General features: G+C 66.6%; 196 protein-coding genes, 1 tRNA gene and 2 pseudogenes (2 of these 199 running past the window's edge). 78 read left to right on the top strand and 121 right to left on the bottom strand.

The window, feature by feature from the left end; genetic code table 11:
* From acnD to ACREYQ_RS07760, 4 genes are all read left to right on the top strand, one after another.
* On the top strand, positions 1-1752 hold the 3' portion of the coding sequence (gene acnD, locus ACREYQ_RS07775) for a Fe/S-dependent 2-methylisocitrate dehydratase AcnD (RefSeq protein ID WP_432260161.1). It extends 861 nt beyond the left edge of the window; the window shows 1752 of its 2613 coding nt (coding positions 862-2613); its start codon lies off the left edge, out of view; its stop codon occupies positions 1750-1752.
* Positions 1753-1812: 60 nt separating this feature from the next.
* Positions 1813-3003, top strand: a complete 1191-nt coding sequence (gene prpF, locus ACREYQ_RS07770; RefSeq protein WP_432260160.1) for a 2-methylaconitate cis-trans isomerase PrpF — start codon at positions 1813-1815, stop codon at positions 3001-3003.
* A gap of 26 nt (positions 3004-3029) precedes the next feature.
* A complete protein-coding gene (locus tag ACREYQ_RS07765) occupies positions 3030-4484 on the top strand; it encodes a bifunctional 2-methylcitrate dehydratase/aconitate hydratase (protein WP_432260159.1) in 1455 nt (484 codons plus the stop codon).
* Positions 4485-4711: 227 nt separating this feature from the next.
* Positions 4712-5836 (top strand): asparaginase, encoded by a 1125-nt coding sequence (locus ACREYQ_RS07760; RefSeq protein WP_432260158.1) that lies wholly within the window; start codon positions 4712-4714, stop codon positions 5834-5836.
* 300 nt (positions 5837-6136) lie between these two features.
* On the opposite strand, the gene ACREYQ_RS07755 is transcribed toward ACREYQ_RS07760, so the two are convergent.
* Positions 6137-6607, bottom strand: coding sequence for a PaaI family thioesterase (locus tag ACREYQ_RS07755; protein WP_432260157.1), 471 nt, complete (start codon positions 6605-6607; stop codon positions 6137-6139).
* A gap of 208 nt (positions 6608-6815) precedes the next feature.
* Here ACREYQ_RS07755 and ACREYQ_RS07750 point away from each other — a divergent pair, with 208 nt between their 5' ends.
* The 3 genes from ACREYQ_RS07750 to ACREYQ_RS07740 all read left to right on the top strand — a co-directional run bounded on the left by ACREYQ_RS07750 (position 6816) and on the right by ACREYQ_RS07740 (position 7786).
* Entirely contained in the window at positions 6816-6998 is a 183-nt protein-coding gene (locus tag ACREYQ_RS07750; protein WP_432260156.1) for a type II toxin-antitoxin system HicA family toxin, read from the top strand.
* Between the two features lie 42 nt (positions 6999-7040).
* Positions 7041-7445: a type II toxin-antitoxin system HicB family antitoxin gene (locus tag ACREYQ_RS07745; protein WP_432260155.1), complete on the top strand. Its 405-nt coding sequence runs from the start codon at positions 7041-7043 to the stop codon at positions 7443-7445.
* 89 nt (positions 7446-7534) lie between these two features.
* Positions 7535-7786: a DUF1289 domain-containing protein gene (locus tag ACREYQ_RS07740; RefSeq protein WP_432260154.1), complete on the top strand. Its 252-nt coding sequence runs from the start codon at positions 7535-7537 to the stop codon at positions 7784-7786.
* Between the two features lie 11 nt (positions 7787-7797).
* Here ACREYQ_RS07740 and ACREYQ_RS07735 read toward each other — a convergent pair whose 3' ends face one another.
* The 4 genes from ACREYQ_RS07735 to ACREYQ_RS07720 all read right to left on the bottom strand — a co-directional run bounded on the left by ACREYQ_RS07735 (position 7798) and on the right by ACREYQ_RS07720 (position 13366).
* On the bottom strand, positions 7798-8517 hold the full coding sequence (locus tag ACREYQ_RS07735; RefSeq protein WP_432260153.1) for an MOSC domain-containing protein: 720 nt from the start codon (positions 8515-8517) through the stop codon (positions 7798-7800).
* Complete coding sequence (locus ACREYQ_RS07730; protein ID WP_432260152.1) at positions 8514-9221, bottom strand: glutamine amidotransferase; 708 nt, start codon at positions 9219-9221, stop codon at positions 8514-8516. The genes ACREYQ_RS07735 and ACREYQ_RS07730 overlap by 4 nt, the downstream gene beginning before the upstream one ends.
* A 137-nt stretch (positions 9222-9358) precedes the next feature.
* A complete protein-coding gene (locus ACREYQ_RS07725) occupies positions 9359-11821 on the bottom strand; it encodes a penicillin acylase family protein (protein WP_432260151.1) in 2463 nt (820 codons plus the stop codon).
* A 111-nt stretch (positions 11822-11932) separates the two neighbouring features.
* A complete protein-coding gene (locus tag ACREYQ_RS07720) occupies positions 11933-13366 on the bottom strand; it encodes an aldehyde dehydrogenase family protein (protein WP_432260150.1) in 1434 nt (477 codons plus the stop codon).
* Positions 13367-13555: 189 nt separating this feature from the next.
* Here ACREYQ_RS07720 and ACREYQ_RS07715 point away from each other — a divergent pair, with 189 nt between their 5' ends.
* Positions 13556-14170 (top strand): hypothetical protein, encoded by a 615-nt coding sequence (locus ACREYQ_RS07715; protein WP_432260149.1) that lies wholly within the window; start codon positions 13556-13558, stop codon positions 14168-14170.
* A 44-nt stretch (positions 14171-14214) separates the two neighbouring features.
* Here ACREYQ_RS07715 and ACREYQ_RS07710 read toward each other — a convergent pair whose 3' ends face one another.
* From ACREYQ_RS07710 to ACREYQ_RS07680, 7 genes are all read right to left on the bottom strand, one after another.
* A complete protein-coding gene (locus ACREYQ_RS07710) occupies positions 14215-15594 on the bottom strand; it encodes an FAD-containing oxidoreductase (RefSeq protein WP_432260148.1) in 1380 nt (459 codons plus the stop codon).
* A gap of 205 nt (positions 15595-15799) precedes the next feature.
* A complete protein-coding gene (locus tag ACREYQ_RS07705) occupies positions 15800-17422 on the bottom strand; it encodes an ABC-F family ATPase (RefSeq protein WP_432260147.1) in 1623 nt (540 codons plus the stop codon).
* A 284-nt stretch (positions 17423-17706) separates the two neighbouring features.
* A complete protein-coding gene (gene ldcA / locus ACREYQ_RS07700) occupies positions 17707-18666 on the bottom strand; it encodes a muramoyltetrapeptide carboxypeptidase (RefSeq protein WP_432260146.1) in 960 nt (319 codons plus the stop codon).
* Positions 18663-19271 carry a tRNA adenosine(34) deaminase TadA gene (gene tadA, locus ACREYQ_RS07695; RefSeq protein WP_432260145.1) on the bottom strand — a complete coding sequence of 203 codons (609 nt, stop codon included), beginning with the start codon at positions 19269-19271 and terminating at the stop codon, positions 18663-18665. The genes ldcA and tadA overlap by 4 nt, the downstream gene beginning before the upstream one ends.
* A gap of 9 nt (positions 19272-19280) precedes the next feature.
* Positions 19281-19757: a 6-pyruvoyl trahydropterin synthase family protein gene (locus tag ACREYQ_RS07690; RefSeq protein WP_010809539.1), complete on the bottom strand. Its 477-nt coding sequence runs from the start codon at positions 19755-19757 to the stop codon at positions 19281-19283.
* 112 nt (positions 19758-19869) lie between these two features.
* The gene (queE, locus tag ACREYQ_RS07685) at positions 19870-20505 is read right to left on the bottom strand and encodes a 7-carboxy-7-deazaguanine synthase (RefSeq protein WP_078196511.1); all 636 of its coding nucleotides are present in this window, start codon (positions 20503-20505) and stop codon (positions 19870-19872) included.
* A 277-nt stretch (positions 20506-20782) separates the two neighbouring features.
* Positions 20783-21709, bottom strand: coding sequence for a LysR substrate-binding domain-containing protein (locus tag ACREYQ_RS07680; protein WP_432260144.1), 927 nt, complete (start codon positions 21707-21709; stop codon positions 20783-20785).
* Positions 21710-21830: 121 nt separating this feature from the next.
* Between ACREYQ_RS07680 and ACREYQ_RS07675 the strand changes: the two genes are divergently transcribed.
* The 3 genes from ACREYQ_RS07675 to ACREYQ_RS07665 all read left to right on the top strand — a co-directional run bounded on the left by ACREYQ_RS07675 (position 21831) and on the right by ACREYQ_RS07665 (position 26016).
* Positions 21831-23039, top strand: coding sequence for an MFS transporter (locus tag ACREYQ_RS07675; RefSeq protein ID WP_432260143.1), 1209 nt, complete (start codon positions 21831-21833; stop codon positions 23037-23039).
* 53 nt (positions 23040-23092) lie between these two features.
* Positions 23093-23893, top strand: coding sequence for a 2,5-didehydrogluconate reductase DkgB (dkgB, locus tag ACREYQ_RS07670; RefSeq protein WP_432260142.1), 801 nt, complete (start codon positions 23093-23095; stop codon positions 23891-23893).
* Positions 23894-24210: 317 nt separating this feature from the next.
* Complete coding sequence (locus ACREYQ_RS07665; protein WP_432260141.1) at positions 24211-26016, top strand: tetratricopeptide repeat protein; 1806 nt, start codon at positions 24211-24213, stop codon at positions 26014-26016.
* Positions 26017-26035: 19 nt separating this feature from the next.
* Here ACREYQ_RS07665 and ACREYQ_RS07660 read toward each other — a convergent pair whose 3' ends face one another.
* From ACREYQ_RS07660 to ACREYQ_RS07650, 3 genes are all read right to left on the bottom strand, one after another.
* On the bottom strand, positions 26036-26707 hold the full coding sequence (locus ACREYQ_RS07660) for a hypothetical protein (protein ID WP_432260378.1): 672 nt from the start codon (positions 26705-26707) through the stop codon (positions 26036-26038).
* A 427-nt stretch (positions 26708-27134) separates the two neighbouring features.
* Positions 27135-27971, bottom strand: a complete 837-nt coding sequence (locus ACREYQ_RS07655; RefSeq protein WP_432260140.1) for an undecaprenyl-diphosphate phosphatase — start codon at positions 27969-27971, stop codon at positions 27135-27137.
* Positions 27972-28307: 336 nt separating this feature from the next.
* The gene (locus tag ACREYQ_RS07650; protein ID WP_432260139.1) at positions 28308-29288 is read right to left on the bottom strand and encodes a LysR substrate-binding domain-containing protein; all 981 of its coding nucleotides are present in this window, start codon (positions 29286-29288) and stop codon (positions 28308-28310) included.
* Positions 29289-29479: 191 nt separating this feature from the next.
* Here ACREYQ_RS07650 and ACREYQ_RS07645 point away from each other — a divergent pair, with 191 nt between their 5' ends.
* From ACREYQ_RS07645 to ACREYQ_RS07635, 3 genes are read left to right on the top strand one after another with little or no spacing between them, the layout of a single operon-like run.
* Positions 29480-29677: a hypothetical protein gene (locus ACREYQ_RS07645; RefSeq protein WP_432260138.1), complete on the top strand. Its 198-nt coding sequence runs from the start codon at positions 29480-29482 to the stop codon at positions 29675-29677.
* 8 nt (positions 29678-29685) lie between these two features.
* Positions 29686-30504 carry a Bug family tripartite tricarboxylate transporter substrate binding protein gene (locus tag ACREYQ_RS07640; RefSeq protein ID WP_432260137.1) on the top strand — a complete coding sequence of 273 codons (819 nt, stop codon included), beginning with the start codon at positions 29686-29688 and terminating at the stop codon, positions 30502-30504.
* A gap of 15 nt (positions 30505-30519) precedes the next feature.
* Positions 30520-30666, top strand: a complete 147-nt coding sequence (locus tag ACREYQ_RS07635; RefSeq protein ID WP_432260136.1) for a hypothetical protein — start codon at positions 30520-30522, stop codon at positions 30664-30666.
* Between the two features lie 287 nt (positions 30667-30953).
* Here ACREYQ_RS07635 and ACREYQ_RS07630 read toward each other — a convergent pair whose 3' ends face one another.
* The gene (locus ACREYQ_RS07630; protein ID WP_432260135.1) at positions 30954-31460 is read right to left on the bottom strand and encodes a DUF1993 domain-containing protein; all 507 of its coding nucleotides are present in this window, start codon (positions 31458-31460) and stop codon (positions 30954-30956) included.
* Between the two features lie 335 nt (positions 31461-31795).
* Between ACREYQ_RS07630 and ACREYQ_RS07625 the strand changes: the two genes are divergently transcribed.
* Positions 31796-32197, top strand: a complete 402-nt coding sequence (locus ACREYQ_RS07625; protein ID WP_115212924.1) for a hypothetical protein — start codon at positions 31796-31798, stop codon at positions 32195-32197.
* 18 nt (positions 32198-32215) lie between these two features.
* Here the strand turns inward: ACREYQ_RS07625 and ACREYQ_RS07620 are convergent, their stop codons facing one another.
* The 6 genes from ACREYQ_RS07620 to ACREYQ_RS07595 all read right to left on the bottom strand — a co-directional run bounded on the left by ACREYQ_RS07620 (position 32216) and on the right by ACREYQ_RS07595 (position 37910).
* The gene (locus tag ACREYQ_RS07620; RefSeq protein WP_432260134.1) at positions 32216-32836 is read right to left on the bottom strand and encodes a DUF2239 family protein; all 621 of its coding nucleotides are present in this window, start codon (positions 32834-32836) and stop codon (positions 32216-32218) included.
* Positions 32837-32931: 95 nt separating this feature from the next.
* Positions 32932-33873 (bottom strand): nucleotidyl transferase AbiEii/AbiGii toxin family protein, encoded by a 942-nt coding sequence (locus ACREYQ_RS07615; protein ID WP_432260133.1) that lies wholly within the window; start codon positions 33871-33873, stop codon positions 32932-32934.
* On the bottom strand, positions 33857-34678 hold the full coding sequence (locus ACREYQ_RS07610) for a type IV toxin-antitoxin system AbiEi family antitoxin domain-containing protein (protein WP_432260377.1): 822 nt from the start codon (positions 34676-34678) through the stop codon (positions 33857-33859). The genes ACREYQ_RS07615 and ACREYQ_RS07610 overlap by 17 nt, the downstream gene beginning before the upstream one ends.
* Positions 34679-34870: 192 nt before the next feature.
* Positions 34871-35905, bottom strand: a complete 1035-nt coding sequence (locus tag ACREYQ_RS07605) for a Zn-dependent oxidoreductase (RefSeq protein WP_432260132.1) — start codon at positions 35903-35905, stop codon at positions 34871-34873.
* Between the two features lie 12 nt (positions 35906-35917).
* Complete coding sequence (gene manD / locus ACREYQ_RS07600; protein WP_432260131.1) at positions 35918-37126, bottom strand: D-mannonate dehydratase ManD; 1209 nt, start codon at positions 37124-37126, stop codon at positions 35918-35920.
* Between the two features lie 19 nt (positions 37127-37145).
* Positions 37146-37910, bottom strand: coding sequence for a GntR family transcriptional regulator (locus tag ACREYQ_RS07595; protein WP_432260130.1), 765 nt, complete (start codon positions 37908-37910; stop codon positions 37146-37148).
* A gap of 179 nt (positions 37911-38089) precedes the next feature.
* Between ACREYQ_RS07595 and ACREYQ_RS07590 the strand changes: the two genes are divergently transcribed.
* The 4 genes from ACREYQ_RS07590 (at position 38090) to ACREYQ_RS07575 (ending at position 46164) form a co-directional block, all read left to right on the top strand.
* Positions 38090-39568 (top strand): mannitol dehydrogenase family protein, encoded by a 1479-nt coding sequence (locus ACREYQ_RS07590; RefSeq protein ID WP_432260129.1) that lies wholly within the window; start codon positions 38090-38092, stop codon positions 39566-39568.
* A 36-nt stretch (positions 39569-39604) separates the two neighbouring features.
* Positions 39605-40621, top strand: a complete 1017-nt coding sequence (locus ACREYQ_RS07585) for a TRAP transporter substrate-binding protein (protein ID WP_432260128.1) — start codon at positions 39605-39607, stop codon at positions 40619-40621.
* A gap of 62 nt (positions 40622-40683) precedes the next feature.
* Positions 40684-42552, top strand: a complete 1869-nt coding sequence (locus ACREYQ_RS07580; RefSeq protein WP_432260127.1) for a TRAP transporter large permease subunit — start codon at positions 40684-40686, stop codon at positions 42550-42552.
* 192 nt (positions 42553-42744) lie between these two features.
* Positions 42745-46164 (top strand): adenylate/guanylate cyclase domain-containing protein, encoded by a 3420-nt coding sequence (locus ACREYQ_RS07575; protein WP_432260126.1) that lies wholly within the window; start codon positions 42745-42747, stop codon positions 46162-46164.
* 83 nt (positions 46165-46247) lie between these two features.
* On the opposite strand, the gene ACREYQ_RS07570 is transcribed toward ACREYQ_RS07575, so the two are convergent.
* Positions 46248-47147: a LysR family transcriptional regulator gene (locus ACREYQ_RS07570; RefSeq protein WP_432260125.1), complete on the bottom strand. Its 900-nt coding sequence runs from the start codon at positions 47145-47147 to the stop codon at positions 46248-46250.
* A 148-nt stretch (positions 47148-47295) separates the two neighbouring features.
* On the opposite strand from ACREYQ_RS07570, the gene ACREYQ_RS07565 reads away from it, so the two are divergent.
* A complete protein-coding gene (locus ACREYQ_RS07565) occupies positions 47296-47736 on the top strand; it encodes a VOC family protein (protein ID WP_432260124.1) in 441 nt (146 codons plus the stop codon).
* A 33-nt stretch (positions 47737-47769) separates the two neighbouring features.
* On the opposite strand, the gene ACREYQ_RS07560 is transcribed toward ACREYQ_RS07565, so the two are convergent.
* Positions 47770-48594, bottom strand: a complete 825-nt coding sequence (locus ACREYQ_RS07560; protein ID WP_432260123.1) for an IclR family transcriptional regulator — start codon at positions 48592-48594, stop codon at positions 47770-47772.
* Positions 48595-48915: 321 nt separating this feature from the next.
* Here ACREYQ_RS07560 and ACREYQ_RS07555 point away from each other — a divergent pair, with 321 nt between their 5' ends.
* Both ACREYQ_RS07555 and ACREYQ_RS07550 read left to right on the top strand, forming a co-directional pair.
* Positions 48916-50115, top strand: coding sequence for a CaiB/BaiF CoA transferase family protein (locus ACREYQ_RS07555; protein WP_432260122.1), 1200 nt, complete (start codon positions 48916-48918; stop codon positions 50113-50115).
* The gene (locus ACREYQ_RS07550) at positions 50112-50996 is read left to right on the top strand and encodes a citryl-CoA lyase (protein ID WP_432260121.1); all 885 of its coding nucleotides are present in this window, start codon (positions 50112-50114) and stop codon (positions 50994-50996) included. The genes ACREYQ_RS07555 and ACREYQ_RS07550 overlap by 4 nt, the downstream gene beginning before the upstream one ends.
* A gap of 90 nt (positions 50997-51086) precedes the next feature.
* Here the strand turns inward: ACREYQ_RS07550 and guaA are convergent, their stop codons facing one another.
* The 3 genes from guaA to guaB form a co-directional block, all read right to left on the bottom strand.
* Positions 51087-52706 carry a glutamine-hydrolyzing GMP synthase gene (gene guaA, locus ACREYQ_RS07545; RefSeq protein ID WP_432260120.1) on the bottom strand — a complete coding sequence of 540 codons (1620 nt, stop codon included), beginning with the start codon at positions 52704-52706 and terminating at the stop codon, positions 51087-51089.
* Positions 52681-53304 carry a hypothetical protein gene (locus tag ACREYQ_RS07540; protein ID WP_432260119.1) on the bottom strand — a complete coding sequence of 208 codons (624 nt, stop codon included), beginning with the start codon at positions 53302-53304 and terminating at the stop codon, positions 52681-52683. Before ACREYQ_RS07540 ends, guaA begins: the two co-directional genes overlap by 26 nt.
* Before the next feature lie 224 nt (positions 53305-53528).
* Positions 53529-54992 (bottom strand): IMP dehydrogenase, encoded by a 1464-nt coding sequence (guaB, locus tag ACREYQ_RS07535; RefSeq protein WP_432260118.1) that lies wholly within the window; start codon positions 54990-54992, stop codon positions 53529-53531.
* Positions 54993-55115: 123 nt separating this feature from the next.
* Between guaB and ACREYQ_RS07530 the strand changes: the two genes are divergently transcribed.
* Entirely contained in the window at positions 55116-56075 is a 960-nt protein-coding gene (locus ACREYQ_RS07530; protein WP_432260117.1) for a DMT family transporter, read from the top strand.
* Positions 56076-56297: 222 nt separating this feature from the next.
* Positions 56298-56819 (top strand): DUF4124 domain-containing protein, encoded by a 522-nt coding sequence (locus ACREYQ_RS07525; RefSeq protein WP_432260116.1) that lies wholly within the window; start codon positions 56298-56300, stop codon positions 56817-56819.
* A gap of 208 nt (positions 56820-57027) precedes the next feature.
* Here ACREYQ_RS07525 and ACREYQ_RS07520 read toward each other — a convergent pair whose 3' ends face one another.
* Both ACREYQ_RS07520 and ACREYQ_RS07515 read right to left on the bottom strand, forming a co-directional pair.
* Positions 57028-57375 (bottom strand): RnfH family protein, encoded by a 348-nt coding sequence (locus tag ACREYQ_RS07520; protein WP_432260115.1) that lies wholly within the window; start codon positions 57373-57375, stop codon positions 57028-57030.
* Positions 57362-57799, bottom strand: coding sequence for a type II toxin-antitoxin system RatA family toxin (locus ACREYQ_RS07515; protein WP_115213002.1), 438 nt, complete (start codon positions 57797-57799; stop codon positions 57362-57364). The genes ACREYQ_RS07520 and ACREYQ_RS07515 overlap by 14 nt, the downstream gene beginning before the upstream one ends.
* 178 nt (positions 57800-57977) lie before the next feature.
* Between ACREYQ_RS07515 and smpB the strand changes: the two genes are divergently transcribed.
* Positions 57978-58430, top strand: a complete 453-nt coding sequence (gene smpB / locus ACREYQ_RS07510; RefSeq protein WP_010809581.1) for an SsrA-binding protein SmpB — start codon at positions 57978-57980, stop codon at positions 58428-58430.
* A 120-nt stretch (positions 58431-58550) separates the two neighbouring features.
* Here the strand turns inward: smpB and ACREYQ_RS07505 are convergent, their stop codons facing one another.
* The 3 genes from ACREYQ_RS07505 to ppsA all read right to left on the bottom strand — a co-directional run bounded on the left by ACREYQ_RS07505 (position 58551) and on the right by ppsA (position 62540).
* A complete protein-coding gene (locus ACREYQ_RS07505; protein WP_432260114.1) occupies positions 58551-59480 on the bottom strand; it encodes an SPFH domain-containing protein in 930 nt (309 codons plus the stop codon).
* Positions 59481-59580: 100 nt separating this feature from the next.
* Entirely contained in the window at positions 59581-60003 is a 423-nt protein-coding gene (locus ACREYQ_RS07500; protein WP_432260113.1) for an NfeD family protein, read from the bottom strand.
* Positions 60004-60155: 152 nt separating this feature from the next.
* A complete protein-coding gene (gene ppsA, locus ACREYQ_RS07495) occupies positions 60156-62540 on the bottom strand; it encodes a phosphoenolpyruvate synthase (RefSeq protein ID WP_432260112.1) in 2385 nt (794 codons plus the stop codon).
* A 386-nt stretch (positions 62541-62926) separates the two neighbouring features.
* On the opposite strand from ppsA, the gene ppsR reads away from it, so the two are divergent.
* Positions 62927-63733 carry a posphoenolpyruvate synthetase regulatory kinase/phosphorylase PpsR gene (ppsR, locus tag ACREYQ_RS07490; RefSeq protein WP_432260376.1) on the top strand — a complete coding sequence of 269 codons (807 nt, stop codon included), beginning with the start codon at positions 62927-62929 and terminating at the stop codon, positions 63731-63733.
* A 312-nt stretch (positions 63734-64045) separates the two neighbouring features.
* On the opposite strand, the gene ACREYQ_RS07485 is transcribed toward ppsR, so the two are convergent.
* The 16 genes from ACREYQ_RS07485 to rpsB form a co-directional block, all read right to left on the bottom strand.
* Positions 64046-64828, bottom strand: a complete 783-nt coding sequence (locus tag ACREYQ_RS07485) for a TrmH family RNA methyltransferase (RefSeq protein WP_432260111.1) — start codon at positions 64826-64828, stop codon at positions 64046-64048.
* Between the two features lie 25 nt (positions 64829-64853).
* Positions 64854-65540, bottom strand: coding sequence for a ribonuclease HII (gene rnhB, locus ACREYQ_RS07480; protein WP_432260110.1), 687 nt, complete (start codon positions 65538-65540; stop codon positions 64854-64856).
* Positions 65540-66748: a lipid-A-disaccharide synthase gene (lpxB, locus tag ACREYQ_RS07475; RefSeq protein ID WP_432260109.1), complete on the bottom strand. Its 1209-nt coding sequence runs from the start codon at positions 66746-66748 to the stop codon at positions 65540-65542. Before lpxB ends, rnhB begins: the two co-directional genes overlap by 1 nt.
* Positions 66749-66760: 12 nt before the next feature.
* On the bottom strand, positions 66761-67564 hold the full coding sequence (gene lpxA, locus ACREYQ_RS07470) for an acyl-ACP--UDP-N-acetylglucosamine O-acyltransferase (protein WP_432260108.1): 804 nt from the start codon (positions 67562-67564) through the stop codon (positions 66761-66763).
* Positions 67565-67699: 135 nt separating this feature from the next.
* Positions 67700-68149 (bottom strand): 3-hydroxyacyl-ACP dehydratase FabZ, encoded by a 450-nt coding sequence (gene fabZ, locus ACREYQ_RS07465; RefSeq protein ID WP_010809590.1) that lies wholly within the window; start codon positions 68147-68149, stop codon positions 67700-67702.
* Positions 68150-68161: 12 nt separating this feature from the next.
* Positions 68162-69253 (bottom strand): UDP-3-O-(3-hydroxymyristoyl)glucosamine N-acyltransferase, encoded by a 1092-nt coding sequence (lpxD, locus tag ACREYQ_RS07460; protein WP_432260107.1) that lies wholly within the window; start codon positions 69251-69253, stop codon positions 68162-68164.
* Between the two features lie 47 nt (positions 69254-69300).
* Positions 69301-69828 (bottom strand): OmpH family outer membrane protein, encoded by a 528-nt coding sequence (locus ACREYQ_RS07455; RefSeq protein ID WP_432260106.1) that lies wholly within the window; start codon positions 69826-69828, stop codon positions 69301-69303.
* 22 nt (positions 69829-69850) lie between these two features.
* Positions 69851-72184 (bottom strand): outer membrane protein assembly factor BamA, encoded by a 2334-nt coding sequence (gene bamA, locus ACREYQ_RS07450; RefSeq protein WP_432260105.1) that lies wholly within the window; start codon positions 72182-72184, stop codon positions 69851-69853.
* A gap of 101 nt (positions 72185-72285) precedes the next feature.
* Complete coding sequence (gene rseP, locus ACREYQ_RS07445; protein WP_432260104.1) at positions 72286-73689, bottom strand: RIP metalloprotease RseP; 1404 nt, start codon at positions 73687-73689, stop codon at positions 72286-72288.
* A gap of 108 nt (positions 73690-73797) precedes the next feature.
* Entirely contained in the window at positions 73798-74979 is a 1182-nt protein-coding gene (ispC, locus tag ACREYQ_RS07440; protein WP_432260103.1) for a 1-deoxy-D-xylulose-5-phosphate reductoisomerase, read from the bottom strand.
* A gap of 11 nt (positions 74980-74990) precedes the next feature.
* The gene (locus tag ACREYQ_RS07435; RefSeq protein WP_432260102.1) at positions 74991-75812 is read right to left on the bottom strand and encodes a phosphatidate cytidylyltransferase; all 822 of its coding nucleotides are present in this window, start codon (positions 75810-75812) and stop codon (positions 74991-74993) included.
* A gap of 37 nt (positions 75813-75849) precedes the next feature.
* Complete coding sequence (locus ACREYQ_RS07430) at positions 75850-76620, bottom strand: isoprenyl transferase (protein ID WP_432260375.1); 771 nt, start codon at positions 76618-76620, stop codon at positions 75850-75852.
* A 44-nt stretch (positions 76621-76664) separates the two neighbouring features.
* On the bottom strand, positions 76665-77225 hold the full coding sequence (gene frr / locus ACREYQ_RS07425) for a ribosome recycling factor (RefSeq protein ID WP_432260101.1): 561 nt from the start codon (positions 77223-77225) through the stop codon (positions 76665-76667).
* Positions 77226-77336: 111 nt separating this feature from the next.
* Positions 77337-78047, bottom strand: a complete 711-nt coding sequence (gene pyrH, locus ACREYQ_RS07420) for a UMP kinase (protein ID WP_432260100.1) — start codon at positions 78045-78047, stop codon at positions 77337-77339.
* A gap of 274 nt (positions 78048-78321) precedes the next feature.
* The gene (gene tsf, locus ACREYQ_RS07415; protein ID WP_432260099.1) at positions 78322-79200 is read right to left on the bottom strand and encodes a translation elongation factor Ts; all 879 of its coding nucleotides are present in this window, start codon (positions 79198-79200) and stop codon (positions 78322-78324) included.
* A gap of 293 nt (positions 79201-79493) precedes the next feature.
* Complete coding sequence (gene rpsB, locus ACREYQ_RS07410; RefSeq protein WP_432260098.1) at positions 79494-80240, bottom strand: 30S ribosomal protein S2; 747 nt, start codon at positions 80238-80240, stop codon at positions 79494-79496.
* 350 nt (positions 80241-80590) lie between these two features.
* Between rpsB and map the strand changes: the two genes are divergently transcribed.
* From map to ACREYQ_RS07395, 3 genes are all read left to right on the top strand, one after another.
* Positions 80591-81409: a type I methionyl aminopeptidase gene (map, locus tag ACREYQ_RS07405; RefSeq protein ID WP_432260097.1), complete on the top strand. Its 819-nt coding sequence runs from the start codon at positions 80591-80593 to the stop codon at positions 81407-81409.
* 78 nt (positions 81410-81487) lie between these two features.
* Positions 81488-84070 (top strand): [protein-PII] uridylyltransferase, encoded by a 2583-nt coding sequence (locus ACREYQ_RS07400; RefSeq protein ID WP_432260096.1) that lies wholly within the window; start codon positions 81488-81490, stop codon positions 84068-84070.
* 22 nt (positions 84071-84092) lie between these two features.
* Positions 84093-85823 (top strand): pseudouridine synthase, encoded by a 1731-nt coding sequence (locus tag ACREYQ_RS07395; protein WP_432260095.1) that lies wholly within the window; start codon positions 84093-84095, stop codon positions 85821-85823.
* A gap of 240 nt (positions 85824-86063) precedes the next feature.
* On the opposite strand, the gene def is transcribed toward ACREYQ_RS07395, so the two are convergent.
* The 4 genes from def to smc are packed head-to-tail and all read right to left on the bottom strand — an operon-like array spanning position 86064 to position 93591.
* Positions 86064-86597, bottom strand: a complete 534-nt coding sequence (gene def, locus ACREYQ_RS07390) for a peptide deformylase (protein ID WP_432260094.1) — start codon at positions 86595-86597, stop codon at positions 86064-86066.
* A gap of 14 nt (positions 86598-86611) precedes the next feature.
* Positions 86612-88741 carry an NAD-dependent DNA ligase LigA gene (gene ligA, locus ACREYQ_RS07385; protein WP_432260093.1) on the bottom strand — a complete coding sequence of 710 codons (2130 nt, stop codon included), beginning with the start codon at positions 88739-88741 and terminating at the stop codon, positions 86612-86614.
* 12 nt (positions 88742-88753) lie between these two features.
* A complete protein-coding gene (locus tag ACREYQ_RS07380; RefSeq protein WP_432260092.1) occupies positions 88754-90079 on the bottom strand; it encodes a cell division protein ZipA C-terminal FtsZ-binding domain-containing protein in 1326 nt (441 codons plus the stop codon).
* Positions 90076-93591, bottom strand: a complete 3516-nt coding sequence (smc, locus tag ACREYQ_RS07375; RefSeq protein WP_432260091.1) for a chromosome segregation protein SMC — start codon at positions 93589-93591, stop codon at positions 90076-90078. Before smc ends, ACREYQ_RS07380 begins: the two co-directional genes overlap by 4 nt.
* A gap of 434 nt (positions 93592-94025) precedes the next feature.
* On the opposite strand from smc, the gene ACREYQ_RS07370 reads away from it, so the two are divergent.
* On the top strand, positions 94026-94853 hold the full coding sequence (locus ACREYQ_RS07370; protein ID WP_432260090.1) for a ferritin-like domain-containing protein: 828 nt from the start codon (positions 94026-94028) through the stop codon (positions 94851-94853).
* A gap of 11 nt (positions 94854-94864) precedes the next feature.
* Here ACREYQ_RS07370 and ACREYQ_RS07365 read toward each other — a convergent pair whose 3' ends face one another.
* Entirely contained in the window at positions 94865-95833 is a 969-nt protein-coding gene (locus ACREYQ_RS07365; protein WP_432260089.1) for a DMT family transporter, read from the bottom strand.
* Between the two features lie 190 nt (positions 95834-96023).
* Between ACREYQ_RS07365 and dapC the strand changes: the two genes are divergently transcribed.
* The 7 genes from dapC to ACREYQ_RS07330 all read left to right on the top strand — a co-directional run bounded on the left by dapC (position 96024) and on the right by ACREYQ_RS07330 (position 102857).
* Positions 96024-97223, top strand: coding sequence for a succinyldiaminopimelate transaminase (dapC, locus tag ACREYQ_RS07360; protein ID WP_432260088.1), 1200 nt, complete (start codon positions 96024-96026; stop codon positions 97221-97223).
* A 215-nt stretch (positions 97224-97438) separates the two neighbouring features.
* On the top strand, positions 97439-98266 hold the full coding sequence (dapD, locus tag ACREYQ_RS07355) for a 2,3,4,5-tetrahydropyridine-2,6-dicarboxylate N-succinyltransferase (protein ID WP_432260087.1): 828 nt from the start codon (positions 97439-97441) through the stop codon (positions 98264-98266).
* Positions 98267-98344: 78 nt separating this feature from the next.
* Positions 98345-98728: a hypothetical protein gene (locus ACREYQ_RS07350; RefSeq protein WP_432260086.1), complete on the top strand. Its 384-nt coding sequence runs from the start codon at positions 98345-98347 to the stop codon at positions 98726-98728.
* Positions 98729-98783: 55 nt separating this feature from the next.
* Entirely contained in the window at positions 98784-99131 is a 348-nt protein-coding gene (locus ACREYQ_RS07345) for an ArsC family reductase (protein WP_432260085.1), read from the top strand.
* 19 nt (positions 99132-99150) lie between these two features.
* The gene (gene dapE / locus ACREYQ_RS07340; protein ID WP_432260084.1) at positions 99151-100302 is read left to right on the top strand and encodes a succinyl-diaminopimelate desuccinylase; all 1152 of its coding nucleotides are present in this window, start codon (positions 99151-99153) and stop codon (positions 100300-100302) included.
* A 27-nt stretch (positions 100303-100329) separates the two neighbouring features.
* Positions 100330-101223 carry a 50S ribosomal protein L3 N(5)-glutamine methyltransferase gene (gene prmB, locus ACREYQ_RS07335; RefSeq protein WP_432260083.1) on the top strand — a complete coding sequence of 298 codons (894 nt, stop codon included), beginning with the start codon at positions 100330-100332 and terminating at the stop codon, positions 101221-101223.
* A gap of 371 nt (positions 101224-101594) precedes the next feature.
* Positions 101595-102857 carry an MFS transporter gene (locus tag ACREYQ_RS07330; protein WP_432260374.1) on the top strand — a complete coding sequence of 421 codons (1263 nt, stop codon included), beginning with the start codon at positions 101595-101597 and terminating at the stop codon, positions 102855-102857.
* Between the two features lie 16 nt (positions 102858-102873).
* Here the strand turns inward: ACREYQ_RS07330 and ACREYQ_RS07325 are convergent, their stop codons facing one another.
* Together ACREYQ_RS07325 and ACREYQ_RS07320 are read right to left on the bottom strand one after the other, a co-directional pair.
* Complete coding sequence (locus tag ACREYQ_RS07325; protein ID WP_432260082.1) at positions 102874-104196, bottom strand: HipA domain-containing protein; 1323 nt, start codon at positions 104194-104196, stop codon at positions 102874-102876.
* Complete coding sequence (locus ACREYQ_RS07320) at positions 104189-104506, bottom strand: helix-turn-helix domain-containing protein (RefSeq protein WP_432260081.1); 318 nt, start codon at positions 104504-104506, stop codon at positions 104189-104191. The genes ACREYQ_RS07325 and ACREYQ_RS07320 overlap by 8 nt, the downstream gene beginning before the upstream one ends.
* 310 nt (positions 104507-104816) lie before the next feature.
* On the opposite strand from ACREYQ_RS07320, the gene ACREYQ_RS07315 reads away from it, so the two are divergent.
* The gene (locus tag ACREYQ_RS07315; RefSeq protein ID WP_432260080.1) at positions 104817-106367 is read left to right on the top strand and encodes a class I adenylate-forming enzyme family protein; all 1551 of its coding nucleotides are present in this window, start codon (positions 104817-104819) and stop codon (positions 106365-106367) included.
* 96 nt (positions 106368-106463) lie between these two features.
* Positions 106464-106540, top strand: a tRNA-Val gene (locus tag ACREYQ_RS07310).
* A 78-nt stretch (positions 106541-106618) separates the two neighbouring features.
* Here ACREYQ_RS07310 and ACREYQ_RS07305 read toward each other — a convergent pair.
* The 4 genes and pseudogenes from ACREYQ_RS07305 to ACREYQ_RS07290 all read right to left on the bottom strand — a co-directional run bounded on the left by ACREYQ_RS07305 (position 106619) and on the right by ACREYQ_RS07290 (position 110456).
* Positions 106619-107086 (bottom strand): cupin domain-containing protein, encoded by a 468-nt coding sequence (locus tag ACREYQ_RS07305; RefSeq protein ID WP_432260079.1) that lies wholly within the window; start codon positions 107084-107086, stop codon positions 106619-106621.
* Positions 107087-107255: 169 nt separating this feature from the next.
* Positions 107256-108416 carry a CaiB/BaiF CoA transferase family protein gene (locus ACREYQ_RS07300; protein ID WP_432260078.1) on the bottom strand — a complete coding sequence of 387 codons (1161 nt, stop codon included), beginning with the start codon at positions 108414-108416 and terminating at the stop codon, positions 107256-107258.
* A gap of 14 nt (positions 108417-108430) precedes the next feature.
* A pseudogene (locus ACREYQ_RS07295) lies at positions 108431-109449 on the bottom strand (NADPH:quinone oxidoreductase family protein).
* An 11-nt stretch (positions 109450-109460) separates the two neighbouring features.
* Positions 109461-110456, bottom strand: a complete 996-nt coding sequence (locus ACREYQ_RS07290) for a tripartite tricarboxylate transporter substrate binding protein (protein ID WP_432260077.1) — start codon at positions 110454-110456, stop codon at positions 109461-109463.
* A 241-nt stretch (positions 110457-110697) separates the two neighbouring features.
* On the opposite strand from ACREYQ_RS07290, the gene ACREYQ_RS07285 reads away from it, so the two are divergent.
* Complete coding sequence (locus ACREYQ_RS07285) at positions 110698-111597, top strand: LysR family transcriptional regulator (protein WP_432260076.1); 900 nt, start codon at positions 110698-110700, stop codon at positions 111595-111597.
* A 130-nt stretch (positions 111598-111727) separates the two neighbouring features.
* Here ACREYQ_RS07285 and ACREYQ_RS07280 read toward each other — a convergent pair whose 3' ends face one another.
* The 10 genes from ACREYQ_RS07280 to ACREYQ_RS07235 form a co-directional block, all read right to left on the bottom strand.
* A complete protein-coding gene (locus ACREYQ_RS07280; RefSeq protein ID WP_432260075.1) occupies positions 111728-112801 on the bottom strand; it encodes a M14 family metallopeptidase in 1074 nt (357 codons plus the stop codon).
* 63 nt (positions 112802-112864) lie between these two features.
* Positions 112865-113629 (bottom strand): hypothetical protein, encoded by a 765-nt coding sequence (locus ACREYQ_RS07275; protein ID WP_432260074.1) that lies wholly within the window; start codon positions 113627-113629, stop codon positions 112865-112867.
* 85 nt (positions 113630-113714) lie between these two features.
* On the bottom strand, positions 113715-114533 hold the full coding sequence (locus ACREYQ_RS07270) for a M55 family metallopeptidase (protein WP_432260073.1): 819 nt from the start codon (positions 114531-114533) through the stop codon (positions 113715-113717).
* A complete protein-coding gene (locus tag ACREYQ_RS07265) occupies positions 114533-115579 on the bottom strand; it encodes a P1 family peptidase (RefSeq protein WP_432260072.1) in 1047 nt (348 codons plus the stop codon). The genes ACREYQ_RS07270 and ACREYQ_RS07265 overlap by 1 nt, the downstream gene beginning before the upstream one ends.
* A gap of 16 nt (positions 115580-115595) precedes the next feature.
* On the bottom strand, positions 115596-116510 hold the full coding sequence (gene gsiD, locus ACREYQ_RS07260) for a glutathione ABC transporter permease GsiD (protein ID WP_432260071.1): 915 nt from the start codon (positions 116508-116510) through the stop codon (positions 115596-115598).
* A 7-nt stretch (positions 116511-116517) separates the two neighbouring features.
* Positions 116518-117438: a glutathione ABC transporter permease GsiC gene (gsiC, locus tag ACREYQ_RS07255; RefSeq protein WP_432260070.1), complete on the bottom strand. Its 921-nt coding sequence runs from the start codon at positions 117436-117438 to the stop codon at positions 116518-116520.
* Positions 117439-117670: 232 nt separating this feature from the next.
* Positions 117671-119227 (bottom strand): glutathione ABC transporter substrate-binding protein GsiB, encoded by a 1557-nt coding sequence (gene gsiB, locus ACREYQ_RS07250; protein ID WP_432260069.1) that lies wholly within the window; start codon positions 119225-119227, stop codon positions 117671-117673.
* Positions 119228-119265: 38 nt separating this feature from the next.
* Positions 119266-121149: a dipeptide ABC transporter ATP-binding protein gene (locus ACREYQ_RS07245; protein ID WP_432260068.1), complete on the bottom strand. Its 1884-nt coding sequence runs from the start codon at positions 121147-121149 to the stop codon at positions 119266-119268.
* A gap of 56 nt (positions 121150-121205) precedes the next feature.
* Positions 121206-122180 (bottom strand): isoaspartyl peptidase/L-asparaginase family protein, encoded by a 975-nt coding sequence (locus tag ACREYQ_RS07240; protein WP_432260067.1) that lies wholly within the window; start codon positions 122178-122180, stop codon positions 121206-121208.
* 13 nt (positions 122181-122193) lie between these two features.
* A complete protein-coding gene (locus ACREYQ_RS07235; protein ID WP_432260066.1) occupies positions 122194-123156 on the bottom strand; it encodes a MurR/RpiR family transcriptional regulator in 963 nt (320 codons plus the stop codon).
* A gap of 295 nt (positions 123157-123451) precedes the next feature.
* On the opposite strand from ACREYQ_RS07235, the gene ACREYQ_RS07230 reads away from it, so the two are divergent.
* Positions 123452-125386 (top strand): ATP-binding cassette domain-containing protein, encoded by a 1935-nt coding sequence (locus ACREYQ_RS07230; RefSeq protein ID WP_432260065.1) that lies wholly within the window; start codon positions 123452-123454, stop codon positions 125384-125386.
* Between the two features lie 87 nt (positions 125387-125473).
* Here ACREYQ_RS07230 and ACREYQ_RS07225 read toward each other — a convergent pair whose 3' ends face one another.
* The 3 genes from ACREYQ_RS07225 to alr all read right to left on the bottom strand — a co-directional run bounded on the left by ACREYQ_RS07225 (position 125474) and on the right by alr (position 128698).
* Positions 125474-125959 (bottom strand): disulfide bond formation protein B, encoded by a 486-nt coding sequence (locus ACREYQ_RS07225; protein WP_432260064.1) that lies wholly within the window; start codon positions 125957-125959, stop codon positions 125474-125476.
* 159 nt (positions 125960-126118) lie between these two features.
* A complete protein-coding gene (gene radA, locus ACREYQ_RS07220) occupies positions 126119-127480 on the bottom strand; it encodes a DNA repair protein RadA (RefSeq protein ID WP_432260063.1) in 1362 nt (453 codons plus the stop codon).
* Between the two features lie 96 nt (positions 127481-127576).
* Positions 127577-128698, bottom strand: coding sequence for an alanine racemase (gene alr, locus ACREYQ_RS07215; RefSeq protein ID WP_432260062.1), 1122 nt, complete (start codon positions 128696-128698; stop codon positions 127577-127579).
* 570 nt (positions 128699-129268) lie between these two features.
* Here alr and lplT point away from each other — a divergent pair.
* Positions 129269-130588, top strand: coding sequence for a lysophospholipid transporter LplT (gene lplT, locus ACREYQ_RS07210; RefSeq protein ID WP_432260061.1), 1320 nt, complete (start codon positions 129269-129271; stop codon positions 130586-130588).
* A 136-nt stretch (positions 130589-130724) separates the two neighbouring features.
* Here lplT and ACREYQ_RS07205 read toward each other — a convergent pair whose 3' ends face one another.
* Genes ACREYQ_RS07205 through tsaB form a run of 4 tightly spaced genes read right to left on the bottom strand, consistent with a single transcriptional unit; the run spans position 130725 to position 134017 of the window.
* Positions 130725-131864, bottom strand: a complete 1140-nt coding sequence (locus ACREYQ_RS07205; RefSeq protein ID WP_432260060.1) for a DUF1853 family protein — start codon at positions 131862-131864, stop codon at positions 130725-130727.
* The gene (locus tag ACREYQ_RS07200; RefSeq protein ID WP_432260059.1) at positions 131839-132708 is read right to left on the bottom strand and encodes a uracil-DNA glycosylase; all 870 of its coding nucleotides are present in this window, start codon (positions 132706-132708) and stop codon (positions 131839-131841) included. The genes ACREYQ_RS07205 and ACREYQ_RS07200 overlap by 26 nt, the downstream gene beginning before the upstream one ends.
* Positions 132705-133265: a ribosomal protein S18-alanine N-acetyltransferase gene (gene rimI, locus ACREYQ_RS07195; RefSeq protein WP_432260058.1), complete on the bottom strand. Its 561-nt coding sequence runs from the start codon at positions 133263-133265 to the stop codon at positions 132705-132707. The genes ACREYQ_RS07200 and rimI overlap by 4 nt, the downstream gene beginning before the upstream one ends.
* The gene (tsaB, locus tag ACREYQ_RS07190; RefSeq protein WP_432260057.1) at positions 133262-134017 is read right to left on the bottom strand and encodes a tRNA (adenosine(37)-N6)-threonylcarbamoyltransferase complex dimerization subunit type 1 TsaB; all 756 of its coding nucleotides are present in this window, start codon (positions 134015-134017) and stop codon (positions 133262-133264) included. Before tsaB ends, rimI begins: the two co-directional genes overlap by 4 nt.
* 130 nt (positions 134018-134147) lie before the next feature.
* Between tsaB and ACREYQ_RS07185 the strand changes: the two genes are divergently transcribed.
* Positions 134148-134417, top strand: a complete 270-nt coding sequence (locus ACREYQ_RS07185) for an acyl-CoA-binding protein (protein WP_432260056.1) — start codon at positions 134148-134150, stop codon at positions 134415-134417.
* Between the two features lie 25 nt (positions 134418-134442).
* On the opposite strand, the gene ACREYQ_RS07180 is transcribed toward ACREYQ_RS07185, so the two are convergent.
* Both ACREYQ_RS07180 and ACREYQ_RS07175 read right to left on the bottom strand, forming a co-directional pair.
* Entirely contained in the window at positions 134443-135924 is a 1482-nt protein-coding gene (locus ACREYQ_RS07180; RefSeq protein ID WP_432260055.1) for a DHA2 family efflux MFS transporter permease subunit, read from the bottom strand.
* Positions 135921-136397 (bottom strand): SRPBCC family protein, encoded by a 477-nt coding sequence (locus tag ACREYQ_RS07175; RefSeq protein ID WP_432260054.1) that lies wholly within the window; start codon positions 136395-136397, stop codon positions 135921-135923. The genes ACREYQ_RS07180 and ACREYQ_RS07175 overlap by 4 nt, the downstream gene beginning before the upstream one ends.
* A 135-nt stretch (positions 136398-136532) precedes the next feature.
* On the opposite strand from ACREYQ_RS07175, the pseudogene ACREYQ_RS07170 reads away from it, so the two are divergent.
* The 4 genes and pseudogenes from ACREYQ_RS07170 to ACREYQ_RS07155 all read left to right on the top strand — a co-directional run bounded on the left by ACREYQ_RS07170 (position 136533) and on the right by ACREYQ_RS07155 (position 140497).
* Positions 136533-137206 (top strand): annotated as a pseudogene (locus tag ACREYQ_RS07170) (SGNH/GDSL hydrolase family protein).
* 117 nt (positions 137207-137323) lie between these two features.
* Positions 137324-137731, top strand: coding sequence for a VOC family protein (locus ACREYQ_RS07165; protein WP_432260053.1), 408 nt, complete (start codon positions 137324-137326; stop codon positions 137729-137731).
* Between the two features lie 519 nt (positions 137732-138250).
* The gene (locus ACREYQ_RS07160; RefSeq protein ID WP_078196620.1) at positions 138251-139063 is read left to right on the top strand and encodes a MetQ/NlpA family ABC transporter substrate-binding protein; all 813 of its coding nucleotides are present in this window, start codon (positions 138251-138253) and stop codon (positions 139061-139063) included.
* A gap of 285 nt (positions 139064-139348) precedes the next feature.
* Entirely contained in the window at positions 139349-140497 is a 1149-nt protein-coding gene (locus ACREYQ_RS07155) for an integrase core domain-containing protein (RefSeq protein WP_432258891.1), read from the top strand.
* 502 nt (positions 140498-140999) lie between these two features.
* Here ACREYQ_RS07155 and ACREYQ_RS07150 read toward each other — a convergent pair.
* The 5 genes from ACREYQ_RS07150 to ACREYQ_RS07130 form a co-directional block, all read right to left on the bottom strand.
* Positions 141000-142130 carry an IS110 family transposase gene (locus tag ACREYQ_RS07150; protein WP_432260052.1) on the bottom strand — a complete coding sequence of 377 codons (1131 nt, stop codon included), beginning with the start codon at positions 142128-142130 and terminating at the stop codon, positions 141000-141002.
* Between the two features lie 785 nt (positions 142131-142915).
* A complete protein-coding gene (locus ACREYQ_RS07145; protein WP_432257737.1) occupies positions 142916-143941 on the bottom strand; it encodes an IS110 family transposase in 1026 nt (341 codons plus the stop codon).
* A 277-nt stretch (positions 143942-144218) separates the two neighbouring features.
* Positions 144219-146060 (bottom strand): NAD(P)-binding protein, encoded by a 1842-nt coding sequence (locus tag ACREYQ_RS07140; RefSeq protein WP_432260051.1) that lies wholly within the window; start codon positions 146058-146060, stop codon positions 144219-144221.
* A gap of 7 nt (positions 146061-146067) precedes the next feature.
* Complete coding sequence (locus ACREYQ_RS07135; RefSeq protein ID WP_432260050.1) at positions 146068-147399, bottom strand: c-type cytochrome; 1332 nt, start codon at positions 147397-147399, stop codon at positions 146068-146070.
* Between the two features lie 13 nt (positions 147400-147412).
* On the bottom strand, positions 147413-147598 hold the full coding sequence (locus tag ACREYQ_RS07130) for a DUF2970 domain-containing protein (protein WP_432260049.1): 186 nt from the start codon (positions 147596-147598) through the stop codon (positions 147413-147415).
* A 312-nt stretch (positions 147599-147910) separates the two neighbouring features.
* Here ACREYQ_RS07130 and ACREYQ_RS07125 point away from each other — a divergent pair, with 312 nt between their 5' ends.
* Positions 147911-149329 carry a PLP-dependent aminotransferase family protein gene (locus ACREYQ_RS07125; protein ID WP_432260048.1) on the top strand — a complete coding sequence of 473 codons (1419 nt, stop codon included), beginning with the start codon at positions 147911-147913 and terminating at the stop codon, positions 149327-149329.
* Here the strand turns inward: ACREYQ_RS07125 and ACREYQ_RS07120 are convergent.
* Positions 149326-150780 (bottom strand): glycine betaine ABC transporter substrate-binding protein, encoded by a 1455-nt coding sequence (locus ACREYQ_RS07120; protein WP_432260047.1) that lies wholly within the window; start codon positions 150778-150780, stop codon positions 149326-149328. The two genes, ACREYQ_RS07125 and ACREYQ_RS07120, sit on opposite strands and share 4 nt — an antisense overlap.
* Before the next feature lie 240 nt (positions 150781-151020).
* Here ACREYQ_RS07120 and ACREYQ_RS07115 point away from each other — a divergent pair, with 240 nt between their 5' ends.
* The 3 genes from ACREYQ_RS07115 (at position 151021) to ACREYQ_RS07105 (ending at position 154763) form a co-directional block, all read left to right on the top strand.
* On the top strand, positions 151021-152031 hold the full coding sequence (locus ACREYQ_RS07115) for a LysR family transcriptional regulator (protein WP_432260046.1): 1011 nt from the start codon (positions 151021-151023) through the stop codon (positions 152029-152031).
* The gene (locus ACREYQ_RS07110) at positions 152024-153472 is read left to right on the top strand and encodes an FAD-dependent oxidoreductase (protein WP_432260045.1); all 1449 of its coding nucleotides are present in this window, start codon (positions 152024-152026) and stop codon (positions 153470-153472) included. The genes ACREYQ_RS07115 and ACREYQ_RS07110 overlap by 8 nt, the downstream gene beginning before the upstream one ends.
* 136 nt (positions 153473-153608) lie before the next feature.
* The gene (locus ACREYQ_RS07105) at positions 153609-154763 is read left to right on the top strand and encodes a CMD domain-containing protein (RefSeq protein ID WP_432260044.1); all 1155 of its coding nucleotides are present in this window, start codon (positions 153609-153611) and stop codon (positions 154761-154763) included.
* Between the two features lie 4 nt (positions 154764-154767).
* Here the strand turns inward: ACREYQ_RS07105 and tssJ are convergent, their stop codons facing one another.
* The 10 genes from tssJ to ACREYQ_RS07055 all read right to left on the bottom strand — a co-directional run bounded on the left by tssJ (position 154768) and on the right by ACREYQ_RS07055 (position 170634).
* The gene (gene tssJ / locus ACREYQ_RS07100; RefSeq protein WP_432260373.1) at positions 154768-155280 is read right to left on the bottom strand and encodes a type VI secretion system lipoprotein TssJ; all 513 of its coding nucleotides are present in this window, start codon (positions 155278-155280) and stop codon (positions 154768-154770) included.
* 49 nt (positions 155281-155329) lie between these two features.
* Complete coding sequence (gene tssG, locus ACREYQ_RS07095; protein ID WP_432260043.1) at positions 155330-156370, bottom strand: type VI secretion system baseplate subunit TssG; 1041 nt, start codon at positions 156368-156370, stop codon at positions 155330-155332.
* A gap of 2 nt (positions 156371-156372) precedes the next feature.
* Positions 156373-158196, bottom strand: a complete 1824-nt coding sequence (tssF, locus tag ACREYQ_RS07090; RefSeq protein WP_432260042.1) for a type VI secretion system baseplate subunit TssF — start codon at positions 158194-158196, stop codon at positions 156373-156375.
* A 21-nt stretch (positions 158197-158217) separates the two neighbouring features.
* Complete coding sequence (gene tssA / locus ACREYQ_RS07085) at positions 158218-159816, bottom strand: type VI secretion system protein TssA (protein WP_432260041.1); 1599 nt, start codon at positions 159814-159816, stop codon at positions 158218-158220.
* A 55-nt stretch (positions 159817-159871) separates the two neighbouring features.
* Positions 159872-163483 (bottom strand): ImcF-related family protein, encoded by a 3612-nt coding sequence (locus tag ACREYQ_RS07080; protein ID WP_432260040.1) that lies wholly within the window; start codon positions 163481-163483, stop codon positions 159872-159874.
* A gap of 65 nt (positions 163484-163548) precedes the next feature.
* Positions 163549-163836, bottom strand: a complete 288-nt coding sequence (locus ACREYQ_RS07075) for a PAAR domain-containing protein (protein ID WP_432260372.1) — start codon at positions 163834-163836, stop codon at positions 163549-163551.
* Positions 163837-163863: 27 nt separating this feature from the next.
* Entirely contained in the window at positions 163864-165177 is a 1314-nt protein-coding gene (locus tag ACREYQ_RS07070) for a hypothetical protein (protein ID WP_432260039.1), read from the bottom strand.
* Positions 165178-165446: 269 nt separating this feature from the next.
* A complete protein-coding gene (locus ACREYQ_RS07065) occupies positions 165447-166346 on the bottom strand; it encodes a T6SS immunity protein Tli4 family protein (protein WP_432260038.1) in 900 nt (299 codons plus the stop codon).
* The gene (locus ACREYQ_RS07060) at positions 166343-168136 is read right to left on the bottom strand and encodes a hypothetical protein (RefSeq protein WP_432260037.1); all 1794 of its coding nucleotides are present in this window, start codon (positions 168134-168136) and stop codon (positions 166343-166345) included. The genes ACREYQ_RS07065 and ACREYQ_RS07060 overlap by 4 nt, the downstream gene beginning before the upstream one ends.
* 29 nt (positions 168137-168165) lie before the next feature.
* Positions 168166-170634 (bottom strand): type VI secretion system Vgr family protein, encoded by a 2469-nt coding sequence (locus ACREYQ_RS07055; RefSeq protein WP_432260036.1) that lies wholly within the window; start codon positions 170632-170634, stop codon positions 168166-168168.
* Between the two features lie 301 nt (positions 170635-170935).
* Here ACREYQ_RS07055 and tssB point away from each other — a divergent pair, with 301 nt between their 5' ends.
* From tssB to tssE, 8 genes are all read left to right on the top strand, one after another.
* A complete protein-coding gene (gene tssB, locus ACREYQ_RS07050) occupies positions 170936-171451 on the top strand; it encodes a type VI secretion system contractile sheath small subunit (protein WP_432260035.1) in 516 nt (171 codons plus the stop codon).
* Positions 171452-171472: 21 nt separating this feature from the next.
* Positions 171473-173020: a type VI secretion system contractile sheath large subunit gene (tssC, locus tag ACREYQ_RS07045; RefSeq protein ID WP_432260034.1), complete on the top strand. Its 1548-nt coding sequence runs from the start codon at positions 171473-171475 to the stop codon at positions 173018-173020.
* A 106-nt stretch (positions 173021-173126) separates the two neighbouring features.
* Positions 173127-174473 (top strand): type VI secretion system baseplate subunit TssK, encoded by a 1347-nt coding sequence (gene tssK / locus ACREYQ_RS07040; protein ID WP_432260033.1) that lies wholly within the window; start codon positions 173127-173129, stop codon positions 174471-174473.
* A gap of 8 nt (positions 174474-174481) precedes the next feature.
* On the top strand, positions 174482-175117 hold the full coding sequence (locus tag ACREYQ_RS07035) for a DotU family type IV/VI secretion system protein (RefSeq protein WP_432260032.1): 636 nt from the start codon (positions 174482-174484) through the stop codon (positions 175115-175117).
* Positions 175118-175127: 10 nt separating this feature from the next.
* A complete protein-coding gene (locus ACREYQ_RS07030) occupies positions 175128-176858 on the top strand; it encodes an OmpA family protein (RefSeq protein ID WP_432260031.1) in 1731 nt (576 codons plus the stop codon).
* Positions 176859-176873: 15 nt separating this feature from the next.
* The gene (locus ACREYQ_RS07025) at positions 176874-177359 is read left to right on the top strand and encodes an Hcp family type VI secretion system effector (RefSeq protein WP_432260030.1); all 486 of its coding nucleotides are present in this window, start codon (positions 176874-176876) and stop codon (positions 177357-177359) included.
* Between the two features lie 100 nt (positions 177360-177459).
* Positions 177460-180168: a type VI secretion system ATPase TssH gene (tssH, locus tag ACREYQ_RS07020; RefSeq protein ID WP_432260029.1), complete on the top strand. Its 2709-nt coding sequence runs from the start codon at positions 177460-177462 to the stop codon at positions 180166-180168.
* Positions 180168-180599, top strand: coding sequence for a type VI secretion system baseplate subunit TssE (gene tssE / locus ACREYQ_RS07015; protein WP_432260028.1), 432 nt, complete (start codon positions 180168-180170; stop codon positions 180597-180599). The genes tssH and tssE overlap by 1 nt, the downstream gene beginning before the upstream one ends.
* 14 nt (positions 180600-180613) lie before the next feature.
* On the opposite strand, the gene ACREYQ_RS07010 is transcribed toward tssE, so the two are convergent.
* Together ACREYQ_RS07010 and ACREYQ_RS07005 are read right to left on the bottom strand one after the other, a co-directional pair.
* Complete coding sequence (locus tag ACREYQ_RS07010; protein WP_432260027.1) at positions 180614-180949, bottom strand: cupin domain-containing protein; 336 nt, start codon at positions 180947-180949, stop codon at positions 180614-180616.
* A 33-nt stretch (positions 180950-180982) separates the two neighbouring features.
* The gene (locus ACREYQ_RS07005) at positions 180983-184288 is read right to left on the bottom strand and encodes a DNA translocase FtsK 4TM domain-containing protein (RefSeq protein ID WP_432260371.1); all 3306 of its coding nucleotides are present in this window, start codon (positions 184286-184288) and stop codon (positions 180983-180985) included.
* A 178-nt stretch (positions 184289-184466) separates the two neighbouring features.
* Between ACREYQ_RS07005 and ACREYQ_RS07000 the strand changes: the two genes are divergently transcribed.
* On the top strand, positions 184467-185690 hold the full coding sequence (locus ACREYQ_RS07000; protein ID WP_432260026.1) for an EAL domain-containing response regulator: 1224 nt from the start codon (positions 184467-184469) through the stop codon (positions 185688-185690).
* Positions 185691-185697: 7 nt separating this feature from the next.
* Here the strand turns inward: ACREYQ_RS07000 and ACREYQ_RS06995 are convergent, their stop codons facing one another.
* Entirely contained in the window at positions 185698-186117 is a 420-nt protein-coding gene (locus tag ACREYQ_RS06995; RefSeq protein ID WP_432260025.1) for a DoxX family protein, read from the bottom strand.
* A 191-nt stretch (positions 186118-186308) separates the two neighbouring features.
* Positions 186309-187256, bottom strand: a complete 948-nt coding sequence (locus tag ACREYQ_RS06990; protein WP_432260024.1) for a LysR family transcriptional regulator — start codon at positions 187254-187256, stop codon at positions 186309-186311.
* 162 nt (positions 187257-187418) lie between these two features.
* Between ACREYQ_RS06990 and ACREYQ_RS06985 the strand changes: the two genes are divergently transcribed.
* Together ACREYQ_RS06985 and egtB are read left to right on the top strand one after the other, a co-directional pair.
* Positions 187419-188039 (top strand): FMN-dependent NADH-azoreductase, encoded by a 621-nt coding sequence (locus tag ACREYQ_RS06985; RefSeq protein ID WP_432260023.1) that lies wholly within the window; start codon positions 187419-187421, stop codon positions 188037-188039.
* Positions 188040-188218: 179 nt separating this feature from the next.
* On the top strand, positions 188219-189508 hold the full coding sequence (gene egtB, locus ACREYQ_RS06980; protein ID WP_432260022.1) for an ergothioneine biosynthesis protein EgtB: 1290 nt from the start codon (positions 188219-188221) through the stop codon (positions 189506-189508).
* Positions 189509-189626: 118 nt separating this feature from the next.
* Here the strand turns inward: egtB and ACREYQ_RS06975 are convergent, their stop codons facing one another.
* From ACREYQ_RS06975 to mltG, 8 genes are all read right to left on the bottom strand, one after another.
* The gene (locus ACREYQ_RS06975) at positions 189627-190034 is read right to left on the bottom strand and encodes a YkvA family protein (RefSeq protein ID WP_432260021.1); all 408 of its coding nucleotides are present in this window, start codon (positions 190032-190034) and stop codon (positions 189627-189629) included.
* Between the two features lie 3 nt (positions 190035-190037).
* Positions 190038-190784 (bottom strand): ankyrin repeat domain-containing protein, encoded by a 747-nt coding sequence (locus tag ACREYQ_RS06970; RefSeq protein WP_432260020.1) that lies wholly within the window; start codon positions 190782-190784, stop codon positions 190038-190040.
* Entirely contained in the window at positions 190777-191571 is a 795-nt protein-coding gene (locus ACREYQ_RS06965) for a TatD family hydrolase (protein ID WP_432260019.1), read from the bottom strand. Before ACREYQ_RS06965 ends, ACREYQ_RS06970 begins: the two co-directional genes overlap by 8 nt.
* A 24-nt stretch (positions 191572-191595) precedes the next feature.
* Positions 191596-192102 (bottom strand): N-acetyltransferase family protein, encoded by a 507-nt coding sequence (locus ACREYQ_RS06960; RefSeq protein ID WP_432260018.1) that lies wholly within the window; start codon positions 192100-192102, stop codon positions 191596-191598.
* A 37-nt stretch (positions 192103-192139) separates the two neighbouring features.
* The gene (locus ACREYQ_RS06955) at positions 192140-192541 is read right to left on the bottom strand and encodes a PilZ domain-containing protein (protein ID WP_432260017.1); all 402 of its coding nucleotides are present in this window, start codon (positions 192539-192541) and stop codon (positions 192140-192142) included.
* Between the two features lie 62 nt (positions 192542-192603).
* On the bottom strand, positions 192604-193611 hold the full coding sequence (locus ACREYQ_RS06950) for a DNA polymerase III subunit delta' (RefSeq protein ID WP_432260016.1): 1008 nt from the start codon (positions 193609-193611) through the stop codon (positions 192604-192606).
* Between the two features lie 19 nt (positions 193612-193630).
* The gene (tmk, locus tag ACREYQ_RS06945; protein WP_432260015.1) at positions 193631-194242 is read right to left on the bottom strand and encodes a dTMP kinase; all 612 of its coding nucleotides are present in this window, start codon (positions 194240-194242) and stop codon (positions 193631-193633) included.
* Between the two features lie 7 nt (positions 194243-194249).
* Positions 194250-195245, bottom strand: coding sequence for an endolytic transglycosylase MltG (gene mltG, locus ACREYQ_RS06940; RefSeq protein WP_432260014.1), 996 nt, complete (start codon positions 195243-195245; stop codon positions 194250-194252).
* 202 nt (positions 195246-195447) lie between these two features.
* Here mltG and ACREYQ_RS06935 point away from each other — a divergent pair, with 202 nt between their 5' ends.
* From ACREYQ_RS06935 to ACREYQ_RS06925, 3 genes are all read left to right on the top strand, one after another.
* The gene (locus tag ACREYQ_RS06935) at positions 195448-196464 is read left to right on the top strand and encodes a YgfZ/GcvT domain-containing protein (RefSeq protein ID WP_432260013.1); all 1017 of its coding nucleotides are present in this window, start codon (positions 195448-195450) and stop codon (positions 196462-196464) included.
* An 18-nt stretch (positions 196465-196482) separates the two neighbouring features.
* Entirely contained in the window at positions 196483-196773 is a 291-nt protein-coding gene (locus ACREYQ_RS06930) for a DUF4936 family protein (protein ID WP_013956564.1), read from the top strand.
* 75 nt (positions 196774-196848) lie between these two features.
* On the top strand, positions 196849-197676 hold the full coding sequence (locus ACREYQ_RS06925; RefSeq protein WP_432260012.1) for an NRDE family protein: 828 nt from the start codon (positions 196849-196851) through the stop codon (positions 197674-197676).
* Positions 197677-197686: 10 nt separating this feature from the next.
* Here ACREYQ_RS06925 and ACREYQ_RS06920 read toward each other — a convergent pair whose 3' ends face one another.
* On the bottom strand, positions 197687-198115 hold the full coding sequence (locus ACREYQ_RS06920) for a GNAT family N-acetyltransferase (RefSeq protein WP_432260011.1): 429 nt from the start codon (positions 198113-198115) through the stop codon (positions 197687-197689).
* 214 nt (positions 198116-198329) lie between these two features.
* Here ACREYQ_RS06920 and ACREYQ_RS06915 point away from each other — a divergent pair, with 214 nt between their 5' ends.
* The 9 genes from ACREYQ_RS06915 (at position 198330) to ACREYQ_RS06875 (ending at position 208592) form a co-directional block, all read left to right on the top strand.
* Positions 198330-199064, top strand: a complete 735-nt coding sequence (locus ACREYQ_RS06915) for a FadR/GntR family transcriptional regulator (protein WP_432260010.1) — start codon at positions 198330-198332, stop codon at positions 199062-199064.
* A gap of 55 nt (positions 199065-199119) precedes the next feature.
* Positions 199120-200013 (top strand): L-threonate dehydrogenase, encoded by an 894-nt coding sequence (gene ltnD, locus ACREYQ_RS06910; RefSeq protein WP_432260009.1) that lies wholly within the window; start codon positions 199120-199122, stop codon positions 200011-200013.
* A gap of 15 nt (positions 200014-200028) precedes the next feature.
* Positions 200029-201339: a 3-oxo-tetronate kinase gene (otnK, locus tag ACREYQ_RS06905; RefSeq protein ID WP_432260008.1), complete on the top strand. Its 1311-nt coding sequence runs from the start codon at positions 200029-200031 to the stop codon at positions 201337-201339.
* Positions 201336-201989: an aldolase gene (locus ACREYQ_RS06900; protein WP_432260007.1), complete on the top strand. Its 654-nt coding sequence runs from the start codon at positions 201336-201338 to the stop codon at positions 201987-201989. Before otnK ends, ACREYQ_RS06900 begins: the two co-directional genes overlap by 4 nt.
* A gap of 131 nt (positions 201990-202120) precedes the next feature.
* Positions 202121-203494 carry an MFS transporter gene (locus tag ACREYQ_RS06895; protein ID WP_432260006.1) on the top strand — a complete coding sequence of 458 codons (1374 nt, stop codon included), beginning with the start codon at positions 202121-202123 and terminating at the stop codon, positions 203492-203494.
* A gap of 55 nt (positions 203495-203549) precedes the next feature.
* On the top strand, positions 203550-204332 hold the full coding sequence (gene otnI / locus ACREYQ_RS06890) for a 2-oxo-tetronate isomerase (protein ID WP_432260005.1): 783 nt from the start codon (positions 203550-203552) through the stop codon (positions 204330-204332).
* A 38-nt stretch (positions 204333-204370) separates the two neighbouring features.
* Positions 204371-205345 (top strand): D-erythronate dehydrogenase, encoded by a 975-nt coding sequence (gene denD / locus ACREYQ_RS06885; protein WP_432260004.1) that lies wholly within the window; start codon positions 204371-204373, stop codon positions 205343-205345.
* A gap of 254 nt (positions 205346-205599) precedes the next feature.
* Positions 205600-206979 (top strand): IS4 family transposase, encoded by a 1380-nt coding sequence (locus ACREYQ_RS06880; RefSeq protein ID WP_432260003.1) that lies wholly within the window; start codon positions 205600-205602, stop codon positions 206977-206979.
* 296 nt (positions 206980-207275) lie between these two features.
* Positions 207276-208592 (top strand): IS110 family transposase, encoded by a 1317-nt coding sequence (locus tag ACREYQ_RS06875; protein WP_432257995.1) that lies wholly within the window; start codon positions 207276-207278, stop codon positions 208590-208592.
* 45 nt (positions 208593-208637) lie between these two features.
* Here ACREYQ_RS06875 and ACREYQ_RS06870 read toward each other — a convergent pair whose 3' ends face one another.
* From ACREYQ_RS06870 to ACREYQ_RS06860, 3 genes are all read right to left on the bottom strand, one after another.
* Positions 208638-209075, bottom strand: a complete 438-nt coding sequence (locus tag ACREYQ_RS06870; RefSeq protein WP_078196113.1) for a YbgC/FadM family acyl-CoA thioesterase — start codon at positions 209073-209075, stop codon at positions 208638-208640.
* Between the two features lie 120 nt (positions 209076-209195).
* Positions 209196-210179: a tripartite tricarboxylate transporter substrate binding protein gene (locus ACREYQ_RS06865; RefSeq protein WP_432260002.1), complete on the bottom strand. Its 984-nt coding sequence runs from the start codon at positions 210177-210179 to the stop codon at positions 209196-209198.
* Positions 210180-210258: 79 nt separating this feature from the next.
* A complete protein-coding gene (locus ACREYQ_RS06860) occupies positions 210259-211281 on the bottom strand; it encodes an alpha/beta hydrolase (RefSeq protein WP_432260001.1) in 1023 nt (340 codons plus the stop codon).
* A 332-nt stretch (positions 211282-211613) separates the two neighbouring features.
* Between ACREYQ_RS06860 and ACREYQ_RS06855 the strand changes: the two genes are divergently transcribed.
* The 4 genes from ACREYQ_RS06855 to ACREYQ_RS06840 all read left to right on the top strand — a co-directional run bounded on the left by ACREYQ_RS06855 (position 211614) and on the right by ACREYQ_RS06840 (position 217748).
* Positions 211614-212762, top strand: coding sequence for an iron-containing alcohol dehydrogenase (locus ACREYQ_RS06855; protein WP_432260000.1), 1149 nt, complete (start codon positions 211614-211616; stop codon positions 212760-212762).
* An 88-nt stretch (positions 212763-212850) separates the two neighbouring features.
* On the top strand, positions 212851-213372 hold the full coding sequence (locus ACREYQ_RS06850; RefSeq protein WP_432259999.1) for an O-acetyl-ADP-ribose deacetylase: 522 nt from the start codon (positions 212851-212853) through the stop codon (positions 213370-213372).
* A gap of 504 nt (positions 213373-213876) precedes the next feature.
* Entirely contained in the window at positions 213877-215241 is a 1365-nt protein-coding gene (locus tag ACREYQ_RS06845; RefSeq protein WP_432259998.1) for an OprD family outer membrane porin, read from the top strand.
* Positions 215242-215252: 11 nt separating this feature from the next.
* Positions 215253-217748 (top strand): family 20 glycosylhydrolase, encoded by a 2496-nt coding sequence (locus tag ACREYQ_RS06840; protein WP_432259997.1) that lies wholly within the window; start codon positions 215253-215255, stop codon positions 217746-217748.
* Here ACREYQ_RS06840 and ACREYQ_RS06835 read toward each other — a convergent pair.
* The 11 genes from ACREYQ_RS06835 to ACREYQ_RS06785 form a co-directional block, all read right to left on the bottom strand.
* A complete protein-coding gene (locus ACREYQ_RS06835) occupies positions 217717-218661 on the bottom strand; it encodes an alpha/beta fold hydrolase (protein ID WP_432259996.1) in 945 nt (314 codons plus the stop codon). The two genes, ACREYQ_RS06840 and ACREYQ_RS06835, sit on opposite strands and share 32 nt — an antisense overlap.
* Positions 218662-218690: 29 nt before the next feature.
* The gene (locus ACREYQ_RS06830) at positions 218691-219593 is read right to left on the bottom strand and encodes an SDR family oxidoreductase (RefSeq protein WP_432259995.1); all 903 of its coding nucleotides are present in this window, start codon (positions 219591-219593) and stop codon (positions 218691-218693) included.
* 56 nt (positions 219594-219649) lie between these two features.
* Positions 219650-220585 (bottom strand): glutathione S-transferase family protein, encoded by a 936-nt coding sequence (locus ACREYQ_RS06825; RefSeq protein ID WP_432259994.1) that lies wholly within the window; start codon positions 220583-220585, stop codon positions 219650-219652.
* A 37-nt stretch (positions 220586-220622) separates the two neighbouring features.
* On the bottom strand, positions 220623-221471 hold the full coding sequence (locus ACREYQ_RS06820; RefSeq protein ID WP_432259993.1) for a class II aldolase/adducin family protein: 849 nt from the start codon (positions 221469-221471) through the stop codon (positions 220623-220625).
* Positions 221472-221664: 193 nt separating this feature from the next.
* On the bottom strand, positions 221665-222675 hold the full coding sequence (locus tag ACREYQ_RS06815; RefSeq protein ID WP_432259992.1) for an NADP-dependent oxidoreductase: 1011 nt from the start codon (positions 222673-222675) through the stop codon (positions 221665-221667).
* Positions 222676-222767: 92 nt separating this feature from the next.
* Positions 222768-223205, bottom strand: a complete 438-nt coding sequence (locus tag ACREYQ_RS06810; protein WP_432259991.1) for a PaaI family thioesterase — start codon at positions 223203-223205, stop codon at positions 222768-222770.
* A 288-nt stretch (positions 223206-223493) separates the two neighbouring features.
* Entirely contained in the window at positions 223494-224276 is a 783-nt protein-coding gene (locus ACREYQ_RS06805; RefSeq protein WP_432259990.1) for an SDR family oxidoreductase, read from the bottom strand.
* Between the two features lie 45 nt (positions 224277-224321).
* A complete protein-coding gene (locus ACREYQ_RS06800) occupies positions 224322-226184 on the bottom strand; it encodes an acyl-CoA dehydrogenase (RefSeq protein ID WP_432259989.1) in 1863 nt (620 codons plus the stop codon).
* Between the two features lie 152 nt (positions 226185-226336).
* Complete coding sequence (locus ACREYQ_RS06795; protein WP_432259988.1) at positions 226337-227515, bottom strand: acetyl-CoA C-acyltransferase; 1179 nt, start codon at positions 227513-227515, stop codon at positions 226337-226339.
* 47 nt (positions 227516-227562) lie between these two features.
* Positions 227563-228207 carry a bifunctional nicotinamidase/pyrazinamidase gene (gene pncA, locus ACREYQ_RS06790; RefSeq protein WP_432259987.1) on the bottom strand — a complete coding sequence of 215 codons (645 nt, stop codon included), beginning with the start codon at positions 228205-228207 and terminating at the stop codon, positions 227563-227565.
* A 30-nt stretch (positions 228208-228237) separates the two neighbouring features.
* Positions 228238-229239 carry the 3' portion of a 3-hydroxyacyl-CoA dehydrogenase NAD-binding domain-containing protein gene (locus tag ACREYQ_RS06785; RefSeq protein ID WP_432259986.1) on the bottom strand. 1080 nt of this gene lie beyond the right edge of the window, so only the last 1002 of its 2082 coding nucleotides appear in the window; its start codon lies off the right edge, out of view; the stop codon is at positions 228238-228240.

The following is a 229239-nucleotide window of genomic DNA, read 5'->3' as shown; positions in this document are numbered from 1 at the left end:
CGCGCCACCATCTCCAACATGGCCCCCGAATACGGCGCCACCGCGGCGATGTTCTTTATCGACGAGCAGACCATCGACTATCTGCGCCTGACCGGCCGCACCGACGAGCAGCTCAAGCTGGTCGAGACGTATGCCAAGGCCGCCGGCCTGTGGGCCGATTCGCTGAAGCACGCCGAATATGAGCGCGTGCTGACGTTCGACCTGTCGAGCGTGGTGCGCAACATGGCCGGCCCGTCCAACCCGCACAAGCGCCTGCCGACCTCGGCGCTGGCCGAGCGCGGCATCGCCGTGGACCTGGACAAGGCCCGCGCGCAGGAAGCCGAAGGCCTGATGCCGGACGGCGCGGTCATCATCGCCGCCATCACCAGCTGCACCAACACCAGCAACCCGCGCAACGTGATTGCCGCCGCACTGCTGGCGCGCAATGCCAACGCGCGTGGCCTGGCCCGCAAGCCGTGGGTCAAGTCGTCGCTGGCGCCCGGCTCGAAGGCGGTCGAGCTCTACCTGGAAGAAGCGAACCTGCTGCCGGACCTGGAGAAGCTCGGCTTCGGCATCGTCGCCTTTGCCTGCACCACCTGCAACGGCATGTCCGGCGCGCTGGACCCGAAGATCCAGCAAGAGATCATCGACCGCGACCTGTACGCGACGGCGGTGCTGTCCGGCAACCGCAACTTCGACGGCCGCATCCACCCGTACGCCAAGCAGGCCTTCCTGGCCTCGCCGCCGCTGGTGGTGGCTTACGCCATCGCCGGCACCATCCGCTTCGATATCGAGAAGGATGTGCTGGGCACCGACCAGGACGGCAAGCCGGTCTACCTGAAGGACATCTGGCCGAGCGACGAAGAGATTGACGCGATCGTGGCGAAGAGCGTCAAGCCCGAGCAGTTCCGCAAGGTCTACGAGCCGATGTTCGCCATCACCGCGGCCAGCGGCGAGTCCGTCAGCCCGCTGTACGACTGGCGCCCGCAGAGCACCTATATCCGCCGCCCGCCGTACTGGGAAGGCGCGCTGGCCGGCGAGCGCACGCTCAAGGCGCTGCGTCCGCTGGCGGTGCTGGGCGACAACATCACCACCGACCACCTGTCGCCGTCCAACGCCATCCTGCTCAACAGTGCTGCGGGTGAGTACCTGGCCAAGATGGGCCTGCCGGAAGAGGATTTCAACTCGTACGCCACGCACCGCGGCGACCACCTGACCGCGCAGCGCGCCACCTTTGCCAACCCGACCCTGATCAACGAGATGGCCGTGGTCGACGGCCAGGTCAAGAAGGGTTCGCTGGCGCGCATCGAGCCCGAAGGCAAGGTCGTGCGCATGTGGGAAGCCATCGAGACCTACATGGACCGCAAGCAGCCGCTGATCATCATCGCCGGCGCGGACTATGGCCAGGGCTCGTCGCGCGACTGGGCCGCCAAGGGCGTGCGCCTGGCCGGCGTGGAAGTGATCGTCGCCGAGGGCTTCGAGCGCATCCACCGCACCAACCTGATCGGCATGGGCGTGCTGCCGCTGGAGTTCAAGCCGGGCGTGAACCGCCTGACCCTGGGCCTGGACGGCACCGAGACCTATGACGTGATCGGCGAGCGCCAGCCGCGCGCCACGCTGACGCTGGTGGTCAACCGCAACAACGGCGAGCGCGTCGAGGTGCCGGTGACCTGCCGCCTCGACAGCGACGAGGAAGTGTCAATCTACGAAGCCGGCGGCGTGCTGCAGCGCTTCGCGCAGGACTTCCTTGAGTCGTCGCGGGCAACTGCATAAGCTGTGACAAAGGCCCGGGCGGCAAGCTTGCTGCCCGGGCCAACCAGGACAAAGATTTCCATGGCTCACGTACCCCAGATCAAGATTCCCGCCACCTATATCCGTGGCGGCACCAGCAAAGGCGTGTTCTTCCGCCTCCAGGATTTGCCGGAAGCGGCACAAGTGCCAGGCAAGGCCCGCGACGCGCTGCTGATGCGCGTGATCGGCAGCCCCGACCCCTATGGCAAGCAGATCGACGGCATGGGCGCGGCCACGTCCAGCACCAGCAAGACCGTCATCGTGTCCAAAAGCAGCCGGCCCGACCATGATGTCGACTACCTGTTCGGCCAGGTCTCGATCGACCAGCCCTTTGTCGACTGGAGCGGCAACTGCGGCAACCTGTCGGCAGCGGTCGGCCCCTTTGCCATCAGCGCCGGCCTGGTAGATGCCAGCCGCATCCCGCACAACGGCGTGGCCGTGGTGCGCATCTGGCAGGCCAATATCGGCAAGACCATCATCGGCCATGTGCCCGTCACCAACGGCGAAGTGCAGGAGACCGGCGATTTCGAGCTGGACGGCGTGACCTTCCCGGCCGCCGAGGTGCAGCTTGAGTTCATGGACCCGGCCGCCGAGGAAGAAGGCGCAGGCGGCGCGATGTTCCCCACCGGCAACGTGGTCGACGACCTCGAAGTGCCGGGGGTGGGCACGCTCAAGGCCACCATGATCAACGCCGGCATCCCGACCATCTTCGTCAACGCCGAGAGCATCGGCTACACCGGCACCGAACTGCAGGACGCCATCAACAGCGATGCCAAGGCGCTGGCGATGTTCGAGACCATCCGCGCCTACGGCGCGCTGCGCATGGGCCTGATCAAGGACGTGGACGAGGCCGCCAAGCGCCAGCACACGCCCAAGGTGGCCTTTGTCGCCAAACCGGCCGACTACGTTGCCTCCAGCGGCAAGAAGGTGGCCGCGGCCGACGTGGACCTGCTGGTGCGCGCGCTGTCGATGGGCAAGCTGCACCACGCCATGATGGGCACGGCGGCGGTGGCGATCGGCACGGCCGCGGCCATCCCCGGCACGCTGGTCAACCTGGCTGCCGGCGGCGGCGAGCGCAAGGCGGTGCGTTTCGGGCATCCGTCCGGCACGCTGCGAGTGGGCGCCGAGGCGCAGAAGATTGATGGCGAATGGGTGGTCAAGAAAGCCATCATGAGCCGCAGCGCGCGCGTGCTGATGGAAGGCTGGGTGCGCGTGCCCGGCGACGCGTTCTGACCTGAGCCGCAACCGCGAGGCCGACCATGTCCACCGACACGCCGTCCGCGCAACGCCCCGGTCCGGACCAGGTGCTGGTCGACATTGTCGACTATGTCACCCGGTACGAGATCAAGAGCGGCCTCGCCTACGACACCGCCCGCAACTGCCTGATCGACACGCTCGGTTGCGGGCTCGAAGCCCTGTCCTACCCGGCCTGCACCAAGCTGCTCGGGCCCATCGTCCCCGGAACGATCGTGCCCAATGGCGCGCGCGTGCCGGGCACCCAGTTCCAGCTCGATCCGGTACAGGCCGCGTTCAACATCGGCGCGATGATCCGCTGGCTGGATTTCAATGACACCTGGCTCGCGGCTGAATGGGGCCATCCGTCGGACAACCTCGGCGGCATCCTGGCCACCGCCGACTGGATCTCGCGCAACAATGTCGCCACCGGACGCAAGCCGCTGACGATGAAGGCAGTGCTGGCGGCGACGATCAAGGCGCACGAGATCCAGGGCTGCATCGCACTGGAGAACTCGTTCAACAAGGTCGGGCTGGACCACGTGGTGCTGGTCAAGGTGGCCTCCACCGCCGTCGTTGCGCAGATGCTGGGCCTCACGCGCGACGAGATCCTCAATGCGGTGTCGCTGGCCTGGGTCGATGGCCAGAGCCTGCGCACCTATCGCCACGCCCCCAACACCGGCAGCCGCAAGAGCTGGGCCGCGGGCGACGCCACCAGCCGCGCGGTGCGGCTGGCGCTGATCGCCCGCACCGGCGAAATGGGCTATCCGTCCGTGCTGACGGCAAAGACCTGGGGCTTCTATGACGTGCTGTTCAAGGGGCAGCCGTTCCGCTTCCAGCGGCCGTACGGCTCCTACGTGATGGAGAACATCCTGTTCAAGATCTCGTACCCGGCCGAGTTCCACGCACAGACCGCGGTGGAATCAGCGATGCAGCTGCACGGCGCGCTGGCGCTCGCGGGGCGCAGCGCGGCCGATATCGCCGCGATCACCATCCGCACTCACGAAGCCTGCCTGCGCATCATCGACAAGACCGGCCCGCTCAGCAACCCGGCGGACCGCGACCACTGCATCCAGTACATGGTGGCGGTGCCGCTGCTGTTCGGCCGCCTGACCGCCGCCGACTATGAAGACAACGTTGCGGCCGACCCGCGCATCGACGCGCTGCGCGGCAAGATCACCTGTGTGGAAGACCCCGCCCTGACGCGCGACTACCACGACCCCGACAAGCGTTCGATCGCCAATGCGCTGACCGTGACGCTGGCCGACGGCACCGTGCTGGACGAGGTGCTGGTCGAATACCCGCTCGGGCACAAGCGCCGCCGCGCCGAGGGCATCCCGCTGCTGGTCGAGAAATTCCGCACCAACCTCGCCCGCCGCTTTCCGCCGAAGCAGCAGGCAGCCATCCTTGCCGTGTCGCTGGACCAGGCCCGGCTGGAGGCGGTACCGGTCAACGAGTACCTGGATATGTATGCGATTTGAGTTATCGCCTCGCCGCTTTCATGCCAAATCGGCATAACCCGTGCGGCGCCCCTCCCGCGCCAATTTCTCCTCACGTATAGTCTCTGCCGCTGCCTGAACGGGATCTGCAACACAGGCCCCGTTGCCGGCAGCCACCGACTGAACACGGACAGCACCATTCCACCCACAAGGTATGTGATGCCGGTTCCAGTACGGGCCACACGTTCGTATAAATACCGAGGAGAATCATGAAACACATCGCCCGCGTCACCACGCTGGCCGCCGCCCTGCTGTCGGCGAGCCTGATCACCGGCACCGCCCACGCGCAGCTCGCGCCCGCTGCACAAGTTTCCACCGTACCCGCCACGGCCACGGCCGAAGCCCGCAAGGCCAACATCGTCATCATCGGCACCGGCGGCACCATTGCCGGCGCCGGCGCATCGGCAACCAACACCGCGGCCTACCAGTCCGCCGTGGTGCCGGTCGACAAGATCATCGCCTCGGTGCCCGAGATCTCCAAGGTTGCCAACGTCAAGGGCGAGCAGATCTTCCAGATCGGCTCGGAGAGCTTCAACAACGAGCGCCTGCTGAAGCTGGGCAAGCGCGTGTCGGAGCTGCTCAAGCAGCCGGACGTGGACGGCATCGTCATCACGCATGGCACCGACACCATCGAGGAAACCGCCTACTTCCTGAACCTGACGCTCAAGAGCGACAAGCCGGTGGTGGTGGTGGGCTCGATGCGTCCGGGCACCGCGCTGGGCGCCGACGGCTCGCTGAACCTGTACGACGCCGTACTGGTCGCGTCCAACCCGGCGTCCAGGGGCAAGGGCACGCTGGCCGTGCTGAACGACGAGATCCACACCGGCCGCGACGTCACCAAGAGCAACACCTTCAAGACCGAGACCTTCCGCTCGCCGTTCGGCCCGCTGGGCTACGTGGTCGAAGGCCGCACGCTGTTCTACCGCCTGCCGGCGCGCCCGCACACGCTGCAGACGCAGTGGGACATCGACAAGATCGACAAGCTGCCGGAAGTGGCGGTGGTCTACGCCTACGGCAATGCCAACCCGGCCAGCATCGACGCCGCCGTGAAGAACGGCGCCAAGGCCATCATCTACGCCGCCACCGGCAACGGCAGCGTCGGCGACTACATGGTCGAGCCGCTCAAGGCCGCGCGCGCCAAGGGCGTGCAGATCGTGCGCGCCTCGCGCACCGGCAGCGGCGTGGTGGTGCGCAACGCCGAGCAGCCCGACGACAAGTACGACTGGATCGTCACCGACGACCAGCTGCCGCAGAAGGCCCGCATCCTGATGGCGCTGGCGCTGACGCAGACCAGCGACGCCAAGACGCTGCAGCAGGTCTTCTGGAAGTACTGATCCTGCCCTGAACCGGACCGGTGCGCGTTTGCGCCGGTCCGTGCCACGGCGCTCGCCGTGGCCGGCATCACCGTTCAGGCGGCTGCGCTCGATCCGGTCGATGGCGCCTGCGGCCTCGATGGCACTGGATTCTGCTGCGCCGCTTCAGGCCCATGCTGCATCGAATTCCTCCAGGAGGCCGCCCTCTGTCTGCGGGCAGATCGCGCCAGTGTACTGGCGCGCTTGGGTGTGGACGTAAATTTCCGGCGGTTAATTGCGTTTAATGAGTTTGTGAACGGCGCACCAGGCGCCGCACCGGCATCAGAGCATCGCGCTGCTCAGCAATGCCTTGGCCACCAGCACGTCCTCATCCGGCGCTTCGGCGTACACCGAGACATCCGTCACCACCTGGCGGCGGCCACGCCTGACCACCATCGCAACCGCCCGTAGCGCGGCCCCCTGCGCCGGCGCGAGGTACTGGATCGACAACGAACTGGTCGCCCCACCCTTCACCTCATCGGCACTGGCACCAGATGCCGCCGCGGCTGCGCCGGCGATATCGATCAGCGTGGCGATGACGCCTCCATGCACGATGCTGCCGTGGGTCACATTGGTCGGCAGGAACGGCATCTCCAGCTCTACGTGGTCGGCCGCCAGGCTCGCCAGCCGCACGCCAAGGGCGCGCGCCACCGGGGAACCGATCAGGACGTTGTCGACCATGGCGCGAATGCGGGGGTCGACGGCGGCTTCGCGGTCGTGCTGGAGGGGCAAGGCGGAAATGGCTTGGGGCATGGCTGGCTCCGGTCTGTGCGAGGTCATGCAAGAAGCATATTGGGCTGGCAGCGCCATGCTCAATTACTCGCCGGGTAGTTGTGACTTGCCCAGATATTTAAGGGGATTGTCATTCACATGAACAGCCAGATGACGCACCTTTGCACACACGAATACACATCGGATTGACCAACTCACGTCCGATGTGTATAAATACACACGGCAAACGATGCGATCTTCCAAACTGATTCGGATTCTTGAGCAAGATGGCTGGACGCTCGCCCGTACTACCGGCAGCCATCACCACTTCAAACATCCTGAAAAGCGAGGACTTGTCACGGTTCCACATCCTAAGCAAGACCTGCCCACGGGGACGCTCCAGAGCATCCTCAAGGCTGCCGGCTTGCGATAGCTCGCTGTTCTCCCAACCCACCACGCCATGCAGAAGAGTTCAATGGAGTTCCCGATCGCCATCCATAAGGAAGATGGAACAGTTTATGGCGTAACGGTACCGGACGTCCCGGGCTGCCATTCCTGGGGCGAAACTATTGACGACGCCGTTCGCAACGCAAGAGAAGCGATCAGAGGCCATATTGCTACGCTGGTCGAGCTTGGCGAACCCGTAAACATCCGGTGCTCGACGATCGAAGAACTCATCGCGAAGGAAGAATACGCGGACGCTATCTGGGCCCTGGCCGATGTGGATGTGAGCAAGCTGGATGCGCGACCGGAGCGCATCAATGTCAGCCTCCCTCGCTTCGTCCTGCAACAGATCGATATGTATGTAGAAAAGCGCCATGAGACACGAAGCGGCTTCCTTGCCCGCGCGGCCCTGGCAGCGCTTGCTCAGGAACACTAGGCCCAGGGCGCAGCCAAGGTCGGAGCCGGGTACAACCCACCTCAACCCGTATAATGTCCCCCCGTTTCACCCCAACCCCTCCCGCCACCATGCCGTCGCCCTCCGAATCCGCCCCGCTCCGCCCTGAACCGGACCACGGCACCACGGATTCCACGCTGTCCGAGCGTCCGGACAGCCCCTGCATCGGCATCTGCTCGACGCTGTTCGACGAGATCTGCCAGGGCTGCGGCCGCACCGCGGCCGAGGTCAGCAACTGGGTCTTCTTCAGCGATGAGGAAAAACAGGTGGTCTGGGAACGCATCACGCGCGAAGGCACAGGGAAGCGTTTCCGCCAGGGCTGAAGCCGCATCGCTCAGCCCCCCGCCAGGCGCCGCTCCATATCCTCGGTTTCGCGCCGCTCCACGCGCTGCCGGGCAAGCTTGCGCCAGTTCTCGGCCAGCGGCGCCAGCTCTGACATTTCCGCAAGCGCGGCATAGTCCAGCCGGTCGACATAAAGCACCTGCAGCAGGCGCTGCAGCGACCATAGCGGACAGGGACGCGCCACCAGTTCCAGCGTATCGCCCGCCGCCACGTCGCCAGTCTCCAGTACGCGGTAGTACCAGCCGGTGCGCAGGCTTTGCTGCACGGCGCGCGACATGCCGGCATGGCCGAAGCGATGATTGAGCTTCCAGCACGGCTGGCGCGCCTGTGATACCTCCATCAGCGCCGTGCCCAGCCGGAAGCGGTCGCCGATGCAGACATCGGCCTCGGTCAGCCCGGTGGTACTCAGGTTCTCGCCGAAGGCACCCGGGCCGTCTAGGACGCCATTGCCTTGCGCACCGTGCGCGGCAAGTTCCTCACGCCAGGCCGGGTAGTGATCGAAGGCGTAGTGGTGCAGCGCCTTCTCCGGGCCGCCGTGATGGCGTGGATCGCCCTGCCCGTCGCCTTCAAGCCCAACCGTGGTCACACGGATCCGCGCGTGGGCCGCGGTCTTGGCAATGCCGCTGGGCACGCCGTCGGGCCCGAACGGGCGCACCTGTCCTGTCAACACGGCGCCGATCACCGCGCGCACAGCAGATACCGGCTGGTTCATAGCCCGGCTTCCTCCAGCCAGCGCGCGAACATGCGTTCGCCGGCGGCCGCCACCGTGGCGCCGACTTCGGCCGTACGCGCGCGGATGGTGCGGGGATCAATGCCGGCCCTGGCCAGCTCGACGGTATGGCCGATCAGCCAGGCCTCGATATCGCGCGACATCACCTCGGGGTGGAATTGCAATGCCAGCACCTGGTTGCCGATGGTATAGGCCTGGTTCTGTACCGCCGCGGTGGAGGCCAGCAAGCGCGCGCCGGATGGCAGGTCGAAGGTGTCACCATGCCAGTGCAGCACTTCCCAGTGGGCCGCCGCCAGTTCGGCCAGCGCCGAGTCCTCCCCGGCAGGCGTTGGCGAAACCGGCGCCCAGCCGATCTCGCGCGTGCCCGGATAGACCCGCGCGCCGGCGGCGCGCGCGATCAGCTGCGCGCCCAGGCAGACCCCGACCATCTTGCCGCCAGCCGCCAGGCGCTGGCGAATCAGGGCAATCTCGGCCTCCAGCCAGGGGTAGGCTTCGGTTTCATAGACGCCGATGGGTCCGCCAAGGACCAGCAGCAGGTCAGCGGGGTCGTTGGCAACGGGCGCCAGATCGTCGACACCAGCCTGGAACACCTGCAATGCGTGCCCGCGCGCGCGCAAGGCGTTGCCGATCACGCCCGCATGCTCGAATGCGACGTGCTGGATCACATGGGTGGTACGCGTTGCCATCGGGGACTCCTGTCAGTCGAAGGGTCGGAAACGTCAAAAAGGTCCCCATACTAGCGTCAATTGCCGCACCCTGCGAAGACCACGACAGGATATCGCCTATTTCCGAGTTTTCTCAGCACAGCATGTCGCAGCCCGCGCTATTTTGCCGCAGCCGGCACCAGCACCAGCGCGTCCGCCGCGCCCTGCGGGGGCAGCGATGACACGGGTGGAATGGTCACGTACTCGACCGCCGCCCATTTGCCGGTCCAGTCGCGGTACCGCGGCAGCAGCGCATTGCCGGACTGCCCGGTGGAGTCCATGAAATGCGACGCCGCCAGGTCGGACAGGTCATAGAGCGCGCGCACGCTGGCTGCGTGGGTATTCTCGAACGGCGCCTTGTCGTCGCGCAGGTTGTGCCGGCCAACGTTGACCGTGTAGGTATCGCCGCCGGTCGGCACGCGCACGTTGAACAGCGGCGCCAGGTAAGCAACCTTGCCGAAGGGCTTGTGCTCGGAGCGGGCCGTGTGCGCCTTGCCCCAACGCCAGCGCGAGGGATCGTCCCCGTAGCGGCGTGACAGATCGGCCATGGCTTGCGTCCACGCGTCGGCAATGGCGTCGTCGCAGGTCTCCACCGGACGCGTGTGGGGACGGTCGCACCAGAACGCGCCCAGCGCGCGTGGATCGCGCAGGATGTTGAGCATGGGCTGCTGCACGTTGCGCTGGTCCCACAGGCGGACAAAGATCGCCTCCCCCGTTCTCTCTTCGAACAGCCGCCGCGACAGTTCGCGCAGCCAGGCGGTGACCACCAGCGGCTCGGCACGGTCGGTGTCCATAGTGCCGTCCCACTTGCGCAAGGCTTCCAGCAAGACGCGCTCGCGTTCCGGCCGTGCCGCATCCCGGCTGACGGGCGCGGCCAGCAGCAACGGCAAGGCATCGCGCACGGCCAGCGAGACCACGTCTTTCTGGATCGCCGCGAAGCTGTCGAGCGTGTGCTTCGGCGTGGCGGCCAGCAGCGTCCGGATCCGGTCGAACCGATACGGCACCGTCCATTCGCTGGTGATGAAGTACGGGTAGTCCGGCGCCACGATGCGCTGGTTGGCCGTCACGATCACGCCCGCGGCAGGGTTGTACTGGTGCGGCAGCGCCTCGAACGGGATAAAGCCGGTCCAGTCGTAGCGCGCGTCCCAGCCGGGCGCCGGGGCCAGGCCCTTGAGGTCGTTGTCGGCGCGGCGCAGCGGCACGCGGCCGGGCGCGTAGAAGCCGATATTGCCGTCGACGTCGGCATAGACGATGTTCTGCTGCGGCGAGTGGAAGTCGCGCAGCGCTGCAGTGAAACTGGCCCAGTCGCGCGCCTCGTTCATGCGCAGCCCGGCCTGGAACGTGCGGTCGTCCGCGCGCAGCGCCGTCCACTGGAAGGCAACGACATACTGTGCGCCCAGCGGTGCCGCGGCGGCCGACAGCGGCTCGGCCACGTCGGAGATCACCGGGCCGTGGCGCGTCGTACGGATCTTCAGCACCACGTCCGGGGCGCCCTTGACGCGGATGGTCTCGGTACGGGTCTCGAGCGCGGCCCACCCGCCGGGAGTCAGGTACTGGGTGTCGTTGCCGGGCCGCAGCCGTTCGATATACAGGTCCTGCACGTCCGGAGCCGTGTTGGTCAGCCCCCACGCAATGCGGTCGTTATGTCCCAGCACGACCAGCGGCATGCCGGGCAGCGTGGCGCCGGTCACGTCGAGCCCGGGTGCGGTCATGCGCGCGAAATACCATAGCGCCGGCGCCTGCAGGCCCAGGTGCGGGTCGTTGGCCAGCATCGGCTTGCCCGATTGCGTGTGCGCACCCGACACTACCCAGTTATTCGAGCCCATGCCCTCGACATAGCCTGGCGGCGCCTTGTCGCCGACGCTGGCCATCGCGCTCGCCAGCGGTGCCAGTTGCCGGTACAGATGGCCGTAGTCCATGGTGCGCACCGGCTGCTCGCCCGGATACGGCGCCAGCAGCTCGCTGATGCGGGCCACCGGCAGCACCTGCGCCAGCCGCATGCGCAGGGTCTCCTGGGTCCAGTTGCCACCCAGGTCCCACGCCATCATGGTCTGCCAGCCCAGCGTATCGGCCGGTTCCCAGTGCTCGGGCTGCGTGCGCAGCAGCAGGAATTCAGGCGGCAGCGGGCCCTTGCGATGGTCGATCCAGGCATTGACGCCGTCGGCGTAGGCCTGCAGCGCGGCACGCGTTTCGGGCGAGGCCTGCGCCAGGATGGCCTCGGCGTTGCGCCGCACGCCCAGCGTGCGCAGGAACTTGTCGGTATCGAGCGCGGACGGGCCCAGGATCTCCGCAAGCCGGCCGGCCACGACACGCTTGTTCATCTGCATTTGCCACAGCCGGTCCTGCGCGTGGACGTAGCCCAGCGCAAACCAGGCGTCGGCCTTGCTGGCCGCGCGGATATGCGGCACGCCGTGACCGTCGCGCACCACCGTGACCTTGTCGCGCAAACCCGCCAGCGCCTCCTGTCCGGAGGCTGGCGGCTGTGCCGCATGGCGATACCAGGCCAAGGCCCCCGCGGCGACAGCCACGGCCAACACCAGCAGTGCCACCACAAACCTGGCCAGCCGACCGATCCAGCGCATCGTTGATCCCCTATTACCCTTATCGTTATGTTGTGCGTGTTGCCCGCGAAAGCGCCGCACGAGAAAATGCCCGGACCAGCCGGGCATTTCCACTATTGCACCAACGCCGCGTCAGGCGGCCGGCTTCTTCAGCTGCAGCGACTTGTACTCCAGGAACTCCTCCAGGCCGTACTTGCCCGCTTCGCGACCGTTGCCAGACTGCTTGTAGCCGCCGAACGGCGCCTGCATATTGAACGGACCACCGTTGATATCGACCTGGCCCGTGCGGATGCGGCGCGCCACGCGGATCGCGCGCGCTTCGTCGCCCGACCAGACCCCGCCACCCAGGCCATAGATGCTGTCATTGGCAATGCGCACCGCGTCTTCCTCGGTGTCATAGCAGATGATGGAAAGCACCGGCCCGAAGATCTCTTCCTGCGCCACGGTGGCGCGCGGCTCCACGTTGCCCAGCACGGTCGGCTTGACGAAGAAGCCCTTGTCCAGTCCCTCGGGGGTCTCCGGTCCGCCAGCCACCAGCTCAGCGCCCTCGTCCAGCCCGCGGCGGATATAGCCGGTCACGCGGTCCTTCTGCACGGCCGAGATCAGCGGCCCCAGCTTGCTGGTTTCCTGCAGCGGGTCGCCGACGGTAAAGCCCTCGACCACCTTCTGCGCGATCGCCTTCACTTCCGCGTAACGGCCGCGCGGCACCAGCATGCGGGTGTGCGCCGAGCAGGTCTGACCGGAATTCAGGAAGCAGGCATTGATGGTGCCCTTCACCGCCGACGCCAGGTCGGCATCGTCCAGGATTACCGAGGCAGACTTGCCGCCCAGCTCCAGCGCCACGCGCTTGACGGTCTGCGCGGCCAGTTCCGACACGCGCTTGCCGGCGCGCGTCGAACCGGTGAACGACACCATGTCGACATCCGGATGGCTGGCCAGGACCTCGCCCACCACCGGGCCGTAGCCGGTCACCAGGTTGAACACACCCGGCGGCAGGCCCGCGGCCTCGATCACCTCGGCCAGCACGAAGGCGTTGAGCGGCGCCACCTCAGAGGGCTTGAGCACCACGGTGCAGCCGGCGGCCAGCGCCGGCGCCACTTTCAGCGTGATCTGGTTGAGCGGGTAGTTCCACGGCGTGATGGCGCCCACCACGCCCACCGGTTCGCGCACCACCAGCGAGTTGCCGACCTCTTCCTCGAAGCGGAAATCGCCCAGCATCTTGGCCGCCTGGCCCCAGTTGTAGACCGGGCCCCCCACCTGGATCGCGCGCGCCAGCTTGATCGGCATGCCGACTTCGCCGGCGATCAACTGGGCCAGTTCTTCGCTGCGCGCCTTCAGCCCTTCGGCAATCCTGGCGATATAGCCGGCCCGCACCGCCGGCGGCATTGCCGACCAGCCGTCGAAGGCCGCGCGGGCCGCCTGGATGGCATCCTCGGCGTCGCGCGCCGAGCCTTCGGGAATCGTCCCCATGACCGCTTCGGTAGCGGAGTGGATAACGTCGATCTTGCCGTTGCCGTGGGGAGCCACCCACTTGCCGTTAATAAAGAATTTGTCTCGTTGTTGCATGGCCACAGTTCTCGGTTTGGTGAATTGGCAATTGCAATTTTTTTGTTACTTTTATGGTGCACGCACATTGTAGAGCGGATTCGGGACTATGTTTTTGCGCCGCGGAAAGCGGCGCATGCCGCTCTATACACGAAAATGGCGATAATCGGCCGCCCGCAACAGGCGGCCGGACATAACAAGGGGGGAGACATGGTCGATCCGATCTACCGCAAGACGGAGGCGGGACAGGACGAGATCCGGACGCGTGCACGCAAACTCGACCAGAAGCTGCGCGCGCTGCTGCTGATGGTCAACGGGGAGCGCCGCCGGCAGGAATTGCTGGCACAGGTAGCCGGCATGGGGGTGGGCCCCGAGGCCACGGCGGCACTGCTGGCACAAGGCCTGATCGAAGCCGTCCCCGAGCCGGCACAGTCCCGCACTACCCCGATTCAGGCACCGGCACGTGCCAGCCCGGCGGCGGCCGACACCAATATGTTCTCCGTGTATGCGATGCGGCACGCACCGGCCACTGAGGTGCCGAAGGTGGCGCAGGTGCCGCAACCGGCCGATACTGCGACGTTTTCTCCCGCGGACATCGCGGTCTTCGAAAGCCTGTATCACTTCTACACTGACGTGATCGGGCAACACCTTGGCCTGCGCGGCTACATGCTGCAGGTGAAGGTCGAGAAGGCCACCGACCTGCCCGCGCTGCTGGCGCTGCGCGACCCGCTGCATGCGGCGCTGCTCAAGGCCAAGGGCGACATCACCGCGCGTGCGATCACGAGCCAGCTCGACCAGCTCGCCGATCGTATCGCCGCCGGCTGAGTAGGGTCTGTTCACATATAAAACGTACGCGCGCACGCTAGACCCTAGGCCTGGCGCCGCATCTCCTGCAGCAGCGTCGGTACCAGTTCCGATACCGTGGGATGGATGTGCATCGCACGGCTGATGGTGGTATAGGGCGCCCTGGCATACATGATGTCGAGCAACGCATGGATAACCTCGTCGCCGTTCAGGCCCAGGATCGCGGCGCCGAGGATCATCCGGGTGTCCGCGTCGACCACGACCTTCATAAAGCCCTGGCTCTCGCCCTTTTCCACGGCTCGGCCGACGCGGCTCATGGGGCGAGTGCCGACCAGCAGCTGGCGTCCGGATTGCCGGGCTTCTGCTTCCGTCATGCCGGCGCGGCCGAGCGGAGGATCGATGAACATGGCATAGGCTGCGATGCGGTCACTCAGCTTGCGGGGATCGCCGTCGAGGAGGTTGGCAGCGACGATCTCATAGTCGTTATACGACGTATGCGTGAACGCACCGCGGCCATTGCAATCGCCTAGCGCCCAGATGCCAGGGACGTTGGTGCGCAGCTGTTCGTCCACCTTGATGTAGCCGCGAGCGTCAGTCTCCACCCCTGCCTGGTCCAGCCCCAGGTCGTCCGTGTTGGGCACGCGCCCGACCGCCAGCAGCAGGTGCGAACCGTGGACGTCGCGCGCCCCATCCGTGCAGTCCAGTCCGACCGCAATGTGATCGCCTTCCCTGCGTGCGCTCAGGCAGTTCGCATTCAGCCGGATTTCGATCCCTTCGGCTTCCAGGATCTCGCGCACGGCTTGCGACACATCCTCGTCTTCGCGCTGGATCAGGCGTGGGCCTTTTTCGATAACGGTCACCCTGGCACCAAAGCGCCGGTACATCTGGCCGAACTCGAGGCCAATGTAGCTGCCGCCAACGACGATCAGGTGCTCCGGCAGGAAATCCACCGCCATCATGCTGGAATTGGTGAGGTACGGGACCTGCTCCAGCCCGGGCATGGGTGGAACCAGGGCCCGGCCGCCAACGTTCACGAAGACCTGATCGGCCTCCAGCAGCTCGCCGTTGACCCGCACGCCATGTGCGCTCTCGAAGCGGGCGTGACCCTGAAAGACCGTGCCGTTCTCCAGGTTGCGCATCCACTGTTCCACACCGTTGCTGGAACGGCCGGAGATTTCGTCCTGGCGCGCCTTCACCTGCTTCATGTCGACGGCGACCGGCCCGCCGATCATGACGCCGTACTCGCTGGCCCGCCGCGCCAGATGGGCCGCGTACGCGCTCGCGATAAGCGTTTTGGTGGGAATGCAGCCCGTGTTCACGCAGGTACCGCCAAAACGCGCGCGCTCGATGACGGCCACTTTCATGCCCGCGCCGGCCAGCCGTGCGGCGAGTGCCGGCCCGGCTTGTCCGGTGCCGATAATGATCGCGTCGAATCGTTGAGCCATCACGATCCTCCTTGCCTGATACCGTGCGCATTGCAATACGCATGAGAAGAAACACAGCCACAAGCTACTGTAGGTGGTCAGGCGCCCCCCTGCCAGCTTCGCGCAGGCGTCGACGTCCGGTACAGCAGCCTGGCCTCGCGCAGCGCCAGGAAGCAAAAAGGGCTGCCCGAAGGCAGCCCTTTTTGTTTGCAACGGTTCCCGCCGCTCAGCCGTCGATACCCTGCGACTGCAGGTACTCGTCATACGTACCCAGGTAGTCCGTCAGCGTGCCGTCGGTGCGCACTTCAATCACGCGCGTCGCCAGCCCGCTGATTAACTCGCGGTCGTGCGAAACGAAGATCAGCGTGCCCTGGAACTTGTCCAGCGCGATCTGCAGCGATTCGATCGACTCCATGTCCATGTGGTTGGTCGGCTCGTCCATGGCCATCACGTTGTGGCGGCCCAGCATCAGCTTGCCCCAGATCATGCGGCCCTTCTCGCCGCCGGACAGCACCTTGACCGACTTCCTGATGTCGTCGGCCGAGAACAGCAGCCGGCCCAGCGTGCCGCGCAGCGAGGTTTCGTCATCGCCCGCCTGCGTCCACTGGCTCATCCAGTCCATCACGTCGCGAGCTTCCGGGAATTCCTCGTACGTGTCCTGCGGCATGTAGCCGACGTTGGCGTTCTCGGCCCACTTGACCGTGCCGCGGTCCACTTCCACGCCGCGCTGCACGCCGGTCTGCACCGCGCCGTTGAGCAGGCTGCGCAGCAGCGTGGTCTTGCCCGCGCCGTTTTCGCCGATGATCGCCACGCGCTCGCCGGCCTGGATCGCCAGCGACAGGCCGTCGATGATCTTGCGGTCGTAGGTCTTGGTGATGTTCTCCACTTCCACGGCCAGGTTGTGCAGCTTCTTTTCGAACTCGAAGCGGATGAACGGGTTCTGGCGCGACGACGGCTTGATGTCGTCGACCTTGATCTTCTCGATCTGCTTGGCGCGCGAGGTGGCCTGGCGGGCCTTGGACTTGTTGGCCGAGAAGCGGCGCACGAAGTCCTGCAGCTCGCTGATGCGCTCCTTGGCGCGCGCGTTGGCGGCCACCTGGCGCTCGCGGGCCTGCATCGACGCTTCCATGTAGTCGTCGTAGTTGCCCGGGTAGACCTTGAGCGTGCCATAGTCCATGTCGGCCATGTGGGTGCAGACCGAGTTCAGGAAGTGGCGATCGTGGGAAATGATGATCATGGTGGAGTTGCGCTCGTTGAGCACGGTCTCCAGCCAGCGGATAGTGTTGATGTCCAGGTTGTTGGTCGGTTCGTCCAGCAGCAGCACGTCCGGGTTCGAGAACAGTGCCTGCGCCAGCAGCACGCGCAGCTTCCAGCCCGGGGCGACGTCGCTCATGTTGCCCTGGTGCTGGCTGGTGGGGATGCCCACGCCCAGCAGCAGTTCGCCGGCGCGCGCCTCGGCGGTGTAGCCGTCGTATTCGGCGTACTTGGCCTCCAGCTCGGCGGCCTTCATGTAGTCTTCGTCGGTGGCCTCGGGGTTGGCGTAGATCGCGTCGCGCTCCTGCGCCGCGCCCCACATCTCGGTGTGGCCCATCATCACCACGTCCAGCACGCGCATGTCTTCATAGGCGAACTGGTCCTGGCGCAGCTTGCCCAGGCGCACGCCCGGCTCCAGCATGACGTTGCCCGACGACGGCTCGAGGTCGCTGCCCAGGATCTTCATGAAGGTGGACTTGCCGCAGCCGTTCGCGCCGATCAGGCCGTAGCGGTTGCCCTCGCCGAACTTGACCGAGATATTCTCGAACAACGGCTTGGGGCCGAACTGCATGGTGATGTTTGCGGTAGAAAGCACGTCTGGAACCTTGTCTGGAGATTGTGGCGCCGCGGCGCTGGCCGCGGCTTGCCGGTTTTGCACTCGGGGCGCACCCCCATGCCGCTCAGGATCGCTCAGGGACGGGCCTTGCCGGAGATGCATCGCGCTGGCCGGGGATACTCCGGCGGCCATGGCTGGCGATGCGGCTTTGGCCGCGCCCGGTTCATGGAAGAACCCGGCAGGAAGTCAGGAAATAACCGTACATTGTATCATCCGGACGCATTCCTTGCGACCCGGACGCGCGGTATGCGGCCAGCAGCCGCTCAGGCCAGCGCCGGCAGCACCGGATAGCCCGAGAACGCCATGCTGAAGCCGTCGGCACGTGCGGCCAGCCGCACCTGGGCACCGACCGGCAGCGTCAGCTTGCGCGCGCAATGCCCGAACGGCAGCCCGGTCAGCACCGGCACCGGCAACTGGTCGCGCAGGTAGTCCACCACGGCGTCCATGTCGTAGCCGTTGTCGTAGTCGGTGACGCGGTAGTTGGAGAAGTCGCCCAGCACGATGGCGCGCTGCGCGCCCAGCACGCCGGCCTGCCGCAGCTGGACCAGCATGCGCTCGACCCGGTACGGCGGCTCGTTGATGTCCTCCAGGAACAGCACCCCGCCTTCTACCTGCGGCATGAAGGGCGTGCCCAGCAGGCTGCACAGCATCGCCAGGTTGCCGCCCCAGAGCGTGCCTTCCACGCTGCCGGAGAACGGCTGGCCGCCCGACTGCGGGGCGGCGATGTCGACGCTGTAGGCAGGGTTGCGCAGGATGCCTTCGAAATGCTCCCACATGTAGGCATCGACCAGCTCGGCGCCAAAGTCGGCCAGCAGCATCGGCCCGGCAAAGGTGACGCCGCCGGTGGCCGCCAGGTAGGCCAGCTGGAACGCGGTGAAATCGCTGTGGCCGACGATGGGCGTGCCGCCGGCGCGGGCCTGTTCGGCAATGCGGGCAAAGTCCAGCTGCGCCAGCAGGCGCGCGATGCCATAACCGCCGCGCACCGCCAGCGTCAGCTCATGCGGCGCGCCGGTGCCGATGGCGTGCAGGTCGGCCAGCCGCTCCGCATCCGTGCCGCCGAAGCGCAGATAGCGCCGCGCCAGCACGTCGGGGTTGGTCATGTGGTAGCCATGATGCTTGAGCCAGGCACACCCGCGCGCGGCGATGGCGATGTCGTGCGGATACCCGGAAGAGGCGATCAGTCGGACTTCGGTATGCGGCGGCCTGCTGTTCGGCGTGCTCATGCTTCGGTGTCGGTGTCGTTGTTCTTGCCGGAATCGGTGACTGGCGCGGCGGCGCCTTGCTGCTCGGCCTTCTGCTGCGCCTTCTGGGCGCGGCGCCGGGCGCCGAAGAAATCCTTCAGCATCTGGCCGCAGCTGTCGGCCAGCACCCCGCCGGCGATGGTGGTCTGGTGGTTGAGCTGCGCCTGTTCGAACAGGTTGAGCACGCTGCCGGCGGCGCCGGTCTTGGGGTCGGTCGCGCCGAACACCACATGGCGCAGCCGCGCGTGCAGGATCGCGCCGCTGCACATGGCGCACGGTTCCAGCGTCACGTACAGCTCGCACTCGGGCATGCGGTAATTGCCGATGACCTGGGCGGCGGCGCGCAGTGCCTGCATCTCGGCATGCGCGGACGGGTCGACCGAGCGGATCGGCAGGTTGTGGCCGCGCGCGATGATGGTGTCTTTCCAGACCACCACCGCGCCCACCGGCACTTCGCCGGCGGCTTCGGCCAGGCGGGCTTCTTCCAGCGCGGCGCGCATGTAGCGCGCATCGCGCTCGGCGGCTTCGGCCGGGTCGTCAGGCAGCGCGCGCGGCGCGCGCACGGGCAGCGGCGGCGTCTCTGTCATCGCCCCCGCTCAGTCCTGCGCCGGCAGCACGGCGGGCGCGCTGACCTCGGCCCAGCAATTGGGCGTTTCGAACAGCACCAGCCTGGTCAGCTGCAGGTGGTGGCCGAAGCAGTCCTTGAACACCGGCGCCAGGATGTCGAACGCGACCTGTGCCAGGTTCTCGACCGTCGGGATCGCGTCCAGCACCACGGTCTTGTGCCCTTCCATCGATTGCAGGAAGTTCAGCAGCGCGGTATCGCCGCGGTAGATCAGGAAGGCATGGTCCCACTTGTTGACCAGGTGCTCGTTGGCGAGCGCCTTGATGTCGCCGAAGTCCAGAATCATGCCGTCATCCGACGCGCCCTCGCGATGCAGGACCTCGCCCGACAGCGTCAGGTCCAGCCGGTAGCGGTGGCCGTGGATATTGCGGCACTGCCCGCAGTGGTTCGGGATGCGGTGGCCGGAGTCGAACTCCAGCCGGCGGGTAATGGAAACTTGTTTGCTCATGTGTAGCGGCGCCATGCCGGCCGCCTGCGTTGGGACGGACGCCGCGCGCGCGTCCGAAGCCTGTATTGTGTACGTTTTGCCGCCCGTTGGGCGAGCCGCCTTTCACTGCCGCTCAGCGGATGCCCAGCAGCTTGTGGGTCTGCAGCGACAGCCGCCAGCGCGGATGGCGCTGGCAGAACGCCACCGCCGCGGCGGTATTCTCCCTCGCCAGCGGGCCATCCATGGCCTGCACCAGGAAATGGCGGAAATCAAGCTTCTCGTATGCGGCAAAGTCCTGCCCGTCCTGCGGGATCACCACCTTCAGCTCGTCGCCGCGCGTGACCACCAGTTCCGAGCCCATCTTGGGGCTGACGCAGACCCAGTCGATACCGGGCGGCACGGCGATGGTGCCGTTGGTTTCGATCGCGATCTCGAAGCCCTGCGCATGCAGCGCGTCGATCAGCGGCGCATCGAGCTGCAGCAGCGGCTCGCCCCCGGTGCAGACCACCAGCGGCTTGCCGCCGGCGCCCTGCGGCCATTCCGACGCGACCACGGCGGCCAGCTCTTCGGCCGTGCGGTACTTGCCGCCGCGCGTGCCATCGGTGCCGACAAAATCCGTATCGCAGAACTGGCATACCGCGCTGGCACGGTCTTCCTCGCGCCCGGTCCACAGATTGCAGCCGGCAAAGCGGCAGAACACCGCGGCGCGGCCGGCGTTGGCGCCCTCGCCCTGTAGCGTATAGAAGATTTCCTTGACGGCGTAAGTCATGCGTGGGGTCTCTCTGGGACCGTAAACGGACAATCGGCAGCGCTTTGCTGGCCGGGGTTCAGTAAAGGGTGGGCAGGGCCGGTGCCGGATCTCGCGTCTTGCCGCGTCCTTGGTCGCGTCTCGATGTGGAGCGCAGGGTATCGATCGGGCGGCATTGCTGACGGCACGCACGGACCGCATCCGTGCAAGGCTCCGGGCGCTGCCGGAGGGGCCGTCCTGGCCTGTCGCAGGCTGCGTCCGGCACGGGACCGGACGTACTGCAAGTATACCAGAGGGCTCAGGGTTTTCGCTTAGCCGCCATCGGGGCACGGTCGGGCTCGCCTGCCAGGTTGGCGGCCAGGAAGTCCAGGAAACAGGCAATCCGTGCCGACAGCTGTGTATTCAGGTAGTACACCGCGTGGATCGATTGCCGCACCTCCACGGTCTGGTCCACCAGCACCTGCGCCAGGTCACCCGCGCGGCGGTCGGCCTCGGTCATGAAATCGGCCAGGCACACCAGCCCCTGGCCCGCCAGCGCCAGCTGGCGCAGGGTTTCGCCGCTGGAAGCTGCCAGATGTGGCCGAATCGGCAGTTCCATGCCAGCTTCGGTCCGCAGCGGCCAGCGGTTCAGCCCCTCCGGCTGGGTGAAGCCCAGCAGCGTGTGCACGGCCAGGTCGGCCACCCCGCGCGGCCGCCCGTGCGCTTTCAGGTAGGCCGGACTGGCCAGCACCCGCAGGCGCGAGTTGCCCAGCGCACGCGCATGCAGCGTCGAATCGCGCAGCACGCCGATGCGGATGGCGACGTCGGTGCGGTGCTCGATCAGGTCGATGATCTGGTCGTTGGTGTTCAGCTCCAGCTCGATGTCGGGATACAGGCGCCGGAATTCTCCGACCAGCGGCACCACCGCGTGCAGCATGAACGGCGATGCCGCATTGACACGCAGCTTGCCGGCCGGGCGCTGGCGCCGCAGCGCCATCTGCTCTTCAGCCAGGTCGGCCGCGGACAGGATGCCGCGCGCATGCGCCAGCATGGCGCCGCCCTCTTCCGTCAGCTCCAGCCGGCGTGTGGTCCGGCGCAGCAGCGTGGTTTCCAGCTTGTCTTCCAGGCGGCTCAATGCGCGGCTGATGCCCGAAACGGTCTGCCCGAGCTGCTCGGCAGCGGCCGTGATCGAGCCGGTATCGACCACGGCGACAAAGGCGGCGAGTTCTTCCAGGGTCAGCTTCATTCTTGAATTTTAGTCAAATATCTTCTGCAGATCACTGGGTTTTTCTGCAAGAACACCCACGGCACACTGCGCCCTGTTCCTGATTCTTTTTTCCGTTGTTGCCCTTGCCGGAGGCTGCATCATGCCCATTGCCCTGTTCGCGCTGACCATCAGCGCCTTTGCCATCGGCACGACCGAGTTCGTGATCGTTGGCCTGATCCCCACCATTGCCGCCGACCTGCACGTATCCCTGCCATCGGCCGGGCTGCTGGTCAGCCTCTATGCGCTCGGCGTCGCCGCCGGCGCGCCCGTGCTGACTGCCCTGACCGGGCGCATCCCGCGCAAGCTGCTGCTGTTGTCGCTGATGGCGCTGTTTACGCTTGGCAACCTGCTGGCGTGGAAGGCACCCGGCTATGAATCGCTGGTGCTGGCGCGCGTGCTGACCGGCCTCGCCCACGGCGTGTTCTTCTCGATCGGCTCGACCATCGCCACCGGCCTGGTGCCGCGCGAGAAGGCCGCCAGCGCGATCGCGATCATGTTTACCGGCCTGACCGTGGCGCTGGTGACCGGCGTACCGCTGGGCACCTTCATCGGCCAGCACCTCGGCTGGCGCGAGACCTTCCTTGCCGTCTCGGCGCTGGGCGGTGTGGCCTTCGTCGGCAGCCTGCTGTTCGTGCCGCGCGCCATCGCGCATACGCCGCCGGCGTCGCTGCTGCAGCAGGCGCGAGTGCTGGCCGAGCCGCGGCTGTTGCTGGTGTATGCCAAGACCGCGATCGGCTACGGCGGGTCGTTCATCCCCTTCACCTTCCTCGCCCCGATCCTGCAGGATGTGTCCGGCTTTAGCGCCGGCGCGGTCGGGCTGGTGATGCTGGTGTATGGTGTCTCGGTTGCCGCCGGCAATATCTGGGGCGGCCGCCTGGCCGACCGCCACGGCCCGATCCCCGCGCTGAAGCTGGTGTTCCTGCTGCTGTCCCTGGTGCTGTTCGTGCTGACCTTTACCGCGCCGCATCGCTGGCTGGTGGTAGCGACCGTGCTGGCCTGGGGTGCCGTGGCCTTCGGCAACGTGCCCGGACTGCAGGTCTATGTGGTCAAGCAGGCGGAGCGCTTCACGCCTGACGCCGTGGATGTGGCCTCCGGCCTGAACATCGCCGCCTTCAATCTGGGCATCGCCGGCGCGGCCTGGGCCGGCGGGCTGATCGTGACCCACCTGGGCCTGATGCAGACCCCGTGGATCGGCGCGCTGGTGGTGCTGGTGGCGCTGGCCCTGACTGAACTGAGCGGGCGCCTGGACCGCGCCGCCGGCTTCGATGCCCGCAGCGGCGGCGTGCCGGCCAGTGCCATGACGCACTGATCCGCGCCCTGTACCGACGCTTCCCGAACACCCTGCAAACCAAGGAGAACATCATGCAGATTCCCGCCATCGGCCTCGGCACGTTCCGACTCAAGGGCCAGCAGGTCATCGACTCGGTGCGCACCGGCCTGGAACTGGGCTACCGCCATGTCGACACCGCCCAGATCTACGACAACGAGGCCGAGGTCGGCCAGGCCATCGCCGCCAGCGGCGTGCCGCGCCAGGACCTGTTTGTCACCACCAAGATCTGGACCGAAGCACTGGGCCGCGACCGCCTGCGCGCCAGCCTGGAGCAAAGCCTGGAAAAGCTGCAACTGGACCAGGTCGACCTGACGCTGATCCACTGGCCGTCGCCCGGCGATGCCATCCCCGTGCAGGAATACATGGAGGCACTGGCCGAAGCACGCGCCGCCGGCCTCACCCGCGCCATCGGCGTGTCGAACTTCACCATCGGCCACCTGCAGCAGGCTATCGACGCCATCGGCGCCGGCCAGATCGCCACGCAGCAGATCGAGATGCACCCGTTCCTGCAGAACCGCAAGCTCGCCGATTTCACCCGCGCGCAGGGCATCCACATCACAGCCTATATGCCGCTGGCCTACGGCAAGGTGATGCAAGACCCGGTGCTGCAACGGATTGCGCAGGCGCACAGCGCATCACCCGCGCAAGTCGCGCTGGCATGGCTGCTGCAGCAGGGCTATGCGGTGATCCCGTCGTCGACCAAGCGCACCAACCTGGAGAGCAACCTGGCGGCGGCATCGCTGCGCCTGTCCGAGCGGGAGATGGCAGCCATTGCCGGACTGGACCGCGGCGAGCGGCTGGCCAACCCGGGCTTTGCGCCGCAGTGGGACTGAGCGCGGCGTGTTGTCCGGAGCCGCTCTGCGGCAATCATCGCGTTCCCACTTCCACCGAGGGCGCCTAAGCTATGTTGGCGTGGTACGAATTGCAATCTACCTGATCCTCCCGCGCGCACGAATCGTTCCAGTCACTTGAAGGCTACTAGCGGACCGCAGCGCTACCTCCCGCACAGAAACAATGAGCGCTGTTTGTGTAGGCTAGAGAACGCCGCGCGACGATTGCGACGGCGTGTACGCCTGAGCCCACCTTCCAACCTCCTGTGCCGCGTCAGGGACCGTAACGCCTGGTCGACACGACTCTATGCGGGGACGCCATGGAAGATGAAAAAGACGGACCAACCCCACAGCGAATACCGAGGCACCTGTGGGCGATGTTGCGAGCGCGGGTCAGTGAATGGTTCATTGGGGGCGTCCTCCTGGCGATCACCGGCTTCGCGCCGCAGGAATTCATCGCTCAGCTAATCCGCTATATTGCGGCGCCAGAGAGGGTGGAGCGTTTGTCGCGCTTGGCGCTCGATGCCCGGCCGGTGATTGTCCTTGTTGGAATCGCAATCATTGTGGCTGACGCGCTGTATCGGAACCGGCACCGACCGGTCACTGCTGCCCCAGCAAGGCCGCCGCTCACTGACGATGGAGCGGAGCGTTTGCAACCTGACGGCAGGGCGCAGGTGGAAAGCAAACCCAGTGAACCGGAAGCATTACCGCGCCCAAATAATCCATGGCTATCGGAGGGGCGAGTGATACTGGTCGTGCTTCCGTTCGAAAGTCTCGGTGGCGGCGACAAATATGATTACTTCAGCGAGGGCTTGACTGAGGATATGATCACCCAACTTGCCCGGCTCAGCCCGGAGCGCCTGGGTGTAATCGCCCGGATTTCGGCGATGCGCTACAAATCCACGACCAGGACCATTCATCAGATCGGCCAAGACCTCGGGGTTTCCCACGTGCTTGAAGGAAGCGTCCGGCGTGCCGGAGATCGGGTACGGGTTGCGGCGCAGCTCATCCGGGTAAGCGACGAAACGCACCTTTGGGCCGAGACCTACGAGGGGAACCGACATGACATCCTCGCACTCCAGATCGAGGTGGCCAAGGCAATTGCCCGCGAAATTGAGATCAAGCTCACGCCGCACGAGCAAGGGCGTTTAGACCGTACTCCTGCCATCGATGCGCAGGCGCACGAAGCGTATCTCAAAGGGCGTCACTTCTGGTCCACGCGCACCGAAGAAGGAATGCGAAAGAGCATTGAGTATTTTGAACTCGCTATTGGGCACCAGCCGAATTTTGCGGCCGCCTATGATGGAGTGGCCGATGCTTACACGATGCTTGCATGTCGCGGCGTGAGCCCTGCGCGCGAAACGTTTCATAAAGCAAAAATGGCAGCCAGGAAAGCGCTGCAGATTGAACCTGATTTAGGTGAGGCTTATGCGTCACTGGCCCATGTGCGTTTGCACGATTGGGATTGGGTCGATCTGGAACAGGATTTCCTGCGCGCCATTGAACTGAATCCAGGACACGCGATCGCCTATTATTGGTACGCGGAATATCTCATGATGGCAGGCAGAGCCGAAGAAGCCATTGCCAGGGTCAGGCAGTCCCAACAGATGGATCCGTTGAATTCAGTGCTGAATTCATCTGTCGCCATCATCTTGTACCTTGCCCGGCGATACGACCAGGCACGGGAAGAACTCCGTAAAGCCCTGGAGATCGATCCAAACCACTTTCTGCTTCACTTCAGGCTGGGATTGGTTTACCAGCAACAGAAGTTGTTCCATGACGCAATCGAGGAGATGCAGATGGCTGTAACGCTTTCCGGGAGGAGCACAGAGGCGCTGACGGGGCTGGCCCAGACCTACGCTGCCGCCGACATGAGAACGGCCATGCAGCAGATCGTGGATGCGCTGGAGACGGAATCCGAAAAGCACTACGTCCACCCCTACAACATGGCGAAAGTGTTTGGTTCGCTCGGCGACAAAGAGCAGACCTTCGGCTGGCTGGAAAAAGCCTACGGTGAGCACAGCCCTGACTTCATTGAGCTCAGGACAGAACCTGCCTTCGACAGCGCTCGTTTCGATCCCAGATTCTCTGAACTGCTATCCCGCGTCGGGTTCAACCAGATCTGAAGGACACTTAATGTCTCGGCTACATCGACATGGCGAATGTCTTTAGATGATCGACGCCATTTTCGACGTGGTCTGCAAACAGTTCCAAGGCACGCGAAACTTGGCGGCCATAATGGTTTGGGCGCTCCTTCTCATAGGCACGCAACAGATCAGTGCAATTGCGCTCAGCCCACCGCCAACGCAGCCCTTTTTTTGCGAACGCCGGATGGCTCTGCAGCTCCGGGGGCACGACATTCTCATCTTCCCAGGTCCACAGGAAGCGCTCGTGCGGGCGTTTGAATGGCAGATCAACCTCGCTGGCAGCCGCATGGCTGTGCCGTACCGTGAAATCGACGACCTCCACTCTGGATGAGCCGTCAGGACATGCGTGCTTGCCTTCGATCCAGCAATGGTAGCGGGACAGTTGTGAGAGATGCTTTGCGTTACGGCGCCGCTCGCGTGGCGAACACAATACATACAACACGCCATCGCCAAAATTCATCACCTCGCCGCCCGCGACCGGCCGGTAAGTGACTTGCGTCAGCAGGGTAAGCACGCGCGCGCCGACGATTGCGTAGTCTGCGCAGCGCATGTACCCGTCCTTGCTAGTAGAGTCGGACACGACACGATGGACCACCTCATCAATCAGATGGCGGAGCACGGGCGCCACAGGTGCCGTCAGAACTGGCCGATTGCCCACTATTTTCCTTATGCCAGAAGCGCAAACCCGGTCTAACGCGCATTGGCGCGCATGATTCAACGATTCACGATGAGCCGCGCGGGTGATCGTTGGGTTTCGGACACAGCACAAAAGAGCGCTTGCCAGACCCACGTTTCGGCCGGGCGTACCGATTTCCCGCCGGACTCGCCGATCAGTCGAGTGATGTGCCCGTCTGCTCGGGAGGGAGCGTGTAGCATATTATTACACGTTATATTACAGAATGTTACAGAGTATTGAGGCGGTCGGGTTACCTCATAGGGCTCACGGAGTACTTAACGCGGAAGTCCGATACTCAGCCGATGCAGACGTTAGCCCACCAACTGTTGCCGGTCCGAGATGGGTCGTTCTGAGCCATCTGATTCGGGTCGACAAGGTGCCGTGTCACCAACGGGTCCGCCGGTGGCCGGGGCGACGAGCTTCACGCGGCGAACGTCCACACGACGACCGACGCGACCAGGCAGTAGCAGCCGAACAGGTACCACCGCCCCTGCTCCAGCCAGCGCGACAGCCAGCGCAAGGCCAGCAAGCCGGCGATAAAGCTGAACACCATGCCCAGCAGGCTCGGTGCCAGCATGTGCAGCAGGCCGTCAGTCGCGCCCGCATGCGCCTTGAAGAAGCGATAACCCTCCTTGGCGATGACGGCTGGCGTCAGCACCACGGCGAGCGCGAAGCTGAACTCCTCGGCGCGGCGGCGCTGCACACCCAGCAGCATCCCGCTGGAGATCGTCGCGCCAGAACGCGACAGTCCGCGAAACGGCAGGCACAGCCCCTGCACGGCCCCAACCCAGAGTGCACGCCGGCCAGTCAGGTCTTCGGTGGCCGTGTTGGCGCACCTGGACGACACGATGATCAGCACGCCGGCCACGGCCAGACTGATCGCCATCAGCCTGGTATTGCCAAAGAGGTGTTCCACCTCGAAGCTGTCGGCGCCGCCCATCACGGCATGCTTGATGACGTACAGCAGGGCCAGCCCGACGACGCCCGTGGCTGCCGTGGCCACCGCCAGCATGACACCGTTGTTCCACAACGCCTTGGTCGACGAGAAATACGTTTGCCGCCACGAGCGCCAGAAATAGGCGATGACCGCGAACATTGTGCCCGTGTGCAACATGACCAGCATCAACGTCATGTCGGGCGAGGTCGGGTCCAGCCCCAGCCATTTCTCGGCCAGGATGACGTGGGCCGAACTGGAAACCGGCAGCAATTCAGCAAGGCCTTGGACACAAGCCAGGATGATGATGTGAAGCGTGGTCATGCGATGTTGGGTAGGTGCGCTAAACGTTATGAGGTGATTCGCTTGTGGCGCAGCCTAGGCTTGCCAGACCGAGACGGTACCAGATCATCGAGAAAGGCCTGTCCCGACTGGGTTGCCTCGGGTCAGATACTGTCTCTTGGCGCGGCAAGGCCGGCACTGGTCGTCGCTCCGCCTGAGGTCCATGCCAGATCGTCACCAGCCAATTTTCTGAGCCTGCCTCGTGCAAGCGGCCGATGACTCCCTAGTGGAGCGACGCGGTAACCCAATGCCGCCCGCTTCTGCTGCGATGGACGGGTTCCCAGTATCGTGCCGGGATTAGAACCCATTGATCGGTCCTTATGGTGCACCTGCAGCCCTCCCACCCTCTGGCGCCACCGTACCGTTGGTCGGCGAGGCATGCAAAACCGTGACCTGTTGCGGGTCGAACTGCTGGAAAGCCTCGCGCAGGAACTGCAGCAACGCGGCGATGCGCGGTACCCGGCCGGACCCGCGACGATACATGGCGTAGATATTGAAGCTGTTCACGCACGACCAGTCCGGCAAGGCGCGGCGCAACTGCCCGCTGGCGATCAGTGCGGGATCGAAGGCGCCCAGGTACACCAGTCCGGCGCCGGCGATTGCGCCAACCAGCAGGCCCTCCCGGTCGTCGGACACCACCGCGGGCTCCACCTGAACGGACTTGCGCAGGCCATCGCGCTCGAGCGTCCAGGTCTGGATCGGCTGCAGCAGCCAGGGCGGCCGGAACACCAGACAGCGGTGGCGGACCAGGTCGTCCGGGTCAGTCGGCATGCCGGCTTGCTCCAGGTAGACGGGCGCAGCATAGACGTTGGGGCGCCCCTGCCCGAAGCGCACGGCCACCAGGTTCGATGGTGGTGGCTCGCCGACATGCAACAGCACGTCGATATTCTCCGCGCGCAATGCCCGGGCATCCTGAGTCGTCCGCAACTCAAGGCGCAGGGCAGGATGGCTGCCGAGGAAAGGCGCCAGCCGCGGCATGACCACATGGCGGTTCAGCGCGGCCGACAGGCCGATGCGGACGGTGCCATCGACCCTGCCCTCGCTCGGCACCACATTGACTTCCAGGGTTCGCAACCTGTCCAGCAGGTCCGTCACCTGGCGATGCAGGCGCTGGCCGTCCTCGGTCAGTTCAAGGTGGCGCGTGTTACGGTTGAAGAGCGCGACGCCCAGCACCTTCTCCAACTCGCCGACTGCCCGGCTCACCGCCGAGCGGGTGAGATCCATTGAGCGCGCCGCCGCCACGAAGCTGCCGGCATCGGCAGTCCGCACGAACATCTCGAAGCGTCGAATCCGATCCATACGGAACTCCAGTCCAGCCAGATGGGCGCGAGAACTTCAACGATTCGTGAAATTCTCGCACAGGCGAAGTGCCGGCGTGGGCATCGACGCCATCCCGTCCGGCGACTAGATTTGAGAGGGTCCGCGTGCTGGAAGTCACCGTGGCACCGGGCGAGCGTGAGAACCTGCACCACCACCGGTAGCCAAGTGTCATGATCGTGGATAGCCGGCCGGAATACATCAACTTTGACCGAAACGGCAAGGAAATCCCGCCATCTATACCGGCCAGCCCGGCGCTGCCGTACATGGTCAGGTTGCCGGCACAAGCGGAGCACGCCATCCAGAATGTCGATACCAGGCCGTTCCATGCCTTTCGTATCGAGTACAAGACGCTGTGCCGGACACCATGAGGCTCACCATGATCCCTCAGCTTGCCATTGCCCGCATTGCCCGCTGCCTTCTGGCCATCCTGGCGAGCGTCGCCGCCTGCCTGGCAGCCGCCCAGCCCTATCCCTCCAAGCCGGTCCGCTTCATCAATGGCAGCGCGCCTGGCAGTGTCATCGACGTCGTCACACGGCAGGTGGCCGACAAGCTGGCGGCAGCACTGCAGCAACCGGTCATCGTCGAAAACCACCCCTCCGCGGGCGGGATCGCGGCCCTGGACATCGTGAGCAGACGCCCGCCGGACGGCTATACCCTGAGCATGGTCCACTCCGTGCAGATGAGTGTCGGCCCGAGCCTCTTCCCGAACCTGTCCTACGACCCGGTAAAGGACTTCTCGCATATCGGCATCCTGAGCCGCGGGCCCCAGGTTCTGGTGGTGCGCCCGTCCCTGCCGGTCAGGTCGATGCAGGAACTCATCACCGCCGCCCAAGCCAATCCCGGACAAGTGCGCTACAGCTCCCCGGGCAACGGCAGCCCCACGCACGTCTATATGGAGCAACTGAAGGCGGCGACCGGCATGGATATCCAGCACATACCGTACAAGGGCCCTGCCGCCACCATGGCTGTCATGAGCGGAGAGGTCGATGTCTTGCTGGAAGGCTTGGCGCCTTTGTTGCCGCAGATACGCGCCGGCAAGCTCCGGCCACTGGCCATCACCGGTACCCGGCGGCTGGCGGTGCTGCCAGACACGCCGACCCTGGCCGAACTTGGCTGGCACGACTTTGACGCAGTCTGGATCGGCGTGGTGGCGCCGCGAGGCTTGCCTGCGCCCATTGTCAGCCGGCTGAACTAGGAACTGGCCGCGGTCATGGAGTCCGTCGAAATTCGCAGCAGCTATGAGTTGGTCGGCAGGGTGATCGACACTGGCACCCCCGAAGCGATGACTGCGGCGATCCGGCAGGAGGTCCCCCGCTGGCGCGAAGTGGTCCGGCGGGCCGGCATCGCTTCGAGCTAACGCGACATGGGGTGGCACAGGGCGCTATGGGCCCGACTCCTGCGTGACCGCGCGCGGCTCGGTGGGACATTAGTCGGTGCCACCGCAGCCGACCACACGAGCATGCGCGTCGAGCCGCCCGATCCAGTTCGCGTCGGCAGAAGGGGTGGCTTTCTCCAGCGCAGAACCCCTTGCTTTCAGGCAAAAAAACGGGCCCCACCTGAAAGACGGGACCCGTTTTGCGTTTCAACGGATTTTGTTGACGGCTAGGCGCGAAGCCCGGCTTTTTCCTGTCCGACCTGCCGGTCTTACTTGAGCCCCAGGTAATCGCGCTTGCCGATCTGCACCCCCTTGTGGCGCAGGATGTCGTAGGCCGTGGTCACGTGGAAGTAGAAATTGGGCAAGGCAAAGCCAAGCAGGTAGGACTTGCCGTCGAACTGCACCGCCCCCTGGCGCAGCTTCAGTTCGATCACGCGCTGTTCGCTGCCCTCCAGCTGCGCGGGCGTGATCTGCTCCAGGAACACGATGGTGCGGGCGATGCGGTCCTGCAGCTCGGCAAACGTGACCTCGGTATCGGCAAAGGAAGGCGCCTCGATGCCCGCCAGCCGCGCGGCGCAGCCCTTGGCGGCATCGCTGGCGCGCTGCACCTGCGCCGACAGCGGATCCATATCGGCAATCAGCCGGGTCTGGATCAGGTCGGCCGGGTCCATCCCCTGCGCCTGCGCGTGCGCCGCGCCCTTGACCAGGATCGCGTCAAGGTTGCCGAATGCGCGGATAAACGGGGGAATCGAAACGTCGTACATCGAGAGTGCCATGGGGGTCTCCTGTGCAGGGCTTGGCTGGCTTGTCGTGGTGGCTCAGGCATTCGGGCCGACCGCAGCCGCGAGCATAGACCGGATCGGCAATCGCTGCTGGACCAGGCCAGCTCCATCGGCACGCTGACGTCGGCGTACTCCGGCGCAGTTCCGGACGCCGGTCGATGCCGAGACCGCCAAATGGCGTGCCCTGATTGCATCGGCCCATATCGAGCCACTGGACTGAGCCTGGCGCCGCGGGCTGGGGCAAGGCCGGCGCACCGGCAGGGGGAAACCTGATTTAACATATCCGGCCATCGCCCCCGCTATCTTGCGGCCTTTTGGCCGCGCCCCACATGAACGCGCCGTTCCCTCTTCGCACGGAATGCCCGCCCGGCGCCTGCATCTGCGGGCGCGAAGCGCTGCTGAGTGACCCCAACGCTGACTTGCGCGTGCTGCGGCTCACCCGTGCCGAGGAAAAGCGGCTGGTCGAGCGGCTGGAAAGCCTGACCAGCCTGGCCGAACTGCAGCGGATGGAAAGCCTGATGCAAACCCAGCTGGGCATCGTGCTGACCATCACACCGAGCGCGCGCGGCGTGCGCACGGTGCGCGGCATCAGCATCCAGGTGCAGGAGCAGCCCGGCCTGTGCCGCAAGATCCGCCAGTCGATCCCGGCCGCCATCCGCCGCAGCATGGAAGAGCATCCCGAGATCGCCTACGCGATCGTGGATGCCCACGACCTGCTGGGCGGCATCTGAGCGGAACGCCGAAACCGTTCAGGCGTTGCTGTCCGCCAGGCGCAGCGCGTGCTCCCGGACGTCCACGGGCCATGCCGCGATCTGCTGTGCAAAGCCCGCGACATCGCCCGCGAACAGCGCCCGCGCGGCTTCCTCGAAGCCGGGCAGATCCCCCGCCATCGCCACCATGAAGTGATAGGCCCGCTCGCTTGCAAGGCGGCTGCGGTCCTTGCCGGCGTTGTCGCGGCGTGCCTGCTCGACCAGCTTGCGCAGGGCGACGGACGCCCCGCCCGGCTGGGCCGCCAGCCATTCCCAATGGCGCGGCAGCAGCGTCACCTCGCGCGACACCACGCCCAGCTTCGGGCGCCCGCGGCCCCGGGGTCCGGCGATATCCGCGGCGTCGTCATTTTCGCCTGGCGGCTGCGCCGCAGACTCAAGCTGGGCAGCGCGCTCGGCAGTCCGCGCCAATACGGCCGCCTCCGTCCCGCTGGTATCCAGGTCGATCGTGCGGCCCGTGCCGTCGTCGAAGACCAGCACCGGCCCGGCCGCGCCAGCCTCCAGCGCTCGCTTGAACGCCAGGGCATTGGATTGCAGCGAACCCGAGGCGATGCGCCGGTGGCCGTCAAAGGTCGAGTAGGTATGAGGCGCTGCGTTGGTCATGGGAATGCTCCAGGAAGACGATCCCCTAATATTACCCGGATAAAATATATTGTCAATATTACCTGGGTATAAATGCACAACTGCCGCCCACCCCGTCAGACACCCCGCCCTGTGATTCGCGCCAATGCCTGCTTCAACTCCCGACGATCCGCCTCCCGCTTGGCTGCGGAGCGCTGCGCCAGGTTATGCAACTTGCGCCGCACCCCCGGCAACTCGCTTGCGTGAGGAAGTCCTATGAGCGCGAAATCCGGCTTCTCGTCCTCCACAGACCCAAGAAACGCGCAGGATGGCTCATCCAGCCAACCCGCCACTTTTGCCAGCAGGCGCTCGCGGCTTTCCAGCAGTCCTTGCGCGCTGACCGGCTCGGCAGTCATCCCCTTGAAATGCGCGTCGAATGTTGCCGCGAAATCCGCGGGCACCCGAGGGGCCAGCATCTCCCAGGCAGGTTTGGGGCTGCACGTCAGGTACACGAGGAATGTCCGCCAAAGCCTCTCATCCGCGCGCCCGTCCTTCAGCAGCAGGCTGACGTCGAACAGATCGCGCGGATGCTGCCGCGACAAGGCGGCGGCCAGCTTGCCGGCATAAAGATCGGCGAAATCCAGCACCTGCATGGAGGCAAAGCCGAAAGCCTCTTCCACCTTCGGCCTGACCACCATGCTGCGCACCGGATGCACGGTGCCGCGCATGACCGGTGTGGTCTCGATCTGCACGCGCGCGCGGCCACGGCTGGCCACCAGTCGCGTCACCGACCGCGTACCCTCGCCGGCCGACGACTGCACCTGCAGTTGCAGCGGCCGGGCGCGCAGCGCATCGGCCAGTTGCTCCAATGCCGCAGCGATCAGGGCCGCATCCTCGGCGAAGTCATGTACCGGCAACCAGGCCAGGTCGATGTCCACCGACAACCGCGGCAGGTCATGCTCGAACAGATTGATCGCCGTGCCCCCTTTAAGCGCGAAGCGCGGCTCTTTCGCCAGGACCGGCAGGATCTCGACCAGCAATTGCACCCGGTCGGTATAGCGCTTATCCCAGATGCTCATCCAGGTCTCCAGGCAAAGTAATCTGATAGGTCGGGTGCAGGCGCCCGCCGGGCACCAGCGCGCGCTTGCCCCGGCCCAGATCGACCCCATCGAGCGGGACATGCGCCATCCATGCATGCCTGTGGCGTTCGGCGAGCGCCAGAAACAGGCGCTTGGCCTTGATGCTGCGGCAATGGCGCAGCAGCATGCCGACGCGCTGCGGCCGCAGCGTCGTCATCGCCTGCATCAGCGCATCGACCTCATAGACCAGGGCCGCATTTCCCACGCCATCGCATAGTTCCAGCATGGCCCGCTCGGGCGTGGCACAAGCCAGGGCATCGGTGCCCGGACTGATCTCGTGCCACGTCAATCCCTGATCGAGCAGCGCCTGCTCCGGCAGATCGGGCATGAAGCGCAACGCCGGCAAGTCAAAAGGACCCTTGCCGTGAAATTCGAAGTGCTCGTTCAATGGCAGCTTGCCCACCCAGCCCGGCAGCCGTTCTGGCCCGTAGAGCGTGATCGTGGCGGCTTCGCCCAGGCGCAGGTAGTGCTCATGCCCCTGCATCGCCAGCGCAAAGCGCCCGCCAACGTGCAGCGGCAATGCCTCGTTGGCCTGGAGGCTATGGACCACGCCTTGCCATTGCAGGCGGCCACCCTGCCTCATGTAGACGCCACGCGCTGGCGAGACCATCCAGCCGCTGGCCACATAGCGTGCGACAAGGCTGTTGGAATACCCATGCGCCCGCAGCCACCGGCTGGAAACCAGGGTGGTGTCGCCAAGCGCTGCCAGGAGCTGGTTTAGTTTTCCGTGATTTTGATCACCCATAGTGTTCAAAATACACGTTGCGCAAACCCGTGCCAACCCAAGGTTTAACAGATCGTTAATTTGTTCACTAAAGGTGTTCTTTTTACAACAAAGATAAACCGCCAGCCTCGATGGCCAGGTGCCTCCGCCAACGCCCTGCAGGCGCGAGTGTCGAACTCGACCGTGACATCGAGGCGCCGGATACCGGTCAAGTCAAGCACCTTGGCCAAAGTCGAGCAGCACCTTGCAGCATTCGCGCGGATTGCGCTCGGCCAGCGCGAAGGCGTCGGCAACATCGCGGAAACCGACGTGGTGCGTGACAATTTGCCCGGGATTGACCAGGCCTTGCGCGATCCAGTCAAGCACCGTCGGGAACATCGCGCAATTCAGCCGCGAGGCATACAGCGTCAGTTCCTTCTTGGTGAGTTCCTGCTGCGGGATCGCCGATGGGGTTGATGAAAAGCCCAACACACCGATACGCCCGGCCGGTGCCGCGATGCGCACGGCCTCCTCCAGGATGGCCGGATGGCATACGGCGTCATAGATCAGTGTCGGCCCGCCTGCCACGCCTCGCGCCGCCAGCGCCTGTTCGATCGGCTCGCGCGCGGTGTTGATGACCTCATCCTCACCGGCACCGCATTGCCGCGCGAGCGCCAGGCGCTCGTCGAGGTGATCCGTGATGTAGGCGCGGATGCCATGGACGCGCTTGAGGACCTGCATCAGATTGAGCCCGACTGCCCCCGCGCCATAGATCAACGCCACATCCTGCGCGAGCACGCCGGTGCGGTGCGTCACATTGGCGGCCACGGCAAACGGCTCGATCACCGAAGCGCTGGCTTCCGGCATGCCGTCCGGGATCACATAGGCATTGCCGGCCGGTATGCAGGCGTACTCGCTGAAGCCGCCGTCGCGGTGCACCCCGATCACCTGGAGCCGGCTGCACACGTTCTGGCGGCCAATCCGGCACGCGTGGCATTGCCCGCAACTGATGACCGGATCCGCCACCACGCGCTGACCGATGCGTGACGCGTCGACGCCGGCACCGACGGCATCGATGGTGCCGACGAACTCATGGCCGATGACGCGCGGATAGGCCACGAACGGATTGTGACCGCGGAAGATATGCAGGTCGGAGCCGCAGATGCCGGCATAGCGCACGCGCACGCGCACCTCGCCAGCGGCAGGCTCCGGCATCGGCCGCTCGCAGACGGCCATGCTGTTGGGTTCTTCGACGACAATGCTGAGCATCGGAAACTCCGGCTACCAGTGCCACATGGAGCCATCCGCCAGCCGGGCGACCGGCAGGTAGGCACGTTCGTACGGATACTTCGCGGCCAGCGCCTCGTCGATATCGACGCCCAGGCCCGGCACCTCGTCCATGACCAGGTAGCCGTCTTCGAAGCGGTAGTTGTGCGGAAAGACCGCATCGGTCAGTTCGCTGTGCGGCATCAACTCCTGGATGCCGAAGTTGGGCACCCACAGCCCGAAGTTCACCGCGGCCGCCATGCACACCGGCGAGAGGTCGGTCGCCCCATGGAACCCTGTCCGTACCTGGTACATGGCTGCGAAGTCCGCGATGCGCCGCACGTGGGTGATGCCGCCCGCATGGACGATGGTGGCGCGGATGTAGTCGACCAGCTGCTCGCTGATCAGCGTCTTGCAGTCCCAGACCGAGTTGAAGATCTCCCCCACGGCCAGCGGCGTGGTGGTGTGCTGGCGGATCAGCCGGAACGCCTCCTGGTTCTCTGCCGGGGTGGCGTCTTCCAGCCAGAACAGGCTGAAGGGCTCAAGCGCCTTGCCGAGCCGCGCGGCCTCGACCGGCGTCAGGCGGTGGTGGGCGTCGTGCAGCAGGTGGGGGCCGAAACCCACGGCGTCGCGCACCTTGCGGAACAGTTCGGGCGTATGGCGCAGGTAGAGCGAGGTATCCCAGGGCTCTTCCGGTGGCAGGCCTTTCTCGGCGGGTTCGTAATGCCCGCCACCCTTGCCCACGCCATACACCTTGCCCAGACCGGGCACGCCGGACTGCACGCGGATGGCCTTGTAGCCCTGCTCCACGTGACGCTGCACGGCCTCCACGGCCTCGGCATGGTCGCGCCCGTTGGCGTGGCCATATACCATCAGTCCCTGCCGGCTCCTGCCACCCAGCAACTGGTACACCGGCATGCCGGCCAGCTTGCCCTTGATATCCCACAGCGCCATGTCGATGGCGGCGATGGCCGTCATCGTCACCGGGCCACGGCGCCAGTAGGCGCCGCGATACAGGTATTGCCAGATATCTTCGATATTGCGGGGATCGCGCCCGATCAGGCACGGGATCACATGCTCGTCCAGGTAGGCCTTGACCGCCAGTTCCCGCCCGTTGAGCGTGGCATCGCCCAGGCCGTAAACGCCTTCATCCGTCATCACCTTGACCGTGACAAAGTTGCGCCCCGGACAGGTGACAATGGTTTGTACCGATTCGATCTTCAAGTCGCGTTCCCCCGCGAGGTCAGTCAGTGAAATAGCTCTCCGGCGCCTGCTTGCGCAGCGCCTGGAGATGCTCGGTGATGTGGTTGATATGCGAGGCGACACTGGCCCCGAGGCCCGCGACATCGCGCGCCGCCATCTGCGCCAGCATCTGTTCGTGCTCCTGCAGCGCGCGGCTGGCGTGGTCGGCCACCCGGCCCAGCAGCAGCCAGCGCACCCGGTCGAAATGCCGCTTGATGGGCTCGAGCATGGCCCAGACGTTGTGCCGGCCCGCAAACTCGAACAGCCTGCGGTGCATCAGCTCATCCAACTCCGAGAACAAATCCGTCTGGTTGCCGGCGACCGCGGCGCGCTGGCGCGCGACGATGCTGCCGAACTCGGCCAGCTGCTCGCTCGTGATGGACAGCGCCAGTTGCACGTGATTGGCACATTCCAGCGTGCAGCGCACGAAACGCCCCTCTTCGATCAGTGCGGTTCGTACCGGCGCGACGATCGTGCCGACCTGCCGGTAGATCTGCACCAGTTGTTCGTCGGCAAGCATGGCCAGGGCTTCGCGCACCGGTGTGCGGCTGACTTCGATCGCCTGGGAAATTGCCGCCTCGGACAGCGCCATGCGCGGGGGCAGCGTGCCGCGCACGATGGCGCGCTGGAGCACCGCGTGGACCTGGGCGGTATAGGAACGGTCCTTTTCGAGCTGGAACCCGGCCAGCGCACGGGCCAGGATCTCATCGGGATTCAGGGCTTCCTGGGAATTTTCGCGGACGAGCGAGATACGGGAGGCGCGCATTTGGGGTCGGATATTTGAATGTTACTGCCATGGTAGCACGTCAATGTTTTGGACATGTTTCGGCGTAAACCCGCATGGATTCGTCAAAACGTCACCGCTACAGTGCATAACACCGACGCACTACCATGGTAGATGACAAAGGAATGTGATTTTTTATAGATATGCAACCGACTTCCGCCATGGCAGCAAGCCATCTTCGCCTGTCACAACGCACCCTCCTCAAGGTGCGTGCCGGGGTCGAGCGTCCTCGCTACGAGCGCGCCCGCCTGAGCGCAGGCATCGTGCATCTGGGTCTGGGCGCATTCCACCGCGCCCATCAGGCGCTGTATACGGAAGCTGCCCTGGCACAGGGCGACCCCCGCTGGGGCATTGTCGGCGTGAGCTTGCGCAGCCCCGCCACGGGCAACATGCTGCAAGCCCAGGACCATCTCTATTCCGTCACCGAGGGTCACGGCGATAGCAGCCACACCCGGATCGTCGGCGCTGTCGTCGCATCGCTGTATGCGCCGCAGGCCCTGCAGCAGGTCATCGACGCCATCGCTGACCCGGCGGTCTGCGTCGTCACCAGCACCGTGACCGAGAAGGGCTACAGCCAGCACCCGTCCACGGCCGGGCTCGACCTGGACGATGCCGACATCCGCCACGATCTGGCCAACCCGGAGCGCCCCCGCAGCACCCTCGGCATCCTCGCGGCGGGCATCCGCCGCCGGCCGCGCGGCGCCCTGCTCAGCGTGGTGTGCTGCGACAACATGGCGGACAATGGCGACACCCTGCGTCGGCTGCTGATGCAGTTCGCCGAATTGTCCAACCCGGAACTGGCCCGGCGCATCGAAGACAACATCGCGCTGCCCAACTCCATGGTCGACCGGATCGTGCCGGCCGCCAGCGCCGCATCGCTCGACCTGGCCAGCCAGCATCTCGGCGTGCGCGACGAGGCCGCCGTCGTCTGCGAGCCCTTCACGCAATGGGTCATCGAAGACCGTTTTGCCGGTCCGCGGCCCGCATGGGAAGCCGGTGGCGCGCTGCTGACGACCGATGTCCGGCCCTATCAGGCGATGAAGCTGCGCCTGCTCAACGGCACCCATTCGGCAATGGCCTATGCCGGACAGCTTTGCGGATTCGCCAGCATCGCGGATGTCATGGCAAATCCCGCTGCCGCAGCCTTTGCGCGGGGCGTGATGGCAGACTTGCACGCCACCGTTGCGGCACCGCCAGGCTATGACGTCGAGCGCTACTGCCGCGCACTGCTGCATCGCTTCGAGAACACCGCGCTGGCGCACCTGACCGCGCAGATCGCAACCGATGGCACGCAGAAGATCCCCGTACGCTGGCTGCCCGCCTTGCGCGAAAGCTGCAGCGCAGGCATCGAACGCCCATTCCTTGAGCGTGCGCTGGCGATGTGGCTGCATTACCTGCGAACCGGCCGCAGCGACCGCGGCGACGCACTTGCGATCGGCGACCCCGGCGCCGCTGCATTGGCCGATCGCCTGCGCAGCGCAGGCTGCGACGCCGAGGCCGTCCGCCAGGCGCTGGGGCACGCTGCCGTATTCGGCACCACGCCGTGGCCGGCGCCCCTTGCCGCCCGCCTTGCCGCTTACCTGGCGGTACTGGCACACCGGGGCGCGTCCGCATTGCTGCCCAGGCCGCCAGGTCAATAAAGCGGCCAACCTTCTGATACAGGAGCGAACACCACCATGACTATTTCCCTGACACGCCGCCAGTTCGGCGCGCTGGCAGCCGGCAGTCTCGCGCTCGCGTTGTCGACGCGCCATGGCCTGGCCCAGGCCACCATCCGGCTCAAATACGGCACGGCGTTTCCGGCGGACCATCCCGGCACCTTGCGCATCAAGGAAGCCGCGGAAGCGATCCGCAAGGATACCGGCGGCAAGGTGGACCTCCAGGTCTATCCCGCCAGCCAGCTGGGCAGCGAGCCCGACATGATCTCGCAAACCCGCGCCGGGGCCATGGATTTCATGTCCACCGCCGGCACCAACCTGCAGACGCTGGTGCCGACCGCCGGCATCAACGGGGTCGCCTTTGCCTTCAAGGATTACGCCACGGTCTGGGCGGCCATGGATGGCGACGTCGGCGCGCACGTGCGGGCCGCGCTGGGCAAGGTCAACCTGCACGTGTTCGACAAGTGCCTGGACAATGGCTATCGCAATATCACGTCGGCCAGCCAGCCCGTCCAGACCCCCGCGGACCTGAAAGGATTCAAGATCCGCGTGCCCGGCATCCCGCTCTGGATCTCGATGTTCAAGGCGCTTGGCGCCGCACCGACCGCGATTCCGTTCGGCGAGCTCTACTCCGCGCTGCAGACACGCGTGGTGGACGGCCAGGAGAATCCGCTCGCCCTGATCCGCAGCGCCAAGCTCTACGAAGTCCAGAAGTTCTGCTCGCTCACCGCGCATACCTGGGATGGCCACTTCATCTTCGGCAACGCAAAGAAGTTCCAGACGCTGCCCCAGGAAGTGCAGGCGTCCATCGCCACCCATTTCAACAGCGCGGCGCTGCGCCAGCGCGAAGACATCGCCAGGCTGAATGTCGACGCGCAGGCGGAACTGAGCAAGCTGGGCATCACGCTGAACCGGCCCGATCCCGCGCCCTTCCGCCAGATGCTGCAAAGCGCCGGCTTCTATACCGAGTGGAAGAAGAAATACGGCGAGGAAGCCTGGGCCAAGCTCGAGAAATACGCGGGCCGCCTGGCCTGACGCCACAACACCAGACCGCACGAGACGCCGCGCATCAGCGCGTGCCGCATGGAGACACGACGATGGAGCACACTGCCGAAACCTTCGCTGCCGCGCCGCGCAAACCAGGCGCCGTCCTTGCCTGCTGGGGCCGCGCCATGCGCTGGGTCGTGGAGGTTCCGGCCGCGCTGATCGTGCTGGCGGAGATCGCCATCCTGGGCGGCGGCGCCTTCGCGCGCTATGTCCTGCATGCGCCGATCCCCTGGACCGATGAATTGGCCAGCATCCTGTTCCTCTGGCTGGCGATGCTGGGCGCCATCATTGCGTTGCAGCGCAGCGCACATATGCAGCTGACCACCTTCATCAAGAACCTGGCGCCGGCCAGGCGCGCCTGGCTCAATGCCATCGGCATGTGGCTGGTGGTGGCCTTCCTCCTGATGCTGGTCTGGCCGGCCTATGAGCACCTGAGTGAACACATCGACGTCTCGTCGCCGACGCTGGAGATCAGTGAAGGCTACCGCTCCGCGGCAGTGCTCGCCGGCACCCTGTTGATGCTGGCGACGGCCGTCATCCGGCTGGTCGCGCAGGTCGACCGGAAGCGGGTTCTCGTCAGCGGCGTGGCGGTGGGCGCAGCAGGCGCAGCGTTGTGGACCTTGTCCCCAGTGCTGGCGGAACTCGGCAACATCAACCTGGTGATCTTCTTCCTGATCATGCTGGTCGTCTGCGTGGCCATTGGCGTGCCGATCGCCTTTGCCTTCGGCCTGGCCACCATGTGCTACCTGGCCTTCACCACCACGACCCCGCTGTCGATCGTCCCGAACCGCATGCAGGAAGGCATGTCGCACCTGATCCTGCTGGCCGTGCCGCTGTTCGTATTCCTGGGCGCGCTGATCGAAATGACGGGCCTGGCGCGCGCCATGATCAGCTTCCTCGCCAACCTGATCGGGCATGTGCGCGGCGGCCTGCAGTATGTGCTGCTCGGCGCCATGTATATCGTGTCCGGCATCTCCGGCGCGAAAGCCGCCGACATGGCAGCGGTCGCGCCCGCCCTGTTCCCGGAAATGAAGCAGCGCGGCGCCAGGGACGGCGACCTGATCGGACTGTTGTCGGCATCCGGCGCGATGTCCGAAACGATCCCGCCCAGCATCGTACTGATCACGGTGGGATCGGTCACCGGCGTGTCGATCACCTCGCTGTTTATCGGCGGCCTGATGCCGGCGGCGGTGGGCCTGGTCATGATGGCCTGCGTGGTCTGGTTCCAGACGCGCAAGGAAGACATGAGCGCGGTGGTGCGCCCGCCGCGCGCCGTGATCGTGAAATCGCTGCTAGTGGCGCTGCCGGCGCTGGCCTTGCCTGTGATCATCCGCACCGCCGTGGTTGAAGGCGTGGCCACGGCAACCGAGGTGTCGACCATCGGCATTTTCTATGCGGTGCTCGCCGGCATCCTTGTCTACCGGCGCTTCCACTGGCGCAGCATCTACCCGATGCTGGTCGATACCGCCGCCCTGTCCGGCGCGATCCTGCTGATTGTCGGCTGCGCCACCACCATGGCATGGGCGCTGACGCAGTCGGGCTTTGCCGACGACCTGGTGAAAATCATGGCCGCCGTGCCGGGCGGCAAGACCGGCTTCCTGCTGGTGTCGGCGCTGGCCTTCGTACTACTGGGCAGCCTGCTGGAAGGCATCCCGGCCATCGTGCTGTTCGGCCCGCTGCTGTTCCCGATCGCGAAGATCGTCGGCGTGCATGAAGTCCACTACGCCATGGTGGTGATCTTCGCCATGGGCCTGGGACTGTTCGCGCCACCGTTCGGTGTCGGCTTCTACGCGGCTTGCGCCATCGGGCGGGTCTCGCCTGACGTGGCCATGCCGCGGGTCTGGCCGCACATGGCGGCGCTGCTGGTGGCTTTGCTGCTGCTGACGCTGGTGCCGTGGTTTTCCATCGGCTTCCTGTGAGCGACGGAAGCCGGGAAAGACAAACCCCGCGCGGCTTGAAAGTGCTGCGCCCGCCACCGACATACTCAGTGCCTGACCAGTATTGCGACAACAAGACCTGCGCGTAACGAGCGATACTTTCCGTTTCCTGGGCGAGCCTTGATAACATTGAACTGGTGAATCTTGCGGGGCCCCGAAAGGGAGACAAGCCCGATGCGCTGCGCAGTCTGCGGGTTCGAGAATCCGGCAGGCGCCAAGTTCTGCGAAGAATGCGGCGCCAGGCTTGTGCGCGTCTGCCCGGCCTGCGGGCAAGAGGCGAATGCCAGCGCCAAGTTCTGCAACGAATGCGGCGCTTCGTTGAGCGCCGTGCCCCCTGTCCCGGCAATCGCGGCCAGCACCCCCATCGACTACACGCCGCCCTATCTGGCCCAGCGCATCCTGGCGGCGCAGGCAGAGATGGAAGCCCGCGGCCCGGCGGATGGCGAGCGCAAGACGGTCACCGCGCTGTTCGCCGACATGGCCGGCTCGACCGCGCTGATCCATGACCTCGATCCCGAAGATGCGCGCCGCCTGATCGACCCGGTGCTGGCGCTGATGATGGAGGCCGTGCATCACTATGAAGGCTATGTGGCCAAGTCGATGGGCGATGGCATCCTGGCGCTGTTCGGCGCGCCGATCGCGAACGAAGACCATCCGCAGCGGGCCCTGCTGGCGGCGCTGCGCATGCAGGAGGCCATGCGCCGCTATGCCGACGGCGTGCGTCTCGCCCAGGGGATCGCACTGCAGATCCGCGTCGGCATCAACTCCGGCGAAGTGGTGGTGCGCGCGATCCGCACCGACGACTTGCGCACCGACTACGACCCGGTGGGCAATTCGATCCACATTGCTTCGCGCATGGAGAGCATCGCGGTGCCCGGCTCGATCATCGCAAGCGAACACACCCGCAACCTGACCGAAGGCTATTTCGCGTTCAGGGCGCTCGGCGCGACGCCAATCAAGGGGCTGCCGGAGCCGCTCGCGGTCTTCGAAGTCCTCGGTCCCGGCCCGCTGCGCACGCGCCTGCAGGTGTCGGCCAGCCGCGGGCTGGCGCGCTTTGTCGGCCGTGCCCGTGAGCTCGAGCAGCTGCGCGAAGCGCGGACGCGGGCACAGGCCGGACATGGCCAGATCGTTGGCGTGGTCGGCGAACCAGGGGTCGGCAAGTCGCGGCTATTCCATGAGTTCAAGCTCCTCGCGCCGCGCGATTGCCTGGTGCTCGAAACCTTCTCGATTTCGCACGGCAAGGCTTATCCGTATCTGCCACTGATCGAGCTGCTGCGGAACTACTGCCAGATCACGGCGCAAGACGATGAGCGGCGGCGGCGCGAGAAACTCACCGGCAAGCTGCAGACGCTGGACCGCGCGCTCGAAGACAGCCTGCCGTACCTTTTCCACCTGCTCGGGGCCGCCGAGCCGGGTTCGGCGCTGGCGCAGATGGACGCCCAGATCCGCCAGCAGCGGACCTTCGAGGCGATCAAGCGGCTGCTGGTGCGCGAGAGCCTGGCCCAGCCGCTGGAGCTGATCATCGAGGACCTGCAGTGGCTCGACAGCGAAACCGAGGCCTTCCTCGGCTTTCTCGGCGAGAGCGTGGCCAGCGCCCGCATCCTGCTGCTGGTCAACTTCCGGCCGGAGTACCGGCATGACTGGAGCCGCAAGAGCTACTACACCCAACTGCGCCTGGATCCTCTGGGCGAAGCCGAAGCCCGGGAGCTGCTGCGAGCCCTGCTGGGCAATGCCGCCGGACTTGCTCCGCTCGAGCACCTGATCCTGGCGCTGACCGAAGGCAATCCATTCTTCATCGAAGAAGTGGTGCAGGAACTGGTCGAGGGGCAGGTGCTGCGCGGCGAGCGCGGGCATTACCGTCTCGAGCAGATCCCGGGCAAACTTCACATCCCGGCCACCGTGCAAGGGGTGCTCGCCGCCCGCATCGACCGCCTGCAGCCGGCCGAGAAAGCGCTGCTGCAGACCCTGGCGGTGATCGGCAAGGTATTTCCCTGGAGCCTGCTCGCGCGCGTGGTCGAGCAGCCCGAGGACATAACCAAACGCCTGCTGGCACGGCTGCAAGCGGGGGAATTCATCTATGAGCAACCGGCGTTTCCGGAGGTTGAGTACAGCTTCAAGCACGCACTGACCCAGGAGGTGACCTACGGCTCCTTGCTGGGCGAGCGGCGTCGTGCACTGCATGAGCGCACGGCCCAGGCGATCGAGGCCCTGTCTGGCGCGCAACGCGAGGAACACTGCAGCGAGCTGGCGTATCACTTCAGCCGCAGCGGCAACACGCCAAAGGCGATCGAGTACCTGCATTGTGCCGGGCGCCAGGCAATGCATCGCTTTGCCGACGCCGAAGCCGTCACCCACCTGACCATGGCCCTGACGTTGCTGGCAACGCTGCCTGACGGTCCCCAGCGCGCACGCCAGGAACTCTCACTCCAGATCACCCTCGGCCCGGCCTGGACGGCCACCAAGGGCTTCGGCGCCCCGGAAGTCGAGGCGACCTACGCGCGCGCGCTGGCGCTGTGTCGGCAGCTCGGGGAGACAGCCCAGATCTTCCCTGCCCTGCTGGGGCTGCGCACGTTTTACACAGTCCGCGCGGAACTCCGGACCGCGCGCGAGCTGGCGGAGCAACTGCTTGCGCTGGCCGAAAAAGCGCAGGATCCCGCCCTGCTCATCCAGGCGCGCCGGGCATTGGGGGCCAATTGCTTCTATCTTGGCGAACTGGCCCTCGCCCGTGCGCAACTCGAGCTGGCCATGGCGCTCTATGACCCCCGTCAGCACCGGTCGCATGGCTTCGTCTATGGATTGGAACCCGGCGTGCAGGGGCTGGCCCTCATTGCCATGAACCTGTGGCTGCTTGGCTATCCGGATCAAGCTCGCGAGCGCAGCCAGGAGGCGCTCGCCCTGGCCCGGACCCCGACCCACCCCCCTGACTCGGCGAATGCCCTGTTCTCCGCCGCCGAGGTCCATCTGTTCCGACGCGAAGTGCAGCCGGCGTACGATCTCGCACAGGCCCTCGTCGCCTTCGCAACGGATCATGGTCTGCCATACGGGCTGGCTTGTGGAACCATCCTCTCGGGCTGGGCGCTGGCTGAACAAGGACGTGCGACAGAGGGCATAGACCTGATACGACAGGGCTTGGACGCCTACTGCGCGACTGGGGCCGAGCTTTTACGGACCCTTTTCCTGGCGCTGCTGGCGCAGGCATGCGCCAGCGCAGGGCAAGCCGAGACAGGGCTTGCGACGCTGGCCGAGGCGCTGGCGGTCGCGGACCGAACCGAAGAACGCGTGTACGTTGCCGAGCTGTACCGGCTCAAGGGACAGCTAACGCTGATGGGGCCGCACTGCGACGATAAGGGGGACGGCAGCAAGGCCGAAGCTGAAGCAGAAGCCTGCTTCCAGCAGGCGATCGCGATCGCCCGTCGCCAGGCGGCCCGCTCCCTGGAACTGCGCGCGGTAATGGCCTTGGGCCGACTGTGGCTGCTGCAGGGCAAGCAGGCCGACGCCCGCCAGTTGCTTGCCGACAGCTATGGCGGATTCAGCGAAGGCCTGGACACAGTGGACTTGCGCGACGCCAGGGCACTGCTCGCCGCGCTTGGGTGATACTCGGGGGAACCGGTCCCAATAGCGGCAGACAGGAGGCGCCTCTTCCCGGCACGGGTGTCGATTTGCATTTGCGCTGCAGGTCAACGCCGATCCCTTCGACCCGACGCCACCATCGCCTGCGTCGCGTCGCTGATATGGTCGGCTAGCCGGCTCGCGACTGGCTGGCGGCTGTGCCGCGCACGCTCGACCAGCCCCACTTCGCGATAGAAGGTGTCGTCGCCCAGCGGCAGTGCCGTCACGCCCGGCGGCCGCGCGCCGCCGGCCAGCATGCGGGGCAGCAGGCCCACGCCGAGCCCGCGCGCCACCAGTTGCACGATGCCTTCGAGTTCGTCGAGCTCGATGGCTTCCCGCGGCACGATTCGTTGCTTGCGCAGGAACTGGTCGACCAGCCTGCCGCCGAAAGAGGCCCGGTCATAGCGGATAAAGGGTGCCGTGGCGATTGCGTCGCGCCAGTCCATGCCGGCCTGGTCGGCGGGCACCAGCAGTTCGAAAGGCTCCGCCAGCAGCGGGCGCCACTCCAGTTCGGCCGGCAAGGCATAGGGCGGCCGGATCATGACGGCGATGTCGATCTCGCCGGCGTCGACCTGGCCGAGCAGGTTGAGCGAGACGCCGGGCACCATGCGCACACGGCACGCGGGCAGTTCGGCCCGGAACGCGGCAATGGCATCGGCCAGGAAGGTGGCTTGCGCCGAGGCGATGGCACCGATGCGCACCATGCCCGAGCCCTGGATGTCGAAGCCCTGGTGGCCGATCCGCTCGTACAGCACGACCAGCTCCTCGGCCAGCGCCAGGGTTTCGCGCCCGGCGGTGTTCAGGCGCGCCGAACGGCCGGTGCGGTCGAACAGCGCGAAACCAAGCTCTGACTCCAGCCGCTGGATCTGCGCGCTGACAGCCGACTGCGTCAGGCCAATGTGTGCGCCAGCGTTGGCGAAGGTGCCGTGGCGCGCAACGGCGATAAAGGTGCGCAGTTCTCGCAACATGCCAATTCATCAATTTTCATGGAGCTAAGGTCAAAAATATATCGCTTTTATTAATTTTTCACCATGCATAGACTCTGGTTCCAGGGCGGTGCGTGGCTGCGTGCCGCACGCCCCCCACCCCACATCCATTGCCAAGAGTCTCCACACCATGAGCGAATCCACCGCAGTCCTGCCCCCGTTCCACCTCGCCTTCCCAGTCCACAGCATCGCCAGCGCGCGCGAATTCTATGGCGAGCTGCTGGGCTGCCCCGAAGGCCGCAGCTCCGAACACTGGGTCGACTTCAATTTCTATGGCCACCAGATCGTGGCCCACCTGGCGCCGGAAGAATGCGGCCACCGCAGCACCAGCGCGGTGGACGGCGATGCCGTGCCGGTGCGCCACTTCGGCGCGGTCCTGCCGATGCACGACTGGCAGGCGGCCGCCGACAAGCTCAAGGCCGCCGGCTTGCAGTTCATCATCGAACCGCATATCCGCTTTAAGGGTGAGGTCGGCGAGCAGGCCACCATGTTCTTCCTGGACCCGTCGGGCAATGCGCTGGAGCTGAAGGCGTTTGCCAATATCGCCTCGCTGTTCGCCAAGTCAGTCTGAACAAGCGCGGCCATCGCCGTAGCCATCCTTTGGCTACAGCGCTTGCTGAGCGCTGATGGCGCCGCTGCCAAGGATCTGCTCCATTTGCAGCTTCGAAATGCCGGCATCGAAGCGCGCCCGGTTGCCGCCGAGGATCTCGGTTGCCTGCCCGGCGGCCTTCAGCAGCGTAGCCACGGCCGCGAACATGGTCGGCGCGGCGCCGAGCCTGAGCTTCGGCCCGGACAATGTCAGGGCGCCTACCAGTTCGCCCGTGGCATCGAATACAGGCGCCGAGGCAGCGGCGGTTTCGGCATCCCGCTCGCCATATGACACGGCCCAAGGGCCCTCGCGCACGTCGCGCCAGCGCTGGTCGCCGGGCTCGCTGAAGGCGAGCAGCACCTTGCCCGAGGCGCCGCGGTCGATGGGGAATTCATCGCCGACACCGATTGACACGCGCACCGCGCGCGCCGGTTCGACGCGATACAGCACGAGTCGCCGATCCCCCTGCCGGACGTAGAACGATGCGGTCTCGCCGAGTTCGCGGCTGAGTTGCTCCAGCAGATGCTCGATCACGGGGCCGACACGGAACGAGCGCTGATAGATGGCCGCCAGCCGCAGAGGCTGCGGCCCGATCGCATACTGCCCGTCCTCCAGCTTGCGGATAAAGCCACCGTGCTCCAGGGCCGCCAGCAGTCGCAGCACCGTGCTCTTGTACAGATTCGTGCGGCGCGACAGCTCCGTCAGCGTCAGGCGCTCGTCAGCCGGACCGAAGGCGCCAAGGATGGCGAAGGCGCGGTCCAGCACTGCGACACCGCTGGAACTCTCGGGTGCTGCAGCGTCAGCCCTGTCAGGCGACCCGGATACCTGGTTCTCGTCCATGGAAATGCTCCCCAACTAGTTCTGTCTAGTAGAACACAAGTCCAGGACGGTCGTAAAACGCGGGTATACCCTGCTATGCGTCGTCGATACTCGGCATTAAAGTTCCATCAAATAGAATTTAGTTCTATCTGAAAGAACCATGCGGAAGAATGTCCGAGGCAGGCGACATGGTGGCCGCGGCCAGGGCGAAGAAGGCAGCGAGCCGCGCGGCGGCTCGGCCAGGAACCTTGGCGCCATTATCCAGATCGAGAACACGCGCTGGGGCGACATCCGGCGCCAGTCCGGGCGCGTGTCGAATAAGCCACCACATCGGAAACCGTCATGCAAAAGCCCCTGCGCAATATCCGCGTGCTCGACCTCACCAACGTGCTGGCCGGGCCCTTCTGCTGCCACCAGCTTGCCCATATGGGCGCCGAGGTCATCAAGGTCGAGACCCCCGGTACCGGCGACCTGGCGCGCCAGCTCGGCGCCGATGCCGAGCTGAACCAGCGCCTGATGGGGGTGTCGTTCCTGGCGCAGAACCCCGGCAAGCAGTCGATCACCATCAACCTCAAGCACGCGCGCGGCAAGGAAGTGTTCCGCAAGCTGGTGCGCAGCGCCGATGTGGTCGTCGAGAACTTCCGGCCCGGCGTGATGGACCGGCTTGGCCTGGGCTATGAAACACTGAAGCAGGACAACCCGCGCCTGATCTACTGCGCGATCTCCGGCTTCGGCCAGGACGGACCGCTGGCGGAGCTGCCGGCCTATGACCAGATCATCCAGGGCATGGCGGGCGTGATGAGCATCACCGGCGATCCGCAGACCGCGCCGTACCGGGTCGGGTATCCGGTGTCGGACACCATCGGCGGCCTGACCGCGGCCTTTGCCGTGGCGGCATCGCTGGCGGACCACCAGCGCACCGAGGGCTATTTCATCGATGTGTCGATGCTGGAGGCCACGCTGGCCACCATGGGCTGGGTCGTGTCCAACCACCTGATCGCAGGCAAGGACCCGGTGCCGATGGGCAACGAGAACATGACCGCGAGCCCATCCGGCACCTTCCGCACCGGCGACGGCCTGCTCAATATCGCCGCCAACAAGCAGGAGCAGTTCGAGGCCGTGTGCCGCGTGGTGGGCAAGCCCGGGCTGGCCACCGACGAACGCTTTGCCCAGCGCCAGGCGCGGCTGGCCAACCGCGCTGCGCTGACCGCGGCGCTGGAAGCGGAACTGGCCAGGAAGCCGGCCACGGACTGGTGGCCGCTGCTGAACGACGCCGGCGTGCCGGCGGGCCCGGTCCTGAGCGTGCCCGACACGCTGGCGCATCCGCAGGTGCGCGACCGCGGCATGATCGGTGGCTTCGCCAATGCGCCCGGCGTCGGCCGCGACATCCGCGTGGTGCGCACCGGCTTCAAGCTCAACCGCGAAGCGCCGGCAGTCGACACACCGCCGCCCGAACTAGGCCAGCATACGCGCGAGATCCTGGGCAACCTGGGATACAGCGACGCAGATATCCACCAACTCAGCGAGGAGCGCGCGATATGAGCAGCAACATGCCCGGCATCGAGCACGACGCCAACGCCGGCGACAGCACCATGGACCCTGGCCAGCGCCTGTCGCAGGACTGGTGGCGCACCGAAATCATCGACATGCGCCCGGGCGAGATCCGCTACCGCGGCTATCCCATCGAGCAACTGATCGGCCGCGTCTCGTTCGCGCAGATGATCTGGCTGATGCTGCGCGGCGAGCTCCCCGGCCGGGGCCAGGGCGAGCTGCTCGACGCGGCGCTGATGGCTGCGGTCGACCACGGTCCGCAGGCGCCCAGCATCGCCATTGCACGCATGGCCGCGACTTGTGGTGTGGGGCTGAACAATGCGATGGCCTCGGCCGTCAACGTGCTGGGCGATGTGCATGGCGGCGCCGGCGAACAGGCGGTGGCGCTGTATGAGGACGTCGCCGGCCGCATCGACGCCGGCAGCGCGCTGGGCGATGCCGTCGCCGCCGCACTGCAGCACTATCGCGACCATCATGGCAAGTTCGTCTCGGGCTTCGGCCACCGCTTCCATCCGGTCGATCCGCGCGCTCCGCGCCTGCTCGCACTGGTGGAGCAGGCCGCGGCCGACGGCGTCGTGAACGGGCGCTACGCGGCCATCGCCCGGGCCATCGAGGACGCACTGGCGGCGGGCCGGAGCAAACCCATCCCGATGAACATCGACGGCGCCACCGCCGTCATCTACGCCGAACTCGGCTTCCGCGCGCCGCTGGCACGCGGGCTGTTCTGCCTGTCGCGCTCGGTCGGCATCCTGGCGCATGCGTGGGAGCAGACCAACCAGGGCGGCCGCAACAAGGGACCGATCCCGCGCCAGTTCCTGTGGACCTATGACGGTACGCCGCCGCGCGACATGCCCGAGATGCCGCCGCGCTAGTCCCCTGGGGAGTCATGGCAGTCCAGGGCGCAGCCAAAAGACAAGGCGCCTCGAGGGCGCCTTGCATGCCTGACTAAAAACCGCTCCACGTCACTCCCACTCAATCGTCGCCGGCGGTTTCCCCGACACGTCATACACCACCCGGTTCAAGCCACGCACTTCGTTGATGATCCGGTTCGAGCAACGGCCCAGCAGCGCATACGGCAGGTGCGCCCAGTGCGCGGTCATGAAGTCGGTGGTCTGCACCGCGCGCAGCGCGACGACGTAGTCGTAGGTACGTCCGTCGCCCATCACGCCGACAGACTTGACCGGCAGGAACACGGCGAAGGCCTGGCTGGTCAGGTCGTACCAGCTCTTGCCGACCTGGTCCGGCTCGCACAGGCCCGCGGCGGCGTCCTGTTCGGTGGCGATGGTCTTGCGCAGTTCCTCGATAAAGATGGCATCGGCGCGGCGCAGCAGGTCGGCGTAGTCACGCTTGACTTCGCCCAGGATGCGCACGCCCAGGCCGGGGCCCGGGAACGGGTGGCGGTAGACCATTTCGGGCGGCAGGCCCAGCGCCACGCCGAGTTCGCGCACTTCGTCCTTGAACAGGTCGCGCAGCGGCTCCAGCAGCTTCAGGCCCAGCGTTTCGGGCAGGCCGCCGACGTTGTGGTGGCTCTTGATGGTGGTGGCCTTCTTGGTCTTGGTGCCGCCCGATTCCACCACGTCCGGGTAGATCGTGCCCTGCGCCAGCCACTTGGCGTTGGTCAGCTTCTTCGCCTCGGCCTGGAACACTTCAACGAACTCGCGGCCGATGATCTTGCGCTTCCGCTCGGGGTCGGTGACGCCGGCCAGGTGGCCGAGGAACTGGTCGGACGCATCGACATGCACGACCTTGGCGTGCAGGCGGCCGACGAACATTTCCATTACCAGCTTGCCTTCATCCTGGCGCAGCAGGCCGTGGTCGACGAACACGCAGGTGAGCTGGTCGCCGATGGCGCGGTGGATCAGCGCTGCCGCCACGGACGAATCGACGCCGCCGGACAGGCCCAGGATGACTTCTTCATCGCCGACCTGTTCACGGATCCTGGCGACCGCTTCCTCGATATGGTCGCGCATGACCCAGTCAGGCTCGCAGCCGGCGATCTGCAGCACGAAGCGCTCCAGCATCTGGCGGCCCTTGACGGTGTGCGTGACCTCCGGGTGGAACTGCACGGCGTAGTAATGGCGCACCTCGTCGGCCATGCCGGCGATCGGGCAGCTCGGCGTGGAAGCCATCAGCTTGAAGCCCGGCGGCAGGCCGGTGACCTTGTCGCCGTGGCTCATCCAGACCTTGAGCATGCCGTGGCCTTCCGGCGTGCGGAAATCCTCGATGTCCTTGAGCAGCCCGGTATGGCCGTGGGCGCGCATTTCAGCGTAGCCGAACTCGCGCTGGTCGCTCCACTCGACCTTGCCGCCCAGTTGCACGGCCATGGTCTGCATGCCGTAGCAGATGCCCAGCACCGGCACGCCCAGGTCCCACACGGCCTGCGGCGCGCGCAGCTGGTGGTCTTCATAGGTGCTGGCGTGGCTGCCCGACAGGATGATGGCCTTGGGGGCGAACTCGCGCACGAACGCGTCGGTGACGTCGTTCGGGTGGATCTCGCAATAGACGTGCGCCTCGCGGACGCGGCGGGCGATCAGCTGCGTGACCTGCGAGCCGAAATCAAGAATGAGGATTTTGTCGTGCATGATGGGCCGATGGCGTGTCTTCCGGGACGGGCTCGGTCACGACTTCCGTGCCGGGGCCATAGCCCGGCGGCGGCGTGATGACCGGCTCGCGCCGGTATTCTGGGGTATTCGTTTGGCGCGCCGCGGGGGCGACGCCGGGTTCCTTGCGGACTTCTTTCCTGTTTTCCTGTTCCTGCAGTGCGCGTTCGGCTTTCAGCCGCCGTTCGCGGTCGCGCACGCGCCTGGAAGCGGGGATCTGCACCAGCGCAAAAAACGCCAGCACCACGGCCATCACCGGCAGCCAGATCTTGCCCGCGCCTGCCAGCGGCAAATCCATGAACACCATCCAGGCAATGATCAGGACGGCGCTGGCCAGGTTCACATAGCCGGCCGTGCGCGCCACCGGCACGGTCAGCTGGCCATTGAACGTGGCCTGCCACAGCAGCACGGCCAGGCCGACCAGCGCCACGCCCAGCAACTGCCCGAACAGGGCTGGCTGCGGCTGCGGCAACTGCAGCGCCGCGTACAGCGTGGTAAACGGGGACAACAACAGCAGGATGCCCAGCAGCAGATCCACCAGGGCATCGAAAAACAGCACGGCTCGCAGCAATACCTTCATTGGCGCTCCTCGTCATGGGCCCGGCCAATGGTGCGGCTGGCTGGTGCGGCCCACTTCTGGCAGCCCATTTCTGGCAGCCCACTGTCAGGCAATACCGGCCTGGCGAGCGGCCGGACCGGATGGCATTCCGGTCTGGCGAAGGCGCCGCCCGCTGTAGTGCGCCCTCGCCCCGACGATCTCGCGGCCGCGCACCGCCGCGAGGCGACGGGCGCAACCGCTGCGCGTCAGTCGATATGGTAGTTCGGCGCTTCCTTGGTGATCTGCACGTCGTGCACGTGCGATTCACGCATGCCGGCTGCCGTGATCTGGACGAACTGGGCGCTCTCGTGCCAGTCGGCAATCGACTGGCTGCCGCAATAGCCCATCGAGGCACGCACGCCGCCGGTCAGCTGGTGGATGATCGCCATCACCGAGCCCTTGTACGGCACGCGCCCTTCAATCCCTTCGGGAACCAGCTTGTCGACGTTGGCGGTGTTGTCTTCCTGGAAGTAGCGGTCGGCTGCGCCATCCTTCATCGCACCCACCGAACCCATGCCGCGGTAGCTCTTGAACGAACGGCCCTGGAACAGGAACGTTTCGCCCGGCGCTTCCTCGGTGCCCGAGAACATGCCGCCCATCATCACGGTGTGGGCGCCGGCCGCCAGGGCCTTGGCCACGTCGCCGGAGTAGCGCACGCCGCCGTCCGCGATCAGCGGCACACCGGTGCCCTTGAGGGCTTCCGCCACGTTGGAAACCGCCGTGATCTGGGGCACGCCGACGCCGGCAACGATACGCGTGGTGCAGATCGAGCCCGGGCCGATACCGACCTTGACGCCGTCGGCGCCATGCTCGACCAGCGCACGCGCCGCATCGCCGGTGGCGATATTGCCGCCAACCACTTGCACCTGCGGGAAGTTCTGCTTGACCCAGCGCACGCGGTCCAGCACGCCCTGGCTGTGACCATGTGCGGTGTCAACCACAATCACATCGACGCCGGCCTTGACCAGCAGTTCCACGCGCTCGTCGTTGTCCGGGCCCACGCCGACTGCGGCGCCTACGCGCAGCTGGCCGTGATCGTCCTTGCTGGCCAGTGGATTGTCCACGGCCTTCTGGATGTCTTTCACCGTGATCAGGCCGCGCAGCTCGAAGGCCTGGTTGACCACCAGCACGCGCTCAAGGCGGTGGCGGTTCATCAGGCGCTTGGCTTCTTCCAGCGGCGCGCCTTCGGCCACGGTCACCAGCTTTTCGCGGGGCGTCATCTTGGCGCGCACAGGGGCGTCGAGCTCTTCCTCGAAACGCAGGTCGCGGTTGGTGATGATGCCGACCACGGCCTTGCCTTCCAGCACCGGGAAGCCGGAAATACCGTGTTGCTGCGACAGGGCCATCACATCGCGGATCTTCATGTCCGGCGAAATGGTGATCGGATCACGCAGCACGCCCGATTCATAGCGCTTGACGCGCGCGACTTCGCGGGCCTGGTCGGCTGGCTTCAGGTTCTTGTGGACGATGCCGATACCGCCGGCCTGCGCCATGGCGATCGCCAGGCGGGCTTCCGTCACTGTGTCCATCGCCGCGGATACCAGCGGGATGTTCAGTGCAATGGAGCGGGTCAGGCTGGTGCGGAGGGAGACATCCCGGGGGAGGACGGCCGAATAGGCCGGGACGAGCAGCACGTCATCGAATGTGAGTGCTTTCTGGACAAGACGCATAGCAAATCCTCTAGGCGCAAAACCGAATTATACAGGAATGCGCGCCTTGCTGATGCACTGCAACGGTCTTTCCCACGTGCCGTCTGCTATGCTCGTCGTCTTTTTCCACGGGCGAAGCGGAGCATGGGAATCGGCGTATTGTGCGGGCTGCTGGCAGGCGCCTTCTGGGGCATGGTCTTTATCGCCCCCAAGCTGCTGCCCGTGTTTTCGCCGTGGGAGCTGGCCATCGGCCGCTACCTGGCCTACGGGCTGGTCGCTTTCGTGGCCGCCCTGCCGCTGATGACGCGCATCGCCCGCAAGCTGACCCGGGCCGACTGCGTGGCGCTGCTGCGCCAGGCCTTTACCGGCAACCTGCTCTACTACGTGCTGCTGGCCTTCGGCGTGCAGCTTGCCGGGGTGGGCCCGACCTCGCTGATCATCGGCATCCTGCCGATCTCGGTCACCATCATGGGCCGGCGCGACCACGGCGCGGTGCCGCTGGCACGGCTGGTGTGGCCGCTGCTGGTGGTGGCCGCGGGCATCGCCTGCATCAATATCGACCTGTTCGGCGGCGGCCAGAGCGCTCATGCGGCGGCCGCCGGCGCGGCAGCGCGGCCGGTCTGGCAAAAGCTTGCCGGGGTCTGCTGCGCGGCCGGCGCGCTGGTCTGCTGGACACTCTACGCGGTGGACAACGCGCGCTACCTGCAGCGCAACCCGCACTACAGCGGCAATGAATGGTCGGCGCTGTACGGCTTGTCGACCGGCGCGGTATCGGCGGTGCTTGCCGGGCTCGGCTGGCTGCTGGCGGGCGACACCCTGACCGCAGCCGACAGCGGCCGCGACTGGCAGTGGTTCTGGATGGTCAATGCCGCGGTGGCACTGGGCGCGTCGCTGATCGGCAACAATCTGTGGAATATCGCCAGCCGGCGCCTGCCGCTGACGCTGTCGGGCCAGATGATCGTGTTCGAGACACTGTTCGCGCTGGCGTATGGCTTTGTCTTCGACCACCGCTGGCCGCGGCCGCTGGAAATCGCCGCCATTGTGTTGCTGATGGCCGGCGTGGCCTGGTCCGTGCGCTTGCACGCGACCGACAAGTCTGCGTAGACTAGCGATCGATAGCGGATAGCGCGGGGGGTCACACGCGCCACGAAAAACAACAGACAAGAGCATTACCCAGGGTCAAACCGGCGCTACGCACCTGGTATCAGGAGCGCGCCAAGCCATCGCCGCGACTGTCCTGCCGCGGCATCGCCATGCGCGCAGCCGGCGGCCCAGCACAATCCCAGCCGCACCAGTTACCTCCGAGTCACTTTAAGACGCCTCGCCATGAAACGATCGTCCGCGCTGTGCCTGCTTGCCGCCGTCACCGTCGCCGTTCCCGTCCCGGCCCTTGCCTACTGGCAATGGCGCGACGCCAACGGCCGCATGGTTTACAGCGACGTGCCGCCGCCGGCGGAGGCAGCCAGGGTGCTGCGCGCGCCAGGCCGCTCTGCCGGCGAGTTCCGGCCAGTGGACGCCGCCAGCGCCCCGACGGCAGCCCCTGCCGCCCCGGCGCCGGCAAAAGCCTCGGGAAAGCCCGCGGCAGCCCCGGCACCGACGGCCGAAGAAGCCTTCCGCAAGCGCCGCGAGGCCAGCCTGAAAGCCGCCGCCGAGGAGGCCCGCAAAGAAAGCGAGGCAGCCGAGCGCGAGGCCCGCTGCGCGCAGATGCGCAATTACGCCTATGGCCTGCAGCAAGGCATGCGCGCGGCTGTCGCGGGCCCGGACGGCTCGCTGCAGCGCCTGACCAGCGAACAGCGCGAGGCCGAGATCCTCAAGACCAACGCCAGTCTCGAGCAGAACTGCAACTGAAGCCAAAGAAAAACGGGGTGCATGTACTAATGCTGTTCCGTTGAGGTATCAAACGCTACTGTCATTCCCGCGCAGGCGGGAATCCAGCGTCTTTCACGTCCCCTTTGGGGATGACGTCACTGGGTTCCCGCCTGCGCGGGAACGACGGTGGTTAACTGAACGGCATTAGGGCGCATGCACCCCGTTTGCCGTGGCCGGCAAGCTCGGCTCAGCCGCTGCCGCGCAACCATTTCTGGCCTTCGCGGGTGCCGCCCGCGCGCTGCTTCTGCACCCGCTTGCGGCGCGCCTGCTTGGGATCGGCCGTCAGCGGCCGGTAAACCTCGACGCGGTCGCCGTCACGCACCACCGTCTCCGGCGTCTTGAGCTTGCCGAAGATGCCAACCCGCATGGTGGACGGGTCCACCTCCGGACAGGCCTGCTGCAGCCCGGAACCGACGATGGCCGCGGCGATCGTGGTTCCCGCGGGCACGTCGATCTCTTTCAGGAAGACGGTATCCGGCCGCGCATAACAGACCGCAACATGCACCGTCCCCGCGCTGGCCTCAGTTGGTGCCATACACCACCTCGGCCCGCTTGACGAAGGCATCGACGAAGGTATTGGCGATCATGCTGAAGACCGGGCCGATGATCTTTTCCAGCAGCAGGCTGGAAAACTCATAGTGCAGGTGGAATTCGATCTTGCAGGCGTCTTCGCGCAGCGGCGTGAAGCGCCACGCGCCGTTGAAGGTCTTGAACGGGCCGTCGGCAAAGGTCATGTCGATGCGCGTGGGGCGTTCCTGCGTATTGCGGGTGTGGAAGAACTGCTGGATGCCCTTGAAGTGGATATGGATCTTGGCATCGAGCATGGTATCGGTCTGCTCGAACACCTCCACGCCGCCGCACCATGGAAGGAACTTGGGATAGTCCTCCACGCGCGTGACCAAGTCGTACATCTGCGCGGCGGAGTGGCCGAGCAGTACGGATTTATGGACGTCTGCCATGTATGGGGAAATCTGGCTTGCGGCCATGCTGCGCGCGATGCGCGGCAGGCATGCGCCGGTGCCGGGGCTGGTTTGCTAGAATCCCGATTTTAGCCGACACGCGCGCCCCGCGGCATTCCGCCATGTGGCGCTGCAGCGAATCGGCCGAATTCCACCCTACCGCACCCCACCCGCACGCATGACCATTGCAGATAACAAAAAAGCCTTCTTCGACTACTTCATCGAGGAACGCTATGAGGCCGGGATCGTGCTGGAAGGCTGGGAGGTCAAGGCGATCCGCGCCGGGCGGGTGCAGATCAAGGAAGGCTACGTGGTGGTGCGCGACGCCGAGATGTTCCTGATCGGCGCCCATATCAGCCCGCTGCAAAGCGCCTCCACCCACGTCAATCCCGACCCGGTGCGCACCCGCAAGCTACTGCTCAAGGCCGACGAGATCAAGAAGCTGATCGGCAAGGTCGAGCAGCGCGGCTATACGCTGGTGCCGCTGAACCTGCACTACACGCGCGGCCGCGTCAAATGCGAGATCGGCCTGGCCAAGGGCAAGAAGCAGTTCGACAAGCGCGAGACCGAGAAGCAGCGCGACTGGCAGCGCGAGAAGGCCCGCATCATGAAGGGCGACGCCAAGGACTAAGCAAATTTCCACCGTCGTTCCCGCGAAGGCGGGAACCCAGTGACTTTCAAAGACGCTGGATTGCCGCCTGCGCGGGAATGACGGTGGTTATCTGGGCCCGCATCACTACAGCCGCCGCCCTCAGGCAGCCTTCTGCCCCTTCACGATCTGCAGGGCGGACGCGATCATGCTGCTCATCTCGCCCATATTGCCCGGCACGATCAGCGTATTGCCCTGCTTGGCCAGGTTGCCGAAGGCGGCCACGTATTCCTCGGCCACCTTCAGGTTGACCGCATCCATGCCGCCTTCCGTGCGGATCGCGTTGCCGACCTTCTGGATGGCCTGGGCATTCGCCTCGGCCACTGCGAGGATCGCGGCCGCCTCGCCCTGCGCCTTGTTGATCGCGGCCTGCCGCTCGCCCTCCGACTTCTGGATCGCTGCCTCGCGCGCACCCGTGGCCAGGTTGATCTGCTCCTGGCGCTTGCCCTCCGATGCCGCGATCAGCGCGCGCTTCTCGCGCTCGGCGGTGATCTGCGCCTGCATCGCATGCAGGATCTCCTTGGGCGGGGTCAGGTCCTTGATCTCGTAGCGCAGCACCTTGACGCCCCAGTTGGAGGCCGCTTCATCCAGGGCGTTGACCACGCTGTGGTTGATGAACTCGCGCTCCTCGAAGGTCTTGTCCAGCTCCAGCTTGCCGATCACCGAGCGCAGCGTGGTCTGCGACAGCTGCGTGATGGCCACCACGAAGTTGCTGGAGCCATACGATGCCTTCATCGGGTCCGTGACCTGAAAATACAGCACGCCGTCGACCTGCAGCTGCGTGTTGTCCTTGGTGATGCAGACCTGGCTGGGCACATCCAGCGGGATTTCCTTGAGCACGTGCTTGTAGGCGACGCGGTCCACGAACGGCACCACGATCGACAGCCCCGGCGTCAGCGTGGCGTGGTAGCGGCCCAGGCGCTCCAGCACCCAGGCATGCTGCTGCGGCACGATCTTGATGCCCCTGGCAATCAGCACGATAACGGCGATGAGGATGATCAGCGGCAGCAAACCAAGCTGAGATGCGAGCATGTAACGACCCTCCAGACAGAACACAGCAGGACGGAGCCGCCAGGCGGCGGCAGGCGGATCGCAGCGCGGCAATTGCCGCGCTGCGCAACAAGAACCGGTTTCAGCGGGGAGATACCACCAGCGTGCTGCCGCGCACCGCAACGATGCGGTAGCGGCCCGGCGCGGCGGCGCAATCGGGCGCCAGCTCGACGTTCCAGTCCGCGCCGCGGTATGGCACGCGGGCGCACCGGTTGACGTCCCAGGCCGCTACGTCGAGCTCCTGGCCGATATCGATATTGACGTCGGGATCGGAGGCGGCAGTGCCGCGCCGCAGCTTGCCGAAGCGCGTGCGGCGCAGCCCGGCGATCAGCACCGCCGCGACCAGGGCCGCGACCAGCGTCTGCGCGCCCGGCGACAGGCCCAGCAAGGCCCCCACCCCGCCGGCGGCCAGCCCCACCGCCACCATCAGCAGGTAAAAGGTGCCGGTGTTCAGCTCGACGATCACCAGCGCGACCGCTGCCACGAACCAGATGTAGTACGCCATCCAAGCTCCCGTTCGTCCAGAGACATCCCGAAAAGCAAAAACCCCGCAGCGCCTGGTAGCGTCTGCGGGGCAGTAGCAACACCTGACGCAGGGCCGGTGCCTGCCGGCTGCCAGAAGGCGCCGGCAATGTCGTTATTGTGACGTCAAATGCTTCAGGAAGCCAGCTTTTGCCAGGTCTCGACCACCGAGTCCGGATTCAGCGAGATCGACTTGATGCCTTCCTTGGTCAGCCACTCGGCAAAGTCCGGATGGTCCGAAGGACCCTGGCCGCAGATGCCGACATACTTGCCCAGGCGGATGCACGCCTCGATGGCGCGCGACAGCATGAAGCGCACCGCCGGGTCGCGCTCGTCGAAGTCCTTGGCCAGCAGCTCCATGCCCGAGTCGCGGTCCAGGCCCAGCGTCAGCTGGGTCAGGTCGTTCGAGCCGATCGAGAAGCCGTCGAAGTACTGCAGGAACTCTTCGGCCAGGATCGCGTTGGACGGCACTTCGCACATCATGATGATGCGCAGGCCGTTCTCGCCGCGCTTCAGGCCGTGCCTGGCCAGCAGCTCGATGACCTTGGCAGCCTGGCCGAGCGTACGCACGAACGGCACCATGATCTCGACGTTGGTCAGGCCCATTTCGTCGCGCACGCGCTTCATGGCCTTGCATTCCATCTCGAACGCTTCGGCGAAGTCGTCGGCGATGTAGCGCGAGGCGCCGCGGAAGCCCAGCATCGGGTTTTCTTCGTCCGGCTCGTAGCGCGAGCCGCCGATCAGCTTCTTGTACTCGTTGGACTTGAAGTCCGACAGGCGCACGATCACGGGCTTGGGGTAGAAGGCCGCGCCGATGGTGGCGATGCCCTCGGCCAGCTTGTCGACGTAGAACGCACGCGGGCTGGCATGGCCGCGGGCCACGCTTTCCACGGCCTTCTTCAGGTCGGCATCGACTTGCGGGTAGTCGAGGATGGCCTTCGGGTGGACGCCGATGTTGTTGTTGATGATGAATTCCAGGCGGGCCAGGCCGACGCCGCAGTTCGGGATCTGCGCGAAGTCGAACGCCAGCTGCGGGTTGCCCACGTTCATCATCAGCTTGACGTCGATTTCCGGCATGTCGCCACGCTGGACTTCGGTCACTTCGGTTTCCAGCAGGCCGTCATAGATGCGGCCTTCGTCGCCTTCGGCGCACGACACCGTCACCAGGGTGCCGTCCTTGAGCATGTCGGTGGCGTCGCCGCAGCCGACCACGGCCGGCACGCCCAGTTCACGCGCGATGATGGCCGCGTGGCAGGTACGGCCGCCACGGTTGGTAACGATGGCCGAGGCACGCTTCATCACCGGCTCCCAGTTCGGGTCGGTCATGTCGGCCACCAGCACGTCGCCGGGCTGCACGCGTTCCATCTCGGACGGGTCGTTGATCACGCGCACCGGGCCGGTGCCGATCTTCTGGCCGATGGCGCGGCCGCTGGTCAGCACGGGGGCGGTGCCCTTGAGCCTGAAGCGCAGTTCGGCTTTGCCGGCGGACTGGCTCTTCACCGTTTCCGGGCGGGCCTGCAGGATGTAGATCTTGCCGTCCTTGCCGTCCTTGCCCCACTCGATGTCCATCGGGCGGCCATAGTGCTTCTCGATGATCATCGCGTACCTGGCCAGCTCGGTCACGTCGGCGTCGGTGATCGAGTAGCGGTTGCGCAGTTCGCCCGGCACGTCGACGGTCTTCACGCGGCCGGCTTCGCCCGGCTTGGTGAATTCCATCTTGATCAGCTTGGAGCCGATCGAGCGGCGGATGATCGGATACTGGCCGGCTTGCAGCGTCGGCTTGAAGACGTAGAACTCATCCGGGTTGACCGCGCCCTGCACCACCGTTTCGCCCAGGCCGTAGCTGGAGGTGATGAAGACCACGTCGGGGAAGCCGGATTCGGTGTCGATGGTGAACATCACGCCCGAAGCGGCCAGGTCCGAACGGACCATGCGCTGGATACCGGCCGACAGCGCCACCACGTCGTGGGCGAAGCCCTTGTGCACGCGGTAGGAAATGGCGCGGTCGTTGTACAGCGAGGCGAACACGTGCTTGATCTTGTCGAGCACGTCGTCGATGCCGCTGACGTTCAGGTAGGACTCCTGCTGGCCGGCGAACGAGGCGTCGGGCAGGTCTTCGGCGGTCGCCGACGAACGTACCGCGAACGAGGCTTCGGCGCCTTCGCGCTCGGCCACGCGGGCGTACGATTCACGGATTTCCTGTTCCAGGCGCGGCTGGAACGGCGCGCTGGCGACCCAGCCGCGGATCTCGGCCCCGGCCTCGGCCAGGGCCTTGACGTCGTCGACGTTCAGGGTCTTCAGGCGCTGGGAGATGCGCTCGGTCAGATTGTTGTGGGCAAGGAAGTCGCGGAAGGCGAGCGCGGTGGTGGCAAAGCCGCCGGGAACCCGGACGCCGGCTTCCGCCAGCTGGGAGATCATCTCGCCCAGCGACGAATTCTTGCCGCCGACGATTTCCACGTCAGCCATGCGCAACTGCTCGAACGGCAGCACATAGGCGCCGTTATCTGCCTGGTTAGTCATGAGAGCCTCAAAACAAAGTAGAAAACTTGTCGCGCGTGACCGGTATGTTCTTGGTGTTCTGTTCCCGGACTGATCGCTTGGCTAAGCAACCCCGAACTGGCGCTACGGCTCTCATCGCGTAGCGCGCATTGTTGACAATTCCGGGCCCGCATTGTTGCACCGGCGGGCACCCAGCGGAATTGCTTAGCGAAAAGATCGCCGCTATTCTACCGTGCTGCGCCGCACTTTTCTGCGGAAGATTGAATCTATTTAATAATTGCGCCATCCCCATGTGCGCCATCCCCATGTCCCTGCCAGAAGCGCCCGGAACGGCGACACCCGGGCCTCAGCCTGAATCCCCTCCCGCTCCCGCGCCCCATGCCAGCGAGCGTCCCGCGATCCGCACCGTGTTCATCGTCTCGGATGGCACCGGCATCACGGCGGAGACCTTCAGCCACTCCATCCTGGCCCAGTTCGAGATGCGCTTCCGCAAGGTGCGCATGCCCTTCGTCGATACCCCGGAAAAGGCACATATCGCCGTCGGCAAGATCAACGAAGCGTTCCACAACGAAGGCGTGCCGCCCATTGTCTTCACCACCCTGGTCAACCAGGAAGCGAACAAGGCACTGCGCCGCGCCAAGGCGATGATCCTGGACATGTTCCAGACCTTCATCGAACCGCTCGAGAAAGAACTGGGCCTGAAGTCCACCCATGCCATCGGCCGTTTCCACCAGAATGCGGACACCGAGGCCTACAAGAACCGGATCGAGGCGATCAACTTCTCGCTGGCCCATGATGACGGCCAGTCACACAAGAACCTGGAAGAAGCGGATGTGATCCTGGTGGGCGTGTCGCGCAGCGGCAAGACCCCGACCAGCCTCTACCTGGCCATGCAATACGGGCTGAAGGCAGCCAATTACCCGCTGATTCCCGACGATTTCGAACGCGGCAAGCTGCCGTCGGCACTGTATGCGTTCAAGTCAAAGATCTTCGGGTTGTCGATCGATCCGCAACGCCTGACCGAGATCCGCAACGAGCGCCGCCCCGGCAGCAAGTATGCTGCGCTGGAGAACTGCCGCTACGAGGTCAACGAGGCCGAGGCGATGATGCGGCGCGAAGGCATCAAGTGGCTGTCTTCGACGCACAAGTCGATCGAGGAGATCGCGACCACGATCCTGCAGGAGATCAAGGTCGATCGCGACAATAACTATTAAAAAAAAAGCGGCCGCCGGGTAGGGCCGCTCAGAAGCCGTATTGAGGACAAGCGGGGCCATCCCTGGGGAGTGGTCCCGTTTGTTTTTTCCGATGCCGGAATCAGGTGTCGTTCAGTGAGCGAATGCGCTCTTGACGGGAATTCGCAACGATCGTGCCTGCCGGGCGCAGGCGCAGCATTGCGCACCGCGCCGGGCTGGCGTGATGCCAACGCCGCCAGGCGAGCGACGTGGTGTTGGCCGGGGCCGTTCACCCGCGCCCAAAGGGATGGCGCCGGACCAACACCGGCGCGCGGTCTCGCAGCCGGCGTCGCTTCAGCCGGCGCGCCGCTGGCGTACTGCCTCGAACAGGCAGATCGCGGTCGCTGCGGCCACATTCAGCGACTCCAGCCCACCGGGTTGCGGGATGCCGACCTTGCGCGTGACATGCGCCATCCAGCCATCGCTGACCCCTGCCCCTTCGTTTCCAACCACCCAGGCCACCGGCCCGCGCAGGTCGGTATCGAATACGGCCGCATCCGCGTGCGACGACGTCGCCAGCAGCGGCACTGCCAGACGCGGCGCCAGCGACTCCAGCGTGCAGTGCTCGACGATATTCAGGTGGAAGTTCGCGCCCATGCCGGCGCGCAGGGTCTTGACCGACCATGCAAAGGCGCACCCCGTGGCCAGGAAAGCATGGCGGATGCCCGCCGCGGCGGCGCTGCGCAGGATCGAGCCGACGTTGCCCGCGTCCTGCACACCATCCAGGATGATGCAATCTTCTTCAATCCGCGCCGGCAGGTGGCCGACCGGGGTCTCGATCACCAGCATCAGGTCGATGCCATTGACCACGCCGCTGATCTGCGTAAATAACGTATCGGCCAGCACCACCACGCGCTCGGCGTCAACCTGCGCCAGCAGCGGCGCCACTTCGGCGTGGTCGTAGTGGCGCTCCGACACTATGCAGGTGACGGGCTGGCCGCGCGCGGCCACGTAGGCCTGCGCCAGGTGCACGCCGTCCAGCAGCGACTGGCCGGCCTTGCGGCGCTGGTGCGTGGAACCGGCAAGTGCCTTCAGGTGCTTGAACAGCGCGTTGTCGCGCGAGGTGACGTGCTTCACGATGCGGAGAGGGTCAGGGTGCGCTTCACTGCGCGGCCGCGGCAGTGGCCGTGGTCATGGCGACAAACATGGGCCGCTGGGCCAACGCCTCGCGCACGGGCCCGAACGACCGGCGATGATGCGGCGATGCGCCGAACTGCGCCAGCGCTGCCAGGTGCTGCGGGGTGGGATAACCGGCGTGCGCGTCAAAGCCGTACTGCGGGTAGGTCTCGTGCAGCACCAACAGCTCGCGGTCGCGCGCCACCTTGGCCAGGATCGATGCCGCCGAGATGACCTTGACCAGGGCATCGCCCTTGACGATGGCTTCCACCGGAAACGGCACCTGCGGGCAGCGGTTGCCGTCGACCTGGACCAGGTCCGGCACCGTGCCGCTGGCGGCGAGGCCCTGCACGGCTCGCTGCATCGCCAGCATGCTGGCGTGCAAAATGTTGATCGTATCGATTTCCTCGACCGTGGCGAAGGCAATATGCCAGCCCAGCGCGCGCTCGCAGATCTCCTCGTACAGGGCCTCGCGCTTCGCGGCGGTCAGGATCTTGGAGTCCGCCAGGCCGCGGATCGGCCGGGCCGGATCCAGCACCACGGCGGCGGCATAGACCGGCCCCGCCAGCGGGCCGCGGCCCGCTTCGTCGACGCCGCACAGGCGCTGCACGGCGGATGCGGCCGGCGCCAGGTCCAGGCCCATCTGCGGCGAAGCCGCGTTGCGGCGCGCCATCAGACGGTCCCCCGGCTGTGCATCAGGTCCACCACCACATCGGCGGCCAGTTGCGCGGTATTGCACTTGAGCGTCTCGTGCATGCGGGTGAAATGCTCGTACAGGAAGGCGGTGTTGCCCTCGTCGTTGAGCTGCAGCAGCGTTTCGCGGGCCAGTGCCTCGGGCGTGGCGTCGTCCTGCAGCAGCTCGGGCACGACAAAGCGCCCTGAAAGGATATTAGGCAATCCGACGTAAGGCAGATAACCCTGCCGCTTCATGATCTGCGCGGTCAGCCAGGGCACCTTGTACGAGATCACCATCGGCTTCTTGTACAGCGCCGCTTCCAGCGTGGCGGTGCCGCTGGCCAGCAGCACCACGTCGGCGGCTTCCATCGCCTGGTGGGACTTGCCGTCGACGATGGTCAGGCGCAGTTCCGGATACTGCGCGTGCAGTTCTTCGACAATGGCGCGCAGCGGCGCGCTCGCCGCCGGCAGCACGAACGCCAGGTTCGGGTCCATGCGCTGCATGCGTGCCATCGCCGCAAAAAAGGTCGCACCGAGATTGCGTACCTCGGACTGGCGGCTGCCAGGCAGCACCGCCACCACCCGATGCCCCGCGGGCAGGCCGAGTTCGGCGCGCGCGCCGGCCACGTCAGGCACCATCGGGATCACGTCGGCCAGTGGATGGCCCACGTAGGTGGCAGGGATGCCAGCCTTGCCGTAGATCTCGGGCTCGAACGGAAACAGGCACAGGATGTGGTCCACCGCGCGCGCGATGGTGCGGATGCGTCCGCCGCGCCAGGCCCAGATCGACGGGCTGACAAAGTGCACCACCGGAATGCCGGCACGGCGCAGCGGCACTTCCAGGCCGAAATTGAAATCCGGGGCATCCACCCCGATAAAGCACAGCGGCGGATTGGCCAGCAGCCAATCGCGCACCGCGCGGCGCGTCGCCAGGATCTCGCGCAGCGAGCCCAGGACTTCGACATAGCCGTTGACCGACAGCGTTTCCATCGGCCAGCGCGAGGCGAAGCCCTGCGCCATCATGCGCTTGCCGCCGATGCCGGCGTACTCGACCGTATCGCCCAGGCGGGACTGCAGCCCGCCCATCATCAACGATGCCAGCAGGTCGCCCGAGGCCTCGCCGGCCACCATGGCGATGGTGCCGCGCCTGCCCGCGGCACTACCGTTGCCGGTGGGCAAGCCACCCCGAATCGCGGCGTCCACCATGTGCGCCCGGTCTCAGCGCACGATGCCGCGCTGGGTGGCGGCAAGGAAGTCGACAAAGGCCTGCAGCGGAACCGCCGTGCCGGCATCAGCCTGGGCCAGCAAGGCGGCGATCTCGCTGCGCGCCTCGTCGAAGCTGAGGTCGGACTTGTACAGCAGCTTGTAGGCTTGCCGCAGCGCGGCGATCTGGCCGGCGTCGAAGCCGCGGCGGCGCAGCCCTTCGACGTTGACGCCATGCGGCGTGGCCTTGTTGCCGTTCTTGTCGCTGGCCGCGATCACGAACGGCGGCACGTCCTGCACCAGCGCCGAAGCGCCGCCCAGCATCGCATGGGCGCCGATGCGCACGAACTGGTGCACGCCGCTCATGCCGCCCAGGATGGCCCAGTCGCCCACTTCAACGTGGCCGGCGATCTGCGCGTTGCTGGAAAACACGGTGTGGTTGCCGACCATGCAGTCATGCGCGATATGCACGTAGGCCATGATCCAGTTGTCGTTGCCGATGCTGGTCAGGCCACGGTCCTGCACCGTGCCGGTGTGGATCGTGGTGAATTCGCGGATGGTGTTGCGGTCGCCGATCTCGAGCCGGGTCGGCTCGTTGCGGTACTTCATGTCCTGCGGCACGCCGCCAACCGACGCATAGGGACCGATCTGGTTGCCCGCGCCGATCGTGGTATGACCCTCGACCGTCGTATGCGAGCCGATCCGGGTGCCGCTGCCGATCCGCACATTGGGGCCGACGATGGAGAACGGGCCGACGGTTACGTCGGCTGCCAGTTCTGCCTTCGGGTCGACCAGTGCGGTGGGGTGGATTTGCGTCATGCGTCCTGTCCTGTGGTGGGTCTGGTGAAGGATGGGCCAATGCGCGGGGCAAAGGTTCCCGTCCGGGCCGTCAGCCCCCGCTTGCACGGGAGCGCGGCAGTCAGCGGGCGGCGCCGCCGCCGGCCGCGGGCGGCCTCACTCGGCCTGCTTCACGGTGCACATCAGCTCCGCCTCGCAGGCGACCTTGTCGTCGACGGTGGCAAACGCCTTGAACTTCCAGATGCCGCGGATATAGCGCTCGACCGTCACGTTCATGTGCAGCTGGTCGCCCGGGTACACCACCTGCTTGAAGCGGGCGCCGTCGATGCCGACGAAGTAGTACAGCGCGCCCTCCTTGCGCTCCATGTCGGCGCCGAAGGTCAGCAGGCCGGCCGACTGCGCCAGCGCTTCCAGGATCATCACGCCAGGCATCACCGGCTGCTCCGGGAAATGGCCCTGGAAGTACGGTTCGTTGATGGTGACGTTCTTCAGCGTCTTGATCCGCTTCTGCGCCTCGAACTCCAGCACGCGGTCCACCAGCAGGAACGGGTACCGGTGCGGCAGCAGCTTGAGGATCTTGCGGATATCGATTTCGGCCGCGCTCATGATGATTTCTCTTTAGTCTTGTGAGGTTTGGGACCCGGCGGCCTGGCCGCGCAGGCGGCGTTCCAGCGCCACCACCCGTTCGCGCAGCTTGCTCAGGCCGCGCACGATGGCTGCATTGCGTTCCCACTCGCCGTGCGGCAGGAACGGAAAGACGCTGGTGAAATGCCCCCCGGGCTTGGTAATGGATTTGGTGATCGAGGTGCCGCCCGACACCGTGGTGCGGTCGGCAATGTTCAGGTGGCCGGCAAAATTGGCCGCACCGCCGATCACGCAGCAGCGCCCGATGCGCGTGCTGCCCGATACCGCCGCACAGCCTGCAATCACCGTATGGGCCCCGACACGCACGTTGTGCGCGATCTGGACCTGGTTGTCGATCTTGCAGCCGTCCTCGATCACGGTGTCGGCCATGGCGCCGCGGTCGATCGCGGTATTCGCGCCGACCTCCACGTCATTGCCCAGCACCGCGCGTCCCGTTTGCGGGATCTTCACGTATTCAACGCCGGTCGCGCTGATGTCCGGCGCAAAGCCGAAACCATCCGCACCGATCACCACGCCGCTGTGCAGGATGGCGCGGGCGCCGACCACGCAATGGTGGTAGACCGAAACGTTGGCATAGAGCAGCGAATCGTCACCGATCTCTGCCTGCGCGCCGACATAGCCGTTGGCCAGGATGCGCACGCGCTCGCCCAGGCGCGCACCGGCTTCGATGACCACGTTGGGGCCGATGTAGCACGACGCCGGCACCACCGCGCCAGGCGCCACGGTGGCGCGCGCATCGATGCCGGTGCGGGGATCGGTGTTGGCCGCACGGTCGTAACGCTGCGCCACGCGGGCAAAGCAAACGTAGGGATTGCGCGCCACCAGCCAGTTGCGGCCGTCGGCCCTGCCCTCGGCGCGCACGCGCTCGAGGTCGGCGGCCGAGACGATCACGGCGCCGGCCCTGGAATCCAGCGCCTGCTGCAGGTAGAGCGGATTGGACAGGAACGAGAGTTCGCCCGGTCCGGCCTGATCCAGCGGGGCCAGGCCGGAGATCGCCAGGTCGGGGTCACCCACAACCTGCGCGCCGTTCTCGGTGGCGAGCTGACCCAGTGTGGGTGTCTGCATGGCGGTACTTCCTGATGAAAAAACGGGAACGAAGAAACGGCGGCGGCTTACTTGCTGCCGGCGTTCAGCGCCTTCATCACGTCGTCGGTGATATCGATGCGCGGGTTCACGTACACCGCTTCCTGCACGATCAGGTCGTACTTGCGCTGCTCGGCCAGCTGGCGGATCACGCGGTTGGCGCGCTCCAGCACCTGGGCCAGTTCCTCATTGCGGCGCTGGTTCAGGTCCTCGCGGAACTCGCGCTGCTTGCGCTGGAACTCGCGGTCCTGGTCAGCCACTTCGCGCTGGCGGCGCTGGCGGTCGGAGTCGGCCAGCACGGCCGTGTCCTTGTCCAGCTTGTCGGCCATGGCCTTGATCTTCTGGGCCATGTCCTGCAGCTCGCGGTCGCGCTTGGAGAATTCCTGCTCCAGCTTGACCTGGGCCGCCTTGGCGGGCTGCGAATCGCGCAGGATGCGCTCGGAGTTCACGGCGGCAATGCGCGCCTCCTGGGCCGAAGCCGGCACCGCGGCGCAGATCGCAGCGGTAGCGAGCGCGGCGGCGCCCAGGGATTTGACCAGTTTGAATTTTGTAGTCATGAAAACAGATCCTTTTTCAGAATCAGAATGCCGTGCCGATCTGGAACTGGAAGCGCTGAACCTTGTCGTTCACGTCCTTCTTCAGCGGGAAGCCCATGCTGATCTTCAGCGGGCCGATTGGCGACAGCCACGACATGCCGAAGCCGGTCGAGTACTTCAGCTCGCTGAACAGCAGCGGCTGGCCTTCCTGATAGACGTTGCCGAAGTCAAAGAACGTGAACAGGCGCAGCGTACGGTCCACGCCCGAGCCCGGCAGCGGGAAGATGAATTCGACGTTGCCGATCATCTTGGAGGCGCCGCCCACCGGGTTGCCGTTCTGGTCCTTCGGACCCAGCGTGCTGGTCTGGTAGCCGCGCACCGAGCCGATACCGCCGGCGTAGAAGTACTTGAACACCGGGAACGGCGTACTGCCGTAGCCGTGGCCGTAAGCGACTTCGCCATTCAGTGCCAGCGTGAAGGACTTCGAGATCGGGTAGAAGTACTGCTGCTGCACGCTGGCGCGGTAGTACTGCGTATCGCCGCCCGGAATGCCGACTTCCAGGTTGGCCTGGGTGTACGGGCCCTTGGTCGGGACCAGCGCGCTGTCGCGGCGGTCACGTGCCCAGCCGATCGTGAACGGGAAGTTGTTGATGCCGTCGCCGCTGCTCTTGCCGATCTTGCCGAGCCAGTTGGTGTACTGGCTCGGCGTGTTGACCGACGTAAACACCTGGGTCCGTTCGTAACCGATGCCAAAGAACACCGTGTCGACTTCCGAGAACGGCACGCCGAACTTGAAGCCGCCGCCGGCCGACACGATCTTGTAGTCCTGGTCGCCCGTGTAGTACAGCGGACGGGACGTGCGGTAGTAGACATCGGTCGAGCGGCTGATGCCGTCCACCGTGAAATACGGGTCGTACTGCGTCAGCGCGATGGTCCGGAACGACTTGGCGGTGTTCACGTCCAGGCCCAGGCTGGTGCCGGAGCCAAACACGTTGTCCTGGCGCAGGCCGGCCTGCAGCACCAGCTTGTCGGTGGACGAAAAGCCCACGCCCAGGCTGATCTGGCCGGTCGGCTTTTCAGTCACGTTGACGTTCACATCGACCTGGTCGGGCGCGCCCGGCACGTCCTCGGTGGTGATGTTGGTGTCGGTGAAGTAGCCGGTACGGTTGATACGCGCCTGCGACTGCGTCAGCTTCTCGCTGTCGAACCACGAGCTTTCCATCTGGCGCATCTCGCGGCGCACCACTTCGTCGCGGGTCTTGCTGTTGCCGACCACGTTGACGCGGCGCACATAGACACGGCGGCCGGGGTCGACCATCAGGGTCAGCGCGACTTCACGCTTGTCCTTGTCGATCTGCGGTTGCGGATTGATGGTCGTGAACGCGTAGCCGTAGGTGCCCAGCAGGTCCGTGATGGCCTTGGTGCTCTGCGTCAGCTTCTCGGACGAGAAAATATCGCCCTTCTTCAGCTGCAGCAGTTTTTCCATTTCGTCCTGCTTGCCCAGCAGCTCGCCCGCCAGGCGCACGTCGGACACCTTGTACTGGTCGCCTTCCTTGATGTTCAGGGTCAGGAAGATGTCCTTCTTGTCCGGCGTGATCGACACCTGGGTCGACTCGATCGCGAACTCGAGGTAGCCGCGGTTCAGGTAGAACGAGCGCAGCGCTTCCAGGTCGGCGGTCAGCTTCTGCTTCGAGTACAGGTCGTTCTTGGTGTACCAGGACAGCCAGTTCGGCGTGGACAGCTGCATCTCGTCGCGCAGCGTGCCTTCCTTGAAGGCCTTGTTGCCGACGATATTGATCTGGCGGATCTTGGCGACCGGGCCCTCGTCCACGTTGAACACGACCGAAACGCGGTTGCGGTCCACCGGCGTGATCGTGGTCTGCACGTCGGCGGCGTAGTAACCGCGTGCGACGTACTGGCGCTTGAGCTCCTGCTCGGCCTTGTCGATCAGTGCCTTGTCGTAATACCGGGCTTCGGCCACGCCAACGGCACGCAGCGAACGGCGCAGCGTGTCCTTGTCGAATTCCTTGATGCCGACGAATTCGAGCTGCGAGATCGCCGGCCGCTCTTCGACCTGGACCACCAGCACGCCTTCCTCGGCGCGGATCTGCACGTCCTTGAAGAAGCCGGTATTGTAGAGGGCACGGATGGCGTCGGCGCCCTTGTCGTCGGTGAAGGTTTCACCAACGCGCACTGGCAGGTAGCCAAACACGGTACCCGGCTCGACGCGTTGCAGTCCCTCAACGCGGATGTCCTTGACCACGAACGGATCGGCAGCCCAGCCCGCCGGGCTCCAGGCTGCAATAACGGCACTCGCGAGCAAGCCCAGCGAAATGCGCTTATGTCTGATCAATGTTGATCCCCTCTTTGATTCCATCCAGGATTGCGCTCCGATGCCTCATTGGACTGCGCCTGGCAAATGGCGTCCCTGGCGACGGTGTCCGACGACACCACCGCCCCCTTTGCCGACACACGTTTCTAGCCGTTCGCCAGAAACATTCGGCTGACGTCATTGAACAAAGCGAGCGAAGTCAGGAGCAAGATGCAGGCGATGCCAACCTTCTGCAGCATTGCCTGCCAGTGGTCTGGGACGGGCCGGCCAGTCAAAAATTCCACGCAATAATACAGCAAATGCCCCCCATCCAGAACCGGAATGGGTAACAAATTGAGTACGCCAAGGCTGACGCTGACCAGTGCCAGGAAGCTGACAAAGGCCTGCAGGCCAAGGTTCGCGGCGCGCCCGGCGTAGTCCGCGACGGTCAGCGGCCCGCTCAGGTTCTGCAGCGAAGCCTGCCCCACCAGCATCTTGCCCAGCAGCTTGAGCGACAGCGCGCTGGTGTCCCAGACCTGGCCGGCCGCGCGTGCCAGCGCCTCGTCCGGCCGGTAGCGTACGGTTTCCATCTGGACGGCCTGGCTGAGCGCCGCGCCCAGCTTGCCCGACGGCGCCGGGTTGGCGCCGCTCGCGTCCCTGGCGCCCTCCCGCGCCGCGGCGGTATCGAGCGTGACCGGCACGTCCAGGCGCTTGCCGTCGCGCTCGATGCCCAGTGTCACGGCCTGGCCAGGCTGGCTGCGCACCGCCTTGATCAGCACGCTGGCCTGGGTGAGCGGGCTGCCCAGCCAGGCCACGATGCGGTCGCCCTTTTTCAGTCCGGCGCGCTCGGCGGCCGAGTCCGGCAGCACCTCGGTAATCGTCACCGGGCCGCCTTGCAGGCTCAGGCCGAGCGTGGCCAGCGGATCCTGTTCCGGATTGCCCCCGGTATTTGGCAGGCGCGGCAGCGTCACGTCGCGCTCGGCCCCGTCGGCGCCGCGCACGCGCAGCACCGCGCGGGCATCGCCAAAGCCTTCGGCAAAGACGGCCATGCGCAGGTCGTTCCAGGAACGCACCGCCTCGGTATGGCCGCCGGCGGTCAGCGACAACACCCGGTCGCCTTCGCGCACGCCGGCCTGCGCCGCCATGGTGCCGGCCGCGGGCGCGGCCACCACCGGCGCGGGCTCGCGCATGCCACCGGCGAACAAGGCGAAATACAGCACGATCGCCAGCGCAAAATTGGCCAGCGGGCCGGCTGCCACGATCACGAAGCGCTTGCCCACCGGCTGGCGGTTGAAGGCCCGCGGCAGCTCGGCCGGATCGATCGGCGCGTCGCGCTCGGGATCGATCTCGCGCTCGTCCAGCATCTTGACGTAGCCGCCCAGCGGAATCGCCGCCACCGTCCACTCGGTCCGGTCGCGGCCGTTCGAGATCCAGCGCAGCAGGGGCCGTCCGAAGCCAATGGAGAAACGCAGCACCTTCACGCCGCAGGCGCGCGCGGCAAGGTAGTGCCCCATTTCATGCACATAGATGAGCACGCACAGGGCAACGACGAAAGCGAGTACGGTTTGCATGAGGCGTCGGGACGTCGGTAACGATGGCTGGGCTGGCGCGCCGGCTCCGAAGGGACCGCGGCCAGCGTAAGCGCTATTGTCGCAGATGCGGCAGGCCGCCCCGCCGCTTTAGCGCGCCGTTGCCCGCGCGGCCACGCCGGCGCGGGCCGCCTCGCGCGCCATGGCATCGGCCGCCAGCACGGCTTCAAGCGTATCCGCGGAACCATTAGGTGATGCCTCAAGCACCTCACGGACGATGCCGGCAATATCGGTAAAGCGCACCCGGCCGTCCAGGAATGCCTCGACCGCCACTTCATTCGCGGCATTGAGCACCGCGGGCGCCACGCCGGCGGCGCGCAGCGCGTCAAAAGCCAGCCCCAGGCACGGGAACCGCACCAGGTCCGGCTTCTCGAAGTGCAGGCCGCCTGCCACCGTCAAGTCGAGTGGCGTCACGCCCGCATCGATCCGTTCCGGGTACGCCAGGCCATAGGCAATTGGCGTGCGCATGTCCGGGTTGCCCAGCTGCGCCAGCACCGAGCCGTCGGTGTAGGCCACCATCGAATGCACGATGCTCTGCGGGTGGATCAGCACCTCGATGCGCTCGGCGGGAGCAGCGAACAGCCAGTGGGCCTCGATGACCTCGAGGCCCTTGTTCATCATCGTGGCCGAGTCAACCGAGATCTTGCGGCCCATGACCCAGTTGGGATGGGCGCAGGCCTGGTCAGGGGAGATATCGTGCAGCGTGGCCGGGTCGCGCGTGCGGAACGGCCCGCCCGACGCGGTCAGCAGCACCTTGGCCACGCCGCGGCCATAGCGCGGATCGTCGGCCGGCAGGCACTGGAAGATGGCATTGTGCTCGCTGTCGATCGGCAGCAGCGTGGCGCCGTGTTCGCGCACCGCATCCATGAAGATGCGGCCTGACATGACCAGCGCTTCCTTGTTGGCCAGCAGCACGCGCTTGCCCGCGCGTGCCGCCGCCAGCGTCGGGCGCAGGCCGGCGGCGCCGACGATGGCGGCCATGACCGCATCGGTCTGCGCATCGGCCGCCACCGATTCCAGCGCGGCTTCGCCGTAGCTGACCTCGGTCTTCACGCCGGCGTCGCGCAGCAGCATTTCCAGTTCACGCGCCGCCTCGGCCGTCCCCACCACGGCGCGCGCCGGGCGGAACTCGACGCACTGGTCGGCCAGCTTGCGTACCTGCCGGTGGGCGGTCAGCGCATGCGCCGCGTAGCGGTCAGGATGGCGCCTGATCACGTCCAGTGTGCTTTCGCCGATGGAGCCGGTGGCGCCGAGGATGGTAATGCGATGCATAGCAGACGGCTTCAGAGAAAAATGAGCATCAGGGCGGCCAGCGGGAACACCGGCAGCAAGGCGTCGATACGGTCCAGCACGCCGCCATGCCCGGGCAACAGCCGGCTGCTGTCCTTCATGCCGACCTGGCGCTTGAGCAGCGATTCGAACAGGTCGCCGACCACGCTCGCCGCGACCAGCAGCGTGGTCAGCACCGCCACGTAGGCCAGCCCGCCACGGCCGCCCATCGCCGAGAACCACGTCGGCGCAAAGGCTTGGGTGGCGGCCAGCGCCAGGCCGATCACCAGCGCCAGCAGCCAGCCGCCGATGGCACCCTCCCAGGACTTGCCCGGGCTGATGCCAGGCGCCAGCTTGCGCCGGCCGATGGCCTTGCCGGTGAAATACGCGCCGATATCGGCCGCCCACACCAGCACGGCCGCGGTCAGCAGCACGCCGATGCCGGCACCGCGCAGGATCATGGTGGCATGGGCGAAGGCGGGCAGCATCACCAGGCCCAGGAGCGCGCCCAGCGCCGTGAACGCCGGCGTCGCGGCACGTACGCCGCGTCCCAGCAGCATCACCGCCACGCCCCAGCACACCACGGCCGCTTCCAGCAGCCAGGTCGTGGCGTGGCGCAGCGGCAGGTCATGCCAGGCAATGGCGGCGATCAGGCAGGCCAGCGCATAGACATAGGGCCACGGCCCGCGCAGCCCGATCAGGCGGCCGAATTCCCAGCCGCCCAGCAGCACGATCACGCCAACCAGCCCGGCCAGCGCCGCGGGCGGCGCCAGGAACAGGATCGGCAGGATCAGCAGCAACAGGCACAGGGCAGTGATGACGCGGGTGAGGAGCATGCGCTGCAAGTCCCGTGAGAGGTTGGAGTAACCAGGCTCAGGCCGTACCCGAAAGTCCCGGAGCAACCAGCTGCGCGCTGGTGCGGCCAAAACGGCGTTCGCGATGGCGGTACGAGGCAAAGGCCTTGTCGAGTTCCGCGGCATCGAAGTCCGGCCAGAATACGTCGGTGAAATACAGCTCGGAATAGGCCAGCTGCCACAGCAGGAAATTGCTGATGCGCTGTTCGCCGCCGGTGCGGATGAACAGGTCCGGCTCCGGCGCGTAGGCCATCGCCAGGTGCGGCGCCAGCACCGATTCGTCAATCGATGACGGATCCAGCATGGGCGAGCGCGCCAGCATCTTGCGCATGGCCTGCAGCAGGTCCCAGCGCCCGCCGTAGTTGGCGGCGATGGTCACGGTCAGGCCGGTGTTGCCGGCGGTGCGTGTTTCGGCATCGCGGATCATTTGCTGGATGCGCGGGCTGAAGCGGCTCAGGTCGCCCACCACCCGCAGGCGGATGTTGTTGGCGTGCATCTTCACCACTTCGCGCCGCAGGGCCATCATGAACAGCCGCATCAGGAACGAGACCTCGTCGGCCGGACGGCGCCAGTTCTCGGAGCTGAACGCGAACAGCGTCAGGTACTGAACGCCCCGGGCGGCACTGGCTTCCACCACCGCGCGCACCGCGTCCAGCCCACGGGTGTGCCCGGCAACGCGCGGCAGGTGCCGCTGGGTCGCCCAGCGGCCGTTGCCATCCATGATGATGGCAACGTGGCGGGGCACGTAGGAGGTGTCGGGGACGTCGAGCGTTGAACTGATGTGCTGCATGATGGCAGACGGCAACTGACTGTCCCGGCTATGCCGGGACAGGGTCAGACCGTCATGATCTCCTTCTCTTTCTCGGCGACCATCTTGTCGATCTCGGCCACGTACTTGTCGGTCAGCTTCTGCACTTCGTCCTGGCCGCGGCGCTCGTCGTCCTCGGAGATGGTCTTGTCCTTGACCAGCTTCTTGAACTGTTCGTTGGCATCGCGGCGCAGGTTGCGCACGGCAATCTTGGCGCCTTCGGCCTCGCCCTTGACGACCTTGGTCAGCTCCTTGCGGCGCTCTTCGGTCAGTGCGGGCATCGGCACGCGGATCACTTCGCCCATGGTGGCGGGGTTCAGGCCCAGGTCGCAGTCGCGGATGGCCTTCTCGACCGCGCTCACCATCTTCTTTTCCCAAGGCTGCACCGAAATGGTACGCGCATCGGCCAGTCCGACCGCCGCAACCTGGCTGATCGGCACCATCGAGCCGTAGTAGTCAACCTGAACATGGTCGAGCAGGCCGGTGTGGGCACGGCCAGTGCGGATCTTCGCCAGATCGGCCTTGAAGGCTTCGATCGACTTCTGCATTTTCTGCTCGACGCTCTTCTTTGTGTCGGCGACGCTCATTTTTACCTCCGGAAATCAACCAACCATGATCCCGCTGGGGATCGAAAATGAATCATTCTACTCTTTGCCCGGGCGGATACCAGCGCGGCGGCGCAGCATCCGTTACCGGACTCACACATGCACCAGGGTGCCCTCGTCCTCGCCCAGGATCACCCGCTTGAGCGCGCCCGGCTTGACGATCGAGAACACCTTGATCGGCAGCTTCTGGTCGCGGCACAGCGCAAAGGCAGTGGCGTCCATCACCTGCAGGTTGCGGGAGATGGCCTCGTCGAAGGTAATGGTGGCGTAGCGCGTGGCGCTGGGGTCCTTCTTCGGGTCGGCGGTGTACACACCGTCAACCTTGGTCGCCTTCAGCACGATTTCAGCCCCGATTTCCGAGCCGCGCAGCGCGGCGGCGGTATCGGTGGTGAAGAACGGGTTGCCGGTGCCGGCGGCGAAGATCACCACCTTGCCCTCTTCCAGCTGGCGGATCGCGCGCGGGCGGATATAGGGCTCGACCACCTGGTCCATGCGCAGCGCGGACTGCACGCGGCCTTCGATATTGGCATGGCGCATCGCGTCCTGCAGCGCCAGCGCGTTCATCATGGTGGCCAGCATGCCCATGTAGTCGGCAGTGGCGCGGTCCATGCCGGCGGCGCCGCCCGCGACACCGCGGAAGATATTGCCGCCGCCGATGACCACCGCCACCTGCACGCCGAGCTTCACGATCTCGGCAATGTCGTTCACCATCGCTTCGATGGTGGAGCGGTTGATGCCGAAGGCATCTTCGCCCATCAGGGCTTCACCGGACAGTTTCAGAAGGACGCGCTTGTAGGCTGGCATGTTCACCCTCGGACAGGAGCAGATCGCTCGGTTGAGACGATCCTGAGACGTATGTTTTGGCACCGGCGGCACGGATCATCGTGCCGCCGGCGGAAGAAAGCCGGTTTTCGTGGTGCCCCGGCCTGCACCTGGACCACCACGAAAACAGACTGCTGCAGTGCAGCGCGACTCTCGCCGCGCCCCACTACTTGTGCAGAGGGGCACCTTACGGCGCCCCTGCGGCATTATAGGCGCCCGGACCAGCCCGAATGGGCAGTCCGCGGCGCCCCGGACATCAGCCCTTCTGGGCAGCGGCCACCTGGGCGGCCACTTCAGCGGCGAAGTCGTCCTGCTTCTTCTCGATGCCTTCGCCCACCACGAACAGGCTGAAGCCCTTCACCGCCGTGTTGGCGGCCTTCAGCATCTGCTCAACCGTCTGCTTGTCGTTCTTCACGAACGGCTGGTTGAACAGCGAGACTTCCTTCAGGTACTTCTGCACCGAGCCTTCCACCATCTTGGCAGCGATCTCGGCCGGCTTGCCCGATTCGGCAGCCTTCTGCTCGGCGATGCTGCGCTCCTTGGCGATCAGGTCGGCGGGGACCTGTTCGGCCGACAGCGACACCGGCTTCATGGCGGCCACGTGCATGGCCACGTCCTTGGCGGCGGCTTCGTCGCCGCCGAACTCGACCATCACGCCGATGCGGGTGCCGTGCAGGTACGAAACCAGCTTGCCGCCGTTGGCGTAGCGGGCAAAGCGGCGGATCGTCAGGTTCTCGCCGATCTTGCCGATCAGGGCGGTGCGGGTGGCTTCGACGCTCACGCCGTCGATTTCCAGCGCGGCCAGGGCAGCCACGTCGGCCGGGTTCTGCCTGGCGATCAGTTCAGCGATCTTGGCCGAGAAGGCCAGGAAGTCGTCGTTCTTGGAGACGAAATCGGTCTCGCAGTTCAGTTCGACCAGCACGCCGGTGGTGCCGTCGATGAACGATGCGACCACGCCCTCGGCGGTCACGCGCGATGCGGCCTTGCTGGCCTTGTTGCCCAGCTTGACGCGCAGCAGCTCTTCGGCCTTGTTCAGGTCGCCGTCGGCCTCGGTCAGGGCCTTCTTGCACTCCATCATCGGCGCGTCGGTCTTCGCGCGCAGTTCTGCAACCATGCTTGCGGTAATTGCCGCCATTTGTCACTCCTTGAATGGTTCGCGCCGGCTGCCGTCAGTCGCCCGCGGCACCCGGTCGGTGGGTCTACAGCACACCCGCGGCAGATGCTGCCTGCGGCGGATGACAACAATTCAATATTCAAAAAAAGGGGGCGCCAGATGTGCCCCCTTTTTATTGCCCTTCCTGCCGGCTGCCGGCGTACCCCGGCTTTCGCCTTGCGCGCAGCCCGTGGTGACGGGCGGCAAGCGTTGCTTGTCTGTCTGGTGACGATGCGCGCTAGCGGGTTCCTTTCCGGCAATCAGGCGGCGGGCAATCAGCCTTCCTGCACTTCGACGAATTCGTCGTCGCCGCCGCGCGCGGCCTCGACCACTTCCTGCACCGCGTTGGCACGGCCTTCCAGGATCGCGTCAGCCACGCCGCGCACGTACAGGGCCACGGCCTTGCTCGAGTCGTCGTTGCCCGGGATCACGTAGTCGATGCCTTCCGGCGAGTGGTTGGTATCGACCACGCCGATCACCGGCACGCCCAGCTTGTTGGCTTCGGTCACGGCAATCTTGTGGTAGCCGACGTCGACCACGAAGATCGCGTCCGGCACGCCGCCCATGTCCTTGATGCCGCCGATCGACTTTTCCAGCTTCAGCATCTCGCGCTCGAACATCAGCGCTTCCTTCTTGCTCATGGTTTCCAGCGCGCCGGCTTCCTTGGCGGCTTCCATGTCCTTCAGGCGCTTGATCGAGGTCTTGACCGTCTTGAAGTTGGTCAGCATGCCGCCGAGCCAGCGGGCGTCGACGTAGGGCATGCCGGCACGGCCAGCTTCTTCAGCCAGGATTTCGCGCGACTGGCGCTTGGTGCCCACGAACAGGACGGTGCCGCGATTCGCTGCCAGCTGACGCACGTACTTCATTGCGTCCTGGAACATCGGCAGCGTCTTTTCGAGGTTGATGATGTGGATCTTGTTGCGATGGCCGAAGATGAAGGGGGCCATCTTCGGGTTCCAGAAGCGGGTCTGGTGGCCGAAGTGGCAACCGGCTTCCAGCATTTCGCGCATGGTAACGGACATGTAAATCTCCAAAGGGTTAGGTCTGAAGCCCGCCCCGACATTCCTGAAAAGGAACACCCCGGATAGGCGGGCCAGCGATTTCAAACGACCGCAGGAAAAATCCTGCAAAATAGCTGAGCTGGCGGACGCAATGCTGCGCCGCATCCAGATCAGCCCGCTATTGTAGCAACAAAAGTGCCGTCCGCTCAAGCCGCCCCCCCGGAGCCGCCCGGCGCCCAGCCGGTCCGCGAACCCGGCTGAGCGCGGCCCTGCATAAGCTGCGATCTGGTCCCGATGGTGCGATAATCCCACATTGATCTTTCGATTCCGGCGCGGCCAGTGGCCTCGCCATCACTTTCTGGCGACGCAGCATGAGCATTTACCTGAACACCGCCGAAGACATCGCCCAGATGCGCGTGGCTTGCCGCCTTGCCTCCGAAGTCCTCGACTACATCACGCCCTTCGTGCAGCCGGGCGTCACCACCGGCGAGCTGGACCGCCTCTGCCACGCCTATATGCGTGACGTGCAAGGCACCGTGCCGGCGCCGCTGAACTATGCGCCGCCGGGCTACCCGCCCTTCCCCGGCGCGATCTGCACCTCGGTCAACGACGTAATCTGCCACGGCATCCCCGGTGAGCGCGTGCTCAAGAGCGGCGATGCCATCAACCTGGACATCACCGTCATCACCAAGGAAGGCTACTACGGCGACACCAGCCGCATGTTCATCGTCGGCGAGGGCTCGATCCTGGCCAAGCGCCTGGCGCAGGTGACGTATGAATGCATGTGGAAGGGCATCGCACAGGTTCGCAACGGCGCCCGCCTGGGCGACATCGGCCATGCCATCCAGGTGCACGCCGAAGCCGCCGGCTACAGCGTGGTGCGCGAGTACTGCGGCCACGGCATCGGCAAGAACTTCCACGAAGACCCGCAGATCCTGCACTACGGCCGCCCCGGCACCGGCACCGAAATCAAGGCCGGCATGATCTTCACGGTGGAGCCGATGATCAACGCCGGCAAGCGCGATATCCGCACCATGCCCGACCAGTGGACGGTGAAGACCCGCGACCGCAGCCTGTCGGCGCAGTGGGAGCACACGGTGCTGGTCACCGAGACCGGCTACGAAGTGCTGACGGTGTCCGCCGGCACGCCGGCCCCGCCGGCCTTCGCCACCGATTCCGTGGCGGCCTGAAGCCGCACTGAAGCCAGGGGCGCCTGACCGGGCGCCCTTCTTTTTCCAGCCGTGCCCACGAACCTTTCCGCCACCCCCATGGACACCACGCCGGAACTGCTGCTGGCCGCGCGCGTGCGCGACCAGCTCAAAGCCGACAAGCAGGCGCTGTCTGCCGACTTCAACGCCAGCGCCAACGTCGGCACGCTGATCACGCGTCTGCGCCGCGCGGTCGACGCCGCGCTGATCGAGGCGTGGCGCGGACTGGAAATGCCCGCGGGCGCGGCACTGGTGGCGGTGGGCGGCTACGGCCGTGGCGAACTGTTCCCGTATTCGGACGTCGACGTGCTGCTGTTGCTGCCCGCCGAGCCCGACCACGACACCGCCAGCCGGCTGGAACGCTTTATCGGCCTGTGCTGGGACCTGGGCCTGGAGATCGGCTCGGCCGTGCGCACGGTGGACGACTGCGTGCGCGAATCGCGCCAGGACGTCACCATCCAGACCTCCTTGCTGGAAGCGCGGCTGCTGACCGGCAACCGCAAGCTGTTCGACGCGCTGCGCACCCGCTACCAGGCCGACCTGGATCCGGCCGCCTACTTCCAGGCCAAGCTGCTGGAAATGCGCCAGCGCCACGCCAAGTACCAGGACACACCCTACTCGCTCGAGCCCAACTGCAAGGAAAGCCCCGGCGGCCTGCGCGACCTGCAGGTGATCCTGTGGATGACCAAGGCCGCGAGCCTGGGCGACAGCTGGAAAGAACTGTTCGAGAAGGGCCTGCTCACGCGCCGCGAGGCCCAGGAACTGGCCCGCAACGAGCGCCTGCTGAAGACCATCCGTGCGCGCCTGCACCTGGTCGCCGGGCGCCGCCAGGATGTGCTGGTGTTCGACCTGCAGACCGCGCTGGCCGAGTCCTTCGGCTACCGGCAGAACGCCAACAAGCGCGCCAGCGAACAGCTGATGCGCCGCTACTACTGGGCCGCCAAGGCGGTCACGCAGCTCAACAGCGTGCTGCTGCTCAATATCGAGGCGATGCTGTTCCCGAGTGAGTCGCAGGTGACGCGCGTGCTCAACGAGCGCTTTGTCGAGCGCCAGGGCATGCTGGAAATCACCAGCGACGACGTCTACGAGCGCGATCCCCACGCCATCCTGGAAACCTTTCTGCTGTATGAGCGCACCCCCGGCGTGAAGGGCCTGTCGCCGCGCACGCTGCGCGGGCTCTACAACGCGCGCACGGTGATGAATGCGACCTGGCGCAACGACCCAGAGAACCGGCGCCTGTTCCTGGCGATCGTGCAGGAGCCGCAAGGCATCACCCATGCGCTGCGCCTGATGAACCAGACCAGCGTGCTGGGCCGCTACCTGATCAACTTCCGGCGCATTGTCGGCCAGATGCAGCACGACCTGTTCCACGTCTATACCGTGGACCAGCACATCCTGATGGTGGTGCGCAACATGCGCCGCTTCGCCATCGTCGAGCACACCCACGAGTTCCCGTTCTGCAGCCAGCTGATGGCCAGCTTCGACAAGCCCTGGGTGCTGTCGGTAGCGGCGCTGTTCCACGACATCGCCAAGGGCCGCGGCGGCGACCACTCAAAGCTCGGCACCACGGATGCACGCCGCTTCTGCAAGCAGCACGGCATTGCGCGCGAGGACACCGACCTGATCTGCTGGCTGGTCGAGAACCACCTGACCATGAGCCATGTGGCGCAGAAGCAGGACCTGACCGATCCGGAAGTGGTTCACGCCTTCGCGCGCGTAGTAGGCAACGAACGCTACCTGACCGCGCTCTACCTGCTGACCGTGGCCGATATCCGCGGCACCAGCCCAAAGGTGTGGAATGCGTGGAAGGGCAAGCTGCTGGAAGACCTGTACCACATCACGCTGCGCGTGCTGGGCGGCGCGCGCGTGGATTCGCATTCGCTGTGGTCGCAGCGCAAGGAAGACACCATCTCCGAGCTGCGCCTGAAGGCGTTCGACCCGGCGCTGGGCAAGTCCTTGTGGGCGCAACTCGACGTGGCCTTCTTCCTGCGCCACGATTCGCACGATATCGCCTGGCTCACGCGCCACCTGTACAACAAGGTCGACAGCCCCACGCCGGTGGTCAAGGCGCGCGTCTCGCCCGCCGGCGAAGGCCTGCAGGTGGCGGTCTACGTCAAGGACCAGCCCGACCTGTTCGCGCGCATCTGCGGCTACTTCGAGCGCAAGGCGTTCTCGATCCAGGACGCCAAGATCCACACCACGCGCCACGGCTACGCGCTGGACACGTTCCAGGTCACCGACCCGGGCATGGCCGGCGACGGCGGCAACTACCGCGACATCATCGCGCTGGTGGAGCACGAGCTGTGCGACCGACTGCTTCAGCAGGGCGCCCTGCCCGAGCCCACGCAGGGGCGGCTGTCGCGCCAGTCGCGCAGCTTCCCGATCAAGCCGCGCGTCGACCTGCGCCCGGACGAGCGCGGCCAGTATTACCTGCTGTCGCTGTCCGCCAACGACCGCACCGGCCTGCTGTACGCCATCGCCCGCGTACTGGCACGGCATCGCGTGTCCGTGCATACGGCACGCATCAACACCCTGGGCGAACGCGTCGAAGACGTGTTCCTGGTCGACGGCAGCCGCCTGGCCGCCGACAACCGATTGCAGATTCAGCTTGAACAGGACTTGCTCGCCGCCCTCGCCATCTGAGGCGGGCGGGCAGCATCAACATATGACCGACAGCAATTCGCCGAAGCGCAAGACGCTAGGCATCAAGGCCGCCAGCGACACCGGCACGGCCGCGCGCAAGACCGGCACCCGCCCCGTGCGCGTGTCCGACCTGAACCGCAAGCGCGTGCAGGCCGTCTCCGAAGGCATCAAGCGCGCCCAGCAGCGCGCCGGCGGCAAGACTGGCGGCCGTCCGGCCCAGGGCGAACCGCTGGCCGGCGCCGGCGAGCCGCGCAAGCCCCGCGCGCCGCGTCCCGCTGACGGCGAACGCCAGGCACGCCCGCGCCGGTTTGAAGGCGGCGAGTCGCGCCCACCGCGCCGCTTCGGCGATGACGACAACCGTCCCCGCCGTTATGGCGACGATCGCGGCGAGGCACGCCCGCGCCGTTTCGAAGGCAGCGAGTCGCGCCCGCCGCGCCGCTTCGGCGATGACGACAACCGTCCGCGCCGCACTGGCGACGATCGCGGCGAGGCACGCCCGCGCCGTTTCGAAGGCAGCGACTCGCGCCCGCCGCGCCGCTTCGGCGATGACGACAACCGTCCGCGCCGCACTGGCGACGATCGCGGCGAGGCAAGCTCGCGCCGTTTCGAAGGCAGCGACTCGCGCCCGCCGCGCCGCTTCGGCGACGACGACAACCGTCCCCGCCGCACCGGCGACGATCGCGGCGAGGCCCGTCCGCGCCGTTTCGAAGGCGGCGAGTCGCGCCCGCCGCGCCGTTTTGGCGATGACGACAACCGTCCCCGCCGCTTCGAAGGCGCCGACTCGCGTCCGCGCCGCTATGGCGATGACGACAAGCGCCCGCGCCCCGCGCCGTCGGGTGAGCGCCGCCGCGAAGGCACCGCACCGGCACGCCGCTTCAGCGACGCCGCCGACCGCATCCGCACCACCGGCCCGGCACGCCAGCAGGCACCGGCCGCGCGCCAGGAAAAGCCCGCGCCCGCCCGCGCCGAGTCCAGCCACGACGACGGCCTGGTGCGCCTGTCCAAGCGCATGTCCGAACTGGGCCTGTGCTCGCGCCGCGAGGCTGACGAATGGATCCCGCACGGCTGGGTGCTGGTCGACGGCAAGCCCGTGACCGAACTGGGCAGCCGCATCCGCCCCGACGCCGAGATCGAAATCATGCAGGAAGCGCGCTCGGAACAAGGCGAGCGCGTCACGGTGCTGCTGAACAAGCCGGTAGGCTACGTCTCCGGCCAGGCCGAAGACGGCTACGAGCCCGCCGCGGTGCTGTTCACCGCCGAGAACCAGTGGGAAGGCGACGCCACGCGCAAGCGCTTTGCCCCGTGGCAACGCAAGAGCCTGGCCCCCGCTGGCCGCCTCGATATCGACTCGACCGGCCTGCTGGTGCTGACGCAGGACGGCCGCGTCGCGCGCGCGCTGATCGGCGAAGATTCGACTGTCGAGAAGGAATACCTGGTGCGCGTGGTCTGGCACTCGCCGCAGGGTCCGGTCGAGCGCAACATCAGCGCGGAATTCCCCGCCGATGATCTGGAACTGCTGCGCCACGGCCTGTCGCTGGACGGCGTGCCGCTCAAGCCGGCCAAGGTGAGCTGGCAGAACGAGGAGCAACTGCGCTTCGTGCTGCGCGAAGGCCGCAAGCGCCAGATCCGTCGGATGTGCGAGCAGGTCGGGCTGCAGGTGGTGGGCCTGAAGCGCGTGCGCATGGGACGTGTCGTGCTGGGGGACCTGCCGCCGGGCAAGTGGCGGTTCCTGGGGCAGTTTGAGAAGTTCTGATTCCCGCATTGCCGACACAAAAAAAACCGGTCCACAGGACCTAATGCTGTTCAGTTAGCGACCGTCGTTCCCGCGCAGGCGGGAACCCAGTGACTTCATCCCCGAAGGGGACGTGAAAGACGCTGGATTCCCGCCTGCGCGGGAATGACGGTAGGGCTTGAGACCTTAACTGAACGGCATTAGTCCACAGGACCGGTTTTTTCCGCCTTGCGCGGCATCGATACCCCACCGCACAGATCTTCAATCGTCACTATTCGGCGGCAAATCCGGAAACAACACCTCCGTAAATCCAAACTGCCTGAAATCCTTGATCCGCATCGGATACAGGATCCCCAGCAGGTGGTCGCACTCATGCTGCACCACGCGCGCATGGAAGCCCTCAGCCACGCGCTCGATGCGGTTGCCCGTCAGGTCGTAGCCGCTGTACTTCAGCCGCAGGTGGCGCGGCACCACGCCGCGCAGGCCGGGGACTGACAGGCAGCCTTCCCAGCCGTCCTCCATCTCGTCGGACTGCATCTCCAGTACCGGGTTGATCAGCACCGTCTTGGGCACGGTGGGGGCGTCCGGGTAGCGCGGGTTGCGGTCGAAGCCGAAGATCACCACCTGCAGGTCCACGCCGATCTGCGGGGCGGCGAGGCCGGCGCCGTTGGCGTGGTCCATGGTGTCGAACATGTCTTCGATCAGCGTGCGCAGTTCGGGCGTGTTGAAGCGTTCCACCGGACGCGCCACCTGCAGCAGGCGCGGATCGCCCATTTTGAGAATCTCGCGGATCATGGTTGTTTCCCCGGTTATTCCTGGGCCGGCGCGGCGCCGGCCTCTGCCAGCAGCGCCAGCAAGCCGGCCTCGTCCAGCACCGGCACGCCCAGCGCCTCGGCCTTGTCGAGCTTGCTGCCTGCCTCTGCGCCCGCGACGACGTAGTCGGTCTTCTTCGATACCGAACCCGCCACCTTGGCGCCGGCGGCTTCCAGCAGTTCCTTGGCGTCCTCGCGCGACAGGGTGGGCAACGTGCCCGTCAGCACGAAAGTCTTGCCCGACAGCGGCGCCGGGGCCTTGGCCACGGGCTCGCTTTCCGTCCAGTGTACGCCCGCGGCGCGCAGTTGTTCGATGACCTCGACGTTGTGCGGCTCGGCGAAGAAGTGCGCGATCGACTGCGCCACCACCGGGCCGACGTCATTCACCTCCAGCAGCGCCGCTTCGTCGGCCGCCATCAGCGCATCCAGCTTGCCGAAATGCTTTGCGAGGTCCTTGGCGGTGGCTTCGCCCACATGGCGGATGCCGAGCGCGAAGATAAAGCGGTTCATGGTGGTCGCGCGCGACGTGTCGATCGCCGCCACCAGGTTGGCCGCCGACTTGTCCGCCATGCGCTCCAGCGCGGCCAGCTTGGCCACGCCCAGCTTGAACAGATCTGCCGGCGTGCGCACGATGCCGTGGTCGACCAGTTGTTCGACCAGCTTGTCGCCCAGCCCTTCGATATCCATGGCGCGCCGCTGTGCGAAATGCAGCAGCGACTGCTTGCGCTGCGCCGCGCAGATCAGGCCGCCGGTGCAGCGGGCGATGGCTTCGTCCTCGAGCTTCTCGATATGCGAGCCGCACACCGGGCAGGCGGTCGGCATCACGAACGCGCGCGCATCGGCCGGGCGGCGCTCGGTCACCACGCCGACCACTTCGGGAATCACGTCGCCGGCGCGGCGCACGATCACGGTGTCGCCGATATGCACGTCCTTGCGGCGGATCTCGTCCTCGTTGTGCAGCGTGGCGTTGGTCACGGTCACGCCGCCGACGAAGACGGGCTTGAGCCGCGCCACCGGCGTGATCGCGCCGGTGCGGCCGACCTGCACCTCGATGTCCTCGACGATGGTGGTCATTTCCTGCGCCGGGAACTTGTGCGCCAACGCGAAGCGCGGTGCGCGCGAGACAAAGCCCAGGCGCTCCTGGTCGGCCAGTGCATTGACCTTGTAGACCACGCCGTCGATGTCGTACGGCAGCGCGCCGCGGCGCTGGCCGATATCGCGATAGAAGTCCAGCAGCCCCTGCGCGCCCTTCACCACCGCGCGATCCTTGCACACCGGCAGGCCCAGCGCGGCAAAGCCGTCGAGCATGGCGCTGTGGGTGGGTGGGCGGTCCACGCCCTGCAACTCACCCAGGCCGTACGCAAAGAACGACAGCGGCCGCTTTGCGGTGATGCGCGGATCGAGCTGGCGCAGGCTGCCCGCGGCGGCGTTGCGCGGGTTGACGAAGGTCTTCTCGCCAGCTTCTGCCTGGCGCTCGTTGAGCTTGTCGAAGTCGCGGCGGAACATGAAGACCTCGCCGCGCACTTCCAGCACCGCGGGCGCCTGGCCGCGCAGCTTCAGCGGGATCGCCTTGATGGTGCGCACGTTGACGGTGACGTCCTCGCCGGTCTCGCCATCGCCGCGGGTGGCGGCCTGCACCAGGCGGCCATCCTCATAGCGCAGCGACATGGCCAGGCCGTCGAACTTCAGCTCGCAGGCGTACTCGACCGCGTCGGCGGTGCTGAACAGGTCCGGCTCGCCGGTGGCGGGCGCGGTGCGCCCCAGGCCCTGCGCGCAGCGGCGGTCGAAGTTCAGCACGTCCTCGTCGGCGAAGCCGTTGTTGAGCGACAGCATCGGCATGCGGTGACGCACCGAGTCGAAGGCTGACAGCGGCTCGCCGCCGACGCGCTGCGTGGGCGAGTCCGGCGTCTGGAGTTCGGGATGCTCCAGCTCCAGGCCCTGCAGTTCGCAGAACAGCGCGTCATATTCCGCATCCGGAATGGTCGGCGCGTCGAGCACGTAATACTGGTAATTGTGGCGGTCGAGTTCGTCGCGCAGCCAGGCCACGCGCCTGGCTGCGGCTTCGGGCGGCAAGGCGCCGACGGGCGCGGAGGCATCTGCCTGCGCGCCGCGGTGTGTTGCGGTCATGGCAGGCTCCGGCTAGTTGCTGAACAGGCGCAGCGCCACCGACGACCCGGCCGGCATGCCGCGCGCTTCCAGCTTGTTATACAGCGTTTCAAGCTGGCTGAAGATTGCGACGAACGAGGCTTCGGTCAGCGGCCGCATATTGTCGTCGACCAGCTGCGCGCCCATGCGCTGGGCCAGCGTGTGGCCGTACTCGCACACCGTCTTGAACGGCCTGGCGGCCTGGTCGGCCACCGGCACGTCGAGCAGCAGCGTGATCTGGCGGCCAGCCTTGACGGTCAGGTCGTCGCGCAGGAAGTTGGTGTCGCCGAACTGCAGCGTGAACAGCGGACGCTGCACGCCCTCGGCGTTGGCCTGGTAGCGGATAAAGCGGGTGCCGTCGCGCGACAGCACCAGCCCGTCCTGCGTGGCCACGTTCTGCACATAGGCCGCCGACCACGGCGCGCCATCCGAGATCACGTTGACGCCCAGCTGCACGTCGCAGCCGGCGGCAAAGCCATCCAGCTCGCGTGCATTGGCCACGGTCTCGCTCATGTCCGGCAGGTCGGCGGAGGCGTCGAGCGATTCGGCCAGCGACTCCACCGCGGTGACGAATTCCGAGAACTCGAGCGCGTTGAGCGGGCCGCCGCGGTTGGCCAGTTGCACGCCGACCTGCAGGTCTTCGTACTGATGGCCGGCGGTCACCGGCTCCCATGCATTGGCTTCGATGCGCAGGCCCTCGATATGGACCGGCTTGGTGCCGGCGCGGCGCAGCCGGCCGGTCAGCGGCAGGATGCGGTCGCCGGAAGCCTTGCGCTCCAGGTGCAGCGGCACGATGCAGTCGATCAGCGGATCGATCACGGCCGGCGCGGGCTGGCCGTCCGGCACGGCCGCGACCGGAGCCGGCGCGGGGGCTGGGACAGGCGCTGGCGCGGGTGCCGGGGCCGCTGCAGATTCAGCGTCGCCTTCGTCGTCACCCACGTGCGACGCCGCGGCCGCGACCGCCACTTCTTCGGCGACGGTTTCGTCGGCATCGGCCGTGCTTGCGGCGGCCGCAGCGGCGGCGGCCACACGGCTGTTGTCAGTCACCGCCGCGGCGCTGGCCTTGGCTGTCGCCTGCGACAGGGTCGGCTCGCGCCGCGGTGGCTGCTCGGCAGCGGCTTCATGCAGGCGCGCGGCGGTTTCCGGTGCGGTGCTCTGCCCGACCACCGGCTCGCGCATCGGCGGCAGGTCGTCTTCCGGGCTCAGCTCGCGCGGGCGGCGCGCCTTGCGGATCTGCCACTGGTTGTAGCCGAACACCAGTACCACGAAAACCACGCCCGCGACGATCAGTGCGGTCTGCAGGTCCATGTTCAGGCTCATGCTGCCTCCGCCATCGAAACCGCCGCGTCCATATCCACGGCCACGATACGCGAAACGCCCTGCTCCTGCATGGTCACGCCAATGAGTTGATGAGCCATTTCCATGGCAATCTTGTTATGTGAGATGAAAACGAATTGAGTCTTGTCCGACATGCGCGCCACCATATTGGCGTAGCGTTCGGTGTTGGCGTCGTCCAGCGGCGCGTCCACCTCGTCCAGCAGGCAGAACGGCGCCGGGTTGAGCTGGAACATGGCGAACACCAGCGCGATCGCGGTCAGCGCCTTCTCGCCGCCCGACAGCAGGTGGATGGTCGAGTTCTTCTTGCCCGGGGGCTGCGCCATCACCTGCACGCCGGCGTCGAGGATTTCCTCGCCGGTCATGATCAGGCGCGCCTGGCCGCCGCCGAACAGCGACGGGAACAGCTCGCCGAAATGGTGGTTGACCTGGTCGAAGGTGCCCTGCAGCAGCGCGCGGGTTTCCTGGTCGATCTTGGCGATCGCGTCTTCCAGCGTGTTGATGGCGTCGTTCAGGTCGGCCGACTGCGCATCGAGGAAGGTCTTGCGCTCGCGCGCCGCGGCCAGTTCGTCGAGCGCGGCCATGTTGACCGGGCCCAGCGCGTTGATGGCGTTGTTGATGCGCGTGACTTCGCCCTGCAGGTACGACGGCTTCAGGTCGCCGGTCAGCTTGTCCACCAGCGCGGCCTCGTCCACCTGGGCAGTGGTCAGTTGCTCGCTGAACTGCTCCTGGTTCAGGCGCGCGGCCTGTTCCTTGAGCTGCAGTTCGGTGATGCGGTCGCGCAGCGGCTGCAGGCTGCGCTCGGCGGCCAGGCGCTGTTCGTCGAACTGGCGCAGCTGTGCCGACAGCGCATCCAGCTCGGTGCGCGCGATGGTGAGCTTCTCTTCCTTCCCGGCGCGGCGCTCCAGCGCTTCCTGCAGGCCGGTATGCGCGGTCTGCTCGTTGATGGTCTCCAGTTCGGCGCGCGCGTTTTCCAGCGATTCGGCAATGCGTTCGGCCTGGTCGGCGGCGACCTGGATATTGCGGCGCAGCTCGTCGATGCGGCTGGCCAGGTTGCGCTCCGCAAAGAGCGCTTCCTGCGCGGCGCGCTCGAAGTCGCGCAGCTGGTGGCGCGCACCCGAGAGCTTGCTGTCCAGCGCCTCGAAGGCCATCTGCTGGTCTTCGTGGGTGGCCTGCATCTCGGCCAGCGCGGCGTCGTGCTGCTCGAAGCTGGCCTCGGATTCGGCGCGGATGGCGCGTTGCTCTTCAATCTGTGCGTGGATCTCGTCCAGTTCCTCGCGGATCTGGCCGCTGCGCGCGGAATAGCGCTCCATTGCCTGCGACAGCTTGAGCACGTCCATCTGCAGCGCGTGCACGCGGCGGGTGGCCTGCTCGGCGCGGCTGCGGGCATCGCCCAGGCCCTGGCTGGCCTGGGTGTAGGCCGCTTCCGCACGCACGGCCTGGGTCTTGGCTTCGTCGGACAGCAGCAGTTGCGCGCGTGCCTGCTTCTGCAGGTTTTCGATTTCCTGCTCGCGCGCCAGCATGCCGGCCTGCTCGGAATCGGCGGCGTAGATCTGGATGGCGTTGCGGCCCACCACGTGGCCTTCGGCCACGACAAACGACGCGCCGTCAGGCAGCGTGTTGCGCGCGGCCAGCGCCTGCGCCATGTCGGCGGCGACGTAGATATCGGCCAGCCAGTCCTGCATCACCGCGCGGATGCCCGGCTCGGTGATCTGCACCAGCGACATCAGCGGGCGCAGGCCGGCAGGCGTTTCCAGCGGACGGGCCGCGGCCGGCGGCGAATAGAACGCCAGCTTGGCCGGCGGCGCGTCGGACAGGAAGGCCTTGACCCAGTCCAGGTTCGACACTTCCAGCGCGGCCAGCTTTTCGCGCAGCACGGATTCGAGCGCGTTTTCCCAGCCCGGCTCGATATGGACCTTCTTCCACAGGCGCGGCAGCTCGGCCAGTTCATGCCTGGCCAGCCACGGCTGCACCTTGCCGTCGGTCTGCACGTTCGCCTGCAGCTGGCGCAGCGCCGACAGGCGCGCCTCCAGCGTGGCGATGGCGGCGGCTTCGCTGTGCACGCGCGCCTGCGCGGCGCGGCGTTCTTCGTCCAGGCGCGGCACGTTCTCTTCTGCGTCGGCCAGCACGGCCTGGGCTTCTTCGACCAGCGCTTCCTGCTCGGCCAGCTCGGCGCGGGCCTGCTCCAGGCGGGTCTCGTCGGGGCGGTCCAGGCCCTTTTCTTCCGCCGACAGGCGTTCGCGGCGCTGTTCCAGCTGCTGCAGCATCTGGTCGGCGCTGCGCTGCTGCGCGGCTTCCAGCTTCAGCGCCTGCTCGGCCTGCATGATGCCGGCACGCTGCTCGTTCAGCAGTTGCTGGGCATCGCGCCATTGCGCTTCCAGCGTCGGCAGTTCGTCGTTCTTGTGGGCGACGGCTTCCTGCGCCTCGACGGTGCGGCCTTCGGCCACGGCCAGGTTTTCCTCGGCCTGCGCCAGTTCGTCGGTGGCCTGTCCGGCCTTGCCCTGCCACTGCTCGCGTTGCGCGGTCAGCGCGGCGATCTGGGCCTGCACGCGGTTGCGCGATTCCACCACGTAGCGGATCTCGGCTTCCAGCTTGCTGACTTCGGCATTGGCTTCGTACAGTGCGCCCTGCGCGGCGTGCATGCCGTCGGATGCGGCGTAATGCGCGGCGCGCATGGTTTCGAGTTCGGCCTCGACATGGCGCAGCTGCGCGGTCTGCGCTTCCAGGTCGATCTGGGCCTGCTCGATGGCGCGCTGGTGGCGTTCCTGCTCCTGCAGAGCCTCGCGCTTGCGCAGCAGCCACAGCAGGTGCTGCTTCTCTTCGCCGTCGGCCTGCAGCGTCTTGAAGCGCTGCGCCACCTCGGCCTGGCCCTCCAGCTTCTCGAGGTTGCTGCCGAGTTCGCGCAGGATGTCTTCCACGCGGGTCAGGTTCTCGCGCGTGTCGGACAGGCGGTTCTCGGTCTCGCGGCGGCGTTCCTTGTACTTGGACACGCCCGCGGCTTCTTCGAGGAAGATGCGCATGTCATCGGGCTTGGCCTCGATGATGCGCGAGATCATGCCCTGCCCGATGATGGCGTAGGCGCGCGGCCCCAGGCCCGTGCCCAGGAAGATGTCCTGGATGTCGCGCCGGCGCACCGGCTGGTTGTTGATGTAGTAGGACGAGGTGCCGTCGCGGGTCAGCACCCGCTTGACCGCGACTTCGGCGTACTGGCTCCACTGGCCGGCGGCGCGGCCCTCGGCGTTGTCGAACACCAGCTCGACGCTGGCCCGGCCGGCCTGCTTGCGCGCAGTGGAGCCGTTGAAGATGACGTCCTGCATGGATTCGCCGCGCAGCTCGGACGCGCGTGACTCACCCAGCACCCAGCGCACCGCATCGATGATGTTGGATTTGCCGCAGCCGTTGGGACCTACGATGCCGACCAGTTGGCCGGGCACTTGAAAATTGGTGGGATCGACGAATGACTTGAAGCCCGCCAGCTTGATCGAGGATAGTCGCACGGTTTCTCGTGTGGTATCGGCCACTCCGGTATCGGAACCGGACCTGGCCTGGTATCGGGGCTATTGCACTGTTCAGAAAGCCGGGCTGCGCGGAAGCCGGCGCGGCGTGACGCCAGCACCTCAAAATACCCCTCGAGCCCGAGAATTGGGGCTAATCATACCATCGCAGATGCCTTCGCCGGCCCGTTTGCCGGTCGCCCCGGCGTCATATCCCATGGCGGATTTCCCTTGCTATTCCGCCCCTTACAAGCGATTGCGCAAGCACTTTGGCAGGCGCCGCAAGCAACGTCAGCCGACATCGCCCGTCAATCGTTGGGAAACTAACTAGGGTAAATGCTAGTCTGTGATCAGATGGCGTGACTTCGGATGCCCTCCTAAGCCGCACGCCCGTCAATGCGCCCCTCGCAGCCTTTGGCCAACCAGGAGGACAGAGCATGAGTGAACCGTCAGCGGCCGCCCGACCGTGGTCCGTCAGCGACATCGATTACCAGGCGATCGACGTGGAGCGCGTGCGCGGCGACCGCGACCTGTTCTACCTGCTGGTGTCGGCCTCGTTTATCGAGAGCGGCTCCGACACCTATGCCGGTAACCTCGCCACTTACTACGCCCGGGTGCCGGACGCCGCCGGCTGGCTTGCCGAGCACTGGGAAGCCGAGGAATTGCAGCACGGGCTGGCGCTGCGGCGCTATGTCGAGCATGTCTGGCCGGAATTCGACTGGGAGCGCGGCTATGCGCGCTTCTTCGACGAGTACAGCAAGACCTGCTCGATCGACCAGTTCGAGCCGACCGAGGCGCTGGAAATGGCGGCCCGCTGCGTGGTGGAAACCGGCACCGCCGCGTATTACCGCGCGCTGGAACAGGCCAGCGACGAGCCGGTGCTGCGCGACCTGACGCGGCGCATCGCCAACGACGAGGTGCGGCACTACAAGCACTTCTACCAGTTCTTCAACCGCTTTGCGGCATCGGAGCGGCTTGGCCGGCTGCGGGTGCTGGGCGCACTGGCGCGCCGGCTGCTGGAGATCAAGAACGAAGACGCCACGATCGCACTGCGCAACGTGCTGCGCATGGAGCGCGGCGTGGAGGCGGTGTCGGAAGCCGAGGTGCGCGCGCTCAATACGCGCGTGTCCGGCGTGATCCGGCGCAATATCCCCATCGAGATGACGGTGAAGATGCTGCTGCGGCCGCTGCATCTGCACCGCGGCGTGGAGCGCGCGGTGCGGACACCGCTGGTGGCGATGGTGTCGCGGGTCATGCTGCACTGACCCGCGCCAGATTAGTTACACGCAGCAGCCTCGGCATGCGCCTGGGCCGGCGCCGGGGAGCGGCTGCGGTGCACCAGCCCCGACAAGGCGCCCGCGGCGATGATGCACAGGCCACCGGCCGCCTCCTTCCAGCTCAGCATCTCGGTCGCCAGCCACCACGACGACACCGCGGCAATCACGATCTCGAACAGCATCAGCAGCGACACGCGATTGGCCGGCAGCCGCTGCAGCCCGTACTGCACCACCGAGTTGCTGACCACCAGCACCGCCGCCAGGCCCAGCACCAGCAGGCCCACGCTGACCTGCGCCCCCGGGACGATCGTCACCGACGGGCCATCGAGCAGCAGCGCGGCCGGCACCCCGACCACCGTGCAGCCCAGATAGACCACCACCGTGCGCACGCGCGCGTCCATGTCCGGAAAGCGCTGGCCGGCGCGGCGCGACAGCACGTTGTTGACGGCAAAGCCCATGCCGCCGATCAGGCCCGACCATTCGGCGGCGGAGCCCGGCAGCGGCACGCCGACCTCGGGCGTCCACAGCATCAGCCCGGCGCCAAACAGGGCCAGCGCCACCAGCGACAACCCGGCTGCCGCCAGCCGCTCGCCCAGGAACAGCCGGGCGAACAAGGCGGTCCACACCGGGGTCAGGTAGAACAGCAGCAGCACGCGCATCACATGGCCGTTGACGCTGCCCCAGACGAAGCCGGCATTGGTCACCCCCGCGGCCAGCCCGATCGCGACGAACAGCCAGTGCGGGCGCAGGCCTGCCAGGTGCCGGCGAAAGGCCAGCAGCGACAGGATGGCCGCGACCGAGCTGACCAGCGCCGCCGCGTGCATGCCGCCAAGGCCCCAGCCCGCCAGCACACGGTATGGGAACCAGGCGATGCCCCAGACCGAGGCGCCGATCAGGATGGAAAGCGATGCCTTGACCGCATGGCGGTCGGCCGGCGCATGCTGCGCCGCAACAGTATTTGTGCTCATGAAGGGAATCCGTGCAAGGCAAGCCGGGCCACCGGCCAATGGCAGGCAGGGTCCGGACGGCGCCGGCGGCATCACTGTGGCGTGATGCCCGCCATCCGTGCCCACGGCCGGCCGCGCAGGCCAGGCCGGCGCACGGAAACCCGCGCCGTTCCTCTATAATGCGTCGTTTTAACCGGCCCCGACTGACACTGTGAATCCGCGCCTCGACCTGCTCCAGCCCTACCCGTTCGAGAAACTGCGGGTGCTCTTTGCGCAGGTGAAGCCTGCCGACAAGCCGGCCATCAGCTTTGGCATTGGTGAACCCAAGCACCCGACGCCTGAATTCATCAAGCAAGCGCTGGCAGAGTCGCTCGCGGGGCTGGCGAATTATCCCACAACCGCCGGTTCCGATGCACTACGACAGTGCATTGCCAGCTGGCTGGAGCACCGCTACGGCCTGCCCAACGTCAACCCCGCCACCGAGGTGCTGCCGGTAACCGGCTCGCGCGAGGCGCTGTTCGCCTTTGCCCAGACCGTGGTCGACGGCACCCGCCCGGGCGCGCTGGTGCTGTGCCCCAACCCGTTCTACCAGATCTATGAAGGCGCGGCGCTGCTGGCCGGCGCCACCCCGGTATTCGCCAACAGCGACCCGGCGCGCAACTTCACCCCGGCCTTCGACCGCATCGCCGACGAGGTCTGGCAGAAGGTGCAGCTGCTGTTCGTGTGCACGCCCGGCAACCCGACCGGCGCGGTGCTGTCGCTGGAAGACTGGAAGCAGCTGTTTGCACTGTCGGACCGCTACGGCTTTGTGATCGCCTCGGACGAGTGCTATTCCGAGATCTATTTCGACGAAGGCCGCGCGCCGCTGGGTGCGCTGGAAGCCGCGCACAAGCTGGGCCGTGGTTTTGAGCGGCTGGTGATGTTCTCCAGCCTGTCCAAGCGCTCCAACGTGCCGGGCCTGCGCTCGGGCTTCGTCGCCGGCGATGCCGCGCTGCTGAAGAAATTCCTGCTATACCGTACCTATCACGGCGGCGCCATGAACCCCGCCGTGCAGAGCGCCAGCATCGCCGCCTGGAACGACGAGGCCCACGTGCGCGAGAACCGCGCCGCCTATGTGCGCAAGTTCAGCGAAGTCACGCCGATGCTGGCCGAAGTGCTGGACGTCGCGCTGCCCGATGCAGGCTTCTACCTTTGGGCCGATGTCTCGCGCACGGGCCTGAGCGATACGGAATTCGCTGCGCGCTTGCTGGCGGAGCAAAACGTGACCGTGCTGCCTGGCAGTTACCTGGCGCGCGAGGCCGATGGCATCAACCCCGGGGCCAACCGCGTGCGCATGGCGCTGGTGGCCACGCCGGAGGAATGCCTGGAAGGCGCACGGCGGATTGTCGAATTCTGCAAATCGCTGGGCTGAGGCATGCATCCGGCTGATTGTGTTCTCCCTCTCCCCTCAGGGGGATAGGGCCGGGGTGAGGGGTGGTTTAGCAAGGCACCACGCCGTCAGAACCGCCCGCCCTCACCCCCAGCCCCTCTCCCGCATGCGGGAGAGGGGAGCAAACAAGTGGTCGAGACAGACGACAAACGCTCGGACAGACCCGAACATCAACATTCAACACTGAGAAAACGAACATGACGCAAGCTCTGCAAGCCCTGATCGACCAGGCCTGGGAAGACCGCACCAGCCTGTCGCCCAAGTCCGCCCCCAACGACATTCGCGAAGCCGTCGCCAACGTCATCGGCCAGCTGGATTCCGGCGCGCTGCGCGTGGCCGAGAAGCAAGGCAAGGACTGGATCGTCAACCAGTGGATCAAGAAGGCCGTGCTGCTGTCGTTCCGCCTGGAAGACAACGCGCCGATGAGCGCCGGCGGCTTTGCCCAGTTCTACGACAAGGTGCCGACCAAGTTCGCCAACTGGAGCGCCGACGACTTTGCCAAGGCCGGCTTCCGCGTGGTGCCGCCGGCGGTGGCCCGCCGCGGTTCGTTCATCGCGAAGAATGCCGTGCTGATGCCGTCGTACGTCAATATCGGCGCCTACGTCGATGAAGGCACCATGGTCGACACCTGGGCCACCGTCGGTTCGTGCGCGCAGATCGGCAAGAACGTCCACCTGTCCGGCGGCGTGGGCATCGGCGGCGTGTTGGAGCCGCTGCAGGCCAACCCGGTCATCATCGAAGACAACTGCTTTATCGGCGCCCGCTCGGAAGTGGTCGAAGGCGTGATTGTGGAAGAGAACTCGGTGATCTCGATGGGCGTGTACCTGGGCCAGTCGACCAAGATCTACGACCGCGAAACCGGCGAGATCCACTACGGCCGCGTGCCGGCGGGCTCGGTGGTGGTGGCGGGCAACCTGCCGTCCAAGGATGGCAAGTACAGCCTGTACTGCGCCGTGATCGTGAAGAAGGTCGACGCGCAGACCCGCGCCAAGACCAGCCTGAACGACCTGCTGCGCGGCGACTGATCGCGCCTGGCGCAGCCCGCCCCGGGGCGCGGCTCCGGGGCAGTATTTCCGCTGTCATCCCGCCTGGCCAGGCTGAACATGCCTTCCCTCCGCAAGCGACTCATGGCCCTGGATCCCACCACCGTCAGTACCGTGCTCTCCCTGCTGCCCACCATTCTCGAGCAGGCCAACAAGACCATCGAGAAACTGAAGAAGAACAAGCGCAAGGATGGAATGCCGGAAGGCGCGGTGGCCGACACGCGCGATCCCGCCGCCCGCATCGCAGAGCTGGAAGCCGCAGCCGTGCAGCAGGCCGAGGCCGTCAAGCTGCTGGCCGAGCAACATGCCATCACCATCGATGCGCTGCGCAAGGAAGCCGCCCGGCTGGACCGCCGGCTGCGCCTGATGACCGCGGTGGCGATGGGCGGCGTGGCACTGGGCCTGGGCGGCCTGGTGATTGCGCTGAATTTGCTGTTCCGCTGACCCGTATGTCGTTCCCGCGCAGGCGGGAATGACAGCAAAAGTAATGAGATCATCCATGACCGTCCTGCTCTACGGCATTCCCAACTGCGATACCGTCAAGAAGGCCCGCACCTGGCTGGATGCCAACGGCGTGGGCTATACCTTCCACGACTTCAAGAAGCAGGGCGTGGATGAAGCCATGCTGCGTGGCTGGCTCAAGCACGTCCCGCTGGCCACGCTGCTCAACCGCAAGGGCACCACCTGGCGCGCGCTGTCGGACGCCGACAAGGGCCGCGCCGAGCAGGAAGCCGGCGCGATCGCGCTGATGCAGCAAAGCCCGTCGCTTATCAAGCGTCCGGTGCTGTCCCACAATGGCAAGGTGATGGTCGGCTTCTCCGCCGACCAGTACGCCAGCCAGTTCTGATTTCCATTTCCGCCGTCCGATGACCGCCACCCTCGCCCTCACCGAAGACCTGATCCGCCGCCGCTCCGTCACGCCCGCCGACGAAGGCTGCCAGGCCGTCCTGGAAACCCGCCTGAAGGCGCTCGGCTTTGACTGCGAAGCGCTGGTCAGCGGCCCCGACGATTTCCGCGTGACCAACCTGTGGGCGGTCAAGCGCGGCACGCAGGGCAAGGACGGCAAGCTGCTGGTCTTTGCCGGCCATACCGACGTGGTGCCGACCGGCCCGCTGGAGCAGTGGCATTCGGACCCGTTCGCGCCGACGCACCGCGACGGCAAGCTGTACGGCCGCGGCGCCGCCGACATGAAGACCTCGATCGCAGGCTTCGTGGTGGCGGTGGAAGAGTTCGTCAAGGCGCACCCGGCCCATGCGGGCTCGATTGCCTTCCTGATCACCAGCGACGAGGAAGGCCCCGCGCACGACGGCACCATCAAGGTGGTCGAGGCGCTGTCCGCGCGCGGCGAGCGCCTGGACTACTGCGTGATCGGCGAGCCGACCTCGGTCGACATGCTGGGGGACATGGTCAAGAACGGCCGCCGCGGCTCGCTCTCGGGCAAGCTCACGGTCAAAGGCATTCAGTGCCATATCGCCTACCCGCACCTGGGCCGCAACCCGATCCATGAAGCCGCGCCGGCGCTGGCCGAGCTGGCCGCCGAGGTCTGGGACCACGGCAACGAGTACTTCCCGCCGACCAGCTGGCAGATGTCGAACATCCACGGCGGCACCGGCGCCACCAACGTGATCCCGGGCCATGTCACCATCGACTTCAATTTCCGCTTCTCGACCGCCAGCACGCCCGAAGGCCTGAAGGCGCGCGTGCATGCAATCCTGGACCGCCACCAGCTCGAATACACCCTGGACTGGACCCTCGGCGGCGAGCCCTTCCTGACCCCGCGCGGCGAGCTGTCCGATGCGCTGTCGTCGGCAATCGAGGCCGAGACCGGCGTCAAGACCGAGCTGTCGACCACCGGCGGCACCTCGGACGGGCGCTTTATCGCCAGGATCTGCCCGCAGGTGATCGAGTTCGGCCCGCCCAACGCCAGCATCCACAAGATCGACGAGCACGTTGAAGTCCGCTTCATCGAGCCGCTGAAGAACGTTTACCGCGGCGTGCTGGAACGCCTCGTCGCCTGATTGATTTCCCGCCGAAAGACACCCTACATGGCAACGCCCTCCCCCCTGCGCACCGTGCGCGACCTGCTGCGTCTCGCAGTCTCGCGCTTCACCGCCGCGCGCCTGTCCTTCGGCCACGGCAGCGCCAACGCCTATGACGAAGCGGCCTACCTGGTGCTGCATACGCTGAACCTGCCGCTCGACACGCTCGATCCCTTCCTGGATGCACGCCTGCTGCCCGAGGAAGTCGATGCCGTGCTGAAGGTCATCGACCGCCGCGTCAACGAGCGCGTGCCGGCCGCCTACATCACGCACGAGGCCTATATGCATGGCCTGCGCTTCTATGTGGATTCGCGCGTGATCGTGCCGCGCAGTTTTATTGGCGAACTGCTGCAGGAAGGGCTGGAGCCGTGGGTCGGCGAGACCGACAGCATCGGCCCGGTGCTGGAGCTGTGCACCGGTTCCGGCTGCCTGCCGATCGTGGCTGCGCACGTCTGGCCGAACGCGAAGATCGACGCCGTCGACATCTCGCCCGACGCGCTCGCCGTGGCGCGCCGCAACGTGGCCGACTACAAGATGGACGACCGCATCCGGCTGTATGAGGGCGACCTGTACGCGCCGCTGCCGCACGGCGCCACCTATGACGTGATCCTGACCAATCCGCCGTATGTCAACGAAGGCTCGATGCAGGCGCTGCCGCCGGAATACCTGGCCGAGCCGCGCATCGCCCTGGCCGGCGGCGACGACGGCATGGACGTGGTGCGGCGGATCATCGCCGGCGCCAGGGCGCGCCTGAACCCGGGCGGCGTGCTGGTGGTGGAGATCGGCAACGAGCACGCCAACGTGGAGGCTGCGTTCCCTGAGCTGGAAATCGTCTGGTTGCCGGTCAGTGCGGGGGATGAGCAGGTGTTTTTGCTGACGTACGACGCGCTGCCCGGGTAATGCATCAGCAGGTTCATAGTTCCTTTCTTTTCCCCTGGCGGCAAAGAGAGCAATTCCAGTTGGGATGTCGGTCTGCAAGTGCCTGCCCTCACCCCCTGCCCCTCTCCCGCAAGCGGAAGAGGGGAGCAAACCAGCGGTATGCCGGCGCGGCTGGCTTGACCACTGATGCTCGTTGACCGATTGGGTGCTCCCTCTCCCGCTTGCGGGAGAGGGCTGGGGTGAGGGCCAGTGTATCGACGAAGTGCTGCGCAAACTGGGCGAACACCGGCCATCTCCCGGCCATGAATACCGCGCCCGCTCTACACTCGCTGCAGAATCCCCCAGACCACAGCGCCGCCCTCGCAGCCAGTGCGGCGGCAAACCCCGAAGCCGTGACCGCCAGCAACACCCGCCTCCCCGGCTCGTCCGACGCCGTGCCCGCCCACGCCCCGGCAGCGCATGCCGCGCGCGGTATCGCCCTGCTGACGTTCGCCTTCGCGCTCAGCCAGTTCTTCCGCTCCTGCCTGGCGGTGATGGCGCCCGAGCTGCAGCATGACTTCGGGCTGTCGCCGGCGGGCTTTGGCGCGCTGTCTTCGTCGTTCTTCCTGGCCTTTGCCGTGGCGCAGATCCCGGTGGGCATCGCCTTCGACCGCTATGGCGTGGGCCGGCCGACCGCGCTGCTGCTGGCCGTGGGCGCCGTGTCGTCGATCCTGTTCGTGCTGGCGCCCAACGGCGCGGCGGCCACGCTGGCGCAGATGGGACTGGGGCTGGCGTGCGCGCCGGTCTTCATGGGCCTGCTGCATTTCGCCTCCGAGCAACTGTCCGAGCGCGACTACACCCGCGTGGTCAGCCGCTCCAATGCCATGGGCATGATCGGCGCGCTGTGCGCCACGGCGCCGCTGGGCTGGGCCATCTCGCTGATCGGCTGGCGCCCGTCGATGGCGGTATCGGCCCTTGGCATGTTGGCGGCCTGCTATGGCGTGTGGCGCTTCGTGCGCGACCAGGGCCATGCCGAGGCACGCAGCGCGTCATGGCCGGCGATGCTGTCGGAAAGCATGCAGCTGCTGAAGCTGGCGCCACTGTGGACGCTGATTCCGCTGTGCGTGGCGATGTCCGCCGGCACGGCCTTCCGCAATGCCTGGAGCGGCCCTTACCTGGCCGACGTGTTCGGCCTGGGCTCGGCGCCGCGCGGCGTGGCGCTGACGCTGCTGAGCCTGGCCGGCTTCCTGACTGCGTTCCTGCTGCCGGTGCTGGTCCGGCGCAGCACGCTCAAGACCACCATCGCCGGCTGGTCGTGCTTTGCCATGTCGGGTTCGGTCCTGCTGGCGCTGTGGCCGGACAACGGCATCGGCTACGGCGTGGCGATGATGGCGCTGCTGTCGACCATCGGCATGCTGCACCCGCTGGTGATGGCGCAGGGCCGCGGGCTGATCCCGCCGTCGCGGCGCGGGCGCGGGCTGGGGCTGCTCAATACCTTCGTGTTCCTGGGGTCGGCGCTGACGTCATGGGGGTTCGGGCTGATCGCCAATGCCGGCCACGAGCGCGGCTGGCCGCAGCCTTCCACCTATGCGGCGATCTTTGTTTCAGCGGGCTTGCTGATCGCCGCCGCGCTGGTGCCCTACTGCTTCAGCCCGCCGCATCCTACCAGTCAATAGCCGGCCGCAAGCACGTTCAGGCCCCGGACAGCGCCCGCACCATGTCGGCAATGATGGTGAAGCGGATCACGCGCAGGCAGGCCAGTTCGCCGGCAAACCCGCCCGTCAGCGCCGGGCGCTCCCGCGCCATGGCCGCGTTCTGCTGCTCGACTTGTTCGTAAAGGGTCTGCGCAGCCGGCCCGATGCCGCGCAGCATGGCATCCAGCCGCCGCTCGGCGGTCACGCCGGTCAGGCCCAGCGCGCGCCCTGCCTCCAGCGCCAGTGCGCGCGAGAAATCGCTGTAGAACTCCACGCCAAGCACCGGCCAGGCAAAGCGGTGCGCCTGCGGCCAGCCGGTCTTGTCGTAGGTGCGGGTGGCATAGGCGGCCTTGCTGAGCAGGTCGTAGAACGGCGCCAGCGCAATGCCGGCATCGGACACCAGGAAGCTCAGGTTCTTCAGGTGCGCGTCGGAATTTCCAACCAGGATGTTGAACACCAGCCAGTCGAACAGCCGCGCCCGCGCCACTGCGGGTGCGCGGCACAGCGTGGCCAGCTCCGCCAGCCGCGCGACGCTGCCCTGGTCGTACTTGAAAGTGCGCGGCAGGTTCAGCAGCTGGCAGGCATCGATCGCATGCAGCCGCTGCCACTGCCCTTGTTGCGTGAGGTGGCGGTCGAAGCGGTCGATCAGGTAGACCGGCGACGGCACATAGCGCCGGTGCACCGGCGGCGCGTCAAGCTTCAGCCGCGTGGCCAGCGACATTACGAACCACTCGTTGATGACCGAATGCGGATAGATTTCCTGCATCTGGTGGGTCGGCTTCAGGATATGCGTGGAGGGCATATCCGCGCCGGGCTCGAACAGTGCACCGTCCTGCAGCACCACTGCCAGCTTGTGCTGGGCGCCGGCCAGCGACATGCGCTTGACCGCGCCATGCGTGAGCGGCACGCTGGGCAGGCTGTGGATGCGGGCATCGAGCGCGGCATCGCTCAAGGGGCGAAGGGCCGGTGCGGTGGCAGGCTCGCGGCCACGCGGCAGCAAGGTCAGCGAGCCCGCCGACTCGGCCCCGTAGTGCGCCAGCAAGGCAAAGGCATCGGCTTCGTTGCGGATGCTGGCATCGCGGGCCAGCAGCGCACGCTGGCCGTCCTCTGGCAGCAGGTTGTCGAAGTACCACTGCACCGGCCGCAGCGTGCTGCCATCGGCGAGCGCGTCCGGCTGCAGCGGCAACGCCGGGCTCAGGGCAAAGGCGCGCGGATTGCCGAGCCACGCCGCGTCATAGCGCAATGACCAGACATCGCCGGCCTCGTGCAACTCACCCACCGGCGTGCCGTTGATGCTGGCCACCAGTACGCGCTCAGCCATGCTCCATTCCCTCGGCGGCAGTGCGCCGGTTGCGGCTGCGCGCCTGGCGCTGCCTGAGCTTGGTGAGTTCGGTCTCTACCAGCGGCGCCGCAGGTTCCGGCAGGTCGACCACCACGCGCAGACCAAGCCCTTCCAGCACCTGGAACAGCTTGCCCCACTGAATGCCTTCGGCCCCGTTCTCGACGCGCACCATGAAGTTCTCACTGACGCCGATGGCGCCCGCGGCATCGTCCTGGCGCAGACCCTGCGCCTTGCGGGCTGCGCGCACAAAGGCGCCGATATCGCCGGGTTCAGTGAGGGTCATTTGCACAAAAAACTCCTTGATTGCAAAGACTTTAGTGTCTGCGGGCTGGAAAATCAAGAAATCTCCCTGATTACAAAGATTTTCACCTCAATGTGCTGTTGACACCTACAATCTCCTCATTCGCAAAGATTCTGGCGAGCGCAGGTCGCACTGGTCCAGTCGTACCGCTTCGCCTGCAGAAAGCCTGACTTATCGATTTAAGAATTCCGCTGGCGGGCTTACACCTTTACCGTTTGTGACACCAACGTCCCAGCCCGACGATCCTTCCTTGCCCGTCGTGCGCCACCAGGCCGGCGCCCGCCCCCCTCTGCCGAACATGACCCAACCGACCCCGCTCCAACGCCCCTTCACCACCATGTCCGTGCTCGTGCGCGAGCACGCCGCGCAGCGCCCCACGCAGCGTGCGCTGATGCATGGCGAGTGCGTGCTCGACTATGCCGGCCTCGATGCCGCCATGGACCGCATCGCCGCGGCGCTGGCCCGTGACGGCGTGCGCCCCGGCGAGGCCATCGCCATCTGCGCGTCGTCCTCGATCGAATACGCCGCGGTGTACCTGGGCGCGGTCCGCGCCGGCGTGGTGGTGGCGCCGCTGGCGCCGTCGTCCACGCCGGACAGCCTGGCAGGGATGATTGCCGACGCGGGCGCGCGCATCCTGTTCACGGACGCCACCGTGGCCGACGTGCTGGAACCCGTGCGCGGCAAGCTGGCCGCCACGCCCATCGTCACGCTGGACGGCAGCGACACAGGCCAGCCATACCAGGCCTGGCTGGCGCCCGCCGGCACACCGGTGGCGGAGCCCGAGATCCGCCCGGAAATGCCGCTCAACATCATCTATTCATCCGGCACCACAGGCACCCCCAAGGGCATCGTGCAATCGCACGGCATGCGCTGGGCCCATGTGTCGCGCGGCGCCGCCACGGGCTACGGCACGCATGCGGTCACGCTGCTGTCGACGCCGCTGTATTCCAACACGACGCTGGCCAGCTTCTTCCCGACCATCGGCCTGGGCGGCACCGCCATCCTGATGGCCAGGTTCGATGCGGGCCAGTACCTCGCGCTGGCGCAGCAGCATCGCGTCACGCATACCATGCTGGTGCCGGTGCAGTACCAGCGGCTGCTGGCGCATCCGGAGTTCGACCGCCATGACCTGTCTTCCTTCCTGCAGAAATTCTGCACCAGCGCGCCGTTCAACCCGGCCCTGAAGGCCGAAGTGCTGCGGCGCTGGCCGGGCGCACTGACCGAGCTGTACGGCATGACCGAAGGCGGCGGTGGCTGCCTGCTTTTCGCCGACCAGTTCCCGGACAAGCTCCATACCGTCGGGCGCCCCGCCACCGGCGCCGACGTGCGCATCATCGACGACGAGGGCCGCGAGCTGCCGCCCGGCAGCACCGGCGAAGTGGTGGGCCGCTCGGCGGCGATGATGAACGGCTACCACAACCAGCCCGAAAAGACGGCCGAGACCGAATGGCACGACGCGCAGGGCCAGCGCTTTATCCGCACCGGCGATATCGGCCGCTTTGACGAAGACGGTTTCCTGGTGCTGATGGACCGCAAGAAGGACATGATCATCTCCGGCGGCTTCAACATCTATCCCAGCGATCTGGAGGCGGTGGTGCGCGAACACCCGGCGGTGGCCGATGTGTCGGTGGTGGGCGTGCCGTCGGAGCGCTGGGGCGAGACCCCGGTAGCCTTCGTCGCGCTGCGTGCCGGCAGTAGCGCCAGCGTGCAGGACGTGCTGGCCTGGGCCAACGAACGCCTGGGCAAGACCCAGCGGCTGGCCGCGATCCATGCGGTGGAGAGCCTGCCGCGCAGCGCCATCGGCAAGGTGCTCAAGCGCGAACTGCGCGACCGCATCACCAGCGCCTGACGCGCTGCGCACGGCACAAGCGCGGGCATCCACGCAAAAAGCTCGCGGGGGTGCTTGCGCAATCGAAAAGGCGTCTCTATAATTCGCGCCTTCGCTAGGCTCGTAGCTCAGCTGGTTAGAGCACCACCTTGACATGGTGGGGGTCGTTGGTTCGAGTCCAATCGAGCCTACCAACGCACAACGGAACACGGACGGTACGCATCGCGCACCGTCCGTTTTTCTTTTTGGCCGCGTCAGCGGCCGCTCCGGGTTCAGGGCAGCAAGTGCGTATCGCCGGCGGCCTGCGGCGGCAGCTTGATTGCCAGCGCCTTGAATTCCCCGCTGGTTGCCACCGAACCCGCATGCGCGGCGCCCTTCGGGATGATGATCAGGTCGCCGGGGTGGACCTCGCGCTGTTCGTTGCCCAACCAGAATGTGCCCGTGCCCGAGATGACGTACTGGATCTCGTCGGCACTGGTATGGTAGTGCTTCGGCACGTTGCCCGATTGCACGGCAATGGTCCCGTTCGGCGTCGCCACCAGCCCTTTCGTGCGCAGCGTGCCCATGTTGGGAACCTGTGGCCCGATGTCCTCACTGCTCATGGCGGCCAGGTTGATGATCTGCGGCGCCAGCGCGGCCGGCGGGGTCTGGGCGTGGGCCGGCGGCAACCCCGAGTGGGCGGCAAGGTAGCCGCAAGCAAAAGCGACCGGGACTGCAGCAAGAACGGCAAAGCGACGCATGTCTTTCTCCCTTCGGTTGGCCTGCGGTCATGGCATCGTCACGACGCCTGAGCCGTGCGACACGGCTGGATTGTCTCATCGCGATCCACGCTCAGAAGTGGGGAAAACCCGTCCCGGAGCCGGCCATCCGGGGCATGCCGCCCGCTCCTGTCTCCCCCTTGCCTCTCCCTTATTGCGCCGTTGCGCCCGCGATGCCGAATTCCGCCAGCACGGCATCGGTATGTTCGCCCAGCAGCGGTGCCACACCGAGCGGCCGCGCGGCACTGGCCTGCCCGGGCAGGTTCGCCCATGGCAGCTCCCCCAGTCCGGCCTGCATCACCTGCGCAAATACGCCGGCCTCCATGCACTGCGTGCTACCGCGCAAATCGCGCGGATGGCCGATGCGCGCAAACAGCACATCGTGTTCCGTGAAGATGGCCTCCCAGTGCGCCAGCGGATGCGTGCGCAATGCGGCCGCCACGCGCCGGCTCAGTTCCGCCGCGCGCGGCAGGCGTCCGGCACTGCTGCGCAGCCCGGCATCCGCCAGCCAGTCGTCAAACCCAAGCAACGTGGCTAGCCGGATGAACATCGCATCGTTGAGCATGCTGAGATAGAGCGGCCCGTCGGAGGCCTCGAACATGCCCGTCGGTGCGTTGGCCGCGGCGAGTTCGGCATCCGGGAACATGGCGTCATCCAGCACCAGGTATGACTGCAGCGCGGCGCTCGCCTCCAGCAGCGACACCTGCACATGCCGCCCCGTGCCGCTGCGGGCAGCCTTGTACAGCGCTGCCGAAGCACTCTGCGCCGCGTACAGGCCGGTACTGAGATCGACCAGGAAGAAGCCGATCCGCCGCGGCTGGCCGGCGCTGTCGCGGTTGATATGCATCAGGCCGCTGAACGCCTGCATGGTGGTGTCGACCGCCGGCATCGCCGCCATCGGCCCGGTGCGGCCATAGCCCGAGATCGACACATAGACCAGCGCCGGATTGCGCGCGGCCAGTTCCTGGTAGCCCAGGCCCATCCGCTCGGCCACGCCGGGACGGAAGTTCTGGATCACCACATCGGCGCGTTCGGCGAGCGCACGCATGGCCTTGCGCCCGCTTTCCGTGCGGGCGTCGAGCACCACGCTCTCCTTGCCGGCGTTGTAGGCAATCGAGATCGCGGTCTGGCCTGCGCGCGCGCGCCCCATCTGCCTGGCCCAGTCGCCGGCCGGCGGCTCTGCCTTGATCACGCGCGCGCCCTGCTGGCGCAGGATCAGGCCGCAGTACGGGCCGGCGATGCCCTGGCTCAGGTCCAGCACGGTCAGGCCATCGAACATGGCATCGTCGCTTGCCGCTTGTGCATGGTGCATGTCGTTCGCTCCGTTCAGATATCCAGCATGACCTTGCCGATGGCGCGGCGCGACATCGTGGTGTCGACGGCGTTGAGCCAGTCGCTCAGCGGGAAGTGCTGCAGCACCGGCGGCGCCAGCTTGCCGCTGGCTGCCGCCTGCATGATCTCGGCCACCATCGCCTGCACCGGCTGCGCAAAGCGCCGGCGCTCGTCGGTCAGGCCCCAGCCGATGTAGTAGCCATAGTTGAAGCCGATCAGCGCCAGGTTCTTCACCAGCAGCAGGTTGGCCGGCACCTCCGGGATGCGCCCGCTGGCATAGCCGATCGACAGCAGCCGCGCGCCCGGCGCCGCGCAGCGCAGCGCAGCGAGGCGTCGAACAGGTCGCCGCCGACCGGGTCGAACACCACGTCGGCGCCGCCCGCCGGGCACAGCGCCTTGACCGCTGCCGCCAGCGTGGCCGCGTCGGACGGCAGCGCATGCGCGGCGCCGTTACGCAGCGCCGCCTCGCGCTTGACCTCGGTACTGGCGGTGGCGATCACGCGCGCGCCCATCAGGCGGCCCACTTGTACCGCGGCCGTGCCCAGCGCGCCGCTGGCGCCGTGGACCAGCATGGTTTCGCCCGGCTGCAGCGCGGCGCGCCAGGCCAGCGCGGCCCAGACCGTGCCATAGGTGATGGGCAGCGCGGCCGCCTGCGCCAGCTGCAGCCCGTCGGGCACCGGATAGACCGTGTCGGCCGTGGTCACCGCTTCCTCGGCAAAGCCGCCCCAGTCCAGCGCCGCGGCCACGCGCTGGCCCGGGCACAGGCGCGTAACATCCGGCGCCACCTCGAGGATCTCGCCCGCGGCCTCGGTGCCGGGGGTGAACGGCAGCGGCGGCTTGCGCTGGTACTTGCCCGAGACAAACAGGCTCAGCGCAAAGCCCACGCCGGCATGCCGCACGCGGATCCGCACCTGGCCCGGCGCCAGCGGCTGGCGCGGGATGCGTTGCAGCGCCAGCTCGCTCCAGTGGCACCAGCGGGAGCAGACCAGCCCGAGGTAATCGTTGGCTTGCATCGGGACTCCTGTCATTCAAGCGTGATGCCGACATCGCCGATGATGCGGCTCCATTTGTCGCGGTCGTTCTTCATCACGGTGGCGAAGGCTTCCGGCGTGCCGCCCACCGGCACCAGGTTCAGGTCCTGCATCTTCTTTGCGATCTCCGGCAGGCGCACGATGCGCGCGACCTCGCGCGACAAGGCATCGACCCGCGCCTTCGGCACGCCGGCGGGGAACAGCAGGCCCATCCAGGCATCGGGCTCGAAGCCTTTGTAGCCGGCTTCGCGGAAGGTCGGCACCCTGGGCAGCAGCGCCGAGCGCTCCGCGCCGGCAATCGCCACCGGCACCAGCTTGCCGCCCTGCAGCAGCGGCATGGCTGTGCCCACCGCGATAAAGCCCAGCTTCACATGGCCGGCCGCCAGGTCGGTGGCCAGCGGCGCGCCGCCCTTGTAGGCCACGTGCTCCATCTGCAGCCCGGCCTCGCGCCTGAACAGTTCGCCCAGGATATGGCCGGTCGTGCCTGCGCCATAGGACCCGTACGCATACTTGCCCGGATTGGCCTTGAGCAAGGCCACCACCTCCGGCAGCGTGCGCGCCGGGAAGTCCGGCGACACCGCCAGGATGGTGGACGAGATCGCTACCTCGCTGACGGGCGTGAAATCCGCGATCGGGTCATAGCCGATGCGCTGGTATAGCGAGGGGTTCTGCACGTGCGCGGTGAACGTCAGCAGTGCCGTGTAGCCGTCCTTTGCCGCGCGCGCCACGTACTTGGTGCCCGTGGTGGTGCCGGCGCCGGGCTTGTTGTCGACGATGACCGGCTGGCCCCAGGTCCTGGTCAGTTCCTGCCCGATCAGCCGCGCCACGGCGTCGTTCACATTGCCCGCCACCGACGGCACCACGATGGTGAGCGGCCGCGACGGATAGGGTTCGGCAGGGGCGGGATCGGCGGCAAAAGCTGCCGCCGGAATGGCCGCCAGCAGGATGGCGGCCACGGCTGCGCGCAGCCGTGCGGAACGGTGTTGCATGGGTGTGTCTCCTGTCCTGACTCCCTTCTGTGGCGGCCGCGGAAGTGCGGTGCGCGAGGGATGCAACGCAGTCTAGGCCAGCACCCCGCCCGGCGTGATTCCCGCGCGGCGCTGGCCAAGTCCTGCCAGGCATGGCGCAGTGCCGCATGGCCCTACCCCTCCCCGCCGACACGGCGCTGGCGCTGGGCGGCGCTACAATGGCCCGCACCTTCCCCGTGCCATTGCCGAACCGTCACGCCCCATGCGATTCGAGGATCTAGAAGCCTTCCTGGTTGTCACCGAGCAGGGCAACCTGCACCGCGCCGCCGACACCCTCGGCATGACCCAGTCGGGCCTGTCCAAGACGCTGGCGCGGCTGGAAGGCGAAGCCGGCATGCCCTTGTTCGAGCGCACCCCGCGCGGGCTGGTGCCGACCAGCGTGGGCCGCACCCTGGCCGCCCACGCGCGCCGGATCTCGCTGGCTGCCGGCGACATGCGCAACGAACTGGCCGAGCAGCGCGCCGCGCGCGCGGGCTCGGTACGGCTGGGCGCCATCCCCTATCTGCTGCCGTCGCTGCTGTCGCCGCTGCTGGCCCGCTTCTTCCTCGCCCGCCCGCTGGCCACGTTCTCGATCGAAACCCACCTGAGCGCGCGCCTGATGGCGATGCTGCAGGACGGCGACGCCGACCTGATCCTGGGCGCCCGCCCGACCAGCCTGCCGGCCGGCATCGCCTGGCTGCCGCTCGGGCCCCTCACCATGCAGATCGTGTCGCGCAGCAGTCATCCGCGCCGCGAGAGCTTCCGCACGCTGGCCGACCTGAGCGGCGAGCGCTGGGTGGTGCCGGCCAGTTCGCTCTACCTGCGCCAGTGGCTGGAGGAACGGTTTACCTCAGTCGGGCTGCCGCCGCCGCGCGTGGCGGTGGAAAGCACGGCGTCGCCGGTGGCGTTTGGCGAACTGCTGCGGCACTCGGACCTGCTCGGCATCATGCCGCCGCGCATGTTGCGCCAGGCCGAGGGCCAGGGCCTGGCGGCGATCGAGGCACCGGGCATGTCGTGGCAGCACGAGCTGGCCGTGCTGTGGCGTGCCGATGGCTACCTGTCGCCGATCTGCCAGGACTTCCGCGACGCGGTGGTGACGTGGTGCGCAGAGATGGAACTGTGACGCGGTGGGCCCAGGGCTCCCGCCAATGGCGGCTGATGTAGAGGAACACCAGCGTGGCGCAGACCCGGCGCCTCGTCCAGTCCGGCAGGATCGGGCTGTGGCGCAAAGGCTTTCGTGAGCATCAGAAACATCAATCGGCCGAGGCAACGGTGTCCCGCACCGCGTCGGTCACCTGCGCCACCACACCCTCGCGCCAGTCGTCGGCGTCGCCATAGAAGGCGCGCCACATCGCGTGGCGGACCAGCGAGCGCTGGTTCTCGTCGGCTTCGGGGTGCCGGTGCAGCCAGTGATCGCCGCGCAGCGCGTCCAGCACCTCGCCCACTGGCAGCGTGCCGAACTCCAGCGCGATGCCGGCATAGTCCACCGTGGGCAGCGTCTGCGGCACGGCATGCCAGGCCAGCCCGGTGAGGTTGGCCGAGGTCGACGAGCCATCGTAGATCGAGGTCACCCGTTTGCCCCAGATCGCGCGCGTGCGCGTGATCGACTCGGGCGTGTCCGGCCCCATGTGGATGGGCTCGCCATAGCCCCACGGCCCGAGGCCGGTATGGACGTCGATCCAGCGCAGCGCCTCGCGCCCGGCGCCGAAGCGCGCCAGGATGCGGCATAGCGTGTAGTTGCTCCAGGTGGCCTTGTCGCCGCCATAGAACATGCCGCCCGGATCCTGGTACTGGCCGCGGCTGACCGCGGCCTGGTACCACGCCATGCCGCGCTCGGCCACGGCCTTCATCAGCTGCGCCTGGTCAGTGTCGGACGGCGGCCATTGCGGCGGCAGCAGCATCGGCGCGATCTCGGCATAGGCCGCGTTCTCCGGCAGCGCCTGCGTGAAATCCATAAAATTGCGGTTCAGGTCGACGTTGTCCTCGTTGACCCGGCGCAGGTGGGAGAAACCGTAGGGATTGATCGCATGCACCAGCAGCAGGCTGGTGTCGGCGGCGGCGCAATCGGCAAGCAGGGCGGCGTCGTGCAGCAACGCCACCTGCGCGCCGGAGCCGGCAAAGCCCTCGGCGCCATGCGTGCCCGAGGTCACCATGATGCAACGGCGCGCCTCGGCCGGGCCGGCCAGCGCCACGTCGATCGCCAGGTCCTCGCCGGCACTGCCGCGCTTGGTGGGATGGGGAAACTGCGCCAGCGCGGCGCCCGCCGTGCGGGCGGCGTCCAGGAACTTCTTGCGGGCTTCGGCGTAGCTGCGAGAGAAATGGCTCATGGCGTCACCAGCGGATGCGATGCAGGCATTAGACGCCAAATCCGCGAGTCTCGCCAGTCGCGGCTAGAACAGCGAGCCCGACTGGAATCCCGCCGGGGCCGGCGGCGGTTCAGTCTCAGGCCCCCAGATGCCGGATGAGGTAAACGCCTGCGGATGCATCTCGATCCCGGCAGCGGCCAGCTGCCCGGCGGTCAGCACCAGGTGACGGGCCAGCCAGTCATGCAGGCTGCGCAGGAAGCGGATGTTGTCCACGCTGTTGGATGCCGCGATCAGCCGTTCCAGCTTCACATGCGCGGTATAGACATCCAGCAGGTTGGTCGCGCGCAGCCGCGGCGGCGTGGACGGGCTGCGCTCGATCGCCAGGATGCGGCGTACCTGCGCGATGCCGATGTCGCCGGTGCGCTGGTACTGTTCGTAGACGCCCTCAAGCGCCGGGAAGCGCACTGTCGGCTGCACGCGCGGCACCGCGGCCACCTTCTCCATGCGCAGCACCAGGTAGCGGATCGCGGCGGCGCGCTCGGCGGCCTGGGCCTGGGCCGGATCGCGCCGGCGGGCCGGGGGCGGCACCTCGGGCAAGGCCGTGCGCAGCACCACATCGCGCTCGGTGTAATCCGGCACCTGCAGCAGCAGGCCCGGATGCGGCACCGCCGCACGCGCGCAGTCGTCGCCAAAGGGATATTCGTGTCCGGCGGCGTCGCGCAGGATATAGGCCTGCCCGGACGGAAAGCCATGGTGGCGGCGGCTCGCGCCCCGCGCATGGCAGCGCGTGGCGAGGTCGACGAAATCCTTGCGTACGGGGATCCAGCCCCCGTCGTGTGCCTGGGTCATGCGTTGTAGTATCGCCTGGGTATTGCTCGACCCGCCATTGTCGCCGATCCGCGCGATCGCCACGGCAATTCGCTTTCTGCGGTGGCTATTTCAGCATGAACGACATCGCCGACAGGCAGTTCAGCATGCGCACCGCCGCCTGCACCGAATCGGCCTGGAAAGACAGCGTGACGCCGTCGCGCCGCTCCAGCGTCGGCCACTGGCAGAAGAGGTCGGCGTGCGCGGGTGTCAGTGTCTGCAAGGTGCAAGCCACCGGTGCGCCGATGCGCAGGCATTGCGCCTGCGCGCGTTCGCGCACCGCGGTTGCGGCCGCCGCGGCAATGGCCTCGCGCGCCGCCGCCGGCGACAGCGAGGTGCCGCTGCCGAAGCCGCCCGCCGACTTGGTCTCGACAAAGCGCACCCACCGCATCAGCACGCGGGTCTCCTGCACGAAGACGTCGTCGCCGCTGGCCATCAGCACCGGCGCGCCAAATTCGCCCGCCAGCGCGGCGTACAGCCCGGCCTCGCCGAGTTCCGTGTCGTTGAGCCAGACCCGCGCAAAGGCGCCACTGTTGATGGTGTGCGCCAGCACGCCGCGGCTCTGGGCGCGGCCGTGGTAGCCGATCATCAGCACGCCGTCGACGCCCGCCTCGACGCCGGCCATCATGCCGAGATAGCGCGGCTTGCCCAGCACCACCCGCGCGCGCGGATCGAGCTGGTCGGGCAACAGGTTGCGGAAGCCGCCGTGCGAGTCATTGACCAGCACCTCGGTGGCCCCGCCGGCAAACGCTCCTTCAATCGCGGCATTGGCTTCGCCGGTCATCCAGGCCCGGGCGCGTTCGTATTCGCCGTTGCCGGGGCGCGTCTGTTCGGCGTGGAAGACGCCGGCCACGCCTTCGATATCGGTGGAAACAAGGATCTTCATCACGCGGCCAGGCCCAGTTCGGGCATCACATCGAGGAGTGCGCGCCGGCCGTGGCCGTCCCGGCCCGGCACCGGTGCGGCATGCCACAGGGCATGCAGGATGGCTTGCTCGACGCTGTCGGCCGCGGCGCGGAACAACGGGTCGAGCCGGGTTTCATGGAGCATGGCGACGGCGGGCATCGGCCGGGCGGCGTCGTGCGGCACGGTATACGCGGTCGAGAACGCGAGTGCGATATCGCCCGAGCCATGCCCGAACACCGAGCCCGTGCGCGCCAGCCCGGCGCCGGCGCGCAGCGACAGCCGGCGCAGCTGGCGCGCGTCCAGCGGGGCGTCGGTGGCAAGGATCATGATGATCGAGCCCTTTTCCGGTTGCGCCACGGTGTCGGGCTGCGCGAGCCGCCGCACCAGCTCCGGGCCGACCAGCCGGCCGGCCACGGTCAGCGATTCCGGCGTGCCGAAATTGGCCAGCACCAGCGCACCCACGCAGTAGCCGCCGGCCAGGCGCGAAGCGGAGCCGATGCCGCCCTTGACGCCGAATGCCGACATGCCGCGCCCGGCGCCGACCGCGCCCTGCACGACGTCCTGCCCGGCACCGGCCAGCGCCGCCTCATAGTGAGCGCTCTGCACCGCCATGCGCTGGATATCGTTCAGGTAGCCGTCATTGCATTCGAACACCAACGGATTGACCGTGGGCAGCGCGCGGCCGATCTCCGGATTGGCCGCCACCGCCGCGCGGATCTGTGCCTGCGCTACCGCACCGACCGAAAAGGTATTAGTCAGCGCCACCGGCGTTTCCAGCACACCCAGCTCGTCCACCTGCACCAGCCCGATGCTCTTGCCGAAGCCGTTCAGCACGGTGGCCGCGGCGGGCACCTTGTCACGGTAGGGATCGCCGGCGTGCGGACGGATCACGGTGACGCCGGTCTGCACGGCGCCGTCGGCCAGCGTGCAGTGGCCGACGGTCACGCCGGCCACGTCGGCAATGCTGTCCAGCGGCCCCGCCGGGAGGCTGCCGACGCGCGGCAGGCCCGTTGTCGATGCGGTCATGTTCAGCGGCCCGGGTTCAGCGGCGGTCGATCTTGGGGTCGAGCGCATCGCGCAGGCCGTCGCCCAGCAGGTTGAAGGCCAGCACGGTCAGGAAGATCGCCAGGCTCGGGAAGATCGCCACGTGCGGCGCGGTCACCATGTCGGCGCGGGCTTCGTTGAGCATCGCCCCCCATTCCGGCGTCGGCGGCTGCGCGCCCAGCCCGAGGAACGACAGGCCTGCGGCGGTGATGATCGAGGTGCCGATACGCATCGAGAAATACACCACGATCGACGACACCGTGCCCGGCAGGATATGGCGCATCAGGATGGTCCAGTCCGACGCGCCGATGCTGCGCGCGGCTTCCACATAGGTCAGCCGCTTGAGCATCAGCGTATTGCCGCGCACCAGCCGCGCGAACGCGGGGATGCTGAAGATGGCCACGGCAAAGATCACATTGGTCATGCCGTTGCCCAGGATGGCCACGATGCCGATCGCCAGCAGGATGCCGGGGAAGGCAAAGAGCACGTCGGAGATGCGCATCACGATGCGGTCCCACCAGCCCTCGTAGTAGCCCGCCAGCAGGCCCAGCACGGTACCGATCACCGCGCCGAGGATCACCGACAGGAAGCCCGCGGCCAGCGAGATGCGCGTGCCGGCCAGGATGCGGCTGAAGATATCGCGCCCGAGCGAATCCACGCCCATCCAGTGCGCGGCCGACGGGCCCGCGTTGAGCGCGTCGTAGTCGAAGAAGTTCTCCGGGTCGTAGGGCACGATATGCGGCGCGACGATGGCAATCACCACCAGCACCAGCACGAATGCGCCGGCGCCCAGCGCCAGGTGCTGCTTGCGGAATTTGCGCCAGAACTCGGTCCAGGGCGTGCGCACGGCCTCCGGCACGGGGGCGGTGGCGGTTGCCGCTTGCGCTGCGGCGGGCGTGGAAAGCTCAGTCATGCCGGCCTCACTTGTAGCGGATGGTTGGGTTGATCACGGTGTAGAGCATGTCCACCACCAGGTTGATCAGGATGAATTCGAGCGAGAACAGCAGCACCTCGGCCTGGATCACCGGGTAGTCGCGCATCTCGACGGCATCGACCAGCAGGCGCCCCAGGCCCGGCCAGTTGAATACCTTCTCCACCAGGATCGAGCCGCCCAGCAGGAAGCCGAACTGCAGCCCCATCATGGTCACCACCGGGATCATGGCGTTGCGCAGGCCGTGCTTGACCACCACCAGCGTCTCGCGCACGCCCTTGGCCCGGGCGGTACGGATAAAGTCTTCCTGCAGCACCTCGATGAACGAGGCGCGGGTAAAGCGCGCCATCACCGCCGCCACCGCGGCGCCCAGCGTGACCGAAGGCAACACGTAGTGCTTCCAGGTGTCCGCGCCGATCGACGGCAGCCAGCCCAGTTGCACCGAGAACACCTCCATCAGCAGCATGCCCAGCGCAAAGGCGGGAAAGGAAATCCCCGAGACCGCCAGCGTCATGCCGAAACGGTCCGGCCAGCGGTTGCGCCATACCGCCGAGCCGATGCCGATGGCCATGCCGAACACCACCGCCCACACCATCGACGCCACCGTCAGCAGCAGCGTGGGCATGAAGCGGTCGCCGATCTCCTCGCTGACCGGGCGCTTGGTGCGCAGCGAATTGCCGAACTCGCCGCGCAGCGCATTGGAAAAGAAGTGGACAAACTGCTCGTGCACCGGCCGGTCCAGGCCCAGGTCCTTGCGCACCAGTTCGACCGTGGCCGAGTCAGCTTCAGGCCCCGCAGCCAGCCGCGCCGGATCGCCGGGCAGCAGGTGGACGAACAGGAACACCAGCACTGCCACGATCAGCAGCGTGGGGATCACGCCCAGCACACGTTTGAGGAAGTAATTCAGCATCACACACCATGAGGAAAGACCGCAGGCCGCCCGCCTGCGACCCCGCGACGCGGGCAGGCGGCCACCTCGGCTTACTGCTTTACTGCTTACTGCTCGGTACTGCGATATGTTGGACTGTTCGTCGTTCCCGCGTAGGCGGGAACCCAGCGTCTTTTGCTTGCGAACCGCTTAGTAAGACGCTGGATCCCCGCCTGCGCGGGGATGACGGCAATCCTCTAGTCGTCGCAGCGATTTACTGCTTGATATCGATCTCGTCGAAATTGAACGATCCGTCCGGCATCACATAGGCACCCGTCAGGCGCTTGTTGCGCGCAAACAGCACCTTCTCGGTCACCAGGAAGGCCCATGGCGCATCCTTCCAGATGCGTTCCTGCGCGTCCTTGTACAGCTTCGCCTTTTCTCCGCGATCCGTCGTGCGCAGCGCGCCCGCGATATCGGCGTCGACCTGGTCGTTCTTGTAATACGCGGTGTTCAGCAGCTTGGGCGGCATCGATTCCGAAGCCAGCAGCGGGCGCAGCGCCCAGTCCGACTCGCCGGTCGACGACGACCAGCCCACGTAGTAGATGCGCACGCCGGCGTCTTCGGGCTTGGGCACGCTTTCCACGCGTTCCACGCGCTGGCCGGCTTCAAGCGCCTGCACCGAGGCCTTGATGCCCACCTGCTGCAGCTGCTGCTGCACGAACTGGATCACCTTCTGCGCGGTGGTGTGGTTGTAGGCCGACCACAGCGTGGTCTCGAAGCCATTGGGGTAGCCGGCTTCCTTCAGCAGCGCGCGCGCCTTGGCCGGGTCATACGGCCACGGGCCCAGCTTCTCGGCATAGTCCACGCCCGGCGGCACTACGCCCTCGGCCGGCACCGCGAAGCCGGAGAAGGCCACCTTGGCAAGCGCGTCCTTGTTGATGGCGTAGTTGATGGCCTGGCGCACCTTGGGGTCGTTGAACGGCTTGACCATGGTGTTCATGGACAGGTAGCGCTGGATAATCGAGGGCGCGGCGATCAGCTCCACCTTCGGGCTGTTCTTCAGCACCGCGGCCTGCTCGAACGGGATGCTGAAGGCAAAGTCGGCCTCGCCGGTCTGCATGATCGCGGCGCGGGTGTTGTTGTCCACCACCGGCTTCCAGGTGATGGTGTCGATCTTCGGGTAGCCGGTCTTCCAGAAGCCGGCGAATTTCTTGCCCTTCAGGTGGTCGGGCTGCTTCCATTCGACAAACTCGAACGGGCCGGTGCCCACCGGGTGGAAGGCAATGTCCTTGCCGTACTTCTGCAGCGCGGCCGGCGAGATCATCACCGCCGACGGGTGCGCCAGCACATTGATGAACGGCGAGAACGGCTCTTTCAGCGAGACCTTGACAGTATTGGCGTCGACCACGTCGGTCCTGGCCACGCGGTTGAACAGCGTATAGCGCTTGAGCTTGTTGGCCGGGTTGGTGACGCGATCCAGGTTGGCCTTGACGGCGGCGGCGTCAAAGGTGGTGCCGTCGTGGAACTTCACGCCCTTCTTCAGCTTGATCGTATATGTCAGCCCGTCCTTGCTGACCTCGTAGCTGTCGGCCAGCACGTTGACCAGCTTCATGTCCTTGTCCATGCCGAACAGGCCCTGGTAGAAGGTCTTGCCGACGGCCTGCGACAGCGTGTCGTTCGAGTCGTACGGATCAAGCGAGGTGAAGGTCGAATATACGGCCATCACGGCATCCTTGGCCGCAAAGGCCGGGGCCGAGACCAGCATGCCCAGCGCGCCGGCGGCAAACGCGCCAGCGAACATTCGGGGCGAAACCATACGTGCAGACATCGTCGATTCTCCTTGGTAACTGCTGTAATTCCGGAACATCAATAGGCACCGCCGACGGCGTGCCGGGCGACAAAGTGGCCGAGCGACCCCCTGCCGGCGACCTGCACCAGCGGCTGCACCACCGGCTCGTCGCCGACCGCGCGGATCGGGCTGGGGATTTCGTCATTGAGCGGCTCGCGCCGCAGGTGGCGCCGCGCCGGATCGGCGATCGGCACCGCCGACATCAGCTTCTTCGTGTAGGGGTGCTGGGGGTTTTCGAAGATCGCGCGGCGCGGACCGATCTCGACGATCTGGCCCAGGTACATCACCGCCACGCGGTGGCTCACGCGCTCCACCACCGCCATGTCGTGCGAGATAAACAGGAAGGCGATGCCCAGCTCGCGCTGCAGGTCCAGCATCAGGTTGACGATCTGCGCCTGGATCGACACGTCCAGCGCCGACACCGACTCATCGGCCACCACCACCTTCGGGTTCAGCGCCAGTGCGCGCGCAATGCAGATGCGCTGGCGCTGGCCGCCCGAAAACTCGTGCGGATAGCGCGCCGCGTGCGAAGGGTCCAGCCCCACCTTGTCGAGCAGCCAGGCCACGCGCTGCCCGGCCTCCTTGCCGCTGGCGACCTTGTGCACCAGCAGCGGCTCCATGATCGAATAGCCCACCGGCACGCGCGGATCGAGCGAGGCGAACGGGTCCTGGAAGATAAACTGGATATTGCGGCGCAGGGTCTGCAGCGCCGGGCCTTCCAGCTTGCTGATGTTCTGCCCGGCAAACTCGATGGTGCCGCTCTGGCTTTCCACCAGGCGCAGCAGCGAGCGTCCCGTGGTGGACTTGCCGCAGCCGGACTCGCCGACCAGCGCCAGCGTCTCGCCGGGATAGAGGTCGAAGCTGACCTGCTCGACCGCATGCACGCGGCGCGTCACGCGGCCGAACAGGCCACCCGGCACGTCGAAGCGCGTCACCAGGTCCTGCACGCGCAGGATGGGGGCCACGCCCGGGGTCACGGTGTCCTGCGGCGCGACCGGCTCAGAGTTGGCACTGTCCAGCTGCAGCAGCGGGAACTTGGCCGGCAGGTCGGTGCCGCTCATGGCGCCAAGGCGCGGCACCGCCGACAGCAGCGCGCGCGTGTACGGGTGCGCGGGGGCACGGAAGACATCGTCCGAGGTGCCCTCTTCCACCTTCTCGCCGCGGTACATCACCAGCACGCGGTCGGCCACTTCGGCCACCACGCCCATGTCGTGGGTGATGAAGACCACACCCATATGCATCTCGGCCTGCAGGCCGCGGATCAGTTGCAAGATCTCGGCCTGGATGGTCACGTCCAGCGCCGTGGTGGGCTCGTCGGCAATCAGCAGCGCCGGCTTGCACGACAGCGCCATGGCGATCATCACGCGCTGGCGCATGCCGCCGGAAAGCTGGTGCGGGTAGCGCTCCAGCACGCGGCGCGCTTCGGGAATGCGCACCAGTTCCAGCATGCGCAGCGCCTCGGCGCGCGCCGCCGCGCGGTTCTTGCCCTGGTGCAGGCGGATCGATTCCGCGATCTGCTCGCCCACCGGGAACACCGGGTTGAGCGAGGTCATCGGCTCCTGGAAGATCATCGCCACGTCGGCGCCGCGCACGCCGCGCAGCGTGGCGTTATCCGCGCGCGCCAGGTCGATCACCTCGCCGCCGCGCCGGCGCAGCGCCATGCTGCCGGAGACGATCTTGCCGCCGCCATGCTCCACCAGCCGCATCAGCGCCAGCGACGTCACCGACTTGCCCGAGCCCGACTCGCCCACCACCGCCAGGGTCTCGCCGCGGTCGACATGGAAGGACAGGTTGCGCACGGCCTCGACGGTGCGCTCGGACGTGGCAAAGCGCACGGTCAGCCCGTCGACCGATACCACCCGCTGCGGTGGCAGCACGATGCCGGACCGGGAGGCTTGCATAGAGGATGTAGCCACTGGAATTCCTTGTAATGCCGGGTGATGCGGGGAGATGGTGCTCAGCCGTAGATCGATACGTTCACGGCCTCGCCCACCCGGGCGAAACCGCGGTACATGCCTTCGGTATTGAATGGCAGCGTGACGTTGCCGGCGCGGTCCACCGCGATCAGGCCACCGCGGCCGTTGATGGCGGGCAGCTTCTCCTTCACCACGCGCCGCGCCGCTTCCTCGAGCGGCAGGCCCGCATAGCGCATCTGCGCGGCCACGTCGTGCGCGGCCACGGTGCGGATAAACATCTCGCCGGTGCCGGTGGCGGACACCGCCGCCACGTCGTCCGCATAGCAGCCCGCGCCGATCACCGGGGTATCGCCCACGCGGCCCACCTGCTTGTTGGTCACGCCGCCGGTGGAGGTGGCCGCGGCCAGGTTGCCGCGGCTGTCGCAGGCGACCGCGCCAACGGTGCCGAACTTGTTGTCGGGGTCGATCGGGTCGCCCAGCCGGATCTCGCCTTGCGCGGCCAGCGCGGCGGCGTCGTGGTCCAGCAGCGCCATGCCGGCGTTGCCGAGCGCGCGCTGCCACTGGTCGTGGCGGGCCTGGGTGAAGTAGTACTCCGGCGCCACCAGTTCCAGCCCGTGTGCCTGCGCGAAAGCCTCGGCGCCGGCGCCGGCAAAAAGCACATGCTCGCTGTGGTCCAGCACCGCGCGCGCGGCCAGCACCGGGTTGCGCAGGCGCGTGACGCAGGCCACCGCGCCGGCGTTGAGCGTGGAGCCGTCCATCACGGCCGCATCGAGTTCATAAGTGCCCGCATGGGTCAGCACGGAACCCTTGCCGGCGTTGAACAACGGGCATTCTTCCAGCAGGCGCACGGCCTCGGTGACCGCATCGAGCGCGCTGCCGCCCTCTGCCAGGATGCGCTGGCCGGCTTGCAGCACGTGCTGCAATGCTTCGATGTATTCGCGTTCGCGGGTGGCATCCATCGCCGCGCGGGTGATGGTACCGGCGCCGCCGTGGATGGCAATGACTGCTGATTGCATAAGGTAAGGAGGCTCAGGACTTCCGGGTATTGGTGGATCGGCCGCGCGCGGCGCCGGCCTTGACTTCGGTGGGCTGCGCGGTCGCGGGCGCGGACCGGCGGGCCGGTTCGGCGTCAGGGGTGCCATACAGCCATGGCAGCAGGAATTCGGTCATTTCGGCGGCGGCCTTGACCGGGCGTTCGGCCCGGTGCGCCACCGCGCCGCACAGCGCCTCGATCAGCGCCAGCACGGTGGCATCGGAGTTGGCGGACAGACGGTTGCCAGCCTGCGCATACAAGGCGATATCGGCCAGCGGCGCCAGCGGCGAGGTCGGCCCGTCGGTCAGCGCCAGTACCTGGCCGCCGCGCGACTTGACGCGTTCGGCCAGTTCGATGCTGTCCGTCACGTAGCGCGGGAAGGCAATCACGATCAGCAGGTCGCTCGGCTGCAGCTTGAACAGCTGCCGCGCCGCATGCGAGGCGCCGCCGACACTTGCCACCGAGGTCACCATGCGGCAATGCATTTCCAGCCCGTGCTGCAGCAGGCCCGCCAGGAAACCGCTGGCACCGAAGCCGGCCACATAGACGCGCTGCGCCGCCAGGATCGCCGAGACTGCGCGCTCGCACGCCTGCGGATCGATGCCGCGCAGCGTGGCTTCGGCATTGGCCGCGGCATCTTCCAGCGAGGCCGCGAAGACCTGGGCCACGGTCGCGGGCCGCTCCAGCTCGCTGCGCAGCCGCTCCACGGGCGCCAGCGTGGCCTCGAAGCCGCGCACCAGCTCAGCCCGGAACTGCGGATAGCCGTCGAACCCCAGCGCCCGCGCAAAGCGGTTGGCCGTGGCCACCGACACCTCGACCGCCGCGGCAAATTCGTCGATGCGCATGGTCGCGGCGCGGAACAGGTTGGCCAGCACATATTCCGCCATGCGGCGGTGCGCCGGCGTCAGCGCCGGCAGGCTGCGCGCAATGCGGTCTGAGATCGAATGGCCTTTAGGCATGGTGAAAGCGGTTGGCGCGGACGGCATGTCATGGCCGTCGTCATGGCGGTCGTTATTGTGAAAATAAATTTACACGCAACCAGCACACAAGAAAATAGAGTTTTGCGAGACCAAGGGTAATCCCTGAATCCGCGCGCCACGCAGGCCCATTGGCGGTGCAGGTTGCCGGGCCGTTTTGCACCGCCACGGCGTGCGCCGCACCGGAAACGCTACAATGCCGGCCAGCGCTCCAGACCCGGCGGTTGCCCGTTTTCTCTGCGCTTTTTCTGTTTTTCACTCAGGCATTTCCCCTCTCGTGATCCGAATCGACCAGCTAGTCCTCCAGCGCGGCACCAAGGTGCTGTTCGACCACACCAGCGTGACGCTCAACCCGGGCGAGCGCGTGGGCCTTGTCGGCGCCAACGGCAGCGGCAAGTCGACGCTGTTCGCGCTGCTGCGCGGCGAGCTGCATTCGGACGGGGGCGATGTCAGTGTGCCGGCGCAGTGGCGCGTCGCCCATGTGGCGCAGGAAACGCCCGCGGTCAACCGCACCGCGGTCGACTATGTGATCGATGGCGACACCCGCCTGCGCGAGATCGAAGCCGCCATTGCCGCCGCGCAGGCCAGCGGCGACGGCAGCGCCGAGGGCGATGCCCACGCCGCCTATGCCGACGCCGACGGCTACACCGCTCCCGCGCGCGCCGAGGCCCTGCTGCTGGGCCTGGGCTTCACGCTGGCGCAGGTATCGCAGCCGGTGGCCTCGTTCTCGGGCGGCTGGCGCATGCGCCTGAACCTGGCGCAGGCGCTGATGTGCCCGTCCGACCTGCTGCTGCTCGACGAACCGACCAACCACCTGGACCTTGACGCCATCGTCTGGCTGGAAGACTGGCTGGCGCGCTATCCCGGCACGCTGGTGATGATTTCGCACGACCGCGAATTCCTCGACGCGATCTGCAACGTCACCGTGCATATCGAGAACCAGCAACTGCGGCGCTACGGCGGCAACTACACGCTGTTCGAGACCCTGCGGCTGCAGCAGATGGCGCAGCAGCAATCGGCCTACGTGCGCCAGCAGAAGGAGATCGCGCACCTGGAATCGTTCATCACGCGCTTCAAGGCCAAGGCCACCAAGGCGCGCCAGGCGCAGAGCCGGGTCAAAGCGCTGGAAAAGATGGAGCGGCTGGCGCCGGTGCACGTGGCTGCGGGCTTCGCCTTTGAATTCCGCGAGCCCGACGCCGCGCCCAACCCGATGATGGTGCTCGACGGTGTCGACTGCGGTTATGCCGAAGCGGAGCCGCCCGTTACCATCCTGCACAACCTGGCGCTGTCGATCCAGACCGGCCAGCGCATCGGCCTGCTGGGCGCCAACGGCCAGGGCAAGTCGACGCTGGTCAAGACCCTGGCCGGCACGCAGGACCCGCTCACGGGCAAGCTGCGCCTGGGCAAGGGCCTGCAGATCGGCTATTTCGCGCAGCACCAACTGGAAACGCTGCGCGACCACGATTCGCCGCTGCAGCATCTGGCACGCCTGGCGCCCGACACGCGCGAGCAGGAACTGCGCGACTTCCTCGGCAGCTTCAACTTCCGCGGCGACATGGCCACCGCGCCAATCGAGCCCTTCTCCGGCGGCGAAAAGGCCCGGCTGGCGCTGGCGCTGATCGTCTGGCAAAAGCCCAACCTGCTGCTGCTCGATGAACCGACCAACCACCTGGACCTCGACACCCGCGAGGCGCTGACCATGGCGCTGGCGCAGTTCGAGGGCACGCTGATCCTGGTCTCGCACGACCGCCACCTGCTGCGCGCCACCGCCGACCAGTTCATGCTGGTGGCCGACGGCACCATCAAGCCCTTCGACGGCGACCTGGACGACTACCGCGACTGGCTGCTGCAACAGGCCGCGGCCAAGCGCAATGCCGCCACCGCCGCGCACCAGGCAGAAAACGCCGGCGATGCCGCGGCTGCGGTCAACCGCAAGGACCAGCGCCGCGCCGAAGCCGACGAGCGCCAGCGGCTGTCGGCGCTGCGCAAGCCGCTGACCAAAGAACTGGAGAAGGTCGAAAAGCGCATGGCGGTGCTGCAAACCGCCAAGGAGGAGATCGACCAGTTCATGGCCGATGAAAGCAGCTATGCCGAGGCCAGCAAGGCGAAGCTGATGGACATGCTCAAGCGCCAGGGCGAGGTCAACGGCGAGCTGGAGACGCTGGAAGAAAAGTGGCTGGAACTGCAGGAGCAGATCGAGCAGATTGCGTAATCCGGTTCGAGCCCCCTCCCTAGCACCACCGCAAACAAGAAACGGCGCCAATGGCGCCGTTTCTTGCCTTGGTAACTTCCCCTGGACTCAGCGGAAATTCTTCTCCCGCCGGATCAAGCCCACCGCCAGCGTCAGCGTCAGCACAAACAGCCAGATCAGCGACCATACCGGCACCGACAGCCCCAGCACCGGCGGCAGCGGCGCGGTGCACAGGCCATCGGCGTAGAACACCTGCGGCAGCACCTTGGCTGTCGGCAGCGCGTTGACCCAGTTCTCCAGCGGGTCGATGCCGCAGCTGGCCTTGGGATTGAGCAGCAGCGATACATGGTAGACCGCCACCGCAATGCCGGCGATGCCCGACAGCATGCCCAGCCCCTGCCACAGCGAGCGCGTGTTCTGCGCCACCACGGCCAGCAGCGAGAAGATGCCGATGCCGATAAAGGCAAAGCGCTGCATCACGCAGAGCGGACAAGGCTGGTAGCCCTTTTCAAACTGCAGGTAGAGCGCAACGCCGACCAGGCCAAAGGAGACGATGGCGATCAGCAGGAAATAGGCGCGGGAGTTGGCTTGCATAGTTGGTGATCAGGTGTTCCGGCAAACGGTGCCGTCAGGGTGCCGTCAGTGTTGGGCGCGGCATTGCTGCGCATTATTACCCATTTTGCAGCGCCTGCAGTTGGCGCCACATGCAGCGCAAGCCCCCTGCCCTGTGGCGGATTGACGCAGCGCCCATGGTCAGTCCAGGTGGCGCACGCGGTCGATGGCCTGCTCGATGCGCTCCACCGCAATCACTTCGAGACCGTCGATCTTCTGCTTGGGCGCGTTGGCCTTGGGGATTACCGCCAGCGTGAAGCCCAGCTTGGCGGCTTCCTTCAGGCGCTCCTGCCCGCGCGGGCTGGGGCGGATCTCGCCCGCCAGGCCGACTTCGCCGAACACCACCAGGCCGCGCGGCAGCGGCTTGTTGCGCATCGACGAGTGGATCGACAGCAGCACCGCCAGATCGGCGGCGGGTTCGGTGATCTTGACGCCGCCCACCGCGTTCAGGAACACATCCTGGTCAAAGCAGGCGATCCCCGCATGCCGGTGCAGCACCGCCAGCAGCAGCGCCAGCCGGTTCTGCTCCAGCCCGACCGCCAGCCGGCGCGGGTTGGGCACGTGGGCGGTGTCGACCAGTGCCTGGATCTCCACCAGCAGCGGGCGCGTACCCTCCTGCGTCACCAGCACGCACGAGCCCGGCACGGTCTCTTCGTGCTGTGACAGGAACAAGGCCGACGGATTGCTGATGCCACGCAGCCCGCGCTCGGTCATCGCAAACACGCCCAGCTCATTGACCGCGCCGAAGCGGTTCTTGAAGGCGCGGATCAGCCGGTGCGACGAATGGGTATCGCCCTCGAAATACAGCACCGTATCGACGATATGCTCCAGCACGCGCGGACCCGCCAGGCTGCCTTCCTTGGTCACGTGGCCAACCAGGATGATGGTGATGCCGCTGCTCTTGGCAATGCGCGTGAGCTGCGCCGCGCATTCGCGCACCTGCGCCACCGACCCCGGCGCCGAGGTCAGCGCCTCCGAGTACAGCGTCTGGATCGAGTCGATCACCGCCACTTCGGGCTTTTCCACTTCCAGCGTGGCCTGGATCTTCTCCAGCTGGATTTCAGCAAGCAGCCCCAGCGACGGACTCTCCACGCCCAGGCGCTGCGCGCGCAGCGCGATCTGCGCACCGGATTCTTCGCCGCTGACATAGAGCACGCGGCGCTGGCCGGCCAGGTTGGCCAGCGCCTGCAGCAGCAGCGTTGACTTGCCGATACCGGGATCGCCGCCGATCAGCACCACGCCGCCTGACACCAGCCCGCCGCCCAGCACGCGGTCGAATTCATCGATGCCGCTGGAGAAGCGCGGCACGTCGGCGGCATCGATCTCCGACAGCTTGCGCACCGTGGCCGAGGCGGCCAGCGGCTGGAAGCGCTTGTTCGAGGCGGACTCAGCCACCGTCTCCACCAGCGTGTTCCACTGCTGGCAATGCGGGCACTGGCCGGCCCAGCGCGGCGTGGTGCCGCCGCATTCGGTGCACGTATAGACAGTCTTGGTCTTGGCCAACGGATGTCCTTCCAGGAAAAAAACGAACCGGGCCCACAAGTGACCCGGCCGGCAGATGGCAAGTGCGCGGGCCTGCGCCCGCACTAACGCGCCGGATCAGGCCACGGCAGGCGCGGTGCTGTCCGGGGCGGTGATCGTCGCCACCGAGGTCGGCACGCGCGGCGCCAGCGCGCACATCAGTTCGTAGCCCACGGTGCCGCTGGCCTGCGCCACTTCGTCGATCGGCAGGCCCTGGCCCCACAGCGTGACCGGACTGCCGACCCTGGCCTTCGGGCATGGGGTCAGGTCCACGCACAGCATGTCCATGGACACGCGCCCGACCAGTTCGGTGCGCACGCCATCGACCAGCACCGGCGCACGTTGCTCGCCCCAGCCCGACGCATGGCGCGGGTAGCCGTCGGCATAGCCGCAGGCCACCACGCCGATGCGCATCGGCCGCTCGGCGGTGAACAAGGAGCCGTAGCCGACGGTATCGCCCGCCTGCAGGTCCTGCACCGAGATCAGCTCGCTGTGCAGCGACATGGCGGGCTGCAGGCCGGTGCCGGCGATGTCGGCGTCGCGGCCCGTGGGCGAGGCGCCGTACAGGATGATGCCCGGACGCACCCAGGCGCGGTGCGCCTGCGGATGCCACAGCACCGCGGCGGAATTCGACAGGCTGGCCTCGCCCGGCAAGTTCGCCGTGGCGGCATCGAACGCCTCGACCTGGTGGGCGATGCCCCGCGGACTATCCGCATCGGAAAAATGCGTCATATGGACAATACTGCCCACGCAGGGCATGGCGCGGGCGCGCTCCCAGGCGGTACGGTACGCCGCCGGGTGGAAGCCGAGCCGGTTCATGCCGGTATTGAGCTTGAGCTGGATCGCCAGCGGCCCCTTGGGGCGTGCGCTTTCCAACATGCGCAGTTGCTCGTCGCAGTGGATCGCCGTAGTCAGGCGGTATTGTTCGATGATGGCCACGTCCTGCGCCTGGAAGAAGCCCTCCAGTAGCAAGATCGGGCCCTGCCAGCCGAGATCGCGCAGCAGCACGGCCTCGTTCAGGTCCAGCAGGCCGAAGCCGTCCGTACCCCGCAATGCAGCAAAGACGCGGCGGATACCGTGGCCGTAGGCGTTGGCCTTGACCACTGCCCAGATGCGCGAATCCGGCGCCTTGCGGCGGATGACGTCGAGGTTGTTGGCCAGGGCGGGTTGATGGATGACAGCTTGGATGGGTCTTGGCATGGGAATCACATCTCGGAAGCAGAGGAGCACGCGGGCGGCGCGGCCGGCATGTGCGGCCGGCGCGGGCGCTGAAGGCAGGGCTCGGTCTCAGTGTCGATGGCGCAAACGTCACCTGTCGGTGTGCCGCAGCACGTTGGGGCGACCGGGATGCGGGATGCCCGCAATTGGCATGCCCATGTTTCCCAGTCACCATATATCTGTCAGACCGCGCACCAGATCAGGGAAGACCCGGTCCACTGGCGGCGGCCGCAGCCGTTATTTGAACACATTCAGATGCTGTTGCCGGAGGTCATCGGGGAATCGGCACGGCAATTTGCTGTCAAAAAGAGCCCATGCCGGGGTTCGGGAATGTCATGTTTTCGTGATATAAAGCCGGACGCTCCGGCCATGTTCTAAAAGCGAAGCAATATGTCAATGACTGTCAGGCAAGCCTCACGGCGCCGCAGCGTAGCACCACCGACACAATTCGACACGGCTGCGGCACAAGGTTCCCTGCAAACCATGGCCTCGCCGGCGGGCACCAGCCTGGCCAACCTGAGCGGAGTTCGCGATGGAGAGAAAGTCGACAGCATGAAGAAGGGTTTTTACACCATCATGGCCGCGCAGTTTTTTTCTTCGCTGGCCGACAATGCCTTGCTGATCGCCGCCATCGCCCTTCTCACCGAGCTGCATTCCCCGCAGTGGATGACCCCGCTGCTCAAGCTGTTCTTCGTCCTCTCCTACGTCGTTCTCGCCGCCTTCGTCGGCGCCTTTGCCGACTCCATGCCCAAGGGGCGGGTGATGCTCATCACCAATGCCATCAAGGTGGTCGGCTGCGCCATCATGATGTTCGGGCTGCACCCGCTGCTGGCGTACGGCATCGTGGGATTCGGCGCGGCGGCGTACTCGCCGGCCAAGTACGGCATCCTGACCGAACTGCTGCCGCCCGAGAAGCTGGTGATGGCCAACGGCTGGATCGAGGGCCTGACGGTGGGTTCGATCATCCTGGGCACTGTGGTGGGCGGCGCGCTGATCTCGGTGCATGTCTCCAACCTCCTGCTGCGCTTTGACATGCCCTATATCAATACGGGCATCGACACGCCGGCCGAGGCCGCGATGGTGGTGATCATGCTGTTCTACGTGATCGCCTCAGTCTTCAACCTGTTTATCCCCGACACCGGCGCCCGCTATCCGGCGCAGGAAAAGAACCCGATCAAGCTGATTGCCGAGTTCGGCGACTGCTTCGTCGCCCTGTGGCGCGACAAGCTGGGCCAGATCTCGCTGGCGGTGACCACGCTGTTCTGGGGCGTGGGCGCCACGCTGCAGTTCATCGTGCTGAAGTGGGCAGAGAAATCGCTGGGCCTGAACCTGTCCCAGGGCGCGCTGCTGCAGGCTGTGGTGGCCGTCGGCGTGGCCGTGGGCGCGATCCTGGCCGCGGCGCGCATCCCGCTGCGCAAGTCGCTGTCGGTGCTGCCCTTCGGCGTGGCGATGGGTGCCACCGTGATGCTGATGGCGTTCTACACCAAGGACGCGATGCCCCAGGTCACGCTGGACGTGCTGGGCATGCACATGCCGCTGTACATGGCCATCGCCTATGTGTTCCTGATGGTGGTGGGCGCCATGTCGGGCTACTTCGTGGTGCCGATGAACGCGCTGCTGCAGCATCGCGGCCACGTGCTGCTGTCGGCCGGCCACTCGATCGCGGTGCAGAATTTCAATGAGAACGTCTCGGTGCTGCTGATGCTGTGCCTGTACGCGCTGCTGATCAAGGTGAACGCGCCGATCGGCCTGGTCATCATCGCGCTGGGCCTGTTTATCGTTGTAACCATGGCGCTGGTGCTCAAGCTGCACAAGTACAACGTGCGCACCTTCAACTCGCTGGCGATGATCGGCGAGGACAAGCACCACTGAGGCGCAAAGACGCTGGATCCCCGCCTTCGCGGGGATGACGCTTCGAAGGCTCTCGGGGGGTTCAAAACTCGTCGTTCCCGCGTAGGCGGGAACCCAGCGACTTTGAAGGCGCCACGCCGGCCTCGGTCCGCTCTAGTCAGTCTGCCTGACCAGCCCCCTCATTCGGCCCCGCCCGCAACGGCTCCGCCGCCCGCGCCAGCGCCCGCTCTTCCCACCCCGGCGGCACCACGAACCCGCGCGAGCATTCGCGCCACCAGCCCGGCGCCTGCGGCCCGGCGGGCTCCAGTTCGCACAGCATCACCGGCGACTCGCGCCGCCAGCCATGGTCATGGCGCGGATCGGCGAAGCGCTGCGCCAGCATCGCTTGCAGCGCGCCGACCTCTTCCGTGCCGGATTCGGGCACCAGTGCGCCAGACAGCCACCCGGTACGCGGCAGGCGGCACCAGCGCAAGCCCGGCCGCGCCGCGGCGCGGGCGGCCCAGCCGTCGAGCGTGGTCCACCAGCCGTGCAGATGGTCTGGCGCGATGCCGAGCACATCCAGCCCCAGGGGCACCCGCCCGTCGCGATAAAACAGCCAGCCCAGCAGGTAGACTTCGCTGCGGTCGACCGTATGCCCCAGCAGGGCCTGCGCCTCCGCCGTGCGCCCCAGCGGCAGCTGCCGGTGCACGATGTGGCCCAGCTTGTCGCCAAGGCGGTCGACCAGGTTCGGGCCGACAAAGTCCTGGGCGCGCGCAGCGTCGCTGTCGCCGGGGGCCATCAGGTAGAACTTGGCCGCCATCTCCCAGTGGACCACCGCACCGGATGCCTGCTCGCGCCAGACGAAGTCCAGCTCGCCCAGCGTGCGTACGCCGTGCCGGCCCGCGCGCCGCACCGGCACGTTGGCGGCGAGCAGCGACAGTCCCTGCATATGGCGCAGCGCAAAATGCAGCAGCCGCTCGGCATGGCGGCCCAGGCGCAGGCTGCGGCTGGCGGGGTCCTGGTCGGGATCGTCGGCGGAAGGGGCGGCGTTGCCGTCGGCCAGTTCATCGATGGTGGCGGGCAGCGTGGCGGGGTCCGCGGTTTCCAGCCAGTGCTGCCAGGCGGCCAGCGTGCCGGCAGGCCAGCGCGCCAGGGCCGCGCCCGGCACCTCTGCCAGCAGCGGCGGCGACAGCGTGGTCCAGGCCAGGTCGCGCGTGCGCGCCGACGCGGCGCGGCGCCACAGCGGCGGGCCCGACGGCCCGTGGCCGTCGCCGCCGCGGGTCAGAGAGAGGTCAGGCCCCAGCTCCCGCACGGTCATGGACCTCCCGGGCCAGGCACAGGTCTTCCCAGGCGCGCGCCTTGTCAGTCAGGGTGCGCAGCAGGTAAGCGGGGTGGTAGGTCACCACCACGGGGATGCCTTCATAGGTATGCACGTTGCCGCGCAGCTTGCCGATGGGCGTGGTGGTGCGCAGCAGCGACTGCGCCGCGAAGCGGCCCAGCACCACGATCACCCTGGGCTTGAGCAGCGCGATCTGCCGGCGCAGGAAGGGTTCGCACTGCGCCACCTCTTCCGGCTCCGGGTTGCGATTGCCGGGCGGGCGGCACTTGAGCACGTTGGCAATGAACACATCGCGCCCGCGCGCCAGCCCGAGTGCGCCCAGCATATTGTCGAGCAGCTTGCCGGCCTGGCCCACGAAGGGCTCGCCCTGCAGGTCCTCGTTCTCGCCGGGGGCTTCGCCCACCAGCATCCATTCGGCCTGCCGGTCGCCCACGCCGAACACGGTATTGGTGCGGGTCTGGCACAGGCCGCAGGCGGTGCAGCCGGCCACGGCGGCATCCAGCGCCGGCCATGCCATTGCGGCGATGGCGGCTTCGCGGTCCGCCTGCGCCGGGCCGGGCTCCGGATTCGCGGGAACCAGCGACGGGACGACGGGCGGCCGGGAGACAGTCGGCGCCACTGGCGCCGGCACGGTCTCAACGGGATCGGCAACCGCTGCGGCAACCGGGACAGCCGTTTGAGCCACGGGCGCCTCGACCACAGGCACCGCAGCCTGCGCCGCCGCTATCTCAGGCGCGGCTTCCGTCTGGGCGTCCTTGCCCTCGCGCGGCACCCACTCAGTCGAGATGCCCAGCACTTCCAGGAACTGTGCGCGGCGGCTCATGCCTTGCCCTCCGTGCCTTCATTGGCGGCGGCCTGCTCCGGCCAGGCGCGGCGCAGCACCAGCGCGTCTTCGCGCTTGCCGCCGTGGGCCGGGTAATAGCCCTTGCGGCGCCCGATCTCGGCGAATCCCGCGGCCTGGTACAGCGCGATCGCCCCGATATTGGACGGGCGCACTTCCAGCAGCATGGTATGGATGCGGTGCGCGTGCGAGGTGGCCAGCACCACCGCCAGCATCAGCCGCCCCAGCCCCTGGCGCTGGCGCCGCGGCTCCACGGTGATATTGAGCAGGTGCATTTCATCGACCACCGGCATCAGCACGGCGTAGGCCACCAGCGTGCCCGAGGGGTCGCGCAGCGTCAGGCCGAGATGCCCGGACTTGACCGAGTTCTCGAAATTGCCGCGCGTCCACGGATGGCTGTAGGCGCGCGCCTCGATGCCCGCCACCGCTTCCAGGTCCAGCGCGCTCATGCGGCCCAGCGCCCAGCCGTCCGGCAGCGCCGGCATGGCGGGCACCGCCGGCCAGTGATTGCGGTCATCGAGCGGATAGGCCGCGCTCACGATGCGCTCCCGGCCTGGGCGGCCGCGCGCGCGGCAGCGGCGGCTTCGCGTTCGGCGATGGTCTGGGCGACCTTGTCGCGCAGGTAGATGGGCATGGCCTGGTCGGCGTCGATGGCCTCGCCGCGCGCCAGTGCGCGCAGGGCGATGGCGACCATCGGCTGCGCATGGGGCATCGCCTCCGGCAGCACGCGCGACGCGCGCGCCAGGCCCGCCAGCCGCTCGCCAAAGACGGCGGCGGCATTGCCGGCCAGCCAGAACGCGCCGTCAGGCACCGGCACGGTTTCCGGCGCGCTGACCCGCATCGGCGTGAGTTCCGCCCATTCACCCGCGCCGGCATGCCAGCGGAAGGCCGCGGAATAGGCCTCGTCCATGCGCGCATCCAGCGCCACCAGCACGGCGGTATCGTCCGGCAGCGCCGGCGTGGCGGCACGCGCGTGCTCGGCACAGGTCATCAGGGTATTGACCGGAACCACCGGCAGCCCGGCGCCGAACGCCAGGCCCTGCGCCACGCCGCAGGCGGTGCGCAAGCCGGTGAACGAGCCCGGGCCGGCACCAAAGGCGATGGCGGCGCAGTCGGCCAGTGCGATGCCGGCCTCGGCCAGCAATTCACCGGCGGCCGGCAGCACCCGTGCCGACGAGCGTGCGCCGGTGTGCTCATGGCGCACCAGGCACTCGATTCCGGCACCGGCCGCACGTCCGAGCGCGACCGAGCACCACTCCGTAGAAGTTTCAACAGCAAGAATCCAGGACATGCCGCGATTGTATCCGGTGATGCCCGGAATCGAGGGCTTCTTCGGTTTTATACGGACGGCGCGGGGCCGCCGGACGGCTATCATCGGCCTCTCACTTTCGCAATCCAGACAGCACATACGGAGGAACCCCATGAGCGACCTGCAGGCACGCTTCGACCAGGCCCAGATCGACGTCAAGCAACTGAGCGAGCGCCCCAGCAATATGTCCCTGCTGCGCCTGTACGCCCTGTTCAAGCAAGGCAGCGAGGGCGACGCCCACGGCGACAAGCCCGGCATGGCCGATTTTGTCGGCCGCTACAAGTTCGAAGCCTGGGAAGCCCTGCGCGGCACCGCGCGTGAACAGGCGATGGAGCAATACATCGCGCTGGTAGAAGAGCTGCGCAGCGGCGCGGCCAGCTAAGCCAGAGCTGCCAGGCCCGGCGGCCTCAGGCCGCCGGCACCGGCCGCGGCCGGATCCGCCACGCCGCGAGCATCGCGATGGCGATCACCACGCCCACGGCCAGGAAGGTTTCATCGAAGGCAGTGATGCGCGCCGCCTGCACGGCGGCGTCGCCGGCCTGGCCCAGCGCCGCGCCGTGCTCCGCAAGCCGCCATTGCAGCCCCACGCCCGCCAGGCTCACGCCGATGGCCCCGCCCAGCTGGCGCAGGAAGTTGATGCAGCTCGATCCCTGCGCGATCAGCGTGAAGTCCACTCCGCGCATCGCCCCCAGCGTCAGCGACGGCAGGATGCAGCCCAGCCCGATCCGCCCCAGCACCGCCAGCGCCACCAGCAACATATAGGGCGTGGAGGGCGACCCCAGTGCCATCAGCAGGAACGACAGCGACAGCAGCGCCAGCCCGAACGACACCTGGACATGCGGCGAGATCCGCTGCGTGAAGCGCCCCGCCACGGCGATCGTCAGCGCCAGCACCACCCCCGCCGGGAACAGCACCAGGCCGGCGCGCGACGGCGTGTATTCCAGCGCCATCTGCATGTAGACCGGCAACAGGTAGGTCGAGCCGAACAACCCCGCGCCGTAGATAAAGGCCACCACCGCCCCGGCCGCGAACTGCCGGTAGCTGTAGAGCCGCATATTCATCAGCGGATAGGCCGCGCGCAGCTGCCACATCACGAACGCCGCCAGCATCAGCACGCCGAAGCCGAGCAGCGCCATGCCCGCCGGCACGCTCTCGCGCATCTCCACCACGCCATTGAGCAGGCTCACCGTGGCAATGCCGGCCAGGCCCAGACCGCGCCAGTCCAGCGGCTGGCGCTCGCCCATCATGGTCGAATCCACCGCCATGAAGCGCCGCGCCATCAGCACGCCGACCAGCGTCAGCGGCACCACCACAAAGAAGATCGAACGCCAGCCAAAGGCCTCGACCAGGAACCCGCCCAGGCTCGGCCCCAGCGCCGGCGCGAGCACCACGCCAAAACCGAACATGCTGACGGCCTTGCCCTGCTCGCGCTCTTCGAACACCCGCAGGATCAGGATATTCGGCAGCGGCTGCATGATGCCTGCGGCAATGCCCTCGATCACACGCATCGCGATCATCACGCCGTAGGTCGGTGAAAAGCCGCCGAACAGCCCGCCCGTGCCCAGCAACACCAGCGCTCCCAGGAAGGTGCGGCGCAGCCCGTAGCGGTTCAGCAGCCAGGGCGTCAGCAGCATCGACAGCGTCATCGCGATCATGAAGCTGGCGGCCACCCATTGCGCGCGCTCCTGCCCCAGCACGAAATGCCGGCTAAGGTCCGGAATGGCGACATTGATAATGGTGGACGAAACGATCGACGAGACCGTGCCCAGCATCAGCGTCACCAGCACCAGCCAGCGCAGCCGGTCGCCGTAGCGCGCACGCAGCGCCTGCCGGGTCGGCAGTCCCGGCCGCTGGCCGGAACCCTCCGGCGTCACGGAGCCCTCGCTCACCCCAGCCGCCCGGTGTCGGCGATCTCGCGGATCTTGCGGACGGTGTCGATGTCCGCCGCGTGGTAGGCAGACTTGACGATCTCGGCGTAGCGGTCGTCGCCGCGGTCATCAACGGCCGGCATGGTGGTGTCGTAGATAAAGCGCAGCAGCAGCGCACCCGGTCCCGGGGTCTCGATTGCCATGGTCAGCGTGCCGCCGGCATGGTCGGCCGTGGCCGCGGTTTCATAGCGCACCAGCCGGCGCGGCTCGTAGACCACGCGGTCCTCGATCGACGCTTCGCCAAAATGCAGCACGCGGTCGATCCAGTTGTCGCCGCGGCCCACCACCTCGGCGCGGTCCAGCCCCAGCACGAAGAGTTCGGGAGACTCGGCGCGCAGCACCAGGCCTTGCCACAACTGGTCAGCCGTCAGCGGATCCAGTTGTGGATTGCCCGGATCGTTGATCTCAACCAAGTGCTCGAAACGCAACTTCATTCTCCCAGTCTGCAATAAGTCGATATTATGAAGTCTCCGCGTATTCGGGAGACCTTTTTGTCTACGCGGTGCAACACGGCTTGACACGGGCCCTTGCCCTTCATCGACCAATACTGACGCCGACTGGAGTCCCGCATGAGCGCTGCGCCGCTGGCTGAAACCGATCCCTTGCAGGTCCTCGTCTACGCCGATTCGCTGTCATGGGGCATCGTGCCCGGCACGCGCCGGCGCCTGCCGTTTCCGGTGCGCTGGCCCGGCCGGCTGGAGTTGGGCCTGAACGCCGACGGCGGCGCCCCGGTGCGCATCATCGAAGACTGCCTGAACGGCCGCCGCACGGTCTGGGACGATCCTTTCAAACCCGGCCGCAACGGCCTGCAAGGGTTGGCGCAGCGCATTGAAATCCACTCGCCGCTGGCACTGGTGGTCCTGATGCTGGGCAACAACGATTTCCAGTCGATGCACCCGCACAACGCCTGGCACGCCGCCCAGGGCATCGCCACGCTGGTGCAGGCGATCCGCACCGCGCCCATCGAGCCGGGCATGCCGGTGCCGCCGGTGCTGGTCGTCACCCGCCCCCGATCCGCACGCCGCGCGGCCCGCTGGCACCCAAGTTCGCCGGCGGCGAGCATAAGTGGACGGGCCTGCCGCAGGCCGTGGCCGAGGTCTGCACGCAGCTGGACTGTCCGCTGTTCGACGCCGGCACCATCATCCAGAGCAGCGAGGTCGACGGCGTGCACCTGGATGCCGACGCCCACGTGGCGCTGGGCGACGCGCTGCGCCCGGTCGTGCGCCAGTTGCTGCGCGGCTGAAGCGCCGTCCATGCCCCCTGCCTGAGCCCGGCTGAAACATCACTCCTGACAGCATGTGTCAGGAGACCCGGCGCACAATGCGGCCGCTCTCACACGGAACGCCGCCAGGAGGCTGTCATGGAGTTGCTGATCAATATCGATGTCGATGACCTGCCGCGCGGCATCGACTTCTACGCGCAAGGGCTTGGCCTGAGGCTGAACCGCAAGCTGTTCGACGGCACCGTCGCCGAGATGCTGGGCGGAAATACCCCGATCTACCTGCTCGCCAAGCCCGCCGGCACGCGCCCCACTACCCGCGCCGATACCCGGCGCGACTACCGCCGCCACTGGACGCCGGTCCACCTCGACTTTGTCGTCGCCGACCTGGAACAGGCCATCGAACGCGCGCTGGAAGCCGGCGCCGAGATCGAGGACTGGCCGCAGGACTTTGCATGGGGGCGGCAGGCAACGCTGTCGGACCCGTTCGGGCATGGGTTGTGTTTTATCGAGTGGAAGGGGCAGGGGTATGGGGTAGTGTCGGAATAGCGCAGGTATTGCAGCGGTTTCTGCTGGCAATTAGGCACATTCTCACAGCCGGAAGGACGAGGCTTTGCTATTTCTATGTCTTTGACATACGAGGAGCCATTCCATGAATGCATCCACCCGCCGTCCTGCAGGCAAACCCCGGCAGGCAGACAAAGCAAGCTCCCCTCAGATCGTTCGTCCAGCACGTCCGCGCCAGGGATGGCGCAAGGCGAGCCGAGCGATATCAAAGGCCGGGGATGATCGGCTAGTGCTGGGGAAGTTTGGCAATGCTGGAGACGCGCTATTCAGTTGGTAGCAGCGCGCACGAAAGGCGCGCCCTCTTGGTGCGCGCCATTAAATGCCAGTATCCAGACCTTCTTTGGATTCATAAGCATATGAAAAAGAAATAGACGCCAGATTCATTCCCGCTGCGCCATCTGGACGCAATTGCGTTAATCTGTGGCCCTCGCCCCGGTCAGGCGATCCCTGCCCAAGCGACTGTCTCACTCGCCACATAACCAGAATATTTCCAGAACTCCTATGCGCAGCACGTCTCTCATCAAGCGTCTGGCGGTCGCAGTGTCCGCCCTTGGTTTTATCGCCGCCGGCAGCGTCTCGGCCCAGGAACAGACCATCCGCGTCGGCACCGTCAGCGGCCCCGACGCCGAGGTCTGGCAAGTCGTCCAGAAGGTGGCCAAGCGCAATGGCCTGAACGTCAAGGTCGTGGAGTTCAACGACTACGTGCAGCCCAACGCGGCGCTGGACGCCGGCGACCTGGACGCCAACAGCTTCCAGCACCAGCCTTACCTGGACAGCCAGGTGAAGCAGCGCGGCTACAAGATGCAGAGCGTGGGCTATACCTATATCTCGCCGTTGGGTATCTACGCGAAGAACCTCAAGTCAGCGAAGGACCTGCCGCAAGGCGCCAAGGTGGCCGTGCCCAACGACCCGTCGAATGAGAACCGCGCCCTGCTGCTGCTGCAGGCGCAAGGTGTGATCAAGCTCAAGGCCGGCGCCGGTACCAACGGTGTCAACGCCACCCCGCTGGACGTGGCCGAGAACCCGAAGAAGCTGAAGATCGTGGAACTCGACGCTGCCCAACTGGCCCGTGCCCTGCCTGATGTCAGCGCCGCCGTCATCAACACCAACTACGCGCTCGCCGCTGGCCTGCAGCCGACCAAGGACGCGATCGCGCTGGAAGACATCCACAGCCCGTACGCCAACATCATCGTCGTGCGCACGCAGGACAAGGACAAGCCTTGGGTCAAGAAGCTGGTGGCTGCGTACCAGTCTGAAGACGTGCGGCAGTTTATGAAGGCGCAGTACAAGGGGGCGATGGTGCCGTCGTTTTGATTGATGGGGGGGATTCGCGCCGGGGTAGCCGGTGGGGCTCCTGCTCGTTGGCTTGCTTGGTTATGTAGGGCGGGTTCGATGTTGTCGTAGGTTGGACCGCCTGGTTCCGCCCTGCTGGGCGGGTCACTTTTTGGCCGAGCGCCAAAAAGTAACCAAAAAACGCGTCGCCGGTACGACTCACCCACATAGGTAACAGAACAGTTCAAGCACATAGGTAACAGTTTTCTACCCTGCATGGGCGACAGCCAAAGGGAGGCGCCCATGCCCTGGAGTGAGCTCAAACCTATGGACCAACGACTTCTGTTCATTGCCGAGCACCTGCGCCGCGCGGACAGCGTCAGCGCGCTGTGCGAGCGCTATGGCATCAGCCGCAAGACTGGCTACAAGTGGATCGATCGTTACGCCAATGAAGGCGCCAGTGGGCTCGCGGACCACAGCCGCAGCCGCCATGCGCAGGAGCGGATCGCCTATCCGATCCGCCAGGCGATCCTGGAACTGCGCGGGCAAGGCGGGATGGAGCTGGGGCCGAAGAAGATCCAGCAGCGCCTGGCCGAACGGTTTGGCGAGGCAGAGATACCCTCGCGCACGACCATCTACAACATCCTGAAGGCAGCGGGCCGGATCGATCCGCAACGCAAGCGCCGACGGGTGATGCGGTATGGCACGCCGCTGCGCTCGCCGCGCGAGCCGAACGCGCTGTGGAGTGCGGACTTCAAGGGACAGTTCCTGACGGCGGACCAGTGCTGGTGCTATCCGCTCACGGTGATGGACCACGCCAGCCGTTACCTGCTGAGTTGCAAGGGCCTGGCCGGCCCGCGGCTGGCGCCGACGAAGTCGGTGTTCAAGCGGCTGTTCCGGCGTTATGGGTTGCCGGACCGGCTGCGCACCGACAACGGCGTGCCGTTCGCGTCCACGGGGTGTGGAGGACTGTCGCAGCTGTCGATCTGGTGGCTGAAGCTGGGGATTGTGCCGGAGCGGATTGCGCCCGGGCATCCGGAGCAGAACGGCAGGCACGAGCGCATGCACCGCACGCTCAAGCGCGCGACGGCGTTGCCGCCAGCGGCGACGCTGGCGGCGCAGCAACGGCGCATGGATGCGTTCCGGCGCTTCTATAACGAACAGCGCCCACACGAAGCGCTGGGCCAGCAGACGCCGCACAGCTGCTACACCTCATCGAATCGGGAGTATCCGAGCCGGCTGCCGGAGATGAGCTATCCAAGCTACATGGAGACGTACCGAGTGAGCACCGCCGGTTTGCTCTACCGCCACAACGTGGTGATGTATGTCGGACACTTGCTGCGAGGAGAACTGGTGGGACTGGAGGCGATCGACGATGGCGTCTGGCATGTTCACTTCGGCCCAATCGTGATTGGAGGAATAGATGAACGCCACAACCGCAAGCGCTATCTAAGTCTCAAAGTGTTACCCATGTGAGTGAACTCGTTTGTTACCCATGTGGTTGTCCCGTACACGCCTCTGGCGGCTGGCCATCCATTCCTCGGCGTTGGTGGTTCCAGCGGCGGTGATTTCCGTTCAGTGGGGTTGGTGGTTCGACCCTGCTACGCTCCTGGGATGTGCCTTGCGTCCACGGACTATTGGACGAACCCGACTTTAGGCTATTGGCAGCCTGCTGATATGACTTCCCGTGTCAATCGAGATTGTTTGGCTCAGGGTTTCATAGTTCCATGCTGTTCCCAATTTCCTGAGGGCGGCGTAGCAGTAAGTCTCGACGGTGGATCACGCTGATATCCGCGGGTTGGTTACCGCATTACAGAGGTCCGCTCAATGAGCCTGCCGCTAACTAAGGCCGCAAGTCGGATGGAATCCGTTGCCTAGCAGGGACGCGGGTTGCTCGTGTGCCGGGCTACGCCGCCTTCAGGAAACTGGCCTCCCAGTAGTTTGTTGGATAGGTTGATTTGTACCCCCCGGTGCCTGGTTACATTGTCCGCGCCTCGTTTGGTACTGAGAGGGACATCGCAAGGCGGCTGATGTCCCAGATGAAGCCGCTCAGTTCGCGGGCCACCGCAACCACCGCAATGTTCGGGTTCTTGCCGCGAGCGGCCAGCCTCCGATAGCGCCGGCAAAGTCGAACCTGGGCGTCCCAGGATCGGTCAACGATGGCCTTTGGAATACCTTCGTGCCGGCGCTGGATCTGAGGGCTCACGCGTGCCGGGTGTCGGTAACTCCAGGCCGCCTCGACCAGTAGCTTTCTTGCATAGCTATTGCCGTTCTTGGTGATGCTGCCCTGGCGCCGTTTCTCGCCCGACGAGTGTTCGGCGGGCGTTACACCAAGCCAGGCCATCAGTTGGCGCGGATGCGCGAAGCGCGAGAGATCGCCCAACTCGGCGAGCATGCCCACCGCCGTGGTGAAGTCGATGCCGCGCATGGTCTGCAAGCCCAGTACAGCCGGATAGAAGCGCCAGTTGACCATTGCCTCGCGCAGGGCCGCTTCGAGACGGCTGCATTGCGCAATCCGGTCCTCGATGGTCCGTCGATATTCCTCAAAGGCAAGTTGCTGCCACACGCTGTCGAACGCATATTGGCTCAACCAACGCTGGTGTGCCGGGCCCCAGTCGGCTTTGCCGGCGTAGCGAACCCCGTGCGAGAGCAGAAAGGCCTTCAGTCGCTGCCGTGCACGCTTCAGATCGTTCTTGGCGCTGACCCACGCGCGCGACAGATCCCGGAAGGCTTCATCCTCCACGCTGGGCACGTACACCGCCGACAGGTCGCCGGCCCGTAGCGATCGCACAAGCTTGACCGCATCGCGTCGGTCGGTCTTGACACGCTCACCGGGCTTCTTCGGGATCAGTGACGGTGCGCATACCATGCACTCGACCCCTTTTCCTGCAAGCTGCCGGTAAAGGCCATATCCGCAGGGGCCGGCCTCGTAGACGATCCGGATGTGGCGCGCTTTGGACTGCAGGCGCTTGCACAGGCGATCGATATCGGCCTGCGACGTACCGATCTTACCAAGCAGTTCCACTTCGCCCATGCCGAGTGCATAGGCGACCGTGATCGAGTCCTTATGGACGTCCAGACCGACATACAAAGTGCTATCGTGTTCCATGCTGGCCTCCGCGCTGGAAATCGCCGGGTGTGGCACTGTCCACACCGTGCGGCTCTGGCAGTCATGCTAACCCGCGTTTGATTCCTCGCGGCGGGCCAGCCCTCTTGCCCCAGGGGAGTCATACTGACTAAATACCGCGTCGGTCGGACGCCTACGGCTGCGCTGCGCGCACGTCCTAACGTGGCAGAACTAGCGGTCACGCCCTGATTTTTTTCCTTTGGCCCGGCATCATCCGCGGCAGCGCCGTGCGAGCGCAGCGACGCACTCCGTGCCCGAGCCCCCGACCTACGATACTGAGTGCGCGCAGCGCAGCCGTAGGCGTCCTACCGATAACCTCGTTAGAAGGCTGCCAATAGCCTAAAGTCGGGTTCGTCCAATAGTCCGTCGACGCAAGGCACATCCCGGGAGCGTAGCAGGCCTGAACCACCTACCCCGTCGAACGGAAATCACCGCCGCCCGAACCACCCACACCGTGGAATGGGTGGCCAGCCGCCTGAGGCGACGCGTTTTTGGTTACTTATATGAACGCGCCCCGGTTTGCAAGGTAAAGCCAACATCAGGCTTGGACAGGATTGGCTGCAGACTTATATCCGGCCTTGCGGTGCAGGCCTGGCCTGCAGGCCCTGATGGATTTCGCCGGGAGTGTCCCTATCTTTTGGCCGTGCTTTGAGCACCAGTAACCAATTGGGCTTGCACTCCCGCGGTCCAACCTGTTTTGCCATCACGTGGACATTACCCTCGCAACCTGTGGACGGGTTCCTTGCTTGCTAGCTCAGGCCTGCCCGCTAGGCAGGCCTGACCGAGACGTAGTCTCGGTCATAGGTGCGGTCGTGGACCAACAGGGCCCAGATGGTACGCACCGTCTTGTTAGCCAGGGCAACAGCCGCGACGTTTTTCGGCCGTCGCTGGGCGAGCATCAGGCTCCAGCCGGGCTGGTTCTTTCTGCGCAGATGACTCAGCACGACCCGAGCGCCGTGAATCAGCAAGGTGCGCAGATAGGGGTCGCCGCGTTTGCTGATGCCGCTCAGCCAGACCTTGCCGCCGGTGCCGGTCTGTTTGGGCACTAGGCCAAGATAAGCCGCCAGTTGGCGCCCGGACTTGAAGGTGTGCGCGTCGCCAATGGTGGCAACCATGGCCGTGGCGGTAAGCATGCCGATGCCGGGAATGGCCAAAATCGTTTTGCAGGCCTGACTTTGCCGACCCCAGGTATCAATGCGTTGATCCAGGCGAGCTATCTCTTGATCGAGCCGTTCGATGCTTTGCAATTGTTCGCGCACGAACTCGAACAGCAAGGGCGGCACGTCCTGTTCGATTTCGTCCATTCGTTGCACGATTTCCTGCAGGCCAATCCGTAGCCCGGGACGGATCCGGATTCCGAACTCAAACAACGTGCCGCGCAATTGGTTGACCAGCATGGTGCGCATCTTCACGCGCAGCTGGCGCATGGCGTGCAGGCTGAGCACGCACTGCTGCGGCTCGGTCTTCGGGGCCACGAACGGCATCCCGGGCTGCTGCGCCGCGGTCCAGATAGCCTTGGCATCGGCCGCATCGGTTTTGTTCGTCTGCACGAACGGTCGCACGTACCTGGCGTGCAGCAGCACTGGCTCATGACCCAAGGCTTGCAGTTGGCGGGCCCACCAGTGCGCGCTGCCACATGCTTCGAGCGCGATACGTCCGGGCTCGCGATTCGCGAGAAACTCCAGCAGCTTGGGCCGGCTGAAGCGGCGGTTGGAACACTTGCCGGAAGGCTCGACCCAATAGAGCTGGAAGACAGTCTTTGCAATATCCAGGCCGTAAGTCGTAGTATTCATCTCGGGTCCCTCCATCCTCGCGTGGTTGGTGACACTCCCACTCTGGCACATCGATGCCGTTTCGTGATGGGGGACCCGCCTATCCTGTCACGTTTCCCCGGATGCACAACTGAACTACCGGCGCCTTTGATCGGAGGGCCGGGGCGCGTTCATTCCATCTTTTGTCGCTCGGACAAAAGTGACCCGCCCAGCAGGGCGGAACCAGGCGGTAAAACCTACGACAACTGGGAACCCGACCGACATACCCAAGCAAGCCAACAAGCAGAAGGTCCTCCGTCTACCCCAACCTCTCCACTGCCCCCTTCCCCTGCCCCACCGCCGCAGTCAACGAAGGACTGCCGGCATTGTCGCTGTTGGCGATGCTGATATTGCCCACCCCGGCCAGCCCCGGCCACGCCGCGTTGGACGCCACGTTCTCCCCCGCCAGGCTGTCAGGCATATAGCTATAGCCGTGCGCCCAACGGTTGACGGTGATGCCGCGGATCACATCCTTCGAAGCAAACCCCTTGTGCCCAAGCATGCGGTCCAGCTGCGCGCGGATGTCGCGCTCCAGCGTGTCGAAGGGCGTGCCGAGCAGCAAGGCACGGCCCGCGCGAAAGCGGTCGCGCGCCTGCATGCCGCTGTCCGGTACGGTCGGCACATAGAGCATATGCAGCACGGCGGGATCGGAGGGCTGTTTGCCCGCCGGCGGTTCCAGCCACAGGTCGGTATAGGCCATGGCCGGCGCGTGGATACGGCGCGTGCGCAGCGCCGCGAACGCCTGCCAGTGGTCCAGCGCCACCTTGGTGTAGACCAGCGGCGCCTTGGCCTCGTTGTGCAGTATCTCCTTCTGCTGCGCCGGCAGCGACGGCAGCAGGTACGGAATCATCATGTTGTAGCCGGCCAGCACCACGTGGCGCGCCTCGACGCGGTGCAGGTTGCCGCTGAAGCCATAGGTCACGCGCGTGATATTGCCGTCGGGCTCGACCGCGATCGCGGTGCTGTTCAGGCGCAGGCGCACCGGCTGCCCGTCGCGGTCCAGGCGGCTGTAGTCGAACGCGGCCGACACCACATCGGCGGGCCGCGCGATCGACGCCACGCCCGGGATCAGGCTCTGCACCAGCAGCCGCGCCAGCGAGGCATTGCCATCCGGGAACCACAGGCGCGAGGCCGGCGACTTGCCAAGCCTCGGGTTTCCCGCCGGCGCGGGCATGTTGGCGCCGGCAGGCAGGCCAATGGCAATCGCGTCGGCAACGGAGATCCCATCGGCATCCAGCGCATAGGCATCGTTGCTGCGGCTGCGCAGGAAGCGTTGCCCGGCCAGGCCGATGCCGGCCTTGTCGCGCAGAAAGCTTGCATAACGCATGGCGCGCAGCGCAGCCGCACGCTCGGCGCCGGACAGCGCCGGCAGGTAATCGGTGGCGCCGGCGGCCAGCCGCGCCAGCGCGGCGCGGTCTGCGGCAGGCAGAGGCGTGCTGTCCAGGAAGCGCGACAGGGCGGCCGCATCCGGGCCAGCGGCCTGCTGCCCATTGCGGGCATCGATCAGCTCGCCGAACGGATCGCCCCCGACCCACTGGTCGCGCCCGAAATGCTCGGCATCGAAGAACACGGCGCGGCCCATGCCGAGCGCGGCATAGGGATCCGCAGGCGCCGTGCCAGGCGGGCGCGTGGCGTCGAGCCCGATCCCTGCAAGCAGTTCGCGCACCGCAGCGTCGCCGGCAGCGCTTGCCGGCATCTCCGCGCTGCCGCCGTAAGTCACCAGCCGCTGGCCGCGCACCGTGAACTCATTGCGCTTGGCATGGCCGCCGAAGTCGTCGTGGTTATCCAGGATCAGGATGCGGCGATTCGCGCCGAAGCGGCGCCGGTAGAACCACGCCGCCGCCAGCCCGCTCAGGCCACCGCCGACCACCACCAGGTCGAAGGCCTCGCGTGCCAGCACCACGGGATACTTCGCGCCCTCGCGCGCCAGGCTGTGCGCCAGTGTGTAGGTGCCGGGATGGTTGCCGCGCAGGCCGGTCAGGGCCGGCGGGTACGCTGCGCCGGCCCCACCCTGCTGCGCGTGCAGCAGTTGTACCGGCGCCAGCCCTGCGGCGATGGTCAGGGCGGTGCCATTGAGGAAGTCTCTGCGCGTGATCGTCATCGGGGGCTCATCGTTCGGCTTCGGTGCGATGCTGGGCGGCCAGCGCCTTGCGCCGCGCGGCCACGCCGGCCTCTTGCACCGGCGCGGCGCGGTTGCCCCAGCTGCCGCGGATAAAGGTCAGCACGTTGGCCAGCTCCTGGTCGTCCAGCGTCCAGCCGTAGCCGGGCATGTGGTAGTCCGCCGGCGCGGTACCCACGCGAGCCGTCACGGCGCCGTCGAGCAGCAGGTTGACCAGCGAGGCGGGGTCGGGATCGGCCACGGTCGGGTTGCCGGCCAGCGGCGGGAACACGCGGGCAAAGCCCTTGCCGTCGGCACCGTGGCAAGGCATGCAGAACACCGCGTACTGGCGCGCGCCGGGCAGATCGAAGCGGCCCTGCCGCAGTTGCTGCGCGGTGGCGGGATCGTGCCGGAACGGCTTGTCCTCGCCGCGCGAGCCGGGCACGGATTTCAGATAGGCGGCCACCGCATCCAGGTCGGCCGGGTTCATGTACTGGGTGGCGGTGGAGATCACCGTGGACATCGGCCCGAACGAGGTCGCGTGCCCGTTGCGCCCGGTGCGCAGGAACTCCGCGATATCCGCGCGCGACCACGCGCCCAGGCCGGTGATCTGGTCGCCGGTCAGGTTGGTGGCGGACCAGCCGTCGACGCTCGCGCCGGCCAGGAAATGGCGGCTGCGCTCGTCCAGCCCCTTCTCGGCATACAGGCTGCCGCGCGGCGTATGGCAGGCGCCGCAGTGCGCCACGGCCTGCACCAGGTAGGCGCCGCGGTTCCAGGCCGCGCCGCGGGCCGGGTCGGTGCGGACGGGGTCGTCGTCGAGAAACAGCACGTTCCACACCGCCAGCAGGCTGCGCATGCTGAACGGCCAACGCATCCGCGGCGCGGGGCTGCGCTGCGTGACCGGCGCCACCTCGGCGCGCAGGTAGGCATACAGCGCCGCCACGTCCTCGGCGCGCATGCGCGCATACGACGGATACGGCATTGCCGGATAGAGCCGCTTGCCGTCGCGCGCCACGCCGTGCCGCACCGCGCGGTCGAACGCTGCCAGCGTATAGGCGCCGATGCCGCTACTTGCATCGGGCGTGATATTGGTCGAATGGATCGTGCCGACCGCCGTGCGGATCGGCAGCCCGCCTGCAAACGGCTTGCCGCCATCGCTGGTGTGGCAGGCGGCGCAATTGGCGATGCGCGCAAGGTAGCGGCCGCGTTCGATCTGTTGGGTGTCGGTTGCGGTGGCGGCCAGCGCCACGCCTGCCGGCAATAGCACGGCCAGCGTCAGGCACGCCAGCTTGCGCAACGCACGGGATATGGCGGCGACAAGTCCGTCTGGCAGCAGAAGCATGGGAGCAGTCAGGTCAGGCAGCGGAAACGGCCCAGTTTGCCGCCAGCACCAGGCAGACCACCAGCCCGGCGGCCACGGCCACGCCGGTCAGGATCAGCGGCACCGGGCGCAGGTTGTCCAGGTCGCGCTGGTGCTCCTGGCCCTGGCGCAGGCCGAAGAAGCCCCACAGCACGGTCCGCAACAGCCTCAAAGGGTTCATGGCATCTCCTTGCACAACGCCTATGTGTATGAGAGCCGATTATGGGCCGTCCGCGCCATCCATAACAGCATCAGATAACAGGAAAATTTACGTATCAGTTTGAGGCCAGCGGGCGATAATCTGATCTGGAATCGTCGCCAAGAAAGCAGACCCCACTCCGTCATTCCCGCGCAGGCGGGAATCCAGCGTCTTTCACGTCCCCTTTGGGGACGAAGTCGCTGGGTCCCCGCTTGCGCGGGGATGACGTGCCGGTTATTGGGATCAAGTCGGCATGGCAGACATGCTGCGTTCCCCCTCCCCCCGCGCCCCGCCATGAAACGCTACGAAGCCCTCGCCGAGACCCTGGCCGCCGATATCCGCAACGGCAGCCTGCCCCCGGGCACGCGCCTGCCGTCGATCCGCAAGACCGTGGCCCAGTATGGCGTGAGCCCCTCCACCGCCTTCCAGGCCTATTACCGGCTGGAAGAGCGCGGGCTGGTGCGGGCGCGCGAGCGCTCCGGCTACTACGTGGCGGGCGCGGCGCGGCGCGAGCTGCCCCAGCCGCAGGCGCGGCCGTCGCGCCAGGTGTCGACGCAGGTCGACATCTCCAAGCTGGTCTTCGCCGTGCTGGAAGGCGCGCGCGACCGCGAGCTGGTGCAGTTCGGTTCGGCCTTTCCCTCGCCCGAACTGTTCCCTTGGGAGCGGCTGGGCAAGTCGCTGGCCCGCGCCGGCCGTGCGCTCGACCCGTGGTACTCGGTCAACGACCTGCCGCCGGGCAATACCGCGCTGCGCCGCCAGATCGCGCTGCGCTACCTGGGCGCGGGCGCGCCGCAGCCGGCCGAGGACCTGGTCGTCACCAACGGCGCGCTCGAGGCGCTGAACCTGTGCCTGATGGCGGTGACGCAGCCGGGCGATGTGGTCGCGATCGAATCACCCGGCTTCTATGCCTCGCTGCAGGCGCTGGAGCGGCTGCGGCTCAAGGCCGTGGAGATCCCGGTCGACCCCGCCGAAGGCATCGACCTGGGCGCGCTCGACGCCGCGCTGTCGCGCCACCCGGTCAAGGCGTGCTGGTTCATGACGCAGTTCCAGAATCCGCTCGGCGCCAGCATGTCCGAGGACAAGAAAAAGGCGCTGGTGGCCTTGCTGGCGCGCCACCAGGTGCCGCTGATCGAGGACGATGTCTATGGCGAGCTCTACTTCGGCAACCGCTGCCCGCTGCCGGCCAAGGCCTTCGACACGCAGGGGCTGGTGATGCATTGCAGCTCGTTCTCGAAGACGCTGGCGCCGGGGTTCCGCATCGGCTGGGTGGCGCCGGGCCGCTTTGGCGAGGCCATCCAGCGGCTCAAGCTGATGACCACGCTGTCGGCCGGCGTGCCCACGCAGGTGGCGCTGGCCGAATACCTGCAGCATGGCGGCTACGACAAGCACCTGCGCCGCCTGCGCCATGTGCTGGAGATGCAGCAGGGACGCATGATCGATGCCATCGGCCAGCACTTCCCGGAAGATGTGCGCGTGTCGCGCCCGGACGGCGGCTACTTCCTGTGGGTCGAGTTTGCACCCGGCTTCGATGCGCTGGCACTGCACCATGCCGCCCTGGAGGCAGGCATCGGCATTGCGCCGGGACCGATCTTCTCGGCGCGGCAGGGATACCGCAACTGCATCCGGCTGAACTACGGGCACTTGTGGAGCCATGAGGCCGAGGCCGCGGTCGCAACCCTCGGCCGGCTCATCGCGCAGCAGCAAGGTGGCTAGCGCGCGTCGCGATGGCGGCGCAGCGCCAGCTCCAGCGCCTCGAACACGGCCTGCACCACCAGTGCCAGCATGGCCGCCGGGATCGCGCCGGCCAGCAGCAACGCGGTATCGTTGAGCGCCAGCCCGGTGGCAATGCGCTCGCCAAAGCCCCCCGCCCCGACAAAGGCCGCGATCGTCGCCGTGCCGACGCTGATGATGGCCGCGGTCTTGACGCCTGCCAGCAGCACCGGCAAGGCCAGCGGCAGTTCCACGTAGCGCATGACCTGTCCGCTGCGCAGCCCGAGCGCCCGCGCCGCGTCGCGCATGCCCTGCGGCACCTGCTCCAGCCCGGTGGCGGTGTTGCGCACGATCGGCAGCAAGGCATACAGAAACAGCGCCACCATCGCCGGCCACACGCCGATGCGGCCCAGCAGCGGGATCAGCATCGCCAGCAGGGCCAGCGACGGCACCGTCTGCAGCACACTGACCACGCCCAGCACGACCTGACCGGTGCGGCGCCGCCGCGCCGCCAGCATCCCGAGCGGCACGCCCACCAGCGTCGCCGCGCCGACCGCGCCCGCTACCAGGCCGACATGGCGCCGCGCCAGGCGCGTGGTGTCGGGCCCGAACAGCGCGGCGGCCAGCCGGCTGCGCGGCCTGGCACTGTCAGGCGCGGACTTTTGCCCCGCCGTACCGGCGAGGAAGGCGCGCGCAATCGCGTCGAATGACTGGCCGTCAATCTCCGCCGCCGCATTCATGGCGATCATGTCGTCGGTGCTGACGCGCCCGGCCAGGCGCTCCAAGGCCTGCCAGGCCTGCGGGAAGCGCTGTGGCACATCCAGGCGGTAGACCACCACCGCGTCGTAACGCGGGAAGTAGTGCCGGTCATCCTCCAGCACGCGCAGCTTGTATTTACGGATCTTGGCGTCGGTGGAATAGATGTCGATGGCATCGACCTGCCCGGCCGCCAGGGCCTCGTAGGCAACGCCGTGGTCCAGCCCGACCGGGCGTTGCGGCAGCCCGTAGCGGCTGGCCAGCCCCGGCCAGCCGTCGGCGCGCCCCAGGAACTCATGGGACAGGCCGAGCCTGAGTTGCGGCAGCGCGGCGAGATCGCTCAGCCGGCGCAGGTCGCCGGCGCGGGCGTCGGACACGGCCAGCGCATAGGTGTTCTCGAAACCCAGTGGAATCGCCGCGCCCAGCCCCATCGGTGCCAGCGCCCGCTGGATGGCCTCGAGCCCGGCTCCGGGTGGCAGCTTCAGGATCTCGGCGGCGAGCGTGCCGGTGTAGTCAGGGTAGAGGTCGATGCTGCCGGCCTTCAGCGCCTCGAAGACGATCGCGGTATTGCCCAGCCCCGGCTGGTGCTGTGCGGCCCCGGGCGGCCCCGCGGCCTGGGTCAGCAGCTCGCCAAGGATGTACGACTCGGTGAAGCGCTTGGAACCCACGCGCAATGGATCCGCCGCGCGTGCCGGCATGGCACCTGCGAGTGCAGCAGTCAGCACCCACGCCAGGGCATGCCACAGCCGGCGCCCTGTTCGCCCTATCTCCCGACTGCCACGGATCCAAGCCAAAACGTCTGTCCCGATGGTGGGCCGGTGTGCGCCCGGCATCGCTACATCATAGCTGGCGCATGTCCTTATCCAGAAATAGTATTTGTTATTTGCATGATGAAGGCGTAAGAATCCGGATTACACATTCTTTCCAAGTGCGCCCCCATGGAAATCCGGCAATTGGAAGCCTTCGCCGCAGTGGTCACCACTGGCAGCGTCACCGCTGCCGGGCGACTGCTCGGCCGTTCGCAGCCGGCCATCACCCGGCTGATCCAGGAGCTGGAGGCCGAACTGGGCTTTGCCCTGTTCACCCGCAGCGGCCCGCGCGTCAGCCCGACCGAGCAAGGCTTCCTGCTCTATGACGAAGTCGAGCAGACGCTGGCCGGCATGCAGCAGATCCGCACGCGCGCCGCGGCCCTGGCGCGCGGCGATGGCCGGCCCCTGCGCATCGCCGCAACCCCGGCGCTGGCGGCAGGCCTGCTGCCGCCGGCGCTGGCGCTGGCCTTCGAACGCGGGCTGTGCGCGCCGGAACGGCTGTCGGTGCAGAACCTGTCGCCGGAACAGGTGGTGCACGCGGTCCTGACCGGCGCCGCCGATATCGGGCTGAACAGCCTGCCGCTGGAACACCGCGGCGTGACCGTGCACTGGATCGGCCAGTCCGCCTGCGTGGCGGCGGTGCGTGCCGACGACCCGCTCGCGGCGCAGCCTGCCATCGCCCTGCAGGACTGCCGCGGGCGCCGCCTCGTCACCATGCAGAACCCGTACCGGCTGCGCCGCCGCGTCGACCGCGCGCTGGCCGGCGCCGGCGTGCCGGCAGCAGCCGTGATCGACACCAATACCTCGATCAGCGCGCTCACGCTGGTGCGTGCGGGGCTGGGCATCGCCGTGCTGGAACCCGTGACCGCGCGCGGGCTGCCGCTGACCGATATCGCCGTGCGGCCCATCGATGCCGATATTCCCTTTTTCTTCGGCGTGATCACGCCGCAGGCCCGCCCCGCCAGCACGGCGGTGCTGGGGCTGGTGCAGGCCGTGGCCGACGCCGCCGCCGCGCTCCTGCCCGACCTGGTGCGGCGCGAGCCCGCCGAACACGGTGCGCTGCTGCAGTCGCTCTACGGCGATGCCAGCGGCGACGCTGACACGCTCTCACAAGACGCCGGACTTCCAAGCCATGACTGACCTATCCGCCTCCGCCCCTACCCCTGCCGCCGGCCTCGCCGCGCTTGAGGCACGCCTGCGCCAGGACCTGTCCTGGCTGGAACTGCCCGCCAAGGCCTGGACCGTCCCGCGCAGCCAGGACGGCCAGGAAGTCCTGGACGTCGCTGTCATCGGCGGCGGCATGGCCGGGCTGGCAGCCAGCGCGACCCTGACGCATCTCGGCATCCGCGTGCGCGCCTTCGACCGCTCCCCGGCCGGCTTCGAAGGCCCGTGGGCCACCACCGCGCGCATGGAAACGCTGCGCTCACCCAAGCAACTGACCGGCCCCGCGCTGGGCCTGCCGGCGCTGACTTTCCGCGCCTGGTTCGAGGCCCAGTTCGGCGCAGCCGCCTGGGAGGCACTGGACAAGATCCCGCGGCTGCAGTGGATGGACTACCTGCGCTGGTACCGCGAGGTGCTGGGGCTGGATATCCGCAATGAACACCGGGTCGATGCCATCGTGCCGCGCCCGGACGGACTGATAGCGCTGTCGATGCAGACCCCGGATGGCCCGCAGACCGTGCTGGCGCGCCGCGTGGTGCTGGCCACCGGCCGCGACGGCCTGGGCGGCGCCTACCTGCCGCCGGTGGCGGCCAAACTGCCGCGCCACCTGTGGGCGCATTCGTCCGACGAGATGGACTATGCCGCGCTGCGCGGCAAGCGCGTGGGCGTGGTCGGCGCGGGCGCGTCGGCCATGGACAGCGCGGCGACCGCGCTGGAAGCCGGCGCCGCCAGCGTGGAAATGCTGATCCGCCGCGCCGACATCCCGCGCGTCAACAAGGGCAAGGGCGCGGGCAGCCCCGGCCTGGTCCACGGCCACCCCATGCTGTCCGATGCATGGAAATGGCGCATCCGCCATTACATCAACGCGCAGCAAGTGCCGCCGCCGCGCGGCAGCACCCTGCGGGTCTCGCGCCATGCCAATGCGCGCTTCCACCTGGGCTGCCCGATCGAAGCGATCGAGCCGCATGGCGAAGGCTTGCGCGTATTTACGCCCAAGGGCGTATTCGAGCTCGACTTCCTGGTCTTCTCCACCGGCTTCCGCATCGCCCTGGACACCCGGCCAGAGTTTGCTGCCTTCGCCCCGCAAATCCGCTACTGGCGCGACCGCTACACGCCCCGCCCCGGCCAGGAAGACCAGGAGCTGGCCGACTCGCCGGACCTGGGCCCTGCCTTCGAGTTCATCGAGAAGACGCCCGGCGCCTGCCCCGGGCTGTCGCGCATCCACTGCTTCTGCTATCCGGCCGCGCTGTCGCACGGCACGGTGTCGGGCGACATTCCGGCCATCAGCGACGGCGCGCGCCGGCTGGGCCAGGGCATCGCCGGGCTGCTGTACCAGGAAGACGTGGAGATCCACTACGCCAACCTGGAAGCCTACGCCGAGCCCGAAGTGTTCGGCGACGAATGGACGCCGGCGCCATGAGAGCGCTGACAGGCACCCTCACTCCGCTGGCTCTGAAGAACAAGCCGGTGGCCGCGCGCAAGCAAGCCGCCGGGGACTGACGCCCACGGCTGCGGCAACACCACAACGAAACCTTCGACACTCCGGGAGTCTTCATATGACCCAAGCCAACGCTGCCGCCACTGACGTGGTAGATCAGGTCTCCGGCCTGGCCGCCGGCTCCGCCATCCACACGCTGCGTCACGCGCGCGACAAGGTGGTGGCCTCTACCCAGGGCAGCTACAACGGGCTGTTCGATCCCGCCCTGCCCGGCCTGACCCTCGCCGAGCGCCTGCTGGTCGCGCTCTACGCCGCCCGCCTGGCCGGCGCCGCCGGCCTGGTGGCGCACTACCGTGCCCGCCTGCAGGCCATCGAGGCCGACGCCGCGCTGGTTACCCTGGTCGAGCAGGCCAACCCCGATACCCTCGCCGATGCGCGCCTGCGCGCCATCCTGGCCTTCACCCGCACGCTGAGCGAGCGCCCGGTGGAAGGCGACCAGGCTGCGCTGAAGACCCTGCCCGCCGCCGGCCTTGCCACGCCCGACGTGGTCACGCTGGCGCAACTGATCGCCTTCCTGTCCTACCAGGTGCGCCTGGTGGCCGGACTCAAGGCGATGCAGGCACTGGGCGCCGGCACCCCGGCCACCACGGCCGCGCCCGCCACGGCAGGCACCCTGCTGCAGAACCCGATCCGCGCGCGTGGCTTCACCAACGAAGTGCTGGACTGGAAGGCCTGGCTGGACGTGGTATCCGTCGACAGCGCCACGCCCGAGCAGGTAGCGGTGCTGGAGGAAAGCCACCCCAAGGCCAAGGTATCGGACTACTACCTGTTCCTCGTGCACCAGCCCGAGATCCTGCGCCAGCGCTCCACCGCCTTCAACGCCATCATGTACGCCCCGGGCGGCATGCCGCGCGCCGAGCGCGAACTGGCCAGCACGGTGGTGTCCCGCATCAACGGCTGCGTCTACTGCGCGTCAGTCCATGCCCAGCGCTTTGAACAGCTCGCCAAGCGCAACGCGGTGATTCAGCAGGTGTTCGACGATCCCTACACGGCCGGCACCACCGCGCGCGAACAGGCAATCGCCAAGTTCTCGATCGAACTGACCGAGCAGCCGGCCCAGGTCAATGCCGGGCAGCTCAAGCCGCTGCGCGAAGCTGGCGTGACGGATGCGGAGATGCTGGACCTGATCCACTCGGTCGCCATCTTTGCGTGGGCGAACCGGTTGATGCTGAATCTGGGTGAGCCGGTGTTTCCGGAGCAGGCGGCGCAGTAAGCCGTCAGCCCGCCAGCTGCAGCGCGCTGTCCCGCACCTCGATCTTGACGGGATCGGTCTTCTTCCACTGCTGCTTCGGCACAAGCAGTTTCCAGATGGCATCCTTGTCCGGGCTGCGGAACAACGCCACCACGCCGACATATTCCGTGTCGGCGTGCATCGGCTCGCTCAGGCTTACGCTCGTGTCGGGGCGCAAGACCACGTCGCGGCTGGCGAGCAGGTCGGGCTTGAGCGATTCGAGATCGTTCGCCTGCAGTTGCGCGTAGCTGAGCTGCTCAAACGTCTGCGGTGACTTCAGCTGGTAGACCCGCACAACCGTCGATAGCGATTGGCCAGCGCCGCTGGGATTGAGCGACGCGCGGCTGGCAAGGTCCAGGTTCATGGTCTTGACCTGGGTCGTGAAAGCCCATTTCGCTGCCTCGACCGTGCCATCCTTGACCGTCTGCCCGACCCCGCATCCCGCGAGCGAAAGGATGGCGGCAAGCACCGCGCCCTGATTCCAAATCTGCCGTTTCATCATCTGAATCCTGTCTTGCTGGTTTGCATCGATCTTGCCCGTCAGCGGCTCAGTGCGACATTGCCGCTGCCGGGCCGTGCCCGGTCCAGGTGCCGAGTTGCACGCGGGTCATCCTGTCCGAACCGGCGCCTCGCCTCAGTTGCGTCGTGTAGCCAAGGCTCACCTTGTCTGAATTCAGCGCCGGCGCCGGCATCAGCGCGGCGTCGACTTGCATCTCCAGGCGCGCTTGCGCCGCGTAGCCAAGATAGAAGCGCAGCAGGGCAGTCACCTCGCGATGCAGCACGCAGCCTGGCATCAGGCCCAGTACCCCCTCGCTGGTCCGCGGCGTGATCACCACGCGCACGGTGTTGGCACGGTCGAAGAAGCCACGGCCCAGCACGCAGTTCTCGCCCAGCGGCATGGGCTCCGTCGTATCGATGCGCACCCACACGGGATGGAACTCTTCCACGGCGATGTGCGCGTCCGGCACGGCATGCCGGAGCACGCCCGCCAGCCCTTCGGCTGTGCGCGTGCGCTGGCTGGCCAGTCCCAGCATCGACAGCAGCTTGCGCGTGCCGACGTCACCCTCCACCGGTGCCTGACCGTCCGCCCGGCCAAGGCCCAGCCCGAGCAGGCTCAGCAGGCAGCGCGACACATCGTCATTGCCGCCCGACCGGAATCCGACCGGGTAGCGGTACTTGCGCGCGACCCGGTAGAACTGCGTGACAATCCGGTGGTGAAACAAATCGAGGAACGCCGCCAGCGGCTCGGCGCCGTCACGGCGCTGTGCGATCTCATCGGTGAAATAAGCCGGCATCCGCGCATCGACGCCATACAGTCCGAGGAAGGTCGTGCGTATCACCGGCGGCCGCCCGGGATGATCGCTGTCGCGCTCCACCGCTGCGACCTCGCGCGCGGGGAAACCCAGCGGCCCATGCGAACGGAACCGCACCGGCTCATTGCCCGGCGAATCCGTAGTGCCAAGCGGTGGCTGCCGCGGCGCCGACAGTTCGATCAGCTCGCACAGCCGGAAGAGATTCATCTGCGGCGCCGCGGCCAGCAGCGCCTCCAGCAGGGCGCCGGCCGAGCCGGCCGTTACAGCGGATTCCATGCTCAAAATGGTGCCCCCTCGCCTTTGCTGTCCGGCCATGCGAGCCGCTTGCCACTCGGCTGCGACACGATCACCAGCCGCGTATACAGGTTCACCGCGGCGTACAGGGACAGGAACCGGTTCAGCATTTCGCCGAACAGCTCCACGTCGCCGTCGCCCGCAAAGCGGGTGCTGTCCAGCACCACCTCAATCTCCACCCCGCGCAGCAAGCCGCCCTTGACCAGCTTCTGCAGCGGGCGATGCCGCACGTCCGAGATGCCATCGATGCGCCGCCGGTTCAGCTCCCCCTCGGTCCAGTCATAAAGCGCCAGGCTGCCGCGCAGGACTTCCGCATCGAGCAGCGACAGGTAGTTGGGCGCAAGATGCGACAGCACGCGCCAGTGGAAGCGGTCGCTGGTCGGCGGGTATACCGGCAGCGTCGGCGCGGTCAGGTTGCGCACCGTGCCGATATTGGAGAAGCCACCGCGCATGCGCGTGATGCCGGCCTCGCGCAAGCCCTTGCGTGGCAGCATGCCATTGGTGCCAGTGACCGACAGTGACAGTGTCTCCTGGAGCAAATCCGCTTGCCGCTCCCAGGCATGCCCGCCAAGCACCACCCAGGTGTCGAACCTGCCCGAGGGACCACGGCGCATGCGGGTGTGGAAGTAGCGCTCCGGCATCTCATGGCGCAACATGCCGCCGCGGTGGCGGAAGGCAGCGAACGGCGCGTATTCAAAGCGCTCGCCGCTGGCCACCTCGAAGCCGCGCACGCTGTCGACCGAATAGGCCTCGACGTGGTGCCCATGCTGCTCCATCGCGCGCACCCGATACTCGGTTTCCTGATGCGCCACCGAAACCGGATCCGCCTCCAGCTCGAACAGGTTGATGATGGGCGTGCAATACAGCCGCACGTTCTCGGCCGAGAAACGCATATCGTCCGGGAACGGCCTGGCCAGCACCGTCTCCACGTCGACATGCTCCGCATCGGGTGGGATGGCATCCATGTCCAGCCCGAGCAGATCGACGAACATGAATTTCTCTGGGAACGTGAAGTACTCCAGCAGCAGCTGGTAGCCGCCGAAGGCGTTGTCCGCCTTGGGCCACAGGCGTTCCCCGGACGCAAAGCCCGCGGGCTCAAGGCGCAGGCCCGGCATCGGCTGCGGTGCGCCGGGCCGGTCCGCCGGCGCACCGGGTACCCGCACCTGCATGGCCAGCGGCTCGGCGGTCAGCGCGGCATACAGCGCAAGCGCCACCGGCCGGTCGGCATGCAGATACAGGCGCAGGCGCGGCACCTGCCATTGCTCGCGCCGTCCTTGCTGCCGCAATTCAAGCCGCAGGCGGATCACAGAGCGCCCGTCCTCGCGCGCATAGGCTTGTGCCTCCGTCAGCCGCAGCGGATACAGATCGACCGCTTGCGTGGTCCGGTAGACGCACTCGACGGTATCCCCCCCACCTGCCGCCTGGCTGCCCACGGAGACAGGGTCTGACATCACCTCCAGCCCGGCCGGCAGGGTTTCATGCCGCTGCAGCGCGCCGGGGGTCGGCGACAGTTCCAGGATCGACAGCGACGGGATCATGCGCAGGTAATGGGGCCACAGCATGCTGACCAGCCCCTCGGTCAGCTCCGGCAATTCATCGTCGAGCTTATGGCGCAAGCGGCCCATCAGGAAGGCGAAGCCTTCGAACAAGCGCTCGACATGCGGGTCACGTTCACCAATGCGGTCGATATTGAGCATGCGCGCGCGGTCGGGGAACGCCTGGGCGAACTCCTTGCCGGCCTCGCGCAGGTAACGCATTTCCGCCTCGTAGTAGCGCAGGATCTCGTTGTCTTGAGTGGGATGGTTCATGGGACAGTTGCCTCGCGCGACTCAGGAAAGGGCCACGGCACGTGCCGGGTCGATTGCGGTCAGGTCACCCACCAGGGCCTCCACGCGCTGTGCCAACGCGGCCTTGTCAGCGTCCTTGCGGCTCATGCGCGCCCTGAGCAGCCGCAGCCGTAGCTGCTTGGCCTCGAACACAAGCGAGGGTTCCCAGGCGGCCAGTTCAAAGCGCTGCGCGGACAGGTCCAGCGCAGCCAGCAGGTGCAAGGCGGTATCGGCGCGGCCGGCGCGCTCTGCCACGCGTGCCATCACCAGTTGCCGGATAAAGCGATCGCGTCCGCCATCGGGCACAGGCAAGCCCTGCACCCAGGCGAAAGCGGCATCCAGGCTTTGCTGGGCGGCAAGATCGGCGGCCTGCGCCTCGGCTTCGGCCCAATCGGTGCTGGCGGAAGCCACCGACACCGGCGCCATCATGTCGCCGCGCTCCACGTCCCGTACCGTGGCATGCCGCGCGATCCATTCGAGCGTGGTGTCATCGGCAAACGGCGTGCCATCGGCAAAAGCCAGTTGCTCCAGTCCCGGCAGGCGTTCCAGCATCAATGCACAATCGGTCGCCAGCAGATCGCGCACGGGTTCGTACTCACCGCCCGCCTGCTCCTGCCCGATAAACGCGTAGTACTGCAGGTCCAGCCAGAAGTGATTCGCCCCTTCAGCGAAAGCCTGTTCCACCCGATCAAGCAACTCCGGCCACTGCTTTTGCAGCATCAGACGCTTGAGTTGTGCGCGCAATTCCGCGCGCGGCCCCGGCAAGCGCGTCTTGCCGCTGGTCTCGTGCGGGGGCACCTCGGTGAGCGTGTCCCAGCGCACGCATCGCATCAGGCGGTAGGCGGCCAGGTATCCCTGTGGCTGTTCGCGCAGGAACAGCGCCATCTGCCGGGCACGGTCGAGCAGCTCGCGCGTGGAAGCGACCTCGCCGCCGGTGGGCAAGACCGAAGCGAGCGGGTAATGGACAGCCTTCGACAGATCGGCAGCGGCATCCGCGGCTGAGGCGACGGATGAGGATTCGCCAGCGCCCTCTACCCGCTCTTCAAACCGCCGGAAGAGCCCATCGAGCGCCGGCCGCCCGGCCTCCGGCCACTGTGCGGTGCGCTCAAGGATCAACGCCAGCGCCGACAGCGTTCGTTCCAGCGGCCCACCGGCCAGTCCCTGCATGCGGTCGAGCCGGCTGGTGAACGTGGCCCCGGCCAGCCATTCAAGCGCCGCCTTGCGGCTTTCCGTTCGCGCCGGCAATAGCCCGGCGCCAAACCGGTCGATCAGCGCTGACAGCAATTCGAAGCCCTCGCTGATCCCTTCCGCGCCATCGCGCCGCATGCGCGCGTAGACATAGTAGACCGCCAGGCGCACGTCCTTGGCGGCAGACTTCAGCAGCTTTTCGGCCAGCTCGATGATCAGCGTATCGTTGAGGTCCGACAGCTTCGCCACCTCGTCCTTGATGGCGAGGAAGTCATCGTCATAGCCGGGATCGCTGCCGACTACGGCATCCGGCCGGATCGGCTGCAGCCATGGCTCCCAGCGGGCCTGGGTGGAGCGGGCAAGGTCCGCGGGCGCGCGCGTGCCGAAGAGCGCGTTGAGGAGATTGGTAAGCATGGGTTCCTTCTGACTGTCCCTATGTGCGCCCACCGGGCACAACACCGGCTACGGCCTAATGCCGTTCAGTTAGCGACTGTCGTTCCCGCGCAGGCGGGAACCCAGTGACTTCATCCCCAAAGGGGACGTGAAAGACGCTGGATTCCCGCCTGCGCGGGAATAACGGTAGGGCTTGAGACCGTAACTGAACGGCATTACCGGCCACGGCCTGCTTTCGCTCGTCCGTGAAGATGCGCGTCGGCAGCACGAAGCCACGCAGCGCCAGCATCTCCAGCGGGCCCTGGCCGACTTCGGTACGTACTTGGTAGCGGATCGGATAGGACATCTGCGCGGGCGCGGGAAGCTTCGCCGCCCGTGCCGTGAGGCTGTCCGCATCACTGTCAGCACTGCTTTCCGCACTCGCCTTCAATTCGGGCGTGTCCGGCACGCCGCGCCAGGTCAGTTCATAGGTCGCACTGTCCAGCGGCTCGACCTGCGCCCGCTCCAGCATCCGGACCAGCCCCCAGCGCCCGCCGAACTCATAGTTCTTGTTGGTGCCCGCCTGCTCAGTCTGCCATTGCAGCCGGGTACCCGGATCCTGCAGGCTGGCGGCCGGCCATTGCATCGCCTGCCAGGTCTCGCGCTGGTTGTAGTAGTGCAGTTTCTGGCCATCCAGCATCAGCACCGTGTCGGTCAGCCCCGGCGTCGGGATCGGCCGCACCTCGAAGCGATACTGCGGCTCGCCTTGCGCCAGCATGTGCGCGGCGATGCGCTGCAGGGTGTTGATTGCCTTCAGGAAGCCCGGATCGAACGACAGCGCCTGGCCACCCGTGGCCGCGGGCACCCATTGATCGCCCTGCAGTTCCAGCACGCCGGCCAGCTGCATGCCGAGGAACGCGCCGATCAGCCCGCTCTGCGGGCGCAGGAAGCGCGCCAGCTCGGGCAGCGACGCATCATTGGCAGTATCCGCAAACGGATAGCGGCCGGCGAACGACCTGCCCCACGCCACCACGATGCTCTGCCGCCAGGCATCGTTCAGGCTGGCTTGCGCTGGTTGCAGCACCGTCTGCGTCGCCTGGGCGATAGGCCGCACGAACAGCGCCTCGCCCATGCCCGCCCATTGGTTCCCCAGGCTGGCGGCGATCAGTTGCGCATAGGCCTGGGTATCGGCAAGCTCCGACCCCTTGCCCTGGAACAGCGCCTGCGCCATCTGGCGCGCCTGGGCGTCGGCGTCGGCGCTGTTGGTGGCCTGCTGCAGGCGCAGGCGCAGCGCCGTTGCGCGGTCGAGGAAGCGCTGCAGGCTCAGGTCATCGTTCGCGCCTGGCCCCGTCTGGCCCTGTCCCACCAGCCGCAGCACCGGGCCAAACGCCGCACCTAGCGGCCCAGCCGCATCCGGCTTGCGGGATTCGGACCCCGCAGCCTGCTTGTCCAGCAAATCCTGCGCCTTGGCCACCAGCGTATCGGACAGGCTGTCCTTGCGCGCCCCCGCCCCGCCCTGGTATTGGAGCGCCTTCATCAGCGCGATCAGCGGCGACTGGCGCGCATCCGCCATCAGCTTCAACTGCCCGATCGCCGCCGGCAGCGTGCGTGCCGGCTCCCATTGCAGGCTGTTCATGAAATCCTGCCAGTGCTCGGCATAGTCGGCGAAGTACCGCGCGGTCAGCTCGGCTTGCAGCGCCTCGGTGGAACGGGCCCCTGCATGCTGGGTAACGGCGGAGCCTTGCAATACCCAGTCGCTGGCAACCTCCGTACGTTTGGCAGCCTGCTCGATTGCGGGCGCGACGTAGCCTTCGTACGCCTGGCGGCTGAAAACGCCCGGCACGGTCGTCGCCGCGCGCAGCAGGCCACGGGGATCGGTGCCGGCCGTGAGCGACGCCAGGCTCTGGTCCGGGTACTTGCTGTGGCTCTCCCCAAAGGCACTCAGGATGCCCTGGTAAATCGTGTCCCCGGCATTGCGCTGTCCGATGACCGCAAGGAGCGTCTGGCGCGCTCCCGCCACCAGCTCTGACTGCGGTGCGATGGCCCAGCCCGGGTTCGCCTTCAGGTGCCGGGCATAGAAGCCAAGCAGGCGCTCAGCGAGATCCTGTTGCTCACCCGGCGTTATCCGCGCTTCGGTGGACCAGTGCTGCACCAGTTGCGGCGTCAGGAACGCCGCCTCCGCACGCTCGGGCTGGGCCAGCATCAGGTAAGCCTTCAGCCCCTGGTGACCGCTCAGTGCCCATGTGCTGGTCTGCTCGTCGAGCGTCGTGGTCCGCATCTGCGCAAGATCGACCAGCGACGCCTCCAGGTCCTGCTGCACCGGCGTCGCCAGCAGCTGCCAGCTGGCCTGGGCATAGGGCTTCCACAAGGCGTCCAGGACCGCTTCGTCCCGGTTCAGGCCGAAGCGCGTCGCCAGCGGTGCATGGTGCCCGGTGCGGTATTCGTAGCGCTCGATCTGGTGCTGCAGGGCCAGAAGCGCCCGCAGCCGGGCCGCCGCGTCAGGTGCGGCATTGAGGTCAGTCACCGACTGCCGGGCCGCGTGCACATCCCAGCTGTTCAGCAGGCCGGACAAGGCCATGCCGATGGTCCACAGGGCAACCGACGCCAGTCCGATGGCCGAGAGCACGGTCATCGGGTGCCTGCGGGTGCGACGGCCCGGCTCACGGCGGGCGGCGTCCCCAAGATATGACCAGAGAGGCAGATCAGCGCCGGGCTGCGCCTCCGGATCCGTGGCGGCACCTGTCGGATATGGCGCGAACACGATACCAGCAACCGGAAATCGCCGGTGCCGGCCGCTCGTCAGTCCCGCGAGCCACTCGGCCATTGGCTTGGCACTGGTATCGAGCCGCTGTGAAAGCATCCCCATATAGCGGTCCGCCTCATTGCGGATCAGTTGCGCCACGCTACGCTGGGCGAGTTCGTCGCGCAGGACCTGCAGTGCCTTGTCGATTGCCGCTGCATCCGCGTCTCGCTGCAGTTCACAGCCAATGACAGTGGTATTGCCATTGGCTACGGTGTCGGCTTTCGAGACATCGAGCACATAGACCGGGGCGGACCAGCGCAGAATCTCGGTAATGCGCGCAAGCGTCACGCCGTAGGCGTGGGTGCCCCGGCGTTGCGCGGGCAAGCTGGTGTCGCCGTTGATGGTTAGGACGACTGCGTCGACCGGGCGGCGGCGGCGTGTTTTGTAGAGTTGTTTTAGCCAGGCGGTGTCGGGGTGGCCGTCCTTGCCGGTCCGAGCAAAAAGCAGTACCGCGTCGGGTGAGACTAGCCAGCTTTGGGAGGCTAACGCTGGCAGCAGCCCAGTGATAGCCATGTCATCCCCGCTCAGCAGCAACCATGGCCTGCGTTCACGATAGCGCCACCCCAGTTCCAGCCGCAACTCTCGGCGAAGTTGCTTCAGTGAACCTGATGCAGACCTCGCTGCGCTTTGGTTTTCAGCAATGCTTCCCTGCGTGGTTCCCGCCGTGTCTGTTTGACGAACATGCAGCCATTTTCCAAGCGCGCGTACGGCATCCATCCAGCGGCCAAAGCCGTCAAGCGATGCAATCACCGCCAGCACCAATGCGAAAATTGCCAGTACCGACAACCACCAACTGCGCTCCTCGGGAGTGTTGATGCCTGCGTACTCCCCCCAGAAATACATCGCCAACATTGCAAGCAGTGCAGCAATCAGTATCGAGACAAGGTCTAGCTGCAGTTTCTTCATCGCTTTGTACAAAGTATCAGGCCGACAACTGAGAGGTCCACTCGAACAATACTCATCGATACCTCTCAGACATCCATATACGAGGCATGCTGTGAAGAAATCAGGAGCGGACTAGGCATGCAGCGGCATACACACAAGTCGTCGCTCAATGCCGCTTCACGGCCCTCCGGTCCGGTCATCGACAGGCGTGGACCCACGCAGACGATCCGTCCGACCGTCTTGCAGATCGGGCACCAAACCGGGTCACTCTCATAGGCCTGCTCCTGCCCCTCCATGAGATCATTACCATCCCCACCTATGACAATGCCACCGGCCGTTGTTAAAGCCCCTTTCGTGATGTCGTAGCGTCTCACCAAGATGTGCTCCTTGTTTGTGACCCTTCAAATGAGATAAGTCTCTGCCGATGGCGCCAGCGACTCTAAGAGATTTGAGCCTAGCTCCATCCCGTCTTCCACCCGACGGACAATCGCGGCATCCACGCTTTCCAACCGGCCACAGAAGAGAATCTGATTGGGAGCAGTGGCAGACAATGACTTTGCCCCGCAGGCGACAGCAAGCCAGGGCGCGGCGATGCCGGCATGCCCGACGGTCTGATCCAAATCCGTTGGCTTCACACTGAGTTCCAGCTTCAAGGCGGTCGCACGAAGGACGCCAGTCTGCGCTGAACCAAGACCGGTCTGCCAGCCACCGCCAATCTGCGATGCAGCGATCCCGCCCCACTGCAACGCGCGACATATCGCGCCATCCAATTGGTCCGGTGCCCCTTGAACCGGGCGATGCAGATTGCCTTCGCACGCCACTTCATTCCGGGTTGCTTGATCTCTTGGCATGAGCAGAACAGCCACACCGGCTTCCGCAGCCCCGACAGGTGGCGTTTCGCTAAGCAGTGGATAGAGTTGAATCGTGACGAAGAGCCTTGCCTCGCATTCACGGCCGGCAGCAAGTTGATCAAGCCAGCTGTCAACGGCACCGAGGTTCACGGGATTCGCATCGTCAATCACATGCATTCGCCGAAGCCGGCGTTCCGCCCAACACTTGCGCCAGAGTTCCAGATAGTCCTTGCGAGGCGATCCACCTGACACCCAGACATGTACGCCGAGATCAGTCGGTGATGGCAGCGATGCAAGACTCTCAGCCAGTTCCTCAAGTAGTTCCAAAAATAGCCAATGCACTACCTTCATATGGCGCGTCTCGTCGTCTCTCCTTGCTCCGGTTTTGAGCTCCACTCCTGGCACGAGCAGCCAGCGCGCCTGGATGGGATCGCTCTCGCTAAAGACCGGATTCTGGGACTCCAGTCTTACCGTGCCGGACTGAATGCTCTGCGTAGCATTCTCAGTCCTGTCAGCAGAAAATCGATAGGCCGTGCAAACTATGGCCAAAGGATGCACTGCCACCTCAAAGATGCCCGCGTTATAGTCACGGACGGCCTCATTGCGCATCAACACGTCGAGTCTGTGACCCTCATAAATCGCATAGCGTCGAAGTACTGCCAAGCCAGCCACACCCGATGGAAAAAAGATGAGGCTTATCCAGAAGCGCCAGGTATTCGTCGGCAAGTGCTCCGGCCAAAGCAAGAGAACGGCCACCCCGAACCCGATGGCCATCAGAATGAAGGTCACTCCCCAGAATAGCCGCGAGGGTGGATCTTCCGGAATCGCAACTTCTTTGGGTAGAAGCGAAAAATCAACAGCCATGCTTTGCCTTCATCAAATCAGACGAGATAACAACTGTTTCCAATCCGCCCGCTGCACGTACCTTGGCACTTACCGCGAATACCGACGCTCAGACCTGTTAAGCAAATCGTCTCGCCGCTGGTGAGCGGACGGAAAGATCTCCTCACACAAGTAGTGCATAACATCACCCACCGATGGAGCGCGTCGGCAAATGGAAGGAAAAACCGAAGCCGGGAATGCAAGTGAGCCAGCAGCGAATGTCCAAAGGACTCGGCGGCGAGATAGTACCTTCATACAGCCCCCGGACGCAGACGCAGCGAATCAACCACCGTATCCCATAGTTCCAGCGCCTCTTCGTCGCTGGAAAACGATTCCTTGTTCGTGGAATACGCACTCTCCCCAACTTGCAACGACACATTCAGGTTGGGCTCTGCCAATGAGTCCGCCTTGCCTGGCGCTTCCCACTTGAAACCATAGGTGCGCTTACCATCCTGCGTCCCTGCAATGAGGATTTCATCGGCTTGAATAGGGCCGACCGGCCGTTCACGGTTTCGCAATTGACCGACGCCTGCTACTGTACCGAGCAGCGTCGCGAGCACCCCGCCTGCTCGCGCCCGCAGTCCGGGCTCGACGGTGCGCTGCGTGTAAGCTGTTACGGTGAATGACACATCCGGCCTGCCAGCCAGTTGAATGGCCATGCGCCAGCTTTCCAGGTTCAAAGTCTTATCCACCAGAATTGCGTCATCAGCCACGTAGCCAATCCCAGCATGGGCTTCGCCATCGGGAATCTGGCGCCATTCTCGGGACAATTCTTCCCGCACAGTCAAAGCAGATTGCTTTCGATCTGGATCAACATCTCCGGAGTACTTCAGCGCCCTCGACCCGGCGAGAAAATAGGTATCAAAGCGATACAGTATTTCCCCGGTCGGTCTATTCCAAGAGATCAGCGTGACAGCCTGATTTTCGTGGGAGACTCGGTCGATAAACATGCTGCCATGCTTCGCGTGCTTAGTGGCCCGCAGTGCTCGTTCTTCTTGAGCAACCAACTTGCTAAAGAGTTCCGCCGTGAATCTCCCAACCAGCGGTTGGATCTTTACTTTGTTGTATGAATAGCTCTCAATGGTGTTCGCGCCTGCCGGCAAGTCGATCAGATGCCGACCGATTGCACGGGTCCTCCATGGCTTCTTCATTTCGACTCCCTCTTGTGCCATTGCGCACCTTGAGCGATCTTGACGATGGCAAACATCGTGGCGTAGAGCGAACGCTGAGATGCGTCGCTGTAGCTCCCTTGATGGTCGTAGCAGAAGTCCATATTGTGCTGCCCGGAATTACCTTGACCATGCGCGAAACTCATCTCAATACCGGCCCTACCCGGAGCCGCGCCCGAATAGTACGGAACGGTGCCATCCCCCGGACAGTCAGGTGCGCCAATAGTTAGATTGAGCCCCCACGATGTCCTCAATGCACCGTTTCCATCATCACTGACAACACGAACTTCAGCCCGATCCGGCGCGCCAAAGCCTCTTCCCTCCCAAGCCACCTCCCCCCAAGTGAATCGGTGTTCGCTCGCAAACATTCCGGTTCCAAGCAACCCTCCCTTGCCACTCTCAACGTCCCTCTTCCCTTGCGAGCCGTAGTGGGCGTAGGTTGGCTCCTTATATCGCCGTTCGATTGATTCGTGAAACTCCCGTACTTTGGCAATAACGTCATTCATCGACTTCCGCGGCGACCCTTCATCCGGTCTAAAACCGCTATCTGAAGTGCTGACCATATCGCGCTCTGCAGGATTCATTAAGCGTAGATTTCCATCAGGCACCAAGCCGTACCATGCCGGCGATCGATAGATCTCGCCATAAGGATCGCCCTTCTGAGGCAATGGATGCAGGATATCCTTTCCGGTGGCCCTATCTCGGACCATCAGCCAAGGTTTTCCTCCGTTGTAGTCAGCAGTCGGCAACAGCTCGAGTCCTCCCGGCGCCTGGGCGAGAATGGCGACAACATCTGCAGCATTGCGTCCAAGGAAGATCTGCTCCGCGCTTTCAAAGCCCGCCCGCATTCGCTTGTAAGTAGCCGGCGCCCCGGTAGCCGGTTGCACACCATGGGAAACGCCGAGCACCTTGTCACATTGATGGATCTCCGTCAGTGCGCGGCTCACCAGCCCGCCCATTGAATGCGTAACGACGATCACCTTCTCTGCCAGCGGACGATTCGGCTTGCTGCGTCGAATACGGCACTCATTGTTTCCTTTTCCATCCGGAGTGTCCTGGGCAACAACGGTCTGACCCTCGTTGTAGTAGGGAAGAATCGTGTTCTCGATCAGGCCCCTAATCGCTGCCCCCGAGTCACGATTGCTTTGCAGCCAGTTGTATCCGCCAGCCCAAACATCGAACTGGTAGGTGGCTGCATGGAGTATCTCTTCTCGAGTCAGCGCCTCACCACCCGATGCTCCCCATTCGCTCGGGGCATCCTGCCCGCACTCCGCTGCCCAATTCTTCAAGTTGGCTACGTTATGTTCGAAGTCATACTCGGCCAGCGAGTTCAGCAAGTGCTGAAGCTGGCCCAGGAACGGATGGTAGGAGGAGCGCATCAACGCTCCCCAACCGCGTCCCACCAATACGTTCTTCGGCAGCCCACTCTGACCAGGATCAATCGGCCCGCTGGGATCGACTTCGACGGTATCCGTCGCCAGATCACCGGCTCGATCCTTCGTGTTTTTGAACAGATAGCTGAAGAGTTGGGCGATCAGATCAGCCGCGCCACGCAGGTCTGCGTTGGGTGGACGCCAGACGATGGTCTTTCCCTCCTTCTTCCTCAGATTGGTACCCATGATGCCGGGGAGGAAGAGGATAGGGATTACATAGGGCTTGGCAAGGACAATCTTCTCGCGCTGATCCTCAGTTGGGGTCAAGGTCGCCGAACAATATTGATCGCCGTCGTCGTCGACGATACTCTGGTAGAGAATGGATTGGGTATCAGCCATGGCACTAACTCGATTTGTGGTATCCGGGATTAGCCCAGCAGCCGGATTCTGATTGGCTCGACAAATAGGCTCTTCTGCAGTGGGGTTCGTCCCGCCGCGTCCGTTGCCACTTTCAGATGGGTCCCATCCTCACGCAGAAGGGCCACATTCGCATTGGCTAGCGGCTCCCCTGTGGAAGGATTGCGCACCACATAGGCATCATTGAACATTGCGTGTTTCCACGTGTTCATTGCCTGCGAAAGTGAACTCGGACCCTGGCGACGAAATGATGCAGATTTGAATGATCGATCACCTCGGGTACCATCTTCAATGCCCGTCGATGACATCCGCAGGTAAGAACCGCCGCATTTGAGCAGCAATTCCTCCTTGGCCTCGATGACAACGCGCCCGCGCGCGCTTGTGATTGTCAAGTCCTTATCTGAAAGCAGGCGCATTGCATCGCTCTGCGCTTGAATCTCAACGCTGCCTCGGGCTGCAAACAGCTTGATGCCAAGTTTTTGAGCAAAGCATGACAAGGCGCCGCTTGCAGCCATGGCAATGTTCTTCATGGCATTGACATGGAAACCCGCCGAGGCGGCGACACTGACGTCCTTGCCTGCGGCAATCGCCACGCGGTCCGGCGTGACTGCGGCAATGCCGGCCGGCGCGGACAGCACCATCACCGCCTGCTTCAGCGCGTTTACGCTGTCTTTGAGCCACAAGTTCTCTGACTTCAGGTCGGCAATCTCCGCCTTGGCAAGCTGCGCGGCATGGCCCAGGCCTTCGGCCTGGGCCAGCGCGACCTGCAACTGGTTGAGCGCCGATTGCATGTCGAGTTGTTTGCCCTCGGCCTTTGGCTGGTCGTCGGCAGAGAGGAGCAACCCCTTCCCACCCCGGATCGCCCCCCACCCCGAGGTCCGCAACTCAAATCCATCCCCCCGCTTCTGCTTCTTGTGGTCAACGAGGTAGCCAAGGTTCAACTGCGTCTTCCCGCCATACTCGGTGGAAAATTTCATTCCCTCCTGCCCCTCCCGGTCCTCCATGCGGAACTTGTTGTTGCTCTGCGTCTGGATCAAGTTGCGGGATTGCCAGCGGTCCTGGCTGGTGATGATGTCCATGTGCTGGCTGTTGTGCTGCACATGGGCGATATACGGCTTGTTGGGATTGCCGTCGCGGAAGGCCACGTCCACGTAGGTGCCATCCACCAGCGGGAAGTGGAAGCCGGTCCTCAGCGCACCGGCGAACGGTTTGGCCAGCGCCAGTGGCACACTCTCGCCGCCGTTGGGCCAGCTATCGAAGTCCAGGTCGAAGCGGACGGTGTAACGCCCGTCCTGGGTCAGGTAGGCGTATTTATACCGGGCCGGCGAGGTGACCCGCGCGCTCAGCGTGCCGTGGATCTTTGGCCACCTGTCCTCGGCAAGCGGCAGCCGGTAACGACGGTCCGAGGGAATGGATTTGAAGGTGTTGCGGTACGCGGCATCGCGCGCGCCGCTGTGGATGACTTCCGTGATCACCTGGCCGTTGGGGGCATCGGGCAACGCATGGTCCATGCGCAGGATGCGCGCCGGGCGTAGTGCCAGCACGTTGCTCTCGCCCTCGTAGACGACCTGCCCGGCAAGCGCCGCCTCGTGACGCAGTTGGGCCTCCCACCGGGCACCAGCCTGGTCCAGATGGTGCGTGCCATAGACATAGGGCTGGCCATAGGTGGTCTTGTCCTTGCGGGCAAGGTGGGCCTCGGCCTCGAAGCGCTCATAGGCCTGGTCGGGGTTGTAGTCAGCCACGCGGAAAGACTCGGCCACCGTCCGGGTATGGGTCCTCAGGTCGGACACCGCCTCGACGCCAGACTCCAGGCCAGCCGTCTCCCGGTACGGCACTCGTAGCTCCGGCTGATAGATGTAATGGTCGATGTCGTCGCCAAACACCACCATCTCGCCGAACTTGCCCGGCATGAAGTAGCTGTACAGGCCTTCCTGCTCCATCAGGAGCCGGATATAGGCCCAGTCCGACATCTGGTACTGGAAGCGGAATTTGTGCTGCGGATACTTTCGCCGGGTCTTGAAGGCAAACTGGTGGCCGCGCAGGTCATGGCGACGCAGGATGGCCTCGATGATCTGGGGGGCGGTCTGGTGCTGGTAGATGCGGCTGGCGTGCGTGAGCTTCAGGCGCGCGACCAGGGGTTCGATGACGACCTCGTAGCCGCAGAAGTCATGGGGCTGCCGGGTCTTGCTGAAGCGCGTGATGCAGCCTGCGAACTGCCGTGCTTCGGTGCCGTCGTCAGGCTCGATCCGGAATGCCGCTGCCTTGCCGAGGTAGTCGGCGCGATCCAGTGCAAGCGGATGGGTCAGCTGGATGGTGACCGTGTAGGGATCGCCGAGGCGCTCGACAGCCTCGAAGGCAACGACCGACAGCGCCGTGGCGCTGGCCGTTCCGGGCACATCGACAAAGTATGCCTGCCGCCCCGTGATGTGCCTGAGCAGCGCATTGCCGCAAGTCTCGAGTCCTCTTTCCAGATTCGCCATCGTTCAGTCCCGTTGTCAGCACGAGCCTGCCACGGCTGCAAACCATCGCTCGCCACAATGCCCGTTGCGCCGCACGGTAACTCCAAATTGTTAAAGCCGGTATCCCTTTTCTTCAAATATTGCACTTTATTGCACTTCATTAATTACAAAGTAAATTTCAATTGAAGAATAAGTAATGTCCTATGTTACGGACCGTATCGTCCATGTTAGAAATTCCGTCCTAGTGGCGCAGCGATCTCGCCATCACCGCGACTTCAAACATCCACAACCGTTGATTTCAGACAAAGAAGAGGAATGAAGAATGGCCGAAAGCTTTCAGAATGAAGTGCCCAAGGCACGGGTCAACATCAAGCTTGACCTGCATACCGGTGGTGCGCAAAAGAAGGTCGAGCTGCCGCTCAAGCTGCTGGTGATTGGCGACTACAGCAGCGGCCAGGACGGCCGGGCGGTGGCCGAGCGCGGGAAGGTCTCGATCGACAAGAACAACTTCAACGCGGTGCTTGCCGACTTCAATCCGAAGGCGAAGATCGCCGTCGAGAACACGCTGACCGGCGATGGCACGGAACTGCCAGTCGATCTCGACTTCCGGTCCATGGATGACTTCAAGCCAGAAGTCGTTGCGGGGCGGGTACCGGAACTGCGTGCGCTGATGGCCGCTCGCAATCTGCTGCGGGACCTGAAGTCGAACCTGCTCGACAACGCGATGTTCCGCCGTGAACTCGAGAAGATCCTCAAGGATCCGGCCCTGTCCGAGCGCCTGCGCACGGACCTGCAGAAGATCGGCCAGGCCGCTCCGGCCTCCCCGTCTGCCCAGTAAATACCTTGAGGAGCCAGTGCCATGAACAAACATGACAGCGCCGCCCGCGGCAACAACGAAGCCGATACCATCGTCCTGGACGTGCCCGGCAAGAGCGTCTATGAGTCGCTCTGCGAGAAGATCAACCTGACGCCGGTCAAGACCACCCGGCCGGTGGAGTCGTTCCAGAGCGCCGACGCGCTCTCCGAATCGTCGCTGGACGAACGCGTGGCGCAGGCGATGAATGTGTTCCTGAAGATGATCCAGGAGTCGTCGCAGCAGGTGGATCGCCTGGACAAGAGCCTGCTCGATTTCCATATCGAGCACCTGGACCAGCAGATCAGCCGCCAGCTGGATGCGATCATGCACAACGACACGTTCCAGCAGATCGAGTCGGCATGGCGCGGCCTCAAGTTCCTGGTCGATCGCACGGATTTCCGCAAGAACGTCCGCATCGAGGTACTGGACGTTTCCAAGGATGCGCTGCGGCAGGACTTCGAGGACACGCCAGAGGTGATCCAGAGCGGCCTGTACCGGCACACCTACATCCAGGAGTACGACACACCGGGCGGCGAGCCGATCGGGTCGATTATTTCGAACTACGAGTTCGATCGCGGCCCGCAGGACATTGCCCTGCTGCGCAATATCTCCAAGGTCTCCGCCGCCGCGCACATGCCGTTCATTGGATCTGTCTCGCCGGCCTTCTTCGGCAAGGACTCGATGGAGGAAGTCGCCAGCATTCGCGATCTCGGCAACTACTTCGATCGTGCCGAGTACCTGAAGTGGAAAAGCTTCCGCGACTCCGACGACGCGCGCTATATCGGCCTGACCTTGCCACGCTTCCTGGCGCGCTTGCCGTACGGGCCGGAAACGGTGCCGGTACGCGCTTTCAACTACACGGAAGCAGTCAAAGGCCCGGACCACAAGCGCTACCTGTGGGCCAATGCCTCGTTCGCCTTTGCGGCGAACATGGTCCAGAGCTTTATCAGGAACGGCTGGTGCGTGCAGATCCGCGGCCCGCAGGCGGGTGGCCTGGTCGAAGACCTGCCGATCCACCTGTACGACCTGGGCACCGGCAACCAGGCCAAGATCCCGACCGAGGTGCTGATTCCGGAAACGCGCGAATTCGAGTTCGCCAATCTCGGCTTCATTCCGCTGTCGTACTACAAGAACCACGATTTCGCCTGCTTCTTCTCCGCGCATTCGGCGCAGAAGCCCGCGCTCTACGACACCAGGGAAGCCACGGCCAACAGCCGCGTCAACGCGCGCCTGCCCTACATCTTCCTGCTGTCGCGCATCGCGCACTACCTGAAGCTGATCCAGCGCGAGAACATCGGCACCACCAAGGACCGCCGGCTGCTGGAGCTGGAGCTCAACACGTGGATCAAGACGCTGGTGACCGAGATGACGGATCCCGGAGACGAACTGCAGGCATCCCACCCGCTGCGCGAAGCCAAGGTCATTGTCGAGGATATCGAGGACAACCCTGGCTTCTTCCGGGTCAAGCTGTTCATCGTGCCGCATTTCCAGATCGAGGGGATGGACATCAACCTGTCCCTCGTGTCGCAGATGCCGAAGGCGAAGAACTGATCTTCCCGCAAGCCGCTGCCTCGCACCGCCGGATGGTGGCAATCCCGCCACGGTCCGGCACGAACTCCATACGGAATAGGGTCATTCCGCGTACCAGCCGATCACGATGAAGATTACAAGACCGCTGTGGGCACAGGGCATTTTCATGACCCCGCAGCATTTCCAGCAGCAGGCGCTGTGGGACCGGTATTCCGATGAAGCGGTGGCGCGGGTAGCCAGTCCCGAGCCATGGGGCGTCGTCCGGGTCGGGCTTGACCCGCACGCGCTGGCGATTCATCGGCTTATGGTGAATACGCTCGCCTTGCGTCTACCAGACGGCGCGCTGGTCGATTCCGAGGTGGCGGACCTGACTCCCGCTCCCCGCGATCTGGCCGATGTGCCCGCGGCCGTCGACGCCGTAGTCGTGCTGATCGGTCTGCCGCTGGTGGACGCGCAGGGCGGCAACTGTATTGAAGCCGGTGAGCGGCCCGCTCGCCCACGGCGCTTTGTGCGCGAGTACCTGGAAATCACCGACCTGCATGGCGAAGGCAAGGAAGAGATCAGCGTGGAGCGGCAGGCCCTGGCACTGCTGTTCGACTTCGAGCCGCCCGCTGATTATGTGACCTGCCCCATTGCCCGCCTGGTGCGCACGCCGCAAGGCCGCTTCGAGCGCGATCCGGGCTTTGTGCCGCCCTGCCTCTTCCTGTCGGCAAGCGAGCGCCTGGTCGAGCGCATGAACCGCCTGTCCGAGATCCTGCGTGCCAAGAGCGCCAGCCTGGCCGTGCGCCGGCGCGAGCGCTCGGACCAGATCGCTGACTATGCGGTGGCGGATGTCGCGCTGTTCTGGCTGCTGCATAGCGTAAACAGTAGCTGGCCCGAACTGGCCCGCCTGTGCGCGGCACCGCAGCAGCATCCGGAACGGCTCTATGCCGTGCTGGCCCGGCTGGCAGGATCGCTGCTGACGTTCTCCACCACGGAGACGCTGCAAGCCATCCCCACCTACGATCATCTTGCCCCGGAGCCTGTGTTCGCGGAACTGGAGTCGTTGATTCGCTCGCTGCTGGATACCGTGATTCCGTCTCGGGTGGTGCCGGTTGCGCTGGAGCGCATCCGGCCAACCGTCTGGGCCGGCAAGATCCTCGATGAGCGCCTGGTCGAGGGGGCCGAGTATTACTTGTCGGTCCGGGCCGCGCTGCCGGCCCACAAGCTGCTTGAACAGTTGCCCCGCCTGTGCAAGGCGGGCGCGCCGGATGAGGTGGAGCAGATCGTCAACTCCGCGCTGCCTGGCATCCCCTTGCGCACCATGTCGCGCCTGCCCGCGGCCATACCGGTACGCATTGAAAACCAGTATTTCGCGCTCGATAGCGCTCACCCCGCGTTCCAGCGGATGCTGGACGCGCGGGCCTGCCAGTTCTATGTCCCGGCCTCCGTGCCGGACGTGGCGCTGGAGCTGTTTGCGGTACTGCCGGCATGAATCGCTCCATGATGATCCCCCTCGCCCTGCGCGACACAGCCCTGACCATCGCCGGACTTGCGGATACGGCACAAGCCCCGGACTTTGCGGCGTTCCGGACCCAATGCCTGGACCAGGTAAAGCGCTTGCAGGACGAAATCCGCGCCAGCGGCCAGCCCGCGGATGTGGTTGAAGATGCCGCCTACGCCCAATGCGCGTTGCTGGACGAGGTGGCACTGAACCGGCTGCAGGGCGACGGCCGTGACGCGTGGGAACGTCAGCCGCTGCAGGTCGACCAGTTCGCAAGCCATGACGCCGGGGAAGCCCTGATCGCCCGCATCGAGCGCAGGCTGGCTGAGGCCCAGCCGGTGCTGCCGCTGCTGGCGGTGTTCCAGGCGATCCTCGGACTGGGCTTCCAGGGTCGGTATGCGCTGGATGGTGCCAAGGCCCGCAGTGCGTTGATGCGCGCCATCGATGAACGCCTGCACCGTGCCGGCGTGCACCCTGCAGACGGCCCTGTGCTGGTCGCGGCCATCAAGCCGCATCGACGCCTTATGGACCTGTCGGCGCTCGGCTGGCTTGCGATCTCCGTGGTGGGAGCCGGCCTGGTCTACCTTGCACTGGACCGGTGGCTGGCGTTGGCCATCGGCCGGATTCCCGGCTGAGAGGGCTGCCGTGTCCGGCTACCCCTACCGCCTGCTCACTGCCTGGGTTGCGGCACTCGCACTTGCGTGGCTGGCATTCAGCTCACCCTGGAACGTGGGCTTGAACCTGCTGCTCGGCACGTTTGCGCTTGCGCTCGCGCTGCTGGCAATCGTGATCGTGACCCGGCACCGGCGCGCACAGCAGCGAGCCTCACAGCCCGTGCTGCAAGCGCTCAACGCTACGCTGGACATGCTGCCCGGCGACATCCGGCGCAATACGCCGCTGATACTGGTCGTCGGCGATGCACACGGGGCGCCGGCGCGGGCATTCGGCGAAGCGCTTGTCACCATCACGGATGCGGCAATCTGGGTGCGCGTCGATGATCCGACACGGCTTGCACACGTGGCGGCCGCCCTCCGGCGCTGGCGCGCTGGCCAGGGCCCCGATGCCGTCGCGTACCTGGCTGCCGCCGATCTGGCGCGGGACGCAGCAGTGCAGGACGCAGGCCTCAGGCGCTGGCGCTCGGCGATCGGCGAATCGAGCCGCGCGCTGGGCTACGCGATTCCCGTCTGCGTGGCAGTGTATATGGCGGATTCCACAGGCATGCCCGATACCTGTCCCTGGTTCGGCATTTCCGGAACGGCGCCGCTGCAGGCAGCTGGCTTGCCAACGCCGATTGCCTGGCGCCTGCAGCAATATGGCCAGGCCGCCATGCCATCCGAGCGCGAATCCCGGATGCTCCGTGCTGCCCGCCTGGACGCCCTGGCACGCTGGGCCGCGGACGCACTGCTGCCTGCGCTGGGCGAGAGCCAGCGCGACGGCTACCGGCACGGACGGCCCGCGCGGGTCTCGGCGTTCGGCGTGACCGCCACCGCAGGCGTGCCGGCCGCGGATTCGCTCTATGCCAGCTATGTCGCCAAGATCACCGCCCTGGCGCACGCATCGTCCACAGGCCGGCCTGATGCGCAAGGTATCCGCTACCCATTGCCCGCTGCGTTGATCCAGGGCATTGCGCAGCAACCGGTGCGTCGTGCCCTGCCGCTGGCGCTGGCGCATGCCTTTGCCTGGCTGGCCCTGGCCTTCTGCGCCGCCGCGGCCGCCTCGGCCTGGCAGAACCGCGCGCTGGTGGCCCGCGTGATGCAGGACATGGCCCGCTATCGCGCCATCGGTCCCGAGCATGATGCGGCGCGCGTCGACGCGCTGCAGGCAATCAAGCGCGATCGCGACCTGCTGGACGGGTATGCCCGCACTGGCGTGCCGCTACGGCTTGGACTGGGCTTCTATCGCGGCACGGCCTTTCTCACGCCGCTCAATGCGCTGATCGCGGGGTATCAGCCGCCGGCTCCGCCGCCAGCCACGATCGAACTGGACAGCCTGTCGCTGTTCCGCAGCGGCAGCGCGACCCTGGCGCCAGGTTCGAACCGCGTCATGTTCGGCGCCCTCGAAATGATCAAGGCCCATCCGGAAAAACGTGTCCTGGTGGCCGGGCATACCGACGCCACCGGCGCACCGGCCGCCAACCTCAGGCTGTCGGAAGCGCGCGCCGCATCGGTACGCGACTGGCTGGCCGATGCCGCCGGGCTGCCGCCGACGCATTTTGCGATTCAGGGCTATGGCGACACCCGCCCCAAGGCCGCCAACGACACCGACGCGGGACGCGCAGCGAATCGCCGCGTCGAGATCACGCTCGTCCCCGATTGCCGCGATACCAGCCGAGGCGATCGGACACCCCCGGGCCGATCGGCCTGTTCATTCCAGTAAAAGGAGCAAGAAGCCATGGCAATTCCCGCATACATGTGGATCAAGGACGATGGCGGTGCCGATATCAAGGGTTCCGTGACCGTCTCCGGCCGTGAGGGCAGCGTTGAGGTGGTGGCCTTCGACCATGCCGTCAATATCCCCACCGACTCCAATACTGGCAAGCTGACCGGTACGCGCGTGCACAAGCCGATCTTGTTCACCAAGGAGACCGACGCCTCCACGCCCTACCTGTACAAGGCGGTCACCAGCGGCCAGACGCTCAAGTCGGTCGAGATCAAGTGGTACAAGATCGACGACGCCGGCAAGGAGAAGGAGTACTTCAACACCAGGCTCGACAACGTGAAGGTGGTCGGCGTCACGCCCAGGATGCTGGACATCAAGAACCCGGCCTTCGAGAAGCACAACCATCTGGAAGATATCGAGTTGCGCTACGAGAAGATCACCTGGTCGTACAAGGACGGCAACATCATCCACGCCGACAGCTGGAACGAACGCTCCTGATGTCAGCGGCCGGCGCTGATGCCGGCTAGTCCTTGCGCGTGGCCGGTATCCGGGCCACGCGCCCGCTTGATTCTCCCGCTTTCCCCTCCTCCGCCATACCATGACCGCCCGCGACCTGTCTCCGTTCCTTCGTCGTCTGAACGACCATTGCGCCTGTGCCCTCGCGCAAGCCGCCAGTCTTTGCGAAACGCGCGCGCATCGGGACATCGAGATCGAACACTGGCTGATCAAGCTGCTGGAACTGGGCGATGGAGACCTGCTGGCTATCCTGCGCCGCCATGCACTCGACGTGGACGGCGTCTGGAACGGCCTGCTGGGCGCGATCGATCGCCTGCCGCACGACCTGCGGGGCAAGCCGGGCCTGTCGCAGCGCGTCGGCCAGTGGCTGGAGGCCGCATGGCTGCGCGCGTCGCTTGAAGCCGCGGCGCCTGGGGCGGATCAGTCAATCCGCTCGGCACATCTGCTGGCCGCACTGGCCGACGCGCCTCACCTGTTGCGTGCGCCCGATGCCTGGCCACTGCTGAGCGTGTCCGCTGCGCAGATCGAACGCCTGATGCCTGAACTCGACAAGGTTTCAGTCGAGGCAGCTGCGCCCGTCACAGCGGGTCCCCGCGCTGCCACCAGGCCGGATGACATGCCGGTTCCGGCTCCCCCTCGCACGCCTGCCATGCCGGGGCAGGCGGACACATCGGCCCTGGCCCGCTTCACCACCGATATCACGCAGAAGGCGCGTGACGGCAAGATCGACCCGGTGTTCGGCCGCGACGTGGAAATCCGCCAGATGGTGGACATCCTGGCCCGGCGCCGCAAGAACAATCCGATCCTGGTCGGCGAGCCTGGGGTGGGCAAGACTGCACTGGTGGAAGGCCTTGCGCTCCGGATTGCCGAGGGCGAGGTGCCGGCCGTCATCCGCGACGTCAGCGTGCTCAGGCTGGACCTGGGCCTGCTGCAGGCCGGTGCCGGCGTCAAAGGCGAATTCGAACAGCGACTGAAGAACGTGATCGAGGCCGTGCAGCAGTCCCCGACGCCGATCCTGCTCTTCATCGACGAAGCCCATACCCTGATCGGCGCAGGCAACACCGCGGGCGGCGCCGATGCGGCCAACCTGCTCAAGCCCGCCCTTGCACGGGGCGAACTGCGCACCATCGCGGCAACCACCTGGTCGGAATACAAGCGGTACTTCGAGCGCGACGCCGCGCTCGAGCGCCGCTTCCAGATGGTCAAGGTCGAAGAGCCCGACGATGACAACGCCTGCCTGATGCTGCGCGGGCTGAAGCCCCGCTATGCGCAGCACCATGGCGTGCATATCACCGATGCCGCTGTCGCCGCCGCGGTGCGCCTGTCGCGCCGCTACCTGACCGGGCGCCAGTTGCCGGACAAGGCCGTCGACCTGCTCGACACCGCCGCCGCGCGCGTGCGCATGAGCCAGCAGGCTACCCCGCTCGCCATCTCCGCCCGCGAGGCCGAGCTTGCGGCACTGGAGGTCGAACGCACCGCGCTGCTGGACGACCAGGGCGCAACGGGTGCAGAGGTCAACCAGCGGCTGGCCGCCATCGATGTACGGCTGGCCGCGCTGGCCATCGAACTGGAACAGTCGAGGCATGCGTTTGCGGAGCAGAAGGATGCGGCCGAAACGCTGCACGCATTGCGTGCCCAATGGCAGGCCGCTTCGGATGCCTCGGCCCGCGGTGACTTGGCGGCGTCGATCCAGGCTGCCCATCAGGCCCTGGCAGAGCACGGCCAGGCCGCGCTGCTCCATGCCGAGGTCGATGAGTCCGCCATCGCGCAGGTCATCGCCGACTGGACGGGCGTGCCGGTCGACAGCCTGCTGTCCAGCGAACTGGCGACGCTGCTGGCGCTGGAAACCCGCCTGGCGCAGGTCGTGGTCGGCCAGGACGAGGCGCTGGCAGCGCTCGGCAAGAGCCTGCGGGCCGCCAGGGCGGGGCTCAAATCCGAAGACGCGCCCCTGGGCGTGTTCCTGCTTGTCGGGCCATCGGGGGTCGGCAAGACCGAAACCGCGCGCGCGTTGGCAGACGTGATGTTCGGCGGCGAGCGCTCGCTGATCACCATCACCTTGTCCGAATACCAGGAGGCCCATACCGTTTCGCAGCTGAAAGGCTCGCCACCGGGCTATGTCGGCTACGGCGAAGGTGGCGTGCTGACCGAGGCGGTGCGCCAGCGCCCTTACAGCATCGTGCTGCTCGACGAAGTCGAAAAAGCCCACCGGGATGTGCTCAACCTGTTCTACCAGGTCTTCGATCGCGGCTTTATGCGCGATGGCGAAGGCCGCGTGATCGACTTCCGTAATACCGTGATCCTGATGACCTCCAATCTCGGCAGCGAGGCATTGCTGACGGCGATCGACGCAGCGGAGCAAGCAGGCACAGCGCTCGCTGCCGGCGCGCTGATGGAAACGATTCGCCCCCAGTTGATCGATCACTTTCAGCCGGCGCTGCTGGCGCGCTTCCAGACTGTGGTGTACCGCCCGCTGTCAGCACAGGCCATGGCCGTGATCGTCCGGATGAAGCTGGGCAAGGTGGCCGGCCGGATCGCGCGGCGCTTCGGCGTGCCGCTGCAGTGCGACGAGGCCCTGGTGGCAGAGCTGGTGCGGGCCTGCCTACTGCCGGACTCCGGCGCGCGCAATATCGACAGCCTGCTCGATCAGCAGATCCTGCCGGTCCTGTCGCGTGAGCTGCTGGTACGCATGGGCGGGAGCCGGGTGCCGACTTCGATGCTGCTGTCGTTTTCCGAGACGGACGGCATCGGCCTGTCATTCGAAGAACCGGCCGAGGCCGCGGAGGCCGCGTGATGGGCGGCGGACCCGGCCTGTTCGAAGCCGTCACCGGGTACTTTGCCAACGGGATCGCAGTCGATGAGTTCGATCCGGCGACCCAGACCTTCCTGTCGGTGCAGGACAACATCCAGCGCATCCTCAACAGCCGCCGCGGCTGCCTGGCGCACCTGCCTGACTATGGCCTGGGCGACCTGTCGAAGATCTACCGCCACCTGCCCGCCTCCGCGCATACGCTCAAGCGCGAGATCGAGACCACCCTGCTGCGCTACGAGCCGCGGCTGCGGGCCATCGACCTGACCATCGAAGACACCGAGCCCGGCATGCTGCTCAGCTTCACCATGAGCTGCCAGCTGCATCGGGCCGGGCTGGTGCGCTTCGGCACCCACTTCACGCCCGATGGCCGGACCCGGCTGAAATTATTGCAGGCGGAACACGATCGGGGCTGACCAGCCAGGGGCGCTCAGCCGGCAGAGTGATGCACCGCCAGCCAGACGCTGGGCTGGCTGGAATCGGTCCACGCGACCCGATGGCGGCAGTGGGCGGGCAGTTGCAGCCAGTCACCCGGCTTCATGCGATGCTCGCCGGGCTGTCCCTCGATCTCGATGGCGGCGCCGCCGCTGACCAGCAGCACCCATTCAGCCTCCGGACTGTCGTACCAGAAGCCCTCGGGGCTGGCCTGGCCGTTGGAGACGATGCGTTCGATGCGCAGGCCGGGGCGGTCCAGCAACGGCTCGAAGATCTCCTGCACCGCGCCGGCCGGGACGTTTGCCAGCAGGTTTCCGTGTTCAGGCTGCATGCTGCCCCCTCGCGGTCGTGGTTACGGAACGTGTCAGTCGCCCGGCCCCGGCGCCAGCACGTCGCGCGCGCCGTTGCGGCCCATTGGCGTCACCAGCCCGGCGACTTCCATCTGTTCGATCAGCCGCGCCGCGCGGTTGTAGCCGATGCGCAGCTGGCGCTGCACGGCGGAGATCGAGGCGCGGCGGCTGGTCAGCACAAAGCTGGCGGCTTCGTCGTAGAGCGGATCGGCCTCGCCATCGCCGCCGCCTTCGCCGAACAGGTCGGCGCTGCCGGCCTCGGCCGGATCGCCGGCGAGGATGGCTTCATCGTAGTCCGGCTCGCCGAACTGCTTCCAGTGCTCCACCACGCGGTGCACTTCGTCGTCGGCGACAAAGGCGCCGTGCACCCGCTGCGGATAGCCGGTGCCGGGCGGCAGGAACAGCATGTCGCCCTGGCCGAGCAGGCTCTCGGCGCCCATCTGGTCGAGGATGGTGCGCGAATCGATCTTGGACGAGACCTGGAACGCCACCCGCGTGGGGATATTGGCCTTGATCAGGCCGGTGATCACATCGACCGAGGGGCGCTGCGTGGCCAGGATCAGGTGGATGCCGGCGGCACGCGCCTTCTGCGCCAGGCGCGCGATCAGTTCTTCGATCTTCTTGCCGGCGACCATCATCAGGTCGGCCAGTTCGTCGATCACCACCACGATCATCGGCAGGCGCGACAGCGGCTCGGGCGCGTCCGGCGTCAGCGAGAACGGGTTCGGCACCTTCTGTCCGGCGGCCTCGGCGGCGCGGATCTTCTGGTTGTAGCCGGCCAGGTTGCGCACGCCCAGCGCGGACATCAGCTTGTAGCGCTTTTCCATTTCGCCGACGCACCAGTTGAGCGCGTGCGCGGCCTGCTTCATGTCGGTGACCACCGGCGCCAGCAAGTGGGGGATGCCCTCGTAGACCGACAGCTCCAGCATCTTGGGGTCGATCATGATCATGCGCACGTCTTCGGGCGTGGCCTTGTACAGCATCGACAGGATCATGGCGTTGACCGCCACCGACTTGCCCGAGCCGGTGGTGCCGGCCACCAGCAGGTGCGGCGCGCGGGCCAGGTCGGTCACCACCGGATTGCCGGTGATGTCCTTGCCCATGGCCAGCACCAGCCGCGAATGGTGCGCCTGGAACGAGGTCGCGTTGACGATCTCCGACAGCCGGATCATTTGCCGGCGTGCGTTTGGCAACTCCAGCCCCATGCAGGTCTTGCCGGGAATGGTCTCGACCACGCGGATCGAGGTCACGCCCAGCGCGCGCGCCAGGTCCTTCATCAGCCCGACCACCTGCGCGCCGCGCACGCCCATGGCGGGCTCGACCTCGAAGCGGGTGATCACCGGGCCGGCACCGGCGCCGACCACGGCGACGGGCACCTTGAACTCGGCCAGCCGTTGCGCGATCAGCTCGCCGGTTTCGCGCAGGCGTTCTTCGGACACCTGTTCGGCGCTGTCGACTTCGCTCTCAAGCAATTCAGCCGGCGGCAGGCGATAGTCGACGACCGGGCGCGGCGCAGGCGGGGCAACCGGTACCGGCGCGGGGGCCGGCTGGACAACAGCGGCCAGCGGCACGGTGCGGCCGACGACAGCGGGCAACACGATGCGGGGCTTGGCGGCCGGGACTGCTGGCGGGGTTGCTTCGGGCGATTCAACCGCTTCCGCGGGTTCGGGTCGTTCGGCGACTTCAGTGATTTCCGCGGCTTCCGGCGCTTCGACTACGTCAGCAGGCTGGGACTCGTCCGGCTCGGCCGCTTCGCCGACGAGGCCGTTGCCGTCCATCGGCGCTTCCGTGCCGATGTCCTCTGCCGGAGCCTGGACAATGGCGTCGGGCTCGCTGCCCTCTTCCATCGCCGAACTCGCCACCGCATTGGCTACGGCCTCGGACTCGGACTCCGACTCGATTACCTGGGCTTCAAACACCGCGGCAGTGTCTTCCGGCATGTCTGCCGGCAGCGCTTCAAGCTCAGGCTCGACGCGATATTCGGGTTCCGCCTCAGCTTCGGCTTCCGGCCCGGCTTGCAGGATGACGGCAGCCGGCGCGGGCGGCTCGGCGTCAACGACAACCTCGGCGGCCGAATCTGCAGCGGACGCCTCCAACGGCTGCGGTTCAGGCGCAGGCGCTTGCGATACCGGTGGCTTGCCTGCCAGGGCCTGCAATTCGGCCAGCAGGTCGAGCGCTTCCTGCCGGATCGCTGCCAGCGAGGTTGCGTCAGCCTCGTTCGTCGCAATTGCCTGTGGCGGGTCGTCGGCGATCAGGGAATCGGCGATCGGGGTATCGGCGATCGGGGTTGCGGTGGATACCGGCTGACTGGCCGGCGCATCGGTGTCGATCACGGGTTCAGGCTCGGGCACGACAACCGGCTCCACCGGGGCGGCTACGTCTTGCTCGGCAACGGCGGGCGCCGGGGCCGTGACTGCAGCCTCGGCCGGAGCCGTTACGGCCGCCGCCACCGTGGCCGCGGCAGCGGCCCTGGCGGAAGCTTCCGGCAGCGTCGTGATAGCCGAACGCACCAGCGGCTGCGGCTGGCGGAACGGGCTGCTGACGACCGTGCCGCGCAGCGGCTGCGCTGGCCGCGGTGCCGGAGCAGGCGCGGGTGCTGGCGCAGGCGCGGGCGCGGGCGCTGCAGTCTTGACAGGCTTGCGTGCGGCCGGCTGCGCAGGACGCGGTGCCGGGGCCGCTGCGGCGGGCGCTGGCTGGGCGCTGCGAACCGGTTTGACCGCGCCCGGGGATTCAGCATGGTGCAGCCAGATCTCGCCAGGCTGCGGCGGCGATTCACGCGTGCGGCGCGGCGGTTGCCAGGCGGGCTGGCGGCGTGCGGAGACGGCTTCAAAGCTGCGATGGCGCGTGGCCGGCGCAGTCCAGCCGGCGTTGCCTGCCGACGGCGTATCCCAACGCTCTGCCTCGCGCATCGGCTGGGTGGCGGCAAAGAACACCGGCGGCTCTTCCGGCGTCGCGTCGGGCGCTGCCGCGCGGCGCGGCTTGCGCGAGAACAGGCTGCGCCAGGTTTCGCCGAACACCATCGGCGCGGCCAGTGCCAGCACGCCCAGCATCAGCAACAGGGAGCCGGTCCAGCCGAACAGCTTGCCGATCATGCCGGCCAGCGCGCGGCCGGCGGAACCGCCGGCGGTCGATGCCGGATCGGATCCGCTGGTAAGCGCTTCCAGGCAGGCGCTTGCGCACAGCACGGCCAGCGTGCCCAGCCATACGCGCAGCGAGCCCGGCCCGGCCAGCCGGCGCTCGCCGGCAAGCCAGCGCGTCACCAGGCGCCAGACCAGGGGTACTATCCAGAGAGTCGAGAATCCGAACCAGCCCAAACCCATTATCGACATGCCATGTTCAAAACTACGGGCAGCGATTGTAGCGGTAATGACAGGCGGCCATTGAATTGGAAAGCGCAAATATTCGTAACGCTGCGCGCGTCTGGCGCAGCGGCACCGCGCTACCATGCGCCAAACCCCATCGCATTACAGACAGGCACCCTGCCGCCTCCCCTCCCCCATGCCGATCCGCTACGCCAGGCTGCGCATTCTCATCGTTGAAGACCACCCGTTCCAGCAGGCCGCGGCTGAAGGGCTGCTGCGCCATGTCGGCGTGCAGACCGTGGTCTGCGCGGACAACGGCACGCAGGCGGCCGAAGTCCTGGCGCGCGAGCCGTTCGACGTCGTGCTTTGCGACATCGAGATGCCCGACGGCAATGGCCCCGAGCTGATCGCCCAGCTGCACCGGCGCGGCCAGCACGCCTTCGCGGGAGCACCGCCGGTCTGGGTCTGGGTCACGGCCCTGGCCGAAGACATCCTGGATTCCAACCGCGGCCTGGCGCACGCCGCCGGCATCCCGCGCGTGCACGCGCTGCGCAAGCCGCTGTCGCGCGATGCGGTGGAAGAGATCCTGGCCGATGCGCTGTTGCGCCAGGCTTCCGAGGCAGCCGGGCCCGCCTGGTCGCCCGAAGACGCGGAACTGATCGCGGCCACGCAGGCCGGCACGGACCTGCTGGTCATGCTGCAGCCCCAGCACGACATTGCCAGCGCACGCCTGGCCGGCGCCGAGGCCCTGGTGCGCTGGCGCCATCCCGAGCACGGCCTGGTGCAGCCCGACCTCTTCATCCCGCGGCTCGAAGCGCTGGACGCGGCCGACCCGGTGTTCTTCTTTGTCACCCGCCAGTGCCTGGCAGCGCAGCAGCGGCTGCGCGCGGCGGGCATCGCCATTGCGCTGGGCATCAATGCATCGGCGCAAACCCTGTGCCGGCCCGGCGTGCTGGAAGAATTTGATGGGCTGGTGGCCGCCAGCGGCGTGCCACGGCAGTCATTGACGGTGGAGCTGACCGAGGGCTACCCGGTGCCCGATACGCTGGCCCTGTCGGTCGTCATGAACCGCTTGCGGCTGCTGGGCTACGGCGTGGCGATCGACGATTTCGGCGTGGGCATCGCCACGCTCAAGCTGCTGGCGGACCTGCCGTTCACGCAATTGAAGGTGGACCGGTCGTTCGTGGCGGATGTCGACGGGCATGGCCAGCGCGCCACGATCTGCCGCAGCATGATCGGCCTGGCCAGGGAACTGGGTCTGGAATGCGTGGCCGAGGGCGTCGAGACCGACGCCCAGCGGGCCGCGCTGCTGGCCTTGCGCTGCCCGCTGGGCCAGGGCTACCTGTGGTCCGCGCCCAAGCCGGCGGCAGTCTTCATCGCCGACGCCATCGATCGGGCGGCCACCACGCCGCCGGCCTGACCGGGCGCTAATTGAACTTGCCGTTGATGCCGCCCACGCTGAACCGGCCCGCCCCCAGCAGCAGCACCGTCAGCGCGGCGCCCAGGTACATACCTTGCAACTCCAGCGCCCAGCCGCCGGTATCGGCCAGCATGCCGAGCTGCTTGGTATGCACCAGCGCCACCGCGACCAACATGTTGATCGCAACGATCAGCGCCGCCAGGCGGCTCCACAGCCCGATGATCAGCAGGATCGGGGCCGCGACTTCCCCAATGTAGACGCCGTAGGTCAGCCATGCCGGCAGCCCGGCGTCGGCGACCACCTTCGCCACAAAGCCCATGTCGACCGCACCGGTCAGCTTGGCGATGCCGTGCATCAGGATCAGCACGCCAAGCATGATGCGCAGCAGCGCCTTGCCCAAGTCCTGGGAACCCTGAGAGCCACCCATGGCCATTCTCCTCGCCGTTGTCTGTCGAACTGGTTGTCGATCCAAGCGCCTTTACCCTCACGCGCAAGGGTTCGCCCATGTACCTTAGTGCGAGCCGGCGTGAAGGTAAAGCCGCAAATGTGCAACAGCCGCAGGTCCCGATGCGGCCGGCACAACCTCTCGCCGGTCCCGCCACAGCGCCGGAAATGGGGCTACACCACGCGATGCATCGACGGCGGCCTTGACTCATGCATGCCGGCCTTGTGTGCGCCCTCCGGCAGGACCTCGCCCAGGAAGTCCAGGAAGCGCCGGGTGGCCGGCGTCACGCCCTTGCGTGACGGAAACACCGCATGCAGCGTGCCGACCGGCATGTCGTACTGCGGCAGCACCAGCTCCAGGTCGCCATTGTCCAGTGCTTCGCGGCAGTACATGCGCGGCAACATAGCCACGCCGACGCCGGCGATCGCTGCCTCGCGCAGCAGCGCGAATTCATCGGTGACCAGGCGCGGGTCGTAGGCAATCTGGATCGAGTCGCCGGTCTTGCAGCGCAAGATCCAGACATGCTTGCCGTCGTGCGGCTGCTGGCCCACGCCCGGCATGCCGTCAAGCGCCTGCGGCGTACGCGGGCGGCCGATGCTATCCAGCAGCGACGGGCTCGCCACCAGCATCAGCTGGCTTTCGCCGAAGGTGCGCACGGCCAGGCTGGAGTCTTCCATCGCCTCGCGCACGCGCAGGGCCAGGTCGAAGCCCTCGCCGATCACGTCCACGCGCCGGTTGGTGGTTTCCAGCTCGATGCGCACGGCCGGGTTGGCGCGCATGAAGTGCCCGATGGCCGGCGCCAGCAGGATCTGCGCAATGGCGACCGGGCAGCTCACGCGCAGCGTGCCGCCGGGCTGTTCGCGGGCCTGCTCGATGACCTCGCGCGCCGCCTCGGCCTCGTTGAGCATGGCGCGGCAGCGCGCGTAATAGGACTCACCCAGTGTCGTGACGCGCACCTGGCGCGTGGTACGGCGCAGCAACTGCACTCCCAGGTCGCGCTCCAGCTGGGCGATGCGCCGGCTCAGGCGCGACTTGGGCACGCCGGTGGCACGGCTGGCCGCGGAGAAACTGCCGTGTTCGACCACCTGGGCGAACAGGGACAAGTCGTTAAGGTCTTGCATGGAGGGCTCCGGGATCACGCGGGCGGCGCCGTCCCGGCAGCGAACGTCGCCCGGACTGGCGTTGCATCGGTAGAACAATCATTTGCATTTTGCCTCACTACCGATACCAATGGCCAGCCGCTATCTTTCATCCATCGCAACCGCACCCTAGTGGAGAAAGACATGAACATCCTGCAGATCGATTCCAGCGTCCTCGGTGACAACTCTGTTTCGCGCAGCCTGACCGCCAGCGTGGTGGCCGACCTGGTCGCCGCCAACCCGGGCGCCAAGCTGACCGTGCGCGACCTGGACCAGGACGCCCCGGCGCACCTGTCCGGCCACTTGCTGCCCGTGCTCGGCGGCCCGAAGGACGGCCTGAATGCGGTGCAGGAAGCCGAGCTGCGGCGCACCGAGCAATGGCTGGCCGAATTCCTGGCCGCCGACGTGCTGGTGGTGGGCGTGCCGCAGTACAACTTCAGCATCCCCAGCCAGCTCAAGGCCTGGATCGACCGCATCGCGCAGGCTGGCCGCACCTTCACGTACACCGAGAACGGCCCGGTGGGCCTGGCCGGCGGCAAGCGCGTGATCGTGGTGTCGTCTCGCGGCGGCGTGCGCCAGGATGCGAATGAGCTGGACCTGCACGAAAAGACCGTCGATATCGTGTTCCGCTTCCTGGGCATTACCGATATCACCTACGTGCGCGCCCACGGCCTGGCCATGGGTCCGCAGTTCCGCGAAGCCGGCCTGGCCAGCGCCCGCACCGAGATCGCGGCGCTGAACGACGCCAGCCGCCTGGCCGCCTGAGGTCACGGGCCCGGCCGGCGCCGCTGGACGGCGCCGGCTCGCCCCGGGGACGGATCAGGTCTATGATGGATCGGGGCGCTGCGGCGCCCCGCGTGCCATGGGCGGCGCGCCGCAGCGGCTAATTGGCTGTGGCGGCCAGCCGCCTGCAGTCATCGACCGATCCAACCCCGGGAGCCCGCATGACTTCAGCCCTGTTGCCCGCAGCCGCCCTCCATCCGCCGCACGAACCCGCCCTGCTTTCGCAGTATCGCCACGTACGCGCCGCCACCGAGACCCTGGTGGCCGACCTGTCCGACGCCGATGCCACCGTGCAGTCCATGGACGACGCCAGCCCGGCAAAATGGCACCTGGCGCACACTACGTGGTTTTTTGAGGAATTCGTGCTGGCTGCGCGCATCCCGGACTACGAGCTGGTCGACCCGGACTACCGCTACCTCTTCAACTCCTACTATGAGGCAGTCGGCCCGCGGCACCCGCGGCCGCAGCGCGGATTGTTGTCCCGCCCGTCGTTGGACGAGGTGCTGGCCTACCGCGAGGCCGTGGACGAATCGATGCTGTCGCTGCTGGGCAGCGCCCAGACCGACGACGAGGCGGCGCTGATCATGCTTGGCCTGCAGCATGAACAGCAGCACCAGGAACTGCTGCTGACCGACATCCTGCACCTGTTCGCGCAGAACCCGCTGCGCCCCGCGTTCGCCCCGGAACTGCCGGCGCCGGTGATCGCCGACCCGCGGCCCGCGCCGGACTGGATCGGCTTTGACGGCGGCCTGGTCGAGATCGGCCACCGCGGCGAGGCCTTTGCCTTTGACTGCGAAGCGCCGCGCCACAAGGTCTACCTGGCGCCGTTCACGCTGTGCTCGCACCCGGTCAGCAACCGGCAGTGGTTCGAGTTCATCGAGGATGGCGGCTACCAGACCGCCGGGCTGTGGCTGTCCGACGGCTGGCGCTGGATGGCCGAGCAAGGCATCCAGGCCCCGCTCTACTGGGAAGAGCGCGAAGGCACGTGGTGGCAGATGACCCTGCGCGGCATGCATCCGGTCGACCCGGACAGCCCCGTCACCCACGTCAGCTTCTATGAGGCCGAAGCGTTCGCGCGCTGGGCCGAGCGCCGGCTGCCGACCGAGGCCGAATGGGAACACGCGGCCAGCCGCCTGCCGGCCACCGGGAATTTTGTCGAAGGGCGCGCGCTGCGGCCGCTGCCGGACCGGCAGAACACCGCGGGCGCATTGCGCCAGATGTTTGGCGACGTGTGGGAATGGACCGGCAGCGCCTTCCTGCCATATCCGGGTTTCCGCCCCAACGCGGGCACCGTGGGCGAGTACAACGGCAAGTTCATGAGCAGCCAGATGGTGCTGCGCGGCGGGTCGTGCGTCACGCCCGAATCGCATATCCGAGCGACTTACCGCAATTTCTTCTACCCGCACCAGCGCTGGCAGTTCACGGGGGTGCGGCTGGCGGACGATGTGTAGTTATTCCACCGTCGTTCCCGCGCAGGCTGGAACCCAGTGACTTCATCCCCGAAGGGGGCGCAAAAGACGCTGGATTCCCGCCTGCGCGGGAATGACGGTAAAGATTGATGTGCCAGGATTAAAAAGTTGCGGCCCTAAACCAGCGCCAGGCCAGCCAGGCCAGCAGCACCCACACCAGCACGATGACCACGGCGGCCGCGCGATTGCGCGGCCGTTGCGCATGGGCAGCCTGCCAGGCTTGGGCACGGCCGCGGCATTCGTCCTGCACCACCGCCGGGATCATCCGCAGCGTGAGCCAGATGCCCAGCGGCACCAGCAACACGTCATCGACAAGGCCAAGCACCGGGATGAAATCCGGGATCAGGTCGATCGGGCTGAAGGCATAGGCCACCACCAGCGCGCCGAGCAGCCGCGCCGCCCACGGGGTACCGGGGTGGCGGCTGCAAAACCACAGTGTCAGCAGGCTGCTTTTCAGGCTGCGCGCCCACTGGCGCAGGCGCGAACCCGTGCTCGCCACAGCCGGCACGACTTACCAGCCCTTGCTCTGCGGCGCCGCGGGCCGCTGGCCGCCGGGCCCGCCCGTGGGGGCCTTCAGCGGCGGTGCCGCCACGATCGGCGTCTGCGGGTACAGCTTCTGCCAGCGCGCCTTCAGCCCGTTGGCGATCTCGGCCTGGTTGTAGCGCTCGGCAAAGTCGATCACGGTCATGCCCTGCTGGTTCTTCAGGCGCATGTCGGCGCCTTCGTCCAGCAGCAGCTTGACGGTCTCGATATGGCCGCCGCGCGCGGCCATCATCAGCGGCGTGGTGGCGTTGGGGCTTTCGGCGTCGATATACGCGGCATGGTCGACCAGGTACTTGACCACGTCGTTGTGGCCGTTGGTGGCCGCATAGTGCAGCGGCGTCCAGCCGGTCTTGTTGATCTCGGCCTCCATGTCGTCGACCATCAGCTTGACCATGTCCAGTTCGCCCTGCAGCGCGGCCATCATCAGCGGGGTTTCGCCGGCCGGGTTGGCCTTGTCGAAGTCGATGTCCTTGGCGCGGATCAGCGCCGTGGCCGCCTTCAGCGACTTCTCGCGCAGCGCCACCACCAGGGCCGGGTTGCCGCGGCTGTCGACCACGTTGGGATCGACGCCCCTGGCCAGCAGCTTCTTGACGGTATTGGCGTCGTCGAATTCGACGGCCTTGCGCATGTCGTCGGCGGGTGCGGCGTGCGCCAGGGTCGCGGCGGCCAGCGCCAGGGCGCCGGCGGTGCGCCGGACAAACTTCATGTCAAACATGAGATTTCCTATCAATATGTTTGAATAGATTGAAGAAATTTTCGGCCGTCTGTTCCGCAACCTGTTCCACGGGCAGCCCGCGCAGTTGCGCGATGAACTCGCCCACATGGCGCACCCAGGCCGGCTCATTGGTCTTGCCGCGGTACGGCACCGGTGCCAGGTAGGGCGAATCGGTCTCGATCAGCATGCGCTCCAGCGGCACCTTGCGCGCGGTCTCCTGCAGGTCCGCGGCGCTCTTGAAGGTGACGATGCCGGAAAACGAGATATGGAAGCCCTCGTCCAGCGCCTGGCGGGCGACGTCCCAGGTCTCGGTAAAGCAGTGCATCACGCCGCCGGCCTCGCGCGCGTTCTCTTCGCGCATCAGGCGCAGCGTGTCGTCGGCCGACGAACGGGTATGGATGATCAGCGGCTTGCCGGTCTGGCGCGCGGCGCGGATATGGGTGCGGAAGCGCTCGCGCTGCCATTCCATCTCGGCGATGCTGCGGCCGTTCAGGCGGTAGTAGTCCAGCCCGGTCTCGCCGGTGCCGACCACGCGCGGGTGGGCAGACAGCTCCACCAGCCGCTCCAGCGTCGGGTCCTCGCCCTCTTCATAGTCCGGATGCACGCCGACCGACGCGTACAGGTTGGGATGCTGTTCGGCCAGCGCCAGCACGCGCGGGAAGTCTTCCAGCGTGACCGAGATGCACAGCGCATGCGTGACCTGGTTGGCGCGCATGTTCTCCAGCAACTCCGGCAGGCGCGCGGCCAGCTCGGGGAAATCGATATGGCAGTGGGAATCGACAAACATGGGGGAATCTCTTGTGCGAGTGGCTCAGGCCACGTCGATGCGGCGGCCGACGATGATCAGGTCGCGCTCGACACCGTCGAGCACGGCGACGCGCGGCAGGTCGCCCCAGCGCGTGAAGCCCAGCGACGCGAACAGGCCCAGGCTGGGCGCATTGTGGCCGAAGATAAAGCCGAGCAGCGTGTTCACCCCGACCTGGGGCGCGTGGTCGATGGCCTGCTGCAGCAGGTAGCGCCCCAGCCCCTGGCCGCGGCGCTGGGCATCCAGGTAGATCGACACTTCAGCCGTGGCGCCGTAGGCCGGGCGGCCGTAGAAATCAGAGAAGCTCATCCAGCCGGCCATGCGGCCGTCGGCGTCCTCGCACACCCACAGCGGGCGGCGCCCCGGCTGGTGAGCATCGAACCAGGCTTGGCGCGAAGCCACGGTGACCGGCTCGGTGTCGGCGGTGACCATGCGCGAGGGCACGGTGCTGTTATAGATGGCGACAATGCCCGGCAGGTCGCGGGGCTCAGCGGTACGTAGCGAGAAATTCATTGGAAATCAAAAAGTTGCGAGAACAACCTCACAACGTTCATAAGGTTTGCGTGGGGCGCCCGGACTCCAGCATCTTGCCCAGGATCTCCTCCACCGCGCGGCGCAGGTTGCGCCCGTTGTCGTCGTCGGGGAAATGCACGCCGACGCCGGGGGTCTTCATCGGCGTGCCCGCCGGGGTGATCCAGGCCACATGGCCCGCGATCTGGTATTTCTGCGGCCGGTCCAGCAGCGACAGCACCAGGAACACCTGCTCGCCCAGCCGGAACGGCCGGTTCGACGGCACGAAGATGCCGCCGCGCGCCAGGAACGGCATATAGGCTGCATACAGCCCGGCCTGGTCCTTGATCGACAGGGACAGCACATTGGGGCGCGACGCCGCCCCGCTTCCCGTTGGCGCAGCCGGCGGTGCGCCGGCGACTGCTGTGACTGCTGTGTTCATGATTGACCCCCAGGAATGACGATGCTGCTTGTTGTTATGGCTTTGTTTGGACTGCCTGCCGGCTACCGGAACAGCTGCCGGTATTCCAGGAATACCGCTTCCATCACCAGCCGGGCCGCCAGCGGATGGTTCTCGCTGCGGCGGTGCGCGGCCAGCCGCGAGGCAAAGGCCTGCAGCCGGTGCGCATCGGTGGCTTCTGCGCAGCGCGCCAGCACGGCCCGCTCCTTGGGGAAGTACCGTGGGGCGGCGCTGCCGTCCAGGCGCAGTGTCAGCAGATCGTACGTCCAGCGCTGCAGGATGCCAAGCACGGCGGGCACGGGCAGCTTCTGCAGTTGCTCGGCCGCCGCAGCGGCGTCGAAGGCGGCTGAGGCGCCCAGCTGGCCGACCAGCCAGCGCTGCAGCGGCTGCTCCTCGGCCTCGGCCGCATGCAGCGCGGTCAGCGGCGAGCCGCCGGACAGCGCCAGCTGGGCTTCGGCATCGGCCACGCCTTGCCCGCGCAGCCACGACAGTGCGGCCTCCGGCGTCGGGCGCTGGGCCGAGAACTGGCGGCAGCGCGACAGGATGGTCGGCAGGATCCGGTCAAGGCGGTCGGTCACCAGCAGGAACACGGTGGACGGCGGCGGCTCTTCCAGCGTCTTCAGCAGCGCATTGGCACCCTCGGTCTGCAGCGCGTCGAGCGGATACACCACCACCACGCGCAGCCCGGCCCGGTGCGTGCCCACGCCCACGGCCTCGATCAGCGCGCGTACCTGCTCCATGCGGATGATCTTGCTGGGCGCCTTCTTCTTGCCACCGTCATCGGTCTCGGCCTCGGACGTGGCGTCCAGTGCCTCGGGCCGCACCACGGTGAAGTCCGGGTGATTGCCCTGGCTGAACCAGTGGCAGGCGGCGCACTGGCCGCAGGGCTGGCCGTCCGGCAGCGGCGCCTCGCACAACAGCCCCTGCGCGAAATGCAGGGCCAGGTCGCGCTTGCCGATGCCTTGCTGGCCATGGATCAGCAAGGCATGCGGCAGCCGCTCGCGCAGCGCGCCAAGCCGTTGCCAGTCTTCCTTCTGCCAGGGATATAGCATGTGATTCAGTGCTTAAAAATCAGATGGTTGCGATGATCTTCTCAAGTTCATCGCGAATATCGGCAATGCTGCGCGTGGCGTCGATCACGCGGAAGCGCTGGGGCGACTGGGCCGCGCGGCGCAGGTATTCGTCGCGGGTGCGCTGGAAGAAGGCGCGCGATTCGGCCTCGAACTTGTCGGGCGCGCGCGCCCCGGCCAGGCGCGCGCTGGCGGTTTCCAGCGGCACGTCGAACAGCAGCGTCAGGTCCGGCTGCAGGCCGCCCTGCACCCAGTCCTCCAGCACCTCCAGCCGCTCGGTGGCCAGGCCCCTGCCGCCGCCCTGGTAGGCGAAGGTGGCGTCGGTGAAGCGGTCGGAGATCACCCATTTGCCGCGCTCCAGCGCGGGGGCGATGACTTCGGCGATATGCTCGCGGCGGGCCGCGAACATCAGCAGCGCCTCGGTTTCCAGGTGCATCTTGCGATGCAGCAGGATCTGGCGCAGGTCCTCGCCCAGCGAGGTGCCGCCGGGCTCGCGGGTGGTGACGACACCGGCAATATCGCTGCGTGCGCGCAGGCGGTCGGCGACCCAATCGATATGGGTGCTCTTGCCGGCACCGTCGATGCCTTCAAACGTGATGAATTTTCCGCGCATGGAATGCCTATTTGCCGCGCTGGTACTTGTCGACCGCGCGGTTGTGTTCGGGAAGCGAGTTGGAGAAATGGCTGCTGCCGTCGCCGCGGGCGACGAAGTACAGCGCGTCGGACGGCGCCGGCGTGGTAGCCGCCGCCAGCGAGGCCAGCCCCGGCAGCGCGATGGGCGTGGGCGGCAGGCCGGTGCGGGTGTAGGTATTGTACGGGGTGTCGGCCTGCAGGTCGCGTTTGCGCAGGTCGCCGTCGAAGCTCTCGCCCAGGCCGTAGATCACGGTCGGGTCGGTCTGCAGCATCATGTTCTTCCTGAGCCGGTTGACGAAGACGGCGGCGATCATCGGGCGGTCGGCGGCCTGGCCGGTTTCCTTCTCGACGATCGACGCCATCACCAGTGCCTCGTACGGCGTCTTGTACGGCAGGTCGGGCGCGCGCGCGTTCCAGGCTTCGTTCAGGCGCCGCTGCATGGCGCGGTAGGCGTGCTTGTACAGCTCGATATCGCTGCTGCCGCGTGCGAACAGGTAGGTATCGGGGAAGAACAGCCCTTCGGGCGCGGCCTCGGCCGCGCCGATGGCCTTCATCAGCTCCGCGTCGGACATGCCCTGGGTGTCGTGGCGCAGCGCCGGACTGGCGTCGACGGCGGCGCGCATCTTGCGGAATTCCCAGCCCTCGATCACCGTGACCACGTAGTGCGTGACCTCGCCGCGCGCCAGCTTGCCGATGATAGACAGCGGCGTGGCGCCGGTCTCGAATTCATAGCCGCCGGCCTTCAGGTCCGGGCCATGCCCGGTCAGGCGCACCAGCAGCATAAACAGCCGCGGGTCCATGCCGACGCCGCCGCGCTGGATCTGGCGGCCGACACTGGCAACCCCCGAGTTGGGCTTGATCACCACCTCCAGCGGCGAATTATTGAGGCGCAGCGGGTGATTGGCCCACCACGCGAACGCGCCCGCTGCCACCGGCGCGAACACCAGCACGGCCAGTCCAAGGCTAAGGAAAAAACGTTTCATGTATCAGGAATAGGGGCGGCTGTGTGGATCCGTCGGCGGGCTTGCGCACCACCGCGTGCCGCCGGCGCCGGCCGAAAATCTCATAGCCCCATATAATAACCGCCAGCCTCGTACCGACCATGCGCCGTGGCGCCGGCGCCGCCCGGCACCCTCGCACGACCGGTGCTTCCCACCCCCGAATTGCCTCAACGATTGCCACGCAATGCCAGTGATGAATGCCCAAGCCCAGGAACTCGCCGCAAACCTTGAAGCGCTGAATGGCGGCGGCATCGTCTGCACCCCGGCCCGGCCCGGCCTCGTTCGTGTGGCCGGCGACGATGCCGCCAGCTTCCTGCACACCCAGCTGACCAATGCGGTCGAAGACCTGGATGCGGGCGCGGCGCGCCTTGCCGGCTACTGCTCGCCCAAGGGGCGGCTGCTCGCCACCTTCCTGATGTGGCGCGATGCCGAGGGGATCGTGCTGCAACTGTCGGCCGATATCCAGGCTCCGGTGCAGAAGCGGCTGTCGATGTTCGTGCTGCGTGCCAAGGCCAAACTGTCTGATATCACCGCCACCCGAGCCATCCTCGGCGTCGCCGGGGCAGGTGCCGCCAGGGCGCTTGCCGCTGCTGGCCTGCCCGCGCCGGAAGCAGCCTTTGCCATGGCCGAGGCCGACGGCGTCACCGTGATCCGCCTGCCGGATGGCGCCGGCCAGCCGCGCTGGCAACTGGTGCTGCCGGCCGAGCGGGCCGACGCGGTGCGCGCGGCGCTTTCCGCCACGCTGCAAGGCGCCTCGCCCGCGCTGTGGGACTGGCTGGAAGTGCAGTCGGGCCTGCCCCGCATTGTCGCGGCCACGCAAGAGCAGTTCGTGCCGCAAATGATCAATTTCGAACTGGTCGGCGGCGTCAATTTCCGCAAGGGTTGCTATCCCGGCCAGGAAATCGTCGCGCGCAGCCAGTACCGCGGCACGCTCAAGCGCCGCATGTGGCTGGTGCAGGGCCAAGGCGAAGTGCCGGCGCCCGCGGCCGAGATCTATCGCCCGGAAGATCCGGGCCAGCCGTGCGGCATGATCGTCAATGCCGCGCCCGCGCCCCAGGGCGGCTGGGCCGGGCTGGCCGAACTCAAGATCGACGCCGCCGCCAGCGCGCTGCGTCTGGGCAGCGCTGAGGGCGTGGCCGTGGCCACCGCCTCGCTGCCTTACGAGGTGTCGCTGGGCGAGGCGGCCCAGGCCGCTGGCTGATACCCCACAGGACCTGCCATGAGCGATCACCTCTACGTCTATTTCCGCGTCCCGGAAGCCGTTGCCGCCGAGGCGTTGCCGCACTGGCACCGCTGGATGGAGACGGTCGCCGAAGCAACCGGAATTGGTGGTACGCTGATGCGCAGGCCGGAAACCCGCGCCGGCGTGCAGACCTGGATGGAGTGCTACGCCGACGTGCCGCCTGCGTTCGATGCCACGCTGGAAGGCCTGTGGCGGCAGAGCGGGCTGGACCAGTGGGTCGATGGCGAGCGGCGGGCCGAGCACTTTGTCGACCTTGACGTGCTGTAGGCGTCTTGACTGCCGTTGGACTGAAGTACGTCGGGCGCTACTGCGGCAACCCCCGGCGGCAAAGGAAGCAAAGCAATGTGCCTGATCCTGGTTGCCTGGCAATCCCACCCTGACTATGCCCTGGTCGTCGCCGGCAACCGCGATGAATTCTATGTCCGCCCCGCGGCGGCCGCGCACTGGTGGCAGGATGCGCCGCAGGTGCTGGCCGGGCGCGACCTGGCGGAAGTCATCGGCGAGCCCGGCACCTGGATGGGCGTCAACGCCGACGGCCGCTTTGCCGCGCTGACCAACTACCGCGCCCCTTCCGAAAAACGCACCGATGCCCGTTCGCGCGGCGAACTGGTGGCCAGCTTCCTGCGCGGCCACGAGGCGCCGTTCGACTACCTGGACGGCCTTGCCGGCGAAGACGGCTGCTACAACGGCTTCAACCTGCTGGCGAGCGACCTGCGTGAACTCTGGTGGTACAGCAACCGCTCCGCCTCGCGCCAGCCGCAACGGCTGCGCCCGGGGCTGTACGGCCTGTCCAACGCACTGCTCGACACGCCCTGGCCCAAGGTGCGCAGCCGCGTGGGTGCGCTGGCTGAAGTGCTGGCCGCCGACAGCGGACAAGCCAACGCAAGCGCCGAGCCCTACCTGCAGATGCTGGCCGACGAGCGCCAGGCGGCGGATTTCGAGCTGCCTTCCACGGGCGTTGCGCCGGAGTGGGAAAAGCTGCTGTCGTCCGCGTTTATCCGCTCGCCGCTGTACGGCACGCGCGCCAGCACGGTACTGCGGGTGCGCCACGATGGCCGTTTCGACCTGAGCGAGCGCAGCTTCGACGCCGGCGGCCGCATCGGCGATGTGTCCTATCACGGCAAGCTGAACCTGTCGCGCGACACCGGCATCGTGCAGGCGCCGCGCTGACCGCTGCGGCTCAGCCGACCAGCCGCTTGCGCATCTCCACGTGCGGGATGCCCGCCTCTTCGAATTCCGGTCCCACCTGCGCAAAACCCACGCGCGCATAGAACGGCGCCGCGTGCGTCTGCGCGTTCAGCACCAGTTCCGGATAGCCCAGCGCTTCAGCCTTGCTCATCAGTGCCTCCAGCACCAGCGCGCCGACGCCGGTGCCGCGCGCTGACTGCAGCACCGCCATGCGCCCGATATGGCCATCGGGCAGCAGCCGGCCAGTGGCCACCGGGGTGCCGTCCTCGGCCAGCGCCAGCGCGTGCCAGCTCGGCTCGTCCCATTCGTCCCATTCCAGTTCCACCGGCACGCCCTGCTCCTCGACAAAAACGGTGTAGCGGATGGCGCGCGCGCGTTCGCGGGCTTCGGACCAGGGGCAGATCAGGACGGTGACGGACATGGCAGTGCAATCAGGCAAAGGTGGATAACAGCGGCTTGAGTTACCGCCGGGCGCCCATGATACGCCAATGTGCAGTGACCGCAGATGCACCAAAGCGGATCATTCGCCGCATTGTCTGTCCTAAATCTGCACCATATCAGGGTTAGCCCGGGGTCGGCATCCTGTTTGCAAATTTGTATGATGACATGATTACCGAATAACCCGGGAAGCTGCCGTGTTCCAGAAAGTCCCTGCCCGCGCCCTCACCGACAACGTCGCCGAACAACTGCTGGACAAGATCCAGAACGGCGCCTTTGCCCGCGGCGACAAGCTGCCGACCGAGGCGGTCCTGTCCGAGGAGTTCGGCGTCAGCCGCACCGTGGTGCGCGAGGCCATCTCCCGGCTCAAGTACGAAGGCGTGGTCGAGTCGCGCCAGGGCAGCGGCGTGTTCGTGACGCTGCAGGCCGGCATCCGGCCGCTGCGCATCGACTACACCGACACCGGCACGCTGGAATCGGTGCTGCAGATCGTCGAGCTGCGCCGCGCGATCGAGGCCGAGGTGGCCGCGCAGGCCGCCCGGCGCCGTACCGATGCGTCGATGGCGGCCATCGACGCCGCGCTCGCCCGCCTCGACGAAGAGGTCGCGCACGGCGGCGACGGTGTGGCCGCTGATGTAGCGTTCCATCGCGCCATCGCCGAGGCCACCGGCAACCCGTATTTCCTGAAGACGCTGGCCTTCCTCAGCCAGTACCTGGAAGCCGCCACGCGCGTGACGCGGACCAACGAGGCGCGCCGCGCGGACTTTTCACGCCAGGTGCGCGAAGAACACCAGGCCATCGTCGCCGCCATCCGCGCCGGCGACCCGCTGGCCGCGCGCAATGCCGCGCAGAACCATATGTACAACGCCGCGCACCGGCTGGCCCAGCAGGGCGCAGACGAGAGCGGCGAAGCGCACGGCGCCACCAACTGACGCGCGCGCAACCCCAGACCATCGAATCATCCGTATCTGTTTCAGGAGTCCCTTCATGTCCAGGAATATCGGCGTCATCGGCCTTGGTGCCATGGGCTTTGGCGTCGCGCAGTCGCTGCTGCGTGCCGGCTTCAATGTGCACGCGTGCGACCTGCGCCCCGAAGTGCTGCAGCGCTTTGCCGATGCCGGCGGCGTGCCGTGCGCCGCGCCCGCCGAGCTGGGCAGCCGCTGCGACGTGGTGCTGACGCTGGTGGTCAATGCGCAGCAGACCGAGGCGGTGCTGTTCGGCGCCAACGGTGCCGCGGCGGCGATGGAGCCGGGCAAGCTGGTGATCGCCAGCGCCACGGTGCCACCGGGCTTTGCCGAGGCGCTGGGCCGCCGGCTCGCCGAACAGGGCCTGCTGATGCTGGACGCGCCGGTCTCGGGCGGCGCCGCGCGCGCCGCCAGCGGCGAGATGACGATGATGACGTCGGGACCCGCCGAAGCCTATGCGCTGGCCGAGGACGTGCTGGCCGCCATCGCCGGCAAGGTGTATCGCCTGGGCGCCGCGCACGGCGCGGGCTCCAAGGTCAAGATCATCAACCAGCTGCTGGCCGGCGTGCATATCGCAGCGGCGGCCGAGGCCATGGCGCTGGGCCTGCGCGAAGGCGTGGACCCGGACGCGCTCTATGACGTGATCACGCACAGCGCGGGCAACTCGTGGATGTTTGAGAACCGCGTGCCGCATATCCTGAAGGGCGACTACACGCCGCTGTCGGCGGTCGACATCTTCGTCAAGGACCTGGGCATGGTGCTCGACACCGCGCGCCACAGCAAATTCCCCCTGCCACTGTCAGCGGCCGCGCACCAGATGTTCATGATGGCGTCCACCGCCGGCCATGGCGGCGAGGACGATTCGGCCGTGATCAAGATCTTCCCGGGCATCGAGCTGCCGGGCAAGGCCGGGTAAGCGGGGGAAGCGAAGATGACCGCAGGCACCCTCGCCCACCGCCCCCATCGCCCGCTGTTGGGCTGCATCGCCGACGATTTCACCGGCGCCACCGATCTTGCCAACACCCTGGTGCGCAACGGCATGCGCACGGTGCAGACCATTGGCCTGCCCGATGTGGGCGCCGTGCAGGACATCGGCGCAGCCGATGCGCTGGTGGTCGCGCTCAAGTCCCGCACCATCCCGGCTGTCGAGGCCGTGGCCCAGTCGCTGGCCGCGCTGCAATGGCTGCGTGCGCAGGGCTGCCGCCAGTTTGTCTTCAAGTACTGCTCGACCTTCGACTCGACCGATGCCGGCAATATCGGGCCGGTGGCCGAGGCGCTGCTGGCGGCGCTGGACAGCGACTTCACCATCGCCTGCCCGGCCTTCCCGGAGAACGGCCGCACCATCTTCCGCGGCCACCTGTTCGTGGGCGACGTGCTGCTCAATGAATCGGGCATGGAACACCATCCGCTGACGCCGATGACCGATGCCAACCTGGTGCGCGTGCTGCAGCGCCAGAGCAAGGACGAAGTGGGCCTGTTGCGCTACGACGCCGTGGCGCGCGGCGCGCAGGCCACGGCCGAGCGCATTGCCGCGCTGCGCAGCGACGGCGTGCGGCTGGCGATTGCCGATGCGGTGTCAGACGCGGACCTGTTCACGCTGGGCGAAGCCTGCGCCGGCCTGCCGCTGATCACCGGCGGCTCCGGCATCGCGCTGGGCCTGCCCGAGAACTTCCGCCGCGCCGGCCTGCTGCCGCAGCGCGGCGATGCCGACGCGGTTCCCGCCATCGACGGCCCGGGCGTGGTGCTGGCCGGCAGCGCCTCGCGCGCGACCAACGGCCAGGTGGCACGCTGGCTGGAACAAGGCCGCCCGGCGCTGCGCATCGACCCGCTGGCGCTGGCGCGCGGCGAAGCCGTGGCCGAAGCGGCGCTGGCCTTTGCCGCCGGCCATGACGAGCCGGTACTGATCTATGCGACCTCCAGCCCCGACCAGGTCAAGGCCGTGCAGGCCGAGCTGGGCGTGGAGCGCGCCGGCCATCTGGTCGAACAATGCCTGGCCACGGTTGCCGCCGGGCTGCTGGCACACGGCACGCGCCGCTTCGTGGTCGCGGGCGGCGAAACCTCGGGCGCGGTGGTGCAGGCGCTGGGCGTGCGCGCCTTGCGCATCGGCGCGCAGATTGCACCGGGCGTGCCGGCCACCGTCACGCTGGACGCGAAGCCACTGGCGCTGGCGCTCAAGTCGGGCAACTTCGGCGGCCCGGACTTCTTTGACGAGGCGCTGCGCCAGCTTGGAGGCCAGGCATGAGTACCGAAAGCAAACTGCGCGAAGAGATCTGCCGCATCGGCGCCAGCCTGTACCAGCGCGCCTATACCGTGGGCTCGGCCGGCAATATCAGCGCGCGGCTGGACGACGGCTGGCTGATCACGCCGACCGATGCCTGCCTGGGCATGATGGATCCTGCCGCCGTCGCCAAGGTGGCCACCGATGGCCGCTGGGTGTCGGGCGACAAGCCGTCCAAGACGCTGACGCTGCATCGCGCGATCTACGACAACAACCCCGGGGCGCACGCCGTGGTGCATACGCACTCGACGCACCTCGTGGCCCTGACGCTGGCCGGTGTCTGGCAACCGGACGACGTACTGCCGCCGCTCACGCCTTACTACGTGATGAAGGTCGGCCATATCCCGCTGATTCCCTACCATCGCCCCGGCGATCCGGCAGTGGCCGCGCGCGTGGCCACGCTGGCCGCGCAGGTGCGCGGCGTGCTGCTGGAGCGCCTCGGGCCGGTGGTGTGGGAGTCCAGCGTCTCGCGCGCCGCGTTCGCGCTGGAAGAACTGGAGGAGACCGCCAAGCTATGGATGACGATGAAAGACGTGCCGGGCTTTGCCGCCCGCGCGGCGCTGCCGGACAGCGCACTGGCTGAGTTGCGCGACGCCTTCCAGGCGCGCTGGTAACACCGCTTTTCCCCGATAAACGACGGCTTCACCCGGCGCGGTTGCCTTGCGGCCACCGTGCGGGGGACGCGCATGCCTGCATTCCGCGCGCCGCCGCATTACTAGACCCACCACCATACCCGGAGACTACCGTGAACCCAAACCAACCGGCGGCAAGCGTGCCCGCCCTTGACAGCCTGGGCGGCAATGCCCGGCTGGACAGCGACGCCTTAGTCGAGAAACGCGCCTACAACAAGGTGTTCTGGCGCATCATGCCGTTCCTGATGCTGTGCTACGTGGTTGCCTACCTGGACCGCGTCAACGTCGGCTTCGCCAAGCTGCAGATGGCCCAGGACCTGGCCTTCACCGAAACCGTGTTCGGCCTCGGCGCCGGCCTGTTCTTTATCGGCTACTTCCTGTTCGAGGTGCCCAGCAACCTGCTGATGCATCGCATCGGCGCGCGCATCTGGATCGCGCGCATCATGATCACGTGGGGCATCATCTCGGCGCTGTTCCTGTTCGTGAAGACGCCGACCCAGTTCTACGCGATGCGCTTCCTGCTCGGCCTGGCCGAAGCGGGCTTCTACCCCGGCGTGATCCTGTACCTGACCTACTGGTTCCCGGCCAACCGCCGCGCCAGGATTATCGCGCTGTTCATGTCGGGCATCCCGATCGCGGGCATGTTCGGCAACCCGCTGTCGGGCCTGATCATGGACGCCTTCAACGGCACGCACGACCTGCGCGGCTGGCAATGGATGTTCCTGCTCGAGGCGCTGCCCGCGTTTGTGATCGGCGTGGTAACGGTGTTCGTGCTGCGCGACGGCATCGACAAGGCGCCGTGGCTCGACGCCGATGAAAAGCGCGTGCTCAAGCGCAATATCGAGGAAGACCAGCGCAGCGCCCAGAGCGCCGCCACCGCCGCCGGCACGGCCCACGGCCACTCGCTGGGCGCGGTGTTCGCCGACCGCCGCGTGTGGTGGATGTGCCTGATCTACTTCTGCTTCGTCACCGGCCAGTACGCGCTGACCTTCTGGATGCCCACGCTGGTGAAAACCAGCGGCGTCACCGGCAACCTCAATATCGGCCTGCTGTCGGCCATCCCCTTCCTCTGCGCCGTGGTCGTGATGAACATCCTGGGCCACAGCGCCGATGCGCGCCGCGAACGCCGCTGGCACCTGATCGTGCCGGCGCTGATGGGCGCGGTGGGCTTTGCCATTGCCGCTTCGTTCACCAAGAATACGGGAGTGGCCATCGCCGCACTGTCGCTGGCCGCCGCCGGTGTGCTGACCTGCGCACCGCTGTTCTGGTCGCTGCCGACCTCGTTCCTGACCGGCATCGCCGCCGCCTCGGGGATTGCCGTGGTCAACTCGGTGGGCAACCTGGCCGGCTTTGTCGCGCCGTACATGGTGGGCTACCTGACCGACCTGACCCACAGCACGCAGTCGAGCATGTATGTGCTGTCGGCGATCCTGGTGGTCGGCGCCGCGCTGGTGTGGCTGACGCCAGCTAAACTGGTCAATCGTTGAACCCGGCGGGCCCGGCCGCGGCCGGGCCCGCCCCTGCTATCGCTTTGGAGTTCCCATGCCGCGCTTCGCCGCAAGCCTGTCGATGATGTACCACGAGCACGCTTTCCTGGACCGCTTCGCCGCTGCCGCGGCGGACGGCTTCCAGGCGGTGGAGTACCTGTTCCCGTACGAGCACGCCGCCGCCGAACTGCGCGCGCGCCTGGACGCGAACGGTCTCGCGCAGGCGCTGTTCAATGCGCCGCCGGGCGACTGGGCAGCGGGCGAACGCGGCCTGGCCGCCCTGCCCGGGCGCGAGGCGGAATTCCGCGGCACCATCGGCCGCGCGCTGGAATACGCCGGCGTGATCGGCAATGACCGCATCCACGTGATGGCGGGCCTGATCCCTGCCGATGCCGACCGCGCGCGCTGCCGCGCCACCTACCTCGACAACCTCGCCTTTGCCGCCAAGGCTGCCGCCGCCCAGGGCGTGACCGTGCTGATCGAGCCGATCAACACGCGCGACATGCCGGGCTATTTCCTGAACCGCCAGGACGACGGCCAGGCCATCTGCAAGGAAGTCGGCGCGGCCAACCTGAAGGTGCAGTTCGACTGCTACCACTGCCAGATCGTCGAAGGCGATATCGCAATGAAGCTCAGGCGCGACATCGCGGGCATCGGCCATATCCAGATCGCCGGCGTGCCCGAGCGCCATGAGCCGGAGGTGGGCGAACTGAACTACCCCTACCTGTTCGAGGCCATGGACACGCTCGGCTACGGCGGCTGGATCGGCTGCGAATACCGCCCGCGCGCCGGCACTTCGGCGGGGCTGGGCTGGCTCAAGCCCTACCTGGGCCGCTGATCGCGGCAAACCCCAAGAACAACCGCTCCCATCCTGCCATGAACGTACTGATTACCGGCGGCGCCGGCTTCCTCGGCCTGCAACTCGCCCGCCTGCTGCTGCAGCGCGGCGCCCTGAACCTGGACGGCCAGCCCGTGGCCATCGGGCGCCTGACGCTGCTGGACGTGGTGGCGCCGCAAGGCCTGGACGATGCGCGCGTGCGCGTGGTCACCGGCGACCTGTCCGACCCTGCGGTGCTGCGCCAGGCCATCGACACCGATACCGGCGCCGTGTTCCACCTGGCTGCCGTCGTCAGCGGCCAGGCCGAGGCCGATTTCGACCTGGGCATGCGCGTCAACCTGGACGCCTCGCGCGCACTGCTGGAAACCTGCCGCGAGCTGGGCCACCAGCCGCGCGTGCTGTTCACCAGCTCGGTCGCGGTCTACGGCGGCCAGTTGCCGCCGGTGGTGCAGGACGACACCGCGCTGAACCCGCAATCGTCGTATGGCGTGCAGAAGGCCATCGGCGAGCTGCTGCTGTCGGACTACAGCCGCCGCGGCTTTGCCGACGGCCGCGTGCTGCGCCTGCCCACCATCAGCGTGCGCCCGGGCAAGCCCAATGCGGCGGCCTCGTCGTTCGCCAGCGGCATCATCCGCGAGCCGCTGTCGGGCGTCACCGCCAATTGCCCGGTGGCACGTGACACGCCGCTGTGGCTGCTGTCGCCGCGCGCGGCCGTGGCGGCGCTGGTCAACGGCATCGAACTGACCGGCGAACGGCTGGGCAACCGCCGCGTGGTGAACCTGCCGGGCCTGTCGGTCACGGCTGCCGGCATGGTCGACGCGCTGCGACGCGTGGCGGGCGATGCCGTGGCGGACCGCGTGACGTGGGAGCGTGAGGAGCGCGTGGAAAACATCGTCGGCACCTGGCCGGCGGCATGGAATGCGGAGCGTGCGCTGTCGCTGGGGTTCCAGAGCGACGCGAGCTTCGATGACGTGATCCGGGCGTATATGGAGGATGCGGGGCTGGGCAAGTAAGCGGCTCCGCATCGCTATTGCCACGGCCCTCAAATTTTGCTGAGAGCCGGTCCCCTCTCCCGCTTGCGGGAGAGGGCTAGGGAGAGGGCCAGAGCGTCGCGGCCTTACACCGCTTGCCGCGAGGCACGCGCCTGCGCTCTCCCCCGGCCCCTCTCCCGCAGGCGCTTGTCTTTACCCACATCTCGATAGGAAAGGTTGTAAACGGGATTGGACGGTGTTAACTTCGGGGAAGTTGACAATCAGTGGTGGCAATTTTGTCTGATACGGAAGATCTGGAAGACTGGGCCAGCGACGAATTCGGTGGCGCTCAGTTGGGCGATGCACGTCGCACGCAGCGCCTTGTGGCATTGGCGCGCGGACTAGCGCAAAAAGCCCATGTTTCGTTCCCGCAGGCCTTGAGTGGTGCCCAACTCAAGGCGGCATATCGCTTCTTTGATAATGAGGCGGTCGACCCGGACGGAATACTGGCGAGCCACGTCGTTCAAACCGTGGGTCGCATGCAGCAGGTACCTGTCGTATTGGCGGTGCAGGACACCACGGAATTCAATCTGGCAAATTTGCCCGCGACTGAGGGACTTGGTCACGGCACGGGCGGCAATTTGCGCGGATTCATGTTGCACAGCGTGCTGGCGGTGACGCCTGAGGGCCTGCCACTGGGCGTGTTGAGCATGAAGACGTGGGTGCGTGCGCCGCAAGCATCGGGCAAGGCCAGGCAGCGCCGGGCGCTGTCCATTCGTGACAAGGAAAGCGTGAAGTGGCTGGAGGGGCTGGAATGCCTTGAGCCGCTCAAGATGCAGTGTCCGGACACGCACCTTGTTGCCGTCAGCGATCGCGAGGGCGATGTGTACGACGTGTTCCTGGCGCAGCGCCCAGCGGGGGTGGACTGGTTGGTGCGGGCCGCCTGGAATCGGGGCGTGGATCACCCAGAGAAGTATCTGTGGGAGACGGTTGCTGCGGCCCCCGTACTCGGGGAGACCGTCCTGCACGTGCCCAGGAGTGGCGCCAGGCAAGCGCGTAGCGCCCGACTGGCTTTGCGCTGTGTGCCCGTCCAACTGCGACCGCCGCGCAGCCGCGGCGCAGAGGCCCTACCAAGCCTCGAAGTGTTTGCCATTCACGCACTGGAAATCGATCCGCCCGAAGGTGTTGAGCCGCTCGAATGGATGTTGCTCAGTTCGATGCCCACCCAAACGCTGGAAGATGTGCTGGAACGGCTGAGCTGGTATGCCCGGCGCTGGACCATTGAATCCTGGCATCGTGTCCTGAAAAGTGGCTGCCAGATCGAGGCTCGGCAGTTCGGGACGCTGGAGCGGTTCCTGCGCGCCACGGCGCTGTTCGCCGTGATCGGCTGGCGCATCATGTACGCGACCATGCTCGGCCGGCTTGAAGCCGATATCCCTTGCTCGGTGCTATTGCAGTCGCTCGAATGGCAGGCCTTGTACTGCCGCACGCACGGCACAACCAAGCCACCGGAGCAGGCACCCAAACTCAGCGAAGCGGTCCTTTGGATCGCCAAGCTCGGTGGCTACCTGGGTCGCAAAAACGACGATCCCCCCGGTGCTACTGTCCTCTGGCGCGGCTTCCTCGTTTTGCACGAAATCACCGAAATGTATCGGATCTTCCAGAAAAACGAGTAAGCCGCCGGAAGTTGTGGGTAAAGGCAAGCGCAGGCGGGAGAGACCGCCGCATGCGGCCCATGCCGACTTGCCGTACCAGGAACCAGTACTACAGTGGTTGATACTCGGCATGACGCGCAGTGTGGCCGCGTCCCCTCTGGTGCACATTCTGTCGCCCGTGGGAGAGACTGGCTCCGGCAGATGACATTCGGCTTGTTTGGTGAGCGTTGTTAGCTTCCCGCTAGGTAGGTTTGTTTCCATTTTTGTGTCTACCGGGCACGTTGGCGCCGAGCCTTCCGAGCAAGAGGAGGCCGCAGATGAAAACGCTACCGATATTGGATGAACGCGCCACCGGCATCGACGTGGGCAGCCAGAAGTTGCACGTGTCCATCGCGGGTGACACGCCACGGGTCTTTGGCACCATGACCCAAGACGTGTCGATGCTGATCAACTGGCTGCGTGATGAAGGCGTGCGCTCGGTGGCCATGGAGGCGACCGGGGTGTACTGGCTATACCTGTACGGCGCGCTCGAGGCCGCCGGCATCACGGTTCTGGTGGTCAATGGCCGGCAGGTACGCAATCTGCCCGGACGCAAGACCGACATGGCCGACTGTCAGTGGCTGGCCACGCTGCATGCGCACGGTCTGCTGCACTCCGGCTTCGTGCCCCCGGCCGCCATCCGCCGGCTGCAGGACTATTTGCGCCTGCGCCAGGATCACATCACGATGGCCGCTAGCCACGTGCAACACATGCAAAAGGCGCTCGAGCGCATGAACATCAAGTTCCATGCGGTCATCAGCGACCTCACCGGTGTCAGTGGGCTCAAGGTCATCGAGGCCATCCTGGCCGGTCAGCGCGATCCCGCCTGCCTGCTGACGCTATGCGACGTGCAAATCCGCAAGCACAAGGCCGATCGGGTCAAGGAATCGTTGCGCGGCATGTGGAAGGACGAACATCTGTTTGCCCTACGCCAAGCCTTTGAGGGGTGGCAGTTCTACCAACACCAGATCGCCGAATGCGATCGCGCGATTGAACAGGTGCTGCACGAGCTCAGCGGCCCGCACCGTGACGACGATCCGGCGGCCTCGCCGGCCAAGCCGGGTGGCACGCATACGCCCAAGATCGACGGCCTGCACCGCATGCTGCTGCAACTGTGCGGCGGCAATGATCCCACCCAACTGCCGGGGCTGGCCGACTACTCGCTGCTGCTGGTCATCGGCGAGGTCGGCACCGACTTGAGCCGTTGGCCCAGCGAAAAACACTTCACGGCGTGGACCGGGCTCGCCCCCGGCGCCCATCAGAGTGGCAAGCGCCATGGCCACCAGTCCCGCCACCGCAACCGCACCGGTGAACTGTTCTGCCACATGGCACGCAGCCTGGCCAACAGCGTAGACAAGGCCCTGGGCGGCTTCTATCGCCGCCTCAAGGCCCGCCGGGGCGGACTCATCGCCAACAAGGCGCTCGCCCGCAAGCTCGCTGCCTTGTTCTGGCAGACCATGGTCAAGGGCGCAGACTACGTCGAAAAAGGCCTGCGGCATTACCAGGCCCGCGCCGCGCAGTCCGAACAGTGCGTACTGCGCAAGCTCGCGCTGAAACATGGTCTGGCTCTCGTGCCAGTAAAAACAATGGGTTAGCGAAGGTTCCTAGGTAGGGGAGCAAACCAGCAGTGCCGTTAAACATCACGCAGCCGGCTTCACCACCTCATACCCCTCGATGATCTCCCGCACCGGCCCCGGAATCGCCGCCGATTTCTGCGTGGCCGGATCCGCGCACACATAAACGATCTCACCGGTGATCAGGTGTTCGTCGCCGCGGAACATCTCGACCCGGAACAGCATGCTGGAGCGCCCCAGCCGCGACATGCGGCCGCGGATTTCCAGCTCATCGTCAAAGCGCGCCGAGGCGTGATACTCCAGCGTGGACTTGACCACGAAGATATCCACGCCGTGCGCGTGCAGCACGTCTTCCGGGTAGCGGATGCCCAGCGCGCGCCAGTACTCGGTCACGCAGATATCGCAATAGGTCAGGTAGTGCGCGTTGAAGACGATCGATTGCGGATCGACTTCGGCCCAGCGCACGCGCAGCGGGATGCTGTGGCGGAAATCCTCTTTGGCCATCGGCGTGGTCTCCTTGTTCGTAGTCGTGCTTGTCAAAACACCAGGCCGCCGGCCCGCCGGACTGGGCCGGCAGGCGCGGCGGCCTGGATGGATGCTGTGATGGCTGCAGGCTGATTGCGCTTACTGCGCCTTGGCCAGCCCCAGCTTCTCGATGATCGCCTTTTCCTTCTTGACGGTGTCGGCCGCGAACTGCGCGTACTGCTGGCTGTTCATGTAGTACGGCTCCATGTCGAACTTGGCCAGCGCTTCGCGGTAGTTGGGCATGTCCATGGCCTTCTTGAAGGCGTCATGCAGCTTCTGCACGATCTTCGGGTCGGTGCCCTTGGGCGCGACCAGGCCGAACGGCGAGGTCTGCACGATGCCCATGCCCAGTTCCTTCAGCGTCGGCACATTGGGGAAGCGCGCCGAGCGCTTTTCGCCCCAGGTCGAGAGCAGGCGCAGCTTGCCCTGCTCCACGTACTGCGCCCATGCCGGCGTGTCGGCCACCGACATCACGTGGCCGCCCAGCAGCGCCTGCATCGACTCGGAATTGCCCTTGTAGGGAATGTGCGAGAACTGCACGCCCTGCTTCATGGCCAGCTCTTCCATGGTCAGGTGCAGCGTGGTCATCGAGCCCGGCGAGCCGTAGGTCAGCTTGCCCGGATTGGCCTTGGCGTAGGCGATGTACTCCTGCATCGTCTTGATCGGCGAATCGGCCGGCACCACCAGGCCGAACGAGTAGCCGGCGAGGTTGATGACGTAGCTCAGGTCCTTGACCGGGTCCCAGTTGATCTTGGTGGTGTATGGCAGACGGTAGACCGGCATGGCGACCTGGGCCAGCGTGTAGCCGTCGGGCGCGGCGGTCTGCATCATCTGCGCGGGCAGCACGCCGCCGGCACCGGGCTTGTTCTCGACGATCACGGGCTGGCCCAGGATCTTCGAGGCGTTGTCGGCGAGCACGCGAAACGGGATATCGGTAGAGCCGCCGGCGGTATAGCCGATCACCAGGCGGATCGGGCGCTGCGGGAACTTGTCGGCCTGTGCCTGGGCGGGCATGGCGGCAAGGCCCAGTGCCGCGGTGGCGGCGGCGATGCCCGCGCGGGCGATAAAGTGGCGGCGTTGCATTTTGACTATGTCTCCTTGTGCTACAAGTCACTGCTGAAAAATGAAGGCCGGTGCCGGCGTGGCCCGGCCGCGAGGCTGGTCAGTCTTGCGCTGTGCCGAACGCGGCGCGCAGCGCGGCAGCGGCTTCGGCATGTGCCTGCGCCACCGCCGGCACGAACCGGCCCAGCTTGAAGAAATCATGGATCATGCCGGGGTAGTCCGCCAGCGTGGCGGCCACGCCCGCGGCGCGCAGCTTCTCTGCGTAGGCCACGCCCTCGTCGTGCAACGGGTCGTAGCCGGCCACGGCGATCCAGGCCGGGCAGACGCCGCGCACCTCGGCGCCGGTGCCGCCACCGTCCAGCGGGGCGAAGCGCCAGTCGTCGCGGCTGGCCTCCCGGTCCAGGTACTGGGCAAAGAACCAGCGGATCATGTCCGCGGTCAGCAGGTAGCCGTCGGCCAGCGCGCGGTGCGACGGCGTGTCCTGGCGCGCGCAGGTGCCGGGATAGATCAGCAACTGCAGCACCGGTGCCAGGCCGGTATTGCGGGCCTCGACCGCGCCGGCGGCCGCCAGCGTGCCGCCAGCGCTGTCACCGCCCAGCGCAATGCGCGCCGGGTCGGCGCCCAGCTTGTCGGCTTCGGCGAAGACCCAGTGCAACACGTCGAAGGCATCGTTGGCCGCAGTCGGAAAACGCCATTGCGGCCCGAGCCGGTAATCCACCGACAGCACCATGCAGTCCGCCTGCCCGCACAGCATCCGGCACAGCGGATCGTGCGAATTGACGCTGCCGACCGTGAAGCCGCCGCCATGGAAATACACCAGCAAGGGCAGCGGCTCGGTCCAGCTGGCCTCGCGCGGGGTGTACAGCCTGACCGGAATGGCGTGGCCGTCGCGTGCCGGCACCAGCAAGTCTTCCGCCATGTGCACCGGCGGCGGGTTGATGTCCAGGATGGGCGCGCTTTTCTCGTAGGCAATCTTGGCGTCTTCCGGGTCCATGGCGTGGATCGGCGGCCGCTTGACGCGCGCGATCAGCTCCAGCAGCGCGGCCACCTGCGGGTCGAGCGGGCTGGAGGGCAGGCCGGGCGTGGCAGGCGCTGCAGGGTTGGAAGACGGTACGGCGGGCATAAGGAATGACGCGGATCCAGACCCGGCGCCAGCGCCGCGCAGAAACTGCCGCGTCGCCCGCATCGGGAGAAGTTCGAATAGTGAACGATCGTTCGATTTTAGTATGATGCCAGATGTTTCCGGAACCCGGCAGTACGAGATAACCCCGAAAAGTCCCGCTCAACCTGCCACGCGGCGAGTTTTTGCGCGATGATCGGCTGAAGCGATCCCGAGGGCTCCGGAAACAATACTGCGGCCCCATTGAACCCCAGGACGGCGCGCGTGGCGAGCAATCTTCCACACACATGCTGAAGAACGATTTCGCAGCAGATCCCGGCAGGAGACAAGCAAACATGGCGTTTATCTATTATCTGACCCACATCCACCTGGATTTTGGCGCGGTAAGCCTGCTCAAGGCCGAATGCGAGCGCATCGGCATCCGCCGCCCGCTGCTGGTGACGGACAAGGGCGTGGTCGCCGCGGGCGTGGCGCAACGCGCCATCGATGCGATGCAGGGCCTGCCGGTCGCGGTGTTCGACGAGACCCCGTCGAACCCGACCGAGGCCATGGTGCGCAAGGCCTCCGCGCTGTGCCGCGAGCAAGGTTGCGACGGGCTGGTGGCGGTGGGCGGCGGATCGTCGATCGACCTGGCCAAGGGCATCGCCATCCTGGCCACGCATGAGGGCGAGCTGACCACCTATGCCACCATCGAAGGCGGCAGCGGCAGGATCACCGACAAGGCGGCGCCGCTGATCGCGGTGCCCACCACCTCCGGCACCGGCAGCGAGGTGGCGCGCGGCGCCATCATCATCCTGGACGATGGCCGCAAGCTGGGCTTCCATTCCTGGCACCTGCTGCCCAAGTCCGCCGTCTGCGACCCGGAACTGACGCTGGGGCTGCCCGCCGGCCTGACCGCGGCCACCGGCATGGACGCGATTGCGCACTGCATCGAGACCTTCCTGGCCCCCGCCTTCAACCCGCCCGCGGACGGCATAGCGCTGGACGGCCTGGAGCGCGGCTGGGGGCATATCGAGCGCGCCACCCGCGACGGCCAGGACCGCGACGCGCGCCTGAACATGATGAGCGCATCGATGCAGGGCGCGATGGCGTTCCAGAAGGGGCTGGGCTGCGTGCATTCGCTGTCGCACCCGCTGGGCGGGCTGAAAATCGACGGACGCACCGGCCTGCACCACGGCACGCTCAATGCCGTGGTGATGCCCGCGGTGCTGCGCTTCAACGCCGACGCGCCCACGGTGGTGCGCGACGACCGCTACGCGCGCCTGCGCCGCGCCATGCACCTGCCCGACGGCGCCGATATCGCGCAGGCCGTGCACGACATGACCGCGCGCCTGGGCCTGCCCACCGGGCTGCGCCAGATGGGCGTCACCGAGGACATGTTCGACAAGGTGATTGCCGGCGCATTGGTCGACCACTGCCACAAGACCAACCCGAAAGAAGCCAGCGCCGCGGATTATCGGCGTATGCTTGAGCAGTCCATGTAGTACACCATGTAGCACAAAGCAGCCTCCCGCCGGCCTGACCGACCAAGCGGCTGTCCGGCGGCCCTCCCTCCACAGCGCAGGAGACACTATGAGCGGCGAGCACTTGCAGGTAGTCCATGGCGATATCACCCGGATGGAAGTCGATGCCATCGTCAACGCTGCCAATAGCGGCCTGTTAGGCGGCGGCGGCGTAGACGGCGCCATCCACGGGGCCGGCGGCCCCGCCATCATGGAGGCCTGCCGCGCGATCCGCGACGCGCAGGGCGGTTGCCCAACCGGCGAGGCGGTGATCACCACCGGCGGCCGCCTGGCGGCGCCGTACGTGATCCACGCGGTCGGGCCGGTCTGGCAAGGCGGCGGCAAGGGCGAGGACGAACTGCTGGCCAACGCCTACCGCAACAGCATCCGCGTGGCCGCGCAGCATCACCTGCGCCGGCTGGCCTTTCCCAATATCAGCACCGGCATCTACGCTTTCCCGCGCGAGCGCGCGGCGGATATCGCCATCGCCGCAGTGCGCGAGGCGCTGGCCGAGGCACCGGAGATCGAGCAGATCACCTTTGTCTGCTTCGATGACGAAAATTACCGACTTTACCGCGAGCGCCTGACCTGACACAGTCCGGCGGGAAACAGCCCGCCGGCCAGGAACCGCGCCGGCACGCGTGGGGCTAGCCCACGCGACACCGACTGCCTGTCGTCGGCCGGCGGGCACACGCCATCTGTCGCCGCGACCGCACGCCTGCGGGGCGGCGCCGCCCGCTCACGCCCCTCTCCGGCAACCCATAAGTTCCTGCACGGTAACGTGGCAACGCGCCGCCGTCGCCAGGCGAATTAAGCGTTCGCCGATTCAAACCCCTTCCTGAAAAAACCAGAATCCCCGTCCATCGACAGCGCAATCGTTGAGGAGGGTATCGCTTCCCACGCACGTTTTACGGCCTGATGCGCGCTGGCCGCGCAGGCCAGACCCGCGCTGCAGCGCCGGCACCCGCAGTTCCCTTCGTCTTCCCCCCTTGCCTGCAACGACCGCCTTCGTCAAGACACCGGCGTGCCCGCCTGCGCTCGCCCGCGCTGGTTGTCGCCGGAATCGATTTCCCGTTACTGCCAACATGGAGAGTATGTGCCCCGCTATCAAACGTTCTGCCTTGTCCTCATCGCCACGGCCTGCAATGCCTGGGCGCTGGAAGCCCCGGACGGCATCGGCGATGAAGGCGAGCTGACGCCCGGCACGGCGCGGCCATGGCGCCCCGAGGAGGTGCCGAGCCTGTTTTCGAAGTCCGAAACCACGCTCAGCACCGCCTTCTATTCACGCAACCGGCACGCCACCGATCATTGGGGCGACATCCACGTCAACGCGCTCGGCCTTGGGCTGGACTGGCGCTCGGGCTATGCGGCTGGCCCCTGGGGCTTCCTGGGCGCGGACCTGTCGGCGTTTGCCAACCTGCGGCTGGCGCCCGGCATCGGTCTTTCCGAAGTGCTCTACCACGACTATGGCGACAACACGGACAAGAGCTACGCAGTCTTGGCGCAGGCCGCGCTGAAGTGGCGCAGCACGCCGTCGGGAGACGGCTGGCAAGTGCGCGCAGGCTATGCGCCGATCACCGTCGGCACGCTCGGCACCTCCGGCGGCCTGCATCCGCATGCCTATCGCGGCGCCGAGCTGACGTACCGCGCTTCCGGCTGGGAGGCCGCCTATGGCTGGGCTGACCGCTTCCGCAATGAGTGGGACGACACCTTCCGCCCCATGACCAATGCGTGGCACCAGAACCGGGGCGCGTACGCGGGCACTGCCCGGCGCATCGCCCATGTCCACAGCATCGGCCTGCGCCGCGACGCGGACGGCGGCAACTACGTCGATGCCGGCATCGGCGAAGGCAGCAGCTATCGCCGCAATGCGCAGGTAGCGGCCAGCCGCGCCTGGCCGCTAGCTGAAAAGCGCAGCCTCCGGCTGACCGGCTATGTCCTCTGGGGCCGCTACCAGGCGGCACTGGGACCCAGCCCTGCCCCGCGCGACGAGTGGCACGCCAGCGCCAGCACCACCTACGCCAGCGGTCCGCTGAGCCTGAGCCTGGGTATCGGCGCGACCCATGCGCCGGATTCGCGCGAGATGAATTTCCGCCTGACCCCATGGGGCAACAGCGACAACCGCAACCGGATCCAGACCTGGGGCCAGCTTGACGATTTCGTCTGGGACGGCACGCGCGTGCTCAAGGCCGCCGTCGCCTGCCAGGTTGGCAACCACATCGGCTTGCCGGGCCTGGCGATCGGAGCCAGCGTCAACCGTGGCTGGGCGGTCAGGAACCCGGGACGGGGCAATACCACGGCCGACGAGATCGACCTGAGCCTGACCTACCAAGCCCTGAGCGGCGCACTCAAGGGCGCCGCCTTTGGCATATTCCCGGCGCGCCTGCGCACCCACGGCTTCTACGGCAAGTCCGACCGCAACGACGTGAAGCTCACCGCCTCCTACAGCCGCACCTTCTGAAAGGGATTCCCATGACTGCAAAGGCAAGGCTGGCTGCATGGCTGGCCATCACTGCAATGCTCCCCGCGCCCGCAACGGCAGCCGCCGGGGCTGGCGCCGGCGCAACCTCCGCTGGCGCCGCGCTGGCCGACCGGCTCGGCAAGGACCTGATGCTGCGCGTCGCCGTCGACCACAACGATGCGGCGAGGGCAGGCGTACCGTGCGCCGCACTCGGCGCCGACTGGGGCAGTTGCGCCAGCGGCCGCCTGATCCTGGAAAACCGCGGCCAGGCGCCCATCCGCGGCGATGGCTGGAAGCTCTACCTGCACAGCATCCGCCGCCTGCTGCAGGTCGGGCGCCCCGGTTTTTCCCTGCGCCACCTCACCGGCGATCTCTACGAACTGGCGCCGCACCCCGGCGCCGTGATGATCGGCCCCGGCGCGCGCATCGAACTGCCCTTCGTCGCGGAATACTGGCTGCGGCGCTATAGCGACCTGCTGCCGCGCCCCTATGTCGTGGTGGCCGGCGCCGCGCCCGCAGTGCTCAGGCACAACGACACCGACGACGAGACCCGCTACGTCGAGCCGCTGCCAGGCGGCGGCGCGCAGCCAGCGCCAGCACGCGCCGGGAACGAGGCCGCCCTGCCCGCCGCGCAAGTCGCCGCGCGCGCCCTGCCTGCGGTGATGCGCCAGCAGCGCATCGGCGGCGAGATTGCGCTGCGCGGCATCGAGCTGGCTTTGCCGGAACTGCCCGAAGCCAGCGTCGCCGCGCTGCGCGCGCGCGCCGCCGGAATCGGGCTCGCCGCGCGTGGCCTGCGCGTGAACGGCGTGCTGGCGCCGCATGCACTGCCGGCCGACATCGCCGTGCCGGGCGGCTACCGCCTGCGCATCGACGCCAGCGGCGCAGCGATCGAGGGCTACGACGCGGCGGGCCTGTACCACGGCGCGCAGACCGTGCTCTCGCTGGTGCCGGCCGGCGGCGGCACGATCCCGATGCTGGCCATCGCGGATGCGCCGCGCTTTGCGCATCGCGGCATGATGGTCGATGTTGCGCGCAACTTCCGGCAGCCGGCCACGCTGCGCCGCCTGGTCGACCAGATGAGCGCTTACAAGCTCAACCGCCTGCACCTGCACCTGTCCGACGACGAAGGCTGGCGCATCGAGATCCCGGGCCTGCCGGAACTGACCGAAATCGGCGCCCGGCGCTGCCATGACCCGGGCGAGCAACACTGCCTGCTGCCGCAACTGGCCTCCGGTCCGGACGACCGTTCCGGCGGCGGCTACCTGCGCCGCGACGACTACATCGCGCTGCTGCGCTACGCCGCCGACCGCTTTGTCGAGGTCATTCCCGAGATCGACATGCCCGCGCACGCGCGCGCCGCCGTGGTGGCGATGGAAGCGCGCTACCGGCGCCTGCATGCGGCCGGGCAGGAAGCGCAGGCCAACGCCTTCCGCCTGCTCGATCCCGACGATACGTCGAACACGCTCTCCGTGCAGTTCTATGACCGCCGCAGCTACCTGAACCCTTGCATGAGCGGCGCGCTGAATTTCTCGGCAAAGGTCATCGCGGAGATTGCTGCGATGCACCGCGAGGCAGGGGCGCCGCTGCGGACATGGCATTTTGGCGGGGACGAGGCCAAGAACGTCCTGCTCGGCGCAGGCTTCCAGCCGCCAGATGGCACCGAGCCGGGCAAGGGCCGCGTCGACCGGGCCGCGCAGGACAAGCCATGGGCGCGTTCGCCAGCATGCGCCACCTTGCTGGGCCAGCTCAGCCTCGACACGGTGGACGAACTGCCCACCCGGTTCGCCCGCCAGGTCAGCGGGCTGGTCAACGCCAACGGCATCGAAACCATGGCCGCATGGCAGGACGGCCTGAAGCATGCCGGCGGCCCGGCCGACTTTGCCACGCGCAGCGTCATGGTGACCCTGTGGGACACGCTCTTCTGGGGCGGCGCGCAGGCCGCGCAAGACTGGAGTGCCAGGGGTTATCGCACGGTGCTGGCGCTGCCCGACTACCTGTACTTCGATTTCCCCCATGCCGCCGATCCGCGCGAGCGCGGCTACTACTGGGCTTCCGCGGCGACCGACAGTTTCAAGGTCTTCTCGCTGGCCCCGGAAAACCTGCCGCAGAACGCCGAGCTGATGCCTGACCGCGACGGGCAGCCGTTCGAACTGACTGGCCGCGGCCCGGCGGCACCGATAGAGGGGATCCAGGGACAGGCCTGGGGCGAGATCATGCGCACCGAGGCGCAGTTCGAGTACATGGTCTATCCGCGCCTGCTGGCGCTGGCCGAGCGCGCCTGGCACCGGGCCGGCTGGGAGCTGCCCTACCGCGAGGGCGAGCGCTTCCGGCTGGGAGACACCGGCAAGGTCGACCGCCATGCGCTGGACCTTGACTGGCAAGGCTTCGCCGGCGTGGTGGAACAGCGCGAGCTGCCCAAGCTCGCGCGGGCCGGGGTCGGCTACCGGGCGCCGCCGCCCGGCGGAGCCTGTCCCGTTACAGCAGCGCGCTGCGGATCAGCTGATTGACCCGTTCCGGCTGCTCGTGGATCACCCAGTGCGTGCCCTCGGGGATGCGTTCCAGGCGCAGGTCCGGCACGAAGTCGCCCAGCCCGTCCACCAGTGACTTTGGCAGCGCGCGGTCGCGCTCGCCCCAGATCACCAGCGTCGGCACCTTGACCACAAAGGCAGCCGGGTCCAGGCGCGAGATATCCGGCGGCGGCTCGCCCTCGCCCGGCGGGTGCATGGGCGAGGCGCGGTAGAAGTTGACGCCGCCGGTGAGCGGATGGACGTCCGCATCCCTGCCTTCGCCAGGCTGGGACCACGCGGCGTGGTACCTGGCGCGCGTCTCGGGCGTGTACCAGGCCGCCGGCTTGCCGTCGGCGTCGGCCAGCATCCGGTCCAGCAGCGCGAAGTCGTTGGCAGCCAGCGCCTTTTCCGAGCCCGGCTTGCGCAGCCAGTTCATGTAGGCGGACGCGGCCTGCTGCGCCGGATCGGTGGCCAGCGCGCGCGCAAACAGGTAGGGATGCGGCGAGTTGACGATGATGAGCTGGCGCACCAGTTGCGGGAACTGGATCGCCAGGTTCCAGCAGATCGCCCCGCCCCAGTCATGCGCCACCACCACGGCCTGGTCATAGCCCAGCGCACTGACCAGCTGCACCAGGTCTTCGACGATATGGCGCGGCCGGTAGGCGTCGACATCGGCGGGCTTGCTCGACAGGTTGTAGCCGCGCAGGTCTGGCGCCACGGCAAAATGCGTGTGCCCGAACTCGGCCAGCTGGGCCTCCCATTCGAACCAGAATTCAGGAAATCCGTGCACGAACAGCATCAGCGGCTTGCCGCGCTCGCCCGCGCTGGCGTAGTGCAGGCGGGTGCCGTTGGGCAGCGTGGCGTACTGCAGGTGGCGGATCACGGCGGCGGGGGCAGCCATGTTGTTCTCCATATGCGGTCCTCCTCGTTGTTGCATTGCGCTCAGCCGCGCAACGCGGCAACGAGGCCCGCGCGGACCTCGGGCTTGTCGGCAAACGGATCGCCGGGATTGCGCTGCCCGACGATATCCTCGAAGCGCTGGCGCACGGGGGCGAGCGCCTGGGGGTGGGAATAAATATAGAAGCTTTCGTCGCGGATGGCATCGAACGTCACCTGCGCCACCTCCGCCGCGGTCACCTTGCCGGAGCCGACGGCCTTGTCCGACAAGGCCTGCGACACCAGCTGCGAACGCGTCGGCGGCGCCTGGTTGGCCATGTCGGCGGGCCGGTTGCGCTGCGACTGGCTGATGCCGGTCGGCACGAAATATGGGCACAGCACCGAGCAGCGCACCTGCTCCGTCACCAGCCCAAGGTCCTGGTACAGCGTTTCGCTCAGCGCCACCACCGCATGCTTGGACACGTTGTACACGCCCATCGCCGGCGGGTTCAGCAGGCCCGCCATCGACGCCGTATTGACGATATGGCCCTGGTAGGCCGGATCCTTCGCTGCAGCCGCCAGCATCAGCGGCGTGAAGATGCGCACGCCGTGCACCACGCCGTAGAGGTTGACGCCCAGCACCCACTCCCAGTCCTTCTCCGAGTTCTCCCAGATCAGGCCGCCCGCACCCACGCCGGCGTTATTGAACAGCAGGTTGACCTGGCCGAAGGCCTCGATGGCTGCATCGGCCAGCGCCTGCACCTGGTCGGCGCGCGAGACGTCGGTGCGCAACCCGATCACCGGCACGTTGCGTGCCTTGAATTCCGCTACGGTCGCGTCCAGCGCGTCTTCCTGCACATCGGCCAGCACCAGCTTCATGCCGAGGTCGGCGGCGATGCGGGCGAATTCCTTGCCGAAGCCCGAAGCACCGCCGGTAATGACAGCCACCTTGTTGGAGAAATCCTTCATTTCGTCTGTCCTGTCGCGTAGTGTGTGGAGTGGCGGGCGGTGTGCTCTGCGCCCACTCAGGCGGCGCGCTGCACCTGGTAGCCCTGCCGCGGAAAATGCACATTGAGCGCGCCGGCCCGCGTGTCCTGGCGGCGCAGCGTGACGCGGCGCGCGGTCAGCGCCAGCAGCACGCCGGCCACTGGGTCGCGCGCGTAGTCGGTGGGCGTGACGGTGATGGCGTCGCCGGCCTGCAGCCCGGTATCGGCAATCACGCTTTCGTCCAGCGCGACCGGGTCGGCCCTGAGCGCGGCGCCGATCGCATCCTCGCTCTCGATCACGCGCGGCCGGCCATGGCCAAAGGTGTTCATGCGCGCATACCAGGCCTGCAGGCGCGGATAAGCCTCCAGCAACTGCGCCAGCGCGCCGGCGCGGCGGATAAACCAAAGGTTGTGATACAGCGAGAAGTCAGCAATCGACAGCGCCGGACCGGCCACGTGCTCAATGCCAGCCGCGAACTGCGTTTCCAGTTGCCCGAAAGTCTCATGGAGCAACGCAGTCGCTTCCGCCAGCGGCATGCGCAGCGCGTTGGTATCGCCGCGCATGGCCTTGCGGTCCGCGGTGAAGGCCTGGATCTGCGCCGGCGACAGGTGTCCCAGCATGCTGGCGACGCCGGCCGGCTGGAACACATAGGTCACCGATGCGGTGAACAGCGCCGTATCGAACCACGCGGCCGCGAGCCGCGCCGCCGCGGCCTGGGCCGGCGGATAGAGCGCTGGCACGGGCGCCAGTGCGTCCAGCACCTCGCAGATCAGCGCGGTGTCGCAGTAGACATCGGCGCCCACCTGCAGCACCGGCGTGCGGCGATAGCCGCCGGTCAGCGCCAGCAGGTCGGGCTTGGGCAGGATGGCGGGGATTTCCACCGCCTGCCAGGCCAGTCCCTTGGCGCCCAGCAGCAGGCGGACCTTTTCCGAGAACGGCGAGGTTGCGTACTGATGAAGAATGATGTCGGCCATGCGGTCCACCTCCATGATTGCGGCACTGCCACAAAGGTCAGTCCAGCAGGTCCGGCTGCTCCTTGACGATACGGGCATAGAGCGGCTGGAACTGGAACCAGCCCGCCTGCGCCGTGCCGACAATCGAATAGGCCTGGCGCGCGGCAGCACCGGAAATCACCTTCAGCGGCGCCTGGGTGCGCGCGGCGGCGGCTTCGGCCAGCAGTTGCACCTGGCATGAGCGCTCCATGGTGATGAACCACCAGGCGGCTTCGTCGACGGTCTTGCCCACCGTCAGCAGGCCATGGTTCTGCAGGATCGCGGCCTTGTTCTGGCCCAGCGCGTTAGCGATGCGCTGGCCCTCGTCCAGCTCCACCACCACGCCGCCGAAGTCGTCATAGACCGCATGGTCCTGGTAGAACGCGCACACGTCCTGCGTCAGCGGATCGAGCGGCCGGCCCAGCGTGGACCAGGCGCGGCCATAAGTGCTGTGCGAATGCGCGGCGGCGACTGCGTCGGAGCGGGTCTGGTGCACGCGCGAATGGATGGCGAAGGCCGCGGCATTGACCGGGTAGTCGCCCTCCACCACGTCGCCGTGGTGATCGCAGCGGATCAGGTTGGACACCTTGACCTGGCTGAAATGCACGCCGAAGGGATTGACCCAGAAGGTATCGGGAAACTCCGGGTCGCGCGCGGTGATATGGCCGGCCACGCCTTCATCGAAACCAAACTTCGAAAACAGCCGGAAGGCCGCGGCCAGACGCTGCTTGCGGTGCAGGCGCTCTTCGGCGGCGGTGGCGAACTGCGGCGGGCGCGGCAGGTTGCGGTAGCGGGCCTTGACCTCTTCGGGCAGGCCGGCGCCGATCTCGTCGGCGCTCTGGATTTGCGGGGCTTGCGGGGCATTCATGGGGCGTCTCCTGTTGTTCGCATGCCGTCATTTACGGCAAGACCTCATCGATTTGACACACTACCCTCTCGTCATTCCCGCGCAGGCGGGAATCCAGCGTCTTTCACGTCCCCTTCGGGGATAAAGTCACTGGGTCCCAGCCTGCGCGGGGACGACGTGTCGGTTACGGGGATCGCCTGGGCTCGGTATGCGCTTACACCAGCTTGACCAGCTGCTTGCCGAAGTTCTTGCCCTTGAGCAGGCCGATAAAGGCTTCCGGTGCGCTGGCCAGGCCTTCGGCGATGCTCTCGCGGAACTTGAGCTTGCCCTGCGCGACGGCGGTGCCCAGTTCCTTCAGCGCCTGCGGCCAGACCTCCATATGCTCGGAGACGATAAAGCCTTCGATGGTCAGGCGCGACACCAGGATCAGCTGCGGGTTCTTCAGCGGCAGCGGCTGGCCGTCATAGCCGGCGATCATGCCGCACATGGCAATGCGGCCGAAGGCGTTCATGCGCGTCAGCACGGCATCCAGGATGTCGCCGCCGACGTTTTCGAAATAGCCGTCGATGCCGTCCGGGGTGGCTTCCTTGAGCATCGTGTAGAGCTCCTTGGGATCCCTGGCCGCCTTGTAGTCGATGCAGGCGTCGAAGCCCAGTTCATTGACCACGTAGTCGCACTTGTCCTTGCCGCCGGCAAAGCCGACCGCGCGGCAGCCGGCCAGCCTGGCCAGTTGCCCGACCACGCTGCCCACCGCGCCGGAGGCGGCACTGACCGCGATGGTCTTGCCCGGCTTGGGCATGATGATCTTGTTCAGGCCGTACCAGGCGGTCACGCCCGGCATGCCGACCGAACCCAGGTAGGCCGACAGCGGGATATGCGTGGTGTCGACCGGCTGCAGGCCGGTGCCGTCGCTGACACCCATTTCCTGCCAGCCGAACATGCCGACCACCTTGTCGCCCGGCTTGAACTTGCTGTTCCTGCTCTCCACCACTTCGCCCACGGTGCCGCCGATCATGACCTCGTCGAGCGGCTGCGGCGCGGCGTAGGACTTGCTGTCGTTCATGCGGCCGCGCATGTACGGGTCCAGCGACAGGTAGTGGTTGCGCACCAGCACCTGGCCGTCGGCGATCTGCGACACGGGCACTTCTTCCAGGCGGAAATTGGCCGGCGTCACCGCGCCCTCGGGACGCGAGGCCAGGACGATGCGCTTGAACGTTTTGGACATGGTCGATTCCTTTCAGTAGGAATATGGGACTGCTCGAATACTGCGTCGGGACAGACAACCGCGCTGCCCCCTTGGTGCATCGGTGCAGGCGCTCAGCCGTCGGCACCGGTATCGGTTTCACCGGGGCGCTGCGGCGGCATGCGCCGGATGTACTTGAAGGTGCCCGAACCGCGCGCCACGGTCTTGCCGTCGGCGTCGACAATCTCGCCCTCGCAGAACACCATGGTGGTGGTGCGGTGCACGGTGGTGCCGCGCGCGGTCAGCGCGCCGCGGCCCGGTGCCATGAAGCTGGTCTTCATCTCGATGGTGACCACGCCCCGGCCATCGGCGTCGCTGCTGCGGCCGGCGATCGCCATGGCCACGTCGAGCAGCGTCATGATCACGCCGCCGTGGGCCATGTCCCAGCTGTTCTGGTGGCGCTTCTCGATCGGCAGCGCGATCTCGCTGCGCCCGCCTTCCGCGAAGTTGCAGGTCACGCCGAGATCGGCAAGGAAGGGGATGTGAGTCAGGGGGCCTTTGAGCTGGTTCATGGCAATTGCGATTCCGGAGTTGAGTGCCGGCGAGGCAAGATCCCATTTCATTGTGAAATGGGTTCTATTGATGTTTCCGAAATTCACGACAACGCTTCTTGCTTGTCGTTCCCGCGCAGGCGGGAACCCAGTGACTTCAAAGACGCTGGATTTCCGCCTGCACGGGAATGACTGTGGTTGTTTTTGCACTGTCGCGAATTAGGGAAAGCTCAATAAGCCTCGCGCCGGCCCAAGTTTGAGGGCAATCCGGCGTTCCGCCAAGCGGCGCCGGGTTGCCCCTTGCCTGCCTCAGACCGCGCTGACGCCGCCGTCCACCGCCAGGATCTGGCCGGTGATGTGCTTGCCGGCATCGCTGGCAAACAGCAGCGCCGCGCCCTTCAGGTCTTCGTCGTCGCCCAGGCGGTGCAGCGGCACGCCGGCGCACATGGCCTCGACGCCGATGCGCTCGAGCGAGCCCTTGGTCATCTTCGACGGGAAAAAGCCCGGCGCAATCGCATTGACGGTGATGTTGTGCTCGCCCCACTCGGCCGCCAGCGTGCGCGTGAAGTTGACCACCGCACCCTTGGAGGTGTTGTAGGCGATCGTTTCCATGGTGCCCGGCGGGTTGCCGGCCAGGCCCGCGATCGACGCCAGATTGATGATGCGGCCATAGCGGCGCGGAATCATCGACAGCTTGCCGATGCGCTGGCTCAGCAGGAACAGGCCCCGGACGTTCAGGTTCATCACCTTGTCCCAGGCCTCGACCGGGTGGTCTTCGGCCGGGGCGCCCCAGCTGGCGCCGGCGTTGTTGACCAGGATGTCGACGTGGCCCAGCTTCGCGATGGCTTCGTCGGCCAGGCGGGCGATCTCCGCCTCCTTCGAGCCGTCGGCGGCGATCCAGTCGGCCTCGATGCCGAGCGACTTCAGGTGCGCCTGCGCGGCCTGCAGTTCGTCGGCCTTGCGTGCCGACAGCACCACGCGGGCGCCCTGCTCGCCGAGTGCCTCGGCAATCTGCAGGCCGAGCCCGCGCGAGCCGCCGGTGATCAGCGCGGTCTTGCCCTTCAGGTCAAACAGTTGCTGGATGGTGCGCATATTGTCTTCCTTCGTTTTGTGTTGTTCCGGTAAAAGCGCGGCCGCTCAGAACCACGCGTCCTGCATGTCGAGCGTGGTGCGGTCGAGCGATTCGAGCAGTGCCAGCTGCGGGCCGACCTTGGGCAGCTCCCAGCGGAAGAAGTACGCCGCCGCGGCCAGCTTGCCGCGGTAGAAGTCCTCGTCTTCCTTGCCGTTGGCGCGCGGCAGCGCGGCTTGTGCCAGCAGTGCCTGCTCCAGCCAGATCCACGCCACCACCACGTGCCCGAAGGCCTCCAGGTAGACCGAGGCATTGGCCAGCGTCACGTTGGGGTCGCCCGCGCTCCACAGGGTCTGCGTGACCTCGGCCAGGCGTTTGGCGGCGGCGCCCAGGGCGCGCGCCTGCTGCGACAGTTCGGCATCGCCGGCGGCCAGCGCGCGGCCGATGGTGTCCTGGATGCGTTCGCCCAGCAGCTTGAAAGCCGCGCCGTCCTTCATCACCACCTTGCGCCCCAGCAGGTCCAGGCCCTGGATGCCGTGCGTGCCTTCGTGGATCGGGTTCAGGCGATTGTCGCGGTAGAACTGCTCGACGTTGTACTCGCGCGTGTAGCCGTAGCCGCCGTGCACCTGGATCGCCAGGTTGTTGGCCTCCAGGCACCATTGCGACGGCCAGCTCTTGGCGATCGGGGTCAGGATATCGAGCAGCAGCGCCAGGCGCGCATGCACGGCTTCGTCGCCGGCAGCCGCCGCGGCCTCTTCCTCGTCGACCAGGCGCGCGCAGTACAGGTTCAGCGCCAGGCCGCCTTCGACGTAGCTCTTCTGCGCCAGCAGCATGCGGCGGATATCGGCGTGCTCGACCAGCTTCACCTGCGGGCTGGCCGCATCCTTGCCGCCGGGGCCGACGGGGCGGCCCTGCGGGCGGTTGCGCGCGTAGTCCACGGCATGCAGGTAGCCGGTATAGCCCAGCATCACCGCGCCCAGGCCGACGCCGATGCGCGCCTCGTTCATCATGTGGAACATGCAGGCCAGGCCCTTGTGCGGCTCGCCCACCAGGTAGCCGATCGCACCGGCCTTGCCGCCCGGCCGGTACTTCATGCCTTCGCCGAAGTTCAGCAGGCAGTTGGTGGTGCCGCGGTAGCCCATCTTGTGGTTCAGGCCCGCCAGCACCACGTCGTTGTGCTCGCCCAGCGAGCCGTCCGCGTTGACCAGGTACTTGGGCACGATAAACAGCGAAATACCCTTCACGCCCGGGATCAGCTTGCCGTCCGGGCCGGGGATCTTGGCCAGCACCAGATGGACGATATTGTCCGACAGCTCGTGCTCGCCGGCCGAGATCCACATCTTGTTGCCGCGCAGCCGATATTGCGCGCCCAGCGGCGATTCGCCCTCATACTCGGCGCGCGTGGTGATGTCCGACAGCGACGAACCCGCCTGCGGTTCGGACAGGCACATGGTGCCGAAGAAGCGCCCTTCCATCTCCGGCTTGACAAAGGTCTCGACCTGCGCCGGCGTGCCGTGCGTGAGCAGCAGGTTGGCATTGCCGATGGTCAGGAACGGGTAAGAACTGGTGCCGACGTTGGCACCCTTGAAATAGGCAAAGCCGGCCTTCTCGACCACCACCGGCAACTGCATGCCGCCCAGTTCATAGTCCTGGCCGGCGGCCATCAGGCCAGCCTCGCAGAAGGCCTTCAGCGCGGTGCCGACCTCGGGGATGATGCTGACCGTCTCGCCGTCGAAATGCGGTTCCTGCTGGTCGTTCGTCTTGTTGTGCGGCGCGAACAGGTCGGTGGCGATCTTCTCGCAGGTGTCCAGCGCGGCGTCGAAGGTCTCGCGCGAGTGGTCGGCATAGCGCGGGATGCGCGTGAGTTCGTCGACCTTGAGCCATTCGTACAGCACGAAGTTCAGGTCGCGGCGGGAAAGGATCATCGACATGGGGTCTCCATGCGGCGCACTGCGTGGCGTGCCGCGATTTTGTCTTGCCTTCTTGTACGAACCGACGGGGCTTTGAATCACCGTGTGGGTGCTCCCTCTCCCGCTTGCGGGAGAGGGAGCAAACCGGCGGCATGCGGGCGTCGTCAGCCGTATCAGAGCACTTCGAACAGCCCGGCAGCGCCCTGGCCGCCGCCGATGCACATGGTCACGACCACGTACTTGACGCCGCGGCGCTTGCCTTCGATCAGCGCATGGCCGACCAGGCGCGCGCCCGACACGCCGTAGGGGTGGCCCACGGCGATGGCGCCGCCGTTGACGTTGAGGCGGTCCATCGGGATGCCCAGCGTGTCGGCGCAGTACAGCACCTGCACGGCGAAGGCTTCGTTCAGCTCCCACAGGCCGATGTCGTCGACCTTCAGGCCGGCCTTCTTCAGCAGCTTGGGCACGGCAAAGACGGGACCGATGCCCATCTCGTCCGGCTCGCAGCCGGCCACGGCAAAGCCGCGGAACACGCCCAGCGGCTGCAGGCCCTTGGCGGCCGCGACGCGCGCGTTCATCACCACGGCAGCCGATGCGCCGTCCGAGAACTGCGAGGCATTGCCGGCGGTGATCACGCCACCCGGCACGGCGCTGCGGATCTTGGCCACGCCTTCCAGCGTGGTATCGGCGCGGATGCCTTCGTCGGCGGAGATGGTGACTTCCTTGGTCACCAGCTGGCCGGTCGATTTGTCTGCCACGCCCGCCAGCACCGTCATCGGCACGATCTCGTCCTTGAACTTGCCCGCTTCCTGCCCGGCGGCGGCGCGTTGCTGGCTGCGCACGCCGTACTCGTCCTGGCGCTCCTTCGAGATGTTGTAGCGCTTGGCCACGTTCTCGGCGGTCTGCAGCATGTTCCAGTAGATTTCCGGCTTGTTCTTCACCAGCCAGCTTTCCTGGACCATATGGCGGTTCATCTCCTGCTGCACGCACGAGATGCTTTCCACGCCGCCGGCCACGAAGATGTCGCCCTCATCGGCGATCACGCGCTGCGCGGCCATGGCGATGGTCTGCAGGCCGGACGAGCAGAAGCGGTTGACGGTGGCGCCGGGCACGGTGACCGGGCAGCCGGCGCGCAGTGCGATCTGGCGCGCGATGTTGGCGCCGGTGGCACCTTCCGGGTTGGCACAGCCCATCAGCACGTCTTCCACTTCGGCGGCCTCGATCCTGGCGCGGGCAATGGCGTGCTGGACGGCATGACCACCCAGCGTGGCGCCGTGGGTCATGTTGAAGGCGCCCTTCCAGCTCTTGGCCAGAGGGGTCCGCGCGGTGGATACGATGACTGCTTCGTTCATGTCTTGCTCCTCGGAATCTCTTGTGTCGTTCAGTTCGGTGGTTCGGTTCAGCGCTGGGCCTTGAGCAGTTCAGCGGACGTGACGCGCGCAACGCCGGCGGCGCCGAGGTCCTGCCATGCCCTGGCCAGCGACCCTTCCAGGTCGATGGCGCGGCAGGCATCCTCGATCATCACCGCCGTGAAACCCGCGGCGCGCGCATCCAGCGCGCTCCACGCCACGCAGTAGTCCGTGGCCAGTCCCGCGCAGAACACGCGCTTGACGCCGTGTTCACGCAGGTAGCCAGCCAGTCCGGTGCGCGTGGCGCGGTCCGCCTCCAGGAAGGCGGAGTAGCTGTCCACGTCGGCATGGTGACCCTTGCGGATCACCAGCCGCGCGTGCGGCACGTCCAGCCCCGCATGCAGCGCGGCGCCCGGCGTGTCCTGCACGCAGTGCACCGGCCACAGCACCTGCTCGCCATACGGCAGCGTGAGCGTCTGGAACGGCTGCGTGCCGGCATGGTTGGCCGCAAAGGAAACATGCGCGGCCGGATGCCAGTCCTGCGTCAGCACCACGTGACCGAACGCGCGCGCCAGCCGGTTGATGACGGGCACCACTTCATCGCCGCGGGGCACGGCAAGCGCGCCGCCCGGCATGAAGTCGTTCTGCACGTCGATCACCAGCAGGCAATCGTCAGGTCCGATGGTGGTGTTCATGGCCGCTCCTGGCTGAACCCTCTTGGCGTATTAGCCGTTGAAACCCTTGCCTTCGTCCGCCAGCTTCTGCAGCAGCGGCGCGACCTGCCAGGCCTCACCGTGGTAGCCCTTGGCATAGCGCTTCATCGACAGCGCCACGTTGTACAGGCCGACCTGGTCCGCGTACAGCATCGGGCCACCGCGGAACAGCGGGAAGCCGTAGCCGGTCAGGTACACCATGTCGATATCCGAGGCCTTGGAAGCAATGCCTTCTTCCAGGATCCTGGCGCCTTCGTTGACCAGCGCGAACACCAGGCGCTCGACGATCTCTTCGTCCGAGATCTTGCGGCGCGTGATGCCGAGATCCTTCGAATGCTGCACGATCATGTCGTTGACCTGCTGGTTCGGGTACGGCTTGCGGTCGCCCGCCTTGTAGTCGTACCAGCCCGCGCCGGTCTTCTGGCCAAAGCGGCCCATCTCGCACAGCAGGTCGGCGGTCTTGGAGTACTGGATGTCCGGCTTGTCCACCGCGCGGCGCTTGCGGATGGCCCAGCCGATGTCGTTGCCGGCCAGGTCGCCCATGCGGAACGGGCCCATGGCAAAGCCGAACTTCTCGATGGCCTTGTCGACCTGCTCGGGCAGCGCGCCTTCGTCCAGCAGATAGCCGGCCTGGCGGCTGTACTGCTCGATCATGCGGTTGCCGATAAAGCCGTCGCACACGCCCGACACCACCGCGGTCTTCTTGATCTTCTTGCCGAGCTGCATGACCGTGGCCAGCACGTCCTTGCCAGTCTTCTCGCCGCGCACCACTTCCAGCAGCTTCATCACGTTGGCCGGGCTGAAGAAGTGCATGCCGACCACGTCCTGCGGACGCCTGGTGAACGAGGCAATCTTGTTGACGTCCAGCGTGGAGGTGTTCGAAGCCAGGATCGCGCCCTGCTTCATCACTTCGTCCAGCTTCTTGAAGACGATTTCCTTGACGCCCATTTCTTCGAAGACGGCTTCGATGACCAGGTCGGCGTCCTTGATCTCGTCGTAGGACAGCGTGGTCGA

This window comes from Cupriavidus sp. TMH.W2 (assembly GCF_050847365.1).
Classification (GTDB): domain Bacteria; phylum Pseudomonadota; class Gammaproteobacteria; order Burkholderiales; family Burkholderiaceae; genus Cupriavidus.
The sequence above is the reverse complement of the archived record's forward strand: the minus strand, read 5'-3'. Positions and strand labels throughout refer to the sequence as shown.

Bases quoted from the DNA above. Each gene is read 5' to 3' on its own strand.
- pyrH (WP_432260100.1), bottom strand. From the start codon at position 78,047: ATGCCAGCCTACAAGCGCGTCCTTCTGAAACTGTCCGGTGAAGCCCTG.
- ACREYQ_RS07515 (WP_115213002.1), bottom strand. From the start codon at position 57,799: ATGGCAGACGTCCATAAATCCGTACTGCTCGGCCACTCCGCCGCGCAG.
- ACREYQ_RS06925 (WP_432260012.1), top strand. From the start codon at position 196,849: ATGTGCCTGATCCTGGTTGCCTGGCAATCCCACCCTGACTATGCCCTG.
- ACREYQ_RS07245 (WP_432260068.1), bottom strand. From the start codon at position 121,149: ATGCAAGCCTCCCGGTCCGGCATCGTGCTGCCACCGCAGCGGGTGGTA.
- gsiC (WP_432260070.1), bottom strand. From the start codon at position 117,438: ATGCTGAATTACTTCCTCAAACGTGTGCTGGGCGTGATCCCCACGCTG.
- ldcA (WP_432260146.1), bottom strand. From the start codon at position 18,666: ATGAGCACGCCGAACAGCAGGCCGCCGCATACCGAAGTCCGACTGATC.
- ACREYQ_RS07650 (WP_432260139.1), bottom strand. From the start codon at position 29,288: ATGGATCGGATTCGACGCTTCGAGATGTTCGTGCGGACTGCCGATGCC.
- otnI (WP_432260005.1), top strand. From the start codon at position 203,550: ATGCCGCGCTTCGCCGCAAGCCTGTCGATGATGTACCACGAGCACGCT.
- ACREYQ_RS07760 (WP_432260158.1), top strand. From the start codon at position 4,712: ATGAAACACATCGCCCGCGTCACCACGCTGGCCGCCGCCCTGCTGTCG.
- ACREYQ_RS06995 (WP_432260025.1), bottom strand. From the start codon at position 186,117: ATGGGTGGCTCTCAGGGTTCCCAGGACTTGGGCAAGGCGCTGCTGCGC.
- tsaB (WP_432260057.1), bottom strand. From the start codon at position 134,017: ATGTCCTGGATTCTTGCTGTTGAAACTTCTACGGAGTGGTGCTCGGTC.
- ACREYQ_RS06865 (WP_432260002.1), bottom strand. From the start codon at position 210,179: ATGCAACGCCGCCACTTTATCGCCCGCGCGGGCATCGCCGCCGCCACC.
- ACREYQ_RS07400 (WP_432260096.1), top strand. From the start codon at position 81,488: ATGGACACCACGCCGGAACTGCTGCTGGCCGCGCGCGTGCGCGACCAG.
- ACREYQ_RS07110 (WP_432260045.1), top strand. From the start codon at position 152,024: ATGACTGACCTATCCGCCTCCGCCCCTACCCCTGCCGCCGGCCTCGCC.
- ACREYQ_RS07350 (WP_432260086.1), top strand. From the start codon at position 98,345: ATGCCTTCCCTCCGCAAGCGACTCATGGCCCTGGATCCCACCACCGTC.
- ACREYQ_RS07580 (WP_432260127.1), top strand. From the start codon at position 40,684: ATGGAGCACACTGCCGAAACCTTCGCTGCCGCGCCGCGCAAACCAGGC.
- ACREYQ_RS06855 (WP_432260000.1), top strand. From the start codon at position 211,614: ATGGCGTTTATCTATTATCTGACCCACATCCACCTGGATTTTGGCGCG.
- ltnD (WP_432260009.1), top strand. From the start codon at position 199,120: ATGTCCAGGAATATCGGCGTCATCGGCCTTGGTGCCATGGGCTTTGGC.
- lplT (WP_432260061.1), top strand. From the start codon at position 129,269: ATGAAGAAGGGTTTTTACACCATCATGGCCGCGCAGTTTTTTTCTTCG.
- tssC (WP_432260034.1), top strand. From the start codon at position 171,473: ATGAACAAACATGACAGCGCCGCCCGCGGCAACAACGAAGCCGATACC.
- ACREYQ_RS07630 (WP_432260135.1), bottom strand. From the start codon at position 31,460: ATGGCACTCTCGATGTACGACGTTTCGATTCCCCCGTTTATCCGCGCA.
- ACREYQ_RS07380 (WP_432260092.1), bottom strand. From the start codon at position 90,079: ATGAGCCTGAACATGGACCTGCAGACCGCACTGATCGTCGCGGGCGTG.
- ispC (WP_432260103.1), bottom strand. From the start codon at position 74,979: ATGCATCGCATTACCATCCTCGGCGCCACCGGCTCCATCGGCGAAAGC.
- bamA (WP_432260105.1), bottom strand. From the start codon at position 72,184: ATGGAATCAAAGAGGGGATCAACATTGATCAGACATAAGCGCATTTCG.
- ACREYQ_RS07115 (WP_432260046.1), top strand. From the start codon at position 151,021: ATGGAAATCCGGCAATTGGAAGCCTTCGCCGCAGTGGTCACCACTGGC.
- ligA (WP_432260093.1), bottom strand. From the start codon at position 88,741: ATGACCGCAACACACCGCGGCGCGCAGGCAGATGCCTCCGCGCCCGTC.
- tssA (WP_432260041.1), bottom strand. From the start codon at position 159,816: ATGCTTACCAATCTCCTCAACGCGCTCTTCGGCACGCGCGCGCCCGCG.
- rpsB (WP_432260098.1), bottom strand. From the start codon at position 80,240: ATGTCCGTTACCATGCGCGAAATGCTGGAAGCCGGTTGCCACTTCGGC.
- ACREYQ_RS07010 (WP_432260027.1), bottom strand. From the start codon at position 180,949: ATGCAGCCTGAACACGGAAACCTGCTGGCAAACGTCCCGGCCGGCGCG.
- dkgB (WP_432260142.1), top strand. From the start codon at position 23,093: ATGCAGATTCCCGCCATCGGCCTCGGCACGTTCCGACTCAAGGGCCAG.
- lpxD (WP_432260107.1), bottom strand. From the start codon at position 69,253: ATGCAGACACCCACACTGGGTCAGCTCGCCACCGAGAACGGCGCGCAG.
- ACREYQ_RS07730 (WP_432260152.1), bottom strand. From the start codon at position 9,221: ATGGCAACGCGTACCACCCATGTGATCCAGCACGTCGCATTCGAGCAT.
- tssB (WP_432260035.1), top strand. From the start codon at position 170,936: ATGGCCGAAAGCTTTCAGAATGAAGTGCCCAAGGCACGGGTCAACATC.
- ACREYQ_RS06870 (WP_078196113.1), bottom strand. From the start codon at position 209,075: ATGGCCAAAGAGGATTTCCGCCACAGCATCCCGCTGCGCGTGCGCTGG.
- lpxA (WP_432260108.1), bottom strand. From the start codon at position 67,564: ATGACGCAAATCCACCCCACCGCACTGGTCGACCCGAAGGCAGAACTG.
- ACREYQ_RS07540 (WP_432260119.1), bottom strand. From the start codon at position 53,304: ATGAAGGTATTGCTGCGAGCCGTGCTGTTTTTCGATGCCCTGGTGGAT.
- ACREYQ_RS06815 (WP_432259992.1), bottom strand. From the start codon at position 222,675: ATGTCCAAAACGTTCAAGCGCATCGTCCTGGCCTCGCGTCCCGAGGGC.
- ACREYQ_RS07025 (WP_432260030.1), top strand. From the start codon at position 176,874: ATGGCAATTCCCGCATACATGTGGATCAAGGACGATGGCGGTGCCGAT.
- ACREYQ_RS07070 (WP_432260039.1), bottom strand. From the start codon at position 165,177: ATGGCTGTTGATTTTTCGCTTCTACCCAAAGAAGTTGCGATTCCGGAA.
- mltG (WP_432260014.1), bottom strand. From the start codon at position 195,245: ATGAAACGTTTTTTCCTTAGCCTTGGACTGGCCGTGCTGGTGTTCGCG.
- ACREYQ_RS06830 (WP_432259995.1), bottom strand. From the start codon at position 219,593: ATGAAGGATTTCTCCAACAAGGTGGCTGTCATTACCGGCGGTGCTTCG.
- tmk (WP_432260015.1), bottom strand. From the start codon at position 194,242: ATGCGCGGAAAATTCATCACGTTTGAAGGCATCGACGGTGCCGGCAAG.
- ACREYQ_RS07615 (WP_432260133.1), bottom strand. From the start codon at position 33,873: ATGAGCATCTGGGATAAGCGCTATACCGACCGGGTGCAATTGCTGGTC.
- ACREYQ_RS07435 (WP_432260102.1), bottom strand. From the start codon at position 75,812: ATGCTCCTCACCCGCGTCATCACTGCCCTGTGCCTGTTGCTGCTGATC.
- ACREYQ_RS07645 (WP_432260138.1), top strand. From the start codon at position 29,480: ATGATCGTGGATAGCCGGCCGGAATACATCAACTTTGACCGAAACGGC.
- ACREYQ_RS07145 (WP_432257737.1), bottom strand. From the start codon at position 143,941: ATGAATACTACGACTTACGGCCTGGATATTGCAAAGACTGTCTTCCAG.
- ACREYQ_RS07165 (WP_432260053.1), top strand. From the start codon at position 137,324: ATGGAGTTGCTGATCAATATCGATGTCGATGACCTGCCGCGCGGCATC.
- gsiD (WP_432260071.1), bottom strand. From the start codon at position 116,510: ATGACTGAGCTTTCCACGCCCGCCGCAGCGCAAGCGGCAACCGCCACC.
- ACREYQ_RS07300 (WP_432260078.1), bottom strand. From the start codon at position 108,416: ATGCACCATGCACAAGCGGCAAGCGACGATGCCATGTTCGATGGCCTG.
- guaB (WP_432260118.1), bottom strand. From the start codon at position 54,992: ATGCGTCTTGTCCAGAAAGCACTCACATTCGATGACGTGCTGCTCGTC.
- ACREYQ_RS07080 (WP_432260040.1), bottom strand. From the start codon at position 163,483: ATGAAGAAACTGCAGCTAGACCTTGTCTCGATACTGATTGCTGCACTG.
- ACREYQ_RS06935 (WP_432260013.1), top strand. From the start codon at position 195,448: ATGCCAGTGATGAATGCCCAAGCCCAGGAACTCGCCGCAAACCTTGAA.
- ACREYQ_RS06820 (WP_432259993.1), bottom strand. From the start codon at position 221,471: ATGAATGCCCCGCAAGCCCCGCAAATCCAGAGCGCCGACGAGATCGGC.
- queE (WP_078196511.1), bottom strand. From the start codon at position 20,505: ATGACTTACGCCGTCAAGGAAATCTTCTATACGCTACAGGGCGAGGGC.
- gsiB (WP_432260069.1), bottom strand. From the start codon at position 119,227: ATGTCTGCACGTATGGTTTCGCCCCGAATGTTCGCTGGCGCGTTTGCC.
- rnhB (WP_432260110.1), bottom strand. From the start codon at position 65,540: ATGGCGCGCCGCAACGCGGCTTCGCCGCAGATGGGCCTGGACCTGGCG.
- ACREYQ_RS07755 (WP_432260157.1), bottom strand. From the start codon at position 6,607: ATGCCCCAAGCCATTTCCGCCTTGCCCCTCCAGCACGACCGCGAAGCC.
- lpxB (WP_432260109.1), bottom strand. From the start codon at position 66,748: ATGGTGGACGCCGCGATTCGGGGTGGCTTGCCCACCGGCAACGGTAGT.
- ACREYQ_RS07285 (WP_432260076.1), top strand. From the start codon at position 110,698: ATGCGATTCGAGGATCTAGAAGCCTTCCTGGTTGTCACCGAGCAGGGC.
- denD (WP_432260004.1), top strand. From the start codon at position 204,371: ATGAACGTACTGATTACCGGCGGCGCCGGCTTCCTCGGCCTGCAACTC.
- ACREYQ_RS07395 (WP_432260095.1), top strand. From the start codon at position 84,093: ATGACCGACAGCAATTCGCCGAAGCGCAAGACGCTAGGCATCAAGGCC.
- ACREYQ_RS07640 (WP_432260137.1), top strand. From the start codon at position 29,686: ATGATCCCTCAGCTTGCCATTGCCCGCATTGCCCGCTGCCTTCTGGCC.
- ACREYQ_RS07175 (WP_432260054.1), bottom strand. From the start codon at position 136,397: ATGAAGTTGCGTTTCGAGCACTTGGTTGAGATCAACGATCCGGGCAAT.
- tssJ (WP_432260373.1), bottom strand. From the start codon at position 155,280: ATGAAACGGCAGATTTGGAATCAGGGCGCGGTGCTTGCCGCCATCCTT.
- guaA (WP_432260120.1), bottom strand. From the start codon at position 52,706: ATGCACGACAAAATCCTCATTCTTGATTTCGGCTCGCAGGTCACGCAG.
- ACREYQ_RS07160 (WP_078196620.1), top strand. From the start codon at position 138,251: ATGCGCAGCACGTCTCTCATCAAGCGTCTGGCGGTCGCAGTGTCCGCC.
- otnK (WP_432260008.1), top strand. From the start codon at position 200,029: ATGACCGCAGGCACCCTCGCCCACCGCCCCCATCGCCCGCTGTTGGGC.
- tssG (WP_432260043.1), bottom strand. From the start codon at position 156,370: ATGGAATCCGCTGTAACGGCCGGCTCGGCCGGCGCCCTGCTGGAGGCG.
- ACREYQ_RS07590 (WP_432260129.1), top strand. From the start codon at position 38,090: ATGGCAGCAAGCCATCTTCGCCTGTCACAACGCACCCTCCTCAAGGTG.
- ACREYQ_RS07325 (WP_432260082.1), bottom strand. From the start codon at position 104,196: ATGGCTGAGCGCGTACTGGTGGCCAGCATCAACGGCACGCCGGTGGGT.
- ACREYQ_RS07565 (WP_432260124.1), top strand. From the start codon at position 47,296: ATGAGCGAATCCACCGCAGTCCTGCCCCCGTTCCACCTCGCCTTCCCA.
- prmB (WP_432260083.1), top strand. From the start codon at position 100,330: ATGGCAACGCCCTCCCCCCTGCGCACCGTGCGCGACCTGCTGCGTCTC.
- ACREYQ_RS07200 (WP_432260059.1), bottom strand. From the start codon at position 132,708: ATGAGCCGCCGCGCACAGTTCCTGGAAGTGCTGGGCATCTCGACTGAG.
- ACREYQ_RS07125 (WP_432260048.1), top strand. From the start codon at position 147,911: ATGAAACGCTACGAAGCCCTCGCCGAGACCCTGGCCGCCGATATCCGC.
- ACREYQ_RS07055 (WP_432260036.1), bottom strand. From the start codon at position 170,634: ATGGCGAATCTGGAAAGAGGACTCGAGACTTGCGGCAATGCGCTGCTC.
- ACREYQ_RS07370 (WP_432260090.1), top strand. From the start codon at position 94,026: ATGAGTGAACCGTCAGCGGCCGCCCGACCGTGGTCCGTCAGCGACATC.
- ACREYQ_RS07745 (WP_432260155.1), top strand. From the start codon at position 7,041: ATGGAGTTCCCGATCGCCATCCATAAGGAAGATGGAACAGTTTATGGC.
- ACREYQ_RS07635 (WP_432260136.1), top strand. From the start codon at position 30,520: ATGGAGTCCGTCGAAATTCGCAGCAGCTATGAGTTGGTCGGCAGGGTG.
- ACREYQ_RS06900 (WP_432260007.1), top strand. From the start codon at position 201,336: ATGAGTACCGAAAGCAAACTGCGCGAAGAGATCTGCCGCATCGGCGCC.
- ACREYQ_RS07150 (WP_432260052.1), bottom strand. From the start codon at position 142,130: ATGGAACACGATAGCACTTTGTATGTCGGTCTGGACGTCCATAAGGAC.
- ACREYQ_RS07550 (WP_432260121.1), top strand. From the start codon at position 50,112: ATGAGCAGCAACATGCCCGGCATCGAGCACGACGCCAACGCCGGCGAC.
- ACREYQ_RS06810 (WP_432259991.1), bottom strand. From the start codon at position 223,205: ATGAACCAGCTCAAAGGCCCCCTGACTCACATCCCCTTCCTTGCCGAT.
- ACREYQ_RS06985 (WP_432260023.1), top strand. From the start codon at position 187,419: ATGAACATCCTGCAGATCGATTCCAGCGTCCTCGGTGACAACTCTGTT.
- egtB (WP_432260022.1), top strand. From the start codon at position 188,219: ATGACTTCAGCCCTGTTGCCCGCAGCCGCCCTCCATCCGCCGCACGAA.
- ACREYQ_RS07275 (WP_432260074.1), bottom strand. From the start codon at position 113,629: ATGACCCAGGCACACGACGGGGGCTGGATCCCCGTACGCAAGGATTTC.
- ACREYQ_RS07625 (WP_115212924.1), top strand. From the start codon at position 31,796: ATGAACGCGCCGTTCCCTCTTCGCACGGAATGCCCGCCCGGCGCCTGC.
- ACREYQ_RS07505 (WP_432260114.1), bottom strand. From the start codon at position 59,480: ATGCTCGCATCTCAGCTTGGTTTGCTGCCGCTGATCATCCTCATCGCC.
- tadA (WP_432260145.1), bottom strand. From the start codon at position 19,271: ATGACAGAGACGCCGCCGCTGCCCGTGCGCGCGCCGCGCGCGCTGCCT.
- ACREYQ_RS06955 (WP_432260017.1), bottom strand. From the start codon at position 192,541: ATGAACACAGCAGTCACAGCAGTCGCCGGCGCACCGCCGGCTGCGCCA.
- ACREYQ_RS07000 (WP_432260026.1), top strand. From the start codon at position 184,467: ATGCCGATCCGCTACGCCAGGCTGCGCATTCTCATCGTTGAAGACCAC.
- ACREYQ_RS07520 (WP_432260115.1), bottom strand. From the start codon at position 57,375: ATGGCACCAACTGAGGCCAGCGCGGGGACGGTGCATGTTGCGGTCTGT.
- ACREYQ_RS07740 (WP_432260154.1), top strand. From the start codon at position 7,535: ATGCCGTCGCCCTCCGAATCCGCCCCGCTCCGCCCTGAACCGGACCAC.
- ACREYQ_RS06930 (WP_013956564.1), top strand. From the start codon at position 196,483: ATGAGCGATCACCTCTACGTCTATTTCCGCGTCCCGGAAGCCGTTGCC.
- ACREYQ_RS07455 (WP_432260106.1), bottom strand. From the start codon at position 69,828: ATGACTACAAAATTCAAACTGGTCAAATCCCTGGGCGCCGCCGCGCTC.
- smpB (WP_010809581.1), top strand. From the start codon at position 57,978: ATGACCATTGCAGATAACAAAAAAGCCTTCTTCGACTACTTCATCGAG.
- ACREYQ_RS07130 (WP_432260049.1), bottom strand. From the start codon at position 147,598: ATGAACCCTTTGAGGCTGTTGCGGACCGTGCTGTGGGGCTTCTTCGGC.
- ACREYQ_RS07005 (WP_432260371.1), bottom strand. From the start codon at position 184,288: ATGGGTTTGGGCTGGTTCGGATTCTCGACTCTCTGGATAGTACCCCTG.
- ACREYQ_RS07430 (WP_432260375.1), bottom strand. From the start codon at position 76,620: ATGCAGCACATCAGTTCAACGCTCGACGTCCCCGACACCTCCTACGTG.
- ACREYQ_RS07690 (WP_010809539.1), bottom strand. From the start codon at position 19,757: ATGAGCAAACAAGTTTCCATTACCCGCCGGCTGGAGTTCGACTCCGGC.
- tssF (WP_432260042.1), bottom strand. From the start codon at position 158,196: ATGAACCATCCCACTCAAGACAACGAGATCCTGCGCTACTACGAGGCG.
- ACREYQ_RS06920 (WP_432260011.1), bottom strand. From the start codon at position 198,115: ATGTCCGTCACCGTCCTGATCTGCCCCTGGTCCGAAGCCCGCGAACGC.
- ACREYQ_RS07750 (WP_432260156.1), top strand. From the start codon at position 6,816: ATGCGATCTTCCAAACTGATTCGGATTCTTGAGCAAGATGGCTGGACG.
- ACREYQ_RS07665 (WP_432260141.1), top strand. From the start codon at position 24,211: ATGGAAGATGAAAAAGACGGACCAACCCCACAGCGAATACCGAGGCAC.
- ACREYQ_RS06805 (WP_432259990.1), bottom strand. From the start codon at position 224,276: ATGCGCACCATCCAGCAACTGTTTGACCTGAAGGGCAAGACCGCGCTG.
- ACREYQ_RS07185 (WP_432260056.1), top strand. From the start codon at position 134,148: ATGAGCGACCTGCAGGCACGCTTCGACCAGGCCCAGATCGACGTCAAG.
- ACREYQ_RS07105 (WP_432260044.1), top strand. From the start codon at position 153,609: ATGACCCAAGCCAACGCTGCCGCCACTGACGTGGTAGATCAGGTCTCC.
- ACREYQ_RS07280 (WP_432260075.1), bottom strand. From the start codon at position 112,801: ATGAGCCATTTCTCTCGCAGCTACGCCGAAGCCCGCAAGAAGTTCCTG.
- ACREYQ_RS07035 (WP_432260032.1), top strand. From the start codon at position 174,482: ATGATGATCCCCCTCGCCCTGCGCGACACAGCCCTGACCATCGCCGGA.
- ACREYQ_RS07140 (WP_432260051.1), bottom strand. From the start codon at position 146,060: ATGACGATCACGCGCAGAGACTTCCTCAATGGCACCGCCCTGACCATC.
- ACREYQ_RS07305 (WP_432260079.1), bottom strand. From the start codon at position 107,086: ATGCGTCGCTTTGCCGTTCTTGCTGCAGTCCCGGTCGCTTTTGCTTGC.
- ACREYQ_RS06835 (WP_432259996.1), bottom strand. From the start codon at position 218,661: ATGGAGAACAACATGGCTGCCCCCGCCGCCGTGATCCGCCACCTGCAG.
- ACREYQ_RS07575 (WP_432260126.1), top strand. From the start codon at position 42,745: ATGCGCTGCGCAGTCTGCGGGTTCGAGAATCCGGCAGGCGCCAAGTTC.
- ACREYQ_RS07605 (WP_432260132.1), bottom strand. From the start codon at position 35,905: ATGCTCAGCATTGTCGTCGAAGAACCCAACAGCATGGCCGTCTGCGAG.
- tsf (WP_432260099.1), bottom strand. From the start codon at position 79,200: ATGGCGGCAATTACCGCAAGCATGGTTGCAGAACTGCGCGCGAAGACC.
- fabZ (WP_010809590.1), bottom strand. From the start codon at position 68,149: ATGAGCGCGGCCGAAATCGATATCCGCAAGATCCTCAAGCTGCTGCCG.
- ACREYQ_RS07570 (WP_432260125.1), bottom strand. From the start codon at position 47,147: ATGTTGCGAGAACTGCGCACCTTTATCGCCGTTGCGCGCCACGGCACC.
- ACREYQ_RS07290 (WP_432260077.1), bottom strand. From the start codon at position 110,456: ATGCAACACCGTTCCGCACGGCTGCGCGCAGCCGTGGCCGCCATCCTG.
- ACREYQ_RS07240 (WP_432260067.1), bottom strand. From the start codon at position 122,180: ATGCAATCAGCAGTCATTGCCATCCACGGCGGCGCCGGTACCATCACC.
- ACREYQ_RS07205 (WP_432260060.1), bottom strand. From the start codon at position 131,864: ATGACCGTGCGGGAGCTGGGGCCTGACCTCTCTCTGACCCGCGGCGGC.
- dapE (WP_432260084.1), top strand. From the start codon at position 99,151: ATGACCGCCACCCTCGCCCTCACCGAAGACCTGATCCGCCGCCGCTCC.
- dapD (WP_432260087.1), top strand. From the start codon at position 97,439: ATGACGCAAGCTCTGCAAGCCCTGATCGACCAGGCCTGGGAAGACCGC.
- ACREYQ_RS06795 (WP_432259988.1), bottom strand. From the start codon at position 227,515: ATGAACGAAGCAGTCATCGTATCCACCGCGCGGACCCCTCTGGCCAAG.
- ACREYQ_RS07715 (WP_432260149.1), top strand. From the start codon at position 13,556: ATGGTCGATCCGATCTACCGCAAGACGGAGGCGGGACAGGACGAGATC.
- ACREYQ_RS07235 (WP_432260066.1), bottom strand. From the start codon at position 123,156: ATGCCTAAAGGCCATTCGATCTCAGACCGCATTGCGCGCAGCCTGCCG.
- tssE (WP_432260028.1), top strand. From the start codon at position 180,168: ATGGGCGGCGGACCCGGCCTGTTCGAAGCCGTCACCGGGTACTTTGCC.
- tssK (WP_432260033.1), top strand. From the start codon at position 173,127: ATGAAGATTACAAGACCGCTGTGGGCACAGGGCATTTTCATGACCCCG.
- ACREYQ_RS07765 (WP_432260159.1), top strand. From the start codon at position 3,030: ATGTCCACCGACACGCCGTCCGCGCAACGCCCCGGTCCGGACCAGGTG.
- ACREYQ_RS07135 (WP_432260050.1), bottom strand. From the start codon at position 147,399: ATGCTTCTGCTGCCAGACGGACTTGTCGCCGCCATATCCCGTGCGTTG.
- ACREYQ_RS07710 (WP_432260148.1), bottom strand. From the start codon at position 15,594: ATGGCTCAACGATTCGACGCGATCATTATCGGCACCGGACAAGCCGGG.
- rseP (WP_432260104.1), bottom strand. From the start codon at position 73,689: ATGCAAACCGTACTCGCTTTCGTCGTTGCCCTGTGCGTGCTCATCTAT.
- ACREYQ_RS07595 (WP_432260130.1), bottom strand. From the start codon at position 37,910: ATGCGCGCCTCCCGTATCTCGCTCGTCCGCGAAAATTCCCAGGAAGCC.
- ACREYQ_RS07560 (WP_432260123.1), bottom strand. From the start codon at position 48,594: ATGGACGAGAACCAGGTATCCGGGTCGCCTGACAGGGCTGACGCTGCA.
- pncA (WP_432259987.1), bottom strand. From the start codon at position 228,207: ATGAACACCACCATCGGACCTGACGATTGCCTGCTGGTGATCGACGTG.
- ACREYQ_RS07065 (WP_432260038.1), bottom strand. From the start codon at position 166,346: ATGAAGAAGCCATGGAGGACCCGTGCAATCGGTCGGCATCTGATCGAC.
- ACREYQ_RS07525 (WP_432260116.1), top strand. From the start codon at position 56,298: ATGAAACGATCGTCCGCGCTGTGCCTGCTTGCCGCCGTCACCGTCGCC.
- ACREYQ_RS06840 (WP_432259997.1), top strand. From the start codon at position 215,253: ATGACTGCAAAGGCAAGGCTGGCTGCATGGCTGGCCATCACTGCAATG.
- ACREYQ_RS07725 (WP_432260151.1), bottom strand. From the start codon at position 11,821: ATGCGCTGGATCGGTCGGCTGGCCAGGTTTGTGGTGGCACTGCTGGTG.
- ACREYQ_RS07060 (WP_432260037.1), bottom strand. From the start codon at position 168,136: ATGGCTGATACCCAATCCATTCTCTACCAGAGTATCGTCGACGACGAC.
- ACREYQ_RS06965 (WP_432260019.1), bottom strand. From the start codon at position 191,571: ATGTTTGTCGATTCCCACTGCCATATCGATTTCCCCGAGCTGGCCGCG.
- ACREYQ_RS07610 (WP_432260377.1), bottom strand. From the start codon at position 34,678: ATGGGTGATCAAAATCACGGAAAACTAAACCAGCTCCTGGCAGCGCTT.
- ACREYQ_RS06960 (WP_432260018.1), bottom strand. From the start codon at position 192,102: ATGAATTTCTCGCTACGTACCGCTGAGCCCCGCGACCTGCCGGGCATT.
- ppsA (WP_432260112.1), bottom strand. From the start codon at position 62,540: ATGACTAACCAGGCAGATAACGGCGCCTATGTGCTGCCGTTCGAGCAG.
- ACREYQ_RS07530 (WP_432260117.1), top strand. From the start codon at position 55,116: ATGGGAATCGGCGTATTGTGCGGGCTGCTGGCAGGCGCCTTCTGGGGC.
- alr (WP_432260062.1), bottom strand. From the start codon at position 128,698: ATGCCAAGACCCATCCAAGCTGTCATCCATCAACCCGCCCTGGCCAAC.
- ACREYQ_RS07365 (WP_432260089.1), bottom strand. From the start codon at position 95,833: ATGAGCACAAATACTGTTGCGGCGCAGCATGCGCCGGCCGACCGCCAT.
- ACREYQ_RS07225 (WP_432260064.1), bottom strand. From the start codon at position 125,959: ATGCAAGCCAACTCCCGCGCCTATTTCCTGCTGATCGCCATCGTCTCC.
- ACREYQ_RS07655 (WP_432260140.1), bottom strand. From the start codon at position 27,971: ATGACCACGCTTCACATCATCATCCTGGCTTGTGTCCAAGGCCTTGCT.
- frr (WP_432260101.1), bottom strand. From the start codon at position 77,225: ATGAGCGTCGCCGACACAAAGAAGAGCGTCGAGCAGAAAATGCAGAAG.
- ACREYQ_RS07675 (WP_432260143.1), top strand. From the start codon at position 21,831: ATGCCCATTGCCCTGTTCGCGCTGACCATCAGCGCCTTTGCCATCGGC.
- ACREYQ_RS07155 (WP_432258891.1), top strand. From the start codon at position 139,349: ATGGACCAACGACTTCTGTTCATTGCCGAGCACCTGCGCCGCGCGGAC.
- ACREYQ_RS06990 (WP_432260024.1), bottom strand. From the start codon at position 187,256: ATGCAAGACCTTAACGACTTGTCCCTGTTCGCCCAGGTGGTCGAACAC.
- ACREYQ_RS07680 (WP_432260144.1), bottom strand. From the start codon at position 21,709: ATGAAGCTGACCCTGGAAGAACTCGCCGCCTTTGTCGCCGTGGTCGAT.
- ACREYQ_RS07265 (WP_432260072.1), bottom strand. From the start codon at position 115,579: ATGACCGCATCGACAACGGGCCTGCCGCGCGTCGGCAGCCTCCCGGCG.
- ACREYQ_RS07735 (WP_432260153.1), bottom strand. From the start codon at position 8,517: ATGAACCAGCCGGTATCTGCTGTGCGCGCGGTGATCGGCGCCGTGTTG.
- ACREYQ_RS07345 (WP_432260085.1), top strand. From the start codon at position 98,784: ATGACCGTCCTGCTCTACGGCATTCCCAACTGCGATACCGTCAAGAAG.
- ACREYQ_RS06950 (WP_432260016.1), bottom strand. From the start codon at position 193,611: ATGCTATATCCCTGGCAGAAGGAAGACTGGCAACGGCTTGGCGCGCTG.
- ACREYQ_RS07270 (WP_432260073.1), bottom strand. From the start codon at position 114,533: ATGAAGATCCTTGTTTCCACCGATATCGAAGGCGTGGCCGGCGTCTTC.
- ACREYQ_RS07585 (WP_432260128.1), top strand. From the start codon at position 39,605: ATGACTATTTCCCTGACACGCCGCCAGTTCGGCGCGCTGGCAGCCGGC.
- ACREYQ_RS07120 (WP_432260047.1), bottom strand. From the start codon at position 150,780: ATGCCGGCACGCGCGGCGGATCCATTGCGCGTGGGTTCCAAGCGCTTC.
- ACREYQ_RS06970 (WP_432260020.1), bottom strand. From the start codon at position 190,784: ATGTTTGACATGAAGTTTGTCCGGCGCACCGCCGGCGCCCTGGCGCTG.
- ACREYQ_RS06800 (WP_432259989.1), bottom strand. From the start codon at position 226,184: ATGTCGATGATCCTTTCCCGCCGCGACCTGAACTTCGTGCTGTACGAA.
- map (WP_432260097.1), top strand. From the start codon at position 80,591: ATGAGCATTTACCTGAACACCGCCGAAGACATCGCCCAGATGCGCGTG.
- ACREYQ_RS07555 (WP_432260122.1), top strand. From the start codon at position 48,916: ATGCAAAAGCCCCTGCGCAATATCCGCGTGCTCGACCTCACCAACGTG.
- tssH (WP_432260029.1), top strand. From the start codon at position 177,460: ATGACCGCCCGCGACCTGTCTCCGTTCCTTCGTCGTCTGAACGACCAT.
- prpF (WP_432260160.1), top strand. From the start codon at position 1,813: ATGGCTCACGTACCCCAGATCAAGATTCCCGCCACCTATATCCGTGGC.
- ACREYQ_RS06825 (WP_432259994.1), bottom strand. From the start codon at position 220,585: ATGGCCGACATCATTCTTCATCAGTACGCAACCTCGCCGTTCTCGGAA.
- ACREYQ_RS07720 (WP_432260150.1), bottom strand. From the start codon at position 13,366: ATGCAACAACGAGACAAATTCTTTATTAACGGCAAGTGGGTGGCTCCC.
- ACREYQ_RS06850 (WP_432259999.1), top strand. From the start codon at position 212,851: ATGAGCGGCGAGCACTTGCAGGTAGTCCATGGCGATATCACCCGGATG.
- ACREYQ_RS06875 (WP_432257995.1), top strand. From the start codon at position 207,276: ATGAAAACGCTACCGATATTGGATGAACGCGCCACCGGCATCGACGTG.
- ACREYQ_RS07620 (WP_432260134.1), bottom strand. From the start codon at position 32,836: ATGACCAACGCAGCGCCTCATACCTACTCGACCTTTGACGGCCACCGG.
- def (WP_432260094.1), bottom strand. From the start codon at position 86,597: ATGATCCGCGAGATTCTCAAAATGGGCGATCCGCGCCTGCTGCAGGTG.
- ACREYQ_RS07315 (WP_432260080.1), top strand. From the start codon at position 104,817: ATGACCCAACCGACCCCGCTCCAACGCCCCTTCACCACCATGTCCGTG.
- ACREYQ_RS06860 (WP_432260001.1), bottom strand. From the start codon at position 211,281: ATGCCCGCCGTACCGTCTTCCAACCCTGCAGCGCCTGCCACGCCCGGC.
- ACREYQ_RS07500 (WP_432260113.1), bottom strand. From the start codon at position 60,003: ATGGCGTACTACATCTGGTTCGTGGCAGCGGTCGCGCTGGTGATCGTC.